This window comes from Verrucosispora sp. TAA-831, from assembly GCF_050780145.1.
Taxonomy (GTDB): Bacteria; Actinomycetota; Actinomycetes; order Mycobacteriales; family Micromonosporaceae; genus Micromonospora.
In genome coordinates this window covers 737,339-964,523 of record NZ_CP192240.1, presented here as the reverse complement: position 1 = coordinate 964,523, position 227,185 = coordinate 737,339, and the positions used below count along the sequence as shown (strand labels likewise).

Annotated in this window: 221 protein-coding genes, 3 tRNA genes and 3 pseudogenes (1 of these 227 only partly in view); 93 read left to right on the top strand and 134 right to left on the bottom strand. The window is 72.0% G+C overall.

The features are described 5' to 3' along the window. Positions 1-81: 81 nt before the first annotated feature. Entirely contained in the window at positions 82-438 is a 357-nt protein-coding gene (locus tag ACQVFL_RS04525; protein WP_396692649.1) for a YkvA family protein, read from the bottom strand. A 162-nt stretch (positions 439-600) separates the two neighbouring features. Between ACQVFL_RS04525 and ACQVFL_RS04520 the strand changes: the two genes are divergently transcribed. From ACQVFL_RS04520 to ACQVFL_RS04510, 3 genes are all read left to right on the top strand, one after another. Continuing rightward, the gene (locus ACQVFL_RS04520; RefSeq protein ID WP_431728750.1) at positions 601-1,653 is read left to right on the top strand and encodes an SGNH/GDSL hydrolase family protein; all 1,053 of its coding nucleotides are present in this window, start codon (positions 601-603) and stop codon (positions 1,651-1,653) included. Between the two features lie 61 nt (positions 1,654-1,714). Next, on the top strand, positions 1,715-2,506 hold the full coding sequence (locus ACQVFL_RS04515; protein WP_431728749.1) for an SGNH/GDSL hydrolase family protein: 792 nt from the start codon (positions 1,715-1,717) through the stop codon (positions 2,504-2,506). Between the two features lie 88 nt (positions 2,507-2,594). Continuing rightward, positions 2,595-3,854, top strand: a complete 1,260-nt coding sequence (locus ACQVFL_RS04510; RefSeq protein WP_431728748.1) for an acetyl-CoA C-acetyltransferase — start codon at positions 2,595-2,597, stop codon at positions 3,852-3,854. A 22-nt stretch (positions 3,855-3,876) separates the two neighbouring features. Here the strand turns inward: ACQVFL_RS04510 and ACQVFL_RS04505 are convergent, their stop codons facing one another. The 3 genes from ACQVFL_RS04505 to ACQVFL_RS04495 all read right to left on the bottom strand — a co-directional run bounded on the left by ACQVFL_RS04505 (position 3,877) and on the right by ACQVFL_RS04495 (position 5,367). Further along, positions 3,877-4,209: a hypothetical protein gene (locus ACQVFL_RS04505; protein ID WP_431728747.1), complete on the bottom strand. Its 333-nt coding sequence runs from the start codon at positions 4,207-4,209 to the stop codon at positions 3,877-3,879. A 137-nt stretch (positions 4,210-4,346) separates the two neighbouring features. Next, the gene (locus ACQVFL_RS04500; RefSeq protein ID WP_396692640.1) at positions 4,347-5,183 is read right to left on the bottom strand and encodes a Bax inhibitor-1/YccA family protein; all 837 of its coding nucleotides are present in this window, start codon (positions 5,181-5,183) and stop codon (positions 4,347-4,349) included. A gap of 103 nt (positions 5,184-5,286) precedes the next feature. Then, positions 5,287-5,367: transfer RNA gene (locus tag ACQVFL_RS04495), tRNA-Leu, on the bottom strand. 101 nt (positions 5,368-5,468) lie between these two features. Here ACQVFL_RS04495 and ACQVFL_RS04490 point away from each other — a divergent pair. Then, on the top strand, positions 5,469-7,298 hold the full coding sequence (locus tag ACQVFL_RS04490; protein ID WP_431728746.1) for a hypothetical protein: 1,830 nt from the start codon (positions 5,469-5,471) through the stop codon (positions 7,296-7,298). Positions 7,299-7,334: 36 nt separating this feature from the next. Here ACQVFL_RS04490 and ACQVFL_RS04485 read toward each other — a convergent pair whose 3' ends face one another. From ACQVFL_RS04485 to eno, 13 genes are all read right to left on the bottom strand, one after another. Then, entirely contained in the window at positions 7,335-8,660 is a 1,326-nt protein-coding gene (locus ACQVFL_RS04485; RefSeq protein WP_396692636.1) for an NAD(P)/FAD-dependent oxidoreductase, read from the bottom strand. Between the two features lie 154 nt (positions 8,661-8,814). Then, on the bottom strand, positions 8,815-9,369 hold the full coding sequence (locus ACQVFL_RS04480) for a hypothetical protein (RefSeq protein ID WP_431728745.1): 555 nt from the start codon (positions 9,367-9,369) through the stop codon (positions 8,815-8,817). Beyond that, positions 9,366-10,736 carry a DUF58 domain-containing protein gene (locus tag ACQVFL_RS04475; protein ID WP_396692632.1) on the bottom strand — a complete coding sequence of 457 codons (1,371 nt, stop codon included), beginning with the start codon at positions 10,734-10,736 and terminating at the stop codon, positions 9,366-9,368. Before ACQVFL_RS04475 ends, ACQVFL_RS04480 begins: the two co-directional genes overlap by 4 nt. Before the next feature lie 6 nt (positions 10,737-10,742). After that, entirely contained in the window at positions 10,743-11,750 is a 1,008-nt protein-coding gene (locus tag ACQVFL_RS04470) for an AAA family ATPase (RefSeq protein ID WP_396692630.1), read from the bottom strand. Further along, the gene (locus ACQVFL_RS04465) at positions 11,750-12,340 is read right to left on the bottom strand and encodes a hypothetical protein (protein ID WP_396692628.1); all 591 of its coding nucleotides are present in this window, start codon (positions 12,338-12,340) and stop codon (positions 11,750-11,752) included. The genes ACQVFL_RS04470 and ACQVFL_RS04465 overlap by 1 nt, the downstream gene beginning before the upstream one ends. Continuing rightward, the gene (locus tag ACQVFL_RS04460; protein WP_396692626.1) at positions 12,337-13,071 is read right to left on the bottom strand and encodes a DUF4129 domain-containing protein; all 735 of its coding nucleotides are present in this window, start codon (positions 13,069-13,071) and stop codon (positions 12,337-12,339) included. Before ACQVFL_RS04460 ends, ACQVFL_RS04465 begins: the two co-directional genes overlap by 4 nt. A 78-nt stretch (positions 13,072-13,149) precedes the next feature. Beyond that, entirely contained in the window at positions 13,150-13,863 is a 714-nt protein-coding gene (locus ACQVFL_RS04455; protein WP_431729769.1) for a uracil-DNA glycosylase, read from the bottom strand. Between the two features lie 19 nt (positions 13,864-13,882). Further along, positions 13,883-14,569 carry a dienelactone hydrolase family protein gene (locus tag ACQVFL_RS04450; protein WP_431728744.1) on the bottom strand — a complete coding sequence of 229 codons (687 nt, stop codon included), beginning with the start codon at positions 14,567-14,569 and terminating at the stop codon, positions 13,883-13,885. 131 nt (positions 14,570-14,700) lie between these two features. Further along, the gene (locus ACQVFL_RS04445; RefSeq protein ID WP_396692752.1) at positions 14,701-15,642 is read right to left on the bottom strand and encodes an exopolyphosphatase; all 942 of its coding nucleotides are present in this window, start codon (positions 15,640-15,642) and stop codon (positions 14,701-14,703) included. A gap of 42 nt (positions 15,643-15,684) precedes the next feature. Continuing rightward, on the bottom strand, positions 15,685-16,218 hold the full coding sequence (locus ACQVFL_RS04440) for an amino-acid N-acetyltransferase (RefSeq protein ID WP_350695691.1): 534 nt from the start codon (positions 16,216-16,218) through the stop codon (positions 15,685-15,687). Further along, positions 16,215-16,772 (bottom strand): DUF501 domain-containing protein, encoded by a 558-nt coding sequence (locus tag ACQVFL_RS04435; RefSeq protein ID WP_396692622.1) that lies wholly within the window; start codon positions 16,770-16,772, stop codon positions 16,215-16,217. The genes ACQVFL_RS04440 and ACQVFL_RS04435 overlap by 4 nt, the downstream gene beginning before the upstream one ends. 36 nt (positions 16,773-16,808) lie before the next feature. Then, positions 16,809-17,438 (bottom strand): septum formation initiator family protein, encoded by a 630-nt coding sequence (locus ACQVFL_RS04430; RefSeq protein WP_396692620.1) that lies wholly within the window; start codon positions 17,436-17,438, stop codon positions 16,809-16,811. 29 nt (positions 17,439-17,467) lie between these two features. After that, positions 17,468-18,751, bottom strand: a complete 1,284-nt coding sequence (gene eno / locus ACQVFL_RS04425) for a phosphopyruvate hydratase (protein ID WP_396692618.1) — start codon at positions 18,749-18,751, stop codon at positions 17,468-17,470. A 221-nt stretch (positions 18,752-18,972) separates the two neighbouring features. Here eno and ACQVFL_RS04420 point away from each other — a divergent pair, with 221 nt between their 5' ends. Then, positions 18,973-19,662: a hypothetical protein gene (locus ACQVFL_RS04420; RefSeq protein WP_396692616.1), complete on the top strand. Its 690-nt coding sequence runs from the start codon at positions 18,973-18,975 to the stop codon at positions 19,660-19,662. Positions 19,663-19,665: 3 nt separating this feature from the next. Here ACQVFL_RS04420 and ACQVFL_RS04415 read toward each other — a convergent pair whose 3' ends face one another. Then, the gene (locus ACQVFL_RS04415) at positions 19,666-21,285 is read right to left on the bottom strand and encodes a DUF885 domain-containing protein (protein WP_431728743.1); all 1,620 of its coding nucleotides are present in this window, start codon (positions 21,283-21,285) and stop codon (positions 19,666-19,668) included. Positions 21,286-22,259: 974 nt separating this feature from the next. After that, positions 22,260-22,601 (bottom strand): hypothetical protein, encoded by a 342-nt coding sequence (locus ACQVFL_RS04410; RefSeq protein ID WP_396692612.1) that lies wholly within the window; start codon positions 22,599-22,601, stop codon positions 22,260-22,262. Positions 22,602-23,055: 454 nt separating this feature from the next. Between ACQVFL_RS04410 and ACQVFL_RS04405 the strand changes: the two genes are divergently transcribed. Together ACQVFL_RS04405 and ACQVFL_RS04400 are read left to right on the top strand one after the other, a co-directional pair. Then, positions 23,056-23,826, top strand: a complete 771-nt coding sequence (locus ACQVFL_RS04405) for a helix-turn-helix domain-containing protein (protein ID WP_396692610.1) — start codon at positions 23,056-23,058, stop codon at positions 23,824-23,826. After that, a complete protein-coding gene (locus tag ACQVFL_RS04400) occupies positions 23,817-24,017 on the top strand; it encodes a DUF397 domain-containing protein (RefSeq protein WP_431728742.1) in 201 nt (66 codons plus the stop codon). Before ACQVFL_RS04405 ends, ACQVFL_RS04400 begins: the two co-directional genes overlap by 10 nt. 154 nt (positions 24,018-24,171) lie before the next feature. Here ACQVFL_RS04400 and ACQVFL_RS04395 read toward each other — a convergent pair whose 3' ends face one another. Genes ACQVFL_RS04395 through mfd form a run of 3 tightly spaced genes read right to left on the bottom strand, consistent with a single transcriptional unit; the run spans position 24,172 to position 29,592 of the window. Next, positions 24,172-25,155, bottom strand: a complete 984-nt coding sequence (locus ACQVFL_RS04395) for a nucleoside triphosphate pyrophosphohydrolase (protein ID WP_431728741.1) — start codon at positions 25,153-25,155, stop codon at positions 24,172-24,174. Positions 25,156-25,157: 2 nt separating this feature from the next. Continuing rightward, positions 25,158-25,898: a hypothetical protein gene (locus ACQVFL_RS04390; RefSeq protein WP_431728740.1), complete on the bottom strand. Its 741-nt coding sequence runs from the start codon at positions 25,896-25,898 to the stop codon at positions 25,158-25,160. 22 nt (positions 25,899-25,920) lie between these two features. Beyond that, on the bottom strand, positions 25,921-29,592 hold the full coding sequence (gene mfd / locus ACQVFL_RS04385; RefSeq protein WP_431728739.1) for a transcription-repair coupling factor: 3,672 nt from the start codon (positions 29,590-29,592) through the stop codon (positions 25,921-25,923). A 211-nt stretch (positions 29,593-29,803) separates the two neighbouring features. On the opposite strand from mfd, the gene ACQVFL_RS04380 reads away from it, so the two are divergent. Both ACQVFL_RS04380 and ACQVFL_RS04375 read left to right on the top strand, forming a co-directional pair. Continuing rightward, positions 29,804-30,715 carry a cyclase family protein gene (locus tag ACQVFL_RS04380; protein WP_396692600.1) on the top strand — a complete coding sequence of 304 codons (912 nt, stop codon included), beginning with the start codon at positions 29,804-29,806 and terminating at the stop codon, positions 30,713-30,715. A gap of 141 nt (positions 30,716-30,856) precedes the next feature. Continuing rightward, entirely contained in the window at positions 30,857-31,426 is a 570-nt protein-coding gene (locus ACQVFL_RS04375; protein WP_396692598.1) for a hypothetical protein, read from the top strand. A gap of 45 nt (positions 31,427-31,471) precedes the next feature. Here the strand turns inward: ACQVFL_RS04375 and ACQVFL_RS04370 are convergent, their stop codons facing one another. Continuing rightward, positions 31,472-32,512, bottom strand: coding sequence for a S66 family peptidase (locus ACQVFL_RS04370; RefSeq protein WP_431728738.1), 1,041 nt, complete (start codon positions 32,510-32,512; stop codon positions 31,472-31,474). 250 nt (positions 32,513-32,762) lie between these two features. On the opposite strand from ACQVFL_RS04370, the gene ppc reads away from it, so the two are divergent. Then, positions 32,763-35,549: a phosphoenolpyruvate carboxylase gene (gene ppc / locus ACQVFL_RS04365; RefSeq protein WP_396692594.1), complete on the top strand. Its 2,787-nt coding sequence runs from the start codon at positions 32,763-32,765 to the stop codon at positions 35,547-35,549. Positions 35,550-35,661: 112 nt separating this feature from the next. Here the strand turns inward: ppc and ACQVFL_RS04360 are convergent, their stop codons facing one another. Then, positions 35,662-36,432 (bottom strand): hypothetical protein, encoded by a 771-nt coding sequence (locus tag ACQVFL_RS04360; protein WP_431728737.1) that lies wholly within the window; start codon positions 36,430-36,432, stop codon positions 35,662-35,664. A 109-nt stretch (positions 36,433-36,541) separates the two neighbouring features. Here ACQVFL_RS04360 and ACQVFL_RS04355 point away from each other — a divergent pair, with 109 nt between their 5' ends. After that, entirely contained in the window at positions 36,542-37,714 is a 1,173-nt protein-coding gene (locus tag ACQVFL_RS04355) for a DNA recombination protein RmuC (RefSeq protein WP_431728736.1), read from the top strand. Between the two features lie 161 nt (positions 37,715-37,875). Next, positions 37,876-41,142 (top strand): S8 family serine peptidase, encoded by a 3,267-nt coding sequence (locus ACQVFL_RS04350; protein ID WP_396692590.1) that lies wholly within the window; start codon positions 37,876-37,878, stop codon positions 41,140-41,142. Between the two features lie 95 nt (positions 41,143-41,237). Here ACQVFL_RS04350 and ACQVFL_RS04345 read toward each other — a convergent pair whose 3' ends face one another. From ACQVFL_RS04345 to ACQVFL_RS04335, 3 genes are all read right to left on the bottom strand, one after another. Next, on the bottom strand, positions 41,238-41,366 hold the full coding sequence (locus ACQVFL_RS04345) for a hypothetical protein (RefSeq protein WP_396692588.1): 129 nt from the start codon (positions 41,364-41,366) through the stop codon (positions 41,238-41,240). Between the two features lie 219 nt (positions 41,367-41,585). After that, positions 41,586-42,038: a hypothetical protein gene (locus tag ACQVFL_RS04340; protein ID WP_396692586.1), complete on the bottom strand. Its 453-nt coding sequence runs from the start codon at positions 42,036-42,038 to the stop codon at positions 41,586-41,588. 53 nt (positions 42,039-42,091) lie between these two features. Then, positions 42,092-43,075, bottom strand: coding sequence for a 4-hydroxy-3-methylbut-2-enyl diphosphate reductase (locus ACQVFL_RS04335; RefSeq protein WP_431729768.1), 984 nt, complete (start codon positions 43,073-43,075; stop codon positions 42,092-42,094). A gap of 128 nt (positions 43,076-43,203) precedes the next feature. On the opposite strand from ACQVFL_RS04335, the gene xseA reads away from it, so the two are divergent. Next, positions 43,204-44,457 (top strand): exodeoxyribonuclease VII large subunit, encoded by a 1,254-nt coding sequence (gene xseA, locus ACQVFL_RS04330; protein ID WP_396692583.1) that lies wholly within the window; start codon positions 43,204-43,206, stop codon positions 44,455-44,457. A 30-nt stretch (positions 44,458-44,487) separates the two neighbouring features. Continuing rightward, positions 44,488-44,709 carry an exodeoxyribonuclease VII small subunit gene (locus tag ACQVFL_RS04325; protein ID WP_396692582.1) on the top strand — a complete coding sequence of 74 codons (222 nt, stop codon included), beginning with the start codon at positions 44,488-44,490 and terminating at the stop codon, positions 44,707-44,709. A 115-nt stretch (positions 44,710-44,824) separates the two neighbouring features. Here ACQVFL_RS04325 and ACQVFL_RS04320 read toward each other — a convergent pair whose 3' ends face one another. Beyond that, the gene (locus ACQVFL_RS04320; protein WP_396692581.1) at positions 44,825-45,658 is read right to left on the bottom strand and encodes a hypothetical protein; all 834 of its coding nucleotides are present in this window, start codon (positions 45,656-45,658) and stop codon (positions 44,825-44,827) included. Between the two features lie 95 nt (positions 45,659-45,753). Next, positions 45,754-46,419 (bottom strand): DUF4245 domain-containing protein, encoded by a 666-nt coding sequence (locus tag ACQVFL_RS04315; protein ID WP_396692580.1) that lies wholly within the window; start codon positions 46,417-46,419, stop codon positions 45,754-45,756. A gap of 148 nt (positions 46,420-46,567) precedes the next feature. Between ACQVFL_RS04315 and glpX the strand changes: the two genes are divergently transcribed. Both glpX and ACQVFL_RS04305 read left to right on the top strand, forming a co-directional pair. After that, positions 46,568-47,599: a class II fructose-bisphosphatase gene (gene glpX, locus ACQVFL_RS04310; RefSeq protein WP_396692579.1), complete on the top strand. Its 1,032-nt coding sequence runs from the start codon at positions 46,568-46,570 to the stop codon at positions 47,597-47,599. A gap of 29 nt (positions 47,600-47,628) precedes the next feature. Continuing rightward, positions 47,629-48,669 (top strand): DMT family transporter, encoded by a 1,041-nt coding sequence (locus ACQVFL_RS04305; RefSeq protein WP_431729767.1) that lies wholly within the window; start codon positions 47,629-47,631, stop codon positions 48,667-48,669. Here the strand turns inward: ACQVFL_RS04305 and ACQVFL_RS04300 are convergent. The 5 genes from ACQVFL_RS04300 to ACQVFL_RS04280 all read right to left on the bottom strand — a co-directional run bounded on the left by ACQVFL_RS04300 (position 48,599) and on the right by ACQVFL_RS04280 (position 52,781). Next, entirely contained in the window at positions 48,599-49,252 is a 654-nt protein-coding gene (locus tag ACQVFL_RS04300) for a rhomboid family intramembrane serine protease (protein WP_396692578.1), read from the bottom strand. The two genes, ACQVFL_RS04305 and ACQVFL_RS04300, sit on opposite strands and share 71 nt — an antisense overlap. Before the next feature lie 114 nt (positions 49,253-49,366). Beyond that, a complete protein-coding gene (locus ACQVFL_RS04295) occupies positions 49,367-50,041 on the bottom strand; it encodes a lytic transglycosylase domain-containing protein (protein ID WP_396692577.1) in 675 nt (224 codons plus the stop codon). Between the two features lie 293 nt (positions 50,042-50,334). After that, a complete protein-coding gene (locus ACQVFL_RS04290) occupies positions 50,335-51,750 on the bottom strand; it encodes a PhoH family protein (RefSeq protein ID WP_396692576.1) in 1,416 nt (471 codons plus the stop codon). A gap of 325 nt (positions 51,751-52,075) precedes the next feature. Beyond that, on the bottom strand, positions 52,076-52,408 hold the full coding sequence (locus tag ACQVFL_RS04285) for a hypothetical protein (protein WP_396692575.1): 333 nt from the start codon (positions 52,406-52,408) through the stop codon (positions 52,076-52,078). A gap of 28 nt (positions 52,409-52,436) precedes the next feature. Next, positions 52,437-52,781, bottom strand: coding sequence for a hypothetical protein (locus ACQVFL_RS04280; protein WP_396692574.1), 345 nt, complete (start codon positions 52,779-52,781; stop codon positions 52,437-52,439). Positions 52,782-53,045: 264 nt separating this feature from the next. Between ACQVFL_RS04280 and ACQVFL_RS04275 the strand changes: the two genes are divergently transcribed. The 3 genes from ACQVFL_RS04275 (at position 53,046) to otsB (ending at position 54,892) form a co-directional block, all read left to right on the top strand. Beyond that, complete coding sequence (locus ACQVFL_RS04275; protein WP_396692572.1) at positions 53,046-53,486, top strand: helix-turn-helix domain-containing protein; 441 nt, start codon at positions 53,046-53,048, stop codon at positions 53,484-53,486. A gap of 159 nt (positions 53,487-53,645) precedes the next feature. Next, a complete protein-coding gene (locus tag ACQVFL_RS04270) occupies positions 53,646-53,999 on the top strand; it encodes a hypothetical protein (protein ID WP_396692570.1) in 354 nt (117 codons plus the stop codon). 68 nt (positions 54,000-54,067) lie between these two features. After that, positions 54,068-54,892, top strand: coding sequence for a trehalose-phosphatase (gene otsB, locus ACQVFL_RS04265; RefSeq protein ID WP_396692569.1), 825 nt, complete (start codon positions 54,068-54,070; stop codon positions 54,890-54,892). A 24-nt stretch (positions 54,893-54,916) separates the two neighbouring features. On the opposite strand, the gene ACQVFL_RS04260 is transcribed toward otsB, so the two are convergent. The 3 genes from ACQVFL_RS04260 to ACQVFL_RS04250 all read right to left on the bottom strand — a co-directional run bounded on the left by ACQVFL_RS04260 (position 54,917) and on the right by ACQVFL_RS04250 (position 58,583). After that, positions 54,917-55,687, bottom strand: coding sequence for an isoprenyl transferase (locus tag ACQVFL_RS04260; RefSeq protein ID WP_396692568.1), 771 nt, complete (start codon positions 55,685-55,687; stop codon positions 54,917-54,919). 153 nt (positions 55,688-55,840) lie between these two features. Next, on the bottom strand, positions 55,841-56,701 hold the full coding sequence (locus ACQVFL_RS04255) for a hypothetical protein (protein ID WP_431728735.1): 861 nt from the start codon (positions 56,699-56,701) through the stop codon (positions 55,841-55,843). A gap of 31 nt (positions 56,702-56,732) precedes the next feature. Continuing rightward, a complete protein-coding gene (locus ACQVFL_RS04250) occupies positions 56,733-58,583 on the bottom strand; it encodes a phosphoenolpyruvate carboxykinase (GTP) (protein WP_396692565.1) in 1,851 nt (616 codons plus the stop codon). Positions 58,584-59,009: 426 nt separating this feature from the next. Between ACQVFL_RS04250 and ACQVFL_RS04245 the strand changes: the two genes are divergently transcribed. Both ACQVFL_RS04245 and ACQVFL_RS04240 read left to right on the top strand, forming a co-directional pair. Next, a complete protein-coding gene (locus ACQVFL_RS04245) occupies positions 59,010-59,537 on the top strand; it encodes a GtrA family protein (protein ID WP_396692748.1) in 528 nt (175 codons plus the stop codon). 99 nt (positions 59,538-59,636) lie between these two features. After that, a complete protein-coding gene (locus tag ACQVFL_RS04240) occupies positions 59,637-60,356 on the top strand; it encodes a GtrA family protein (protein WP_396692563.1) in 720 nt (239 codons plus the stop codon). A gap of 78 nt (positions 60,357-60,434) precedes the next feature. On the opposite strand, the gene ACQVFL_RS04235 is transcribed toward ACQVFL_RS04240, so the two are convergent. Continuing rightward, positions 60,435-60,995, bottom strand: a complete 561-nt coding sequence (locus ACQVFL_RS04235) for a PH domain-containing protein (protein ID WP_396692561.1) — start codon at positions 60,993-60,995, stop codon at positions 60,435-60,437. Positions 60,996-61,110: 115 nt separating this feature from the next. Next, on the bottom strand, positions 61,111-61,986 hold the full coding sequence (locus ACQVFL_RS04230) for a biotin--[acetyl-CoA-carboxylase] ligase (RefSeq protein ID WP_431728734.1): 876 nt from the start codon (positions 61,984-61,986) through the stop codon (positions 61,111-61,113). A 74-nt stretch (positions 61,987-62,060) separates the two neighbouring features. On the opposite strand from ACQVFL_RS04230, the gene ACQVFL_RS04225 reads away from it, so the two are divergent. Beyond that, complete coding sequence (locus ACQVFL_RS04225) at positions 62,061-63,644, top strand: acyl-CoA carboxylase subunit beta (protein WP_431728733.1); 1,584 nt, start codon at positions 62,061-62,063, stop codon at positions 63,642-63,644. Between the two features lie 75 nt (positions 63,645-63,719). On the opposite strand, the gene ACQVFL_RS04220 is transcribed toward ACQVFL_RS04225, so the two are convergent. Continuing rightward, the gene (locus ACQVFL_RS04220) at positions 63,720-64,466 is read right to left on the bottom strand and encodes a M50 family metallopeptidase (RefSeq protein WP_431728732.1); all 747 of its coding nucleotides are present in this window, start codon (positions 64,464-64,466) and stop codon (positions 63,720-63,722) included. A 185-nt stretch (positions 64,467-64,651) separates the two neighbouring features. Between ACQVFL_RS04220 and ACQVFL_RS04215 the strand changes: the two genes are divergently transcribed. Continuing rightward, positions 64,652-65,407: a GH25 family lysozyme gene (locus tag ACQVFL_RS04215; protein WP_396692553.1), complete on the top strand. Its 756-nt coding sequence runs from the start codon at positions 64,652-64,654 to the stop codon at positions 65,405-65,407. A gap of 80 nt (positions 65,408-65,487) precedes the next feature. Here ACQVFL_RS04215 and ACQVFL_RS04210 read toward each other — a convergent pair whose 3' ends face one another. Together ACQVFL_RS04210 and ACQVFL_RS04205 are read right to left on the bottom strand one after the other, a co-directional pair. Next, entirely contained in the window at positions 65,488-65,667 is a 180-nt protein-coding gene (locus tag ACQVFL_RS04210) for a hypothetical protein (RefSeq protein ID WP_431728731.1), read from the bottom strand. 145 nt (positions 65,668-65,812) lie between these two features. Next, positions 65,813-68,176 carry a serine/threonine-protein kinase gene (locus ACQVFL_RS04205; RefSeq protein WP_431728730.1) on the bottom strand — a complete coding sequence of 788 codons (2,364 nt, stop codon included), beginning with the start codon at positions 68,174-68,176 and terminating at the stop codon, positions 65,813-65,815. Positions 68,177-68,269: 93 nt separating this feature from the next. Here ACQVFL_RS04205 and ACQVFL_RS04200 point away from each other — a divergent pair, with 93 nt between their 5' ends. The 5 genes from ACQVFL_RS04200 (at position 68,270) to ACQVFL_RS04180 (ending at position 72,960) form a co-directional block, all read left to right on the top strand. Beyond that, positions 68,270-68,482 (top strand): acyl-CoA carboxylase subunit epsilon, encoded by a 213-nt coding sequence (locus ACQVFL_RS04200; RefSeq protein WP_396692547.1) that lies wholly within the window; start codon positions 68,270-68,272, stop codon positions 68,480-68,482. A 173-nt stretch (positions 68,483-68,655) separates the two neighbouring features. After that, positions 68,656-69,045: a hypothetical protein gene (locus ACQVFL_RS04195; RefSeq protein WP_431728729.1), complete on the top strand. Its 390-nt coding sequence runs from the start codon at positions 68,656-68,658 to the stop codon at positions 69,043-69,045. 1,353 nt (positions 69,046-70,398) lie between these two features. Then, positions 70,399-71,604, top strand: a complete 1,206-nt coding sequence (locus tag ACQVFL_RS04190) for a S8 family serine peptidase (RefSeq protein ID WP_431728728.1) — start codon at positions 70,399-70,401, stop codon at positions 71,602-71,604. A gap of 36 nt (positions 71,605-71,640) precedes the next feature. Further along, entirely contained in the window at positions 71,641-72,297 is a 657-nt protein-coding gene (locus ACQVFL_RS04185; RefSeq protein ID WP_431728727.1) for a Maf family protein, read from the top strand. 9 nt (positions 72,298-72,306) lie between these two features. After that, on the top strand, positions 72,307-72,960 hold the full coding sequence (locus ACQVFL_RS04180) for an O-methyltransferase (RefSeq protein WP_431728726.1): 654 nt from the start codon (positions 72,307-72,309) through the stop codon (positions 72,958-72,960). Positions 72,961-73,118: 158 nt separating this feature from the next. On the opposite strand, the gene ACQVFL_RS04175 is transcribed toward ACQVFL_RS04180, so the two are convergent. Beyond that, entirely contained in the window at positions 73,119-73,874 is a 756-nt protein-coding gene (locus tag ACQVFL_RS04175; protein ID WP_431728725.1) for an ABC transporter permease, read from the bottom strand. Between the two features lie 20 nt (positions 73,875-73,894). After that, positions 73,895-74,854: an ATP-binding cassette domain-containing protein gene (locus tag ACQVFL_RS04170; RefSeq protein WP_396692539.1), complete on the bottom strand. Its 960-nt coding sequence runs from the start codon at positions 74,852-74,854 to the stop codon at positions 73,895-73,897. A gap of 183 nt (positions 74,855-75,037) precedes the next feature. Here ACQVFL_RS04170 and ACQVFL_RS04165 point away from each other — a divergent pair, with 183 nt between their 5' ends. Further along, complete coding sequence (locus ACQVFL_RS04165; protein ID WP_431728724.1) at positions 75,038-76,789, top strand: acetyl/propionyl/methylcrotonyl-CoA carboxylase subunit alpha; 1,752 nt, start codon at positions 75,038-75,040, stop codon at positions 76,787-76,789. Positions 76,790-76,859: 70 nt separating this feature from the next. Here ACQVFL_RS04165 and ACQVFL_RS04160 read toward each other — a convergent pair whose 3' ends face one another. Next, on the bottom strand, positions 76,860-77,756 hold the full coding sequence (locus ACQVFL_RS04160; RefSeq protein ID WP_431728723.1) for a LysR family transcriptional regulator ArgP: 897 nt from the start codon (positions 77,754-77,756) through the stop codon (positions 76,860-76,862). A gap of 71 nt (positions 77,757-77,827) precedes the next feature. On the opposite strand from ACQVFL_RS04160, the gene ACQVFL_RS04155 reads away from it, so the two are divergent. Together ACQVFL_RS04155 and ACQVFL_RS04150 are read left to right on the top strand one after the other, a co-directional pair. Further along, complete coding sequence (locus tag ACQVFL_RS04155) at positions 77,828-78,424, top strand: LysE/ArgO family amino acid transporter (RefSeq protein WP_396692533.1); 597 nt, start codon at positions 77,828-77,830, stop codon at positions 78,422-78,424. Positions 78,425-78,439: 15 nt separating this feature from the next. Continuing rightward, positions 78,440-79,879 carry a GuaB1 family IMP dehydrogenase-related protein gene (locus ACQVFL_RS04150; RefSeq protein WP_431728722.1) on the top strand — a complete coding sequence of 480 codons (1,440 nt, stop codon included), beginning with the start codon at positions 78,440-78,442 and terminating at the stop codon, positions 79,877-79,879. A gap of 14 nt (positions 79,880-79,893) precedes the next feature. Here ACQVFL_RS04150 and ACQVFL_RS04145 read toward each other — a convergent pair whose 3' ends face one another. Beyond that, positions 79,894-80,496, bottom strand: coding sequence for a TetR/AcrR family transcriptional regulator (locus ACQVFL_RS04145; protein ID WP_431728721.1), 603 nt, complete (start codon positions 80,494-80,496; stop codon positions 79,894-79,896). An 85-nt stretch (positions 80,497-80,581) separates the two neighbouring features. Between ACQVFL_RS04145 and ACQVFL_RS04140 the strand changes: the two genes are divergently transcribed. Further along, positions 80,582-81,025, top strand: coding sequence for a DoxX family protein (locus ACQVFL_RS04140; protein ID WP_396692528.1), 444 nt, complete (start codon positions 80,582-80,584; stop codon positions 81,023-81,025). Between the two features lie 478 nt (positions 81,026-81,503). Continuing rightward, complete coding sequence (locus ACQVFL_RS04135; RefSeq protein ID WP_431728720.1) at positions 81,504-82,139, top strand: DUF998 domain-containing protein; 636 nt, start codon at positions 81,504-81,506, stop codon at positions 82,137-82,139. Here ACQVFL_RS04135 and ACQVFL_RS04130 read toward each other — a convergent pair. Beyond that, a complete protein-coding gene (locus ACQVFL_RS04130) occupies positions 82,117-83,520 on the bottom strand; it encodes an NAD(P)H-quinone dehydrogenase (protein WP_396692526.1) in 1,404 nt (467 codons plus the stop codon). The genes ACQVFL_RS04135 and ACQVFL_RS04130 overlap by 23 nt on opposite strands. 106 nt (positions 83,521-83,626) lie before the next feature. Here ACQVFL_RS04130 and ACQVFL_RS04125 point away from each other — a divergent pair, with 106 nt between their 5' ends. After that, on the top strand, positions 83,627-84,082 hold the full coding sequence (locus ACQVFL_RS04125) for a gamma-glutamylcyclotransferase (RefSeq protein WP_396692524.1): 456 nt from the start codon (positions 83,627-83,629) through the stop codon (positions 84,080-84,082). A gap of 95 nt (positions 84,083-84,177) precedes the next feature. Here ACQVFL_RS04125 and ACQVFL_RS04120 read toward each other — a convergent pair whose 3' ends face one another. The 3 genes from ACQVFL_RS04120 to ACQVFL_RS04110 form a co-directional block, all read right to left on the bottom strand. Beyond that, the gene (locus ACQVFL_RS04120) at positions 84,178-84,915 is read right to left on the bottom strand and encodes an SCO6745 family protein (protein ID WP_396692522.1); all 738 of its coding nucleotides are present in this window, start codon (positions 84,913-84,915) and stop codon (positions 84,178-84,180) included. A 74-nt stretch (positions 84,916-84,989) separates the two neighbouring features. Further along, positions 84,990-85,922 (bottom strand): hypothetical protein, encoded by a 933-nt coding sequence (locus ACQVFL_RS04115; RefSeq protein WP_396692520.1) that lies wholly within the window; start codon positions 85,920-85,922, stop codon positions 84,990-84,992. 4 nt (positions 85,923-85,926) lie between these two features. Then, complete coding sequence (locus ACQVFL_RS04110; RefSeq protein ID WP_431728719.1) at positions 85,927-86,559, bottom strand: MBL fold metallo-hydrolase; 633 nt, start codon at positions 86,557-86,559, stop codon at positions 85,927-85,929. 153 nt (positions 86,560-86,712) lie between these two features. On the opposite strand from ACQVFL_RS04110, the gene ACQVFL_RS04105 reads away from it, so the two are divergent. Further along, positions 86,713-87,675: a DUF4349 domain-containing protein gene (locus ACQVFL_RS04105; RefSeq protein ID WP_431728718.1), complete on the top strand. Its 963-nt coding sequence runs from the start codon at positions 86,713-86,715 to the stop codon at positions 87,673-87,675. Here the strand turns inward: ACQVFL_RS04105 and ACQVFL_RS04100 are convergent. Both ACQVFL_RS04100 and ACQVFL_RS04095 read right to left on the bottom strand, forming a co-directional pair. Beyond that, positions 87,632-88,894 (bottom strand): amidohydrolase, encoded by a 1,263-nt coding sequence (locus ACQVFL_RS04100; protein ID WP_396692514.1) that lies wholly within the window; start codon positions 88,892-88,894, stop codon positions 87,632-87,634. The two genes, ACQVFL_RS04105 and ACQVFL_RS04100, sit on opposite strands and share 44 nt — an antisense overlap. 459 nt (positions 88,895-89,353) lie before the next feature. Continuing rightward, positions 89,354-90,940, bottom strand: coding sequence for an acyl-CoA mutase large subunit family protein (locus ACQVFL_RS04095; protein WP_431728717.1), 1,587 nt, complete (start codon positions 90,938-90,940; stop codon positions 89,354-89,356). A 207-nt stretch (positions 90,941-91,147) separates the two neighbouring features. Here ACQVFL_RS04095 and ACQVFL_RS04090 point away from each other — a divergent pair, with 207 nt between their 5' ends. From ACQVFL_RS04090 to ACQVFL_RS04075, 4 genes are all read left to right on the top strand, one after another. After that, the gene (locus ACQVFL_RS04090) at positions 91,148-93,274 is read left to right on the top strand and encodes a serine/threonine-protein kinase (RefSeq protein WP_431728716.1); all 2,127 of its coding nucleotides are present in this window, start codon (positions 91,148-91,150) and stop codon (positions 93,272-93,274) included. A 46-nt stretch (positions 93,275-93,320) separates the two neighbouring features. After that, the gene (locus tag ACQVFL_RS04085; protein ID WP_431728715.1) at positions 93,321-95,030 is read left to right on the top strand and encodes a phospho-sugar mutase; all 1,710 of its coding nucleotides are present in this window, start codon (positions 93,321-93,323) and stop codon (positions 95,028-95,030) included. Between the two features lie 215 nt (positions 95,031-95,245). Continuing rightward, on the top strand, positions 95,246-96,130 hold the full coding sequence (locus ACQVFL_RS04080) for a helix-turn-helix domain-containing protein (protein ID WP_431728714.1): 885 nt from the start codon (positions 95,246-95,248) through the stop codon (positions 96,128-96,130). After that, complete coding sequence (locus tag ACQVFL_RS04075; protein ID WP_431728713.1) at positions 96,123-96,326, top strand: DUF397 domain-containing protein; 204 nt, start codon at positions 96,123-96,125, stop codon at positions 96,324-96,326. Before ACQVFL_RS04080 ends, ACQVFL_RS04075 begins: the two co-directional genes overlap by 8 nt. Before the next feature lie 228 nt (positions 96,327-96,554). Here the strand turns inward: ACQVFL_RS04075 and ACQVFL_RS04070 are convergent, their stop codons facing one another. Both ACQVFL_RS04070 and upp read right to left on the bottom strand, forming a co-directional pair. Continuing rightward, entirely contained in the window at positions 96,555-97,229 is a 675-nt protein-coding gene (locus ACQVFL_RS04070; RefSeq protein WP_396692502.1) for a GOLPH3/VPS74 family protein, read from the bottom strand. Between the two features lie 79 nt (positions 97,230-97,308). Beyond that, the gene (gene upp / locus ACQVFL_RS04065; protein ID WP_396692500.1) at positions 97,309-97,941 is read right to left on the bottom strand and encodes a uracil phosphoribosyltransferase; all 633 of its coding nucleotides are present in this window, start codon (positions 97,939-97,941) and stop codon (positions 97,309-97,311) included. A gap of 131 nt (positions 97,942-98,072) precedes the next feature. Here upp and deoC point away from each other — a divergent pair, with 131 nt between their 5' ends. From deoC to ACQVFL_RS04015, 10 genes and pseudogenes are all read left to right on the top strand, one after another. Further along, positions 98,073-99,032, top strand: coding sequence for a deoxyribose-phosphate aldolase (gene deoC, locus ACQVFL_RS04060; RefSeq protein WP_431728712.1), 960 nt, complete (start codon positions 98,073-98,075; stop codon positions 99,030-99,032). Between the two features lie 5 nt (positions 99,033-99,037). Then, positions 99,038-100,468 carry an aldehyde dehydrogenase family protein gene (locus tag ACQVFL_RS04055; protein WP_396692497.1) on the top strand — a complete coding sequence of 477 codons (1,431 nt, stop codon included), beginning with the start codon at positions 99,038-99,040 and terminating at the stop codon, positions 100,466-100,468. Further along, positions 100,461-101,285 (top strand): aldehyde dehydrogenase family protein, encoded by an 825-nt coding sequence (locus ACQVFL_RS04050; protein WP_431728711.1) that lies wholly within the window; start codon positions 100,461-100,463, stop codon positions 101,283-101,285. Before ACQVFL_RS04055 ends, ACQVFL_RS04050 begins: the two co-directional genes overlap by 8 nt. Positions 101,286-102,065: 780 nt before the next feature. Then, complete coding sequence (locus ACQVFL_RS04045; RefSeq protein WP_431728710.1) at positions 102,066-102,566, top strand: BlaI/MecI/CopY family transcriptional regulator; 501 nt, start codon at positions 102,066-102,068, stop codon at positions 102,564-102,566. A gap of 40 nt (positions 102,567-102,606) precedes the next feature. Continuing rightward, complete coding sequence (locus ACQVFL_RS04040; RefSeq protein WP_396692745.1) at positions 102,607-103,482, top strand: M56 family metallopeptidase; 876 nt, start codon at positions 102,607-102,609, stop codon at positions 103,480-103,482. A gap of 127 nt (positions 103,483-103,609) precedes the next feature. Further along, complete coding sequence (gene cydD, locus ACQVFL_RS04035; RefSeq protein ID WP_396692491.1) at positions 103,610-105,280, top strand: thiol reductant ABC exporter subunit CydD; 1,671 nt, start codon at positions 103,610-103,612, stop codon at positions 105,278-105,280. Continuing rightward, entirely contained in the window at positions 105,277-107,121 is a 1,845-nt protein-coding gene (cydC, locus tag ACQVFL_RS04030) for a thiol reductant ABC exporter subunit CydC (RefSeq protein ID WP_396692489.1), read from the top strand. Before cydD ends, cydC begins: the two co-directional genes overlap by 4 nt. 170 nt (positions 107,122-107,291) lie before the next feature. Next, positions 107,292-108,353 carry a DNA primase gene (locus ACQVFL_RS04025; protein ID WP_431728709.1) on the top strand — a complete coding sequence of 354 codons (1,062 nt, stop codon included), beginning with the start codon at positions 107,292-107,294 and terminating at the stop codon, positions 108,351-108,353. A 1,075-nt stretch (positions 108,354-109,428) separates the two neighbouring features. Beyond that, positions 109,429-110,757: pseudogene (locus tag ACQVFL_RS04020) on the top strand (transposase); the annotation flags it as partial. 147 nt (positions 110,758-110,904) lie between these two features. Beyond that, the gene (locus tag ACQVFL_RS04015) at positions 110,905-111,027 is read left to right on the top strand and encodes a hypothetical protein (RefSeq protein WP_396692485.1); all 123 of its coding nucleotides are present in this window, start codon (positions 110,905-110,907) and stop codon (positions 111,025-111,027) included. A gap of 75 nt (positions 111,028-111,102) precedes the next feature. Here the strand turns inward: ACQVFL_RS04015 and ACQVFL_RS04010 are convergent, their stop codons facing one another. The 4 genes from ACQVFL_RS04010 to ACQVFL_RS03995 form a co-directional block, all read right to left on the bottom strand. After that, positions 111,103-111,696: a GTP-binding protein gene (locus tag ACQVFL_RS04010; RefSeq protein WP_117228677.1), complete on the bottom strand. Its 594-nt coding sequence runs from the start codon at positions 111,694-111,696 to the stop codon at positions 111,103-111,105. A gap of 1 nt (position 111,697) precedes the next feature. After that, the gene (locus ACQVFL_RS04005) at positions 111,698-112,075 is read right to left on the bottom strand and encodes a DUF742 domain-containing protein (RefSeq protein ID WP_091416218.1); all 378 of its coding nucleotides are present in this window, start codon (positions 112,073-112,075) and stop codon (positions 111,698-111,700) included. Positions 112,076-112,175: 100 nt separating this feature from the next. Next, positions 112,176-112,580 carry a roadblock/LC7 domain-containing protein gene (locus tag ACQVFL_RS04000; protein ID WP_131057168.1) on the bottom strand — a complete coding sequence of 135 codons (405 nt, stop codon included), beginning with the start codon at positions 112,578-112,580 and terminating at the stop codon, positions 112,176-112,178. Continuing rightward, positions 112,577-116,047, bottom strand: coding sequence for a nitrate- and nitrite sensing domain-containing protein (locus tag ACQVFL_RS03995; RefSeq protein WP_431728708.1), 3,471 nt, complete (start codon positions 116,045-116,047; stop codon positions 112,577-112,579). The genes ACQVFL_RS04000 and ACQVFL_RS03995 overlap by 4 nt, the downstream gene beginning before the upstream one ends. Before the next feature lie 461 nt (positions 116,048-116,508). Here ACQVFL_RS03995 and ACQVFL_RS03990 point away from each other — a divergent pair, with 461 nt between their 5' ends. Continuing rightward, positions 116,509-116,850, top strand: coding sequence for a hypothetical protein (locus tag ACQVFL_RS03990; protein ID WP_396692481.1), 342 nt, complete (start codon positions 116,509-116,511; stop codon positions 116,848-116,850). A 15-nt stretch (positions 116,851-116,865) separates the two neighbouring features. On the opposite strand, the gene ACQVFL_RS03985 is transcribed toward ACQVFL_RS03990, so the two are convergent. Then, the gene (locus tag ACQVFL_RS03985) at positions 116,866-117,945 is read right to left on the bottom strand and encodes an adenosine deaminase (protein ID WP_396692479.1); all 1,080 of its coding nucleotides are present in this window, start codon (positions 117,943-117,945) and stop codon (positions 116,866-116,868) included. Positions 117,946-118,019: 74 nt separating this feature from the next. On the opposite strand from ACQVFL_RS03985, the gene ACQVFL_RS03980 reads away from it, so the two are divergent. Then, entirely contained in the window at positions 118,020-118,931 is a 912-nt protein-coding gene (locus tag ACQVFL_RS03980) for a putative RNA methyltransferase (protein ID WP_396692477.1), read from the top strand. Here the strand turns inward: ACQVFL_RS03980 and ACQVFL_RS03975 are convergent. The 11 genes from ACQVFL_RS03975 to ACQVFL_RS03925 all read right to left on the bottom strand — a co-directional run bounded on the left by ACQVFL_RS03975 (position 118,928) and on the right by ACQVFL_RS03925 (position 131,496). Continuing rightward, the gene (locus ACQVFL_RS03975) at positions 118,928-119,608 is read right to left on the bottom strand and encodes a DUF4272 domain-containing protein (RefSeq protein WP_396692475.1); all 681 of its coding nucleotides are present in this window, start codon (positions 119,606-119,608) and stop codon (positions 118,928-118,930) included. The genes ACQVFL_RS03980 and ACQVFL_RS03975 overlap by 4 nt on opposite strands. Before the next feature lie 109 nt (positions 119,609-119,717). After that, complete coding sequence (locus ACQVFL_RS03970; RefSeq protein ID WP_431728707.1) at positions 119,718-120,998, bottom strand: thymidine phosphorylase; 1,281 nt, start codon at positions 120,996-120,998, stop codon at positions 119,718-119,720. Positions 120,999-121,095: 97 nt separating this feature from the next. Next, the gene (locus ACQVFL_RS03965) at positions 121,096-121,800 is read right to left on the bottom strand and encodes a cytidine deaminase (RefSeq protein ID WP_396692472.1); all 705 of its coding nucleotides are present in this window, start codon (positions 121,798-121,800) and stop codon (positions 121,096-121,098) included. Positions 121,801-121,816: 16 nt separating this feature from the next. Further along, positions 121,817-123,097: an ABC transporter permease gene (locus ACQVFL_RS03960; RefSeq protein WP_396692470.1), complete on the bottom strand. Its 1,281-nt coding sequence runs from the start codon at positions 123,095-123,097 to the stop codon at positions 121,817-121,819. Positions 123,098-123,100: 3 nt separating this feature from the next. Then, on the bottom strand, positions 123,101-124,426 hold the full coding sequence (locus ACQVFL_RS03955; protein WP_431728706.1) for an ABC transporter permease: 1,326 nt from the start codon (positions 124,424-124,426) through the stop codon (positions 123,101-123,103). Positions 124,427-124,582: 156 nt separating this feature from the next. Continuing rightward, positions 124,583-126,232 carry an ABC transporter ATP-binding protein gene (locus ACQVFL_RS03950; protein ID WP_396692743.1) on the bottom strand — a complete coding sequence of 550 codons (1,650 nt, stop codon included), beginning with the start codon at positions 126,230-126,232 and terminating at the stop codon, positions 124,583-124,585. A gap of 251 nt (positions 126,233-126,483) precedes the next feature. Beyond that, positions 126,484-127,548 (bottom strand): BMP family lipoprotein, encoded by a 1,065-nt coding sequence (locus ACQVFL_RS03945; RefSeq protein WP_431729766.1) that lies wholly within the window; start codon positions 127,546-127,548, stop codon positions 126,484-126,486. 275 nt (positions 127,549-127,823) lie between these two features. Continuing rightward, entirely contained in the window at positions 127,824-128,165 is a 342-nt protein-coding gene (locus ACQVFL_RS03940; protein WP_131051655.1) for a hypothetical protein, read from the bottom strand. A 50-nt stretch (positions 128,166-128,215) separates the two neighbouring features. After that, entirely contained in the window at positions 128,216-129,076 is an 861-nt protein-coding gene (locus tag ACQVFL_RS03935) for a sugar ABC transporter permease (protein ID WP_396692465.1), read from the bottom strand. Beyond that, complete coding sequence (locus ACQVFL_RS03930; protein WP_431728705.1) at positions 129,076-130,095, bottom strand: carbohydrate ABC transporter permease; 1,020 nt, start codon at positions 130,093-130,095, stop codon at positions 129,076-129,078. The genes ACQVFL_RS03935 and ACQVFL_RS03930 overlap by 1 nt, the downstream gene beginning before the upstream one ends. Before the next feature lie 99 nt (positions 130,096-130,194). After that, the gene (locus ACQVFL_RS03925) at positions 130,195-131,496 is read right to left on the bottom strand and encodes an extracellular solute-binding protein (protein ID WP_396692461.1); all 1,302 of its coding nucleotides are present in this window, start codon (positions 131,494-131,496) and stop codon (positions 130,195-130,197) included. A gap of 326 nt (positions 131,497-131,822) precedes the next feature. On the opposite strand from ACQVFL_RS03925, the gene ACQVFL_RS03920 reads away from it, so the two are divergent. After that, positions 131,823-132,905, top strand: coding sequence for a LacI family DNA-binding transcriptional regulator (locus ACQVFL_RS03920; RefSeq protein ID WP_396692459.1), 1,083 nt, complete (start codon positions 131,823-131,825; stop codon positions 132,903-132,905). 206 nt (positions 132,906-133,111) lie between these two features. After that, positions 133,112-134,743: a glycoside hydrolase family 13 protein gene (locus ACQVFL_RS03915; protein WP_431728704.1), complete on the top strand. Its 1,632-nt coding sequence runs from the start codon at positions 133,112-133,114 to the stop codon at positions 134,741-134,743. A gap of 126 nt (positions 134,744-134,869) precedes the next feature. Here ACQVFL_RS03915 and ACQVFL_RS03910 read toward each other — a convergent pair whose 3' ends face one another. From ACQVFL_RS03910 to ACQVFL_RS03890, 5 genes are read right to left on the bottom strand one after another with little or no spacing between them, the layout of a single operon-like run. Further along, positions 134,870-135,307: a hypothetical protein gene (locus ACQVFL_RS03910; RefSeq protein ID WP_396692456.1), complete on the bottom strand. Its 438-nt coding sequence runs from the start codon at positions 135,305-135,307 to the stop codon at positions 134,870-134,872. A 53-nt stretch (positions 135,308-135,360) separates the two neighbouring features. Then, positions 135,361-136,284: a YihY/virulence factor BrkB family protein gene (locus ACQVFL_RS03905; RefSeq protein ID WP_396692454.1), complete on the bottom strand. Its 924-nt coding sequence runs from the start codon at positions 136,282-136,284 to the stop codon at positions 135,361-135,363. Positions 136,285-136,287: 3 nt separating this feature from the next. Further along, on the bottom strand, positions 136,288-136,833 hold the full coding sequence (locus tag ACQVFL_RS03900; protein WP_396692452.1) for a 2'-5' RNA ligase family protein: 546 nt from the start codon (positions 136,831-136,833) through the stop codon (positions 136,288-136,290). A gap of 49 nt (positions 136,834-136,882) precedes the next feature. Then, positions 136,883-137,908, bottom strand: coding sequence for a tryptophan--tRNA ligase (gene trpS / locus ACQVFL_RS03895; protein WP_431728703.1), 1,026 nt, complete (start codon positions 137,906-137,908; stop codon positions 136,883-136,885). A 33-nt stretch (positions 137,909-137,941) separates the two neighbouring features. Further along, a complete protein-coding gene (locus ACQVFL_RS03890; protein WP_396692448.1) occupies positions 137,942-138,943 on the bottom strand; it encodes a hemolysin family protein in 1,002 nt (333 codons plus the stop codon). A gap of 116 nt (positions 138,944-139,059) precedes the next feature. On the opposite strand from ACQVFL_RS03890, the gene galE reads away from it, so the two are divergent. Both galE and galK read left to right on the top strand, forming a co-directional pair. Continuing rightward, positions 139,060-140,043, top strand: a complete 984-nt coding sequence (gene galE / locus ACQVFL_RS03885) for a UDP-glucose 4-epimerase GalE (RefSeq protein WP_396692446.1) — start codon at positions 139,060-139,062, stop codon at positions 140,041-140,043. Next, entirely contained in the window at positions 140,040-141,197 is a 1,158-nt protein-coding gene (gene galK, locus ACQVFL_RS03880) for a galactokinase (protein ID WP_431728702.1), read from the top strand. The genes galE and galK overlap by 4 nt, the downstream gene beginning before the upstream one ends. A 243-nt stretch (positions 141,198-141,440) precedes the next feature. On the opposite strand, the gene cysN is transcribed toward galK, so the two are convergent. The 9 genes from cysN to ACQVFL_RS03835 form a co-directional block, all read right to left on the bottom strand. Next, a complete protein-coding gene (gene cysN, locus ACQVFL_RS03875; RefSeq protein WP_431728701.1) occupies positions 141,441-142,760 on the bottom strand; it encodes a sulfate adenylyltransferase subunit CysN in 1,320 nt (439 codons plus the stop codon). Further along, positions 142,760-143,671 carry a sulfate adenylyltransferase subunit CysD gene (gene cysD / locus ACQVFL_RS03870; RefSeq protein WP_396692440.1) on the bottom strand — a complete coding sequence of 304 codons (912 nt, stop codon included), beginning with the start codon at positions 143,669-143,671 and terminating at the stop codon, positions 142,760-142,762. The genes cysN and cysD overlap by 1 nt, the downstream gene beginning before the upstream one ends. Before the next feature lie 74 nt (positions 143,672-143,745). After that, complete coding sequence (locus ACQVFL_RS03865; protein WP_396692438.1) at positions 143,746-144,567, bottom strand: inositol monophosphatase family protein; 822 nt, start codon at positions 144,565-144,567, stop codon at positions 143,746-143,748. A 30-nt stretch (positions 144,568-144,597) separates the two neighbouring features. Beyond that, the gene (pth, locus tag ACQVFL_RS03860) at positions 144,598-145,188 is read right to left on the bottom strand and encodes an aminoacyl-tRNA hydrolase (RefSeq protein ID WP_431728700.1); all 591 of its coding nucleotides are present in this window, start codon (positions 145,186-145,188) and stop codon (positions 144,598-144,600) included. A gap of 109 nt (positions 145,189-145,297) precedes the next feature. Next, positions 145,298-145,978, bottom strand: coding sequence for a 50S ribosomal protein L25/general stress protein Ctc (locus ACQVFL_RS03855; protein WP_396692434.1), 681 nt, complete (start codon positions 145,976-145,978; stop codon positions 145,298-145,300). A gap of 305 nt (positions 145,979-146,283) precedes the next feature. Next, positions 146,284-147,264 (bottom strand): ribose-phosphate diphosphokinase, encoded by a 981-nt coding sequence (locus ACQVFL_RS03850; RefSeq protein WP_396692432.1) that lies wholly within the window; start codon positions 147,262-147,264, stop codon positions 146,284-146,286. 60 nt (positions 147,265-147,324) lie between these two features. Beyond that, positions 147,325-148,851, bottom strand: a complete 1,527-nt coding sequence (glmU, locus tag ACQVFL_RS03845; protein ID WP_431728699.1) for a bifunctional UDP-N-acetylglucosamine diphosphorylase/glucosamine-1-phosphate N-acetyltransferase GlmU — start codon at positions 148,849-148,851, stop codon at positions 147,325-147,327. Between the two features lie 100 nt (positions 148,852-148,951). Then, positions 148,952-149,023: transfer RNA gene (locus tag ACQVFL_RS03840), tRNA-Gln, on the bottom strand. Between the two features lie 26 nt (positions 149,024-149,049). Continuing rightward, a complete protein-coding gene (locus ACQVFL_RS03835; RefSeq protein WP_431728698.1) occupies positions 149,050-149,907 on the bottom strand; it encodes a helix-turn-helix domain-containing protein in 858 nt (285 codons plus the stop codon). Positions 149,908-150,038: 131 nt separating this feature from the next. On the opposite strand from ACQVFL_RS03835, the gene ACQVFL_RS03830 reads away from it, so the two are divergent. Together ACQVFL_RS03830 and ACQVFL_RS03825 are read left to right on the top strand one after the other, a co-directional pair. Beyond that, positions 150,039-151,001, top strand: coding sequence for an acyl-CoA desaturase (locus ACQVFL_RS03830; protein ID WP_396692427.1), 963 nt, complete (start codon positions 150,039-150,041; stop codon positions 150,999-151,001). A gap of 112 nt (positions 151,002-151,113) precedes the next feature. Continuing rightward, positions 151,114-151,803, top strand: a complete 690-nt coding sequence (locus tag ACQVFL_RS03825; RefSeq protein WP_396692425.1) for a TetR family transcriptional regulator — start codon at positions 151,114-151,116, stop codon at positions 151,801-151,803. A 51-nt stretch (positions 151,804-151,854) separates the two neighbouring features. On the opposite strand, the gene ACQVFL_RS03820 is transcribed toward ACQVFL_RS03825, so the two are convergent. From ACQVFL_RS03820 to ACQVFL_RS03795, 6 genes are all read right to left on the bottom strand, one after another. Next, positions 151,855-152,334 carry a DUF4383 domain-containing protein gene (locus ACQVFL_RS03820; RefSeq protein ID WP_396692424.1) on the bottom strand — a complete coding sequence of 160 codons (480 nt, stop codon included), beginning with the start codon at positions 152,332-152,334 and terminating at the stop codon, positions 151,855-151,857. Between the two features lie 203 nt (positions 152,335-152,537). Then, the gene (locus tag ACQVFL_RS03815; RefSeq protein WP_431728697.1) at positions 152,538-152,993 is read right to left on the bottom strand and encodes a DUF4383 domain-containing protein; all 456 of its coding nucleotides are present in this window, start codon (positions 152,991-152,993) and stop codon (positions 152,538-152,540) included. A 116-nt stretch (positions 152,994-153,109) separates the two neighbouring features. Next, entirely contained in the window at positions 153,110-154,912 is a 1,803-nt protein-coding gene (locus ACQVFL_RS03810; protein ID WP_431728696.1) for an ABC-F family ATP-binding cassette domain-containing protein, read from the bottom strand. A gap of 626 nt (positions 154,913-155,538) precedes the next feature. Continuing rightward, positions 155,539-156,486: a 4-(cytidine 5'-diphospho)-2-C-methyl-D-erythritol kinase gene (locus ACQVFL_RS03805; protein WP_396692418.1), complete on the bottom strand. Its 948-nt coding sequence runs from the start codon at positions 156,484-156,486 to the stop codon at positions 155,539-155,541. A gap of 97 nt (positions 156,487-156,583) precedes the next feature. After that, on the bottom strand, positions 156,584-157,456 hold the full coding sequence (gene rsmA / locus ACQVFL_RS03800) for a 16S rRNA (adenine(1518)-N(6)/adenine(1519)-N(6))-dimethyltransferase RsmA (protein ID WP_431728695.1): 873 nt from the start codon (positions 157,454-157,456) through the stop codon (positions 156,584-156,586). Between the two features lie 2 nt (positions 157,457-157,458). Next, the gene (locus ACQVFL_RS03795; protein ID WP_431728694.1) at positions 157,459-158,349 is read right to left on the bottom strand and encodes a TatD family hydrolase; all 891 of its coding nucleotides are present in this window, start codon (positions 158,347-158,349) and stop codon (positions 157,459-157,461) included. Between the two features lie 291 nt (positions 158,350-158,640). On the opposite strand from ACQVFL_RS03795, the gene ACQVFL_RS03790 reads away from it, so the two are divergent. Next, a complete protein-coding gene (locus ACQVFL_RS03790; RefSeq protein ID WP_396692413.1) occupies positions 158,641-159,492 on the top strand; it encodes an alpha/beta fold hydrolase in 852 nt (283 codons plus the stop codon). Positions 159,493-159,627: 135 nt separating this feature from the next. Here ACQVFL_RS03790 and metG read toward each other — a convergent pair whose 3' ends face one another. After that, positions 159,628-161,460, bottom strand: a complete 1,833-nt coding sequence (gene metG / locus ACQVFL_RS03785; RefSeq protein WP_396692411.1) for a methionine--tRNA ligase — start codon at positions 161,458-161,460, stop codon at positions 159,628-159,630. A 149-nt stretch (positions 161,461-161,609) separates the two neighbouring features. Between metG and ACQVFL_RS03780 the strand changes: the two genes are divergently transcribed. Then, entirely contained in the window at positions 161,610-162,527 is a 918-nt protein-coding gene (locus ACQVFL_RS03780; protein WP_396692410.1) for a hypothetical protein, read from the top strand. A gap of 53 nt (positions 162,528-162,580) precedes the next feature. Here ACQVFL_RS03780 and rsmI read toward each other — a convergent pair whose 3' ends face one another. After that, on the bottom strand, positions 162,581-163,450 hold the full coding sequence (gene rsmI, locus ACQVFL_RS03775; protein WP_431728693.1) for a 16S rRNA (cytidine(1402)-2'-O)-methyltransferase: 870 nt from the start codon (positions 163,448-163,450) through the stop codon (positions 162,581-162,583). A gap of 66 nt (positions 163,451-163,516) precedes the next feature. On the opposite strand from rsmI, the gene ACQVFL_RS03770 reads away from it, so the two are divergent. Then, the gene (locus tag ACQVFL_RS03770) at positions 163,517-165,196 is read left to right on the top strand and encodes a dolichyl-phosphate-mannose--protein mannosyltransferase (protein WP_431728692.1); all 1,680 of its coding nucleotides are present in this window, start codon (positions 163,517-163,519) and stop codon (positions 165,194-165,196) included. Between the two features lie 326 nt (positions 165,197-165,522). On the opposite strand, the gene ACQVFL_RS03765 is transcribed toward ACQVFL_RS03770, so the two are convergent. Then, a complete protein-coding gene (locus tag ACQVFL_RS03765; RefSeq protein ID WP_396692405.1) occupies positions 165,523-165,813 on the bottom strand; it encodes a hypothetical protein in 291 nt (96 codons plus the stop codon). A gap of 260 nt (positions 165,814-166,073) precedes the next feature. On the opposite strand from ACQVFL_RS03765, the gene ACQVFL_RS03760 reads away from it, so the two are divergent. The 4 genes from ACQVFL_RS03760 to ACQVFL_RS03745 all read left to right on the top strand — a co-directional run bounded on the left by ACQVFL_RS03760 (position 166,074) and on the right by ACQVFL_RS03745 (position 170,307). After that, positions 166,074-166,727 (top strand): 4'-phosphopantetheinyl transferase, encoded by a 654-nt coding sequence (locus ACQVFL_RS03760; protein WP_396692403.1) that lies wholly within the window; start codon positions 166,074-166,076, stop codon positions 166,725-166,727. Positions 166,728-166,901: 174 nt separating this feature from the next. Beyond that, positions 166,902-168,095, top strand: a complete 1,194-nt coding sequence (locus ACQVFL_RS03755; RefSeq protein ID WP_396692402.1) for a hypothetical protein — start codon at positions 166,902-166,904, stop codon at positions 168,093-168,095. A 110-nt stretch (positions 168,096-168,205) separates the two neighbouring features. Further along, complete coding sequence (locus ACQVFL_RS03750; RefSeq protein ID WP_396692400.1) at positions 168,206-169,510, top strand: VWA domain-containing protein; 1,305 nt, start codon at positions 168,206-168,208, stop codon at positions 169,508-169,510. Next, on the top strand, positions 169,510-170,307 hold the full coding sequence (locus tag ACQVFL_RS03745) for a peptidase (RefSeq protein WP_431728691.1): 798 nt from the start codon (positions 169,510-169,512) through the stop codon (positions 170,305-170,307). Before ACQVFL_RS03750 ends, ACQVFL_RS03745 begins: the two co-directional genes overlap by 1 nt. 64 nt (positions 170,308-170,371) lie before the next feature. On the opposite strand, the gene ACQVFL_RS03740 is transcribed toward ACQVFL_RS03745, so the two are convergent. From ACQVFL_RS03740 to ACQVFL_RS03730, 3 genes are all read right to left on the bottom strand, one after another. After that, positions 170,372-171,049: a hypothetical protein gene (locus tag ACQVFL_RS03740; protein ID WP_431728690.1), complete on the bottom strand. Its 678-nt coding sequence runs from the start codon at positions 171,047-171,049 to the stop codon at positions 170,372-170,374. A 161-nt stretch (positions 171,050-171,210) separates the two neighbouring features. Next, positions 171,211-172,650: a family 43 glycosylhydrolase gene (locus ACQVFL_RS03735; RefSeq protein ID WP_431728689.1), complete on the bottom strand. Its 1,440-nt coding sequence runs from the start codon at positions 172,648-172,650 to the stop codon at positions 171,211-171,213. Between the two features lie 199 nt (positions 172,651-172,849). Next, the gene (locus ACQVFL_RS03730; RefSeq protein WP_431728688.1) at positions 172,850-173,299 is read right to left on the bottom strand and encodes an SgcJ/EcaC family oxidoreductase; all 450 of its coding nucleotides are present in this window, start codon (positions 173,297-173,299) and stop codon (positions 172,850-172,852) included. Between the two features lie 306 nt (positions 173,300-173,605). Here ACQVFL_RS03730 and ACQVFL_RS03725 point away from each other — a divergent pair, with 306 nt between their 5' ends. Beyond that, complete coding sequence (locus ACQVFL_RS03725; protein ID WP_396692391.1) at positions 173,606-173,812, top strand: hypothetical protein; 207 nt, start codon at positions 173,606-173,608, stop codon at positions 173,810-173,812. Positions 173,813-174,124: 312 nt separating this feature from the next. On the opposite strand, the gene ACQVFL_RS03720 is transcribed toward ACQVFL_RS03725, so the two are convergent. Then, on the bottom strand, positions 174,125-174,559 hold the full coding sequence (locus ACQVFL_RS03720) for a VOC family protein (protein WP_396692389.1): 435 nt from the start codon (positions 174,557-174,559) through the stop codon (positions 174,125-174,127). 25 nt (positions 174,560-174,584) lie between these two features. Next, positions 174,585-175,064 (bottom strand): hypothetical protein, encoded by a 480-nt coding sequence (locus tag ACQVFL_RS03715; protein WP_396692387.1) that lies wholly within the window; start codon positions 175,062-175,064, stop codon positions 174,585-174,587. Between the two features lie 69 nt (positions 175,065-175,133). Between ACQVFL_RS03715 and ACQVFL_RS03710 the strand changes: the two genes are divergently transcribed. Continuing rightward, complete coding sequence (locus ACQVFL_RS03710) at positions 175,134-175,826, top strand: HEAT repeat domain-containing protein (RefSeq protein WP_396692385.1); 693 nt, start codon at positions 175,134-175,136, stop codon at positions 175,824-175,826. Continuing rightward, positions 175,813-176,844: a HEAT repeat domain-containing protein gene (locus tag ACQVFL_RS03705; RefSeq protein WP_431728687.1), complete on the top strand. Its 1,032-nt coding sequence runs from the start codon at positions 175,813-175,815 to the stop codon at positions 176,842-176,844. Before ACQVFL_RS03710 ends, ACQVFL_RS03705 begins: the two co-directional genes overlap by 14 nt. Before the next feature lie 6 nt (positions 176,845-176,850). On the opposite strand, the gene ACQVFL_RS03700 is transcribed toward ACQVFL_RS03705, so the two are convergent. Together ACQVFL_RS03700 and ACQVFL_RS03695 are read right to left on the bottom strand one after the other, a co-directional pair. Then, positions 176,851-177,624 (bottom strand): M23 family metallopeptidase, encoded by a 774-nt coding sequence (locus tag ACQVFL_RS03700; protein ID WP_396692381.1) that lies wholly within the window; start codon positions 177,622-177,624, stop codon positions 176,851-176,853. Positions 177,625-177,737: 113 nt separating this feature from the next. Further along, positions 177,738-178,481, bottom strand: a complete 744-nt coding sequence (locus ACQVFL_RS03695; RefSeq protein WP_396692379.1) for an SDR family NAD(P)-dependent oxidoreductase — start codon at positions 178,479-178,481, stop codon at positions 177,738-177,740. Positions 178,482-178,654: 173 nt separating this feature from the next. On the opposite strand from ACQVFL_RS03695, the gene ACQVFL_RS03690 reads away from it, so the two are divergent. Together ACQVFL_RS03690 and ACQVFL_RS03685 are read left to right on the top strand one after the other, a co-directional pair. Continuing rightward, positions 178,655-179,236, top strand: coding sequence for a DM13 domain-containing protein (locus ACQVFL_RS03690; RefSeq protein ID WP_396692377.1), 582 nt, complete (start codon positions 178,655-178,657; stop codon positions 179,234-179,236). A gap of 125 nt (positions 179,237-179,361) precedes the next feature. Then, a complete protein-coding gene (locus ACQVFL_RS03685; protein WP_396692375.1) occupies positions 179,362-180,057 on the top strand; it encodes a proteasome protein in 696 nt (231 codons plus the stop codon). Positions 180,058-180,159: 102 nt separating this feature from the next. On the opposite strand, the gene ACQVFL_RS03680 is transcribed toward ACQVFL_RS03685, so the two are convergent. Continuing rightward, positions 180,160-180,618, bottom strand: coding sequence for an ArsI/CadI family heavy metal resistance metalloenzyme (locus ACQVFL_RS03680; protein WP_431728686.1), 459 nt, complete (start codon positions 180,616-180,618; stop codon positions 180,160-180,162). Between the two features lie 107 nt (positions 180,619-180,725). On the opposite strand from ACQVFL_RS03680, the gene ACQVFL_RS03675 reads away from it, so the two are divergent. Beyond that, complete coding sequence (locus ACQVFL_RS03675; protein WP_431728685.1) at positions 180,726-181,094, top strand: ArsR/SmtB family transcription factor; 369 nt, start codon at positions 180,726-180,728, stop codon at positions 181,092-181,094. A 255-nt stretch (positions 181,095-181,349) separates the two neighbouring features. On the opposite strand, the gene ACQVFL_RS03670 is transcribed toward ACQVFL_RS03675, so the two are convergent. Next, on the bottom strand, positions 181,350-182,900 hold the full coding sequence (locus tag ACQVFL_RS03670; protein WP_431728684.1) for a PLP-dependent aminotransferase family protein: 1,551 nt from the start codon (positions 182,898-182,900) through the stop codon (positions 181,350-181,352). A 58-nt stretch (positions 182,901-182,958) separates the two neighbouring features. Between ACQVFL_RS03670 and ACQVFL_RS03665 the strand changes: the two genes are divergently transcribed. After that, entirely contained in the window at positions 182,959-183,570 is a 612-nt protein-coding gene (locus ACQVFL_RS03665; RefSeq protein WP_396692367.1) for a LysE family translocator, read from the top strand. An 11-nt stretch (positions 183,571-183,581) separates the two neighbouring features. Continuing rightward, positions 183,582-184,301, top strand: a complete 720-nt coding sequence (locus tag ACQVFL_RS03660) for a B3/B4 domain-containing protein (protein WP_431728683.1) — start codon at positions 183,582-183,584, stop codon at positions 184,299-184,301. A gap of 195 nt (positions 184,302-184,496) precedes the next feature. Here ACQVFL_RS03660 and ACQVFL_RS03655 read toward each other — a convergent pair. The 6 genes from ACQVFL_RS03655 to ACQVFL_RS03630 form a co-directional block, all read right to left on the bottom strand. Continuing rightward, positions 184,497-184,573: transfer RNA gene (locus tag ACQVFL_RS03655), tRNA-Ala, on the bottom strand. 116 nt (positions 184,574-184,689) lie between these two features. Next, positions 184,690-185,589, bottom strand: a complete 900-nt coding sequence (sepX, locus tag ACQVFL_RS03650; protein ID WP_431728682.1) for a divisome protein SepX/GlpR — start codon at positions 185,587-185,589, stop codon at positions 184,690-184,692. Between the two features lie 185 nt (positions 185,590-185,774). Beyond that, positions 185,775-186,416 (bottom strand): GNAT family N-acetyltransferase, encoded by a 642-nt coding sequence (locus tag ACQVFL_RS03645; protein ID WP_396692363.1) that lies wholly within the window; start codon positions 186,414-186,416, stop codon positions 185,775-185,777. Positions 186,417-186,446: 30 nt separating this feature from the next. Then, on the bottom strand, positions 186,447-187,760 hold the full coding sequence (locus ACQVFL_RS03640; protein WP_396692361.1) for a molybdopterin-binding protein: 1,314 nt from the start codon (positions 187,758-187,760) through the stop codon (positions 186,447-186,449). Next, complete coding sequence (locus ACQVFL_RS03635; RefSeq protein WP_431728681.1) at positions 187,757-188,710, bottom strand: UTP--glucose-1-phosphate uridylyltransferase; 954 nt, start codon at positions 188,708-188,710, stop codon at positions 187,757-187,759. The genes ACQVFL_RS03640 and ACQVFL_RS03635 overlap by 4 nt, the downstream gene beginning before the upstream one ends. A gap of 9 nt (positions 188,711-188,719) precedes the next feature. Continuing rightward, positions 188,720-190,930, bottom strand: a complete 2,211-nt coding sequence (locus ACQVFL_RS03630; protein WP_431728680.1) for a diguanylate cyclase — start codon at positions 190,928-190,930, stop codon at positions 188,720-188,722. A 118-nt stretch (positions 190,931-191,048) separates the two neighbouring features. Between ACQVFL_RS03630 and ACQVFL_RS03625 the strand changes: the two genes are divergently transcribed. Both ACQVFL_RS03625 and ACQVFL_RS03620 read left to right on the top strand, forming a co-directional pair. Continuing rightward, a complete protein-coding gene (locus ACQVFL_RS03625; RefSeq protein ID WP_396692355.1) occupies positions 191,049-191,687 on the top strand; it encodes a 5-formyltetrahydrofolate cyclo-ligase in 639 nt (212 codons plus the stop codon). Next, positions 191,614-191,841: pseudogene (locus ACQVFL_RS03620) on the top strand (FmdB family zinc ribbon protein); the annotation flags it as partial. The gene ACQVFL_RS03625 and the pseudogene ACQVFL_RS03620, both read left to right, overlap by 74 nt. Positions 191,842-191,903: 62 nt before the next feature. On the opposite strand, the gene ACQVFL_RS03615 reads toward ACQVFL_RS03620, so the two are convergent. The 3 genes from ACQVFL_RS03615 to ACQVFL_RS03605 form a co-directional block, all read right to left on the bottom strand. Further along, on the bottom strand, positions 191,904-192,113 hold the full coding sequence (locus ACQVFL_RS03615) for a hypothetical protein (RefSeq protein ID WP_396692756.1): 210 nt from the start codon (positions 192,111-192,113) through the stop codon (positions 191,904-191,906). A gap of 76 nt (positions 192,114-192,189) precedes the next feature. Then, positions 192,190-192,375 carry a hypothetical protein gene (locus ACQVFL_RS03610; RefSeq protein WP_396692353.1) on the bottom strand — a complete coding sequence of 62 codons (186 nt, stop codon included), beginning with the start codon at positions 192,373-192,375 and terminating at the stop codon, positions 192,190-192,192. Positions 192,376-192,956: 581 nt separating this feature from the next. Continuing rightward, positions 192,957-193,442: a DUF2231 domain-containing protein gene (locus tag ACQVFL_RS03605; protein ID WP_396692351.1), complete on the bottom strand. Its 486-nt coding sequence runs from the start codon at positions 193,440-193,442 to the stop codon at positions 192,957-192,959. A 198-nt stretch (positions 193,443-193,640) separates the two neighbouring features. On the opposite strand from ACQVFL_RS03605, the gene ACQVFL_RS03600 reads away from it, so the two are divergent. Next, the gene (locus ACQVFL_RS03600; RefSeq protein ID WP_396692350.1) at positions 193,641-194,069 is read left to right on the top strand and encodes a Fur family transcriptional regulator; all 429 of its coding nucleotides are present in this window, start codon (positions 193,641-193,643) and stop codon (positions 194,067-194,069) included. Between the two features lie 31 nt (positions 194,070-194,100). Continuing rightward, the gene (locus tag ACQVFL_RS03595; RefSeq protein WP_431728679.1) at positions 194,101-194,958 is read left to right on the top strand and encodes an oxygenase MpaB family protein; all 858 of its coding nucleotides are present in this window, start codon (positions 194,101-194,103) and stop codon (positions 194,956-194,958) included. A gap of 74 nt (positions 194,959-195,032) precedes the next feature. On the opposite strand, the gene ACQVFL_RS03590 is transcribed toward ACQVFL_RS03595, so the two are convergent. The 10 genes from ACQVFL_RS03590 to ACQVFL_RS03545 all read right to left on the bottom strand — a co-directional run bounded on the left by ACQVFL_RS03590 (position 195,033) and on the right by ACQVFL_RS03545 (position 202,807). Continuing rightward, positions 195,033-195,875, bottom strand: coding sequence for a RecB family exonuclease (locus ACQVFL_RS03590; RefSeq protein WP_396692739.1), 843 nt, complete (start codon positions 195,873-195,875; stop codon positions 195,033-195,035). A gap of 138 nt (positions 195,876-196,013) precedes the next feature. Continuing rightward, on the bottom strand, positions 196,014-196,628 hold the full coding sequence (locus ACQVFL_RS03585) for a MarC family protein (protein ID WP_396692346.1): 615 nt from the start codon (positions 196,626-196,628) through the stop codon (positions 196,014-196,016). Positions 196,629-196,668: 40 nt separating this feature from the next. Then, positions 196,669-197,529, bottom strand: a complete 861-nt coding sequence (locus tag ACQVFL_RS03580; protein WP_396692344.1) for a PHP domain-containing protein — start codon at positions 197,527-197,529, stop codon at positions 196,669-196,671. Positions 197,530-197,553: 24 nt separating this feature from the next. Then, the gene (locus ACQVFL_RS03575) at positions 197,554-198,759 is read right to left on the bottom strand and encodes a hypothetical protein (RefSeq protein ID WP_431728678.1); all 1,206 of its coding nucleotides are present in this window, start codon (positions 198,757-198,759) and stop codon (positions 197,554-197,556) included. Between the two features lie 56 nt (positions 198,760-198,815). Continuing rightward, positions 198,816-199,577: a SigE family RNA polymerase sigma factor gene (locus ACQVFL_RS03570; protein WP_431728677.1), complete on the bottom strand. Its 762-nt coding sequence runs from the start codon at positions 199,575-199,577 to the stop codon at positions 198,816-198,818. Positions 199,578-199,679: 102 nt separating this feature from the next. After that, entirely contained in the window at positions 199,680-200,555 is an 876-nt protein-coding gene (locus ACQVFL_RS03565) for a PH domain-containing protein (RefSeq protein WP_396692338.1), read from the bottom strand. A gap of 6 nt (positions 200,556-200,561) precedes the next feature. Further along, positions 200,562-200,720: a hypothetical protein gene (locus tag ACQVFL_RS03560; RefSeq protein ID WP_007455302.1), complete on the bottom strand. Its 159-nt coding sequence runs from the start codon at positions 200,718-200,720 to the stop codon at positions 200,562-200,564. Positions 200,721-200,836: 116 nt separating this feature from the next. Then, positions 200,837-201,511 (bottom strand): DUF6758 family protein, encoded by a 675-nt coding sequence (locus tag ACQVFL_RS03555; protein WP_396692336.1) that lies wholly within the window; start codon positions 201,509-201,511, stop codon positions 200,837-200,839. A 128-nt stretch (positions 201,512-201,639) separates the two neighbouring features. Next, on the bottom strand, positions 201,640-202,263 hold the full coding sequence (locus ACQVFL_RS03550) for a TrmH family RNA methyltransferase (RefSeq protein ID WP_396692334.1): 624 nt from the start codon (positions 202,261-202,263) through the stop codon (positions 201,640-201,642). Positions 202,264-202,330: 67 nt separating this feature from the next. After that, on the bottom strand, positions 202,331-202,807 hold the full coding sequence (locus ACQVFL_RS03545; RefSeq protein ID WP_396692332.1) for a hypothetical protein: 477 nt from the start codon (positions 202,805-202,807) through the stop codon (positions 202,331-202,333). 540 nt (positions 202,808-203,347) lie between these two features. Here ACQVFL_RS03545 and trxA point away from each other — a divergent pair. The 3 genes from trxA (at position 203,348) to ACQVFL_RS03530 (ending at position 205,225) form a co-directional block, all read left to right on the top strand. Next, entirely contained in the window at positions 203,348-203,710 is a 363-nt protein-coding gene (gene trxA / locus ACQVFL_RS03540; RefSeq protein ID WP_396692330.1) for a thioredoxin, read from the top strand. Between the two features lie 145 nt (positions 203,711-203,855). Then, positions 203,856-204,296 (top strand): hypothetical protein, encoded by a 441-nt coding sequence (locus tag ACQVFL_RS03535; RefSeq protein ID WP_396692328.1) that lies wholly within the window; start codon positions 203,856-203,858, stop codon positions 204,294-204,296. After that, complete coding sequence (locus tag ACQVFL_RS03530) at positions 204,293-205,225, top strand: MFS transporter permease (protein WP_431728676.1); 933 nt, start codon at positions 204,293-204,295, stop codon at positions 205,223-205,225. The genes ACQVFL_RS03535 and ACQVFL_RS03530 overlap by 4 nt, the downstream gene beginning before the upstream one ends. 16 nt (positions 205,226-205,241) lie before the next feature. Here the strand turns inward: ACQVFL_RS03530 and ACQVFL_RS03525 are convergent, their stop codons facing one another. Continuing rightward, the gene (locus ACQVFL_RS03525) at positions 205,242-205,646 is read right to left on the bottom strand and encodes a thiol-disulfide oxidoreductase DCC family protein (RefSeq protein ID WP_431728675.1); all 405 of its coding nucleotides are present in this window, start codon (positions 205,644-205,646) and stop codon (positions 205,242-205,244) included. Between the two features lie 92 nt (positions 205,647-205,738). On the opposite strand from ACQVFL_RS03525, the gene ACQVFL_RS03520 reads away from it, so the two are divergent. The 3 genes from ACQVFL_RS03520 to ACQVFL_RS03510 all read left to right on the top strand — a co-directional run bounded on the left by ACQVFL_RS03520 (position 205,739) and on the right by ACQVFL_RS03510 (position 208,188). Further along, positions 205,739-206,782: an Rv2578c family radical SAM protein gene (locus ACQVFL_RS03520; protein ID WP_431728674.1), complete on the top strand. Its 1,044-nt coding sequence runs from the start codon at positions 205,739-205,741 to the stop codon at positions 206,780-206,782. Positions 206,783-206,810: 28 nt separating this feature from the next. Next, the gene (locus ACQVFL_RS03515; RefSeq protein ID WP_396692322.1) at positions 206,811-207,218 is read left to right on the top strand and encodes a CoA-binding protein; all 408 of its coding nucleotides are present in this window, start codon (positions 206,811-206,813) and stop codon (positions 207,216-207,218) included. Between the two features lie 427 nt (positions 207,219-207,645). Continuing rightward, positions 207,646-208,188, top strand: coding sequence for a DUF4190 domain-containing protein (locus ACQVFL_RS03510; RefSeq protein WP_396692320.1), 543 nt, complete (start codon positions 207,646-207,648; stop codon positions 208,186-208,188). Between the two features lie 6 nt (positions 208,189-208,194). Here ACQVFL_RS03510 and ACQVFL_RS03505 read toward each other — a convergent pair whose 3' ends face one another. Further along, positions 208,195-209,100, bottom strand: a complete 906-nt coding sequence (locus ACQVFL_RS03505) for an SDR family NAD(P)-dependent oxidoreductase (protein ID WP_396692319.1) — start codon at positions 209,098-209,100, stop codon at positions 208,195-208,197. 117 nt (positions 209,101-209,217) lie between these two features. Between ACQVFL_RS03505 and ACQVFL_RS03500 the strand changes: the two genes are divergently transcribed. After that, positions 209,218-209,724, top strand: coding sequence for a DUF4190 domain-containing protein (locus tag ACQVFL_RS03500; RefSeq protein ID WP_396692317.1), 507 nt, complete (start codon positions 209,218-209,220; stop codon positions 209,722-209,724). Positions 209,725-209,834: 110 nt separating this feature from the next. After that, positions 209,835-210,680: an SDR family NAD(P)-dependent oxidoreductase gene (locus tag ACQVFL_RS03495; protein ID WP_396692315.1), complete on the top strand. Its 846-nt coding sequence runs from the start codon at positions 209,835-209,837 to the stop codon at positions 210,678-210,680. Here ACQVFL_RS03495 and ACQVFL_RS03490 read toward each other — a convergent pair. After that, positions 210,677-211,606, bottom strand: coding sequence for a DMT family transporter (locus ACQVFL_RS03490; protein WP_396692313.1), 930 nt, complete (start codon positions 211,604-211,606; stop codon positions 210,677-210,679). The genes ACQVFL_RS03495 and ACQVFL_RS03490 overlap by 4 nt on opposite strands. A gap of 106 nt (positions 211,607-211,712) precedes the next feature. Here ACQVFL_RS03490 and ACQVFL_RS03485 point away from each other — a divergent pair, with 106 nt between their 5' ends. Further along, positions 211,713-212,456 carry an HAD family hydrolase gene (locus ACQVFL_RS03485; protein WP_431728673.1) on the top strand — a complete coding sequence of 248 codons (744 nt, stop codon included), beginning with the start codon at positions 211,713-211,715 and terminating at the stop codon, positions 212,454-212,456. Between the two features lie 60 nt (positions 212,457-212,516). Here the strand turns inward: ACQVFL_RS03485 and ACQVFL_RS03480 are convergent, their stop codons facing one another. Together ACQVFL_RS03480 and ACQVFL_RS03475 are read right to left on the bottom strand one after the other, a co-directional pair. Further along, on the bottom strand, positions 212,517-213,026 hold the full coding sequence (locus ACQVFL_RS03480) for a hypothetical protein (protein WP_396692310.1): 510 nt from the start codon (positions 213,024-213,026) through the stop codon (positions 212,517-212,519). A gap of 30 nt (positions 213,027-213,056) precedes the next feature. Continuing rightward, positions 213,057-213,926, bottom strand: a complete 870-nt coding sequence (locus tag ACQVFL_RS03475) for a PhzF family phenazine biosynthesis protein (protein ID WP_396692308.1) — start codon at positions 213,924-213,926, stop codon at positions 213,057-213,059. Between the two features lie 81 nt (positions 213,927-214,007). Between ACQVFL_RS03475 and ACQVFL_RS03470 the strand changes: the two genes are divergently transcribed. The 3 genes from ACQVFL_RS03470 (at position 214,008) to ACQVFL_RS03460 (ending at position 217,161) form a co-directional block, all read left to right on the top strand. Beyond that, the gene (locus ACQVFL_RS03470) at positions 214,008-215,318 is read left to right on the top strand and encodes a magnesium transporter MgtE N-terminal domain-containing protein (protein WP_396692306.1); all 1,311 of its coding nucleotides are present in this window, start codon (positions 214,008-214,010) and stop codon (positions 215,316-215,318) included. Further along, positions 215,311-215,937 carry a DUF1003 domain-containing protein gene (locus tag ACQVFL_RS03465; protein ID WP_396692304.1) on the top strand — a complete coding sequence of 209 codons (627 nt, stop codon included), beginning with the start codon at positions 215,311-215,313 and terminating at the stop codon, positions 215,935-215,937. Before ACQVFL_RS03470 ends, ACQVFL_RS03465 begins: the two co-directional genes overlap by 8 nt. A 75-nt stretch (positions 215,938-216,012) precedes the next feature. Continuing rightward, positions 216,013-217,161 (top strand): Mrp/NBP35 family ATP-binding protein, encoded by a 1,149-nt coding sequence (locus ACQVFL_RS03460; protein ID WP_431728672.1) that lies wholly within the window; start codon positions 216,013-216,015, stop codon positions 217,159-217,161. Between the two features lie 15 nt (positions 217,162-217,176). On the opposite strand, the gene ACQVFL_RS03455 is transcribed toward ACQVFL_RS03460, so the two are convergent. Together ACQVFL_RS03455 and ACQVFL_RS03450 are read right to left on the bottom strand one after the other, a co-directional pair. After that, a complete protein-coding gene (locus ACQVFL_RS03455; protein ID WP_396692300.1) occupies positions 217,177-217,611 on the bottom strand; it encodes a preprotein translocase subunit TatB in 435 nt (144 codons plus the stop codon). A 74-nt stretch (positions 217,612-217,685) separates the two neighbouring features. Next, complete coding sequence (locus ACQVFL_RS03450; protein WP_396692735.1) at positions 217,686-218,939, bottom strand: S1C family serine protease; 1,254 nt, start codon at positions 218,937-218,939, stop codon at positions 217,686-217,688. Between the two features lie 257 nt (positions 218,940-219,196). Here ACQVFL_RS03450 and ACQVFL_RS03445 point away from each other — a divergent pair, with 257 nt between their 5' ends. Continuing rightward, positions 219,197-219,871 (top strand): O-methyltransferase, encoded by a 675-nt coding sequence (locus ACQVFL_RS03445; protein ID WP_396692298.1) that lies wholly within the window; start codon positions 219,197-219,199, stop codon positions 219,869-219,871. Between the two features lie 28 nt (positions 219,872-219,899). Here ACQVFL_RS03445 and ACQVFL_RS03440 read toward each other — a convergent pair whose 3' ends face one another. Both ACQVFL_RS03440 and ACQVFL_RS03435 read right to left on the bottom strand, forming a co-directional pair. Then, positions 219,900-221,366, bottom strand: coding sequence for a leucyl aminopeptidase family protein (locus tag ACQVFL_RS03440; protein WP_396692297.1), 1,467 nt, complete (start codon positions 221,364-221,366; stop codon positions 219,900-219,902). Positions 221,367-221,508: 142 nt separating this feature from the next. Next, positions 221,509-221,676, bottom strand: a complete 168-nt coding sequence (locus tag ACQVFL_RS03435) for a DUF3117 domain-containing protein (RefSeq protein WP_013283866.1) — start codon at positions 221,674-221,676, stop codon at positions 221,509-221,511. 191 nt (positions 221,677-221,867) lie between these two features. Between ACQVFL_RS03435 and ACQVFL_RS03430 the strand changes: the two genes are divergently transcribed. Both ACQVFL_RS03430 and ACQVFL_RS03425 read left to right on the top strand, forming a co-directional pair. Continuing rightward, entirely contained in the window at positions 221,868-222,692 is an 825-nt protein-coding gene (locus ACQVFL_RS03430) for a PaaX family transcriptional regulator (protein ID WP_396692296.1), read from the top strand. Continuing rightward, complete coding sequence (locus tag ACQVFL_RS03425; RefSeq protein ID WP_396692295.1) at positions 222,689-223,480, top strand: enoyl-CoA hydratase/isomerase family protein; 792 nt, start codon at positions 222,689-222,691, stop codon at positions 223,478-223,480. The genes ACQVFL_RS03430 and ACQVFL_RS03425 overlap by 4 nt, the downstream gene beginning before the upstream one ends. A 10-nt stretch (positions 223,481-223,490) precedes the next feature. Here ACQVFL_RS03425 and ACQVFL_RS03420 read toward each other — a convergent pair whose 3' ends face one another. After that, positions 223,491-224,114 carry a hypothetical protein gene (locus ACQVFL_RS03420; RefSeq protein ID WP_396692294.1) on the bottom strand — a complete coding sequence of 208 codons (624 nt, stop codon included), beginning with the start codon at positions 224,112-224,114 and terminating at the stop codon, positions 223,491-223,493. Positions 224,115-224,118: 4 nt separating this feature from the next. Further along, on the bottom strand, positions 224,119-224,709 hold the full coding sequence (locus ACQVFL_RS03415; protein ID WP_396692293.1) for a DNA-3-methyladenine glycosylase I: 591 nt from the start codon (positions 224,707-224,709) through the stop codon (positions 224,119-224,121). A gap of 170 nt (positions 224,710-224,879) precedes the next feature. On the opposite strand from ACQVFL_RS03415, the pseudogene ACQVFL_RS03410 reads away from it, so the two are divergent. Continuing rightward, positions 224,880-225,122, top strand: a pseudogene (locus ACQVFL_RS03410) (VapC toxin family PIN domain ribonuclease); the annotation flags it as partial. A 127-nt stretch (positions 225,123-225,249) separates the two neighbouring features. Here the strand turns inward: ACQVFL_RS03410 and ACQVFL_RS03405 are convergent. Together ACQVFL_RS03405 and ACQVFL_RS03400 are read right to left on the bottom strand one after the other, a co-directional pair. Continuing rightward, positions 225,250-225,747, bottom strand: coding sequence for an SRPBCC family protein (locus ACQVFL_RS03405; protein WP_396692291.1), 498 nt, complete (start codon positions 225,745-225,747; stop codon positions 225,250-225,252). After that, positions 225,744-226,451, bottom strand: a complete 708-nt coding sequence (locus ACQVFL_RS03400) for a DivIVA domain-containing protein (protein WP_396692290.1) — start codon at positions 226,449-226,451, stop codon at positions 225,744-225,746. Before ACQVFL_RS03400 ends, ACQVFL_RS03405 begins: the two co-directional genes overlap by 4 nt. A 143-nt stretch (positions 226,452-226,594) precedes the next feature. Between ACQVFL_RS03400 and folP the strand changes: the two genes are divergently transcribed. Beyond that, positions 226,595-227,185, top strand: the 5' portion of a protein-coding gene (gene folP, locus ACQVFL_RS03395) for a dihydropteroate synthase (RefSeq protein WP_396692289.1). The gene runs 279 nt beyond the window's last position; 591 of the gene's 870 nt are visible here — the first part of the coding sequence; the start codon lies at positions 226,595-226,597; the stop codon falls past the right edge of the window.

Below are 227,185 nucleotides of genomic sequence, written 5' to 3'. Positions count from 1 at the left end.
TCGTTGTGCCCTTTCCTGCGGCGCCGGCGCCGGAGGCCGGGCGGGTGACTCGCGTGATTCCCGCGCCCAGGGTACGTCGGGTCAGGGCACCACGTGCCCCGGGATCACGGAGCCGCCGCGCGCCTCCCACTCCAGGAAACGCTCGGTCTCGGCCAGCACCGCCCCGGCCAACCAGGTCACCATGACCGCGTCGTCGATCAGCCCGAACACCGTCAGGAACATCTCCGGTACGGCGTCGATCGGCGAGACGATGTAGGCGGTGGCCGCCGTCATCATGGCCAGTCGCATCCCGCCGTCGTACTGACCGCGAGCGGTGGCCGCGATCATCCTGGGCAACGCCCCGATCCGCGCGCCGAGCGTCGGTCCGCCCCGGGATCCGGCCGTCAGGGCCCGGGCCAGGGCAACGAACGCCGCACCCCGCTTCAACGTCTTAGCCATCGTCGTGCTCCTCTCCACCGTGCAGCGTGACGACCCGGCGCAACCTCCACGATCCGTCACACGACGCTGCGTCGCCAAGTACCCAGATCGGTCGTTTTCCAGGCATCCGCGCAGAGTCCTCGACGACAGCGAGCCGTCGTACCCGCGCGCTAGTGTCGCTTCATGGGGGTGGTTGATTCCGTCGTCTCGGAGCGTCCGCGCTGGCAGCGTACGTGGCGGGTGGCCCGCCTCGCGGCCATCGGCACGGGTGCCACGGTGGCCGCTGCGGCGGCCACCACCGGTGTGCTGTTCGGCCAGGCCCGGCAGGCCCGGCGGACCATTCCGATGGCCGAGGCGCCACCACCGCGCTGCGACGGGGTCTACGGTGCGAAGTTCCCCGGTACCCCGATCACCGTGGTCGTGCTCGGCGACTCCTCGGCCGCCGGCTACGGCGTGCACCGTCGCCGCGAGACGCCCGGTGCGTTGCTGGCGACCGGCCTGTCCCGGCGGCTGCGACGGCCGGTCCGGCTGCACCGCTTCGCCGTGGTCGGGGCCATCTCGGCGGGCCTGCGCTTCCAGGTCGAGGCGGCGCTGGACTGCGATCCCGACGTCGCGGTGATCCTGATCGGCGCCAACGACGTGACCAACCGGACGCCGCCCGCGCTGGCCATCCGGCATCTCGCCGAGGGGGTCCGCGCGTTGCGGGCGGCCGGGGCCGAGGTGATCGTCGGCACCTGTCCCGACCTGGGGGCGATCCGGCCGATCCAGCCGCCGCTGCGGTGGCTGGCCCGCCGGTGGAGTCGGCAGCTCGCCGCCGCCCAGACCGTCGCCGTCGTGTCGGCGGGCGGCTGGACGGTCTCCCTCGGTGACCTGCTCGGTCCCCGGTTCGACGCCGAGCCGGGACGGATGTTCGCCTGGGACCGGTTCCACCCGTCCGCCGAGGGTTACGCGGCGGCCGCGGCGGCGCTGTTGCCCACGGTGGTCTCCGCGCTCTCGGCGGGCGCCGAAAGCGGGCCTTCGCGCACGCGTCCGGAAGGCGTACGGTCATTGCCGAAGGCCGCTCAGGAAGCGGTCCAGCACCCGGGGACGGAGGTCAGCGGAGCGCAGGTCCGCGGCAGCGAGAGCGGGCCGGCCGGTCGGTGGGCACAGCTTCGCCGCCGGGGCTTCTTCGGAGGCGGCACGACACCACAGCCGGCCGCCGCGATCGACTCACCCGCAGTGGAGGGATTCAGATGATCGAGCGGATCAGGCCGCAGCAGGGGCCACGGTGTGTCGGCACGCGCCTGCGAGCGACCCGATGACCGGGCTGTCTCCCGGTGCCTGGGTCGCCCGCACCGCCGCCGTCTCCCTGCTCGCCAGCACGCTCGGCGGAGCCGCCGTCCTGGCCGGACAGGCCGTGGCGGCCCGCAACCGCCGGTACGCCCAGCCGGAGCTGGGGCTCGCGCTCCGGGCCACGGTCGGCCGCAGCGGCGCGCCGGTGCTGCGTCTGGTGCTGCTCGGTGACTCCTCGGCCCTCGGCGTCGGAGTCGACCGTCTGGGCGACACCATCGGCGGTCAACTGGCCGAGTTGCTCGCCGAGGGGACTGCCGGTCGGCAGGTGCACCTGTCCAGCGTCGGCGTCTCCGGTTCCCGCTCGACCGACCTGGCCACGCAGGTGGCGCGGGCGCTGCTCGGCGAACGGCCGGACGTCGCGGTCATCCTGGTCGGTGCGAACGACGTGACCAGCATGCGCCGACCGGCCGACGCCGCCGCGTACCTCGGGGCGGCCGTGCACCGGCTGCGCCAGGCGGGCGTGGAGGTCGTCGTCGGCACCTGCCCGGACCTGGGCGCGGTGCGCGCGATCGCCCCTCCCCTGCGTCAGGTCGTCGGCCTGGTGGGACGTTGGGTCGCGCGGGCACAGACCAGCGCGGTTTTGGACGCCGGTGGCACGGTCGTCGACCTGGCCACCGAGACCGGTCCGGTGTTCCGGGCCGACGCGGGAACGTTCTGCCACGACGGCTACCACCCCTCCGCCGACGGCTACCGGGTGTGGGCGCACGCCCTGCTGCCGGCCGTGGTGGCCGCGGCAGCGGTCAAGCCGCGTCGCTGACCTGGGTCGATCGGTCGGCCCGGCGGGGTGACATTTCCCGACGGTGGAAAACTTCCGCTGCAAGTTACCGTCGAGTTAGCGTGGGCCCATGCCGATTGAGTCGTCCCGCGACGCCGTGATCGTCGCCACCGCCCGCTCCCCCATCGGCCGGGCCCACAAGGGTTCCCTCCGCGATGTCCGGCCGGACGACCTCGCCGCCACCATCGTGCAGGCCGCCCTGGACAAGATCCCCCAACTCGACCCCCGCCAGATCGACGACCTCTATCTGGGGTGCGGCCTGCCCGGCGGCGAGCAGGGCTTCAACATGGCCCGGGTGGTCGCCGTCCTGATGGGCCTGGACGGCCTGCCCGGCGCCACGACCACCCGCTACTGCGCCTCGTCCCTGCAGACCACCCGGATGGCGATGCACGCGATCCGCGCCGGTGAGGGCGACGTCTTCGTCTCCGCCGGTGTGGAGACCGTCTCCCGGTACGCCCGGGGCAACTCCGACGTCCTCCCTCCGGAGGCACAGGCCCTCCTGGGCCGCTGGGAGAACCCCCGGTTCGCCGAGGCGCGTGACCGCTCCAAGAGCCGTACGGAGGCCGACGCACCGGTCTGGACCGACCCCCGCGAGCAGGGCGCCCTGCCCGACGTCTACCTCGCGATGGGGCAGACCGCCGAGAACCTGGCCCAGGTGCACGATGTCAGCCGTGCCGACATGGACGCCTTCGGCGTCCGCAGCCAGAACCTGGCGGAGAAGGCGATCGCGGACGGCTTCTGGGCCCGCGAGATCACCCCGGTCACCACGCCGGACGGCACCGTGGTCTCCGCCGACGACGGCCCGCGTGCCGGGGTGACGCTGGAGGCTGTCTCCGCGCTCAAGCCGGTGTTCCGGCCGGACGGTCGGATCACCGCCGGCAACTGCTGCCCGCTCAACGACGGGGCCGCCGCCGTGGTCGTGATGAGCGCCCAGCGGGCCGAGGAGTTGGGTGTCACGCCGCTGGCCCGGATCGTCTCGACCGGCGTCACCGCGCTCTCGCCGGAGATCATGGGGCTCGGCCCGGTCGAGGCCAGTCGCCAGGCGCTGGCGCGGGCCGGCATGACCATCGACGACGTCGACCTGGTGGAGATCAACGAGGCGTTCGCGGCTCAGGTGATCCCGTCGTACCGGCAGCTCGGCATCCCGGAGGAGAAGTTGAACGTGGCCGGCGGCGCGATCGCGGTCGGGCACCCCTTCGGGATGACCGGTGCCCGGATCACCGGCACGCTGCTGAACGCGTTGCAGTGGCACGACAAGACCATCGGCCTGGAGACCATGTGCGTCGGCGGCGGACAGGGCATGGCGATGGTCCTCGAACGCCTGAACTGACGCGGGACCTGGAAGGAAACGTCTAGAGCGCGGTGCGGGTCGCGGCCACCTCGGTCGCGGCCCGCGCCAGCGCCTCGTCGGTCGGGCCGGCGGCCAGCAGGTCGGCGGCGACCACCCGGAGCTGGTCGGGCAGGACGAGGTCGTTGTCGAGCCGGGGCACGGTCCGCCGTGGCCGCCCCTCCACGTCGGCGGCCAGGTCGGCGATCGCCTGCACCAGCCGGTGCATCAGCTCGGCCCGGGACACGTCGTGCCGGGAGGCGGTGGCCGCCCAGCGCGGCTGCTGCCAGTGCCCCACCTGCCGCACCAGCAGTTCGACGCCTCGCCCCACCTCGTCGCGCCCCTGCGAATCGCCCATCCCCGCACTGTACGCACCACCCGGGAGCCGGCGATCATGCCCGCCGCCGACGGAGGAGGCCCGGGCGGGGGTGCCGCACGAACGACGGCGCCCGCCCCTGGAGGGGCGGGCGCCGGTCGGTCGCTGGGCGGCGATGGTCAGTCGTCGCCTTGGAAGTAGCTCAGCAGGCGCAGCATCTCGATGTAGAGCCAGATCAGGCTGACCAGGATGCCGAAGGCGGCGACCCAGGAGTAGCGCTGCGGCAGGCCCATCCGGACGCCGTCCTCGACCTCCTTGAAGCTGAGGATGAAGCTCAGCGAGGCGACCACGATGCAGACGATGCTGAACCCGATGGCCAGCGGGCTGCCGTCGCGCAGACCGGTGTTCACACCGAACATCGCCAGCACCAGGTTGATCAGCATGACGGCGAAGAGACCCGCCATCACGGCGACCATGCCCTTGACGAACTTCGGCGTCGCCCGGATGACCTTCGCCCGGTAGAGCATGGTCATCACGAAGAAGACACCGAACGTGGCGGTCACCGCCTGGATCACGATGCCGTCGTACAGCGACTCGAAGAACTTGCTCACCGCGCCGACGAGCACACCCTGGACCGCCGCGTACGCGACGACCAGAGCCGGGTTCGCCATCTTGGAGAACGAGATGATCATGCCGAGCACGAGGCCCACGACGGCGGCACCGATCCAGGCGACGCCGAGCAGCGCGTCGGGCACCATCACCCAGGCCGCCGCGCCGGTCACACCGACGATGGCCAGGAGCATGACGGTCTTGACCACCACGTCGTCGATCGACATGGGGGTGACCGCCGGCGGCGCGGACGGGTAACCCGGCGCACCGGGGTAACCGGCCTGCGGCGGGTACTGCTGCTGGGGGTATCCGGGCTGTCCGTACGGCCCGGTCGGGGCGTACCCGGCGGCACGCTCCCGCTCGGCCGCCTGGCCGAGCCGGGCGAGCACCGGGTTCGAAGTCTTCACTCTCTGGCCTCCCTAAGGGGGTCGTGGCACGTCAACGCGCGCTACAAGAGTAGACGGCCGGAGCAGCGCGATGTCGATCGGAATGCTGAGGGAACCCTGAGAGTGCCCGGGGCGGGGGTCGAACCCGCACGCCTTGCGGCAGCCGCTTTTAAGGCGGCCGTGTCTGCCGTTCCACCACCCGGGCGGGTGACCCCGACGCGACGACACGCGTGGTGCAGTGCCACGGTAGCGGTTTCCCGCCCGCTGCGGCGTCCCGTGCCGGGCACTCGCACTAGGGTCGAGGCCGTGAGCAGCGTCGCACCCACCGCACGCGAAAACGGCGTGTCCGAGAGGGCGATCCGCACCACCGATCGGGTACGCCTGCCACGCCCGGCCCGGCTGCTGACGGCCGTCTCCCGGCATCGCGCCGACCTGCTGGTGGGACTGGCGTTCGTGGTGCTGGCGGGCTGGCTCACGCACGGGCTCTGGCCCGACCCGACCGGCCGGGTACTCGCTCTCAACCCCGAGGACCAGGTCCTCTACGAGTGGTTCCTGACCGTCGACGCGCGGGTCCTGCTGGGCGACTTCGGGCTGCACACCGACCGGCTCAACGCCCCGGACGGGGTGAACCTGATGGCCAACACCTCGGTCATCGCCCTCGGCCTACTGTTCGCGCCGGTCACCCTGGCGTTCGGCGCGCCGGTCACCTTCGCCCTGCTCGCCGCCGCCAACCTGGCCGCCACCGCGACCGCGTGGTATCTGCTGTACGCCCGGATGCTGCGCGTCCACCGCCTGGCCGCCGTCCTGGGCGGTGCGTCGTGCGGCTTCGGCCCCGGGATGGTCTCGCAGACCAACAGCCACCTGCACATGACCGCCCAGTGGCTGCTGCCGGTCGTGGTCTGGCTGGTGGTGCGCCTGCTCCGGGCTGCCGAGGCTGCCGGGCGGGCCGGGCCGGGCCGGCGGCGGCTGGTGACCTCCGCCGTGGGGCTCGCGGCCGTGGTCTGCGCCCAGGTCTTCGTCGGCGAGGAGGTGCTGTTCCTCACCGCCGTCACGCTGCTGGTGATGGCGGTGACCGTGGCCGCCGTGGACCGGGACCTGACCCGCCGCGCGCTGCCCGCCTTCGTCGGCGGGATGGCGCTCGCCACCGGGCTTGCCCTGCTGGTGCTCGCCCGCCCGCTGTGGCTCCAGTTCGCCGGGCCGCTGGGCGTCGCCGACGGCATGTTCAGCCCGCACTACTTCTCGGCCGACCTGCGGAGCTGGTGGGCGGTCTCGCCGTTGACCCTGCTCGGTGACGAGCGCTCGGCCGAGCTGACCACCGGACCGGCGGAGTACAACACCTTCCTGGGCTGGCCCCTGCTGGTGGTGACCGCCGGGTGTGCGCTCTGGCTGCGGCGTCGCCCGCTGGTGCTGGCCTGCCTCGCCGGCATCCTGGTGATGGGCACGCTCTCGCTCGGTCCGGAGGTGGTGCACCGGGGCGAGGGCACCGGCCTGCCCGGGCCGTACGCACTGCTGGCCGGGCTCCCGGTGGTGGACGGCGCGCTGCCGATGCGCTTCGCCCTGGCGGTGCCGCCGCTGGCGGCGACGATCCTGGTGATCGCCCTGGACCGGGCGCTGCGCGCGGACCGACGCACCCGACGACTGGCGCTGGTGACGGCCGGTGTGGTGCTCCTACCGCTGGTTCCGACGCCGCTGCCCACCGCGGCGCGGACGCCGGTGCCCGAGTTCGTCACCGGCGGACACTGGCGGACCTGCGTCGAACCGGGCGGGATGCTGATGCCGGTGCCGCCGGCGACGCCGAAGGACCCCTGGCCGATGCGGTGGTCGACGGCGGCCGACGCCGCGTTCGGCATACCGGAGGGCTTCTTCATCGGCCCGCACGGTCGGGGCGGCAGCGCCGCGATGGGGGTGGCCCCACGGCCCACCTCCACGCTGCTGGCCGAGGTGGCCCGCAGCGGCCTCCGCCCGGTGGTCGGTGAGAACCAGCGCCGCCGGGCCGCCGACGACGTGCGGCACTGGAACGTCTCCTGCGTGGTGCTGGCGGTCGCCACCACGCACGCGGAGAGCCTGCGGCTGACCCTGGAGGCGCTCTACGGGCCGTCGACCCGGGTGACGGACGCGTGGATCTGGCGGGTCTGAGCCCGCGCGGCCGGTGGGCCGCGCGGGCTCGGACCACTACGCCTTGGAGCCCGGGTAGGACGCCTCGGCGAACTCCTCGCGCGGGTCGTGCAACTGACCGAGGGCGACCACCTCACGCTTGAGGAAGAACGCCAGCGTCCAGTCGACCACCACCCGGACCTTGCGGTTGAACGAGGGGATGCGGCTCATGTGGTACGTCCGGTGCATGAACCAGGCCGGCCAGCCGGTCATCTTGATGCCGTAGACCTGGGCCACGCCCTTGTGCAGGCCAAGGCTGGCCACGCTGCCGGCGTGCTTGTGCTTGTAGTCGACCGGCTGCCCGCCCCGGACCACGGCGACGATGTTGTCGGCCATCCGCTGCGCCTGACGCACCGCGTGCTGGGCGCTCGGCGAGCAGAAGTTGCCCGGCGGCTTGGTCAGGTCCGGTACGGCGGCGCAGTCCCCGGCGCTCCAGGCGCCCTCGACCACCCGGTCACCGTCGACCACCTGGAGGGTGGGCCGGCAGGTGACCCGACGCCGCTCGTCGCGCGGGAAGTCGGTGGCGTCCAGCATCGGCGCCGGCTTCACACCGGCCGTCCAGACGATGGTGTCCGAGCTGAAGCTGTCCCCGTCGGAGAGCTTGACCATCCCGTCGACGCAGGACTCCAGGCGGGTGTCCAGCCGGATGTCCATGTCCCGCTTCAGCAACTGCTGCACGGTGTAGGCGCCCATGTCCCGGTCGACCTCGGGAAGCACCCGTTGGGTGGCCTCGACCAGCACCCACCGCATGTCCGACGGCTCGAGCTCCGGGTAGTACTTCAGCGCGTGCCGGGCCATGTCCTCCATCTCGGCGAGCGCCTCGATGCCGGCGTACCCGCCGCCGACGAAGACGAAGGTGAGGGCGCGACGCCGTACCTCCGGGTCGGTCGTCGCAGCCGCCACGTCCAACTGCTCCAACACATGGTTGCGCAGGTAGATGGCCTCGCCGATGGTCTTGAACCCGATGCCGTGCTCGTGCAGGCCGGGAATGGGCAGGGTCCGGGAGACCGAACCCGGTGCGACCACGATGTGGTCGTACGCGATCTCGCGGGGCGGGCCGATGATCGGCTGCACGGTGGCGGTCTTGCGGTCGTGCTCGATGCGGGTCACCGCACCGGCCATCACCGTGCACCGCCGCAACTCGCGACGCAGTGGCACCACGGAGTGCCGCGGCGAGATGTTCCCTCCCGATGCCTCGGGGAGGAACGGCTGGTAGGTCATGTGCGGCTGCGGGTCGACGACGACGACCTCGGCCTCACGGGAGCTGAGCTTCTTCGACAGGCGCAGGGCCGCGTAGAGCCCGACGTGCCCGGCACCCACCACAAGGATCCGCTTCGGATTCACGCCTACATCTTTCCCGCGCCAGCGCCGGTAACCCCGCTCGCGGCACCCTTCTGTGACCGAGCACAACCTCAGTGTGACCCGCGCTACCGCAGGGACGAAACCGGACGAATCACAGGAGCCCCGCAGGCTTCGCCGGTCCCGCCGGAACCGTCGCTCACCTGCGTCGCAGCAGCCAGGCCAGCATCGCGGTCAACCCGACGACCACCAGCAGACCGACGATGGTGACCGGCATCCGGCCGGTGCCGTCGCTGCCGACCCGGGCCAACTCGACCAGCAGCACCCCGAGGACCGACGTGGCGAGCACCACTGCGCCCGCCCGTGTGAGCCAACGCACGATCAGGTCCGGGTCCACCGTCGCGTCGTACGGCAGCAGCGCCGCCAGGGCGGTCAGCGTGTGCGCGAGGTAGAGCAGCGCCGCCACGACCAGCAGTCGCCACAGCGCGATCGGCCGCTCGTGCAGGTCGGTGGCGAGCACCCAGCCGGCGACCGTGACCAGCGCGGCGAAGCTCGGCCAGAACCGGTTCGGCGACACCGCGGGCGCCACCGCGACCACGGCCAGCGCACCGAGCGTCTGTCCCTGGAGCATCTGCACGGGGTACGACAGCAGCAACCCGGCGAACGTGACGAGGAAGACGCCCAGACGGAGAAGGATCGGGGCCAGGGTGATCCGACCGGCCGCCGTGCGTACCGCCCTGAGCCGCGCGATCACCGGCCACCCACCCGGGGTGCGGTGGCCAGCCGGGCCACGTCCCGCAGCACCTGGTCCAGGCTGCCCGCACCGGCCCAGGGCACCACCGGCACCCCGTGCTCGCGGAGCTGGGCGATCATCGTGTCCCGGTCCAGTCGCCACAGCCGGTACGCCACCTCGGCCCAGCCCCGGTCGGTCGGCGGGGTCAGGTCGGCGGGCAGGGTGTCCACCGCGACCACGAACCGCCCCGAGCGGGCCAGCCGGGCCAGCATCTGCGCCGACCGCTCCTCCAGCAACGGCGTGAGCACCACCACCAGCGCGTCGGCGGAGAGCACCTGCGGCCCGAACACCTGGTCGTAGGGCTCGTGCGGGGAGGACTGCGCCTTCACGTCCAACAGCCACTCCAGGACCGTCAGGTACTGGCGACGCCCGGTGGCCGGGCGCAGGCGTCGGGCGCTGGGGCCGTACTCCAGCAACGACACCCGGTCACCCCGGTGCAGGTAGTGCTCGGCGATGGCGGCGGCGGCCCGGACCGTGGTGTCCAGCACCGAGGCGGTTCCGGCGATCCCGCCGGAACGGCCCGCCTCGGCGAGCACGTCGAGCAGCACGACCACCTCGGCGTCCCGGTCGGAGAGGGTGGACGCGACGTGCAGTTGCCGGGCCCGCAGCGACACCCGCCAGTCGATCCGGCGCAACCGGTCGCCGGGCGCGAACACCCGGACCCCGGCCAGTTCGCCGCCCTCACCGGGCCGGCGCGAATGGTGCGCGCCGACCAGGCCGGCGGCCCGGGGCATCGCCTCGACCGCCTCGAACGGCTCGGTCTTCGGGTACACCTTGGCTCTGAGCGGCTCGGCGTACACCGCGCGGGAGGTCAGCAGGCCCTGTCCGGCGGCGACCCGGGCACCGGCCGGGCCGATCCGGTGCCGCCCCCAGCGCAGCGCGGTGCCGGAGAGTTCCAGGTCGACCGCGGTGTCCGGACCGACGGAGGTGACGAAGGGCCGATCGGTCGGCGACGACCGCCGGCCGCCGGAGGTGTCGGCACCGGCGAGGGCCACCCGGGTCACCCGCAGCCACGGCGAGACCCGGGTACGCAGCACCGCCATGTCGTACGGCACGCTGCCCGGGTTGCCGACGCTGACCGTACCGCTCACCTCACCGCCCTCCACCAGGTGCGCCCCGTCGGCGGTGATCCACACCTGGGGCAGCTCGGTCGGTCGACGGCGCAACGCGTACGCGGTGCCGAGCGCGAACGGAACGGCGAGCACGACCAGGTCGACCCGGCCCAGCAGCACCGCGGCGGCCAACAACAGGCCGGTGAGCAGCACCGCTCGGCCGAGCGCCGCAGTGGGCGTCCAGCTCGGCGGGGCCGGTCGGTCCGGAGCGGTCACGACGGGTCAGTGTCCCGGTCCACCGGCGGCGTAACTGGGCAGCGCGCCACTGGCCGGTGCGGGGGTGCCGTCGAGGACCTCGCCGACGACGAAGGACGGATCCACCCGGCGCAGCCACATCTCCGGTCGCAGCGTGATCCGGTGCGCCAACGCCGGTGCCGCGACCTCCTTGACGTCCTCCGGGACCACGTAGTCCCGGCCGGAGAGCACGGCCCGCACCCGGGCCAGCAGCAGCAGCGCCAGCGAGCCGCGCGGCGAGGCGCCGACCAGCACCGACGGGTGTTCCCGGGTGGCCGCGGTCAACGAGACGATGTACCGGCCGACCGAGTCCTCCACCACCACGTCCTCCAACGCCGCCTGCATGGCGCGCAGGGTCGCGGCGTCGACGACCGCCTCGATCTCGGCCTCCTCGCGGCGGCGGGCCATCCGCCGACGCAGCACCTCCCACTCCTCCTCGTGCTCCGGGTACCCGAACGACACCCGCAGCAGGAAACGGTCGAGCTGCGCCTCCGGCAGCGGGTAGGTGCCCTCGTACTCGATCGGGTTGGCGGTGGCGAGCACGTGGAAGGGCTCGTCCAGGCGGTAGGTGACCCCCTCCACCGAGACCTGCTTCTCCTGCATCGCCTCCAGCAGGGCGGACTGGGTCTTCGGCGGCGTCCGGTTGATCTCGTCGGCCAGCAGCAGGTTGGTGAAGACCGGCCCGGCCCGGAAGGTGAAGTCGCCACTGCGCTGGTCATAGAGGAACGACCCGGTGACGTCGGCGGGCAGCAGGTCCGGAGTGAACTGGAGTCGGCGGAAGTCCAGCCCGAGCGCCTGGGCGAAGGACCGCGCGGTCAGCGTCTTGCCCAGGCCGGGCAGATCCTCCAGCAGCACGTGTCCACCGGCGAGGATGCCGGCGAGGACCAGTTCCAGCGAGTCCCGCTTGCCGACGACGACCTGGCCCACCGCGTCCAGCACCGCCCGGGCGAGGCGGCCGACCTCGGAGGGGGGCATCGTCCGGACGACGTCGTTCATCAGATCTTCTCCAGTTCGGCGACGATCGCCGCGAGATCGCGCGGCGAGGGGGTACGGCGGGGCGGGTTGTCCAGGAACGTCGACAGTCGCTGCCCCAGCAGGGCGCGGGCCCGGCCGGGATCGGACTCGCGGGTCACGCCGTGCTTGAGCCGCAGCCGCTCGTCGGCCAGCTCGGCGAGGCGCGGCAGGATCACCTGGGAGAAGCGTTCGGGCCGGGTCTTGGACCACTCCAGGGGGAGTTCCCATCCGTTGACCGCGGTCCGCAGCGCGTCCCGGGCGTCCCAGTTGTACATCCCCTCCTCCTCCCCGTGCTGCTGCGGTCGCGACGCACCCCGTCCGGAGCGCGGCGGCGGGGCGAGCGTGGCGACGATGCGGCGTACCGCGAGCACGGTGATCACTCCGGCGACCAGCACCACCAGGGACACCCGCAACCCGACCGCCCGCAACCCGGCGATCAGGACGACGGTCGCGGCGGCGGTGACGCCGAGGAACCCGAGCACGCTCCGCAGCCGCCCACCACGGGGCTGTTCCTGCTGGACCTGCCGTTCCTCCTCGAAGCTGAGCAGGTCGTCGATACTGGTCTTACTCACGACGTCACCTGGTCCTGCTCGACGGTGGCGGTGAGTTCGCCGCGCAACCGTCGCAGGGCGGCGCGGGCCTGGTCGCGGGTGCGCTCCTCGACCGGGCGGGTCGCGTACCGCGCCTCGCGGTAGACCTGCGCCAGCTCGGCCAGCACGTCGGCGCTGACGATCGCCGGTACACCGTTGGCGGAGTCGCCGCGCAGCAGGCGGGTGACCAGGTCGGTGGGGGTGTCGCCGGCCAGTCGGGGCACCCCGACACCGGCGGCGGCCTCTTCGAGGCGCACCCAACAGGCGATCACCGCGGTCCTCGGGTCGACGTCCCGGTCGTCCAGGTCGACCAGCCCGGCGTCGACGGCGGCGACCACCTCACGGGCGGTGCCGGCGGCGCTGCGGCGGGCCGGACGGGCGGGCAGTCTCCGGGTGACCCGGCGGGCCATACCCCGGAACACCGTCCAGGCGAGGTAGCCGATGACCACCAGCAGAACGGCGCTGAGCAGGGCCAGCGCCACCGTGCCGAGCCAGGAGGGGATCTCCGTCCGGGTCTGTTCGGCGGCCTCGCGCGGTTCGGCCGGGATCGAGGGACGCGGGTCGTCGGTCGGGTACTCCAACACGAACGGGGCGTCCTGCATGGCCGGCGGGATCCGGCTCGCGCCGATCGACGAGTGCGCGGCGGCCAGCGTGACGACGGCGAGCAGACCGATCACCGCCGTGACGGGCCACCACTTGCGCAGCAGGTCCACTCCGACCTACCTTCGCTCCACCAGGGCGTACGGCGGGCTCGTCTGCGTCACGTCCGCCATCTCCACCACCCCGCAGCGTCAGTCCAACCCGGCCAGTCGTCTCGCCCGGGCGAACACCTCGTCAAGCATTCCCGGTGTCAGCCGTCCGGTGAAGGTGTTCTGCTGGCTGACGTGGTAGCAACCGAGCAGTTCCGGTACGGCCGTGCCGGACCAGTGTGCCCCATGGCCGAAGGACGGTCGCGGGCTGGGCGCAGGCACGCCGTACACGTGGCGTGCCACCGGCCACCACGCGGCCCAGGCGAAGGCACCCAGCGCCACCACCACCCGCAGCGTCGGGCGGATCAGGTCGACCTCCCGGTGCAGCCAGGGCGCGCAGGTGTCCCGCTCGGCGGGGCTCGGCTTGTTGTCCGGCGGGGCACACCGCACCGCCGCGAAGACCCGGGTGTGCCGCAGGGTCAGCCCGTCGTCGGCGGCCACGCTGGTCGGCTGGTTCGCCAAACCGGCGCGGTGCAGCGCGGCGAAGAGCACGTCGCCGGAGCGATCGCCGGTGAAGACCCGGCCGGTGCGGTTGCCGCCGTGCGCCGCCGGGGCCAGCCCGAGCACGGCGATCCGGGCCTCGGGGTCACCGAAGCCGGGTACCGGTCGGCCCCAGTACTCCTGGTCGCGGAAGGCGGCACGTCTGGTCCGCGCCACCTCCTCCCGCCAGGTCACGAGCCGGGGGCAGGCGAAGCAGTCGGTGACGGCCGCGTCGAGGTCGGCCAGGTCGGCCGCCCGTGTGGCGCGGGCGACCACGTCGGCCGGGGTACGCGACTCAGCCAAGCTTGGCCCGGAACAGTTCGAGCGTGCGGGCCCAGGCGCTGGTGGCGGCACGCAGGTCGAACTTCTCCGGCCGGTCCTCGTTGAAGAAGGCGTGCGCGGTGCCCGGGTAGTCGTGCAACTGGCACGTGCCACCGGCGTTCTCGATCGCCCGGCGTACCGCCTGGACGCCCGGGTCGGTGGAGGTGCCGTCCGCCTCGGAGCAGTGCACGAGCGCGTCCTTGCCGGCGTAGTCGGTCCACTCCGGACGCATGCCCTCCCAGGGCAGCCGGGGGTAGAACGCGGCGGCGGCGACGATCCGCTCGGAGTGGCTGGCCGCCCAGAGCGCCAGGCTCGCTCCGGCGCAGAAGCCCGCGCAGCCGACCTTCCCGGTCACCTCGGTGCGCCCGGCGAGGTACTCGGCGGCCACCGCGATCTCGCGCGCCGCCTCGTCCATCTGCGGACCGTTCAACAGCCGCCGGGGCTCGCTCGGCTTGCCGGCCGGCTCGCCGTGCCGGAAGTCCGGCGCGAGGGCCACGAAGCCCGCCTCGGCGAAGCGGTCCACCACCGACCGGATCTGCGGCACCAGCCCCCACCAGTCCTGGATGACGATGACCGCAGGGCTGGCCGTGCCACTGGCGGGCACCGCGAGGTACCCCTCGCCGGCACCTCCGTCGCCACGGTAAGTAACCATCTCGCCCATCGGCCCATCCTCCTAGCGGTCAGTCATCGTTGGCTGGTCGCCCAGTGGTCGTACGTGTCGGTAGCCTGCCACGCGGTGACCATCGCTAGGAAGATGCGGGAGCAGTGGTGTTCACCTCCCGTTCGCGGGCCTCAGGCCGTGGACTGCGCCAGGCTCCACGCGATGCCGTCGAGGATGTCGTGCTCGGAGGCGACGACCGAGTCCATCCCGGCCCGTTCCATGATGACGCGGAGGACGAGCGCGCCCGCGCCGATCACGTCGGCCCGGCCCGGGTGCATCACCGGGATCGCCAACCGCTGTTCCCGATCCGCCGCCAGCAGTTCGGCGGTCACCTGCGCCACCCGGTCGTACGACACCCGGGCGTGGTGGATGCGGGTCGGGTCGTACCCGGTGAGGCCCTGGGCGATCGCGACCACGGTGGTGACCGACCCGGCGAGCCCGACCAGCGTGGCCGCCTCGCGTCCCGGCACCACCGTCAGCGCGCGGTCGACCGCCACCGCGATGTCGGCCTGCGCGGCGGCGATCTCGTCCAGCCCGGGCGGATCCCCGTGCAGGTGCCGCTCGGTCATCCGGACGCAGCCGATGTCCATCGAGATCGCCGCGTCGACACCGCCGTCCCGGGTGCCGACCACGAACTCGGTGGAGCCGCCGCCGATGTCCACCACCAGGTACGGCGACCGCGCGTCGGACGGCAGTCCGCGGACCGCACCGGTGAAGGAGAGCCGGGCCTCCTCGTCGCCGCTGACCACCTCGGGCGCCACGCCCAGCGTCTGCTGCACCATGGCCCGGAACTCGGCTGCGTTCTCCGCGTCCCGGCTGGCCGAGGTGGCGCACATCCGCACCCGTTCGACACCCGACTTCTCGATCTCGGCGGCGTAGTCGACCAGTGCGACCCGGGTCCGCTCGATCGCCTCGGGGGCGAGCCGTCCGGTGGCGTCGACGCCCTGGCCCAGCCGGACGATCTCCATCCGCCGGGACACGTCGACCAGCGGCGCGGACGGCCCGGCCGACGGGTCGGGCAGGTCGGCGACCAGCAAGCGGATCGAGTTGGTGCCACAGTCGATGGCGGCCACACGCGTCGTCACGACGGTCACCCTACAGTCGGCCACCCGGCGTCACAGACGCAGCAGCATCCGGGTGTTGCCCAGTGTGTTCGGCTTGACCCGTTCCAGGTCGAGGAACTCCGCGACCCCCTCGTCGTACGAGCGCAGCAACTGCTCGTAGACGGGGTGCGGCACCGGGGCGCCGTCGATCTCGGTGAAGCCGAACGAGCCGAAGAACCGGGTCTCGAAGGTGAGTACGAAGATCCGGGCGATGCCCAGGTCCCGTGCCGCCTCGATCAGCTCGGCCACGATCCGGTGCCCGATCCGCCGGCCCCGGCAGGTCGGGTCGACCGCCACCGTCCGGATCTCGGCCAGGTCCTCCCACATCACGTGCAGCGCGCCGCAGCCCACCACCGCGCCGTCGGCGACCCGGCTGGCGACCCGGAACTCCTGCACGTGCTCGTAGAGCGTGACGGTGGCCTTGCTGAGCAGCCGCCGGTCGTCGGTGTAGGTGTCCACCAGTCGGCGGATGGCGCGTACGTCGGCGGTGCGGGCGGGCCGGACCAGGATGTCGTCGGCCCCGTCCGGAGCGGGCTCGCCGCTCACTCGGCGTCCGGCACGTCGACGCACCGGCCCGCCGCCCACCAGGGCTCGACCAGGTCCAGGGTCTCGTCACCGAACGGGTTCACGCCGGGCCCGGCGCCGAGCGCGTGACCGAGGTGGACGTGCAGGCACTTCACCCGGCCGGGCATCCCGCCGGCCGAGATGCCGGCGATCTCGGGGACCTCGGCGATCGAGTCCCGCCGGGTCAGATAGTCCTCGTGTGCGGCCCGGTAGCGGGCGGCCAACTCCGGGTCGGCGGCCAACCGGTCGGCCATCTCCCGCATCAACCCGGCCGACTCCAACCGGCTGCACGCCGCGGTCGCGCGGGGGCAGGTCAGGTAGTAGAGCGTCGGGAAGGGGGTGCCGTCGGCCAGCCGGGGCGTCGTCTCCACCACGTCGGGCAGACCACACGGGCAGCGGTGCGCCACCGCCCGGGTGCCGCGCGGCGGGCGTCCGAGCTGCGCGGCCACCGCGGCGAGGTCGGCCTCCGTGGCCGGCTCCCGCTTCGGTGGGGGTACGGAGGCCGCCGCCGGCTCCTGCGGTGGTACGACAGTCACGGTGCCATCTCTCGTTCGTGCGGGGGTGGTCGGTGCTCAGTCGGCGGTCGGGGTGGCGTCGGCGGCGCGCACGCTGGACCAGAGCGTGTCGTACCAACGGTCCGGTGTGGACGGGGTGCCGGGCTCGGCGGTGCCGGCGTCCCGGGCGGCGCCGGCCGGGTCGTCGAGCAGCACCACCAACTTCTCACCCGGCCGGGTCATGAAGAACCGCTCCCGCGCCTTGGCCTCGATGAACGCGTCGTCCTGCCACTTCTCGGCCTCCTCGGTCAGCTCGGCGATCAGCTTGCGCTGGGCGTCCTGCGAGGACTCCATCCGCTCGATGTCGGCCTGCTGGTCGAGGTAGACCCGGACCGGGTACGTGTAGGCGAGGGCGAGCGCGATCAGCACCGCGACCAGCACGGTGGCCCGGCCTGTGAGACCTCGGGATTGGGGTGCGGAGAGCCGGGTGACGCCGCCTGCGGCGGCGCGCCGGGCTGCGGCGGGCCGCTTGGCGGAGCGTACGCCCTCGGCACCGCGGGCGGCCGACGGCGCCCGGCCGGCGGTGGTGCGCGACTCGGCGCGGACACCTCCGCCGTCCCGGACCGTGCCCCGGCCGACGCCGGGCCGACCGGTGCGGCCCGGCCGGCGGGCCGGACGTTGACCACCCGGCGTGCGGCGCTGCTGCATCACACCCCTCCCCCGAGGTTCACCACCCGTCAGGCGGAACGGTAACGCGGGAAGGCACCCGCACCGGCGTACCGCGCCGCGTCGGCCAGCTCCTCCTCGATCCGCAGGAGCTGGTTGTACTTGGCCACCCGGTCGGAGCGGGCCGGGGCGCCGGTCTTGATCTGGCCGCAGCCGGTGGCCACCGCGAGGTCGGCGATGGTGGTGTCCTCGGTCTCGCCGGACCGGTGGCTCATCATGCACTTGAAGCCGGCCCGGTGGGCCAGGTCGACCGCGTCCAGGGTCTCGGTCAGCGAGCCGATCTGGTTGACCTTCACCAGCACCGCGTTGGCCGCCCGCTCGGTGATGCCCCGGGCGATGCGCTGCGGGTTGGTGACGAACAGGTCGTCACCGACGATCTGGACCCGGTCGCCGATCGCGGCGGTCAGCGTCTGCCAGCCGCTCCAGTCGTCCTCGGCCAGCGGGTCCTCGATCGACACGATCGGGTACGCGTCGGCGAGCTTGGTGTAGTACTCGCTCATCTCCTCGGCGCTCTTGGCGACGCCCTCGAAGGTGTAGCGCCCGTCGGCGAAGAACTCGGTGGCGGCCACGTCCAGGGCGAAGACGATGTCGGTGCCGAGCGTGTAGCCGGCCTTCTCCACCGCCTCGGCGATCAGGTCCAGGGCGGCGGCGTTGGTGGGCAGGTTCGGGGCGAATCCGCCCTCGTCGCCGAGCCCGGTCGACAGGTCCTTCTTCTTCAGCACGGACTTGAGCGCGTGGTAGACCTCGGCGCCGGAGCGCAGCGCCTCCCGGAAGCTCGGCGCGCCGATCGGCGCGATCATGAACTCCTGGATGTCGACGTTGCTGTCGGCGTGCGCCCCACCGTTGAGGATGTTCATCATCGGGACCGGGAGCAGGTGCGCGTTCGGACCGCCCAGGTAGCGGAAGAGGCTCAGCCCGGCGCTGCCGGCAGCCGCCTTGGCCACCGCCAGCGAGACGCCGAGGATGGCGTTGGCGCCCAGCTCGCCCTTGTTGTCGGAGCCGTCGATGTCCAGCATCTTCTGGTCGATCACCCGCTGCTCGCTGGCGTCGTACCCGATGAGCTGGTCGACGATGCGGTCCTCGATGTTGGCGACCGCCTTCTCCACTCCCTTGCCCAGGTAGCGGCCCTTGTCACCGTCGCGCAGCTCGACCGCCTCGAAGGCGCCGGTCGAGGCGCCGGAGGGCACCGCCGCCCGGGAGACCGTGCCGTCGTCCAGCCCGACCTCGACCTCGACCGTCGGGTTGCCCCGCGAGTCCAGGATCTCCCGAGCCTCGATTACCTCGATGGTTGCCACTGAGTCGCTCCTCGTTCGTGTCGTCTCGTGCGGTATGGGCCGCGACGGTGCGGCTGAGGCAGGTGTTGAACGCAGCGTATCGGTCCCCGTTCCCGCGCACCGCGACCGGGCGGGCCACGACCCGCTCCGTGACCGCCGACGGGTCGGACATTCCCGAATTCTCGTGCGTCAACCGGCAACGAGTTTGCACGAGCGGGACCTGATCGATCAGGCTTGGCGCCATGCCCGCCGCCTCGACCACCCTCCGTACGCTCGCCGTGTCGGTCATCGCGTTGCTCACCGTCACCGGCTGTCAGGCTCTGGACGACGCCGGACGGGCCATGGGACGGGCCGACGTGGTCAACGAACTGGCCGCCCGCATCGACCGGGCGCTGGAGTTGACCTACTCGGCGCAGTACCAACTCTCCGGCGGACGGACCGCGTCGATCAACCAGTCGCAGGACCCGGCCCGGTCGGCGTACGAGTGGCCGGACGGCAAGCTCACCGTGACCGCCGAGGCGACCACCCGCTGCGCGGCCGACGAGGGGCGGACGGTCTGCACGCTCGAACCGCCTCCCGCTCCGAACAGCAAGCCACCGGTGGTCGTCTTCGCCGCCGCCGAACGCGAGGGACTGATCACGCCCCCGCTGGTGATGGGCCTGCTGACCAGCGCGGCACTGGATCCCGGCGCGGTCATCACCCAGCGCGAGAACACCATCGCCGGGCACCACGCCACCTGCGTCGACGTGCGGCAGACCGCCGAGAGCTTCAACGCCTGCGTGACCGCCGAAGGCGTGCTCGGCAGCTTCACCGGCCAGATCGACGGCCTGCCGGTGGAGTTGGCATTGAGCCGCTACCAGGAGCAGGTCGACGGCGCCGCGTTCGAGCTGCCGCCGGGCGCCGGCGTGGTGGACCGCCGACCCGCCACCTGAGGCTCAGAGCCCGAGCAGGGTACGCAGGTGGCGCGGGGGCGGGCAGTCGTGCGCCAGCATCTCGTCGTGCCAGTCCCGTAGCGCCACCTCCGGCGGGCGGGCCGCCGCGATGTCGGCGACCTCCGCGTACCCGACGAAGTACGTGGAGAGCTGGGCCGAGGTGAGCAGCGAACGGCGCCACTTGCCGGCCGCCTCGCCCTCCTCCTGGAAGCCCCGCCCGGTCAGCAACGCCATCGCCTCCGCCTCGGGCACCTCCTCGGCGTGCACCAACTGGTCCAGCAACGCGTTGAGGGTCATCCGCAACTGCATCTTGAGCTGCTGCAACCGCACCGGCAGGCCGCCGAAGCCGTGCCCGGCCATCAACTCCTCGGCGTAGACCGCCCAGCCCTCGACGAACGGACCGGACCGGGTCAGCGCCCGGACCCGGGTGGTGCCCCGGTGGCGGCGGGCGTGGGCGAGCTGGAGGAAGTGACCGGGCATAGCCTCGTGCACGGTCAGGTTTCTGATCATGTGGTCGTTGTACTCGCGGTAGAACGACTCCACCCGATGCGCCGGCCAGTCCGTCGGAGTCGGCGCGATGCAGTAGAACGTGGGCAGGTCGGCGGTCTCCAGCCCGCCCGGCGCGTCGCAGTAGGCCACCGCCACCCCGCGCGCGAACTGCGGCATCACCTGGATCACGCAGGGGTCGTCCGGCACGCTCACCAGGCCGTACGCGCGGACGACGTCACTCGCCTCGTCCATGGTGATCGAGGCCAGGTCGACGATGGTGTGGTCGTCCGGGTGCTCGGCGGCGAGCAGGTCCAACGCGCGGCGTACCGTCTCGTCGTCGGCCGGACCGCCGACCAGCTCGACCGCCGCCGCGCGGATCTCCTCTCCGACCCGGTCCAGGTTGGCCCACGCCCGCCGCTGGATCTCGGCGGCGCCCAGCTCGGTGTCGAGGGTGTGCCACAGGCGGGCCTCCCAGCGCCGCCGTCCCAACCGGGGGTCCCGTCCCGGCCCGTCGTCGGCCGCCAGGCCGGTACGCAGCCAGGCGACGAACTCCTCCAGCGCGGCGATCGCCACGGTGGCCGCCGGCTCGATCCGGTCGGCCAGCGCCGGTGCCTGCGCGAGCAGTTCCGGTACCTCGTCCCGGACCAGCGCGGCGGCACCGGTGAACTGCCCGACCGCCGTCTCGGCGTGGATCCGGGGCATGTCGCGCAACGTCGCCCGCGCGGTCGACATCGCGTCCGGTACGGCGGCGAGCCGCCCGGCGAGCGCGGTCAGCCGCTCCTCGACCGGCGCGTACGGCCGGGCGACGAGGGCGTGCAGCAGCGGGCCGGGATTGTGCGCGAGCGGGTCCCACTCGTGCGCCCGGATCTCGGTCAGCTCGAAGAGTTCCCGGTCGACCGCCGCCGCGAGCAGGGCGTGGTCCACCTGCTCCTCGACGTCGCCCGGATCCGGGTCGATCTCGCACAGCACACTGGCCGCGTCCACCAGCATCGCCCGGTCGGCGGCCACCGCGTCGGCGGAGAGATCCGGCAACCGGTCGTCGTACCGGTGGTCACCGACCGAGGTGGCCACCCCTGGCCGACTGACCAGCAACGCCTCGACGATCCGCTCCGCCACCACCTCGAACTTCTCCACCCCCCGACCCTAACCACCCCACCCGTCCGCCACCTCCGCCAACCCACTCCGGTGAGCCCCGCCCGCCGCAAACGGTCCACCCACTCCGGTGATCAAGGAGTTCGCGTCGTGCCAACACGGTTTCCCGGCCGCAAACCTCTTGATCACGGGGCCATGCCACCGGTAGGCGGTCGGGGGTATGCCGCCGGTAGCGCGACGGGCCCGCCCCGGGTCGCGCACCACGGAAGAGATGGGCGACCAGGGGCGGGCACAAGGTTGGAGTTACATGGTGGGTCGACCGGAACCGGGGCAGGTGCCCCGGCTACCCATCGCCTGGTGCGGTGGGCAGGCCGATCCTGGAGGAACGCCTACGCGCGCTCCGCATGTGCTGCACTGACTGCCGGGAGGCATGTACGGACTCCTTCAGGGAAGCGGTAGTCCGGGTGCGGGTCCACCTCCGGCTCGCGACCACTACCAGCCGCGACCGTTACGTGGAGGTAGACCGTCGCGCCGTCGGCGCACTTGATCCTCAGCGCCGAGGGCGACAGCCACACCCCGGGGAGGTCGCACGTGTCCCACTCCGCGAACGCGGCGGGTCGTGCGAAGTCGAGTAGCCGGGTAGTGAAGGCGAGCATCCGGATAGCCCGCTGAGCGGGGGGCGGCATCTCCGCCGGCAGGGGAACCGACTTCGGTGCCGGGCGCGGCGATGACGTCGCGGCCAGCAGAGCTGACGAGCCGGACCGGTGGGTGACCCGTACTCCGGGGGGCGACTGTTCACCAGCGGTCGTGTCTCGCCCGTACCGCTCTACCGCCTCGTGGTCCGGGTGATCACTGGCGCGATACAGGGTCGCCAGGACGTCCAGAACTTCGGTCACCTGCATTCCGTCTCCGATCTCCACTGCCCAAGCCGGGCCAAGTCTAGGCGTGCTCGTCGGCGGTGCCCTCGCCCTGCGCACGTTCAACGACATCACCCTGCCCCTGGATGGGTGGCCATCTCAGCGGCGGCGCTCTCGCTTAGACCGCACCAGCCCGGACAGACCGGATCTGCCGGGCCAGCAGGAGTTTGTGCTTCCACGGGGAGCCTCCTCGTTATGGTCGATCGGATGGTTGATCCATTGCATGAACCGGTCGTTGAACGTGGCGAGATCGGGAGTGAAGCCGAGCGTGACGATGTCGTCCACGGCATCCCGCATCGAGAGCGCGAGGTAGAAGACAAGCGCCAACGTGTGGCCCGCGTACTCATGGAGGAGGGCCAGCTTCGCCGGGCTGCACGGCCAGTGCGCCCCGCAGGCGCGGCACCGCCAGAGCGGCCGACTGGGAACATGCTCGCGGCTCACGATGCACGCCCCAGGCCGCGCAGCGTCTGACCGAGGGTCCGCAGGTCCCCGGCCTGGCCCCAAATGATCTTTATCGAGTCGTCTCCTGGCCGCAGCGTGAGCCGAGTGGCCAGGCCGGGTACACGACTCGGCGTCAGGACCGGGCCGGAGACCACGCTGTCGGGCCGCTGCGGCACGCGCGTCGGCTTGCACCTGTCGCAGACGCAGGCGTGGCCGCGTCCGCGCCGACGGCGTCCCGACATTTCGCCCCCTCGACTGGTTGGGGAGGGGCGCGCACCCGTGTCCATGATCACCGTGTTGGGTGCGCGCCCCTCAGCAGACGCGACCGCCGGGGAAGTGGGTGTGCCCTCCACCAGCCGCGCCGCCCTGCAACCAACCTGCCATTAGGTGACGAGACAACAACACCGCGTGTCGGTATGGTGTCCGAATATCCACAGTGTTGGGAGGTGTCATGGTGAATGACGCGCTGCGGGTTGCGCTTCAGAGAGCAGGCCACACCACAGAATCCCTGGCTGAAGAAGTCGGTGTAGACCCCAAGACGACGGATCGTTGGGTCAGGGAGGGACGCATCCCTCACCCGTCCACTAGGGCCACCGCAGCTACGGCACTCGGGGTACAGGTGTCGGACATCTGGCCGGACACCGAAAAGCGGCAGCGTGACCTTGTGTGGTTCCGCCCTTGGGAGGCGATCGAACGCGAGGCGCGGTCACTGCGCTCCTACCAACCGTTGCTACTGCCTGGGCTGCTTCAGACAGAGCGGTACGCGCGGGCGCTGTTCATCTCGTCCGGGCGACACACCTCGGAGGAGACAGAGCATCTGGTGACAGCCCGGATGGCTCGCAAGTCTGTGATCGCCGGGGACGGCCCACCGTGGCTGACTGTGGTCATCGACGAACGAGTGCTGCGATGCTCGGTAGGTGGACCTGATGTGATGCGGGAACAGCTCGAATACCTGATCAAGATGTCCGAGCTGCCGCACGTCCGCATCCATGTCGTTCCCCTCTCCGCCGGGATATACGCTGGCTTGTCGGGGCCGTTCGTGCTCGCCACCAGCGCCGACAACCGCACCGCCGGATACCTGGACACACCCCTGCACGGCCACGTGGTCAGTGATCCAGGAGACCTGGTCACCCTGATGGGTGCGTGGGAGAATGTGCGCGGTGAGGCCCTGTCCCACCGGCAGTCGATCGAGTTGATTAGGGAAGTGGCGGAGACATGGACCTGACACACGCCGCTTGGCGCAAGTCCAGCCGCAGCAACGCCAATGGCGGAGACTGCGTCGAGGTGGCCGACAATCTGCCCGGCGTCGTTCTGGTCCGCGACACCAAGGACCGCGACGGCGGCACCCTCCACTGCAGCCCGGGCAACTGGCAGGGGTTCGTCAACCTGGCCAAGCAGATCGGCCCTCTGGGCTGACCCGTACGCAGAAAGCCCCCAGCGCGCTGCTGGGGGCTTCCTCATGCGCCCCACTGCCCCTCAAGAGGAGCGTGGCAGCGTAGCTGTTCGACACGCCGGGTCAGCGCCAGCCACACTGCCACGATCCGGGGAGTGCGTCAGGGAGCGCGGTGCGTCAGGTGGGAGGGCGGGAGGCGGACTCGGCCTCGCGGATGGACTCGGCGTGGGAGAGGGTGGCGCGGCGCAGGGCGGTCTCCGGGTCCAGGCCGGCGGCACGGGCCTCGGCGACGGCGGTCAGCAGGGTGGCACCCAGGGCCGCCTCGGCATCCGGCTGGGCGTCGGGCGACGGCAGCGCGACACCGAGCCCGGCCCGGGCGGCGCGTTCCAGGATCTTGGTGGCCAGCGCCAGCGCGGGCTGACTCACCGCGATGCCGTCGAGCACCGAGTCCCGGGACTTCTCGGCCTGCTTGATCCGCTCCCAGTTCGCGGTGATCTCCTCCAGGCTGCCCGCCTCGGCGTCGGCGAAGACGTGCGGGTTGCGGCGGACCATCTTGTCGACCAGGCCACCGGCCACGTCGTCCACGGTCCACCGCTCGCCCTCGGGCAACTCCTCGGCCAGCCGGGCGTACAGCACCACCTGGAGCAGCACGTCACCGAGTTCCTCACGCAACGCGTCGGTGTCCCCGGCGGCGATCGCGTCGTACGCCTCGTAGCACTCCTCCAGCAGGAACCCGGCCAGACTCCGGTGGGTCTGTGCCCGCTTCCACGGATCACCGCCGGGCGAGAGCAGTCGGTCCAGCACCGCCACCGCGTCGAGCAGCCGGGCACCCGGCGGATCCCACGAGCCGTACATCAGCTCCAGCTCCGCCAGCCCCGGCTCGCGGGCCAACCGCAGCCCCAACTCCCGGGCCAGCGACTCGTCACCGGCCGGACCGGCCAGCCACACCACGGTGTCGTGCGCCGACGCCGCGTCCAGCAACACCGGCACCGCCGGCCCGTCGAGCACGCGCAGATCGGCGCCCGCCACCCGCAGGGCCGTGGTCAGCTCAGTCTCCGCCCCGGCGAAAACCGGCGCGGCGCGTACGACGTCCCAGGCGGTCGCCGTCAGCAGACCGGCCGGCAACCGGGGTGAGGTCACCAGCAGGACGATCCGGGGCACGGTCAGCCGTCGACCGGGCCGGTCTGCGCCGGCCTCGGAGTGGAGACGTCGGTGACCGCGTCGGAACCGGGCTCACCCAGCGGCACACCCACCGCGACCGCCTGACCGGCGAAGCTGAGCACCGGGAACTCCAGCGGACGGTAGCGCGGGTTGACCGTCACGTCGTACGTGTCGACCGCCTCGGCCAGGGCGTTGCGGGTCGCCAGGGCCTGCCGGAGCTGTTCGCCGTCGAGCTGCGGGGCGGCCTGCTCGACGGTCACGTCGGCGGGTACCGCACCGGCGCGCTTGCCCGCTGCCACCAGGTCGGCCAGCTCCTGCTCGGTCGGTGCCACCGGCGAGCCGACCGGGATGCCGGACAGGCAGGTGTACAGCTCGGCGACCTGCCGCGCGTACCTGGCCTCCGGGCTGATGCCGAGCTGCTGAGCCACCTGGGCGGCCTCGGCCTGCCCCTGGGGGCGGTAGTTCTCGGCGGCGGAGATCCGCTCGCAGACCTGGCCGAGCACCAGGGTGCTCACCACCTCGCTGCGGCCGGGCAGTCGAACCTGCTGTCCGGGCACCTGCTCGGCCGTCTCGGTCGGGGCCGGGTTCTTGGCCCGGGCGTCGTCGATGACCTCGGTGACGGCGTCCTCGGTGATCCGGTGGTCACCGACGTACGCGGCGACACCGGGCTCGGAACGGCAACCGGAGAGGGCGACGAGGCCGACCGCCACGCTGGCGACGGCGACAAGACGGCGAGCACGCATGCCCGTCACTCTCTCATGCCCCCTACCCACCGGTGCCACCAGCACCCACGGCCACCGCAGGGGCGCCGAGGACGTCGGAGAGCAACTGCGCGCACCACTCCAGCAGGGCCTGGTCGCGCAGCGGCTCGCCCCCGATCCGACGGGTCGTCGGCCGGGGCACGCTGACCTGGTCCAGCGCGGCCTTGTAGACCGAGTCCGGGTGGTAGCGCTTGAGCCGCATCTGCTTCGAGTCGGGCAGCGGCAGCGGCCCGAAGCGCAGGTGCTTGCCCTGCATGCTGACGTCGGTGAGGCCGTACTGGCGGGCCAGCAGCCGGAACCGCGCCACCGCGATCAGGTTCTGCACCGGCGCGGGCGGCTCGCCGTAGCGGTCGGTCATCTCGGCCGCCACCTCGCGCAGTCGCTCCTCGTCACGCGCCTCGGCGAGCTTGCGGTACATCTCCAGGCGCAGCCGTTCCACGCTCACGTAGTCGTGCGGCAGGTGCGCGTCCACCGGAAGGTCGATCTTGACGTCCGTCTCCTCCTCGGGACGCTCGCCCTTGAACGCCTGCACCGCCTCGCCGACCATCCGGACGTAGAGGTCGAACCCGACGCCCTCGATGTGCCCGGACTGTTCGCCGCCGAGCAGGTTGCCGGCGCCCCGGATCTCCAGGTCCTTCATCGCCACGTACATGCCGGCGCCCAACTCGGTGTGCTGGGCGATGGTGGCCAGCCGCTCGTGGGCGTGCTCGGTGAGCGGCTTGTCCGGCGGATAGAGGAAGTACGCGTACGCGCGCTCCCGGCCCCGGCCCACCCGACCCCGGATCTGGTGCAACTGGGCCAGGCCGAGCAGGTCGGCGCGCTCCACGATCAGCGTGTTGGCGTTCGGGATGTCGATGCCGGACTCCACGATCGTGGTGCAGACCAGGACGTCGAACTCCTTCTCCCAGAAGCCGACCATGACCTTCTCCAGGGCGTCCTCGCCCATCTGGCCGTGCGCCACCGCGACCCGGGACTCCGGCACCAGCTCGCGCAGCCGCCGGGCCGCCCGCTCGATCGACTCGACCCGGTTGTGCAGGTAGAAGACCTGTCCGTCGCGCAGCAGCTCACGGTGGATGGCGGCGGCCACCTGCCGGTCGTCCTGCGCCCCGACGGCGGTGAGCACCGGGTGCCGTTCCTCCGGCGGGGTGGCGATGGTGGACATCTCCCGGATGCCGGTGATCGCCATCTCCAGGGTGCGCGGGATCGGGGTCGCCGACATGCTCAGCACGTCGACGGCGGCCCGCATCGCCTTGAGGTGTTCCTTGTGCTCGACGCCGAACCGCTGCTCCTCGTCGACGATGACCAGCCCGAGGGACTTGAAGCGGGTGGCCGCCGCCAGCAGCCGGTGGGTGCCGATGACGATGTCGGCGGTGCCGTCGGCGACCATCGCCAGCGTCTGCTCGGCCTCCTTGGGCGTCTGGAAGCGGGAGAGCTGCCGGATCGTCACCGGGAACTGGCTCATCCGCTCGGCGAACGTGTTGTAGTGCTGCTGCACCAGCAGGGTGGTGGGCACCAGCACGGCCACCTGCTTGCCGTCCTGGACCGCCTTGAACGCCGCGCGTACCGCGATCTCGGTCTTGCCGTAGCCGACGTCGCCGCAGATCAGTCGGTCCATCGGGACGCTCTGCTCCATGTCCCGCTTGACCTCCTCGATGGCGGCGAGCTGGTCGGGCGTCTCCTGCCAGGGGAAGGCGTCCTCCAGCTCCCGCTGCCACGGGGTGTCCGGGCCGAAGGTGTGCCCCTTGGACGCCTTGCGGGCGGCGTAGAGCTGGATCAACTGGGCGGCGATCTCCCGGACCGCCTTGCGGGCCCGCGCCTTGGACTTCTGCCAGTCCGAGCCGCCCATCTTGTGCAGCGTCGGCTGCTCACCGCCGACGTACCGGCTGAGCTGGTCGAGCTGGTCGGTGGGGACGAAGAGACGGTCGCCGGGTTGGCCGCGCTTGCTGGCCGCGTACTCGATGACCAGGTACTCCCGGGACGCGCCGTTGACCGTCCGCTGCACCAGCTCCACATACCGGCCGATGCCGTGCTGTTCGTGCACGACGTGGTCGCCGGCCCGCAGCTCAAGCGGGTCGATGGTGTTGCGCCGCCGGCTCGGCATCTTGCGCATGTCCCGGGTGGAGACGCCCCGGCCGCCGGTGACGTCGCTGCCGGTGAGCAGCACGAACCGGGCCGCCTCGTCGACGAAGCCGCCGGTGAGGCTGCCGCAGGTGACCAGCACCTCGCCGGGCACCGGCGCGTCCGGGACCCGTTCGGTCATCCGGGCGCCCAGGCCGCCGTCGCGGAGTACCTCGACGGCCCGGTGGGCGGGGCCGTGGCCCTCGAAGACCAGCGCGACCGACCAGCCCGCACCGGCCCACTGCGTCAGGTCGGCCACCACCCGGTCGGTCTCGCCGTGATAGAGCGGCGCGGGCTGGGCGCTCAGGCTGACCGCGATGGCGTCGTCGGGGGTGACGTCGACCGCCTCCGGCGCGTCCTCCCACGGCTGCCGGTCCGGGGTGGCCTCCGGCTCGGCCAGCCCGAAGGGGGACAGCGTCCACCAGGGTCGGCGCAGCGTGGCGGCGGTCGCGCGGACGTCGGCCAGGGTGCGGAAGGCGGCGGCGCCGAGGTCGATCGGGGCCTGGCCGCCGACGGCCGCGGCGGCCCAGCTCGCCTGGAGGAACTCCTCCGAGGTACGCACCAGGTCGTGCGCCCGGGTGCGGATCCGCTCCGGGTCGCAGAGCAGCACGTGCGTGCCGGCGGGCATGCAGTCGAGCAGCAGTTCCATCGAGTCGTCGCCGATCAGTGCCGGGGCGAGGGACTCCATGCCCTCGACCGGTACGCCGCCGGCCAGCTTGTCCAGGATCTCGGCCAGCTCCGGGTGCTGCCCGGCCAGCTCGGCGGCCCGCTCCCGGACCGCCGGGGTGAGCAGCAGTTCCCGGCAGGGCGGTGCCCAGAGCTGCGGCACCTGGTCGATGGTGCGCTGGTCGGCTACGGCGAAGGTGCGGATCTCCTCCACCTCGTCGCCCCAGAACTCCACCCGCGACGGGTGCTCGTCGGTGGGCGGGAAGACGTCCAGGATGCCGCCGCGGACGGCGAACTCGCCCCGCTTGGTGACCAGGTCGACCCGCGCGTACGCCATGTCGGTCAACCGGCGCGCCACCTGCTCCAGGTCGGCCTCGTCCCCGGCGGACAGCCGCACCGGCTCCAGGTCGCCGAGCCCCTTGAGCTGCGGTTGCAGCATCGACCGGACCGGTGCCACGACCACCCGCAGCGGCCCGGTACGCCCGTGCGCGTCCGCCGAGTCCGGATGGGCCAGCCGACGCAGCACGGCCAGCCGCCGGCCGACCGTGTCGGAGCGCGGCGAGAGCCGCTCGTGCGGCAGCGTCTCCCAGCTCGGGAAGATCGCCACCTGCTCGGCGGGCAGCAGCCCACCCAGCGCCGCCACCAGGTCCTCCGCCTCGCGGCTGGTGGCGGTGACCGCCAGCACCGGCCGCCCGGCACCGCCGACGGCGGCGTCCCGCCCCTGGTCGGTGGCGTCCGCGGCGACGGCGGCGACCGCGAACGGGCGCAGCGCCGGTGGCGCGGTCAGGTCGAGGCCGTCGACCTGGGCCGCGCCGGAGCGCGCCAGGTCGCGCACACGGGCCAGCCCCGGGTCGGCCAGGGCGGCGGCGAACAGTCCGGTGAGCGCAGTCATGATCACTTCCGCGGGTGAGGACACGACGATCACCCCGCGTCCGTCCGGACGGGGGGTTCCACCGGTCGACACTATCTCTCCGGTCGGACGATCCACCGCCGTCCACGACGTCCGGGCTCCGGGCAGGCTCGCGGCCCGCCGGTCCGCGCGTACGGTCGGGGCCACCAGCAGGATCTTGACGACCGCCGGGCGCTGTGGTCGGCTGCCCGGCATGAACGGGGAGTTTCGCGCACAGTTCGACGCGGACGTCACCTTCGCCAACGGCGGCGGTCTGCGCACCGAGGGCTTCCGGCTGGACATCCCCGGCCGGAGCATCACCGACGAGGACCTGGCGGCGCTCTTCGTCCGGCACCTCGGGCTGCTCATGGTAGCCGAGGTACGGATCACCGGCACGACGATCGTCGAGGAGCCGCACAAGGGCGGTCGCGGCGTCGCGGCCACCGCCCCCAGCGGCGGACACCGGTTCGTCGAGCTGAGTCACGTCCTCACCGACGGGATGACCACCCTGCCCGGCTGGCCGGCGCCCCGGATCACCGAGTGGCTGACCCGGGAGGACTCCCGGAGCACCTACGCACCGGGCACCGAGTTCCAGGTCGGGCGGATCGACATGATCGCCAACACCGGGACGTACCTGGACACCCCCGCACACCGGTACGCCGACGGCAGCGACCTGACCGGCGTCGGCCTGGACCGCCTGGCCGACCTGCCCGCGCTCGTGGTGCGCCTGCCCGCCGGCACCCGTGCGGTGGACCGCCGGCTGCTGACGCCGTACGACGTCGCCGGGAAGGCCGTGCTGCTGCACACCGGCTGGGACGCGCACTTCGGCACCGACCGGTACGCCGCACCGGAAGCGCCGTACCTGACCGGTGACGGCGCTCAGTCGCTCGTCGACGCCGGTGTCGCCCTGGTCGGCATCGACTCGATCAACATCGACGACATGACCCCGGCAGCGGGCGGTACGCGTCCCGCGCACAGCATCCTGCTGGCCGCCGGTGTCCCGATCGTGGAGCATCTCACCGGGCTGGACCAGCTCCCGCCCGACGGCTTCCGATTCACCGCCGCCCCGCCGAGGATCGCCGGTATGGGTACCTTCCCCGTCCGCGCCTACGCCCGCATCGACTGAGACCGGAGAACCGTGACCTACCCGCCCCCCGGACCACCGCCCCAACCGCCCTACGGCGGGCAACCCGCCCAACCGCCGTACGGCGGACAACCCGGTCAGCCGCCCCACGGCGGTTGGCCGTCGGGTCCGCACCCGACCCCCGTGGTCAAGCGGATCCCCGAGGACCAGCCCTTCGTCGTACGTCCCAACCTGGTCAAGCGTGGTCTGGTGATCGGCGGTGTCCTGCTGGCCGCCCTCGGCCCGCTCGCCTGCTGTGCCGGATTCCTCGCCCTCGGCTCCATGAGCGCGGCGGAACGCGGCGTCGGCGGACTCGGCCTGGCGGCGGTGCTGGGCTGCCTGCTCGCCCTGGTCGCCCTGCCGGTCGGCCTCCAGCTCTGGTTGATCGGCTCCGGCGGGCCGGTGCTCGCGCTGAGCCACGAGGGGCTCTGGATCCGCAGCCGGCCCACCCGTGGTCAGGCGATCTGGCTGCCGTGGGAGGCCGTCGCGCAGATCTCCCGCCGCCGGTGGAGCCTGGAGAAGATGCTGGTGGTCAAGCCGCACAATCCGGCGACGATGCCGAACCTCGGCGGCTACACGGCGTTCGACAGCGCACCGCTGAACGTCCTGTACGGCTCCGGCCTGGTCGCCACCCTCAACTTCGCCGACAAGCCGGAGGCGGAGATCCTGGCGGCCGTCGCCCACTACAGCGCCGGTCGCTGCCAGCTCACCTGAGCCCTCCCGGGGTGGCGGTTCGGCCGCCGCCCCGGGCGAAGACCGTCAGTAGCGCACCGAGATGCGGCGGTCGACCGCGTCGACCCGGACCTCCCCGCCGTAGGGGACGATCAACTGCGGGTCGGTGTGGCCGAGATCGACGTCGAAGACCAGCACCGCGTCGGGGGCGTACTCGGCGAACGCCCGGGTCACCGCGGCCCGCTGTTCCCGGGCGTACCCGGCCTTCTCGTCGGGGGTGAGCCGGCGGTCGAAGTTCCACGCCTTGGCGCGGCCGACCAACGCGGCGGGGAACCCGGCGAGCAGGCCGCGCTCGCCGAGGCTGCGCAACATGCGGTAGACCTCGACGGCGGACGGCAACTCCTCCGAGGTCTCGACCAGCAGGACCGACCCGCGCAGCGACTCCGCCGGGGCGACCCGGTCGGCGGCGAGCAGCCAGTGCAGCACCTCCAGGTTGCCGCCCCAGGTGCGGCCGGTCACCACCGTCGGAGGCCCCTGCCAGCGCCAGCCCGCACCGGCGAACATCACCGGCTCCGCCGCCAGGCAGTCCGGGTCGTTCCAGTCGGCCGGCTCGTCGCCCCACTCCGGTGCCGGGGACAGGTCGTACCAGTCGGTGCCGAACAGCGCCGCGCGCAACGAGTCGGCGGTCATCGGGTGCAGCGCGCCGGGGCGACCGAGGTGCACCAGCACCGACCCGCCGTGGTAGCTCACCATCCCCAACCGGTGCAGGTGGTTGAGCAGGTTGGTGTTGTCCGAGTAGCCGAAGTAGGGCTTCGGGTTGGCGCGCAGCACGTCGTCGTCGAGGTGCGGGGTGACCGTGATCTGGTCGTCCCCGCCGATGGTGGCCAGCACCGCGGTGATCGTCGGGTCGGCGAAGGCGTCGGTCAGGTCCCGGGCCCGGTCACGCGGGTCGGCACCCATCACGCGGGTGGTCGGGTACTCCACCGGCTCCAGTTGGTACTCCTCGCGCAGTCGGCGCAGGCCCGACTCGTACACGTGCGGGAAGAGGCCCGGCAGCCCGGCGGAGGGCGAGACGACCGCGACCCGGTCCCCCGGGCGTGGCTTCGGTGGGTAGCGCAGGGACGGCATGGGCCGACGGTACCGCCCCGTGGACGGCGTGGCCTTGATCACCGCGGGCGGGGACGCTCAGCCCCGGATTCGCCCGCGGGATGGGCCGCCACCAGCGCCGATGTCTCTCACGACCACCCCGGTTGTAAGGAGGGGACCCCTGCTATGCAAAAGGCGATAGCAAGGGTCCCCTCCTTACAACCGGGGGTGCGCGGATACGATCGGGGAAGTCGGACAGCGCTGTCCTTCGTACCTACGTAAGGAGCGCATGGTGACCGACCAGCACGATCACGACGGCCCCGACGCCGCCCTGCGCGCCGACATCCGCCGGCTGGGCACCCTGCTCGGGCAGACCCTGGCCCGCCAGGAGGGCCGCCCCCTGCTCGACCTCGTCGAGGAGATCCGCGCCCAGGTCCGTACCGACGCCCCCGCCGCCGCCCGGCGGTTGGGCGGGCTCGACGTGACCACCGGCACCAAACTGGCCCGCGCCTTCTCCACCTACTTCCACCTGGCCAACATCACCGAGCAGGTGCACCGGGCCCGGGACCTGCGGCGTCGCCGCGCCGTACAGGGCGGCTGGCTGGACCAGGCGGCCAAGATGATCGCCGAGCGCGGGGTACCGGCCGAGGAGATCGCCTCGGTGGCCCGCCGCCTGGCGGTACGACCCGTCTTCACCGCCCACCCGACCGAGGCGGCCCGCCGCTCGATCCTGTCCAAGCTGCGCGCCATCGCCGACGAGTTGGACACCGAGACGGCCAACGCGATCCTCTACGGGGCCAGTGACGAGGGCCCGGCCAACCGTCGGCTGGCCGAGCTGCTCGACCTGATGTGGCAGACCGACGAGCTGCGGCTGGATCGGCCGGACCCGACCGACGAGGCACGCAACGCCATCTACTACCTGCGCGACCTGTACGCCGAGGCGGCCCCGCAGGTGCTCGACGACCTCGCCGAGACGCTGCGCACACTCGGCGTGGAGACCTCACCGACCGCCCGCCCGCTGACCTTCGGCACCTGGATCGGCGGCGACCGCGACGGCAACCCCTTCGTCACCCCGACGGTGACCCGTGAGGTGCTGGCCATCCAGCACGAGCACGGGCTGACCGCCACCGAGGCGGCGATGGAGGAGCTGATCAACGAGGTCTCCGTCTCCCGTCGGCTGCGTAACGTGTCGCTGGACCTCTCCGCCAGCCTCGCCGCCGACCTGGACGCGCTGCCCGAGGTGGCACCCCGGTTCCGCCGGGTCAACGCCGAGGAGCCGTACCGGCTCAAGGCCCGCTGCGTCCGCGCCAAGCTGGCCAACACGCGGGCCCGGCTGCGCCAGGGCACGCCGCACGTGCCGGGCCGGGACTACCGGGGCTCCGCCGAGCTGATCTCCGACCTGGAGCTGCTGCGCGCCTCGCTGGCCCGAAACTCCGGGCAGCTCACCGCCGTCGGCCGCCTCGCCTCGACCATCCGCACCGTCTCCGCGTTCGGCCTGCACCTGGCCACCATGGACGTCCGGGAGCACGCCGAGAAGCACCACGAGGTGCTGATCCAGCTCTACCGTGCGGTCGGCGAGGTCGAGGACTACCCGGCGCTGACCCGGCTGGAGCGCACCAAGCTGCTCGCCGACGAGTTGACCGGTCGTCGGCCGCTCTCCGCCGCCGACACCCCGTTGACCGAGTCGGCGCGCAAGACGTTCGACGTGTTCAGCGCCATCCGCGAGGCGCAGGACCGGTTCGGCACCGAGGTGATCGAGTCGTACATCATCTCGATGACCCTCGGCGTGGACGACGTGCTCGCCGCGGTGGTGCTCGCCCGCGAGGCCGGTCTGGTCGACGTGCACAGCGGTCGGGCACGGGTCGGGTTCGTGCCGTTGCTGGAGACGCCGGCCGAGCTGAACGCCGGTGGCGAACTCCTCGACGAACTGCTGTCGCTGCCCGCGTACCGGGCGCTGGTGGCCGCTCGGGGCGACGTGCAGGAGGTGATGCTGGGCTACTCCGACTCCAACAAGGAGGCCGGCATCACCACCAGCCAGTGGTCCATCCACCGGGCCCAGCGGGCGCTGCGGGACGTGGCCGCCCGGCACGGGGTGCACCTGCGGCTGTTCCACGGCCGGGGCGGCACGGTGGGTCGCGGCGGCGGGCCGACGCACGACGCGATCCTGGCGCAGCCGTACGGCACGCTCGACGGCGCGATCAAGGTGACCGAGCAGGGTGAGGTCATCTCCGACAAGTACACGCTGCCCGCGCTGGCCCGGGAGAACCTGGAGCTGACCGTGGCCGCGGTGCTCCAGGCGACCCTGCTGCACACCGCGCCCCGGCAGCCGGCCGAGATGCTGGAGCGCTGGGACGCGGCGATGGACGTGGTGTCCGAGTCGGCGTACCGGTCGTACCGGTCGCTGGTGGAGAACCCGGACCTGCCGGAGTACTTCTGGGCCTCCACCCCGACCGAGCTGCTCGGCGCGTTGAACATCGGCTCGCGGCCGGCGAAGCGCCCGAACACCGGCGCGGGCCTGGGCGGGCTGCGGGCCATCCCGTGGGTGTTCGGCTGGACCCAGACGCGGCAGATCGTGCCCGGCTGGTTCGGCGTGGGGTCCGGCCTGGCCGCCGCCCGCGAGGCCGGGTTGGCCGACGTGCTGTCCGAGATGAACCGCAACTGGCACTTCTTCCGCACGTTCCTGTCGAACGTGGAGATGATGCTGACCAAGACGGACCTCGGCATCGCCCGTCGGTACGTGGAGACCCTCGTGCCGAAGAAGCTGCACCCGATCTTCGCCACGATCGAGGAGGAGTACGAGTTGACCCGGCGGGAGGTGCTGGCGGTCACCGACTCGCCGGACCTGCTGGAGAACTCCCCCGTGCTGCAACGCACCCTGGCGGTACGCGACACCTACCTGGAACCGTTGCACCACCTCCAGGTGGCGCTGCTGCGGCAGTACCGCGACTCCGGTGCCGCCGGGCGGGCGGTGGCCACCGCACCGGGCGGCCGACGGGCCCCGAGCGACGGCACGGCTCTGGAGCGCGCGCTGCTCACCACCGTCAACGGCATCGCCGCCGGGATGCGCAACACCGGCTGACCGCCGAGACGTAAAGCCGAGATGTAAGGAAGGGTCCCCTCCTATACGCCAGGCGTTAGGAGGGGACCCTTCCTTACATCTGCGGGCGCTGCCGCGACGTCAGAACGCGACGTCAGAAGTCGCCGCCGCCGAAATCACCACCACCGAAGTCTCCGCCACCGAAATCACCGCCACCGAAATCACCACCGCCGTAGTCGCCGCCACCGAGATCGTCGCCGCCGCCGAAGTCGCCGCCCTGGTCGTCCAGGCCCGCCGCCGCACCGGCGTCGTAGCCGGGGTCACCGAACGAGGGCGAGAAGAGCGCGTCGGCGATCAGCATGCCGCCGAGCACGCCGACCCCGGCGCCCAGCGCCGTCTTCCACCAGGGGGTGGAGTACCAGCCGGCCGGCACCGGCCGCCCCTGCATCCGCCCGCCCGGGTAGTAGTACGGAGTGTCCCGGCCCGGCTGCGGACCGGCCCTGAACGTCTGGCCCTGCACCTGCACCTGGCGTGGCACGGTCAGCTCGCCGGCACCGCTGGCGGCGGCCAGCGCCGGCAGGGGTGGCCCGGGGTCGATGCCGAGCGCCGTCCGGGCCGCCCGGATGTAGGTCAGCCCCTCCACCGCGGTCTCCCGGGCCAGCCGGTACTGCGTGATGCTCCGGGCCTGCTCCAACTGCGAACCGGCCGCGTGGTACCGCTCGGCGGCGTCGGCCAGCGCCTGACGGACCGCCGGATCGTCGCCACTGAGCGTCATCACCTGCCCACCGAGACGTTCGTACCAACGTCGGGCGTCGGCCTGGACATCAGCGAGGCTCCGGGCGTCGCGCGCGGCGCGCTCCCGCCGCCACCAGACGAACGCGCCGACGAGACCTGCGAAGAGGAGTACGACCAGCAGAAGTTCCACCTCTCAAACGTACCCACCGTCTGCCAGCTACCCACCTCCCGACGAGGTGGGGCGCGGCACGCGGTGCCGGTCGAGGCGCGAAGCGCTCATCTTTGGCAAGCTCGTCAGGATGGAGCTCTCGACTCTGGCGGTCGTCGTCGTGTGTCTCGGTGCCGGCGGTGCGGTGGGCTGGTTCGCCGCGCGGGCCCGTTCGGCGACCGAGATCGCCCGGCTGGACGCCACCCTGCGCGCCACCCGGGAGGGTGAGGGTCGGCTGGAGCAGTCGATGCGGGCGTTGAGCTACGAGGCGACGGCCCAGTCCCAGGAGGCGGTGGCCCGGGCGGTGGCGCCGCTGCACGACACGTTGCGCCGCTACGAGCAGCGGGTGGCCGAGTTGGAGCGGGACCGCGTCGACGCGTACGCGGAGCTGCGCGAACAGGTGCGGTCGATGAGCATGGTCTCGGGTGAGCTGCGGACCGAGACCAAGCAGTTGGTGGCGGCGTTGCGCGCTCCGCAGGTACGCGGCCGGTGGGGCGAGCACCAGTTGCGGCGGATCGTGGAGGCCGCCGGGATGCTGGAGCACTGCGACTTCTCCGAGCAGGTCACCGCCGCCACCGATCAGCAGACGGTCCGCCCCGACCTGGTGGTCCGGTTGCACGGGGGCCGGAGTGTGGTGGTGGACGCGAAGGCGCCGTTCGACGCGTACCTGACCGCGATGGAGGCGCGCGACGAGCGGGGGCGGGACACCCACCTCGACCTGCACGCCAAGCACCTGCGGGGGCACGTGGACGCGTTGGCCGCCAAGTCGTACTGGGCGGCCTTCGAGTCCAGCCCGGAGTTCGTGGTCCTCTTCGTACCGGCCGATCCGTTCCTGGACGTGGCGTTGCAGCGCGACCCCACGCTCCTGGAGCACGCGTTCACTCGCAACGTCGTGCTGGCCACGCCCGCCACCCTGGTCGCGCTGCTGCGTACGGTGGCCTGGTCGTGGCGGCAGGAGCAGCTCGCCCGTAACGCCCTGGCGGTGCACACGCTGGCCCGGGAACTGTACGGACGGTTGTCCACGCTCGGCGACCACGTCGGGAAGCTCGGCGCGTCGCTCGGCGGCGCGGTGACCGCGTACAACCGGGCGGTGGGTTCGTTGGAGGCGCGGGTGCTGGTCAGCGCGCGCAAGCTGGCCGAACTGGGCGTCTCCGACCAGGAGCTGGCGGTGCCGAACCAGGTCGAGATCGCGCCCCGCCAACCGCAGGCGCCGGAACTGGTCGATGGTGTTTCCACAACGGATGGTCGAATTCGGCCGGACTAATCAGACCCTTACCACCTTCGATGTGACATTGCGCGTCTCACGTATCACGAGATGGTCACAACGTACCTGTCGGTAGTGACATCGATGGTCGGCACCACGAAGGATTCGCCTCACGCGTGCCCTGCATCTGAGGGCGCCCTGTTCTCTGGAGGAAAGAGAACGTGAGTAAACCCCGAATCCTGAGCCGGCGTACCTCTGCCGCGCTCTTCGCCTCGGTCATGGCGGCGGGCGCCGTGACCGTGGTGGGCGGTACCGCCACCGCGAGCGCCGCCCCTGCCGGTCCCGACGCCGCGCAGGCCACCCCCGCCGAGGCGCTCGGCGAGCACGACGCCAAGCTGCTCTCCGAGGCAGAGGCGAAGAAGGCCCCCACCGTCACGATGATCGTCGCCACCGAGAAGGGCAAGGCGAAGGACGTCGCGGACGACCTCAAGGAGCTCGGCGCTGCGGTGACCGAGCGCTACGACACCATCGGGTACGTGCTGGCGAAGGTGCCGACCGGCAAGGCGGTCAAGGCCGCCACGCTGCCCGGCGTCGCCGCGGTCGACCTGGACGAGAAGATCCAGCTTCCCGACCCGAAGCCGGAGGTCGTCCAGGGCGCCAAGAAGGCCGAGAAGCAGGGCTCCACGCTCAGCGGCCCCGGCGCCAAGACGCCCGCCGACAACCCCTACATGCCGACCGGCGAGATCGGTGCGGTCAAGTTCGTCAAGCAGAACCCCAAGTGGGATGGGCGTGGCGTCACCATCGGCGTGATGGACTCCGGTGTGGACCTGGAGCACCCGGCGCTGCAGAAGACCACCACCGGTGAGCGCAAGATCGTCGACTGGGTCACCGCCACCGACCCGTTCGAGGACCCCACCTGGCGACCGATGATCACGCAGGTCACCGGACCGACGTTCACCGTCGCGGGCCGCACCTGGACCGCGCCGGCCGGCACCTACCGGTTCAACCTGTTCAGCGAGAGCATCACCGCCAACAGCGAGCCGGCCGGTGACGTCAACCGCGACGGGGACACCACCGACCAGTTCGGCGTCCTCTTCGACCCGGTGACCAACAACATCTGGGTGGACACCGACCAGGACGGCGACTTCACCGACGAGGCCCTGATGCGGCCGTACAAGGAGAAGTTCGACGTCAACTACTTCGGCACCGACAACCCGGCGACTCCGATCACCGAGCGGATGTCGTTCGTGGTCGAGTACCGCAAGAACGTCGACACCACCCCGCTCGGCGGCCCCGGCCTGGTGGACTACGTCAACATCGGCATCATCGAGGGCGCGCACGGCACGCACGTCGCCGGCATCACCGCCGCGAACAGCATGCTGGGCAACAGCGCGTTCAACGGTGCCGCCCCCGGCGCCAAGATCGTCTCCTCGCGCGCCTGCTCCTGGGGCGGCGGCTGCACGTACGCGGCGCTCACCACCGGCATGGCCGACCTGGTGATCAACCGTGGCGTCGACGTCATCAACATGTCGATCGGCGGCCTGCCGGCGCTCAACGACGGCAACAACGCCCGCGCCGTCCTCTACAACAACCTGATCACCACCTACGGTGTCCAGATGTTCATCTCCGCCGGCAACTCCGGCCCGGGTGTGAACACCATCGGCGACCCGTCCGCCTCCACCAACGTGGTCAGCGTGGCGGCCAGCGTCAGCAAGGACACCTGGCTGGCCAACTACGGCTCGGTGGTCAAGCAGAAGAACGCGCTGTTCAACTTCTCCTCGCGCGGCCCGCGTGAGGACGGTGGCGCCAAGCCGAACATCTCCGCCCCGGGTTCGGCCATCTCCACCACCCCGGTCTGGCAGGCCGGTAGCCCGGTCGCCGAGGCCGGCTACGCGCTTCCCTCGGGCTACGGCATGTTCAACGGTACGTCGATGGCCTCCCCGCAGGCCGCCGGTGGTGCCGCGCTGCTGCTCTCGGCCGCCAAGGCCACCGACCAGGGCGTGACCCCGGCCGCGCTGCGCCGGGCGATCTACAGCTCGGCCAAGCCGATCGCGGACACCCCCACCTTCGGGCAGGGCTACGGCATGTTCGACGTGCCGGGCGCGTGGAAGCTGCTGCGCAAGAGCAGCGAGCCGAACGACTACACCGCCGAGGCTCCGGTCTGCACCGTGCTCGCCGGCCAGCTCGCCACGCCGAACAGCGGCACCGGCGTGTACAACCGGTGTGACTCCGCCAACGGCGGGCACAAGGTCAACCAGTCGAAGTCGTACCAGGTCAAGCTGACCCGGACCAGCGGCCCGACCGGCAACGTGAAGCACAACATCGGGCTGCGCGGCAACGACGGCACCTTCTCGGCGCCGAAGAACGTCACGCTGCCGCTGAACCAGACCGTCACCATCACGGTCACCGCGAAGCCGAAGACCGCCGGGGCGCACGGCACGATCGTCACGGTCGACGACCCGCGCACCAACACGATCGACTTCGAGTTCTCCGCCGTCGTCATCGCCTCGAACGACGTCAGCAAGCCCGCCTTCGCCTACTCGGCGCGGGGCACCGTGGAGCGCAACAACACCACGTCGTACTTCGTGACGGTGCCGCCGGGCGCCGGTGCGCTGCAGGTGAACCTCTCCGGCATCGCCACCGGGTCGCAGACCCGCTTCATCGCCATCAACCCGTACGGCGTCCCGGTGGAGAGCACCTCCAGCCTGGCCTGCTACACCAACTTCGTCAGCACGGTCGTCTGCAACGCGTTCGAGCGTGACTACCAGAACCCGCTGCCGGGTGTCTGGGAGATCGAGGTGGAGTCGCGGCGGACCTCGCCGGCGCTGAACAACCCGTACCAGCTCCAGGCGCGGGTGCAGGGCGTCGCGGTCGAGCCGGCCGTGGTCGAGCTGCCGGCGGTCACCGCCGGTGTCCCGACCCCGGTGACCTGGTCGCTGAAGAACACCTTCGGCCCGGTCTCGGTGACCGGTCAGGGTGGCCCGCTGTCCAGCGTGCACGCCGAGCGGCCGACCATCGTCGAGCTGGCCGAGCAGGAGTTCACCGTCGAGGTGCCGGCGGGCGTCACCAGCTTCACCGCCCGCATCGGCAACCCGTCGAACGCCAGTGCCGACCTGGACCTGTTCGTCTACCGGGGCAGCACGCTGGTGGGGTACAACGCCGACGGTGACTCGGAGGAGTTCGTGACCCTCACCAACCCGGTGGCGGGCACCTACCGGGTCGTCGTGGAGGCGTACTCGGTGGACGGCGCCGGTGGCAGCACCGAGTACGACTACCGGGACTCGTTCTCGTCCCCGTCGCTCGGCACGCTGACCGCGTCGGGCGGCACGCTCACCCTGGCCAACGGCGCCACCGGCAGCCTCTCGGGCTCGGTGACCGCCCAGTCCGCCCCGTCCGCGGGTCGGGCGCTCTACGGTGAGCTGACCGTGGTGACCACCGAAGGCGCGATCGTCGGCCGCGGCGCGGTCTCCGTCGGCGCGGTGAACTGACACCACGCACCACCAGGAAGCCCGTCTCCGGCCCGTCCGGAGGCGGGCTTCCGCCTTCTCCGCTGCCCACTCCACCACCGCCGCCTGCCCGCCGATCATGGACTGTGGTCAGACCAGCCCAGCGCGACCAGCGTCAGCACCAGGACGACGACGAGCGCCGCCCAGGTCGCGCGGAGGTTCGTGTCGAAGGCGATGTCCAGGTCCGGTGGCCCGGGGCGGAACACTGCCGCCCGCCGGAAGGGTCGGCGGGCGTCGTGCGGTCCGCGTCGACGACCGGCGCGACGAACGCCAGCGGCACCGACCGGGCACCCCCTCGCCGATCATGGACTTGCGGCGAGGGCAGAAGGCTCAAATCACACCTAAACCCTCACCACAAGTCCATGATCGACGGGGGCTGCCGGGCGCGCCCCGGGGACACGTACCGCAACGCGGGTGGGGATGGGTCAGGCGCGTTTGGCGGTGGCGACCTGGAAGGGGGTGCCCTGCTGGCAGGTGGTCATCAGGGTCGGGTTGGGGCGGCCGGTCACGGTCACCGCGCCTCCGGCGGTGAGTACGTCCCGTGGCCCGCCCAACAGCAGGTAGCCGTCGAGCAGCAGGCAACCGGGCTCCACGCCGGCCTCGACCCGGCCGGTGAGCGTCATCTCGCCCGTGGTCGGGGGCGGGGTCGGCACGCCCCGGGTCTTGCCGGGCGGCGGCGGACTGGCCGGAGCGGTCGGGTCCACGGGGTCGGAGGGCGGGGGTACGGGGCCGGTCGGATCCGGGGTCGGCAGCTCGGTCACGGGTGACGCTCCCGTCGGAGTCGGGGCGGTGGGGCCGTTCCCGGCGTCCTGACCACCGCAGGCGACGAGCGCCGTACAGACGATCAACGCGGTGACGGCGATCCGAATGGTCCTCATGCCGGTCTGACGTGTCCGGACGGTCAGCCGTTCCATCGGGGCGGGCCGACGGATCAACTCTGCGCCGCCGCGGCGGCCTTCATGTCGCGCTTGAGCTCCTGTGGCAGCGAGAAGGTGAGGCGCTCGTTGGCGGTCACCACCTCCTCGACGTCGCCGAAGCCGCGCTCGGCCAGGTGCGCCAGCACCTGCTGGACCAACTCCTCCGGCACGCTCGCGCCGGAGGTGAGGCCCACCGTCCGGGCGTCGGCCAGCCAGGCGTCGTCGATCTCGTGGGCGAAGTCGACCAGGTGCCCGGCGCGGGCACCGGCGTCCAGGGCCACCTCGACCAGCCGTACGGAGTTGGAGGAGTTGCGGGAGCCGACCACGATCACCACGTCGCACTCGGCCGCGATCTCCTTGACCACGTGCTGCCGGTTGCTGGTGGCGTAGCAGATGTCGTCGCTGGGCGGCGACTGGAGCAGCGGCAGCCGCTTCTTGAGCCGGGCCACGGTCTCCAGGGTCTCGTCGACCGAGAGCGTGGTCTGCGACAGCCAGACGACCTTGCTCGGGTCGCGCACGGTGACCCGGTCGGCGTCCTCGGGGCCGTCCACCAACTGGATGTGCTCGGGGGCCTCGCCGGAGGTGCCGATGACCTCCTCGTGCCCCTCGTGGCCGATGAGCAGGATGTCGTAGTCCTCGGCGGCGAACCGCTTGGCCTCCTGGTGCACCTTGGTCACCAGCGGGCAGGTCGCGTCGATCGCCTTGAGCGACCGCTCCTTCGCCTGCTCGTAGACCTCGGGGGCCACGCCGTGCGCCGAGAAGATGACGGTGGCTCCCTCGGGAACCTCCTCGTTCTCCTCGACGAAGATCGCGCCCTGCGCCTCCAGCGTCCGCACCACGTGCTTGTTGTGCACGATCTCCTTGCGGACGTAGATCGGGGCACCGTAGAGCTTGAGCGCCTCCTCGACGGTCTGCACCGCCCGGTCGACGCCCGCGCAGTAACCACGGGGCTTCGCCAGCAGCACGCGCTTACCGGTCCCGGAAGTCCTCTCGCTCACAGTCACGTCCCCCATCGTACGTGCCGCCCGCGTCCCCGGCACCGCGCGCGCCCCGGCCACCGACCCCGTCGGCCGCCGCCCCGGCCATGATCAGCGGAGCGGTCGGTGGGTGGGCTTAGGGTGGGCGGGTGAGTACGGGTGGGGGGACGGCGACCGGGAACGGGACGACCGCCGGCACGGCGGCCAGCACGGCAGAGGAGCCGTGGCCGGTGCGGGTGGTCAGCCAGAAGATCGGCGCCTGGGTGGCACGCCTGGGTTGGGTCTGGGTGGACGGGCAGGTGGCGCAGATCAGCCGCCGCCCCGGCGCCGGCACGGTGTTCCTCACGCTGCGTGACCCGTCGGCCGACCTGAGCCTGACCGTCACCACCAACCGGGACGTGCTCGACTCCGGCGCGCCGGAGTTGCGCGAGGGTGCCCGCGTCGTGCTGCACGCCAAGCCGGAGTTCTACGCCGCCCGGGGCACGCTCAGCCTGCGGGCCGACGAGATCCGGCAGGTCGGACTCGGCGAGCTGCTGGCGCGGTTGGAGAAGCTCAAGAAGCTCCTCGCCGCCGAAGGGCTGTTCGACCGGGCCCGCAAGCGTCGGCCGCCGTTCCTGCCGCAACGGATCGGGCTGGTCACCGGCCGGGCCAGCGCCGCCGAGCGGGACGTGCTGACCAATGCCCGTCGCCGCTGGCCGGCGGTGGAGTTCCGGACGGTGAACGTGGCCGTCCAGGGTGCCGGGGCCGTGCCGCAGATCGTCGACGCGCTCAAGGTGCTGGACGGCGACCCGAGCATCGACGTGATCATCCTGGCCCGGGGCGGTGGCGGCATCGAGGACCTGCTGCCCTTCTCCGACGAGGCCCTGTGCCGGGCGGTGTTCGCCTGCCGTACGCCGGTGGTCAGCGCGATCGGCCACGAGACGGACGCGCCGCTGGTCGACTACGTGGCCGACGTCCGCGCGTCGACCCCCACCGACGCGGCCAAGCGGGTGGTGCCGGACCTGGCCGAGGAGGTCCGCCTGATCGGCCAGGCCCGGCACCGGTTGCGGCGCGCGGTGCACCACCTGGTCGACCGCGAGTCGCACCGGATCGAGTCGCTGCGGTCCCGACCGGCGCTGGCCCGCCCGCAGGTGATGGTGGAGCAGCGGGCCGGTGACCTGGCCGCCCTGCGGCAACGGGCCACGCGCTGCCTGGACCACCGCATCGCCGCCGCCGACGACGACCTGCGGCACACCCTTGCCCGGCTGCGCGCGCTCTCCCCGGCCGCCACCCTGGACCGGGGGTACGCCATCGTGCAGCGCGCCGACGGCCAGGTGGTGCGCGCCGCCGGCGACGTGGCGTCCGGCGACCCGCTGCGGGTACGCGTCGCCGACGGCGAGCTGTCCGCCACCGTGAACCCCTGACCTGTCGGCCCTCTGCTGGAGAAGGAAGCGATGACTGACGAGAAGACCGACGGGTCGGACGAGCGGCTCAGTTACGAACAGGCCCGCGCCGAGCTGGCGTCGGTGGTGGAGCGGCTGGAGGCCGGCGGGACGTCGCTGGAGGAGTCGCTGGCCCTGTGGGAGCGCGGCGAGGCGCTGGCGGTGATCTGCCAGCGTCGGCTCGACGGCGCGCGGGCCCGGATCGACGCCGCCCGCCAGGAGTCGACGGGCTGACCCCGGTGTCCGTCAGCGACGCCGGGCGGTCAGGGTCCGGCTCCCGCCCCGGACACGACGCGGCGGGAGCCGACAGGCTCCCGCCGCGTCTCGTCGCTGCCCCGAGATGGGCCGCTTACTTGAACAGGTTGTACAACTCCGGCGGCGCCTCGACGACCTGGTCGGCCGGAGGCTGCTGCGCGGCGGTCGCGTTGCCGTAGTCGCTGTACGTCATCTTGATCTCCTGGCCGGCGGCCGCCCCCGTCGGCGGCATCCGCAGCACCATCTCGGTGAGTCGGCCCTGCGCGTCGGTGGTGGCGGTGAAGGGCACCGCGTTTGCCTCCGGGCCGAGCGCGGTGATCACGCCCTGGTCCAGCGACCCGGCCTCGGCGGCCCTGGAGACGTCGATGGTGCCGGAGAAGTTTCCGTCGCCGGTGCGCTGCACCTCGGTGACCGCCTGGGTGAGCGCGGCGCTCCCGGCCGGGTCGACCTTGTCGAAGTCGAAGCCGAGGTTGCGGTTGCCCTGGATCCGACTCTGGTCGAGGTGCTGGAACTTGCCGAGGTTCAGCCGGTCGAGGCCGGGCACGCTGGACGCCGCGGCGCCCTTGAGATCCACCTTGACCCAACTGTCCGGCTTGGCGTGGATCAGGTCGAGGCTGATCGCCAGGTCGTCGGTCGGCTCGCCGAGGCGTACCCGGATCTCGGCGCTCTGACTCGGCTGGTGCACCTGCCCCTCGGCGATCGATCCGACGCCGGACATGGTGAACCGGAAGTTACCGTTGCTGATCTCCTTGGTCGAATCCAGCAGCGCCTGCTTGGCCTCGGAGTCGGCGGCGGGCGCGCCGGAGCCGGTGGCGGACGGTGTCGCGGTGGTGGCGGGTGCGGTGTCACCGGAGGTCGTGCAGGCGGCGACGCCAGGCGTGAGCAGGGCGGCGGCCATGAGACCGGCGCTCAGTCTGCGAATGGTCATCGGTGTCTCCCAGCGGGTCACCCGACGCTTGCCGCGCCGGTGGCTCTCCTTTCCTGTTCCCTGCCGAGGCCGCCCGCAATCACCACGAAGCCCACTCAATCGACGGCGGTGGCCATCTCGCGCAGTTCGTTGTCCCGGGCGTCACCGACCACGACCACGGTCCGATCCGGCTCCAGCAGCACCAACGCCTGCTCGTTGCCCCGCCCGGTGTACCGCTGCCAGGTGCCGGAACCGAGATCGGCCTGTCCCTGCGGGCGTCCCTCCTCGGTCAGCTCGGTGGGCAGCAGCCGCTCCGGCGGCACGTTGCTCTGCACGAGTTGCAGACCCCGCCCCTCGGGAGTGAGATAGCCCACCCGCAGGGTCGCACCCTCCTCCGTGGTCCGGTACGCCGCGCGCACCGTCTTCCAGCCGTCGGAGAGCCCGGTCGGCTCGGAGACCGGGAAGGCGGCGGCCGAGCGCGCCTGCTCGAAGGCGGGGGTCGGGTTCACCGTGCTCGGCGCGTCCCCACCGAGGAAACCCCGGGAGAAGGCGATCAGCAGGGCGATCGGGATCAGCAGTACCAGCAGCGAGATGGCCATGTCACGGGGGCGGCGCTCGGAGCGGCCCGGTGCGGTCTGCGCCGCCGGTGGCTCCCCGGCGGTCCGCGCCGGCTGCGGCCGGTCCTCGGGTACGTCCGGTCCGGCGGCCCGGTCGAGCGTCGGCTGCTCGGCCGTGGACGGCTGGTCTGCGGGTACGCGGTCGGCAGGCTGTGCGGGTTCCACCCGGCCATTCTCGCAGCCGCCCGACCGGCGGTATCCGGCCCATCACCGCCCCGCCCCGGTCGCGGGTCCGCCATCGTGTGAGGATCAGGAACGAAGCCGGTAGCACCCGGCCCGGTCGACCCCGCACCGCCGCGAGGAGGAGCCGAACGTGACGACGACCAGGACGCGTACCCCACAGAACCTCGACCGCAACATCGCCCTCGACCTGGTCCGCGTGACCGAGGCCGCGGCCATGGCCGCCGGCCGCTGGGTCGGTCGGGGCGACAAGGAGGGCGGTGACGGCGCCGCCGTCGACGCCATGCGCAAGCTGATCAACTCGATCCCGATGAAGGGTGTCGTGGTGATCGGCGAGGGCGAGAAGGACAACGCCCCGATGCTCTTCAACGGCGAGGAGGTCGGCGACGGCACCGGTCCGGAGGTGGACGTCGCCGTCGACCCGATCGACGGCACCACGCTGATGAGCAAGGGCATGCCGAACGCGCTCGCGGTGCTGGCGGTCGCCGAACGGGGCGCGATGTTCGACCCGAGCGCCGTGTTCTACATGGAGAAGCTCGCGGTCGGCCCGGCGTACGCGGACGTGGTGGACATCAACGCCGGGGTGGCCGACAACCTGCGCCGCATCGCCAAGGTCAAGGGCACCGGCCTCGACGAGGTGACGGTCTGCGTGCTCGACCGGTCCCGGCACGACGGGCTGGTCGAGGAGATCCGGCGGACCGGGGCGGGTATCCGGTTCATCTCCGACGGCGACATCGCCGGTGCCATCGCCGCCGCCCGGGGCGAGTCTGACGTCGACGTGCTGATGGGCATCGGCGGCACCCCGGAGGGGATCACCGCCGCCTGCGCGCTCAAGTGCATGGGCGGGATGATGCAGGCCAAGCTCTGGCCGCAGGACGACGCCGAGCGGGAGAAGGCGCTCGCCGCCGGGCACGACCTGGACCGCGTGCTCACCACCGACGACCTGGTCACCGGGGACAACTGCTTCTTCGTGGCGACCGGCGTCACCTCCGGTGACCTGCTGCGCGGCGTGCGCTACCGCTCGGGTGGGGCGTACACCCAGTCGATCGTGATGCGGTCCAAGAGCGGCACGATCCGGGTGATCGACTCGTTCCACAGGTTGGAGAAGCTCGCGCTCTACTCGGCGGTGGACTTCGACGGCCGCCCGCTGGACGAACAGGCTTGAGTCAGGGCGCGACGGCGACCGGGCCGACGGTGTCGGCCGGTCGGCGGGCCGGTGCCGTGGCGCTGGGTGCCGTCGCCGGGGTCGCCGTCGCCGTCCAGTCGCGGATCAACGGCGAGCTGGGCGTACGGCTCGACGACGGGGTCGCCGCCGCCCTGGTCTCGTTCGGTCTGGGGCTGCTGGTGCTGGTGGTCCTCGGGGTCGCCAGCGCGAACGGGCGTCGGGGTCTGTCCGCGCTGCGCGCCGCGCTCGGCACCGGCCGGCTGCGGATCTGGCAGTGCCTCGGCGGTGTGTGCGGGGCGTTCCTCGTCTTCACCCAGGGCGCCACGGTCGGGGCGCTCGGCGTCGCCGTGTTCACCGTGGCGGTGGTGGCCGGTCAGTCCGGCAGCAGCCTGGCCGTGGACCGGGCCGGGGTCGGTCCGGGTGGGCGGCAACCGGTGACGCTCGCCCGGCTCGCCGGTGCGGTGCTCACCGTGGCGGCGGTGCTGCTGGCCGTCAGGGACCGGCTGGCCGAGCCGGCCGCCCTCGGCCTGGCCCTGTTGCCGCTGCTGGCCGGCGTCGGGGTGGCCTGGCAGCAGGCGGTGAACGGACGGGTCCGCGAGGCGACCGGGAGCACGGTGACGGCCACGTTGGTCAACTTCACCGTCGGCACGGCGGCCCTGCTGGCCGTCTTCGCGGTCAGCCTCGTCGTACGCGGCGCGCCCACCGGCGGCCTGCCCGCCGAGCCGTGGCTCTATCTGGGCGGGCCGATCGGGGTGACCTTCATCGCGGTGGCCGCGGCGGTGGTCCGCTTCACCGGGGTGCTGCTGCTCGCCCTGGCCACGGTCGCCGGGCAGATCGTCGGCGCGGTGCTGCTGGACGTGCTGCTGCCGTCCGCCGACACCGGCCCGGCCGCGAGCACGGTGATCGGCGCGGCACTCACCCTGGTCGCGGTGCTGATCGCCGCGCTCGGTGGGCGGATCGGCGCGACCACCCGGGCTCGACGGCGTGGGGCCGCCCAGGTCAGGGCATCGTCATCGGAGACTCGGAGCGGTACGGCCCGTCCAGGTCGGTCCGGCGACGCCGGAAGATGATCGCGGCCACGATGCCGCCGAGCAGCCCGAACAGGTGTCCCTGCCAGGAGATCCGCTCGTCGGTGGGCAGGACGCCGACCAACTGGCCGCCGTAGAGCAGGCCGACCAGCAGGAACACGGCGAAGTTCCACCAGCTCCGCTCGAAGATGCCCCGGGTCAGCAGGATGCCGAGGTAGCCGAAGATGACGCCGCTGGCGCCCACCACGATCGTGTTGGGCGAGCCGGTGAACCACACACCCAAGCCACTGACCAGCACGATCACCAGGGTCGACCAGAGGAACCGCCGGGCTCCGGCGGCCAGCACGAAGGTGCCGAGCAGGATCAGCGGGATGCTGTTGCTGTAGAGGTGGTCGAAGCCGTGGTGCAGGAACGGTGAGAAGAAGACGCCGTCCAGCCCGTCGATGCGCTGCGGGATGATGCCGGCGGCGGCGTCGAAGCCGGCGCCCAGCCACTGGTCGAGGCCCTCGATCAGGAAGAGGACCGGCACCACCGCGCACATGGCGACGAAGGCTCGGCCGATCGAGGAGTAGAAGGCCTCGGTGCCGAACCGGTGGGGGTCGCCGCTTCCGGGCTGCAGGGTCACCCGTCAACAGCTATCAGCAATCGCGGTCGGCCGCCACTTTTCGCCGCGCACCGAGACGACGGCGGCGGTACGCGAGTGCCGCGTACCGCCGCCGTCGACGTGCTCAGGGGTGACTCAGTAGTAGCCCGAACTCTGCGACTTGGCCCAGGCGCCGCAGGGGTTGCTGTACCGGCCCTTGATGTAGCCGAGCCCCCAGGTGATCTGGGTGGCCGGATTGGTCTGCCAGTCGGCGCCGACCGAGGCCATCTTGTTACCCGGGTACGCCTGCGGGATGCCGTAGGCGCCGGAGGAGGGATTGCGGGCCTTGTGGTTCCAGCCGCTCTCCTTGTTCCACAGCTTGTCGAGGCAGGGGAACTGGTCGATCTCGAAGCCCGCGTCGATCATCATCGCGCAACCGATCTTGCGGTTGCCGCCGTACTCCGCGCAGGAGGCGGGGATCGGGCCGTCGTACGGCCGGGCGGCCCGCGCCGCGGCCTCTCGGGCCTTCCGCTCCTCCTCGGCCTTCTTGCGCGCCGCCTCTTCGGCCTTGCGGGCCTTCTCGGCGGCGGCACGGGCCCGCTTCCTGGTCTCGGTGGCCTGTTCCCGAGCGGTGCGAACCTGGCGGGAGACCTGCTGCGGCTCCTGCCGGTACTCGACGTCCAACTCGGTGACACTTCCGGCCACCTGCGCGCCGGGGCCCTGGCGCTGAGACTGGCGGTCCTCGCTGAGGTAGAAACCGCCGGCCACGCCCATGCTCAGCAGCGCGACGGCTGTGGCGCGGGCGGTGAACCGGCTCCATGGCCGACTCACGTGGTGATCCCTTCGTCGGGGTCAGGGACGCGGCGTGACCACGGCCGTACCGGGCCGAGGCGCGCCGCGAGCGCCCGCCACCGGTGAGGCCGGTGGCCGAAGACGCACCCCGTCAGCTTCCCGGCGAATCGGCCGACTCCCCTCGCGGGGTGACGAACGATCACCAACGATGCGTCAGGTGCGTGGGCGCCCGCTGGACACCATCGCGCACGGTGAGGCTGATGGGAAACCGCCAGCCCCGATTGTGACATGGGTCACGGGAAATAACAGCTTTAGAACGCCCTAAACGGGCGTCATTGGGGGACATCCTCCAACAGGTCGGTCACCATCGCGGCGATCGGAGATCGCTCCGATCGGCTGAGCGTGACGTGCGCGAACAGGTGATGACCCTTGAGCGCCTCGATCACCGCGGTCACGCCGTCGTGCCGACCGACGCGCAGGTTGTCCCGCTGCGCGACGTCGTGGGTCAGCACCACCCGGGAGCCCTGCCCGATGCGGGACAGCACGGTCAGCAGGACACCGCGCTCCAACGACTGCGCCTCGTCCACGATGACGAACGCGTCGTGCAGGCTCCGGCCCCGGATGTGTGTCAGCGGCAGCACCTCGAGCAGCCCCCGGGAGGTCACCTCCTCCAGGACGTTCTCGTGGATCACCGCGCCGAGCGTGTCGAAGACCGCCTGCGCCCAGGGCGACATCTTCTCCGACTCCGACCCCGGCAGGTACCCCAGTTCCTGGCCACCGACGGCGTACAGCGGGCGGAAGACGACCACCTTCTTGTGCCGGCGGCGCTCCATCACCGCCTCCAGCCCCGCGCAGAGCGCCAGGGCGGATTTGCCGGTGCCGGCCCGGCCACCGAGCGAGACGATGCCGATCGACTCGTCGAGCAGCAGGTCGAGGGCGATCCGCTGCTCCGCCGAACGCCCGTGCACGCCGAACGCCTCACGGTCGCCGCGCACCAGCCGTACGGTCTTGTCCGGCAGCACCCGGGCGAGCGCCGAACCCCGGGCGGAGTGCAGCACCAGACCGGTGTGGCAGGGCAGGCCGGCGGCCTCGTCCACGTCGATGGTCTCGCCGCCGTAGAGCCGGGAGATGTCCTCCTCGCCCAGCTCCAGCTCCGCCATCCCGGTCCAGGTCGGGTCACTCGCCTGGCCGTGCCGGTACTCGTCGGCCCGCAGCCCGACCGAGGCGGCCTTGACCCGCAACGGCATGTCCTTGCTGACCAGGGTCACCTCCCGCCCCTCCGCGGCGAGGTTCAACGCGACGGAGAGGATCCGGGCGTCGTTGGACTCGTTACGGAACCCCGGCGGCAACACCCCGTCGTCGGTGTGGTTCAGCTCCACCCGCAGCGTGCCGCCGACGTCGTTGGCGGGCACCGGCCGGTCCAACCGGCCGTGGCGCACCCGCAACTCGTCCAGCATGCGTAGCGACTGGCGGGCGAACCAGCCCAGCTCGGGATGGTGTCGCTTGCCCTCCAACTCGGAGATCACCACCAGCGGAAGCACCACCTCGTGCTCGGCGAAGCGGTGGAAGGCCGCCGGGTCGCTGAGGAGCACGGAGGTGTCCAGGACGAAGGATTGGCCCGCTGGTCGGGGCTCCCTGGTGTCCGCCGACCCGGCCGCGGCGGTACGGCGGCTGCGGGTGGTGCGGCGAGTCGTGGCAGTCGAGGCCGGGCTCTGGTCGGCACCGGGGGTAGTACGGCGAGTCGTCACAGGCCTGCTCCGGCGGATGGGCACCCGGCCACCCGCGGTCCGCCTCCTCCGGTGCCCGGCTTGACACGGGGTCGGATGCGGGCCCCGTGTGCGAGGTCGCAGGCCGGGCGGGCCGGCTGGCTCGGGACAATCCCGCGCCATGCCTAGACGCTAGCCGCCCGCACCCGTCCCGGCTAGTGGCCTTTCGTTAACTGCTGGTGCCATGGGCACCCTCGGGTGGCGGACCGGCCGGGATGCATGCCCCCTGCGCGCATCCCGGCCGGTGGACCACCGCCACCGGGTCGGCGGGCCCGGCGGCGCGCCGGACCGGCCGTCGACCGGCGGCTCAACCGGGTCGCCGGACCAGTGTGCTGGTCGGGTGCCGCCCGACGACCGAGGCGGCCGGCTCGGTGAACGACGAGCCGGTGTACGTGGTGCCGGCCCGGACGGCCGCGGCGGACACCCGTTTGGCGGGCGCGGTGACCGCCAGCGCGGTGGCGATCGCCGCCTGAGCGTCCCGGCGACGCCGGTTCCACGCTCCCCGGTCACCGTCGAAGTACCCCTGCCGGTAGCCGAAGCGGTAGCCGATCCGATAGCTGAGCTGCCCGTGCAGCCGACCGGCGGCGTAGCTGGTGGCGGCCAGCACCAGGACGAGGAAGATCGCGAGGAACGGGCTCATCCGGCGGCTCCGGTTCCCCGCCCGCCGGTCACTTCTCCTCCGGTTCGACGGTGGTGGGGTCGGCGATCAGCAACCGGTCGAGATCGTCGGTGCCGATCTCCTCGACCAGCTCGACGCTGACCCGGCAGCCGTCCAGCACCACCTCGGCCACCGAGGACCGACGGATCTCCCCGCCGGCGTCGTAGACCCGGACGCTGAGTTCCGGGCAGCCGAGGTGGGTACGCCAGGCATTCCACTCGGCCCGGTCGCCGACCGACAGCGACAGGTAGCGACAGCCCCGGGCGAGATAGAGCCGCCACGGCGCGATCAGTCCGGCGGCGACCCCCTCCGCGATCAGACCGAACGCCTGGGCACGGGTCGCGAGTTCGGTCACCACTCCCCCCTTGCACCGAGCGCGTGACGCAGCTGAGCACCTATCGTCTCATTCACGTGACACACCGTAGGTTGTCCCATGGGCGTGACAGTATCAGCTTTTCGTTCGTTTGCCCCGACACCCACGGACATCTATCCTGCCCAGGTGACACCCCTCAGGAACAGTGCTTCACGCCGAAATGCCAGGCCAGGATCAGCGTCACGCAAGCGTGACAAAGGCGTGCCCGGGACGTCTTCCCGGGCGCATTCGCCGTACGGTCACCAGGTGACCGAGACGGCCAACGCGCGGAAGATCGCCTTCGCCACCTTCGTCCGACGCGCCATCGAGGAGGCCCGGGCCACCCGGGCGTGGAGCGGCACCGAGGTCTCCCGGCGCACCGGCGTCTCACGCCAGACCATCAACCGCTGGGTCCGTGGCGACTGGGCCAGCGACCCGGAGGCGGAACGGGTGGTGGCGTTCTGCGAGGGGCTCGGGCTCGACCCGGCCGCCGCCTTCACGGCACTCGGCTGGGACCGTACGGCCTCGCGCCGGTCCGCCCCGCCGGCGCCGCCGATGGACCCCGACGTCGAGGCGCTGCTGCGTCGACTGGTCGACCCGGAGGTCTCCGACGCGGAGAAGTTCCACATTAGAGAAACCATTCGTTATCTCGCATATCGCCCGACCCTGCCGGCCGGTGTCCGAAAACGAGGCGACGCCGCCAGCTAGTTCCTCAGATGGCGAAAGAACGCCAGGTCAGCCTCATTCGTTTCGCTACGGGGTCGGAACGGGCGCGCTAGCGTCCGTATTCGTACTGCTTGGGCTCGTCGTCGGCGGGGGGACGGGACAAGGCCGAACCCAGCCCTGCGGGACAGAAGGGGGTCTGTGATGACCCTGAAATGGATGGCGGTCGTGGTCGCGACGGTCTCGTTGACGCTCTGCGTCACCGGGAACGCGGTCACCCTGGCCCTGAACGGCGGGCAGCTTCCCCTGCTCGTGAACCTTCTCGCGCTCACCACCGCGGCCACCGCGATCGTCCTGGCCGTCCTCGCCGAGCTGCACGACCGGCTCGACGACCGGCTCACCGCGCTCACCGAGTTCCTGGTGGAGCGGCTCCGGGAGATCGAGGCGCACACCGGCGACCGGAACACCGGTTTCGTGGAGGGCTACCTGCTCAGCCACGGCCGGGAAGCCGCCGTGGTGCCCTTCGTACGTCGGGGACGGGGAACCGCCGAACGCTGACCCCGCCCGGCGCCCGCGCCGGATCCACGCCAGGAATGACCGGCCGATGCCGGGGTACGCTGACGCGCGTGCCGCCGTTGAATCTGGGCAACCAGCCGCCGAAGACCCCGTTGAACGCCGACCAGGCCTGGCAGACGACCGCCGACCGGGCAGCCGAGACCATCCTCTTCTTCGATTTCGACGGCACACTCGCGCCAGTGGCCGACGACCCGACGCAGGTGCAGGCCGCGCCGAAGGTGCTGGCCGCGATCGAGACACTCGCCCCGGTCGTGCGCCGGATCGCGATCGTCTCCGCGCGTCCGGTGGAGTTCCTCCGCGAGCACTTCGGTGGGCTCACCGGTGTCGACCTCTACGGCCTCTACGGCCTGGAGCACAGCCACTCGGGCGGCGAGACCGTCACCGAGCCGGCCGCGCTGCCCTGGGTGCCGACCATGGCCGAGCTGGCCGAGCTGGCCCGGGCCGAGCTACCGGCGGGTGCGCTCGTCGAGTACAAGCGGCTCTCCGTGGCGCTGCACTGGCGTACCGCCCCGCAGTTGGCCGCCACCGTCGAGGAGTGGGGTCGCGCGCAGGCCGACCGCCTCGGGCTGCGGTTGCAGGTGGGGCGGATGGTGCTGGAGATCAAGCCGCCGGTCGACCGCGACAAGGGCATGGTGATCGGCGAGCTGGTGCAGGGCGTCGGCGGTGCCTGGTATTTCGGCGACGACGTCTCCGACATCAAGGCCTTCGCCGCGCTGCGGGCCCGCGCCGCCGAGGACCCCGACTTCCTGGGTGTCTGCGTCGCGGTGGCCAACCCGGAGACCGGCGACGAGGTCGCCGAGGCCGCCGACCTCACCATCGACTCCCCCGCCGCGCTGGGCGACTTCCTCACCCAGGCCACCCACCACCTCACCTGAGGTCCTTCGCCGGTACGGCGGCGGTCAGACGCCGTACCGGCGCTGGCGGGTGGCGTACGAGCGCAGGGCGCGGAGGAAGTCGACCCGGCGGAAGTCCGGCCAGTTGAGTTCGCAGAAGTAGAACTCCGAGTGCGCCGACTGCCAGAGCATGAAGCCCGACATGCGCTGCTCACCACTGGTGCGGATGATCAGATCCGGATCCGGCAGCCCCCGGGTGTAGAGGTGCTCGGAGATGTCGTCGACGTCCAGCGAGCCGGCCAGATCCTCCAGCGTGCCGCCGTTGGCCGCCTGTTCCAGCAGCAGCGAACGCACCGCGTCGATGATCTCCCGCCGGCCGCCGTACCCGACCGCGATGTTGACCTGGGCGCCGCCGCTGCGGTCCCGGGTGCGCTCCTCGGCGGCCTTGAGCGCGGCGGCGTGCTGCGCGGGCAACACGTCCAGCGCGCCGACCATCCGCAGCCGCCACGGGTTGCCCTGCTCGGCCAGCTCGGTGGTCAGATCCTCGATGATCTGGAGCAGCGGGTCGAGCTGCTCCGCCGGCCGCGACAGGTTGTCGGTGGAGAGCAGCCAGAGCGTCACGTGGCCGACACCGGCGGCGTCGCACCAGCGCAGCAGTTCCTTGATGCGCTCCGCACCCATCCGGTGACCGTCGTTGGGGTCGACCAACCCCATCTCGCGGGCCCACCTACGGTTGCCGTCGCACATCACGCCCACGTGCTGCGGCACGGGACGGCCCGCGAGCTTGGCGGTCAGCCGCCGCTCGTAGACGGAGTAGAGAATTTTCCGCAGAGTCATCACCTTGCAGGGTAGCGAGCCCTCACCCGGATCGGGGTGCCGGTGGCCGACACCACGCCGCAGTCCGTTCGCACCGCTCCTCGTCCGCCCCGCACCCCGCCCACCACCTGCGCCGACAGCCGACGCGGGCGGCTGTCGCCGTCGCGGCGGGAGCTAGCTCGGGGGCGTCGGGGCGGGGACCCGGGCGGCTCGCCGCACGCCGTAGACCGCGAGGACCACGGCGGCGACCAGCGGGGCACCGTCCCGGACCAGACCGTCGACGCCGAGCAGCCACCAGCACAGCGGCAGGTCGACCGCGAGGACGGCGACGCTGACCACCACGAGCAGGGTGCCCGCCCAGCGCTTCCCGCGCAGCAGGAAGGCGGTGCAGAACAGCACCAGATAGCTGGTCGCGATGCCGGCGCCGAGCCAGAGCAGCACCGCCGGCACGGCGAGCAGTCGACCGTCGAGGATCCCGGCGGTGGCGACCAGGGCGGGCACCAGCATCAGCGGGCTGTAGGTGAACGCGGCGACCCGGCTGGTGAGCAGCCAGGCGTTCGCCTCCGGGCGGCGCGGTGGGGTTTCGCGGAAGGAGATGCCGGAACGGTCGATGACCAGCCGGGAACGGTGCCGCACCAGATGCCCGGCGACCGCCGGAGACCGGTACAGCAGCCAGACCACGGCGGCGCAGAGCACGGTGAGCAGGGCGAAGCCGAGCAGGCCGGGCAGCGGTGGCACGCCCTGCCGGGGCACGATCAGCCGCCCCACCGCGAAGACCGTGGTGATCGCCAGGATCAGGCCGAGTGGGCGGGCCACCGTCCGGCCCCGGCGTACGTGGCCGATCAGCAACAGGAAGCCGAACGAGCGCAGCATCGCCCACCCGGTCCGTACCGCCAGGCCGAAGCCCTGCTCCGGCGCGTACCACCAGTTGAGCACCTCGACCACGACGGTGGCCGCGGCGGTCACGGCGAGCAGTGCGGTCAGCGCCCGGACGGCGGACGGCCGCCGGACCTCGGTCTCGGCGGCCGTCCTCATGGGATCCGATGATGCCCGGATCCGGCGTCGATCACACCCCGCGCTGCGGCTGCTCCGCGTCGAGTCGGGCGCGCAGGGCGTCCAACTCGGCCCAGAGGACACCGGGCAGCTTGTCGCCGAACTTCTCGAACCACTCGGTGACCAGCGGCAACTCGTCGCGCCACTCGGCCGGGTCGACCTTCAGCGCGATGCGGACGTCCTCCGGCGTCATGTCCAGGCCGTCGACGTCGAGCGCGTCCGGGGTCGGGACCATGCCGATCGGCGTCTCCACGGCCTCGGCACGACCCTCGATCCGCTCGATGACCCACTTGAGGACCCGGGAGTTCTCCCCGAAGCCGGGCCAGAGGAAGTTGCCCTCCGGGTCCTTGCGGAACCAGTTGACGTAGTAGACCCGGGGCAGCTTCGACTCGTCGCCGTCGGCGCCCTTGCCCATCTCGATCCAGTGCCGGAAGTAGTCACCGGCGTGGTAGCCGATGAACGGCAGCATCGCCATCGGGTCACGCCGCACCACGCCGACCGCGCCGGAGGCGGCGGCGGTGGTCTCCGAGGAGAGCGTGGCACCCATGTAGACGCCGTGCACCCAGTCCCGCGCCTCGGTCACCAGCGGGACGGTGTCCCGCCGCCGACCGCCGAACAGGATGGCGTCGATCGGGACGCCGTTCGGGTCGAAGTAGTCGTCGGCCAGGATCGGGCACTGGGTGATCGGCGTGCAGAACCGGCTGTTCGCGTGCGAGGAGAGGTTCTCGCTCTCCGGCGTCCAGTCGTTGCCCTTCCAGTCGATCAGGTGCGCCGGCGGCTCGCCGAGGCCCTCCCACCAGATGTCGCCGTCGTCGGTCAGGGCGACGTTGGTGAAGACCGAATTGCCCTGCTCCAGCGTCCGCATCGCGTTGGCGTTGGTCTTCCAGTCGGTGCCGGGCGCGACGCCGAACAGCCCGTACTCCGGGTTGACCGCGTAGAGCCGACCGTCCGGACCGAAGCGCATCCAGGCGATGTCGTCGCCGATCGTCTCGACCTTCCAGCCCGGGATGGTCGGCTCCAGCATGGCCAGGTTGGTCTTGCCGCAGGCGGACGGGAACGCGCCGGCGATGTGGTAGACCCGACCCTCCGGCGAGGTGATCTTGAGGATCAGCATGTGCTCGGCGAGCCAGCCCTCGTCCCGCCCCATCACGCTGGCGATCCGCAGCGAGTAGCACTTCTTGCCGAGCAGCGAGTTGCCGCCGTACCCGGAGCCGTAGGACCAGATCTCCCGGCTCTCCGGGAAGTGCGAGATGTACTTGGTCTCGTTGCACGGCCAGGCGACGTCCTGCTGGCCCGGGGCGAGCGGCGCGCCGATCGAGTGCAGCGCGCGGACGAAGTCCGCGTCGTCGCCCATCGCCTCCAGGATCTTGGCGCCCATCCGGGTCATGATCCGCATGGACGCGACCACGTACGGGCTGTCGGTGATCTCGACACCGAACATGGGCTCCTCGGCCTCGACCGGGCCCATGACGAACGGGATGACGTACATCGTCCGTCCGCGCATCGAACCGCGGTAGAGCGGGGTCATGGTCCGCTTCATCTCGGCGGGGGCCATCCAGTTGTTGGTGGGCCCGGCATCCGCTTCGTCCACGGAGCAGATGAAGGTGCGCTCCTCGACCCGTGCGACATCCGTCGGGTCGGTGCGGGCGTAGAACGAGTTGGGCTTCTTCTCGGGGTTCAACCGGATGAGCGTGCCCGCATCGACGAGTTCGTCGGTGAGGCGACGCCATTCCTGATCGGAGCCGTCCACCCAGACGACCTGCTCAGGGGTGGTCAGTTCAGCGACCTCACGGACCCAGGCGAGGAGTTTGGGGTGGGACGTCGGGGCTTGATCGATTCCCCTGACGGTGGCCGGAGCAACCATGACACATCTCCTTGTGGTCGACGCTGACCGGTCTATGGAGTGCACGAGTCTCGGCGCCGCGATGCGTCGCCTTCGTGGAAACATGGGATTGGGCTCAGCGTAAACCGATGTACAGCTCCAGTCAGTGGGACTGGTTGTGAAGAACTGCACAAGGTGCGGCCACGCTGCGGCATCACGAGCCTTTACCCGCTTTCACGCGCAGTTTCACGCAAATCCTGCGGCCGACCTGAGGTCGGCGGCCCTGCGGCAAAGAGTCACAGGTCACTTTTCGACTTCGTGAGCGGAAGAGGAAAACAACACCGAATCGCAGCCGCCCGGTTACGCTCCGTTCGTGCCTGTCTGCACCGCCGCCCCGGTGGGCCCCGAGGGCCGTCGCTCCCCGATCGCGACCCCGGCAACCGGTACGCTCGCACGGTGGCCGCCACAATGACCGGGGAGCCCGGCTCCCCGCAGACCCGTACGGGTCTGGTCCACTCCCTGGTCGACCGGTTCGGTCACCTCGTACGGGAGATGAGCAAGTTCGCGACCGTGGGCGGCATCGCCTTCCTCATGGACTTCGCCCTGTTCAACTACCTGATCGGCCCCCAGAACGTCGAGCAGATCACCGCCAAGACCATCGCCACCGTGGTCGCGGCGACCTTCGCCTTCCTGGGCAACCGGTTCTGGACCTGGCGGCACCGCAAGCGCTCCCACCCGGCGCGCGAGTACGCGCTGTTCTTCTTTTTCAACGCCGTCGGCCTGGGCATCGCGGTGGCCTGCCTGGCCGTCAGCAGGTACGGGCTGGGCGCCCTCTGGCCGGAGATCTTCCAGACCCGCCTGGCCGACAACATCGCCAGCTTCGTCGTCGGCACCGGACTCGGGACGCTGTTCCGTTTCTGGTCGTACCGACGGTTCGTCTTCGTCGAAGCGGGAACCCCGACCGGTGCGGAAGCGAACCCGGACCGGGACGCGTGACCTGCCGCCCTCCGGTCCCGTCAGAGCCTGCTGACCCGTCAAGGTCAGTCGATCCGTCCCAGCCCGCCGTACCCAGCCCACTGCCCTAAGGTGTTGCCCATGCCTCTCGTCCGTCTGCTGCCTGAGCGCTGGCAGAAGTTCATCCACGAGGCGCTCAAATTCGGCCTGGTCGGCGGCGTCAACACGGTCATCAACTACGCCGTGTTCAATGCGCTCGCTCTCACCGTCTTCGTCGATGGTCAGTTGAAGGCGACCGTCGTGGCCACCGTGGTGGCGACGATCACGTCGTACCTGATGAATCGACACTGGACGTATCGCGACCGGCCGAAATCGGCCATGCAGCGGGAATACGCCCTGTTCTTCCTCTTCAACGGCGTGGGCCTGCTGATCGAGCTGGGTGTGCTGGCCGCCGCCAAGTACGGGCTGGGCGTCACGGGCCTGCTGGCGCTGAACGTCGCCAAGACGGTCGGTGTGCTGCTGGCGACTCTGTTCCGCTTCTGGTCGTACCGCACCTTCGTCTTCCAGCCCGCACCGGCGGTCGCGGTCGAGCCCACCCAGACCTGGGCCGGGCTGCCGCGCGACGAGTGGGACACGATGGCCGGGATGGACCCGGTGGCCGAACTCGCCGAGGCGATGACGGAGCTGGAGGAGGAGGAACCACCGGCCACTCCGCCACCCGCACCGCCGCTGGCGGTACCGCCCCGGCCCACGTCGGTGGCCCGGGAGGCCGAGCTGACGGCGCTGGACAAGGAGATCGAGGACGAGCTGGCCGCCCAGCTCCAGCCGGCCCCCGCGCCACGCCGGTTCCGACGCCGCTGAGACCCGACCACGAGAACGCCCGCCGGCACTCGCCGACGGGCGTTCCTGCGTTGCGGTCGCGGACCGGTGGGACCAGCCTCAGAGGTCCCCGGCCTTGTTGTCCCGCTCGGCGAGGATCTCGCGCAGTTCGCCGTCACCGAGCGAGTGCTTGTCGTGGAACGCCTCGACCAGCTCGTAGAGCTTCGTCTGCACCCGGTCCACCTTCGGCACGTCGGGAAGCACGGACTGTCCGCGTTCGCCGGCCGACTCGATGGTGAGCGTGCCGTAGCCGAGCAGCCGCCCGAGGAACTGCTGGTTCATCGAGTGGTCGTTGACCCGGCTGAGCGGGATGTCCCGCCGCTCACGGGAGAAGACGCCGTGCTGGAGCACCACCCGCTCGTTGGTGAACAGGTAGTGCGTGGTGCGCCAACCGATCCAGGGCCAGACGGTCAACACCAGTGCGGCCAGCAGCGCCAGGCCGCCGATCACGGCGAGCGTGATCGAGCCGCCCCCACCGGCGGGCAGGAACAGCACACCGGCCGCCACCGCAGCGATGGCGAACACCAGCACCACCACCGGACGGACCATCGTCTTCCAGTGCGGATGCAGGTGCAACACGACGTGCTCGTCTTCGGTGAGCACGTCCTCGGGGAACGCCACGGAAACCTCCTCGCAGAACGGACGCGCAGACCGTAACCCCCCGGTGCCACCCCCTCACATCCGCCACGCGGCCGACCTCGACGGCGTACCCGTCGTCGATCCGGCGCGGCCGGGATCAGCGCAGGTGGAGGACGTCGGCGGCGGCCAGCGAGCGTTCCCCGGCGGCGGTGCCGACCAGAAGCCGACCGTCGAGGTCGACCCCGGTGGCGGTGCCGGTGAGGTCGGTGCCGTCGGGCAGGAACGCCCGCACCTCGCGGCCCACGGTGCCGCACACCGCCAGGTACGCGTCCCGCAGGCCGCAGGCGGACGCGTCCCCGTCGGCGGCCCGCCACCGGGCGTACCAGTCGGCGACCGCCCGGAGCAGCGCCCGCAGCAGCGGATCCCGGTCGGTGGCCGCCGCACCGGCCAGTTGCAACGAGGTGGCCGGCAGGCCGGTCGGATGCTCCGGCAGTTCGTCGGCGCGCAGCGTGACGTTCAGCCCGACACCGAGCACGATCGCAGGCGGATCCTCCGGGGCCGGGCCGGGCACCGCCTCGGCGAGTATCCCGGCGCACTTGGCGTCCCCCAGCAACAGGTCGTTGGGCCACTTGAGGGTGGCGTCCAGTTCCGCCAACAGCGTCACCGCCTCGACCAGCGCGACACCGGCGAGCAGCGGCAGCCAGCCGTACCCGGACGGTGGAGCCGGCGACCAGCCACGGTCCGGCACCGCCTGGCCGGGCCGCAGCAGCACGCTGGTCGCGATGCCCGCGCGCGGCGGTGACTGCCAGACGCGCCCGCGCCGCCCCCGCCCGGCGCTCTGCCGCTCGGCGACCACGACGAGCCCCTCCGGCTCACCGGACCGGGCCGCCTCGGCGACGTCGGCGTTCGTGGAGCCGGTCTCGGCCGTCAGTTCCAGGCGCGTCCACGGGCCGTACGGCGCCACCAGCGCCCGACGCAGCCGGGCCGCCGACAGCGGCGGACGATCGAGGTCGGTGTACGGCGAATCCGGCATCGGGCCAGCCTACGGGCCCCCGGTGAGGCGAACTGCACAGCGGCGGCGACCTGAACCATCGTTATATTCCCAGGGTGACTACCGAGACCGGGACCAACATCCACAGCACCGCGGGCAAGCTGGCGGACCTGGCACGACGGGTCGACGAGGCGGTGAACGCCGGGTCGGCCCGCGCGGTCGAGAAGCAGCACGCCCGGGGCAAGAAGACCGCCCGGGAGCGGATCGAGATGCTGCTCGACGAGGGCTCCTTCGTCGAGCTGGACGAGTTCGCCCGGCACCGGTCCACCAACTTCGGCCTGGACCGCTCCCGCCCGTACGGCGACGGCGTGATCACCGGCTACGGCACCGTGGACGGTCGGCAGATCTGTGTCTTCGCCCAGGACTTCACGGTCTTCGGCGGTTCCCTCGGCGAGGTCTTCGGGCAGAAGATCGTCAAGGTGATGGACCTGGCCATGAAGATCGGCTGCCCGGTCGTCGGCATCAACGACTCCGGTGGCGCCCGCATCCAGGAGGGGGTGGCCTCGCTCGGCCTCTACGGCGAGATCTTCTTCCGCAACGTACGCGCCAGCGGCGTCATCCCGCAGATCTCGCTCATCATGGGTCCGTGCGCCGGTGGGGCGGTCTACTCCCCGGCGGTCACCGACTTCACCGTGATGGTCGACCAGACCTCGCACATGTTCATCACCGGCCCCGACGTGATCAAGACGGTCACCGGCGAGGACGTGGGCATGGAGGACCTCGGCGGGGCGCGCACCCACAACACCCGCAGCGGCAACGCGCACTACCTCGCCGCCGACGAGTCCGACGCGGTCGACTACGTCAAGGCGCTGCTGTCCCACCTGCCCGCCAACAACCTGGACGAGCCGCCGGTCTTCGACGCTCCGGCGGACCTGTCCGTCACCGACGCCGACCGGGAACTGGACACGCTCGTCCCGGACTCGGCCAACCAGCCGTACGACATGCACCGGGTGCTCGGACACGTCCTCGACGACGGGGAGTTCCTGGAGGTCCAGCCGCTCTACGCGCAGAACATGGTGGTCGGCTTCGGCCGGGTCGAGGGACGTCCGGTGGGCGTGGTCGCCAACCAGCCGATGCACTTCGCCGGCACGCTGGACATCTCGGCCAGCGAGAAGGCGGCCCGGTTCGTGCGCACCTGCGACGCCTTCAACATCCCGGTGCTGACCTTCGTGGACGTACCCGGGTTCCTGCCCGGCACCGGTCAGGAGTGGGACGGCATCATCCGCCGGGGCGCCAAGCTCATCTACGCGTACGCCGAGGCCACCGTGCCCAAGGTCACCGTGATCACCCGCAAGGCGTACGGCGGGGCGTACGACGTGATGGGTTCCAAGCACCTGGGCGCGGACCTCAACTTCGCCTGGCCGACCGCGCAGATCGCGGTGATGGGTGCCCAGGGCGCGGTGAACATCCTCTACCGGCAGGAGTTGGCCGCCGCCGAGGATCCGGCCGCGGTCCGGGCCGAGAAGATCGCCGAGTACGAGGACACCCTGGCCAACCCGTACGTGGCGGCCGAGCGCGGGTACGTCGACGCGGTGATCCCGCCGCACGAGACGCGGACCCAGATCGTCCGCGCCCTGCGGGTGCTGCGCACCAAGCGCGAGACGCTCCCGCCCAAGAAGCACGGCAACATTCCGCTGTAGGGGTTTGTGTGTAAGGAGGGGTCCCCTGCTAACGCCTGGTGCATAGCAGGGGACCCCTCCTTACATCCGCAGGGCTCACCAGAACGCGATGCCGGCGTCGGTGAGCAGCGGCCCGGCCAGCATCCGGCCGCCCACCAGCAGCACGACGACGTTGACGATGCCGAAGAGGAGCACCCAGAAGAACGGCGGCAGCGGCGTGATGCCCGCCAACTGGTCGGCGTCGGAGGCCGGCATCCCGCGCCGGGTCCGCAGCCGCTGCAACTCCACCACCGGCCGTACGCCGCCGAGCAGCAGGAACCACACACCGGTCCAGGCGAACGCGGCCTGCACCTGCGGGCTGGCGTACCAGGAGATCGCGAGCACCGCACCGCCGGTGACCAGCAGTGTGAGCGCCCCGTACACGTTGCGGATCATGATCAGCATCGCCAGCAGCAGGACCACCGCGAGCCAGAGCAGCAGCGTGATCCGGTTTCCGGCGAGCAGCCACGCCCCACCCAGGCCGACCAGTGGCGGGGCGAGGTATCCGGCGAGCAGGGTGAGCACCATGCCCGGTCCGGTGGGCCGCCCGGCCGAGAGCGTGAGGCCCGAGGTGTCCGAGTGCAGCCGGATGCCGTGCAGCTTGCGTCCGGTGAGCACGGCGGCCAGCGCGTGCCCGCCCTCGTGCGCGATGGTGATCGCGTTGCGGGCGATCCGCCACGGCAGCCGGGTGGAGACCACCACCAGCGCGACCAGGCCGGTCAGCAGTACCAGCAACGGGGGCGGGTCTGGCTGCGCGCCGAGCAGACGGTCCCAGAACGCGGTCATGCCCTCGATCGACACCATGGGGCGGCAGCCTACGCCCGAAGGCCGGGTCGGCCCCAGCCTGGGCTGTCTCGTTCCGGTACCGGCCGGGGTGCCCGTCCGTAGTCGACCCGTCCCGCATTGAAAGTTTTCTCAGCATCTCTTGCCTTAGCAGGCATTCACCTTCAAAGATGTCTGTCTATCGACAGTCGTCTCAGGAGGACGCCATGGGTCGGACCAGACCAACGCTGCGCCGGCTGACCGCCGCCGCGCTCACCGTGCTCGCGACCGCTGCGGCCGGGCTCGTCGCCACCGCGACCCCCGCCTCGGCGGCCACCGTGCCGGGCATCGACGTCTCGCGCTACCAGGGCACCATCAACTGGACGAGCGTCCGCAACTCGGGCATCGAGTTCGCCTTCATCAAGGCCACCGAGGGTACGAGCTACAAGGACCCGAACTTCAACACGAACTACGTCAACGCGTACAACGCCGGGGTGATCCGGGGTGCGTACCACTTCGCCCGGCCGAACATCTCCTCCGGCGCGGTCCAGGCCAACTACCTGGCCTCCAACGGCGGTGCGTGGTCGGCCGACAGCCGTACGCTCCCCGCCGCGCTGGACCTGGAGGCGAACCCGTACAGCGGCGGCTACTGCTACGGCCTGAGCACCACCGGGATGCGCAACTGGGTGCAGGACTTCCTGAACACCTACCGCTCGCGCACCGGCCGCTACGCGGTCATCTACACCACCACCAGCTTCTGGAACCAGTGCACCGGCAGTTGGACCGGCCCGTGGACCAACCACCCGGTCTGGGTCGCCCGCTGGTCCTCCTCGGTCGGCGCGCTGCCGGCCGGCGCACCGGTCTGGAGCTTCTGGCAGTACACCGACTCGGGCAGCGTCGCCGGCATCAGCGGCGCGGTCGACCGCAACTACTGGAACGGCGACCGTAACCGGCTGATCGCCCTGGCCAACAACACCGCCTGAGACACGTCACGACGGCGGGTCGACGTCCACCGAGTGGATTCGGGACGTCGGCCCGCCGCCGTGGCGTGACCACCGCCGGTTCAGGCCCGCCGTCGCGCGGCGAGTGCCACGGGTACGCCGACACCACTGTGCCGGGCCACCGTGCCCCGACGGGTGACGGCCCACCCCACGTACGCGGCCCCGGCGAGCGTCACGACGCTCAGCAACGTGGCCAGCAACGCGATTCCGAAGGTGACGAACAGCAGTACTCCGACACCCACCACCGCGCTCGTCCACAGTGTCGGTCGGGTTCGGGCATCCCTTGGTCGGTAACCCATCTCGGGCCTCCCTTCCGTCCTTCGAGATCAGGTACCCCGAACGACGGACGGTCATGCCTCGTCTCGACCGCCCTGCTGCCGGTCGCCCTCAGTCCTGACGGTCCGGCACGAACTCGCGGAACGCCGTCTCGAAGTTCGGCAACTGCGCGTCCCACTCGCTGTTCGGCACCTCCCAGCGCAGGGCGAAGCCCCGGTTGCTGGCGGTGACGAAGCCCCGGTTGCGCACCCGCAGCTCGACCCCGTTGCGGGTCTGGTACCAGTCCCAGTCGGCGCAGGTCCGCCACTTGCAGTCGATCGTCCTGATGTTGATCCGCCGGTAGTTCTGCACACCACGGACGTTCTTCCGGCCCGGTTCGAGCTGCCGCCAGGTGGCGGCGGCGTCCCGCTGGGGCGTGTCGGTGCGGTCGATGGTCAGCTCGCTGACACCGTTCGGGTCCCGGTACTTGACCCAGGTGGAGCCGGAACTGCGCCGCCAGCCCTCCGGCACCAGCACCTTGAAGCCCACCGGGTCGTTCCGCAGCGTCCACCCCTCGGGTATGCCACCGGCGGCGCTCTCCGACGGGGTGGGCGAGGGCGACGGGGAGTCGCTCGGTGGTGCGGCGGAGGTCGGTGGTGGCGCGGCCGGCGCCGAGGTCGGCGGCGCGGACGACTCGGAGGTGCCCGCCGCACCCTGCGGGGTGCCGTCGCCGTCGCCGTCACCGCTGGTGAGCAGCGGAACCGCCACCACCAGGCCGACGAGCAGCAGCGCGACCAGCGCGCCGACCAGCACGGCCCGGCGGGTGCGCTCGGATCGCAGTTGGCCGGCTTTGAAGACCGAACCGCGAGCCGGTGCCGCCGGGCTCACCGGCGCCGACGGCATCAACGAGGTCGAGGCGGGCGCGACGGGGGTGGCGGCCTTCGCGGGAGCCGGTGGATCGACCCGACGGGTCGGTTCGCCCGAGCCGGGCCGGTCGGTCGTCCCGCTCGCGTCGGCCTGCGCGCTCGCCTCCGCAGCGGGACCGTCGACCTTGGTGACGTCGGCCGATGCGGCGGCTGCCCCGCTGGTCGTGGCGGACAGCACGGTCGCGTCGAAACCGTCGGGCGTCGTCGGCGTACCGGCCGGGGTGGTGCCCTCGTCGACCTGGCCGGTCGAGTCGTCGTCGCGGCCCGTCGCAGTGTCCGTGGCGGACGTGTCGGACCCGACAGCCGAGCCGGTGTCCGACGCGGACGACGCCGCGTCCGTACCCGACGCCGACTCCGCACCGGCGGTCGACGCCGCGTCCACCTTCGTCGTCGGGTCCGCGACCTGACCAGCATCGACCTTCGCGGTCAGGTCGGCGTCCACCTTCGTGGTCGGATCGGCGCTCGCGCCGGTGGGCGCCGCGACCTTCGCCGTCGGCGCGGCGTCGGAGACCGGCGAGCGCCCGGCCGCCGCACCCGAGCCCGACGGACCGGAGCCGGCCGCGCCGACTGCGGCAGCGCCCGCCGCGAGCGGACCCACGGCCGGTGGCGTACGGGGTCCGGGCGGGGTGACCGGCGGAGTGGGCCGCTCCCCCGACGGGCGCGGCGCGGGCACCAGCGGCTGACGCGGTTCACGCGGCCCGTTCGGCCCCGGTCGGCGTACACCGTCGAGCAGTGAGATGCCCCGACTCCGCTTACCGCTGGCCCGCCGCAGCATCCGCTCGGCCGACTCGGCGGTGATCCGCTCCTCGGGATTCTTGCGGAGCAGCCCGGCGAGCACCTGCTTGAGCGGTCCGGCGTTACGGGCCGGGGGCACCGGTTCGGTGGCGAGCGCGGCCAGGGTGCTGATCGCCGACGGGCGCGCGAACGGGGACTTGCCCTCCACGGCGGCATAGAGCGTGGCGCCCAACGACCACAGGTCCGCCTCCGGGCCGGTGGTGCCGTCCCGGGCGCGCTCGGGCGAGATGTACGCCGGGGAGCCGAGCACCATGCCGGTGCGCGTCACGTTCGGGTCGCCGGGGATGGTGGCCAGGCCGAAGTCGGTCAGCACCACCCGACCGTCGGTGCCGAGCAGCACGTTGCCGGGCTTGACGTCGCGGTGCATGATGCCGGCCTTGTGCGCCGCCTTCAGGGCGTTGAGCACACCGAGCCCGATCTGCACCGCCTGCGCCGCCGACACCGGCCCGTCCTCGGCGATGGTGTCCTGCAACGAGCGGGACGCCACGTACTCCATCACGATCCACGGGTCACCGTCGGTGCGGAGCACGTCGAAGATGCGTACCACGTTGATGTTGTTGAGGCGGGCGATGGCCCGCGCCTCCCGCAGCGAGCGTTCGCGCATCTCGCGGCGCTCGTCGTTGGTCAGGCCCGGCGGCGGGACCAACTCCTTGATGGCCACGTCGCGGTGCAGCACCTCGTCGCGCGCCTTCCATACCCGACCCATGCCGCCCTGACCGAGCGGCGAGAGGAGCCGGTACCGGTCGGCGACGAGTTGGGGGGAAGGCTCAGACATCGCAGAGACGGTACCCGGCAGCCCTGACGCTCACACCGTCGGCACGCCACTGTGTGCCGGAGGTCGAGTTCACGAGCGCGTACGCTGGGGTCCATGTCTGTCGAGGAGCCGCTGTTCCGGGTCGTCCGCGGCGTGCCGACCGCCGAGGAGCTGGCCGCGCTGGTGGGCGCGATCGTCGTACGCTCCCGCCCGGTGCCCGCGCCCGCCGCCGCCCCGGTCTCCGTCTGGGCCCGCAGCGCCCGACCGGTGGGTGCCGCTCTGCTGCCGGGCAGCGGCGCCTGGCGCACCTCCGGCCTGCCCCGCTGACCCGCGCTCGGCACCACACTGACGGCAATCGGGGCTGCCGGGGAGGCGGCCAAGGATTAACCTCACAGAGGGGAACCGGGCCGTTACAGTTTGGAGGGCCGATGATCCCTGAGGATGGTCGACAAGCGCCCTGGTCAGGCGGTCACCGTGGCGTCGAGGCGGACATCCGCCAGATGCGGGAATTCGCCGACATGCTCCGCGCCGAGGTGGACGGCAACTATGCGCCACACCTGCCCCGCATCGCGGACGACATGCTCGCCCAGGTGCCGAATCCGGCGGACGCCTTCATCGAACTGGTGCAGTTCATGCGAGCACACTGGGAGACACAGCAGGCCACCACGAACACCGTCTGGGGCCTCGGTCACACCACCGGCCACCTGGCGCACGCCGCCAGACAGGTGGCCGACCGCTACGCCGACACCGACGCCTTCTCCGCAGCGCGCGTCGCCGACGTCCAGCAGGCACTCGGGCGGCCCGGCGACGTACCCGCCCAGCCCACACCCTCCCCGTCGCCCACCAATCCGACCGGCCCCGACAACCACGGGCCGGTGATGCTGCCGTGAGAGACCCGGGAGTAGGCCGCAGCGGCGGCCTCACCGACTGGTACCTGATGAACGTGGCCGACATGTGGGCCTGCCTCCAGGACCACCACCCCGACAACCACTGGCGGCACGTCGCCGGCTGGCGCAAGATCTCCGAGCTGGCCGACCAACACCTCCACCGCCTCCGGACGTACCGCCAACGCCTCGCCCACGCCTGGCCCCCCGAGACCAACGAGGCCGCCCGCGCCTACCTCGCCGAGATGGACGACCTGATCGCGCAGGTGCAACGCACCCACGACGCCGCCAGCGCCAACCAGACCGCACTCGCCGCCGCCACCCAGGCCCTCACCAGCACCCGCGACGAACTCAAGAAGATCCACGACGAGTACGCGGACAAGCTCCGACAGAAGCGCGGATGGGAACAGACCGCCGCCGATCCCAAAGCAGTCGCCGGGAGCCGCAACAGTCAACCGCCGGTCACCGAGGCCGACCTGGAACAGTTGAACGTCAAGGCGCGCGGCATCATGTACGGCCTCAGCAGCGACCTCCAGCAGGCCCAGGTAACCCTCCGCCAACCCCCGCCGTCGCCACGCTCGCTCATCCAGATAAACGACCCTGACGTATACGGAACAGCCGGACAGGCACTACTGACACCTCCCGTCATTCCAGCACCAAGACCTGTCGAAGCCAAGAAGCCCTGGCATACGCCCACGTCTAGACCCTTATCGGCCGCCGCCCCCAGGGGAGAGGTCGGACCAGTTTTGGGTGCCGCTCAAGCAGGAGAGCCCGCGCTCTCAAACCCAGCCACTCAAGGCTCATCAGTCAACTCGCCTCAAAATTCTCTCCCCCTCAGCAATAACGGGTCATCCAAAGGCGTCGGAGGAATTCCCGACACCTTGGGCCCACTCCGCACACCACCACCTCACGGACAAATTCCTCACTCGATCGTAAGCGGAGGCGCGCGCCCAAATTTTGGAAAGTCGGCACACGCGATGCCTCCAGGAGGCTTAATCGGCGGGCCACCCGCCATGGGCGCTGGGGCGCCGACAGCAAACACCACACCACCTCGCAGGGTAAATCCCATTGGTGGAGTAATTGGACGCGGGGCAGCAGGAACATCACCCTCTGGGGCGGCCGGGTCTAGACCGGGAGGCGGTCGAGGTGCAGGAGCACCACACCTACCTGCACCATTCGGCAACCCTTCGGCAGGCCTCCCAAGCATCGCCGGGATGAGTCCTAGATCCAAGCCCCCGAACCACGGCAACCACGGACCAGACCGGCCTACGGGCCAGGAAGGCGGGCCGCAGCAGTGGGATCCCGACAACCCGTGGACGATCGAACGCGGAAATCCCCCAGTCATAAAGCCACCGGACGATGATGGCCCAATCGACCCTGGACCAGTCATTGGCCTTGACCGTTAAGGAACCGAGCAAAGCCGCGACGGCACTTGGAATTATAACGGTTAGCGCCATCTTGGCTGCACATTCATTGCCAACCAACCCACTCGCAGATACCCGAAGCCACTTAGGTAACGAAGTGCGTAACGACCAGTGGCACCTTCCATTCTTGAAAGTCGATGAGGCTCACCAAATCAGTCAGGGAGAAGGAGTCATCGTCGCCATCCCCGATACCGGCGTTTACCCTCACCCCGACTTGCGGAAGAATCTACTGCCAGGCATCGACCTGCTCTCGAACGAGGACAGGACAAGCAAACAAGATCAAGATAGCCATGGAACAGCAATGGCTGGACTAGTAGCGGCACACGGCAACACCGATGGACACGGGGCGCTCGGCGTGGCCCCGAAGGCGAAGGTTCTGCCTATTCGCAGCTCGCCTCCAAATCGCCCCGGCGAACCCGACGCACTGGCGAGAGCCATCGAGTTAGCAATCTCTCATCGGGCCGACATCATAAGCATTTCGAGCGTTGGAGGATCGAGCGCCCGACTGGTCCGCGCCATCAATTCCGCGATCGAGGCGGACATATTAGTGGTTGCCGGCACAGGAAACCGACCAAGAGAATCCACCATAGGATATCCAGCATCTCACGTCGGCGTCGTAGCAGTAGGAGGAATAGACCGGAAAGGCAATCATGCGCCCCTTTCAGCCATTGGGCCACAAGTCAGCGTTACCGCACCTGCAATCGAGCTTTACAGCACCAGCTACGGCGGCGGCTACTCCAAGGGGTCAGGAACTTCGGGAGCTACTGCCATCGTTGCTGGTGCGGCGGCGTTGGTTCGGGCCAAGTATCCGTATCTGCCTGCGGACGAGGTGGCCCACCGACTGACTGCGACCGCGATCGACAAGGGGCCTCCCGGACGAGACGACCAGTACGGGTACGGCGTGATCGATCTGGTGGCGGCGCTGACGGCAGACGTACCGCCGAGGGGTTTCGGGCCGAGCGGGACGGGCACGCCCTCGCCGAGCACGACGCGGGCCGGGGGTCCTGAGGCCGATGAGGACGGTGCGGCGGTGCGCGGCCTGGTGACGCTGGCGGTGCTGCTGGCGGTCGGGGCCGGTGGGCTGTGGTGGGTCCGGCGGCGACGGCGTTCGGGCGACCCGCCGCCACGCGTCAGCCGCTGACGGGTCCTGGCGTCGGGGGGCGGTACCGTCGTGCGCGTGTCTGATGCGCTTCCGCTCCGCCTCGTGCTCGCCTCGGCGAGCCCTGCCCGCCGTAAGACCCTGCAGGCCGCCGGCATCGAGCCGGACGTGCTGGTCAGTGGTGTCGACGAGAGTCTGGTGGTGACCGATCGGGCGGAGGATCTCTGCCTGGAGTTGGCCCGGCTCAAGGCGGAGGCGGTGCTGACCCGGCTGCGGCCCGGTGACGGCCAGCGGACGCTGGTACTGGGTTGCGACTCGGTGCTCGCGTTCGACGGTGAGATCTTCGGCAAGCCCGATGACGCGGCCGACGCCACCCGGCGGTGGGAGCGGATGCGGGGACGCAGCGGTGTGCTGCACAGCGGCCACTGTCTCATCGACATCGTGGGCGGGCGTCGGGCCGAGGCGGTGGCTTCCACGGTGGTGCACTTCGCCGACATCAGTGACCGGGAGATCGCCACGTACGTGGCCACGGGCGAGCCGCTCGCGGTGGCCGGCGCGTTCACGATCGACGGGTTGGGTGGGGCGTTCGTGGAGCGGATCGAGGGCGATCCGGGGACGGTCGTCGGGCTGTCCATGCCGCTGCTGCGGCGGCTGCTCGCCCAGTTGGACCTACAGATCACCGATTTGTGGACGAAAGTCGCGCCCGGCAACCAGACCGTCGAGCCGCTCGGCTAGCGTCCGGGCATGACGCTCAAGTCGATTCCGCTCACCGACGAGCTGCACGCGTACCTCGTCGCGCACGGCGCGCCGCCGGACGAGATCGTCCGCGACCTGGCCGAGGAGACGCTCGCCGTGCTGCCGGAGCACGCCTCCATGCAGGTGGCGCCGGAGCAGGCCGCCTTCCTGACGTTCCTGACCCGGCTGCTCGGAGTGCGCAACGCGGTGGAGGTGGGTACGTTCACCGGGCTCTCCTCGCTGGCGATCGCCCGGGGGCTGGCCGACGGTGGACGGTTGACCTGCTTCGACATCTCCGAGGAGTACACCGGCATCGCGCGCCGGTACTGGGCGCGGGCCGGTGTGGACGACCGGATCGAGCTGCGCATCGGCCCGGCCGGGGAGACACTGCGGGAGTTGCCGCACGAGCGGTACCTGGACTTCGCCTTCATCGACGCCGACAAGACCAGCTATCCGCTGTACTGGGACGAGTTGGTGCCCCGGATGCGGCCGGGCGGTGTGATCGCCGTGGACAACGTGTTGCGGCACGGTCGGGTGGTCGCGCCGGAGAGCGAGGCCGACCGGGCGATCGCGGCGTTCAACGACGACGTGCTCGCCGACATGCGGGTGGACGCGGTGATGTTGCCGATCGCCGACGGTCTGACGCTCGCCCGGGTGCACTGACCGGTACGCCGGCACCGGTCGTCGCCGCTGTCGGGCAGGGCGTTCGAGCCGGTGCCGGCGTCCGATGGGCGTCAGCCGGGTGGTACCTGCGGGCGTTAACAAGGGCACCCTGCTCTACCGCAGGCGTTAACAGGGTGCCCTTCCTTTCACCGCAAGCGTCAGCGGACGCTGCGGGCGAACTGGCGGGCCGCCCAGTAGACCCCGGCGGCGGCCAGGATCGCGATGATGGTCAGCCCCTGCCAGACGCGGTCGTTGCCGATGTCGCCGTTGAACAGGGCGCGGGTGCCGTCCACCGCCCAGGAGAACGGGTTCCACTTGGCGACGCCCTGCAACCAGCCGGGCGCGAAGGCGAGCGGGAGCAGGATGCCGGAGAGCAGCAGCACCGGCTGGGCGACCGTGTTCATCAGCGGGGCCAGCGCGTCCTCGCTCTTCACCTTGAGCGCGACGCCGTAGCTGACCGCCGAGGTCATCAGCGCGATCAGGGCGAGCATCAGGTATGCCAGCAGCAGGTCGCCGATGAAGACCCGCAGGTCGAACAGGAGCGCCAGCAGGGTGATGATGACCGCTTGGACCATCAGCGACACCACGTCGCGTAGTGAGCGGCCGAGTAGCAGGGCGAGTCGGCTGACCGGGGTGACCCGGGAGCGTTCGATCACTCCGGCGCGCAGCTCGGCGATCAGGCCGAAGCCCTGGAACAGGCCGCCGAAGATGGCCAGCAGCACCAGCAGGCCGGGTACGAAGATCTTGTACGCCTCGGCCTGGGTCGGCGCGTTCAGCGCGGGCTTGAGCAGCGGGGCGAACAGGAGTAGATACATCACCGGCTGGAAGACGCCGACGAAGACCCACACGGGGTTACGTAACAGCAGGTGGAACTGCCGCTGGAAGATCAGCCAGGTGTCGCGGACGAGCTTCATGGGACTCTCTCCTGGTCGGGTCAGGACTCGCGCAGCGAGCGGCCGGTCTTGGTGAGGAAGACGTCGTCGAGGCTCGGGCGGTGCAGCTCGATCGACCTGAGGTCGAGACCGGCGCCGTCGACCCGGCGCAGGATCCGCGGGATGGCGGTCGCACCGTCGTCGACGAAGAGGCGCAGGCCGCCCTCCTCCAGGCTCTCCAACCGGTTCACGTACTCCTCGCCGTCGAGCAGCTTCTCCGCCTCACCGGTGGCCACGAGGTCGAGGCCGACCAGCACGATGTCACCGGAGATCTCCCGCTTGAGGTCGGTCGGCGTACCTTCGGCGACCACCTCGCCGTGGTCCATGATCGCGATGCGGTCGCAGAGCGCGTCGGCCTCGTCCAGGTAGTGCGTGGTGATGAAGACGGTCATGCCGTCGGTCCGCAGCCGCCGGATCTCGTCCCACATGTGCGCCCGGCTCTGCGGGTCGAGCCCGGTGGTGGGCTCGTCCAGGAAGACGATCTTCGGCTCGTGGATGATGCCGAGCGCGATCTCGACCCGCCGCCGCTGGCCGCCCGAGTACGTCTTGCACTTGCGGTCGGCGAACTCGGTGAGCTGGAACGCCTCCAGCGCGCGTACCGCCCGACGCTGGGCCTCGGCCTTGCCGATGCCGTACATCCGGGCCTGGAGCACCAGTTCCTCACGCGCGGTCGACTCGTCCCAGGTGCTGCCGCCCTGGGCGACGTAGCCGATCCGGCGGCGCACCTCGCCCGGGTTCTTCAGCAGGTCGGCACCGGCGATGGTGGCCTCGCCGCCGTCCGGCTCGATCAGTGTCGCGAGCATCCGCAACGTGGTGGTCTTACCGGCGCCGTTCGGGCCGAGGAACCCGAAGATCTCACCGGCCGGGACGTTCAGGTCGACGCCGCGTACCGCCTCGACGGTCTTCGTCTCCCGACCGGCCCGGCTGCGGAACGACTTCCGCAACCCTCTGGTCTCGATCATTTCCACTCCCCGCTCATGGCCGCACTCCGGCCACCATCGTCACGGCACTCCACCACATGGGTCCGACACCACGCCGCCCACGACCTGGCCAGACAGTGCGTCATCCCACACTTAGCGATCGTTCGGGGCACCACGGTGAGCTATAAACTCCCCGGCAGAAACCCGCCGGGAGGAGCCACCAAGGTGCGCAAGGTACTCATCGCCAACCGGGGCGAGATCGCCGTCCGGGTCATCCGCGCCTGCCAGGACGCCGGCCTGGGCAGTGTCGCGGTGTACGCGGACTCCGACCGGGATGCCCTGCACGCCACGCTCGCCGACGAAGCGTACGCCCTGGAGGGCGACACCGCTGCGAATACCTACCTCCGCATCGACAAACTCATCGACGTCGCCGCTCGGGCCGGTGTGGACGCGGTGCACCCCGGGTACGGCTTCCTCTCCGAGAACGCCGACTTCGCCGAGGCGGTCATCGACGCGGGTCTGACCTGGATCGGTCCCACCCCGCAGGCGATCCGCGACCTCGGTGACAAGGTCACCGCCCGGCACATCGCCCAGCGGGCCGGTGCTCCCCTGGTGCCCGGCACCCCGGATCCGGTGGGCAGCCCGGACGAGGTGATGGCCTTCGCCGTCGACCACGGTCTGCCGGTGGCCATCAAGGCCGCCTTCGGTGGCGGCGGGCGCGGCCTGAAGGTGGCCCGCACCATGGAGGAGATCCCGCACCTGTTCGAGTCGGCCACCCGGGAGGCGGTCGCGGCCTTCGGTCGGGGCGAGTGCTTCGTCGAGCGGTACCTGGACCAGCCGCGCCACGTCGAGGCGCAGATCCTGGCCGACCAGCACGGCAACGTGATCGTCGCCGGCACGCGGGACTGCTCGTTGCAGCGCCGGCACCAGAAGCTGGTCGAGGAGGCACCGGCGCCGTTCCTCACCGCCGAGCAGCGTGCGCAGATCCACGAGAGCGCGAAGGCGATCTGCCGGGAGGCCGGCTACCACGGTGCCGGGACGGTGGAGTACCTGGTCGGCAACGACGGGACCATCTCCTTCCTGGAGGTCAACACCCGGCTCCAGGTGGAGCACCCGGTGACCGAGGAGACCGCCGGCATCGACCTGGTCCGCGAGCAGTTCCGCATCGCCGACGGGGAGAAGCTGCGGCTCACCGAGGACCCGACACCGCGCGGGCACTCCATCGAGTTCCGGATCAACGGCGAGGACCCGGGTCGCGGCTTCCTGCCCGCGCCCGGCACGGTGACCGTGCTGCGTCTGCCGACCGGTCCCGGCGTACGGGTGGACACCGGCATCTCGGCCGGCGACGTCATCGGCGGCAACTTCGACAGCCTGCTCGCCAAGGTCGTCATCACCGGGGAGACCCGTACCGAGGCGCTGGAGCGGGCCCGGCGTGCGCTGGACGAGATGGTGATCGAGGGGATGGCCACCGCGCTGCCGTTCCACCGCCTGGTGGTCCGCGACCCGGCGTTCACCGCCGAGCCGTTCGCGGTGCACACCCGTTGGATCGAGACCGAGTTCGACAACACGGTTCCGCCGTTCACCGCTGTCGCAGACGGCGCGGACGCTCCGGCCGAGCGCGAGACGATCGTGGTCGAGGTGGGCGGCAAGCGGCTGGAGGTCAGTCTTCCGGCCGGGCTCGGCGCGGGTACGGCGAGTGCCGCTCCGGCCGCGAAGAAGCCCGCCCGTCGGGGCGGTGGCGCCACGGCCGGCGCGGCGGCGGGCGGTGACGCGCTCACTTCCCCGATGCAGGGCACCATCGTCAAGATCGCGGTCGCCGACGGGGACACCGTGGCCGAGGGCGATCTGGTCGTGGTGCTGGAGGCGATGAAGATGGAGCAGCCGTTGCACGCCCACAAGGCGGGCACGGTCAGCGGGCTCGCCGCCGAGGTCGGCGCGGTGATCACCGCCGGTGCCGCCATCTGCACCATCGGCTGAGGCAGTGCCGGGTGTATGGAGGGGTCCCCTGCTATACGCGAGGCGTTAGCAGGGGACCCCTCCTTACATCTCAGCGCAGGGATTCGGCGGCGACGGCACAGACGGCGGTGGTGAGCGCGGTCAGCACCGGTGAGTCGAGTCGCCAGTGCTGCCAGTAGAGCGGGGTGTCCAGCACCCGACCGGGAGCGATGTCGACGCACCGACCGGCGGCCACGTCCGCGTCGGCGATCTGCTCGGCGACCAGTCCCCAGCCGAGGCCGAGCCGGATCGACTCGTTGAACGCCGGGACCGACGGCACGTAGTGCACCGGCGGGTCGAGCGCGTGCCCGGTCACGCTACGCAGGAAACGGTGTTGGATCCGGTCCTTGCGGTCGAAGACCACCACCGGCGCGGCGGCGGCAGCAGTCCGGGTGAGGCCGTCGGCGAACCACCGTCGGGCCACCGACGGCGCGGCCAGCGCCCGGTAGCGCAGCGCGCCGAGACGCCGCACCCGGCAGCCCTGCACCGCCTCACGCTGGGCGGTCACGGCGGCGGTCACCACCCCGTCGCGGAGCAGGACGGCGGTGTGGTCCTGGTCGTCCTGCCGGAGGTCGAAGGAGAGTTCCGGCTGGTCGGGCAGCCGGGCCAGGGCGGCGGGGAACCAGGTGGCGAGCGAGTCGGCGTTGACCACGATGGCGATCCGGGTCCGCTCCCGATCGCCGCCGAGCGGTCCCCGGGCATCGGCCAGCGCCTCGCGTTCGAGCAGGGCGAGCTGCCCGGCCAGGCGCAGCAGCGGTCGCCCGGCCTCGGTGGCGTCGCAGGGACGGTGCCGCCGGACGAGCACCTGCCCGACGGCCTCCTCCAGTGCCTTGATGCGCTGGCTGACCGCCGAGGGGGTGACGTGCAGCAGCCGCGCCGCCGCCTCGAAGCTGCCCTCGGCGACGACTGCGGCGAGCGTACGGAGCTGGGTGGAGTCCAGACCGCCCATGCAGCTGAGCTTAACCGGATGAAGAATCTTTAGCTGGACTGATCCGTCGCGGTGCTCCTACCGTCGGCGGCGTGCTCACCTCCGTCGTCGCCGGTTTCTCCCTCTCCATCGCCCTCATCGTCGCCATCGGCGCGCAGAACGCCTTCGTACTCCGTCAGGGACTGCGCCGGGAACACGTGGTGCCGGTCGTGCTGACCTGCGCGATCTCCGACGCCCTGCTGATCGGGGTGGGTATCGCCGGGGTGGGTTCGATGGTGGCGGCCCGACCCGACCTGCTCACCGCGATCCGCTGGGGCGGGGCGGCCTTCCTGCTCGGATACGCGGCCCTGGCCGCCCGCCGCGCGTGGCGGCCGAGCACGCTCACACCGGCTCAGCGGCCCCCGGCCCGGCTCGGCGCGACGCTGCTGGCCTGCCTCGCCTTCACCTACCTCAACCCGCACGTCTACCTGGACACCGTGCTGCTGCTCGGCGGCATCGCGCAGCAGCAGCCGCACCGGTGGTTGTTCGGTCTCGGCGCGGCGGTGGCCAGTGTCGTCTGGTTCAGCGCGCTCGGCGCGGGGGCGTACCGGCTCGCGCCGCTGCTCGCCCGGGCCCGGGTCTGGCAGGTGCTCGACGGCGTTATCGCGCTGGTGATGGTGGTGGTAGCGGTCGCGCTGCTGCTGGGCTGAGGGAATGATGGCCGGGTGCGGTTCCTCAATGGCGCGACACCCGCGTACGACCTGACCTACAACGACGTCTTCATGGCCCCGGCCCGGTCGGAGGTGGGCTCCCGACTCGACGTCGACCTGTCCACCGGCGACGGCACGGGTACGACGATCCCGCTGGTGGTGGCGAACATGACGGCGGTCGCCGGCCGACGGATGGCCGAGACGGTGGCCCGGCGCGGCGGGATCGCGGTGATCCCCCAGGACATCCCGATCGAGGTGGTGGCCGAGGTCGTCGCCTGGGTCAAGCAGCGGCACCTGATGCACGACACGGCCATCGCGCTCGGCCCGACCGACACCGTCGGCGACGCGATCCACCTGCTGCCCAAGCGGGCGTACGGTGCGGTGATCGTGGTCGACGAGGAGCGCCGCCCGATGGGGGTGGTGACCGAGGCGGACACGGTCGGGGTGGATCGGTTCGCCCAGTTGCGCGACGTGATGTCGGCCGATCTGCACACGGTGCCGGTGGACGCGGATCCGCGTACCGGCTTCGACCGGCTGAGCACCGCGCGGCGGCGGCTGGCCCCGGTGGTGGACGGCGAGGGGCGGCTGGTCGGGGTGCTCACCCGGCCGGGCGCGCTGCGGGCGACGCTCTACCGGCCTGCGGTGGACGCCCTGGGGCGGTTGCGCATCGCGGCGGCGGTGGGCATCAACGGCGACGTGGCGGGCAAGGCGTCGGCGCTGCTGGAGGCGGGCGTGGACACCCTGGTCGTGGACACCGCGCACGGCCACCAGGAGCGGATGGTCAGCGCGTTGCGGACCGTCCGGAGTCTGGACCCGGGCGTACCGGTGGCGGCCGGCAACGTGGTCACCGCCGACGGCGTACGCGACCTGGTCGCAGCCGGCGCGGACATCGTCAAGGTGGGCGTCGGACCGGGCGCGATGTGCACCACCCGGATGATGACCGGGGTGGGTCGGCCGCAGTTCTCGGCGGTGCTGGACTGCGCGGCGGCGGCCCGTGAGCTGGGCCGGCACGTCTGGGCCGACGGCGGGGTACGGCATCCGCGTGACGTGGCGCTGGCGCTGGCCGCCGGGGCGTCGAACGTGATGGTCGGCTCCTGGTTCGCCGGCACCTACGAGTCGCCCGGCGACCTGTACACGGACGAGGACGGCCGGCGGTACAAGGAGAGTTTCGGGATGGCCTCGGCGCGCGCGGTCAGCGCCCGGACCGCCGAGGACAGCCCCTACGACCGGGCCCGGAAGGCGATCTTCGAGGAGGGCATCTCGTCGGCCCGGATGTACCTGGACCCGACCCGGCCGGGGGTGGAGGACCTGATCGACGAGATCATCTCGGGGGTACGCAGTGCCTTCACCTACGCCGGAGCCCGGAACCTGGACGAGTTCCACGAGCGGGTGCTGGTCGGGGTGCAGAGCACCGCCGGCTACACCGAGGGGATGCCGCTGCCGACGAGCTGGTGACGGCCGGCGTCCGGTCAGCCGGGGTCCGCCGCCGGGGCGAAGAGGCGCCCGATCACCGTCCGGGCAACCTCTCGCGGGTCGTCACCCACACCGGGTGGTAGCGCGTCGGCCAGCCAGAGCGTGGCGAAGCCATGCACGATCGACCATGCGGCCAGCGCGTCGCCGAGCGGCCCGTGCACGCCGCCCCGCCCGTCGCCGACGTCCGTCGGAGCGGCGGACAGTGCCGTCACCCCGGCATGCAGTGCGGCACCGGCACGGTCACGGGCGGCCTGGACCTCGGCGGCATCGGATCGGTAGAGATCGGGGTGGAACATCACCTCGAAGTGGGCCCGGTGCCGCACGGCGAAGTCGACGTACGCCACGCCGAGGTCGAGCAGTTCGCCGCCGGTCGATTCCAGCGCCTCGGCGAGCAGGTCGAAGCCCTGCACCGCGAGCGCGGTGAAGAGGCCGGCCCGGTCGCCGAAGTGGTGGGCCGGGGCGGCGTGCGAGACGCCGGCACGTCGGGCCAGGTCTCGCAGGCTCAGCGCCGCCGGGCCCGACTCCCTGATCGCCTCCTCCGCTGCGGCGAGCAGGGCGCGAGGCAGGTCGCCGTGGTGGTAGCCGCGGGTGCCGGTCATCACCCGATCGTATCTTGCCATTGACAAGATGCGCCATCGCGAGCCAATCTTGTCGGCGACAAGATTGGTTTTCGAGGAGGTACCGATGGCTCCGCTGATCGCCCTGGTGGCGGGCACCGCGCTCGCCCGACTGGCCGGCCTGGTCGGGATTTCCGTGCTCGACGGCTGGCATCCGGCCCTGCGGGTCGGGCTGGCCGTGATGTTCGTGCTGACCGGGATCGCACACTTCACCGGCCGGCGACGCAACCTGATCGAGATGGTCCCGCCCCGACTGCCCCGACCGGACCTGCTGGTCACGGTGACCGGCGTGCTGGAACTCGCGGGCGCGGCGGGGCTGCTGGTGCCGGCCACCGCCCGCTGGGCCGCTGCCGGACTGGCCGTGCTGATGCTGGCGATGTTCCCGGCGAACGTCTCGGCCGCGCGCCGGGGACTCACCCTGGCCGGGCGCCCGGTCACCCCGCTCGGCGTCCGTACCGCACTCCAGGTCGTCTTCCTCGCCGCCGCCATCGCGGTCGCCGTCGGGCCGTGACCGGTCACGCTGTCGGGTCCTCACCCGTCATCGACGCTGGCGGGCGGACGAGAGTGGCCGGGCCGCTGGCACGGGACCTGCCAGCGGCCCGGCGGCGACCCAGGCGCCAGGAACGGGGGACCCGGCGCCCGCTGGGCCGCGCGCGGACAACGGTACGCGTCCCTGAGCCGATCCCGCGACCATCGATCGGCGACGACCCTGCCCGATCTCCCTGGTAGTGGCGCCGAAAGGTGCCCGTCGCCCCCGACGCGGGGGACGGTGCGGCTGGTCATCAGCGCCCACGGCCGGCGGGGTGATGTCGGACACTCCGTCACTCTCGGTATGTTCCGGTCAACTCACCCGGTGACCGGACAGAGGTGACAGGCACCCCGAGGCCGCTCACCGGGGAAAGCCGGATCGCCACTCGGGGTGTCCCCGAGGACGGATTTCGGTGCTCGTCCCGGATCCGTCTGAGGTGCCCGCCGCGACAGGCTGAGCCATGCCTGCAACCCGGAACAGCGCGACGCTGGTGCTCGGCGGCATCGCCCTCGCGGCCCTGCTCGCCGTGATCGGCCACGCGGGTGTCGAGGACCTGGACCCGCTGAGCCTCACCGTCAGCGACTACGCCGTCTCCGAGTCCGGCGGGGCCATCCACCTCGCCATGCTCACCCTCGCGGTGGCGTCCGCCGGGCTCGTCCTGGGACTGCGCCGATCCGGGGCCCCGACCGGTACGGGTCGCGGTCGCCTCGGCACGGCCCAGGTCCTGCTCGCCGCCTGGGCCGGTGGGCTGCTACTGGCCGGGCTGGTCCCGACCAACCCGCCCGGCACCGAGATGGGCACCGCCGCCTACGTGCACCGGTACGCCTCGGTGGTCGCCTTCCTGGCTCTGCCGCTCGCCGGTTGGCTGATCGCCACGCAGTTGCCCGCCACCGCCCGCACCGCCCGTTGGCTGCGCGCGCTGACCATCACCAGCCTGCTCCTCGCCGCCGCGATGGTCTGGTCCGCCTACCCCGGCGACCGCGCGTACTACGGCCTGATCGAACGCGCCCTCATCCTCGCCGAGGTGGCCCTGCTCACCGTCCTGGCCACCGCCGGAGGCAGGGTGCGGGCGGCTACTCCAGTTCGTGCAGCATGAGCTGGCGGGCGGCCTCGGTGAGCGAGCCGGAGAGGCTGGGATAGATGGTGATGGTCTGGGCCAGCTCGTTGACGGTGAGGTTGTTCTCCACCGCCATGGTGATCGGCAGGATCAACTCGCTCGCCTTCGGCGCCACCACCACGCCACCGATCACCTGACCGCTGGCCGGGCGGCAGAACAGCTTGACGAACCCGTCGGCCACCTCGTCCATCTTCGCCCGGGCGTTACCGGCCAGCGGCAGCATCACCTGCCGGGCCGGCACCTTCCCGGCGTCCATCTCGTCCTGCGACACACCCACGGTGGCCAGCTCGGGGTCGGTGAAGACGTTCGCCGAGACGGTCCGCAGCCGCAGCGGCCGGACCGCCTCGCCGAGCGCGTGCCACATGGCGATCCGGCCCTGCATGGCGGCGACGCTGGCCAGCGGCAGGACGCCGGTGCAGTCGCCGGCCGCGTAGATGCCGGGGACGTTGGTGCGGGAGACCCGGTCCACGGTCACGTACCCGCCCCGGGCCAGCGTCACGCCGTACTCGGCCAGGCCCAGCTCCTCGGTGTTGGGGATCGAGCCGACCGCGATCAGCGCGTGCGAGCCGTACACCTTGCGACCGTCGGAGAGGACGACCTCGACGCCGTCGTCGGTCCGGCGGACGCCCTCGGCGCGGGAGTTGTTCAGAATGCTCATGCCCCGGGCACGGAAGACCCGCTCGATCGCCTGCGCCGCGTCGGCGTCCTCGTGCGGCATCACCCGGTCCCGGCTGGAGACCAGGGTCACCTCGACGCCCATCGCCAGGTAGGCACTGGCGAACTCGGCGCCGGTCACCCCGGAGCCGACCACGATCAGGTGCTCGGGCAGGTCGGGCAGGTCGTACACCTGCCGCCAGGTGAGGATGCGCTCACCGTCGGGCACGGCGGTGGGCAGTTGGCGCGGGGTGGCGCCGGTGGCGACCAGCACCGTCGAGGCGCTGATCGAGTACGGTGCCTCGCCGCCGTCCGGCGTGACGATCACCCGGTGGGTGTGGCCGAGGGTGTCCTCGCCCAGCCGGGCCCGCCCGGAGACGAAGGTGACGCCGGCCTTGAGCAGCTTCGCGTGGATGTCGGAGGACTGCGCCAGGGCGAGCCGCTTGACCCGCTCGTGGACCGCCCGGGCGTCGACGGTGACCGCCTCCAGGCCGTCGGAGTGCACCCCGAACACCTCGGTGTCGCGGTATCCGGTCACCACCTCGGAGCTGGCGATGAACGTCTTCGACGGTACGCAGTCGGACAGCACGCAGGCACCGCCCGCGCCGTCGGCCTCCACCACGGTCACGTCGGCGTCCAGTTGCGCGGCGACCAGCGCGGCCTCGTAACCGGCCGGCCCCCCGCCGATGATCACGATCTGGCTCACCACGACCGCCCTTCGTCCATGCTCACAGTGACTTTCTTCTCCCCGACGCGTCCGACACGCACCGTCGTATTCTCCCCCACCCGCCCGCCGGGCTATCGTCATCGCCGTGCGTCTCTACGCCGCCTACGGCTCGAACCTGGACCCTGCCCGAATGCGTGCCTACTGCCCGCATTCCCCCATGGTGGGCATCGGCTGGCTGGAGGGCTGGCGGCTCACCTTCGCCGGTGAGGACGTCATCGGCTGGGAGGGCGCCGTCAGCACCGTCGTCGAATCGCCCGGCGACCGGGTGTTCGTGGCGCTCTACGACATCCATCCGTACGACGCGGCCCAGCTCGACGAGATCGAGGGCGTCACCGCCGGCACGTACCGGAAGCTGACCGTCCGCGTCTCGACGCTCGACGGCGACGTGACGGCCTGGGTCTACGTCTTCGACGGCTACGAGGGCGGCCTGCCCACCTCGTGGTACGTCTCGGAGATCGCGAACGCCGCCGAGAAGGCGGGCGCGCCGGACGACTACGTCGTCGAGCTGCGGTCCCGCCCCACCGGCACGGCGTCGGCCTAGCGCGTCTCCCACACCCCCAGTCTGCTACCGACCGGCGGCGTCCCGCCCGGCACCCCCGCCGAGCCGGACGCCGGTCACAGCCGGCGCACCTGCGGTCAGCACTGCGTGTGCGCCCGCGCCTCGGTCAACAACTCGACCAGTTCGGCGCCGTCGGCCGGACCGAGCGCGGCGAAGGCGGGCGCGACCAGGCGGTCGGTCACCGCCTCGGCCCAGAGCCGGCGACGCACCAGCGGCCCGACCGGCGGGTACGGCGGCGGCCACCCGCAGGCCACCGCCCCGCTCTCCCCCTCCGGCCCGGCCAGCACCGCCTCCAGTGGCGTCATGCCGCAGGCCCGTACGGCGACCAGGTGCGCGCCGGTGAAGTGCTCGCGGAGCAGTCGCAGCCCGGCGGCGGCCCGGGCACCCGGGCCGCCCGGCCCGGACGGCACGGCCCGCCAGGCGGCGAAGAGCGGCATGGCGCTGGCGTCGGCCGCCGCGACGGTCCGTTCCACGAGCGTGGCGAGCCGGTCGGCGCGAGGCAGGGCGGTCAGCCGCTCCTCGCCCCAGCGGCGGCACTCGGCGAGGCTGGCGGCGGCCACCTCGGTCGGGCGTACGGTGCGGGCGGCGGCGTCCCAGCCGTCGGCGACGGCGTCGGGGGCGACGAACCCGAGCGCGGCGGCGACCGTCTCGGCGCGTACGTCACCGAGTGCCCCGGCCCGTCCGGTGATGTAGAAGGCCCAGCCGGAGATGCCGAGCAGCCGGGCCCGGCGCAGCGTGGTCGGGCACCGGCCGTACGCCTCACCGAGCGCGAGCACCGCCGGTTTGCTGGCCGCCGCCACCTGTTCCGGGGTCATGCCGTCCCGCCCGGTGCGCCGCCGCCCGGGGGGCCGTCCACGAAGGATCCGACCGAGGGTCCGTCCATGACGGATCAGTCTGCCGCGCCCGCGTCCCGGTCGGCATCCTCCTCCTCGGCGGTCAATGCCTCCATCGCGGCCTCCACCTCTCCGGCGCGTCGCCGGGCGACGGCGACGGCCCGTTCGGCGGCCCGGCGGGCCAGTCGGGACCGGCTCAGTTCCTGCTCGGCGACGGCCCGACGGCGTTCCAGCTCGGCCAGTTCGGTCTCCACCGCGTCCAGGGCGGCCGTGCCGTCGTGCTCGGCGGACTGCGCCGCGTCGAGGTCCGTCTCGGCCCGTTCCCGGTCGGTACGTGCCCGGACCAGCTCCTTCTCCAGCGCCGTGCGGCGGCGGGCCAGCTCGGCGCGGGCGGCCCGGCGGGCCTGTTCGGCCCGCATGGCGCTGCGGTCCGGACGACCGGCGGTCCGCGCCGGTGCGGGCGGCTCCTCCCCGCCGGTCACCAGCCGCAACTGTGGTCGGGGCACCTCGCCGAATCCGGCGTAGTGGGCCGGGCGGAGCAGTCGACCGGACCGCACCTGCTCGGCCACGCCGGGATCGGCGAGGGCCGCGTTCAGGGTCGCCTCGACCTCGGCCAGCGGCAGTTTGCCGGCCGACGGCGCCCCCGGCACGTCGGCGGCGAGCCGGCGCACCTCGGCGACCAGGGCGGAGACCACGGACCGCCGCTGCGCGGACAGTTCCCGCAGGCGCGGGCCGCGCAACTCGCGTTGGGCGTCGCGTAGCGCGTCGGCCAACTGCGCCAGGTCGCCGACCAGGTCGGGACGCTCGATGGCGAGCAGGTTGACCAGCCAGGCGGCCACCGTGGGGCGGCGCAGCCGGGCGATCTCGCGGGCTCCCCGCCCGTCCCCGGCGCGCCGGGCCTGCGCCACCGCGGCGTCCCGGGCGGCGACGAACCGGTCCGGCGGCGTGCGGTAGAGCTGCGCCACCGGGTCGGACGGGGGTTCGGGCATCGACTCAGCCGTCGATCCGGCTGCCCGGCTCCAGCCGCTGGTACTCGCTGCCGGACAGGGCGGTGTACTGCCGGTCGAGCACCGCGAGGCCGTTGGTGTTGAGCAGGGCGTCGTGCAGCGCGTAGACCCGGCGCGGGGACACCGCCCGGATGAAGTCGACCACCTCGGAGAACTTCGACCAGGGCGCGTGTATCGGCGCGAAGAGCGTGTCGACCTGGATGTCGTCCGGCACGAACAGCGCGTCACCGGGGTGGTAGACCACCTCGTCGAGCAGGTAGCCGAGGTTGTCGACGAGCGGGATGTCGGGGTGGATGACCGCGTGCCGCCCGCCGTAGGCGCGGACCGGGACACCAACGGCGGTGAACGCGTCACCGGGGGTGACCGGGCGCAGCGCCTCGGCCGCGTCGCCGAGCGCTCCGGCCACCGAGGCCGGTCCGTGGATGTCGAACGGCCGCCGGGCGAGTTGCCGGTTGATCGCCTCGGCGTCCACGTGGTCCTGGTGCTCGTGGGTGATCAGGACCGCGTCGGCCCCGTCCAGTGCCACGGCGGCCTCGCTGAACACGCCCGGATCGACGACCAGCACTCCCCCGTCGTGCTCGACCCGCAGGCACGAGTGGGCGTACTTGGTGATCCGCATCGTGATGCCTCCCATATCGAATCGTGACCGTCCTGAGCGCAGTCTGCCGGAACCCGGGGGACAGCGCGCGACGTCCGAGCTATCACCCGCTCCGGGCAGAGGAAGGGAACGTTGATGACACCGAGGAGAACCCGCCGTCACGCGGCGACGGGAATGACTGCGCTGGTGATGCTGCTGGTGGTCACCGGCTGCGGCAGCGGCAGCGGTGGCGACCAGGCGGCGACCTCCGACGAGGCGGGCCGCGTCGCCGCGCCGCAGGCGGTGGACGGCGCCGGTCCGGTGGGTGAGCGGCCCGGACCGGCGGATCAGCGAGGTGGTGCCGGCGCGGCGGCGGACACCCGGGTCGACCAGCGGTCCATCGTCTACACCGGGTCGATCCGGGTCAAGGTGGACGACGTGGAGGCCGCCGCGCGGGCGGCGTCCGACGCGGCCACCCGGGCCGGCGGCTTCGTCGGCGGTGACCAGCGCCGCAGCTCGGACGCGGACGCGGTGGCGGAGCTGACGCTGCGGGTACCGGCGGACCGGTTCTATCCGGTGGTCGAGGAGTTGGCGGGTCTCGGTCGGCAGGAACGCCGACAGATCGACACCGAGGACGTCACCGAGGAGACCGTCGACCTCGACGCGCGGATCGCCACCCAGCGGGCCCGGGTGGAGAGCGCGCGTCGGCTGCTCGACCGGGCCGAGTCGATCACCGACCTGATCAGCCTGGAGAACGAGTTGGCCCGCCGGGAGGCCGACCTCGCCTCGCTGGAGGCGAAGAAGCGCCGGTTGGCCGACCTGACCGCGCTCTCCACGATCACCGTCAGCCTGGTGGGTCCGGACGCCAGCACCCCCGACGAGGAGCGGGAGATCGGCTTCCTGGCCGGTCTGAGCGGAGGCTGGACGGTCTTCCTCACCTCGATGACGGTGCTGCTCACCGTACTCGGCGCGGTGCTGCCCTGGCTGCTGGTCCTCGGCGTACCGCTGGCGGCGCTGTGGTGGCTGAACCGTCGCCGACGCCACCGGGTCCGCCCCGAGCCGGCGCCGGTCGGCACGCCGCCACCACCCGGGGTCGGCCCGAGGTCGTCGTCGGTCAGCGAACCGCCGTCAGTGCCTGGAGCGCGGTCTGCACCATGAGTCGTACGCCGGCCGGGATGGCCCGTTCGTCCACGTCGAACGACGCCCGGTGCAGGTCCACGTTCGGCCCGGAGCGGCCGACCCCGAGCCGGGCCAGCGCGCCGGGGACGTACTCCAGATACCAGGAGAAGTCCTCGCCGCCCATGCTCTGCGGGGTCTCGGCGACGCCCTCCGGGCCGAGCGCGGCGACGGTGGCCGAGGTCAGCACGTTGATGGCCGCCGCGTCGTTGCACACCGGCGGGCGTCCCCGCAGGTACTCCAGGTCGACCGTGGCCCCGGTCGGGGCGATCACGTCCCGGACCACCTGCGTGACGATCTTCGGGGCCTGTTCCCAGGCGTCCCGGTCCATCACCCGCAGCGTGCCGGAGGCGGACGCCTCGGAGGGGATGACGTTGTAGCGGGTGCCGGCGGAGGCGTGCCCGAAGACCAGCAGCAGCCCGCTGTTGGCCGGCACCCGGCGACTGATCAGCGCGGGCACCTCGGTGATCAGCCGACCGAGCGCGTCGACCAGGTCGACGGTCAGGTGCGGGCGGGCGGTGTGCCCGCCCGGTCCGGTCAGCCGGACGGTGACGTTGTCGGCGGCGGCGGTGATCGGCCCGACCCGCAGGCCGACCTTGCCGACCGGCTGGTTCGGGTCGCAGTGCAGCGCGAAGATCTGCACCACGTCGTCCAGGCCGCCCGCCTCGATCACTTCGAGCGATCCGCAGGGCAGGATCTCCTCGGCCGGCTGGAAGATCAACCGGACCCGGCCGGGCAGCTCGCCCAGGTCGGCGAGCTGGGCGAGCAGCATGCCGACGCCGAGCAGGATCGTGGTGTGCACGTCGTGCCCGCAGGCGTGGCAGACCCCGTCCACGGTGGAGCGGTACGGGACGTCCTTGACGTCGGTCAGCGGCAGCGCGTCGATGTCGGCGCGCAGCGCGATCACCGGCCCGTCGGGGCGGCCGTCGACGTCGCAGATGACCCCGTTGCCCTTGGGCAGCATGCGGGGGCTGAGCCCGGCCAGGGTGAGTTCCCGGGCGATCAGGGCCGCGGTGTCGAACTCCGAACCGGAGAGCTCCGGATGCGCGTGAATGTGACGGCGCGTGGCGATCAGGCCCGGTACCCGGAGGGCGAGCAGATGGTCCAGCTCGGACGGCAGGGGCTGGCCACCGGTCGGTGGCATCTCGGGCCAGGACGACGCCAATTGCTCGCCGGTCGGCATAGTCAACGCACTCGTCACGTCGAATTCTCGATCACTAGAAATGGATGGATCATCGGGGACAGCAGACAGCGTAGACCCCCGACGGTAACTCTGCGCAACCTCGTTCCGGTGATGATCGGACCGCGCAGCGTCACGTATGCCCTGGTTGGAGTGCCCGTAGACGGGCGGGACAGCAGGTAGATCGCGTTCATACGCAGCCATCCACCCCCCACCTCCTACAACGCGTAATCGGGGTTGCGGGCGGAGAATCTTGTCGAAACTCGTTGCCCGTCGTTCCGAATTGTCGCATTAGTCGGCGCGATGAACTGACGGTACGACAATTACCCGACCACCCACGGCGATCGGCACCGGTGGACGTTCACACGTCCGGACAGCCCCCGACCGCACAGGGTGTGCGTCAACGAGATCATTCGGGCGGAGTACCCGGAGACGGTCGCTTCGACACGTACAGCGACCGTGGAAGGGTGCCGAACGGCCTCAGAACCGGTCGGTCGGGCGGTAGACGCCCCACACCTCGCGCAGTGCCCCACACACCTCGCCGACGGTGGCCCGCCCGCGCAGGGCCGCCTTCATCGGGTAGAGCACGTTGCCGGTCCCCGAGGCGGCCTCCCGCAACTCGGTCAGGGCCCGCTCGACGACCGCGCCGTCCCGCCCGGCGCGCAGCTTGGCCAGCCGCTCGCCCTGCGCCGCCTCGATGGCCGGGTCGACCCGCAGCGGCTCGTACGGCTCCTCGGCGTCGATGGTGAACCGGTTGAGCCCGACCACCACCCGCTCACCCGAGTCGATCTCCTGCGCGATCTGGTACGCGGACTGCTCGATCTCGCGCTTCTGGAAGCCCGCCTCGATGGCGTCCACCGACGACCCGTACTCGAAGACCCGGCCCATCAGCGCGTCCGCCGCCGACTCGATCTCGGCGGTCATCGCCTCCACCACGTACGAGCCCGCGAACGGGTCCACCGTGGCGGTCAGATCCGTCTCGTACGCGAGCACCTGCTGGGTCCGCAGCGCCAGCCGGGCCGCCTTCTCGGTGGGCAGCGCGATCGCCTCGTCGAAGCTGTTGGTGTGCAGCGACTGGGTGCCGCCGAGCACCGCGCCCAGCCCCTGCACCGCGACCCGGACCAGGTTCACCTCGGGCTGCTGGGCGGTCAACTGCACGCCCGCGGTCTGGGTGTGGAAGCGCAGCATCATCGACTTCGGGTTCTTCGCCCCGAACTCGTCGCGCATCAGGCGGGCCCAGATCCGCCGGGCCGCCCGGAACTTCGCCACCTCCTCCAGCAGCGTGGTGCGGGCGACGAAGAAGAACGACAGGCGGGGCGCGAAGTCGTCCACGGCCAGCCCGGCGGCGATCGCGGCGCGGACGTACTCGACGCCGTTGGCCAACGTGAAGGCGATCTCCTGCACCGGGGAGGCACCCGCCTCGGCCATGTGGTAGCCGGAGATCGAGATGGTGTTCCACTTCGGCACCTCGGCCCGGCAGTAGCCGAACGTGTCGGCGACCAGCCGCAACGACGGCTTCGGCGGGAAGATGTAGGTGCCCCGGGCGATGTACTCCTTGAGGATGTCGTTCTGGATGGTGCCGTTGAGTGCCTCGCCCGGCACCCCGTTCTCCTCGGCGACGAGCTGGTAGAGCAGCAGCAGCACCGAGCCCGGCGCGTTGATCGTCATCGAGGTGGAGACCTTGTCCAGCGGGATGCCGTCGAAGAGCAGCCGCATGTCCTCGATGGAGTCGATGGCGACACCGACCTTGCCGACCTCGCCGGAGGCGATCGGGTCGTCGGAGTCGTACCCCATCTGGGTGGGCAGGTCGAAGGCGACGGAGAGACCCATGGTGCCGGCCCGCAGCAACTGGTGGTACCGCGCGTTGGACTCGGTTGCGGTGCCGAAGCCGGCGTACTGGCGCATGGTCCACGGGCGGGAGGTGTACATGGTGGGGTAGACCCCACGGGTGTACGGGTACTCGCCCGGAGCGCCCAGCCGGGAGTCCAGATCACCCGGCAGGTGCTCCGCCGTGTAGACGCCCTCGATCGGGAAGCCGGACTCGCTTGACCGCCGCCGTTCGCTCATCACCGGATGGTAGGACGAATGTGCTGGTCACCGGGTGAGGGATAGCGCACACTGAGCCATCGATAGCGACCACCCGACGTGAGGATCTGCACACGTACGGTTCCGGACGGGAAACGTCCGCCGCGCCGGGTTTCGCATCGGGCGTCTGAACCAGCAAGATAGGGAGGTTGTGTCCCAGCCCCCTCGACTTCCCCCGGTGGCTTTTCTGTGACTCAGATCCCGACGTGGAGCGGCGGACCAGTCAGCATCCCCACCAACGGCCGCGCGACACCCGGCACCGTGATCGGTGACCGGTACTCGTTGCGCTCCACGGTGGGCAACGGTGGCATGGGCACGGTCTGGCGGGCCACAGACACACTTCTGCGGCGCGACGTGGCGGTCAAGGAGGTCGTCCTGCCGCCCGGACTGGCACCCAGCGACCGCGACGCGATGTACGAACGCACCCTGCGCGAGGCCCGCGCGGCAGCCGCCATCGCCCACCCGGCGGTGGTTCAGGTGTACGACGTGGTCACCGAGGCCGGACGCCCGTGGATCGTGATGGAGCTGCTGGACGCCCGCAGCCTCGCGGACATGGTGATCGAGGACGGGCCGATCGCCCAGCGGGTGGTCGCCAAGATCGGCATCGCGCTGCTCGGCGCGCTGGAGGTGGCCCACGCCATCGGGGTCCTGCACCGCGACGTCAAGCCGGCCAACGTGCTGATCTGCTCCGACGGCCGCTGCGTACTGACCGACTTCGGTGTCGCCCGGATGCCCACCGACGTGCAGCTCACCACCCCGGGGATGGTGCTGGGCTCGCCGCACTTCATCTCGCCCGAGCGGGCCATGGGCCAGGAGTTCGGCCCGCCCAGCGACCTGTTCTCCCTCGGCGTGACGCTCTACACCGCTGTGGAGGGCCGACCGCCCTTCGACCGGGGCGACCCGATCGAGACGATGCACGCGGTGGTCGAGGACCCGCCGGCCCCGCCGCAGCGCAGCGGACCACTGACCCGGGTGCTGATGGGCCTGCTGGAGAAGGACCCGGCCCGTCGACTCGACGTGCACACCGCCCGCGCCATGCTGCGCGAACTGCTCGCCGGTCCGCTGAGCAGCACCGCGTCCGCGGTCAACTCGATGACCGACCCGTACTCCGTGGTGCCGGTGCCGCAGCAGTCCGCGCCGATCACCGCGCCGGCCGCCTCGGCGAAGAAGTCCAAGCCGGCCGGCGAGATCGGCGGCCGGGCGATGCTCGCCCCCGGTGAGTCGCTGACCGACCGGCTGGCGGCGCTGAGCCGGGGTGAGCGCCCCGGCAAGGCCGCCGCCGCCAGTGCCGCAGCGATGGAGGACACCAGCGCCGACGCGCTGGCCCGACCGGGTCAGCAGAACGCCGCCTCGTCCGCTGGTCGCACCTACGGCGGCGGGGCCGAGGCGACCCAGCGAATCGGTGGGTCGGAGGCCACGCAGCGGATCGGCGGCGCGGACGCCACCCAGCGGATCGGGGCCGACGCCACCCAGCACATCGGCGCGAACACCACCCAGCGCATCAGCGCGGACGCCACGCAGCACATCGGTGCCGGAGCGTACGGGTTCGGTGCCCGGCCGGAGGCCACCCAGCAGCTCGGCGGCGACTACGGCGGTCGCTGGCCGGCGGCGCCCCGCCAGCCGTACGGCGCACCACCGCCGCCGTCCACCGGTGGCGGCGGCAGCCCACTGGACAAGGCCAAGGTCGCGGGCACTCGCGCGGTCGAGACCGTGAAGGGCTGGCCGCGCAAGGTCCAGCTCGCGGCGGCCGGTGGCCTGGTGCTGGTGCTGCTGATCAGCGCGGTGGCGCTCTCCGGCGGCGGCGGTGACCCGCCGGTCACCGAACCGGTCGCCGCGCCCGGCAACTCCTCCGACGAGGGCGACCCGGTCGAGATGCAGGAGCACTCGGCGCGCGGCGTGCAGATGCTAGTGCCGAAGGGCTGGAAGCGGACCGCTCCGGCCGGCGCCGTCTACATCGACTACACCGACCCGGACGACAGCGGTCGCCGGGTCCGCATCCTCAACGAGAAGTGGGCCGGCAGTTCGACCCGCTGGGCACAGAGCGCGGAGAACAACCTCAAGACGCGCTCGGCCTCCTGCGCCAAGCCGTACACGCAGATCTCGATGGCGGACCGGGAGCTGGCCGGCAAGCCGTCGGCCGAGTTCGAGTACACCTGCGGTGACGGCGATGCCAGGCGGCACGGCGTCTGGCACGGGGTGGCCCACGAGGGCCGGATCTACTCGTTCTATCTGACCGTCAGCGACGCCCGGTTCGACGAGAGCAAGCCGATCTACGACGAGATGCTCAAGTCGTTCCAGCTCACCTCCGCAGGCTGAGCGGGGAGACGTCCATGGTGATCCGCCGCCGTGCTATCAAGAGGCAATGGCGGCGGAGACCACTGACATCGACACCATCCGCGAGCAGGCTCAGCGCTGGCTCGCCGACGACCCCGACCCGGCTGACCAGGCGGAACTGCGGGCGGTGCTCGACCGTCTGCCGGACAGCGCCGCCGAGCTGGCGGACCGCTTCGCCGGGCCGCTGACCTTCGGCACCGCCGGGCTGCGCGGCCCGCTGCGCGCCGGCCCCAACGGCATGAACCTCGCCGTGGTCACCCAGGCCGCCGCCGGGCTGGTCGCCTGGCTCGCCGCCGAGGGTGGCACCGGTCCGCTGGTGATCGGGTACGACGCCCGGCGCGGTTCCCGCGCGTTCGCCGAACAGACCGCCCGGGTGGCCACCGGGGCGGGCCGCCCGGCCCTGCTGCTCCCCCGCCCGCTGCCCACCCCCGTGCTGGCGTACGCGGTGCGGCAACTGGGCGCGGTCGCCGGGGTGATGGTGACGGCGAGCCACAACCCGCCGCAGGACAACGGTTACAAGGTCTATCTCGGTGCCGAACTGGGCGGCGACTCCGGTGCCGGAGCACAGATCGTGCCGCCGGCCGACACCGGCATCGAGGCCGCCATCCGGTCGGTCGGCCCGCTGGCCCAGGTGCCGCTCGGCCCCGCCGGGCAGGTGCTCGGTGACGACCTGGTCGCCGGGTACGTGGCGCGGGCGGTGCAGGTGGTGCCGCCCGATGGTCCCCGGGACCTGACCGTGGCGTACACGCCGCTGCACGGTGTCGGCGCGGCGGTCCTCACCGCCGCCTTCGCCGCCGCCGGTTTCCCGACGCCCGGGGTGGTGCCGGAGCAGGCCGAACCGGACGCCGACTTCCCGACCGTCAGCTTCCCCAACCCGGAGGAGCCGGGCGCGGTGGACCTGCTGGTCGCGCTCGCCGACACCACCGGCGCGGACCTCGCCATCGCCAACGACCCCGACGCCGACCGCTGCGCCGTGGCGGTCCGCAACCCGGTGAGCGGGCCGGACGCTGCGCCTGCGCCGGGCGGCGCGGACGGCTCGGGCTGGCGGATGCTGCGGGGTGACGAGGTGGGGGTGCTGCTCGCCGACCACCTGATGCGGCGAGGCGTGACCGGCCTCTACGCCACCACCATCGTCTCGTCGTCGCTGCTGCGGGCGATGTGCACCGCCCGGAACCTGCCCTACGGCGAGACGCTGACCGGGTTCAAGTGGATCGTGCGGGCCGGGGACGGCTCCGCGCCGCTGGTGTACGGCTACGAGGAGGCGCTCGGCTACTGCGTCGCCCCCGACCACGTACGCGACAAGGACGGCATCACCGCCGCGCTGACCGTGGCCGAGTTGGCCGCCGACCTCAAGACCCAGGGCCGTACGCTCACCGACCGGCTGGACGAGTTGGCCGCCGAGTTCGGCGTCCACCACACCGATCAACTCTCGGTCCGCGTCGACGACCTGCGTCTGATCGCCGACGCGATGGCCCGGATCCGGGCGGCCACTCCGGACATGCTGCTCGGTCAGCCGGTCACCGAGGCAGCGGACCTGCTGCCCGAAGCGGACGTGGTCATCCTGCGTACCGGGGCGGCCCGGGTGGTGATCCGGCCCTCCGGCACCGAGCCGAAGCTCAAGGCGTACCTGGAGGTGGTGGAACAGGTCGCCGACGGTGACGTCGCCGCGGCCCGGGCTCGCGCGGCGGCGGCCGTCGGCGAGTTGCGGCTGGAGGTTGCGCGGGCTTTAGGGATGTAAGGAAGGGCACCTTACTAACGCCTCGTGCATAGCAGGGGACCCCTCCTAACACCCGAGCACAATCACCGAGCGCTACCGCTTGCCTGCGATGAGCGTCCACAAATAGCATCACTCCATCAACCATCGCCATTTCTGCATTCGACGGAAACGCCCTCGCAATACGTTTCATCGATGGCGGTAATTGGTTGCATTCTGGAACTGAGGAGTGTTGCACGGTGCATGCAACGAACGGTTCGACCGTCCCCCGACGGCAACTCGGCAGACTGCTCACCCAACTCCGGGTCGACGCCCGGGTCAGCATCGAGGCGGCAGCCGACCGGCTCGACTGCTCGCGCCAGAAGATCTGGCGGATCGAGCGCGGCCTGACCCCGGCCAGGGGCCCGGACGTACGCGTGCTCTGCGACCTCTACCGGGCCACGCCCGACCAGGCGAGCGTGCTGCTCGGGCTCGCCGAGGTCGGCAAGGCCGAGGGGTGGTGGCACGCGTACGGCCGCTCCATCCCGGCCTGGTTTTCGCTCTACGTCGGGCTGGAGAATGTGGCCAGCGGTATGCGGTACTACAACGCCGAGCTGGTGCCGGGAATCCTGCAAACCCCCGAATACGCCACCGCACTCTTCCTACTCAACCGGCCCGACTTGGGCGAGGAGGAACGCAAGAAGGTGGTGAACTTCCGAATCCAGCGACAGGGGCTGCTCACCCGGCGGCTCCCACCCGCCCCGGAGCTGACCGTGATGCTCAGCGAGGCGGTGCTACGCCGCCCGGTGCCCGGTCGACCGGTGATGGCCGGTCAACTCCGGCACCTGCTGGCCGTCGGGCAGCGGCACAACATCTCGATCCGCATCCTGCCGCTCGCCGCCGGCCCACCGCTCGCCGCCGAGGCGGGCACCTTCGTGCTGCTCGACTTCCCGGAGGCCCTGCTCGGCGGCCCGACCGAACCGCCCACCGTCTATGTCGAGGGGCTCACCGGCGCGCTCTACCTCGACCAGCCGCACGAGTTCGCCGCCTACGTGCGGGTCTGGCGGGGGCTGGAAACCGTCGCGCTCGGGGAGGGACAATCGATGGAGTTGATCGATGCCATCCTGGGAGAGTGCTATGAGTGACCTGACCGGCGCGACGTGGCGCACCAGCACCCGCAGCGGCACCAACGGCGGCGAGTGCGTCGAGGTCGCCGACAACCTGTCCGGCGTCGTCGGCATCCGCGACAGCAAGGACCCGACCGGCCCGGCACTCACCGTCACGCCCACCGCCTGGTCCGCCTTCGTCACCGCCGTCCGCACCACCCACCTGTCCCGCTGACCCCTAACCCCACGCCCCTCACCCCCCGCCCCCCGCCCCCCGCCCCACGTCCGGCGTCCGGCGTCCGGCGTCCGGCGTCGATCATGGAGTCGTGGCAGCCGCAGATGTGGACGTATCAACACAATCTTGCGACCACAACTCCATGATCGGCGCGCAGGGCAGCGGCGAGGCACGGCGACGGCGCACAGGGCACGGCGACGGCGCGCAGGGCGGCGGGGGCGGGTGGGGTCAGCGACGGGGGCCGAGGGCGGCCTGGACGGCGCGGCCGAGGGCGGCGACCACCAGGCCGACCGAGGGGCGGACCACGGAACTCTCCAGGCCCACCTCGCCGGAGAAGCCCGCTCCGCTGGCGATCTCCTCCAACCGGCGGCGGGCCTCGGTGGCGTCCTCACCGGGTGCCCCCAGCGCCGATTCCATCCGGAGTACGGCGACCAGCGTCGCCAGCGCGGCGGTCCGCTCGTCGGGTGCCTCGCCGGTCAGCGCGGCGGCGAGCCGTTGGCGGGTCTCCGCCTCGACCGAGGGATCCAGCACCGGGTAGCGGTGTACGTGGATGAAGCCCAACTCCGTCTCGTCGACGTCCCGCACCACCCCGTGCGCGCACAGGTCGCCGAGGACCTTGTCGCGCAGACCGTGCCGCAGCCGCTGCACCCAGGAGGACGGGCTGTGCGGGGTGTCCGCCGCGATCCGGGACAGCACGTCGTCGGTGACCGGCTCGCCCGTCGGTGTCGCGTCGACCACCGTCAGGGCGCCCTCGGCGTACGCGATCCGACCCGCCAGGGCCAGCTCGATCAACACGGCGGCGGCCATGCCCAGGTCGAGGCTGATCCGGGGCATGGTCGCCTTGCCGGATTCGTCGTCGTACGCCAGTAGGAGCAGTTCCTCGGCGAGCGGAACACCAGTCATGGCCCGAGACGGTAGCCGCTCGACACCACCGCCCGCACGACAAACCCGCCACGACGAGCGTGGGACGAAGACAGACGGATCAGAACCGGGGCATGCCGCCGAACTGGCGGTCCCCGGCGTCCCCGAGGCCCGGCACGATGAACATGCTGTCGTTGAGGCCATCGTCGATCGATGCGGTGACCAGACGCAGCGGCAGGCCGGACCGCTCCAGTCGGGCGATCCCGGCCGGTGCGGCGAGTACGCAGAGCACCGTGATGTCGGTGCAGCCGCGCTCGGCCAGCAGTCGGCAGCAGTGCTCCAACGAGCCGCCGGTGGCCAGCATCGGGTCGAGGACCAGCACCGGCAGGCCGCTCAGGTCGCGGGGCAGCGACTCCATGTAGGCGCGCGGTTCGAAGGTCTCCTCGTCCCGGGCCAGCCCGACGAAGCCCATCGACGACTCCGGCAGCAGCCCCAACGCCGCGTCGGCCATGCCGAGACCGGCCCGCAGCACGGGCACCAGCAGCGGCGGGTTGGCCAGCCGGGTGCCCTCGGTGCCGGTGACGGGGGTCTGCACCGGGTACCGCTCGATCGGGAAGGAGCGCGCGGCCTCGTACACCAGCATGGTGGTGAGTTCGTGCAGCGCCGCCCGGAACGAGGCGGAATCGGTCCGTTCGTCCCGCATGGCGGTCAGCCGGGACTGGGCGAGCGGATGGTCAATGACGAGTACGTCCACGATCGCTCAACCTACCCGCCCCGGACCCCGACGCGCGGTCCCCGGCCCGCAGCAGCGACGTCGCTCACCCGGGACGCCCGCCCGCCGTCATGATCAAGACCGGTGGCTCCCGCCTGCGTAGACTTCGGCGCATGACGGCGACAGCGACGTCGGCCCGGTCGGACCTCTCCGAGCTGGGACGATCCGAGACCGCTCTGCGGACCTTCCTGCACGGCCTACCGGGCGTGGACCAGGTCGGCGCGGAGCAGCGGGCAGCCCAACTCGGCACCCGCTCCATCAAGACCACCGCCAAGGCACAGGCGATCGACCTCGCGATCCGAATGGTCGACCTCACCACGCTGGAAGGCGCGGACACCCCCGGCAAGGTACGCGCGCTCGCCGCCAAGGCGCTGCGCCCCGACCCGGCCGACCCGTCCTGCCCACACGTCGGCGCGGTCTGCGTCTATCCCGCGATGGTCCCGTACGTGGCCGAGGTGCTGCGCGGGTCTGCCGTGCACCTGGCCAGCGTGGCGACCTCGTTCCCGTCCGGTCAGGCGCCACTGGAGATCAAGCTCGCCGACACCCGAGCGGCCGTCGAGGCGGGCGCCGACGAGATCGACATGGTCATCAACCGGGGCGCGTTCCTGGCCGGCCGCTACGCCGAGGTGTACGACGAGATCGTGGCGACCAAGGAAGCCTGCGGGGACGCCCACCTCAAGGTGATCCTGGAGACCGGCGAACTGGCCACCTACGACAACGTACGCCGCGCCTCCTGGCTGGCGATGCTGGCCGGCGGCGACTTCATCAAGACCTCCACCGGCAAGGTCCCGGTCGCGGCCACCCTGCCGGTGACGCTGGTCATGCTGGAGGCGGTCCGCGACTTCCGCGCCGCCACCGGTCGACAGGTCGGCGTGAAGCCGGCCGGCGGCATCAAGACCACCAAGGACGCCGTCAAGTACCTGGTCATGGTCAACGAGACCGTCGGGCCGGACTGGCTCGACCCGGACTGGTTCCGCTTCGGCGCGTCCAGCCTGCTCAACGACCTGCTCATGCAGCGCACCAAGCTGACGACCGGTGTCTACGCCGGTCCCGACTACTTCACCCTGGACTGAACGCGATGTTCGAATACGCACCCGCCCCCGAGTCGCGCTCGGTGGTGGACATCAAGGACTCGTACGGCCTGTTCATCGACGGCACCTTCGTCGACCCGGCCGACGGCGGCAGCTTCAAGTCGATCAGCCCCTCCTCGGAGGAGGTACTCGCCGAGGTCGCCGAGGGCGGCAGCCAGGACGTGGACCGCGCGGTCCGCGCCGCGCGGAAGGCGTACGACAAGGTCTGGGGTCCGATGCCGGGCCGGGACCGGGCCAAGTACCTGTTCCGGATCGCCCGCCTCATCCAGGAACGCTCGCGTGAGCTGGCCGTGCTGGAGTCGCTGGACAACGGCAAGCCGATCAAGGAGTCCCGCGACGTCGACCTGCCGCTGGTCGCCGCGCACTTCTTCTACTACGCCGGCTGGGCGGACAAGCTGGAGCACGCCGGGTTCGGCGCGAACCCGCGTCCGCTCGGCGTGGCGGCGCAGGTCATCCCGTGGAACTTCCCGCTGCTCATGCTGGCCTGGAAGATCGCCCCGGCGCTCGCCGCCGGCAACACGGTGGTGCTCAAGCCCGCCGAGACCACCCCGCTGACCGCACTGCTGTTCGCCGAGATCTGCCAGCAGGCCGACCTGCCGGCCGGTGTGGTCAACATCGTCACCGGTGCCGGGGAGACCGGCCGGGCCCTGGTCGAACACGACGGCGTCGACAAGGTCGCGTTCACCGGGTCCACCGACGTCGGCCGGGCCATCGCCCGCGCCGTCGCCGGCAGCCGCAAGAAGCTCACCCTGGAACTCGGCGGCAAGGCCGCCAACATCGTCTTCGACGACGCCCCCGTCGACCAGGCGGTCGAGGGCATCGTCAACGGCATCTTCTTCAACCAGGGGCACGTCTGCTGCGCCGGTTCCCGCCTGCTGGTGCAGGAGTCCGTCGCCGAGCAGGTGCTGGAATCGCTCAAGCGCCGGATGGCGCTGCTGCGCGTCGGTGACCCGCTGGACAAGAACACCGACGTCGGTGCCATCAACTCCGCCGCCCAGCTCGCCCGGATCCACGAGCTGACCGAGGCCGGTGCCGCCGAGGGCGCGCAGCGCTGGTCGCCGCCGTGCGAGCTGCCGGACCGTGGCTTCTGGTTCGCGCCGACCATCTTCACCGGCGTCACCCAGGCCCACCGGATCGCCCGCGAGGAGATCTTCGGCCCGGTGCTGTCGGTGCTGACCTTCCGTACCCCGGCCGAGGCCGTGGAGAAGGCCAACAACACGCCGTACGGGCTCAGCGCCGGGATCTGGACCGAGAAGGGTTCCCGCATCCTGTGGACGGCCGACCGGCTACGCGCCGGAGTCGTCTGGGCCAACACGTTCAACAAGTTCGACCCGACCTCGCCCTTCGGCGGCTACAAGGAGTCGGGCTACGGCCGCGAGGGCGGCCGGCACGGGCTGGAGGCGTACCTCAATGTCTGAGCGGGTCGCGGTACGCAAGACGTACAAGCTCTTCATCGGCGGGAAGTTCCCGCGTAGCGAGTCGGGACGGTCGTATCTCGTGCAGGACTCGAACGTGTCGCTGGCCTCCCGCAAGGACGCGCGGGACGCCGTGGTCGCCGCCCGCGCCGCCGTCAAGGGCTGGGCCGGGGCGACCGCGTACAACCGGGGTCAGATCCTCTACCGCGTCGCCGAGATGCTGGAGGGCCGCCGCGACCAGTTCATCGGTCTCGGCGTACGGGCCGACGAGGTCGACGCCGCCACCGACCGCTGGGTCTGGTACGCGGGCTGGTCCGACAAGCTGCCGCAGGTGTACGGCGGCGCCAACCCGGTCGCGGGCCCCTACTTCAACCTCTCCGCACCCGAGCCGACCGGCGTGGTGGCCGTGGTGGCCCCGGAGAGCCCGGCCCTGCTCGGCCTGGTCAGCGTGATCGCCCCGGCGATCGTCACCGGCAACACCGTCGTGGTGGCCGCCTCACCGGACGCGCCACTGGCCGCGATCACCCTCGCCGAGGTGCTCGCCACCTCCGACCTGCCCGGCGGCGTGGTCAACATCCTCACCGGGCGGCTGTCGGAGACCGTGCCCACGCTGGCCGCACACATGGACGTCAACGCGATCGACCTGACCGGGGTCGCCGACGCGGACCTGGCGGTCGACCTGGAGATCAAGGCGGCGGAGAACCTCAAGCGGGTGCTCCGGCCGGTGGGCTCCGGGCACGACTGGTCCGCTGACCCGGGGCTCGGGCGGATGACGGCGCTGCTGGAGACGAAGACGGTGTGGCATCCCAAGGGGGTGTGATTCCTTTCTTGCTCTTTGGGTTTCTCGCTGTGGGGGTTTCCGGGGGGAGCCCACCCGCTCCGGGCGGTCAGGCTTGATCCCTGCGCGGGTGGGCTCCCCCCGGAAACCTTTCGTGGTCCGGTCCGAGGGTCGGTGGCGGCTTTCGGGTGCCGCCTTTCGCTGAGTGATGGGTCAGCGGGGCGAGTGGCGGGTGTTCTCGCGCACGTCTGGCGCACGCCTGGGCCACGCCTGACGCATGCCTGACGCACATCGCGCCCGCTCGTGCGTCGCGCTCGCTTGGCATCGCCGGTGGACGGTCAAGATCTGCACAACTTCTTGGATGTTGCTGTGTCGGGGTGGTCGGGAGGCAGCAGTTTCCAGGAAGTTGTGTCGACGCCGAACGCGGACCCGGACGAATTAGCCGGACGCGGGCCGGACGCCGGGCGCGTAAGCGGGATGCGGACCCAGATGCGCAAGCCGGACGCGGACCCGGATGCCGGACGCCGGGCGCGCAAGCCGGACGCGGACCCGGATGCGGAACCAGATGCCGGACGCCGGACGCGTAAGCCGGACGCGGGGCACGGCCCCGACAGCCGACGCGGAACGCGGACGACCGACGCCGGACGCCAGACCCGGAGCGGGAGCGAACGCCGGACGCCGGACGCCAGCCCCGTAAGCCGAACGACCGACGCGGGGTGCGGGCGTGGGACGGATGCTCGACGTGGGCGGATGTTGAGGCGAGGCGGGGGGTGGGGGTGGTGCGGGGACCGGGGGGTCTACTACCGGGGGTAGGATTCAGGGGTGACTCGGCTGGGGGATCTTGAGCGTGCGGTGATGGACGTGCTGTGGGACACGGTGCCCGCCACGTCCGGTGGGGTGACGGTCCGCGAGGTCGCCGATGCGCTGGCCGGGCGCGAGTTGGCCTACACGACGGTGATGACGGTGCTGGACCGGCTCGCCGGCAAGGGCATGGTGCAGCGCGAGCGGGAGGGGCGGGCCTGGCGGTACCGGGCCGCAGCCAGCCGTGAGGCGTACATCGCCCAGATCATGCTCGACGCCCTGGACCTGGGTGGCAGCCGCGACGCGGCGCTGGTCCGGTTCGCCCGCTCGGTGACCGGCACCGAGGCGGACGTCCTGCGGGCCGCGCTCTCCGCCGAGGCCGGGATGACGTCGGCTACGCCGGACGGGCCCGGTGACGGCGCGGCGCTGGCCGATCAGGTCGAGGCACCCGCACCGGAACAGGCGATCCGCCGGGACCGGGCGACCCGGCCGGGTCGGGCCGACGAGACCGCCGAGCGGTAGGGGCGACGACGTGGCGCAGACCGTGCACTTCGCCGCCGCGATGCTGGCCTGCTGGCTGATCGCGCAGGTGCTCACCCGCTCGACGTGGACGTGGCGCACCCCCCGGGTCGCGATCCTGTGCTGGCAGGCGGTCGGCCTGGCCGCCGGGCTGTCCGCGATGGGCCTGCCGATCGCGATCGGGCTGGCCGCCTACGACCGGGGCACCGGCAGCGCGCTGCTCGCGCTCGCGAACGACCTGTGGCACAGCACGCTTCCGGTGGGCGTCGGCCCGGTGCACCTGGGGCTGGTCGGCATCGGGTTCGGCATCGGCGCGGTGCTGCTGACCTCGACGGTACGCAGCATCCACGGCACGGTACGCGCGCAGCGTCGACACCGGGACCTGCTGGCCCTGGTGGCCCGGCGGGACCCCACCGTCCCCGGGGCGCTGGTGCTGGACCATCCGGGCGCGGCGGCGTACTGCCTACCGGGGGTGAAGCCCCGGGTGGTGGTCAGCGCCGGCACGCTGAGTCTGCTCGACCGGGCTGAGCTGGCGGCGGTGCTGACGCACGAGCGGGCGCACGCCGAGGAACGGCACGATCTGGTGCTGCTGCCGTTCACCGCGCTGTGCCGGGCGCTGCCCTGGCTGCGCTGGGTGCACGAGGCGCACGAGCGGGTGTCGCTGCTGGTCGAGATGCGCGCCGACGACAAGGCCCGGGAACTGCACGCGGAGGCCCCGCTGGCCGGTGCGCTGCGGCGGTTCGCCGCCGCCGGCAACCGGATCACGCCGGCCGGCACGCTCGGTCTGGGCGACCGGGACCTGGACGTACGGGTGCAGCGGCTGATGGTCGCCGAACGCCCGGCCCGGCTGATCGGTGCCGCCGCGCTGACCGTGGCCACCACCGTGGCGGCCCTGCCCATCTCACTGTTCCTGAGCTGACGACCGACGTGGTGTCCCGCGTACCCGCTCCGCGCCCGTGGGCGCTCGTCGCGCCCCGGCTAGGCTGCCAGGCGATGTGCTGGCGGATTCTCCGGGGACGGACCGACGGTGGGGCACCGGTGCGCTGGTGAGCCGCCGCCCCTTCGACCCGCGGCTGCTGCGCCGGGTCCCCGCGGCCCGGCGCGACCTCATGCTGCTCGCGCTGCTCGGGGTGCTCGCCGCCGGGCTGGTCGTGGCGCAGGCCACCGCCCTGGCGGCGCTGCTGGCGACCGCGTACGCCGGTCGGCTGGACCGCGTCGCGTTGGCCGGTCTGGTGGTCGCCGTCGCGGCCCGCGCGCTGGTGGTCTGGGCGCAGGGTGCGGTCTCGGCACGGGCGGCGGCCACGGTCAAGGCCGCGCTGCGGGCCGACCTGCTGGGCGCAGTCGCGCGACACGGACCGGGCTGGGTCGCCGGCCAGCGGGCCGGGCAGTTGGCCACCCTGGCCGGTCGTGGGCTGGACGCGCTCGACGCCTACTTCACCGGTTACCTGCCGCAGCTCGTGCTGAGCGTCACGGTGCCGGTGGCGGTGCTCGGTCGGGTCCTCTTCGCCGACTGGAGTTCGGCGGTGATCATCGCGTTGACCCTGCCGCTCATCCCGATCTTCGGGGCGCTGCTCGGCTGGCAGGCCCAGGCCGCCACGGAACGGCAGTGGCGGCGGCTGTCCCGGCTCGGCGGGCACTTCCTGGACATGGTGGCGGGGCTGCCGACGCTGCGGGCGTTCGGGCGGGCGCGGGCACAGACCGACGCGGTCCGACGGATGGCCGACGGGCACCGCATCGCCACCATGAAGACCCTGCGCATCGCCTTCCTCTCCGCCCTGGTGCTGGAGCTGGTCGCCACCCTGTCGGTGGCGCTGGTGGCGGTCCCGGTCGGGCTGCGCCTGCTCGACGGCGGCCTGCTGCTCCAGACCGCGCTGCTGGTGCTGCTGCTCACTCCGGAGGCGTACCTGCCGTTGCGGGCCGCCGGCAGCCGGTTCCACGCCAGCATGGAGGGGCTCACCGCGCTGGACGAGGCGCTCACGCTCTCCGAGTCCGCCCCGACGCCCGCGCCGCGTAAGGGCGCGTCGCCCGACGGGCGCGGCGAGATCCGGTTCGAGGCGGTGACGGTCGCGTACGAGCGCACCACCGCGCTGCGGGACGTCACGCTGACCATCCGGCCGGGCGAGCGGGTGGCGATCATCGGTCCGAGCGGTGCGGGCAAGAGCACCCTGCTCGGCCTGCTGCTCGGTTTCGTCGCACCGACCTCCGGACGGGTCACCGTCGGCGGTGTCGACCTGGCCGACGCCGACGTCGACGGATGGCGTCGCCAGGTGGCCTGGGTGCCGCAGCGGGCCCACCTGTTCGCCACGTCGCTGGCCGACAACATCCGCCTCGGCACCTCCGACGCCACACCGGAGGCGGTCGCCGTCGCGGTGCGCGACGCGGCGCTGGACGAGGTGGTCGAGTCCCTGCCCGACGGGCTGGACACCCGGCTCGGCGAACGCGGGCACGGCCTGTCCAGCGGTCAGCGGCAGCGGGTGGCGCTGGCTCGGGCGTTCCTGCGGGACGCGCCGGTGGTGCTGCTCGACGAACCGACCGCGCGCCTGGACGCCGCCGCCGAGGCGGTGGTGCTGTCGGCCACCCGTCGGCTGGTGACCGGACGGACCGCGCTGCTGGTCGCGCACCGGCCCGCGCTGCTGGACGACGCCGACCGGGTCCTGCGTGTCGAGGACGGTCGGGTCACCGAGTTGACCCCGCAGGCGGCCGGGGAGGCCCGATGAGCGCCACCCGGCCCACCACGACCGGTCGCGTCGGCTCCTCACCCGAGGCCGCTGTACTCCGGCTGGCCCGGCCGTACCTGCGGCGGCTGGTCGGCGCGGGGCTGCTCGCGGCGGCCACCGAGTTCGCCGCCCTGGCCCTGATGGCCACCGCCACCTGGCTGTTGATGACCGCCGCCGGTCGACCGGAACTGGACCGGCTCACCGTGGCGATCGTCGCGGTGCGGGCGCTCGCGGTGAGCCGGGGTGTGCTGCGCTACACCGAACGGCTGGCCGGGCACGACGCGGTGCTCCGGCTCGTCACCGACGTCCGGGCCCGGGTGTTCGCCACCCTCGCCGCCCGACGGGGTGCCCCGCCGCGCAGCGGGGACGCGCTCAGTCGCCTGGTCTCCGATGTGGAGGCGGTGCAGGACCTGCTGTTGCGGGTGCTCGTACCGGCTGCCGCCGCCGCGACGGTGAGCCTGGTGGCGGTCGGTCTGACCGTGCTGGTCGCGCCGTCGGCCGCGCTCGTCCTCGCCGTCGGTCTGCTGGTCGCCGGGGTGGGCCTGCCGCTGCTGGCCACCGCGCTGACCCGACGGGCCGCCGCCGAGCTGGCGCCGTTGCGCGGTGCGCTCGCCGCCGACGCCGTCGACCTCACCCACGGCGCGGCCGACCTGGCCGCCTTCGGTGCCACCGCCGGTGCGCTCGACGCCGCCGGTGGGCGGGCGCGTCGACTCGCCCGGCTGGAGCGGCGGCTCGCCGCGCTCGGCTTCGCCGTCGACGGCCTCGGGATGCTGGTGGCCGGGCTGACCGCCGGTGCCGTGGTGGTCGTGGCGCTGCGGGCCGACGTGTCCGGTGCGCTGACCGGGGTGCTGGCGGTCGGCACCCTGGCCGCCGTGGAGATCGCCCTCGCGCTGGTCGGTGCCGCCCGACAGTGGACCGGGCTGCGCTCCGGACTGGCCCGGGTCGCTCCGCTGCTGGCACCGGCCGAGGACCGCTCCGCCGCGCCGGTCCCGTCGCGCCGCGACACCGACGCGTCGGCCACGCCGCGCCCGGACGCCACCGGTGGGCGGTCGGCGTCCGACGGCGGCGTCCCCCGGGTACGGTTCGACGAGGTCACCGTCCGTTACCGGGCCGGGGCGCCCGCCGCGCTCGACCGGTTCGACCTCGACCTGCCGCCCGGCCGCCGGGTCGCCGTGGTGGGTCCGAGTGGGGCCGGCAAGAGCACCCTCGCCGCCGTGCTGACCGGTGCGGTGTCCCCGGACTCCGGCCGGGTGCGCCTGGCCGGACGCGACGTGTCGACGTACCCGCCGGAGGACCTGCCGGGCGCGGTCGGCGGGCTGCTCGCCGAGGCGTACGTGTTCCACGCCACCGTCCGGGACAACCTGCTCCTCGGCCGCCCCGACGCCGACGAGGCCGCGCTGACCGCCGCCGCCGAGGCCGCCGGTCTGGCGGACTGGGTACGCGCACAGCCGGCGGGCTGGGACACCGTGGTCGGCGAGGAGGGCGGGCAGCTCTCCGGTGGTCAGCGTCAGCGGTTGGCGCTGGCCCGCGCGCTGCTCGCCGCGCCCGGCGTGCTGGTGCTGGACGAGCCGACCGAGGGTCTCGACCCGGTCGCCGCCGACGAGGTGCTCGCCTCGACCCTGGCCGCCACACCGGCCGGACACTCGGTGCTGTTGATCACGCATCGGCTCACCGGGCTCGACGGGCTCGACGAGGTGCTGGTGCTCGACGCCGGTCGGATGGTCCAGCGGGGACCACACGCGGAACTGGTCGACACCGACGGCTGGTACCGCGACCAGTGGGTGGTGCAGCAGGCCGCCGAGCACGGCTACCTCGCGCTCTCCGGACCGCACCGACCCTGACCTGTACGGCGTGTCGCCGGTGTCGGAACGCCCGGCACCGACCGGCCAGGCGGACGACGGTGGCGTGGCGCACCGGCTGTGGGTGCCGCCACCGGGGTGCGGGCACCGATTACCCAGAGCAGCCCACTAGGGTATGTGCCCAGAGTCACTCATCGACATCGAGTCGGTGAGTGGGCAGCCCGACGCACACGGAGGTCACCGTGGCCCGCCAGTCGCCCCAACGGCCGGACGCCGACGAGCCCGAGCTCGATGACACCACCGGCCCCGCCAAGCCGGACGCCACCGAGCCGGAGGCCGTCGCCGAGCCGGACCCCGCCGAGCGGGAGGCCGACGACGAGTCGTCGGACGTCGAGGAGTCGGACACCGCGTCGGCCCAGGCGGCCCGCGCGCTCTGGGACGAGCTGCGGATCGACCCGATCGAGGTCGCTCTGCCCGCCGGCACCGGCTTCACCCTGCGGGCCTATCGGCCGGCCCGTGACCTGACCCCCACCGACGTGGCGGAACGCGACGCCGACGACCCGTTCCTGGCCCGTCGCCAGGTCGTCGAGACCGACGACGAGGACGACGAGGACGTGGTCATCCTCGACGAGGACGTCGCCCGCGAGTTCGCCGAGAGCGACGAGGACGAGAAGCGGGACACCGACGAGGACTCGGGCAAGACCGCCTCGGGCAAGACCGCCTCGAAGAAGGACGGCGACACCGACGACACCGACGCCGAGGAGAAGGCGGAGGACGACGCCGGCGACGAGGAGGTGCCGGTCTTCCTGAGCCACCAGGGACGGCTGCTGCTGTTCAAGACTCCGGAATCCCTGGTCAGCTTCGTCCGTTCCGGCGCGCCCAACGATCTGTCCCAGCTAGACAGCTGGAATGAATTGTCCGAACGGGTGGAACCGGCGGACATCGCCCCGCTCGACGAGGACGTCTACGAGCTCGATCTGGTAGTGGAGAACCTCCGGGGCGGCCACGACACCTGGGATCCGACGCTGCTCATCGAGGCGGGCGAGGTCGCTCGGGACCTGTCGTACGCGCTGCGCCTGCCCGCCGTGCTCGACATGCTGTCCAGCGGTTCCAGCCTCGACGATCTGGACGAGGCTTTGCGCGCCTCTGTCAAGGGTGGGATCGGTGGATTCCTCGGCCGACGTAAGCTGAAGAAAATCGGGGCACAGACCGCAAGTCTGGGTTGGCGGACCATTGTCGGAAAGATCTCTGCGGTCGTGGACTGGCGCGACTGACGCGCACCAGGGAGCATCAGTTCCTGGCAGAGAAAACCGTGTGTTCCGGGAGGAGGACGACGCCGTGGCGCTCGTGCGCGTGTACTGCGGTCTGGCCTCGGCGGATCCGGCCGGCCGGCCGGTCTCGGCCGGTTCGACGCTGACGTCCGCTGTGGTCGACGACGCAGGCCGTCTGCTGCATGTCTGCGAGGTGAGCGACGACCCGGCGGGTTACGCCCTGTTGGTCACGCTGCTCGTGGAGCGCTCAGGCGGGCCGAGCGGTGCGGCGATAGCGGCCGACAGCGACGACCACACCGTCACCTCGCTGCTCAGCGCCGCCGGTCGTCCGCTGGCGATCGCCGACGACGACTCGGTCGACGACTTCGCCGAGCGGTTCGCCGACGACGACTCGCTGGAGGAGATGCAGGCGCCACCGGCCGTCCGACGGGCCGTCGGGTTGGCCCGTGCCCTCCAGGCGGGTGCCCTGTCCGCGGTGACCCTGCCGGCCCCCCGGGACCTCGCCGGCTACAAGCAGGTGCTCGCGGCGCACGCCGCCCTGGCCACCGGTCGGCACTCCGCCGCAGTCGCGCTCCGCGAGGTGCTGCGCGAGCTCTACCCGGCCGCGTTGCGCGCCTACCCGGATCCGGCCGAGTCGATCCCGCTGGCGGTGCTGGACGCGCTGCCCGAGCCGGGCATGCTCACCGACGCCGCAGGGCGGGGTCGCGACGCGGCGGTCACCGCCGACGCCGTCACCGCCCAACTGGCTGCGGAGGGCGCGGGCGAGGCGGAGGCGATCGACGAGGCGGTCACCGCGCTGCGGGTGGCGATCTCCGAGACGCCGCGCCGGTCCACGGTCAACCGGGCCCTCACCTCCGCCGCCGCCGAGACGATCCGACAGGCGGTGGCCTCGGTCCGGGCCTGCGACGCCGGCTGTGAGGCGCTGGTCGGCGCCCTGCACGCCCGCACCGCGACCCCCGCGCCGGCCGCCGGACGCCGGGCCGCCGCCCGACGTGGCGAGCCGGTGGGCGAGTTGCCCTCCGCCGCCGCTCCGGCACCGACGCCCGCGCCCGGCCTACGCCCGGTCCGACCCACCGGCCCCGAGCCGGCCGGCGGTGGCCGCCGCAGCCGGCCCGAGCCGCAGCCCGGCACCGGTCCCGCGTCGCCGCGCCCGCTCGGCCCGCCGCCGGTGGCCCCCGCACCGGTCGCGCCGCCGCCCGTCGCGCCGAACCCGCTGACCCCGGCCGCGATGGCCGGTCCGCCGGTCTCCGCGCCGCCGACGCACGCCGAGCCGGGCTCGTCGCGGATCGACGGCCCGACGAACCGTCCGATCTCGACGCCACCCCCGCCGCCGCCCGGCATCACGCCGATCGCGCCCACCCAGCGCGGGACGGTGCCACCGGCCGAGGCGGGCGAGCCGTTCCGGCCGACGCTCACCACCGCGGCGATCAACAGCGCGCGGGCCGAGCGTCAGCGCACCATCATCCCGCCGCGCCCGAAGACCACCGGCGAACCGCCGACCGGTGGGTTCAGCGCCACCGACCTCAGCGTTCCGGTTCCGGCGCCCCGGCCCGACCAGGAGCCGGCGGCGCCCCCGGGATCACGGGCCAACTGGCCGCTGGTGAACAACCCGGAGAACCCGGCGGCCGTGACCTCGCCGCTCAACCCGGTGGTCAGCTCCGCCTACGACGACCGGAAGCGGCACGAGGCACCACAGCCGCCCGCCGATCTCGGTGTCGAGCGTCGGGTGACCCCGCCGTGGCTCGCCGACGATCTGCCGCCGGAGCCGCCGGTGCTGCGGCTGGTCGAGCCGCCGCCGCTGGCCGACCGTGCACTGCGCAACGCCGCCGAGTCGGCTCAGGAGACCCCGCCGCTGCGGCTGGTCGACCGGAGTGACCCGGCACGCGCCGGACGCCCGGTGGAGCGGTTGGACCTCACCCCGCCGACGCGCCACGCGGAGCCGCCGGTGGAGCACCGGCCGCCGCCGGTCCCCGACGAGGGCGACGGCGACCTGCTGATCTTCGCCCAGGCCAGGTCCGCCTGGTTCGTCGGCCACGGCGAGAGCGCCGACCTGGACTGGTCCAGCCTGGCCGACACCGGGTGGGAGGCGGCCGAACAGGCCGCCCGTCCGGCGGTCGGCGCCGAGACCGGTGCCGGTCTGCCCAAGCGCGTGCCGCAGGCCAACCTCGTGCCGGGCTCGCCGCTGCGCGAGGAGCGTCCGCTGCGCATCGTCCGGGACGCGGCCAGCCTGGCCGAGAACACCACCGGCTACTTCCGCGGCTGGCGTCGCGGACAGGAGATCGGCGGTTTCGCGGTCGGTGGCCGACCGGGCCGGGAGTCCGCCGGTGGCTGGGACTTCACCCGGGACACCGGCGAGCGCGACGACGACCGGGAGTACGAGTACCGTTCCGCCGGCTACCGGTCCTGACGCCCGCCGCGCCCCCGCTCACCTGCGTGTTCCTACCCAGAGCCGGATGATTCGACGTCGGGTCGACGGGGCCGGGAGCGGCAGACCGCCGTCACCCGGCCGCGAGGACGTGTACGCCCTGGCGGGGGCACGCTGGCGGAGACCTCGATGTCGGTCATCGAGGTGGCACAGGAGCAGCGCCTGCCGTTCGTGTCGCTGGCCTTCGGCATGGAGCGTCACTCGCTCGGCGTCTACCGCGTCGACGGTGCTGCCTGGACCCGCCTGAGCTGAGCCGCCGGCCGGGCCTGCGGACAGCATTTCGCGCCCGGTGCCGTCCTGGGCGGCACCGGGCGCGTCGACCGATCGTCAGGCGGGAGCGACGGCCCGGGTGCGGCGCATCGTGAGCACGTACTCGACCAGCGAGATCAGCACGTGCTTCGTCGACTCGCGGTTCCGCGCGTCACAGGCCACGACGGGCACGTCGCTGGAGATAGCGAGCGCTTCCCGGACGTCCTGCGGATCGTGGTACTGCATGCCGTCGAAGCAGTTGATGGCCACCAGGTACGGCAGCCGCCGGTGCTCGAAGAAGTCGATCGCCGCGAAGCAGTCCGCCAAGCGGCGGGTGTCCACCAGCACGACCGCGCCGATCGCGCCCCGGACCAGTTCATCCCACATGAACCAGAAGCGGGTCTGACCCGGCGTACCGAAGAGGTACAGGATCAGGTCACGATCGATCGAGATCCGACCGAAGTCCATGGCCACCGTGGTCGTCGTCTTGCCCGGCACCTGCCGGGTGTCGTCGACGCCGACACCGGCGGACGTCATGATGGCCTCGGTGGTCAACGGCGTGATCTCCGAGACCGAGCCGACCAGCGTCGTCTTGCCGACGCCGAATCCACCGGCGATAACGATCTTCGCCGACGTCACGCGCCCGCTCGGGGTCGGCGGACGGTGCGACATGTCAGAGCCTGCGAAGTCCACTCAGCACCCTCTCCAGCAATTCAGTGCCCACCGCGTCGTCCGAGTCGTCCAGGATGGTCGGCTCGTGGACCGCGACCAGGCCGTCCGTCGCCATGTCGGCGATGAGCACCCGGGCCACGCCGAGCGGAAGTTGCATGCGCGCCGCGATCTCGGCGAGCGACTGCACACGTCCGTCACACAGCGCGGCGATGTACTGGTGCTCTCGGCCTTGCCCGCCGTTGCCTGTGGCAACGGCACGACCGCGCACCGTGGTCTCGACCAGCGCCTCCAGGGCGATGTCGAGGCGAGGACGGGTACGACCGCGGGTAACGGCGTATGGACGGACCAAAGCGCCGGTCGGCTCGTCACGATCGGCCATGTCGCCGCTCACCTCCTTCGTCCCCGGCACCGGCTCGCGCCGGTGCTACTCCTCGTGTGTAGTGTTCGCGCCTCGCCCGCCCCACCGGCTGGCGCGACGATCAGCCCATCATCCCGACAGCGGTACGTGGGGCCGGGGTCAGCGCATCGCCCACCCGGTCCACGAGCAGGGCCATCTCGTACCCGACCTGTCCCACGTCACTGGCCCGCGCGGCGAGGACCGCGAACGACGAGCCGTCGGAGATCGACATCAGGAACAGGAAGCCGTTGTCCATCTCGACCACGGTCTGCAGCACCGCCCCTCCCTCGAAACAGCGGGCGGCACCCTGGGTCAGGCTGACCAGGCCGGAGGCGATCGCCGCCAACTGGTCCGCCCGGTCCCGCGGAAGGTCTCGTGACGACGCCAGGAGCAGGCCGTCCGCCGAGACGGCGACCGCGTGCGCGACACCGGGTACCCGATCGGCGAAGTTGGCCAGCAGCCAACCGAGATCCTGCGTACTAGTCATCCTTCTTGCTCCTTCTGCCCGCTCCCGGCCACCGGGCCTGAGCCAGACTGCGAGGATTGCTGCCCGCCCGAAGTTCCCTCCGGGCCGGTCGGGTTGCTGTCCGACGGGTGGTTACGTCCCCGCTGGACACCCCGGTGGTAGGCGGAGAGCAGACCGCGCACCGACTCGGGGTTGCGTTTCTGCACCGTGGCCGCCGGCTTCTCCACCGCACCCGGCACGAGCTGGGCCATCGGCGTACGCTTCGGCAGCCCGGTCTGCGTGGTCGCGGCGGCGGCCGGCGTCTGGCTGGCCGCGCTGGCGGCCCGCCAACCGTCGTCGGCCGCGGTCTGCCACACACTATCCTGCGGTGCGGGCCGGTACGAGGGCCTGTTCTCGCCACCCGGACGGGGCCCACCGTTCGCGCCGTTCCCGCCGGGCGCGCTGGCGGCCGCCGGAGTGTCTGCCATCGGTGCGTTACCTGTCGTCGCGGTCGGGGTCTGCGGTGCCGGCCGACCCGGGTCGATCGCGGTGATCTGCTGGGTCGTCGTGGCACCGTTGGCCGCCGGCTGGCGGGCCCCGGCCGACTCCTCCGGTCCCGGACGACGGGTGCGGAACCACGCGGACTCAAGCTCCCGGAAGATCGGCAGCTCCATCGTCTCATCCGCGTACCGCTGCCGATTCTGGGCCTGTGGCGGAGTCGGCGTGGTCGGCTGCGGCTGCGGGGCCGAGGCGGGCCAGGCGGACGGCGCCTGCTGCTGCGGTGCCGGACGCGACACCCGGGGCAGCTCGGTGGTCATGTCCAGGGCGGCGGCCAGCCGCTCCGGCACCGCCGGGGCGGCGGGTTCCCCGGCGACCGGCGGCCAGGCCGGCGGAGCCGAGGGCTGCTGGTATCCGGTGCCCGGCGAGACGGGCCGCTGCGGCAGCCCGCCGGGAGCACCCGAGACCGGGGAGCCCGAGACCGGGTGACCGGAGACCGGAGCGCCGGAGACCGGCGGCGCGGAGTACGGCGTTCCCGAGACCGGCGGCATCGGCGGGGCGGACACCGCGGGCGGCGCGTAGGGCGACGCCTCCGGGCTGCTCGGAAGCTGGCGCGGGATGTGCGGCTGCTGCGTCGGGCCGGTCGGCTCGTCGGTGTGCCGACGCTGCGGCAGCGGGTCGTGCGGTGACCCGTTGGACGTCCGCGGGGGGAAGTTGTTCCCGCCCTGGACGCCACTGGCACCGGTCAGGTCCGACCAGGCGGGCAGATTGCCCGCACCGGCCATGGAGCCCGGCCGACCGGCACCGTTGCGGCTGGCCGGATCGAAGGGCCGACCGCCCAGCGTGACCTGGTTGCCGGAACCACCGGAACGCGGCTCGGGAGCCGCCGGAGCACCGGGACCGTGGCCGTTGTGGCCGTTCGGCGGCATGCCGCCGAACGCGGGGGCCGGACCGGGGGGCGGAGCGACCGGCGGGAGCGCCGGGAGCTGCTGCCCACGGCCGGACAGCGCACGCGGCACGAGCACGGTCGGCGGCAGCGTGACGTCGGCGACGGTGCCCCGGTCGTTGCCGGGACGCAGCTCCACCCGCACGCCGTGGCGGGACGCCAGCCGGGCGACCACGACCAGGCCCATCATCCGGGAAACCGCGACGTCCACCTGCGGCGGCGTGGCGAGACGCTCGTTGAGGTCGGTCAACTGCTCCGCGCTGATGCCGATGCCCCGGTCCTCGACGTACAGCGTGGCGCGGTCACCGACCCGGCGGGCCTCCACCAGCACCTGGGAGTCCGGCGGGGAGAACGCGGTCGCGTTGTCGAACAGCTCGGCGACCAGGTGGACCAGGTCGTTGACGGCGTGCGCGGCGACCTCGATGTCCCGGTCGATGACGCCGAACTCGATCCGGGTGTAGTGCTCGACCTCGGACTGGGCGGCCCTGAGCACGTCGATCAGCGCAGCCGGCTCCCGCTGCACACGGGTCGAGTCGGCACCGGCGAGGACCAGGAGGTTCTCGTCGTTACGGCGCATCCGGGTGGCCAGGTGGTCGAGCTGGAACAGCTCGGCCAGCCGGTCCGGGTCCTCCTCGCCGCGCTCCAGCCGGTCGAGGTGGCCGATCAGCCGGTCGACCAGGATCTGCGAACGGCGGGCGAGGTTGACGAACATGGTCGCGACGGACGCCCGCAGGGCGGCCTGCTCGGCGGCGGTCCGGACCGCCTCCAGGTGGACGGCGTTGAACGCCTCGGTCACCTGCCCGAACTCGTCCTTGCTGCGGACCGGGAGCGGCTCGGCGATCTGGTTGGCGAGCTGCATCGGCGAGAGCTGGCCGGTGACCTGCGGGTCGCGCAGCCGGGCCACCGCCTGGGGGAGGCCGTACTGGGCGATGGAGAGCGCACCCTGTCGGAGGTCGCGCAGCGAGCGGGCCATCGAGCGGGCCACCAGGAACGCCAGGAAGATGGCGAACAGCAGCGTGGTCAGCAGCAGGCCGGTCTCCAGGAACACCTGCCGCTGCACGTCGGAGCGGAGGTTGGCGGCCTCGGCGGCGACGTCCGAGTCGAACTTGGACTCCACCGACCGGATCAGTCGGCCGTTGGCGACCATCGCCGTGTCCCACTCCTCCGGCGTGAAGTCGAGGCCGCTGAGGGTGTCCGAGGTGTCGGCGTTGACCTGGCTGATGTAGATCGTCGCCTGCCGGCGGTCACCACCGCCGATGGTCTGGGCGTGGAACTCCGCCTCGGCCTCGGTGGCGACCGCGTTGAAGCTCTGCTGCGCCTGCTGCTGGCCGGTCTCGCTGGAGATGTAGTCGGTGCGCAGGGTCGAGCTCATGCCGCCCTGGATCATGGCGCGGTGCACGACCACCCGACGGACGGAGAGCCACTCCTTCTCCCGCGCGACGGCGGCGGAGGCTCGCATCCGGTCGCTCAGGTCGTTGTCACCGGCGAGCTGGCTGGCCGAGTCCCGCACGGAGAGAAGCTGGTTGATCAGCTCGTCGTACGACTGGAGCGTGTCGGTGATCTTGAACTTGCCGTTGATCACCTGGCTCCGGGTGCCCGGCAGGTCACCGAGGCGCTCGTCGATCTGCGTCAACAGGTCCTGGAGGCTGGGCGGCAGGTCGGTGAGGTCGGAGCGCTGCGACGAGTAGGGGTCGGCGGCCCGGTCCACGGCGCCGGCGACGTCGCTGTAGCGCGCGGAGGCGTTCTTCTTCGCCTCCGACTCGCCCTGCCCGGCCGGCTGCGGTGCCACGCCGAGGAGCAGGACGGCAGCCGTCCGCTCGTCCTGGAGACCATCCACCAGGGCACCGGAGTGCCCGATGAGCTCGGCGAGGTCACCAGCCCGGTTGGCGTCGCCGAGCGAGTCCAGGTGGTCGACCAGACCACTCGTGCCCACGACGACCGTGGCGATGGTCGGCACGATCATGATGAGACCGAGCTTGGACCAGATCGGCATGTCGCGGAGCCGACCGACCGGCCGGCCCATACGCGACAGGAAGGAGCCTGCCGTCTTCGGTCGTTTGCTCACGTCACCGCCCTCGTGATTGCAGCGTCCGCGTTGTCTTGCGGACAACGCCCAGCAGCCGACCCGGCGGGTCGGACCATCCGAGATTCCATCACGCCTCTCGGGAAAGAGAAAGCCCAGGTTGGCCCCAGCCAAAGGTGTGATGAGATGTTGACGCAATTTGATCGCGGTCCGTCTGTTCGGAGTCACTGAAGGTAATGGAACCCCCGCACCGAGTCGTCCTCCTCGCCGGCCCCTCCGGCTCCGGAAAGTCGTACGTAGCACGACAAACCGGTCTGCCAGTGCTCTGTTTGGACGATTTCTACAAGAATGGCAATGACCCATCGTTACCTCGCCGAGATGGCCAGATCGACTGGGAGTCGCCCGCTTCCTGGGACGCCGAAACGGCCGTCGAGGTGATAACCCGACTGGCGAGGCATGGTCGGGCAGATGTCCCCGTCTACGCCATCAACGAGGACCGGCGGGTGGCCACTCGGCCGTTCGAGCTGGCCGGTTCGCCACTTTTCGTGGCCGAAGGGATTTTCGCTGCGGAGATCGTCGAGGAATGCCGCTCGCGGGGCCTGCTCGCCGGGGCGTACGCGCTGCGCCGACCGCGCGGGGCGACCTTCCTCCGGCGGCTGGCCCGCGACCTCGCCGAACAGCGCAAGGGTCCCCGGGTGCTGCTGCGCCGGGGCGTGACGCTGCTGCGGGCCGAGCCCGCGGTGCTGCGCCGCCAGACCGGGCTGGGTGCGGAGGCCGCCCGCGCCCGGGAGATCCTGCGTCAGGTCGCCGGTCTGCACCGCCCCGGTCACCCACCGGCCCGGTGAACCGACGCCGCGGACTCAGGCCAGCAGCTTGGCGTACGCGGGCTTGATGACCTCGTCGATGATCCGGAGCCGCTCGTCGAACGGGATGAAGGAACTCTTCATCGCGTTGATGGTGAACCACTGCACCTCGCGCCAGCCGTAACCGAACGCCTCGCAGAGCAGCGCCATCTCCCGGGACACCGAAGTGCCGCTCATCAGCCGGTTGTCGGTGTTCACGGTGACCCGGAACCGCAGGTCACGCAGCAGCCCGATGGGGTGCTCGGCAATCGACGCCGCAGCACCGGTCTGCACGTTGGACGACGGGCAGAGCTCCAACGGGATGCGCTTGTCCCGCACGTACGCGGCCAGTCGACCGAGCACCGGCTCCGCGCCGACGGTGATGTCGTCCACGATGCGTACGCCGTGGCCCAGCCGGTCGGCCCCGCACCACTGGATCGCCTGCCAGATCGACGGCAGCCCGAACGCCTCGCCAGCGTGGATCGTGAAGTGGAAGTTCTCCCGCTGGAGGTACTCGAAGGCGTCCAGGTGCCGGGTGGGCGGGAAACCCGCCTCGGCACCGGCGATGTCGAAGCCCACCACCCCGTGGTCGCGGTGCCGGACCGCCAGCTCCGCGATCTCCTGCGAGCGCGCCGCGTGCCGCATCGCGGTGAGCAGCGTGCCGACCCGGATCGGCGTACCGACCTCGGCGGCGAGCGCACTGCCCTCGACGAACCCGGCCAGCACCGCCTCGACCACCTCGTCCAGGCTGAGGTTGCGCTCCAGGTGCTGCTCCGGGGCGAAGCGCACCTCCGCGTAGACCACCCCGTCGGCGGCCAGGTCCAGCGCGCACTCCCGGGCCACCCGCCGCAGGGCCGGAGCGGTCTGCATCACGGCCACGGTGTGCGCGAACGTCTCCAGGTAGCGCTCCAGCGAACCCGAGTCGGCCGCCGCCACGAACCAGTCCCCCAGCGCCGCCGGATCGGTGGTGGGCAGCTCGTGACCGACCTCGGCGGCCAGCTCGACGATCGTCGCGGGCCGCAGACCGCCGTCCAGGTGGTCGTGCAGCAACGCCTTCGGTGCCTTGACGATGTCCTCATACCCGATGTTCGCGGCCATGACCAGACCCTAGTGCGCAACGGGCCGCTGGGTACGCTCGGGAGCGTGGATCTGGCCTGCGACCTGCTGTGGTGATGGAAACTCGCGTCGTCGAGCGGCTGCGCTGCCCGGTCTGCGCGGAGCCACTGGCCGAGGTGTCCGCCGGTGCCGCCCGCGCGCTGACGTGTCCGCGTCGGCACAGCTTCGACATCGCCCGACAGGGGTACGTCAACCTGCTCGCCGGTCGCGCCCCGCACGGCGGGGACAGCGCGGAGATGGTCGCCGCACGGGCGGACTTCCTCGCCGCCGGCCACTACGACCTGATCTCCGCCGCCCTGGCGGACGCGGGCACCACGATCGTCGAGACCGTCGGCTCTCGCCCGGATGGCCCGCACCAGGGTGTCCCGACCGACGCCGTCGGGGCGTACCCGCTGGTGGTGGAGGCGGGCGCGGGCACCGGTCGGCACCTCGCCGCGGTGCTGACGGCGGTGCCGGCGGCCGTCGGTCTCGCCCTGGACGTCGCCAAGCCCGCGCTGCGCCGGGCCGCCCGGGCGCACCCCCGGATCACCGCGGCGGTCGCCGACACCTGGCAGCGCCTGCCGCTGGCGGACGCCTCGACCGCGCTGCTGCTGAACGTCTTCGCGCCCCGCAACGGCGCGGAGTTCCACCGGGTCCTCGCACCGACCGGGCGGCTGCTGGTGGTGACGCCGGTCGTCGACCACCTCGCCGAGCTGGTCGACGCGCTCGACCTGCTCCGGGTCGACCCGGCCAAGGCGGACCGCGTCGCCGCCGGTCTCGGCGGGCACTTCGTCGAGGTGTCGCAGACCGAGCACCGGCAGGAGCTGAGCCTGACCGGTCCGGAGGTCGCCACGCTCGTCGGGATGGGCCCGAGCGCCTGGCACACCGATCCGGTCGGGCTGGCCGACCGGATCGCCGCCCTCGGCGAGCCGGTCCGGGTGACCGTCGCGGTCCGCCTCGGCGTGTACCGCCCGCGCCTCGGGTCCTAGGTGGAGAGGTCGACCTCTTCCCAGCCGGGGGGCTCGTCGTGGTACGGCCCGCGCAGCATCACCGCCCACTCCAACGCCCAGCGGCGCTGGCCGATGGCGTTGGCGTCGACCAGCCCCGGCAACAACCGCCCGGCCCGGCTCACCTCCAGGTACGCCCAGTCCAGGCAGTAGTGCAGGTCGAGCAGGGCGGCGGCGTCGGCCGGATGCTGCGGCGCGGTCAGGATGCGGGCCTGCCAGCGCCGGAAGGTCTCCCCCTCGACGATGTTCGGCAGGCGCTCGACCAGCCGCTCGTCCACCGGCAGCGTGGGGTCGAGCTGCTTGGTCAGGCCGAGTACCCAGGTCAGGGCGAACAGCGCGTCGTGATGCAGCACGAACGAGCGGTGGTCGCCCTTGGCACCGGAGACGAACTGGAACTCCGGCGGAGTGACCATCTCCAGCAGGTGCGAGGCCAGCAACCAGCTCATCGCCGCCTGCGGGGGCATGCCGAAGCACCGTGCCTGGATCAGGTGCAGGACGGCGATCCGCGCCTCGACCTCCGGGGTGGGCCGCAACTCGATCTCGTCGCCGGGTTCCCACACGAGCGGGAACTGCGGCGGCGGCAGTGGCAGCCGCAGCCGGGACAGCTCCTCCAGGCTCGCTTCACGCACCTCGCGAGGGTCGGGAGCAGGCACGATCACGGCAACATCCCTGTCTGGTCGTGATGTCTCGGGCGCCGAGTAGTCCCCCCTGGCCTGCGAGGATAGCGGGCGGACCGGCCCGGCACCATGGGGCGCGACCAGGGTGGACTCACTCCACCCGTTCGAGCACCAACGACACCGCGGCCGGCGGGGTGGCCGCGAGAGTCACCGCGCGAGCCGCCTCCGCCAACGCCGCCGGAATCCTCTCCGGGCTCTCGGACCGCAGCTCATAGAGGGGATCACCGGCTCGGACCGGGTCGCCGGGCCGCTTGTGCAGCAGCACACCGGCAGGCACGCTGACCGGGTCCTCCTTGCGGGCCCGACCGGCGCCGAGCCGCCACGCGGCCACCCCCATCGCGTACGCGTCGACGGTCGCGACGTAGCCGTCCGTCTCGGCGCGTACCACCTCGACCTCGGGCGCGGTGGGCATCGGCGCGTCCAGGTCTCCGCCCTGCGCCCGGATCATCGACCGCCACACGTCCATCGCCCGCCCGTCGCGCAGCGCGGCGGCGGGATCGGCGTCGGGCAGCCCGGCGGCGTCGAGCATCTCCCGGGCCAGCGCCAGCGTCAGTTCCACCACGTCGGCCGGGCCACCGCCGGCCAGCACGTCGACCGACTCGGTGACCTCGATCCCGTTGCCGATGGCCAGGCCGAGCGGCGTCGACATGTCGGTGAGCAGGGCGACCGTGCGGACGCCGTGCGCCCCGCCCAGCTCCACCATGGTCCGCGCCAGCTCACGGGCGTCGTCGACCGACTTCATGAACGCGCCGGAGCCGACCTTCACGTCCAGCACCAACGCCCCGGTGCCCTCGGCGATCTTCTTGCTCATGATCGAGCTGGCGATCAGCGGGATCGCCTCGACCGTGCCGGTGACGTCGCGCAACGCGTACAGCTTGCGGTCGGCCGGGGCCAGTCCCGACCCGGCGGCGCAGACCACCGCGCCGAGATCGCGCAGTTGGGCGGTGAACTCCTCGTTGCTGAGCGCGGCCCGCCAGCCCGGGATCGACTCCAGTTTGTCCAGCGTGCCGCCGGTGTGTCCGAGGCCGCGCCCGGAGAGCTGGGGCACCGCCGCGCCGCAGGCGGCCACCAGCGGAGTGAGCGGGAGGGTGATCTTGTCTCCGACGCCGCCGGTCGAGTGCTTGTCCACGGTCGGCCGGGACACCGACGACAGGTCCAGCCGCTCGCCGCTGGCGATCATCGCGGCCGTCCAGCGGGCGATCTCCGGCCCGGTCATCCCGTTCAGCAGGATCGCCATGGCCAGCGCCGACATCTGCTCGTCGGCCACCGTCCCCCGGGTGTACGCGTCCACCACCCAGTCGATCTGCGCGTCGGAGAGCACTCCCCCGTCCCGCTTCGCCCGAATCACGTCAACCGCAGTGAACACACTCACCTCTGAACCCCATCCCTCCACACGTCACCACCCGCCCACCGGTCGATCCCGCAACAGACGCACAAGCCGCACGCACGTCGGGCCGGGGGCCCCAACATCAACCACCCCAGCGCACCGGAATCTCCACCGGCGGCTCGCCCTCACCGGCCCAGAAGATCGTGCCCGACGCGTCCACCACCACGACCCGGGGCGTGCGCGCCAACCCCCAGGTGATCGCCTCCGCCGGGTCGTCCCAGGTCGGCGCCTCCTCCAGCACCCCGGTCTCGGCGCCCGCGTCGTCACCGGCCGACCGTTCCCAGTAGGCCGTCCAGATCTGCTGGCCGGCGGAGAGGTCGGGGTGCACGAAGACGGTGCCGCGTCCCCGCCAGGCGGCCAGCCGGTCGGGGACCACCGGTACCGGCCGTTCCCGGGTGACCGCGTCGAGGTCGGCCACGTCGAACGCGTGCGGCAGCAGCTCCGCCATCCGCAGCGGGCCGTCCTTGGACTCGATCAGGCACTCCGGCCCGCCCTGTTCCCAGAGCAGTTGCCGGCAGCGCCCGCACGGCATCAGCGGCTCACCGGTGGCGTCGACGCAGGACAGTGCGACGATCCGGCCGCCACCGGTGGCGTGCAGCGAGGAGACCACGCCGCACTCGGCGCAGAGCACCACCCCGTACGCGGCGTTCTCGACGTTGCAACCGACCACGACCCGGCCGTCGTCGACGAGTGCCGCCGCGCCCACCGGGAACTTCGAGTACGGCACGTACGCGTGCCGCATGACCTCGGTGGCGGCGGCGCGCAACCGCGCCCAGTCGATCTCCATGCTGCGCTCCCCTGGATCAGCCCTTGATGTACGGCTTGCCGTCGGCGGCGGGTGCCCGGACCCGGCCGACCAGCCCGGCCACGGCCAGGATCGTCGCCAGGTACGGCAGCATGGCCAGGAACTGGCCGGGGATGATGCTGTTGATCGCGCCCAGGTAGGTGGCCAACTGGTCGGCGAAGCCGAAGAAGAGCGCCGCGAGCAGCGCCCCCGTCGGGCTCCACCGTCCGAAGATCAGTGCGGCCAGGGCGATGAAGCCCTTACCGCCGATCATGTTCTTGGTGAACGAGTAGAGCGCCAGCGTGTACGACGCGCCACCGATGCCGGCCACCACACCGGCCAGCAGCACGTTGCGGTAACGCACCCGCAGCACCTTCACGCCCAGGGTGTCCGCCGCCGTCGGGTGCTCGCCGACCGACCGGGTCCGCAGACCCCACCGGGTCCGGAACAGCGCGATGTGGATCACGAGCACCAGCAGCAGGGCGAGGTAGAGGAAGATGCTGGACCGGAACAGCGCCGGCCCGAGGACCGGGATGTCGGACAGCAGCGGGATCTCCCAGTTGCTGAACCGGGGTGCGCTGTTGTAGCGCGCCGCGTCGGTCTGCATCAACCGCTCGTAGAGGAAGCCGGTGATGCCGACCGCGAGCAGGTTCAGCACGATGCCCATGACCACCTGGTCGACCAGGTAGCGGATGCAGAAGACGGCGAGCAGCAGCGAGATGAACGCGCCGCCGATCGCGGCGGCGACCAGCCCCACCCAGACGCTGCCGCTGATGCTGCCGAACAGCGCGCCGCTGAACGCGCCCATCAGCAACTGCCCCTCGATGGCCACGTTGACCACACCGGAACGCTCGCAGAGCACACCGGCCAGGGCACCGAAGATCAGCGGCAGGGCGAGCAGGAACGTGCCGCGCACGATGTTGACCAGCGGCATGAAGTTCTGCCCGGTCGGTGCGGCGGAGACCTGCCAGCAGAGGAAGGAGAGCACGAAGGCGACCAGTCCGACGGCGAGCAGCGGGACGAACCAGCGTTTCGGCACGCCGACCAGCAGCGCCGCCCCGGTGGCCAGCGCGATCAGTCCGAAGAGGACCGCGCCGACCGTCCCGTGGATCTCCAGCGCGGCCCCGGCGGAGTCCTCGCTGAGCGTGAAGCGGGCCTGCTCACCCGTGGCGAGCGCGCCGAACAGCACGGTGGCCAGCAGGCCGAGGGCCGACAGCACCAGGCCCACCTTGCGGGTCCGGGTCCAGAAGCCCTCGTCGACCTGCGCGACCGCGACGTCGGGGACGGCCGTGGTGGACATGCCTCACCAGCCCTTCGCGAGGCTCGTCTGCAACCGGGCGGCGCGGGCCGCCCGGAGCTGGAAGATCGCCTTCACCAGGGCCGGCGCGGCGATGAAGATGACGATCAGCGCCTGGAGCACGGTGACCAACTCCAGCGAGATCCCCGAGTACGACTGCATCCGGTTGCCGCCGGCCTGCAACGCGCCGAACAGCAGCGCGGCCAGCGCCACCCCCCACGGTTTCACCCGGCCGAGCAGGGCGACCAGGATGCCGTCGAAGCCGATCTGCGCGACCACCAGCGGGGTCAGGGCGGCGGCGGTGGTGCCGAGCACCATCTGCGAGCCGCCCAGCCCGGCCAGCGCCCCGGCGAAGACCATGATCAGCACGTACGTCCGGGTGACGCTGATGCCGGCGGTGCGGGCGGCGTCCGGGTTGGCGCCCACCGCGCGCAGCTCGAAACCGATCGTGGAACGGTTGAGCAGCCAGGCGACCGCCAGGGTGGCCAGCACGGCGAGGATGATCCCGGCGTGCGCCCGCAGCCCGTCGCCGAACAGGCGCGGCAGTTGGGCGGAGGCGTCCACCGGCCGGCTGATCGCGTCGGTGCGATTCGGGTCCTGCACGCCGTTCTGCACGATCAGCCAGGTCAGGAAGTAGACCGCGATGTAGTTGAGCATGATCGTGTTGATCACCTCGTGGGCGCCGGTCCGCGCCTTGAGGATGCCGGGGACGAAACCCCAGATCGCGCCGCCGACCGCACCGGCCAGCACGGCGACCAGCAGGTGCAGGCCGGGCGGCAGCGGCAGCAGGAACCCGGCCAGCGCGGCCAGGATCACGCCCATGGTGGCCTGGCCCTGGGCGCCGATGTTGAACAGGCCGCCCCGGAAGGCCAGCGCCACCGACAGGCCGGTGAAGACCAGCGGCGCGGTGTAGGTGAGCGTCTCCGAGATGGGGCTCAGCGCCGCGTTGACGGTGGTGGCGGCCGGGTCGAAGACGCTGCCCTTGAACAGGTTCGCGTACGCCTCGCTGACCAGCGTCCAACTCGCGTTCAGCGCGTCGGCGGGGCGGGCGGTGAAGTAGGCGTAGGTGGCCAGCACGTCCGGATCAGAGATGATCATGAGGATGGCGCCGACCAGCATCGCCAGCACCAGCGACAGCAGGGTCACGGTGAACGTGTTGGCCGCCCACAGGTTCTCCAGGAACAGCCGGCCCAGGGTGGGGCGCTCCTGCGGGGACTGCCCGGTGGTGGCCGTCTCGGCGCGCTCGGTGTCGCCGATCGCGGTCCGGTTGGCCTGCTCCTCGCTCGCCGGTTCCTTGTCCGGCGAGCCAGGCTGTGGGATTGGCTCGCTCATGCCGGCACTCCGCTTCGCTCCATACCGTCATGAGGCACCACCGCACTGAGCCTGATGATTCGCTCGCTGGGCTCGCTCATGCCGGCACTCCGCTTCGCTCCATACCGTCATGAGGCACCACCGCACTGAGCCTGATGATTCGCTCGCTGGGCTCGCTCATGCCTTCTCGTCCTCGTTGCCGGGACCCTCGGGGGCCGGGGCCACGCCGTCGGTGGTGGCCGTGACGTCGCGGTCGGTGGTCGCGGTCGTGCCGTCGGCGGTCGCCGAGTCCGCGTCGGTCACCGCCGCCTCGTTCCGGTCGCTGGTCGCCACGGCGGTGCCGTCGGCGGCTGCGGTGCGCTCCGGGGAGCCGCCGGTCGCGTCGGGGCTGATGCCCGCCATCAGCAGACCGATCTCCTCACGCGGGGTGTCCGGGCCGACGATGCCGATGATCCGGCCGCGGTACATCACCGCGATCCGGTCGGCCAGCCCGATCACCTCGTCGAGTTCGCTGGAGACCACGAGTACGGCGGTGCCCACGTCGCGCTCGCGGATGACCTGGCTGTGGATGAACTCGATCGAGCCGACGTCCACGCCCCGGGTGGGCTGGGCGGCGATGAAGAGTTTGAGCGGCCGGGACAGCTCCCGCGCCACGATCACCTTCTGCTGGTTGCCGCCGGAGAGCGTACCCACCGGGGCCTGGGCCGACGAGGTCCGGACGTCGAACTGGTCGATCCGCTCCTGTGCCGACTTCGCGATCGCGTCCGGCTTGAGTGACAGTCCGCTGCCGAACGGCGGCCGGTCGTAGATGTCCAGCACCAGGTTCTCGGCGACGCTGAACTCCTTGACCAGGCCGTCGACGCTGCGGTCCTCGGGGACGTAGCCGACCCCGGCGCGCAGCACCTTCTTGGTGCTCCAGCCGTCGACGCGTTGGCCGTCGAGGCTGATCGTGCCGGCGAGCACCGTGCGCAACCCCATGACCGCCTCGATGAGTTCGGTCTGCCCGTTGCCCTGCACGCCCGCGACGCCGAGCACCTCGCCCGCGCGTACGGTCAGGTCGACGCCGTCCACCGCGCGGACCTGCCGGTCGTCGTCGACGACCAGGCCGGAGATCTCCAGCACCGGGTCGCCCGGCGTGGCCGGCGCCTTCTCCACGGTGAGCCGGACGCTGCGACCGACCATCAGCGCGGCCAACTCGTCCCGGCTGGCCTCGGGCGACGCGGTGCCCACCGTCTTACCGCGCCGGATCACCGTGATCCGGTCGGCGATCGCCTTGACCTCACCGAGCTTGTGGGTGATGAACACGATGGACTTGCCGGCGGCCTTGAGCGACCGCATCACGGTGAGCAGTTCCTCGGTCTCCTGCGGGGTGAGCACCGCGGTCGGCTCGTCCAGGATGAGCAGGTCGACGTCGCGGGTCAGCGCCTTGACGATCTCGACCCGCTGCTGGACGCCGACCGGCAGGTCCTCGATCACCGCGTCCGGGTCGACCCGCAGGTTGTAGCGCTCCGAGACCTCGGCGACCTCGCGGCGGGCCCGGCGCCGGTCCAGGAATCCGGCGATGCCGCCGCGCACCTGCTCCGCGCCGAGCATGATGTTCTCGGTGACCGTGAAGACCGGTACGAGCATGAAGTGCTGGTGCACCATGCCGATCCCGGCCGCGATCGCGTCGGAGGGACCGCGCAGCTTGAGCGGCGTGCCGTCGACCAGGATCTCGCCCTCGTCGGGCTGGTAGAGCCCGTACAGGACGTTCATCAGGGTCGACTTGCCCGCGCCGTTCTCGCCGAGCAGGGCGTGGATCTCTCCAGGCTCCACCGTCAGGTCGATGTGGTCGTTGGCGACCAGATCACCGAACCGCTTGGTGATGCCGCGCAGTTCGAGTCTCAGCGCAACCTCCTGGAGTGCGAAGCGATGGTGCAGCGTAGCTGCTGGCGAACGGTGTGCGGCCGGAACCCGACCGGGGGCACGGACCGGCCGCCCCGAGCACGGGTCTCCCCGCGCCGGAGCGGCCGGATCATGATTCGGCTCCGCGTACCGGTCGCCCCGGTGATCGTCTCACCGGGGCGACCGGTGCCGGGTCACTTCGGCTGGGCGGCCGACTCGACCTTGACGGTGCCGGCGGCGATGTCCGCCTTCAGCTTGTCGACCTCGGCCTTGAGCTCGGCCGGGACCTTGCTGTCGAACTCGTGGTACGGGGCGATCGAGACGCCGTCGTTGGCCAGCGTGCCGACGAAGCCCTCCTCGGCGTTGAGCTTCTCGCCACCGGCGGCCTTGAGCACGGCCTCCTTGACGGCGCCCGGGATGTTCTTCACCACGGTGGTGATGATCGCCGAGCAGTCCGGCGTGCTCTCGCAGCCGTCGACGTCCACCCAGATGGTGTTGTACTTGCCGCCGGAGGCCTTGGCCGCACCGGTGGTGCCGAGGCCGGCGCCGCCGGCGACCGGCATGATGATGTCCGCGCCCTGGGCGACCAGCGCGTCGCTGACCTTCTTGCCCTCGTCCTGCTTGATGAAGTCGTTGGTGAACGACCCGTTCTGGGTCTCCTTGTTCCAACCCAGGGCCTGCACGTTGGCGCTCTTGGCCTGGTTGTAGTGCGCGACGCCGTCGGCGAAGCCGTCCATGAAGATGGTCACCGGCGGGATCTTCATGCCGCCGTAGGTGGCCACCTTGCCGCTCTCGCTCATGCCGGCGGCGACGTATCCAGCGAGGAAGCCGGCCTGGGCGGTGTCGAACTCCATCGGGTAGACGTTGCCCACCCCGGGGTTGGCGTCGACGATCGCGAACTGCTGGTCCGGGTTCGCCTCGGCGATCTTCTTGGTGGCGTCGCCCATCAGGCCACCGACGGCCAGGATGAAGTCGCAGTCCTGGTTCACGTACTGGGTGAGGTTCGGCTCGTAGTCCGCCTCGGCCTTGGACGCGACGTACTTGATGTCGACGTTGCTGTTCTCGGCCTTGGCTTCCTCGAGACCCTTCCAGGCCGAGGCGTTGAACGACTTGTCGTCGATGCCGCCGACGTCGGTGACCATACAGGCGACGTACTTCTCGCCGCCCGAACCGGCGTTGTTGTCCTCATCCGGGGCCTCGCCACAGGCGGCGGCGCTCAGTACGAGCCCACCCGCCGCGATGACCGAGGCGATCCGCATCCCACGCACCGAGCGCAAGACGTCTCCTTCCCACTGCACACCGCGTGGTTGCGGTGGCTGCCCTTGAACCGGCTTGCGCTGTGCCGCCGGCATCCCACGTTACGGACGCAGAGCGTACGCCCGCGCCCACCTGCCGAACGACAATCGTGCAGGACTGTTGGAGGCCTGTTACCCGTACGTAATGCTCCGGTGGGGCAGATCACTCAGGGTGGCGACAGATGGGCGAAGGTGCGTCCGCTATGTCCTTTTCAAGAGGTGAGCGACAGGCTCGCCGCTCACCGCCAGAAGACCGCGACAGCGGCGTTGACCAGGGTCAATCCCACGATGGCGAGGAAGTGCCCACGGTTGACCTCGTCCCGCTTGCGGGAGAAGAAGACCATTACGAAGATCAGCAGCGCGAACACCAGCTTCGTCACAAGCTTCGCCGGTGCCGGCTCGTCGCCGTCGCGCAGCGGGGCGGAGAGTCCGATGCCGGTGGCGAGCTGGATCACCGCGCCCCAGAGCATCGCGGCGTTGATCCGGATCTTGCCGGTCAGGTATTGGGCGATCGCACCGCCGAGCAGCAGCGCGAAGCCGATCAGGTGGCCGTAGAGGAGGATGAGTCGAAGTGCTTCCACCCGACCCATCCTGCCCTATCAACGACGGTTCGTAGTAGAGGGCCTTCCGGTCAGCCCTTCGTGCCGCCTGCGGTCAGGCCGGACACGAGGTGCTTCTGGGCGAAGAAGAAGACCAGCCCGGCCGGGACGGTGACCAGGACGGCGGCGGCCGTCAGGTACTCCCACTGCGGGTTGAACTGCGGCACGAACTGCTGGAGGCCGTACGCCAGGGTGAACTTGTTGTCGGTCTGGATGAACGCCGACGCGTACGCCACCTCGCCCCACGCGGTGAGGAAGGTGTAGAACGCGGTGACCGCCACCGCCGGGCGGGCCAACGGCAGCACCACCCGCCAGAAGGTGGCGAACGGCCCGCACCCGTCCAGCGCCGCCGCCTCGTCCAGCGAGGTCGGGATGGAGTCGAAGTAGCCCTTCAACATCCAGGCGCAGAACGGCACCGCGATGGTCAGGTACGCGACGATCAACGCGGGCATCGTGTTGATCAGCCCGAGTCGCGCCATGATCGTGTAGATCGGCACGATCAGGATCGCCACCGGGAACATCTGGGTGACCAGGAAGACCATCATCAGCGGCCGGCGACCCGGGAAGTTGAACCGGGACACCGCGTAGCCGGTGGTGGCCGACAGGAAGATGCCGATCCCCATGGTGAACGCCGCGACGATCACCGAGTTGAGGAACCACCGGGGGAAGTTGGTGCTGGTCAGCACGTAGCTGTAGTTGGCCAGCGTGGTGTCCCGGAACAGGGTCAGTTCGCTGCTCTGGATGGCGTACCCGGGCTTGAGCGACGACAGCAGCACCCAGGCGATCGGGCCGACCGCGATCAGCGAGGCCAGGATCAACGTGCCGTGCAGCAGGACCGACCTCGCCGGAGAACGGCGGCTGCGCGCCTGCGCGGGTCTGCGTGCCTGCGCCATCACCACACCTCGCCTTGCTTGCGCAGGGCCCGCCGGTAGAACACCGAGAACACCAGCAGGATCGACAGGATCAGTACGCCGTACGTGGAGGCGAGCGAGTAGTTGCGGATGCCCTCGAACGCCGCCCGGTAGGCACCGGTCACCAGGATCTCGCTCTGTCCCGCCGGCTGCCCCTCGGTCACCAGGAAGATGATCGGGAACATGTTGAACGTCCAGATGGTGCCGAGCAGCACCACGGTCATGCTGACCGGACGCAGGCCGGGCAGGGTGATGTTGACGAACCGCTGCCACGGCGTGGCACCGTCGATCTCGGCCGCCTCGTACAGCTCGGACGGGATGGTCTGCATCCCGCCGAGCAACGCCACCATCATGAACGGCACGCCGAGCCAGATGTTGGTGACGATGGCGGTCAGCAGCGCCGTCCACCGGTCGGCGAACCAGGAGACCGGGTCGATCCCGACCGCCGAGAGCAGGGCGTTGGCCAGGCCGAAGCGTTCGTTGAAGATGAACTTCCAGGCGAAGGCGCTGACGAAGGCGGGCACCGCCCAGGGCAGCACCAGCAGCACCCGGTACATGCTGCGGCCCCACATCGGCCGGTTGAGCATGGTGGCCAGGCCGAGACCGAGGCCGAAGTGGCAGGCCACGCAGACGAACGTCCAGATCAGCGTGGTGCCGGTCCACTGCCAGAAGTCGCCGACCTGGCCGGTGAGGACGCGGACGTAGTTGTCGAGGCCGACGAACTCCCACTTGTTGGTGTTGTCCCGGCAGACCTCGCTGCCGGTGATCGACTTGGTGCAGATCTCGGCGACCTGGTTGGCCTCGGTGAGATCGGTGAAGGACAGCCAGATCCCGCGGAACAGCGGGTAGAAGATCAGCACCGCCAGGACGATCACGACGGGCAGCACCATCGCCCAGGCGTACCAGTGCTTGTCCCAACTGCGGCGCAGCCGGGACGTTCGAGCGGACCGGCCGGGCGGCGTCGTGGACGACGGCGCCGGGTCGGCTGTCACGGTGGTCATCAGCGCTCCCGAGGAGAAGTCCGGCAGGGCGCGCGACCGCGACGGCCACGCGACCCTGCCGGGTGCCGAAAGGTCACCGGCCGGAGCCGGCGCGGATGGTCAGAGCCCGTAGCCGGGCACGACCTCGGCCTTGTACTTCCGGGCCACGGTGTCCAGCGCGGCCTTCGGGTCCTTGTTCTGGATCAGGACCTCGGTGGCCATCTGGTCGAGCGGGCCGAAGAACTGACCGGCCTCGGGGATCCACGGGCGGCCCACACCGGCCTCCACGACCGGCTGGAACGCGGCGACGACCGGGTTGTTCTTCACCGCGTCGAGGGCGTACGCGGAGGTGCGGGTCGGCAGCAGACCGAGCTTCTCCGACAGGAACGCCTGAGACTCGGCGGAGCTCATGAACTTCACGAACGCGACGGCGGCGTCCACCTTCTCCTGCGGCATGCCGGACCAGATCACGTAGTTGTGGCCGCCGACCGGGCCACCGGCCCGCGCCGAACCGCCGGGCACCGGGGCGATGCCGAGGTTCTCCAGGCCGCCGAAGCCGGGGGCCGACGTGACGTTGTTGACCTCCCACGGGCCGTTGATGATCATGGCGACCTTCTTCTCCTTGAAGAGGGTCATCATGGTGCCGTAGGCGTCGTTGGCGGACGGCTTGGCAGCCGCACCGCTGGTGATCAGGTCCTTGGCGATCGTCAGCCCGGCCGCGTTCTGCTCCGAGTTGATGACGATCTTCTGGCTCGCGGGGTCGACCAGGTCGCCACCCTCGCCGTACATGAAGGGCAGCATGAAGTAGCCGGCCGGGTTGACGTACACGCCCTCGGCGTCGGTCTTCTCCTTGACCGCCTGCGCGGCGGTCTTCAGCTCCGCCCAGGTCTTCGGCGGCGCGGCGACGCCCGCCTGGCTGAACAGTTCCTTGTTGTACATCAGCGCCAGGCTGTCGGTGACCTGCGGGACGCCGTACGTCTTGCCGTCGAACCTGTTGGAGGCCAGCGGCGTCTCCAGGAAGTCGGACTCGTCGGCGAGCAGCTCGGAGCCGTCCAGCGCATAGAGGTAGCCCAGCGAGGCGAACTCCGGCACCCAGGCCACCTCGGCGCGGAGGATGTCCGGGGCGCCGCTCTTGGCCTGCGCGGCGGTCTTGAACTTGTTCTGCGCCTCACCGAACGGGACCGACTGGTAGTTGATCTTGACGTTCGGGTGCGTCTGGTTGAACTTGGCGATCAGTTCCTGGAACGCGGGGCCCTCGTTCTGCGGGTCCGAGGTGTCCCACCAGGTCAGCTCGGCGGTGAGGGAAGCGGGGTCGACGGTGGACTGTCCATCAGCCGCGTCGTCCTCGCCGCCGCAGGCGGCGACGGAGAGGGCGAGGGTGGCGGAGGCGAGTACGGCGATCCCCCTGGCTGTGCGACGCATGTTCGCTCCTAGATTCCTGCCGGGTGTCGGCGGGACATTAGCAAGAACTTTCGTAACTCGAAACCCCTTGCGAACATCACCGCAACAACCAAGCCTGATCCGCAACCCGACCACTCCACAACTGCGGCTTTACCGGCATTTCGCGACGGCCCGATCCATGCCGAACGGCGCACGGATCACGCTCTGCACACCGCAAATGCACCCACGGTCCCGGCGGCAGCCAGTGCGTGAGCGCGATTGCGGGGGCCAACCGCCGTCCGCTGCCCGGTTCTGCAAGTTCTTGCCGAGCACTGCGCAAGAAGTTGAGGGTGAGCTACAGTGCGCCCATGCGCGCTCGCCTGTCCGACATAGCCCAGCAGGCCGACGTCAGCGAGGCCACGGTGTCGCGGGTGCTCAACGACCGACCCGGCGTGGCACCCGAGACCCGGCAGGCCGTCCTGACCGCCCTCGACGTGCTCGGCTACGAGCGCCCCGCCCGGCTCCGCAAGCGCAGCGCCGGCCTGGTCGGCCTGGTGGTGCCGGAGTTGGACAACCCGATCTTCCCGGCCTTCGCCCAGATCATCGAGTCGGCGCTGGCCCCGACCGGGTTCACCCCGGTGCTCTGCACCCAGACCCCCGGTGGCGTCCGCGAGGACGAGTACGTGGAGATGCTGCTCGACCGGCAGGTCTCCGGGATCGTCTTCGTCTCCGGGCTGCACGCCGACACCGCCGCCGACCACGACCGGTACCGCACCCTGATCGCCCGGCCACTGCCGATCGTCATGATCAACGGGTACGCCCCCGGCATCCCGGCGCCCTTCGTCTCCTGCGACGACCGCGAGGCCGCGGAGTTGGCCGTGTCGCACCTGGGCGCCCTCGGCCACCGGCGGATCGGCCTGATCACCGGGCCGGACCGGTTCGTGCCGGTGCAGCGCAAGGTCAGCGGGTACAAGACCGCGATGAGCCGGCTCGTGCAACTCGACGACGACGAGCTGAGCGAGCTGACCGAACTCTCCCTGTTCGGCGTGGAGGGCGGCGAGGTCGCCGCCGGCCGCCTGATCGAGCGCGGCGCCACCGGGATCGTCTGCGGCTCGGACCTGATGGCACTCGGTGCGATCCGGGCCGCCCGGCAGCGCGGCCTGTCCGTGCCGGAGGACCTGTCCGTGGTCGGCTACGACGACTCGCCGCTGATGGCCTTCACCGACCCGCCACTGACCACGATGCGCCAGCCGGTGGCCGCGATGGCGGTCGCCGCGGTCCGGGCCCTGGTCGACGAGATCAACGGCCACGCCGCCCCACACTCGGAGTACCTGTTCCGTCCCGAGTTGGTGGTCCGTGGCTCGACCGCGGTGGCCCGCCGGGGCGACGGCGACCCGCAGCACGGCCCCGGTCGGCGGCCAGCGTCACCGGCGCTGTCGGTCCCGGCGTGACGCCGGACACCTGACACCCCCTTCCATCCGTGAGGCCGGGCCGACTCCGGCCCGGCCACCTCCGTCGGCGGCGCACATCCGGCACTTCCCTTGCGCAAGAAATGCTTGACTCTTGCAGCACTGGCGCGGCATCCTGCTCAGACACCCGCGCCATCTCGCCCATGCCCGGGTGCCGCCGTCCCGCGCCACAGAACGGGGAACACCCGATGACCGTCAGCCCTCCGTCGCCGCTGACCCCCGACGCCGACTGGTGGCGGTCCGCCGTCGTCTACCAGGTCTACGTCCGCAGCTTCGCCGACTCCGACGGCGACGGCATCGGCGACCTCCAGGGCATCCGCGAACGCCTGCCCTACCTGCGTGACCTCGGCGTGGACGCGCTCTGGCTGACCCCCTTCTACACCTCACCGATGGTCGACGGCGGCTACGACGTGGCCGACTACCGCGACGTCGACCCGATGTTCGGCACCCTGGGCGACTTCGAAGCGATGATCACCGACGCGCACGCGCTCGGGCTGCGGATCATCGTGGACCTGGTGCCGAACCACACCTCCGACCGGCACCCGTGGTTCCAGGCCGCGCTGGCCGCCGCCCCCGGCTCGGCACAGCGGGCGCGGTACCTCTTCGCCGACGGCAGGGGCGAGCACGGTGAGCAGCCCCCGAACGACTGGGAGAGCATCTTCGGCGGCCCGGCCTGGACCCGGATCCCCGACGGCCAGTGGTACCTGCACCTGTTCGACCCGGCCCAGCCCGACCTGAACTGGCGCCACCGGGAGGTGCGCGCCGAGTTCGAGGACGTCCTGCGGTTCTGGCTGGACCGTGGCGTCGACGGATTCCGCATCGACGTGGCCCACGGCATGATCAAGGCGGAGGGGTTGCCGGACGTCGGCTTCAGCTCGATGACCACCGGCCGCCGCCAGTCGGAACTGCTCGGCAAGGGCCGCCTGCCCTACTTCGACCAGGACGAGGTGCACGACATCTACCGCGCCTGGCGTCCCATCCTGGACAGCTACCCCGGTGACCGGATGGCGGTGGCCGAGGCGTGGGCGGAGACCCCGCAGCGCCTGGCCCGCTACATCGGCCCGGACGAGCTGCACCAGGCGTTCAGCTTCGACTTCCTCGACGCCACCTGGTCGGCCGACTCGTTCCGCAAGGTGATCGACACCGCGCTGGGCGAGTCCACCATCGTCGGCGCCCCCACCACCTGGGTGCTCTCCAACCACGACCGGCAACGGCACGTCACCCGGTACGGCGACGGGGAGGTCGGGCTGCGCCGAGCCCGCGCCGCCGCGCTGCTGATGCTCGCCCTGCCCGGCTGCGCCTACCTCTACCAGGGTGAGGAACTGGGGCTGCCCGAGGTCCTCGACCTGCCCGACGAGCTGCGTCAGGATCCGGCCTTCCTGCGTACCGGGGAGAGCCGGGACGGCTGCCGGGTGCCGATCCCGTGGAGCGGCGACCTGGCGCCGTACGGCTTCGGACCGGCCGGCAGCGCGCTGAGCTGGCTACCGGCCCCGGCGACCTGGCAGGCCCTCTCGGTCGCCGCCCAGACCGGCGTGCCCGACTCGACGCTGGAGCTGTACCGGACCGCGCTGCGGATCCGGCACACCCACCCGGCGTTGGCCGGCGTCGGCGGCATCACCTGGCGTCAGACCGGCCCGGACGTGCTCGCGTTCCACCGGGAGGCCGGCGCCACGGTGCTGACCTGCGTGGTGAACACCGGGGACGCACCGGTCCTGATCGACGGGTACGGCACCCCGCTGGTGTCCAGCGCGCCGCTCACCGAACGCGACGGCGGCCACCTGCTCCCCGGTGACACGGCGGCCTGGTTCGAACGGCGCTGACCGGGGTATCACCTCCACGACCCGGTCCCCTCCGGATTGACCGGGACGACTACCCCTTGTGGTGGGGGTGCGGTGCCGGCACCGGTGCCCGGACGACGGCGTTCGGGCACCGGTGCCGGGTGGTGTTCAGCCCCCGGGCAGCCGCGTCGCGATCCGGGCGAACCCGGCCCGCAGCTCGGCCTCGTCCGGCACCGGAAACGGCCCGCTCGCGTCCTCCCGCTCGGCCGCCGCCATCTCCTCCTCGTCGACCAGATCCTCGTAGTCGCCGTACAGGTCGGCCTCGTCCACCCGGACCGTCTCGTCGGTCGCGGCGAGCTGCGCGGCGGCGATCTCCCCACGGATCTGCGCCACGTTCACCGCCGGCACCAGCGGCTCCACCACCGCCATCAACTGCTCCTCGGCGACCACCGCCTCGGCCAGCGCCAGCGCGTGCGGTCGCTCGTACGGCCCGCAGACCACCGGCTCCCACTCGTCGGCGTCGCCGAGCGGCCCGAACGTGATGATCCACGGCAGGTCGAGCAGCGGTGAATCGCTCGGCAGGTCCAACGTCACGAGTGCCCCCACGGGCCCATCATCGTCGGTGCCCGTGCAGGCCGGGGCGGGTTCCTCACATCAGGTCAGCCGGCCCCGCCCGGGGTACCGGGATCGCTCTCCACGTCCAGGTCGACCGGTCGGAGGCGGCTGGCCAGGTCGACCACCTGGCCGCGTCGGCTGGTCGCGGCCAGCGCGGCACCGAAGAGCACCAACTGGTTGAGCAGGTAGAGATAGACCAACAGACCCACGGCGGTGGCCACCACCGTGTACGCCGGGTTGTGCTCCACCCGCCCCACCCAGAACCGCCCGACCGTGTTGAGCAGCGTGATGCCGACCGCGACGAGCAGCACCACCGGCCGCAGCCGGGCCCGACTCATCCGCAGCCGGGGCACCGCCACCAGCAGCAGCGTCGCCAGCACCGCGTTCACCACCACGCTGAGCACCGCGCTGACCGCCGTCAACGCAAGCGAGCCGGTGCTGCGCAGCAGGAACCGCAGCAGCGTCTCCAGCGCGTCGACCGCCGCCACCGAGACCCCGAGCAGCACGAAGACCACGAGCAGGACGCCGAGGTCGACCAGACGGCGCACGATCAGGTTGCCGGGATGCTGGTCCAGCCCGTGGATCAGGCGCTGCGAGGAGCGGATCGCCTCCACCCAGCCGATCCCGGTCAGGACCAGGATCAGCAGACCCACCACGCCGACCGTGCCGCTGCTCTCGGCCACCTGCGCCGGATCGAGGAACGGCAGATTCTCCCGGAGGAACTCCTCCGCCCCGGCGCGTACCTCGTCGTTCTCGTCCAGGATCGCGCCGAAGGCCGCGTACGACACCAGGGCGAGCGCGAAGACCGCGAAGAACCCGTAGTAGGCGATCGCGGCGGCCAGCCGCCCGCCGTGCAGGTCGGTGTAGCGCACCCCGGCCCGCCACAGGTGCCCGAAGGCCGGGGAGCGGTGCCGGGCGGTCCGCAGTCCCCGGTCGACGCCCGCCTCGACCCGCCCCAGCAGGTTCACCGGTCAGCCGCCCAGCCGGAAGTCCCGGCGGGGCTGCCACCGGGTCTGCCCGCTGTGCGAGAACAGGGTGAATCCCTCGACCTCGAACATCGCGGAGAAGTCGGCCAGGTCCTCGTACGCCCGGTCGAGGGCCTCCGGTGCCACGTCCTGCGCCACCGTCACGTGTGGATGGTAGGGAAAACGCAGCTCACGGCGTAGCTGTGGGGCCGAGTTGATCGCGGCGGCGAGCAGTTCGCACTCGCTGATGCCGGCCGCCACCGTCACGAAGACCACCTGTGTCACCGGCCGGAAGGTGCCGGTGCCCCGCAGGTGCAGGGTGAACGGCAGGTGCGCGGCGGCGACCCGGTCCAGGTGCCGCTCCACCTCGGGCAGCGCGGACACCGGGATCTCGGTCGGACCGAGCAGGGTGACGTGGGCCGGCACCGTGTTCCGGTCGCCGGAGGCCAGTCGGCGCCGGGTCAGCTCGCCGCCCCACGGCTCGGGGATGTCGACGGCGATGCCGATCTGGACGATGTCACCGGTCGGGGGGACACCGCTGCCCTGATCCACGCCTCGCGTCACCTCTGCGGCCACCGACTGCTCGCCCTCGCGCAGGCGACTACTCGCCGCGCACCGGCGGGAAGAAGCCCACCCGCTCGTACGCGGTCCGCAGCGTGGGTGCCGCCACCGACCGGGCCTTCTCCGCGCCGGCCGCGAGGAGCTTGTCGAGCTGGGCAGGGTCGTCGAGGTACGCGCGGGTGCGCTGCTGGATCGGGGTGACGAACTCCCGCACCACCTCGGCGAGGTCCTTCTTGAGGTCGCCGTAGCCCTTGCCGGCGTACGCGGCGACCAGGTCGTCGATGCAGCGCCCGCTCAGCGCGGAGTAGATGGTGAGCAGGTTGGAGACGCCCGGCTTGGTCTCGGCGTCGAAGACGATGTCCCGGCCGGTGTCGGTGACCGCCGAGCGGATCTTCTTGGCCGAGCGGGCCGGATCCTCCAGCAGGTCGACGATGCCGCCCGGGGACGACGAGGACTTCGACATCTTGGCCGTCGGGTCCTGCAAGTCGGTGATCTTGGCGGTCTCCTTCACGATGTGCGGCGCGGGCACGGTGAAGGTCTTGCCGAACAGCGAGTTGAACCGCTGCGCCAGGTCACGGGAGAGCTCCAGGTGCTGGCGCTGGTCCTCGCCGACCGGCACGGCGTGCGCCTGGTAGAGCAGGATGTCCGCGGCCTGCAGGATCGGGTACGTGAACAGCCCGACGCTGGCGCGCTCGTTGCCCTGCTTCTGGGACTTGTCCTTGAACTGGGTCATCCGGCTGGCCTCACCGAAACCGGTGATGCAGCCCAGCACCCAGGCCAACTGCGCGTGCTCGGGCACCTGCGACTGCACGAACAGGGTGCAGCGTTCCGGGTCCAGCCCGACGGCGAGCAGTTGCGCGGCGGCCGTCCGCGACCGCTGGAGCAGGATCTTCGGCTCGTGCCCCGCCGTGATCGCGTGCTGGTCGACCACGCAGTAGAAGGCGTCGTGCGACTCCTGCAACGCCACCCAGTGCCGGACCGCGCCCAGGTAGTTGCCGAGGTGGAACGAGTCGGCCGTCGGCTGGATGCCGGAGAAGACGCGAGGTCGGGCGGGAACGTCGGACATGCCGCCGATTCTGTCAGCAACACCCGGCGTCCGTCATGACGGGCCGGCAGGTCGCGCCTGCTCGACGACGCCGCCCGGATCGCGGCGCTGTTCGGGCAGGCGGGCGACGGTGACCGCGAGCCGGGCCACCCGGCGGCCCTCCAGGGTGAGCACCCGCAGCAGCCAGCCGCCGGAGGTGGCGGGATCCTCACCCGCCCCGGGCACCGGGATCTCGTCGCCCGGTCCGGGCAACCGGCCGAGCGCCGCCATCACGAAACCACCCACCGTCTCGTACGGGCCGTGCGGCAGGTGCACGCCGGTACGCTCGGCGAAGTCGGTCAGGTTGAGCCGGCCGTCGACCACCGTGGGCAGGCCGGCGAGCCCCGGTATGGGCGTGTCGGCGCACTCGTCGTGGATCTCGCCGACCAACTCCTCGATCAGGTCCTCGCAGGTGACGATGCCGGCGGTGCCGCCGTACTCGTCGATCACCACCGCCAGGTGGTGCCCCTCCCGCCGCATCTCGGTCAACGCGGCCAGCACCCGCTTGCTGGCCGGCAGCCGCTTGACCTCCCGGGCCAGGTCGCCGACGGTGGTGCCCGGGTCGCGGTCCGGATGCAGCAGCACGTCACGCAGGTGCACCACACCGACCACGTCGTCGTGGGTGCCGTCGACCACCGGGTAGCGGGTGTGTGTACCGGCGCGGACCAGCGGTTCCGCCTCGGTGACGGTCAGCGCCGCGGAGAGGAACACCACCTCGGTGCGGGGCATCATCACCTCGCGGACCAGGCTGGCACCGGCCACCAGCACCTCGTCGATGATGCGGCGGCCGACCGGGTCGAGCACGGTGTTCGCGGCGACCAGATCCCGCAGCTCGGCTTCGCTGATCCGCTCCCGCCCGGCGGCCGGCCCGGTGCCGAGCAGGTCGGTGACGAGCCGCAGGGTGCCGTCGGCGGCCCGCACCACCACCCGGGCGACGGCTCTGGCCACCGGCCCGGGCTGGCGGCGGGACCGCTGTACGCCCCGTCGCCTGGGTCCGCGCCGACGCGCTGCCCGCATGACAAGGATCGTAGTCAGCGGGGGGCGGCATCGCCGTGTTCGACTCTGTTAAGAAATGGTCGGTCGTGGTGGAGTTGTAGGGTGACCCCCACAGGTCCAGGTAGGAGGAGAGCGACGTGAAACTGCTCGTCACCGGCGGCGCCGGCTTCATCGGGAGCGTGGTGACCCGGATGCTGCTCGACGCCGGACACGACGTGGTGGTCCTGGACGACCTGTGCACCGGCCACCGGGAGGCGCTCGCGCCCGACGCCACCCACGTCGAGGCCGGCATCCACGACGCGGCCCGGGTGCTCACGCCGCAGGCCGGATTCGACGGCGTGCTGCACTTCGCCGCCCTGATCGCCGCCGGGGAGTCGATGACCGCCCCGGAGAAGTACTGGCACACCAACACCGTCGGGTCGCTGGCGCTGATCGACGCCGCCCGTGCCGCCGGCGTACCCCGGATGGTCTTCTCCTCCACCGCCGCCGTCTACGGCAACCCGACCGAACTGCCCATCCCGGAGACCGCCGTCAAGGCCCCGACCAACACGTACGGCGCGACCAAGCTCGCCGTCGACATGGCGCTCACCTCAGAGGCCATCGGGCACGGCCTGGCCGCCGTCTCGCTGCGCTACTTCAACGTCGCCGGGGCCTACCTCGACGGCGACACCGCCCTCGGCGAACGACACGACCCGGAGACCCACCTCATCCCCATCGCGCTGGAGGTGGCCGCCGACCGGCGGGAGAAGCTGCAACTCTTCGGCGACGACTACCCCACCGCCGACGGCACCTGCGTCCGCGACTACATCCACGTCGCCGACCTGGCCCGCGCCCACCTGCTCGCCCTCGACGCGGCCACCCCCGGACGACACCGGATCTACAACCTCGGCAACGGCAACGGCTTCACCAACCGGCAGGTCGCCGAGGTGGTCCGCGAGGTCACCGGCCACCCGGTGCCGGTGGAGGTGGCGCCGCGCCGCGAGGGCGACCCGGCCGAACTGGTCGCCTCCGCCGCCCTGGCCCGCGCCGAACTGGGCTGGGAGCCGCGCAAACCGACCCTGCACGACATGGTTTCCGACGCCTGGGCCTTCTACCGCGCGCACGTGCCGGCACGGTCGTGACCGACGTCGCCGCCCGCGCCGAGGCCGGCTTCCGGCAGGTGTACGCCGAGCCACCCGCCGGCCGCTGGGCGGCTCCCGGCCGGGTCAACCTGATCGGCGAGCACACCGACTACAACGACGGCTTCGTGCTGCCGTTCGCGCTGCCGCTGCGCACCGTCGTCGCCGCCGCGCCCCGACCGACCGACGACTGGACGGTCTGGTCCGAACTGACCGGCGAGACGGTCCACTTCGGCGCCGACGAGGTGGCCGCCCCGGGCCGGGTCACCGGCTGGGCGGCGTACGTGGCCGGGGTGGTGTGGGCGCTGCGCGAGGCCGGTCACCCGGCACCCGGCGCCCGGCTGGCCGTCGCCTCCGACGTGCCCCTCGGCGCCGGCCTGTCCTCCTCGGCCGCGCTGGAGGCCGCCGTGCTCACCGCGCTGGTCGACCTCGGCGGGCTGGACCTGCCCGCCGCCCACCAGCCCCGGCTGGCGCAACGCGCCGAGAACCACTACGTCGGCGCGCCCACCGGGATCATGGACCAGTCGGCCGCGATCCGCTGCCGGTCCGGCCACGCGCTGTTCCTCGACTGCCGCACGGAGCAGGTGGAGCACATCCCCTTCGAACTGGACCGCGACGGGCTGGCGATCCTGGTGATCGACAGCCGCGCCCCACACCGGCACGCCGACGGCGAGTACGCGTCCCGCCGCGCCACCTGCGAGAAGGCCGCGACCCTGCTCGGGGTCCCGGCGTTGCGGGACGTACCCGCCGACGCTCTCGACGACGCGCTGGCCCGGCTGCCGGACGACGAGACCCGCCGCCGGACCCGACACGTGGTCACCGAGAACCAGCGGGTACGCGACACCGTCGCCCTGCTGCGGGCCGGGGAGATCCGGCGGATCGGCCCCCTGCTCACTGCCTCGCACGCCTCCATGCGCGACGACTTCGCCATCACCGTCCCGGAGGTCGACACCGCCGTCGACACGGCGCTCACCGCCGGGGCGATCGGCGCACGGATGACCGGCGGCGGCTTCGGCGGCTGCGTCCTGGCCCTGGTCGAGGCGGACCGGGCCGTCGAGGTGGGCGACGCCGTCAGCGCGGCCTACGCCGCCCGGGGCTACGCCACCCCCACCCGGTTCACCGCGCTACCGGCCGCCGGCGCGACCCGCCTCTCCTGACCCGCCCCGCCTGACGCGCTGACCCCACTTGCTCTTGCTCCCCGCCCCGCACACGCCCGCATCGCGGTCCCACTCGCGCCGCAAATCGCTCCGTGATCACGCTCGATCCAGGATCGAGTGGTCTCGTGGCGGCACCGAGACCACTCGATCCTGGATCGAGCATGACCTAGCGACGAGTCCCCGCACCTTGGGCCATCGGGTGAGGGTGACGGGGCGTACCGGGGGACGGGTCCGCCCGTGCGCTCAGCCGGCCTCCACGATCATGGCGGCGCCGACGGTGCGGTTGGTGGTCTCGTCGATGATGACGAAACCGCCGGTGGTCCGGTTACGGCGGTACTCGTCGGCCAGCAGCGGCACGGTGGTCCGCAGCCGTACCCGGCCGATCTCGTTGAGCCGAAGCTCGGTCGCCGCCTCGTCGCGGTGCAGCGAGTTGATGTCCAGGCGGTAGTGCAGGCCGCGTACGATCGCCCGCGCCGACCGGGTGGTGTGCTTGATGGCGTACTTGCCGCCGACCTGCAACGGACGGCTCTCGTCCATCCAGCAGACCATCGCCTCGATGTCCTGCGCCACCGCCGGGGCGTTGTTCGGGCGGCAGATCATGTCGCCCCGCGAGATGTCGATCTCGTCGGTCAGTCGTACCGTCACCGACATCGGCGGGAACGCCTCCGCCACCGGCCCGTCGGCGGTCTCCACCGACGCGATCCGGCTGGTGAAACCGGACGGCAGCACCATCACCTCGTCACCCGGCTTGAGCACCCCCGAGGCGACCTGACCGGCGTAGCCACGGTAGTCGGTGACCACCGTCGACTGCGGCCGGATCACGTACTGCACCGGGAACCGGACGTCGACCAGGTTCCGGTCGCTGGCGATGTGCACCCGCTCCAGGTGGTGCAGCAGCGCCGGGCCTTCGTACCAGGGCATGCTCTCCGAGCGGGTGACGATGTTGTCGCCCTTCAACGCGGAGATCGGCACCACGGTCAGGTCCGGCACGTCCAGCTTCGCCGCGAACGCGGTGAACTCGTCGGCGATCCGGTCGAAGACCTCCTGCGAGTAGTCCACGAGGTCCATCTTGTTGACGCAGAGCACCAGGTGCGGCACCCGCAGCAGCGAGCAGAGGAAGGCGTGCCGGCGGGACTGCTCGACCAGGCCCTTACGGGCGTCCACCAGGATCAGCGCCAGATCGGCGGTGGACGCCCCGGTGACCATGTTCCGGGTGTACTGGATGTGCCCCGGGGTGTCGGCGATGATGAACTTGCGCCGGGGCGTGGCGAAGTAGCGGTAGGCCACGTCGATGGTGATGCCCTGCTCCCGCTCGGCGCGCAGGCCGTCGGTGAGCAACGCCAGGTTCGTGTACTCGTCGCCCCGGGCCGCGCTGACCGCCTCCACCGCGGCCAACTGGTCGGTGAACAGCGACTTCGTGTCGTACAGCAACCGGCCGATCAGGGTCGACTTGCCGTCGTCGACACTGCCGGCGGTGGCGAAGCGCAGCAGATCCATCGGTCGGGCCTCCGACCCGACGGTCCGGCCCTCGGCGTCGCCCGGCGCGAGCGTCTCGGTGGTCATCAGAAGTAGCCCTCCCGCTTGCGGTCCTCCATCGCGGCCTCGCTGACCCGGTCGTCACCGCGGGTCGCCCCGCGCTCGGTGATCCGGGTCGCGGCGACCTCCTCGATGACCTTCTCGACCGTGTCCGCGTCCGAGCTCACCGCCGCCGTGCAGGAGGCGTCGCCGACGGTGCGGTAGCGCACCTGGGCCTTGAACCGCTCCTCCCCCGCCCGCGCGGGCAGGAACTCGTTGACCGCGTAGAGCATCCCGTCGCGCTCGACCACCTCGCGCTCGTGCGCGTAGTAGATCGACGGCAGCTCGATCCGCTCCCGGGCGATGTAGTGCCACACGTCCAACTCGGTCCAGTTGGACAGCGGGAACACCCGGATCGACTCACCCGGGTGGTGCCGGCCGTTGTAGAGCGACCACAGCTCCGGCCGTTGGTTCTTCGGGTCCCACTGGCCGAACTCGTCGCGGAAGCTGAACACCCGCTCCTTGGCGCGGGCCTTCTCCTCGTCCCGCCGGGCCCCGCCGAAGAGGGCGTCGAACCGGTGCTTCTCCACCGCTTCCAGCAGCACCGGCGTCTGGATGCGGTTGCGCATCCCGTCCGCCGACTCGCGGACCAACCCGCTGGCCAGCGCCTCCGGCACACTGGCCACCACGAGTTGCAGGTGCAGCTCGGCGACCCGCCGGTCCCGGTACTCCAGCACCTCGGGGAAGTTGTGGCCGGTGTCGACGTGCATCACCGGAAAGGGGATCTGGGCCGGAGCGAACGCCTTCTGCGCCAGGCGCAGCATCACGATCGAATCCTTGCCACCGGAGAACAGCAGGACCGGCCGCTCCATCTCGGCGACCACCTCGCGCATCACGAAGATGCTCTCCGCCTCCAACGCGTCGAGATGCGTCACCTGGTAGGCAGCGGTGGCGGTCATGACACCGGCTCGATTCGCTCGGTCATCCGATTTCCAGACCTTTCCGGTCGGGGATGTCAGAAAGTAGCGCCAGGCTACCCGCTATGCCGGTGCAACGCTGCAAGTAACCGGCTGGCGAGATCCGCACGGCACACCAGCAGGTCAGGCAGACGCGGGTCGGCCTCGTTGTATTTCAGCGCAGAACCGTCGATCCGGGAAGCATGCAGTCCGGTGGCCGTCGCCACAGCCACCGGCGCCGCCGAGTCCCACTCGTACTGGCCCCCGGCGTGGATGTAGGCGTCCACCTCGCCGGTCACCACCGCGGCGATCTTCGCGCCGGCCGACCCCATCGGCACCAACTCCGCCCCGACCTCCTCGGCGAGGTCGGTCAGGAACACCGGCGGCCGACTCCGGCTGGCCGCCAGACGCAGCCTCCGGTGCGCACCCCCGGGCCCCTCCGCCGGGTACGTCGGCGGCACATCGGTGGCCAGCACCTGCTGCTGTGCCGGCAACCCGACAGCACCCGCCACCAGACCGTGCGAGGTCGACGCGTCCCGCGCCCAGAGCGCCACGTGCACCGCCCAGTCCGCGCGCCCCTCCTCGCTGAACTCGCGGGTCCCGTCCAACGGGTCGATGATCCACACCCGCTCGGCGGTCAGCCGGGAGATCGACGCCTCGTTCACCTCGGCCGTCCACGCCAGCCGGGAACCCTCGTCCTCCTCGGAGAGCACCGCGTCGTCGGGACGCCACTTCGCCAGCTCGGTCCGGATCAGGTCGTGCGAGACCTTGTCCCCCGCCGCCTTCAACGCACCGGCGTCGGTGAACCCCGTCTCCGCCCGCAGACGCAGCAACGCCTGCCCGGCACGGCCCGCCAACCACCGCGCGAACGCACCGTCGGCCACCGGCGGACCGCTCATGCTCTGCACTCCCGTCGTCACAGCCGTACCTCACGCACCGTGATAGAGGTTCTGCGTCGGTTCGACGCCTCGGATGACCACGGATTCCACCACGTCCGCCGCCCGATCCACCAGGAAGTCCAACTCCTTGCGCTCCACCGCGCCGAAATCCGACAGCACGTAGTCCGCCGGATCCTGCCGCCCCGGCGGTCGCCCGATGCCGAACCGCACCCGTACGTAGTCCCTCGTGCCCAGCGACTTCGACATCGAACGCAGACCGTTGTGCCCGCCCTCGCCGCCCCCGCACTTCACCCGCACCTGGCCGTACGCGATGTCCAACTCGTCGTGCACCGCGATCACCTGCCCCGGCGGCACCTTGTGGAACTGGGCCAGACCGGCCACCGGCCCACCCGAGAGGTTCATGTACGTCAGCGGCTTGACCAGCACCAGCTTCGGGCCGCCCAGCCCGAGGCGTCCCTCGACGACCTCCGCCACCGCCCGCCTGTGCCGACCGAACCGGCCGCCCAGCCGACCCGCCAACAGGTCGGCGACCAGGAAACCGACGTTGTGCCGGTTGCCCGCGTACTCCCGGCCCGGATTGCCCAGACCGACCACCAGCCAGGGCCCGGTCTCGTCCGTCACCGCCCGCCCCTTCCCTCGTCCCGGCGGACCGCCACCCGGCGGCCGTCCCCGATACGTCGACAGGCGCCCCCGAAGCACGGGGACGCCTGTCGCACAGCCTGCGGACCGATCAGGCCTCGGTCTTGGCCTCGGCGGTCTCCTCGCCGGCCGGCTCGGCAGCCTCGGCGGTCTCCTCGCCGACACCCGCCTCGGCCTCGGCCTCCGCCGTCTCGACCTCGGGCAGCGTCGCCTCGAGCTGCTCGGCGGTCGGCGCCGCGGTCACCGTGGCGACCGTCATCTCCGGGTCGGCGGCCAGCTCGACGCCCGACGGGAGCTGCACGTCGGCGGCGGTGACCTGGGAACCGGCCTCGGCACCCTCGATCGACGCCTCCAGGTGGTCCGGCACCTTGGTGGCGTCGGCAGTCACCGAGAGGGTGTCGTGGTCGTGCACGATCAGCGTGTCCCGCGCCGCCTCACCGGTCAGCTGCACCGGCACGTCCACGGTGACCTTCTCGCCCCGACGCACCAGCAGCAGGTCGACGTGCTCGAAGGTGTCCTTGATCGGGTCCCGCTGGATCGCCTTCGGCAGCGCCAGCGCCTGCGTGCCGTCGCTGATGTCGAGCGCCAGGAGCTGGTTGGCGCCACCGTTACGGATGGCCGCCGCGAACTCGCGGGCCGGGAGCGCGATGTGCTTGGGCTTCTCGCCATGGCCGTACAGCACGGCGGGCACCTTGCCGGCCCGGCGGGTACGACGGGCACCACCCTTGCCGAACTCGGTGCGGGGCTCGGCGCTGATCTTTACCTCGGACACGGGGAAACTCCTGATGCTTCGCTGCGGCAGCTTGTCGTCTGGCGGTGCTGGGCGGGGGGCTCGCAGGGGCTCATGCGTCAGAACGACTGCCCGGAGCACCGCGTCGATCACGGTGCCTCCGTGCGGCGCTTTTCAGCGGCCCGCAGGGCACCCTCGCCGTGGCAACCGCACCAGTCTACCCGAGCGGATTCTCGGAGTTTCGGCAGTCCCCGCCGCACCCCGTCAGACCGCCCGCCATCACGGCGAGCAGCGCTCACCGCGCCCTCGGGCGGGCCGGTCCGAGCGACCGACCCGCCCGCACCACGTCAGCTCAGGCCACCGAACAGGGTGGTCACCGACCCGTCGTCGAACACCTCACGGATCGCCCGGGCCAGCAGCGGCGCGATCGAGAGCACGGTGATCTTGTCGAGCTGCTTCTCCGGCGGCAACGGCAGCGTGTTGGTCACCACGACCTCGCTGATCGGGCTGTTCTTCAACCGCTCGGTCGCCGGGTCCGAGAGCAGCGCGTGGGTGGACGCCACGATCACGTCCGCCGCGCCGGACTCCTTGAGGATGTCCGCCGCCTTGCAGATCGTGCCGCCCGTGTCGATCATGTCGTCGACGATCAGGCAGACCCGACCCTCGACCTCACCGACCACCCGGTTCGCCACCACCTGGTTCGGCTTCAGCGGATCCCGCGTCTTGTGGATGAACGCCAGCGGGCACCCGCCCAACCGGTCGGTCCACCGCTCCGCCACCCGCACCCGACCCGAGTCCGGCGCGACCACGGTCATCGGCCGGCCCGCGTACTTGCGCTCCACGTACTCGGCCAGGATGTCCATCGCGAACAGGTGATCCACCGGACCGTCGAAGAAGCCCTGGATCTGCGCCGTGTGCAGGTCCACGGTGAGGATCCGGTTCGCCCCCGCCGTCTTCAACAGGTCGGCCACCAGCCGCGCCGAGATCGGCTCCCGACCTCGGTGCTTCTTGTCCTGCCGCGAGTACGGATAGAACGGCAGCACGACCGTGATCCGCTTCGCCGACCCGCGCTTCAACGCGTCGACCATGATCAGGGTCTCCATGACCCACGTGTTCACCCCGTGCGTGACGGACTGCACCACGAAGGCGTCCGACCCCCGCACCGAGTCCTTGAATCGTACGAAGATCTCGCCGTTGGCGAACTCGTACGCGTCGGCCGGCGTCGGCGCGACGCCGAGCACCTCACCAATCTCCCTGGCCAGCTCCGGAAACCCACGTCCGGAAAAGAGCATCAGGCTCTTGCGGTTTTCGGCGACGATGCTGCCCATGGGCCCGTCTGCTCCCGTTTTGGTCGGTGGTACCCGGCCACGGTGGTGGTCGGCCGGGGACTAATCGGTTGCAGTATCTCCCGCCCCGGACGCACCGCCCACCGACTCGGCGGCGCCGTGGATTGCCTCACCTTCACTTGCGGCCGAGGTCACACCCGGAGCACCCTGCAAGGCCCGCTCGGCCGCCGCCGCCGACGCCGTACCCGGCCGCCGACGGGTCACCCACCCCTCGACGTTGCGCTGCGGCGCACGCGTCACACCAAGATCCCCCGGCGGTACGTCCTTGCTGATCGCGCTGCCCGCCGCCACGTACGCGCCGGCGCCCACCTCGACCGGGGCGATCAGACTGGTGTCACAGCCCACGAAGGCCGCCTCACCGACCACGGTGCGGTGCTTGTTCACCCCGTCGTAGTTGACGAAGATCGTCGCCGCGCCGATGTTGGCCCGCGCCCCGATCGTCGCGTCACCCACGTACGACAGGTGCGGCACCTTCGCGCCCGCACCCACCTCGGAGTTCTTCACCTCGACGAACGTGCCCACCTTCGACTTCTCGGCCAGCCGCGCCGCCGGCCGCAGGTACGCGTACGGCCCCACGCTCGCGCCCGCGCCCACCTCGGCACCGACCGCGTGGCTACGCAGCACCGTCGCGCCCGGCCCGACCACCGTGTCGACCAACGTCACGTCCGGCCCGACCACCGCACCCGCGCCGACCACCGAACCGCCGCGCAACTGGGTGTTCTGGTCCACCACCGCGTCGCGGTCCAGGGCCACCGTCACGTCGATCCACGTCGTCTCCGGGTCCAGCAGACTCACCCCGGTACGCATCCAACGCTCGTTGACCCGGTCCCGCAGCAACCGCCGCAGCGCCGCCAGCTCCACCCGGTCGTTGCAGCCGAGCGTCTCGGTGTGGTCACCGGCCACGTGCACCCCCACCGGCTCACCGGCCGACACCAGCAGCTTGAAGACGTCGGTGAGGTACTCCTCGCCCTGGTCGTTGTCGGTGGAGAGCTTGCCGAGCACGTCCCGCAGCCGTACCGCGTCGAAGGCGTAGATGCCGGCGTTGATCTCCCGGACGTCGAGCTGCGCCGGGGTGGCGTCGCGCTGCTCGACGATCTGCTCCAACCGGCCGTCGGCGTCGCGCACGATCCGCCCCAGCCCGGTGGGGTCCGAAACCTCGGCGGCCAGCACCGTCGCCGCCGCCCGCTCGCCCTCGTGCGCCGCGACCAGCCCGGCCACCGTCTCCGGCCGCAGCAGCGGCACGTCACCGTTGAGGACCACCACCGTGCCGGACGCCTCCGGCGCGGCCTCCAACGCGATCCGGACCGCGTGCCCGGTACCGAGCTGCTCGGCCTGCAACACCGGGACGGCTCCCGGCGCGGCCTCGGCCAGATGCGCGCGGACCTGGTCCGCGCCGTGCCCGACCACCACCATGGTCCGCTCCGCCGCCAGCGGCTGCGCCGCGTTCAGGACGTGCCCGAGCAGCGTCCGGCCGAGCAGCGGGTGCAACACCTTGGGCAACGCGGACTTCATCCGCTTGCCCTCCCCGGCGGCGAGGACGACGACGGTACGGGGGTGGGGCTCGGACACGAGGTGGCTCCCGTCGGAACGCGGACAGTCTCGCGGCCATGCTAACCAGACAATCCGGCCTGGTTAGCATGGCCACGAGGATCGGCGGTCACCCGAAGTGCTGGGGTGCCTGGATTCGAACCAGGAGCTCAAGGCTCCAAAGGCCTGCGGGTTGCCGTTACCCCACACCCCATTTACATGTCAAGTCGCGACACCACATCAACTCATGCTCGTGCGGTCTGCCGCAGACCGGAACAGCTCGGCGATCATACCTTCAATCCGCCAATAGAGCTCGCGGCTCCGGGGCACGTTGATCACAAGGCAACCCCGGTAGCTCTCTCCGGTGTTCCGCCGGACGGTCACCGGGTTGTGCTTCTTCAGATTCGCACGCTGGAAGCGGGCGAGCGGCAGCCCCAGCTCCGCCGCCCACCATTGCGCGGCGGCGACAGGATCCGCCGACTCGTGGATGCTGACCCGGTAGGTCGGGGCCGCACGATCGACCCCGCACGTCTCGAGAAAACGCAGGAAGAGGGCGAGCAGCCCAGGGTCGCTGTTGACGAACTGCACATGGTCGTAGCGCCGCCACGGTTTCGACTTGGCCCCTTCGCACCAATAGATCGCCGCACCGAGCAGCAGCAGGTCGCGCTCGTCCAGGCAACCTCCGACCACGTCGGCAGCCGTCGCGTGCACCGCCGCCTGCGCCTCGTCACGTGTCCGGCGATGCGCCGCCCACCGAGCCTCGGACATGGCTCTCGACCGGACGCGACGGCGCTCCAGGCCGCTCTCCGACTGCTGCCCGGCAGGCAGATCCCGAGTCCAGAGGTAGGCCGTGGACCGGCTCACGCCAAGCTGTCGGGCGATGTCTGGCACCGAATGCCCGGCCGAGCGGAGCACCACCGCCTCGGCACGCAGCTCGTCCTTTGCGTTGGGCCTCCGGGTCCGCTCGGGTGGCGGGACGCCACGCAGCAGGTCGTAGACCCGGTTGCGGCCCAGGCCCGTTCGGTCGCGGATCTCACGGACGGAGAGGTGCTCCTCGGTGCGCAGACGACGCACCTCGTCGGCGTCGAAATCGGTCATGCGGTGCAGGCTAGGGCTGGGGTGTGACACTTGGACCATCGGCAGCCGTCGTTGCATGATGTGATCTTCAGGGCCCGTAAGTTACGGTGACGTAAGCGTAGTTTGCTGTCTCTCCGCCCCTGCGAGGTGCCATGTCCAGCGCTGTTCTCGACTCCCCGACCGGTCCGAAACCCCTCACCGAGGGCACCCAGTCACGCGGCATCCTGGTCGCGCTCTGGGCGTTCGTGGTGATTCCGTTCGCGGCGCTGGTCGCCGCTGTGCCGGTGGCCTGGGGCGGCTGGCTGAGCTGGGTCGACGTGGGCATCGCGGCGTTCTGGTACGTGCTGGCCGGGCTGGGCATCACGGTCGGCTACCACCGGTACTTCACCCACGGGTCGTTCAAGGCGAAGCGGTGGCTGCGGATCGCCCTGGCCGTCTCCGGTTCGCTCGCCGTGCAGGGCGACATCATCCAGTGGGTCGCCGATCACCGGCGGCACCACGCCTTCTCCGACCTGGAGGGTGACCCGCACTCGCCGTGGCGGTTCGGGACGACGCTGGGCGGTCTGACCAAGGGACTGTTCCACGCGCACGTCGGCTGGCTGTTCGGCCGCGAGTTGTCCAACCGGGAGCGCTTCGCGCCGGACCTGCTGGCCGACCGGGACATCCGGCGCACGAGCGCGCTCTTCCCGCTGCTGGCCGCCGCCTCGGTGCTGGGTCCGGCGCTGATGGGCGGGCTGCTGACGTGGAGTTGGCAGGGGGCGCTGACCGCGCTGTTCTGGGCGGGCCTGGTCCGCATCTCCCTGTTGCACCACGTCACGTGGTCGATCAACTCGGTGTGTCACGTGTACGGCGAGCGGCCGTTCATGATGCGGCAGGGTGACCGGGCCGCCAACTTCTGGCCACTGGCGGTGGTGTCGTTCGGCGAGAGCTGGCACAACCTGCACCACGCCGATCCGACGAGCGCCCGGCACGGTGTGCTGCGGGGCCAGATCGACATCTCGGCCCGGGTGATCTGGCTGTTCGAGAAGACGGGGGCCGCGTGGGACGTCCGGTGGCCGAAGCCGGAGCGGCTCGCGGCGAAGCTGGTGAAGCCGGCGGAGCGCGGGGCGGCCTGACGGTGAGCGGGCCACCGACCGGAAAGTTACCTGGCAGTATGTTCGGGTGACCGGGAAGAGCGCGAGCAGGATCCCACGACAGGGCGTCACCGAGCGCCAGCGAGGTGACGGGATGGCCGAGGTGTCCGGCGACGAGAGCGGCAAGCGCCGTCGGCGCGCGGTGCCCGCCACGTCGACGAAGGCACCGTCCCGGGTACGCATGTCGGCGGCCCAGCGCCGGGAGCAGTTGATCTCGATCGGTCGGCAGATCTTCGCCGAGCGCGGTTTCGACGCCACCTCCATCGAGGAGGTGGCGTCCCGCGCCAAGGTCTCCAAGCCGGTGGTGTACGAGCACTTCGGCGGCAAGGAGGGGCTCTACGCGGTGGTGGTGGACCGGGAGGTCCGCGCACTGCTGGACCGGATCACCACCGCGTTGACCGCCGGTCATCCCCGGGAGTTGCTGGAGCAGGCGGCGTTGGCCCTGCTCGGGTACATCGAGGAGGAGACCAGCGGCTTCCGGGTGCTGGTGCGGGAGTCGCCGGTGCTCTCCGCGACGGGCAACTTCAGTAGCGTGATGAACGACGTCGCGCACCAGGTGGAGCACATCCTGGGCGCGGAGTTCTCCAGCCGGGGGTACGACGCGAAGCTGGCCGAGTTGTACGCGCAGGCGCTGGTCGGGATGGTGGCGTTGACCGGCCGGTGGTGGTTGGAGGTGCGCAAGCCGCGTAAGGAGACGGTGGCGGCGCATCTGGTGAACCTGTCCTGGAACGGGTTGTCGCACCTGGAGGCGAAGCCGGGGCTGACCACGACACGCGTGCGCTGAGGTTCCCGGTCGGGCGTGACGCCGGCCAGTGACGCCGGTCAGTGGCGGCGGTCAGTGGCGGCGGTGGATCTCGGCGATCGGGTGGTAGCGGCGGTTGCGTTCGGCCTCGGCGTGCTCGGGCGGGCCGACCTTGTCGTACAGGCCGGTGCCGAGCAGGATCAGGCCGAAGAGCATCGAGACGACCACGGTCGACATGGAGAAGTTCAGGAAGTTGGCCTCGGTCTGGAGCACCGACATCATCAGGATGCTGGTGACCAGGAAGACGATTCCCGCGGTCAGGTTCATGTAGTGGCCGAGGTTGCCGCGCCGGGACGCGCCGACGATGAGCACGATCCCGAAGATGATGGAGACCAGCGAGAAGGCCAGGTTGGTGCGGAGCCCGAGGGCCCAGTTGCTGCCTCGGGCGAACAGTGGTTCACCCCAGGTGAGCGCGGTGCCCCAGACGCCGAACACCAGGATGTAGAGCCCGATCAGGCCGGACAGCACCCGGTAGATCGGCCGCGCCGGGTGGTTGATCGGGAAGTGCGGCATCGGTCCTCCACGCACAGGGAACAATCAGGACAATTGTTCCCCACGCAGTAGTAACCGAAGGGCAGAACGCCCAGAGAATCAGCCTCGGGCGGACCGGACCCCGACAGGTTCTCGCCGGAGCCCGACCCGCGCAGGGATCAAGCCTGACCGCCCGGAGCGGGTCGGGCTCCGGCGAGAACCCACAGCCGAAGGAGCAGAGAGGATCAGAGCACCAGCCGAGCCTTCTGCCACGCCTCGTGCTCGTCGTCGCTGCCGACCTTGCCGTACATGCCGGCCATCAGCAGCACCAGGCTGAGGACCATCAGCACGACGACGCTGGCCACGCTCATGTTGAAGATGTTGGCCTCGGTACGGATGAAGGCGAGGCCGCCGAGGCTGACCACCATGATCACGTACGCGGTCCACTGGTTGATCAGCACGTCGAGGTTGCGGCCGATCACCGTGCCGAACAGGATGAGGCCGCCGACCACCAGGCAGAAGATCGAGAAGCCGAGGTTGGTGCCCTGCCCCAGGACCCGGGTGTCGCTCAGGCCGAAGGCCGGCTCCCCGGTGCTGCCGACGAGTCCGAGCACACCGAAGACCACCAGGTACAGACCGGTCAGCCCGCCGATCGCCCGGTAGATCGGCCGCGCGGGGTGGTTGACGGGAGTGTGCGCCATGTCAGTGTCTCCAACGCCGTTGGGTGAGGGTCGACGGCGATTCTCCCGTACCCGGCCGTGTGACGCCGCACACGGGGTCCCCCGGAGGTCGCAGGTCGGGGCGGGCGGGGCAAGGGTCAGCCGGCGGGGATCTCCTCGGCCAGGGCGAGCCACGCCTCCTCGACCTGCTCCCGCTCCGTGCGCACCTGGCTCAACTGGGCGTCCAGCTCGGCGACCCTGGTGTAGTCGGTGGCGTTGGCGGCGAGCTGGTCGAGCAGCGCCGCCTCCTTCTGTTCCAGCTTGCCGACCTGTCGTTCCAGGCGGGTCAGCTCCTTGCGCGCCTGCCGGGCCTCGGCCGCGCTCATTGCCCCAGCGCCGTCGGTGGGCGCGGCGGCGGCGGGCGTGACGCTGCGCCCGGGGCCGGGCCGGTCGGCGGTACGCGCCAGGTACTCCTCGACGCCGCCGGGCAGGTGCACCAGCCGACCGTCGCCGAACATCCCGTACGTGGAGTCGGCGACCCGCTCGATGAGGTAGCGGTCGTGGCTGGCCACGACGATGGTGCCGGGCCAGGAGTCGAGCAGGTCCTCCAGCGCGGCCAGGGTGTCGGTGTCGAGGTCGTTGGTGGGTTCGTCGAACAGCAGCACGTTCGGTTCGGCGGCGAGCAGGCGCAGCATCTGGAGCCGTCGCCGTTCCCCGCCGGAGAGGTCACCGACCGGGGTCCAGAGCCGCCGGTCGTCGAAGCCGAACACCTCGGCGAGCTGCGCGGCGGAGATCTCCCGGTCACCGAGGCGCACCCGTCGGGCGACCTCTTCGACGGCTTCCAGGACCCGCAGTTCGCTGGGGAGTTCGGCGAGTTCCTGGGAGAGGAAGGCGGGCCGTACCGTGGAGCCGGTGACCAGCCGCCCGCCGTCCGGGTGGGTGATGCCGGCGAGCATCCGCAGCAGGGTGGTCTTGCCGGCGCCGTTGGCCCCGAGGATCGCGATCCGGTCGCCGGGGCCGACCTGCCAGGTGGCGTTCTCCAGAATGGTCTTGGGACCGGCGTGCAGGCGGACGCCCTCCAGGTCGTACACCTGCTTGCCGAGCCGGGCGGTGGCCAGTCGTTGCAGCGACATGGTGTCGCGCGCCGGCGGCACGTCGGCGATGAGCGCGTTGGCGGCGTCGATGCGAAACTTCGGCTTGGAGGTCCGGGCGGGCGGGCCCCGCCGCAGCCAGGCGATCTCCTTGCGGAGCAGGTTCTGCCGCCGGGCCTCGGTCGCGGCGGCGATCCGTTCGCGTTCGGCCCGGGCGAGGATCCAGGCGGCGTAGCCGCCCTCGTAGGCCCGGACGGTCTGGTCGGCGACCTCCCAGGTGGTGGTGCAGACCGCGTCGAGGAACCAGCGGTCGTGGGTGACCACGACCAGGGCGCCCTTGCGGCCGAGCAGGTGGTGGGCCAGCCAGTCGACGCCGCCGACGTCGAGGTGGTTGGTGGGCTCGTCGAGGATCAGCAGGTCGGCGTCGCGGACCAGCAGTGCGGCCAGCGCCACCCGGCGGCGCTCGCCGCCGGACATCGGCCCGACCGGGGCATCGAGGCCCAGGTGCGGCATGCCGAGCCCGTCGAGGATGGCGCGTACGCCCGCGTCACCGGCCCACTCGTGTTCGGCGCCCATGCTCTCGGCGAGCCACTCGGTGCCCAGCACGACGTCCCGGACGGTGGCCTCGGGGCTGAGGGTGAGATTCTGCGGCAGCCAGGCGACCCGCAGGTCACGGCGGTGGGTGACCCGCCCGTCGTCGGGTTCCTCGGTCCGGGTGAGCAGCCGCAGCAGCGTCGACTTGCCGGCGCCGTTGAGCCCGACCACACCGATCCGGTCGGCGTCGTCCAGACCGAGTGAGACGTCGGTGAGCAGCGGCCCGGCAGCGCCGTAGCCCTTGGACACCCGGTCGAGGTTGACGATGTTGGCCACGAACCCACCTCTCATGATCAAGGCGTCCCGGTGCCGGCGGGCACCTGGGGACGCCTGGCCTTCCAGGGTACGCGGAACGCCACCACCCCCCGGCGCCCGCCCGACCGCGCCCGCCGCCCAGGCAGCCGGCGCAGCCGCACCGACCCGCCGACGCGAGCGATACGGGTGGACCTCGGCGTGCGGGTGGCTTCCCGGGGCCCGGCACGGTCTCTGGTCGGCTCCCTGTCGACCTGATCCGTCGGTGCTCTCGCCGATGCTGGTTCGGCGTCGACTTCCGCTGGTGCCGCACCCGGACCGCACGGCCTTCACGAGTGGGTCCAGCGCGACCATGCCAGCGCGGACCTCGACGCGGCGGAACGTGGCGCAGGGCGACACTCTCCCGAGCATGATTCATTCCCGCCATCAGCTCGACAGCCGCCGCGAACGGCCACGGCCCCGCTCCTGACGGCGGGCGCGATCCGATCTCGCCGTCAGCTCGACAGGCACCGCGAACGGCCACGACCTCGCGTCTGACGGCGAGCGCGATCCGGACGCGCCGTCAGCTCGACAGGGGCCGCGCTGGACCACGGCCGCGCGCCTGGCCGGTCCGGCAGGAGACCGGTCCTGTGCAGGGCGGGCCGGTGGTGTCAGGTGACGCGGGCGCCGTGGACCGGGCCGTGGGCGACACGGGCCTCTCGGCACACTCCGGCGGCTTCCAGTTCGGCGGCGACGCGTTCGGCGTCGGCGGAGCCGGCGGTGAGGAAGACGCAGGTCGGACCGGACCCGGAGACGATGCCGGTGAGTGCGCCGGCCGCCTCGCCGGCCTTCAGCGTGTCGGCCAGCGCGGGACGCATGGCCAGCGCGGCGTCCTGCAGGTCGTTGCCGAGGGTGGGCGCGAGTACCCGGGGGTCGCGTTGGCGCAGCGCGGCGAGCAGCGCGTCGGTGCTGCCGAGCGGTTCTCCGGCGGTGCCGGCGTCGCGGAGCCGGTCGAGTTCCCGGTACGCCTGGGGCGTGGAGAGCCCGCCGTCGGCGATGGCGACGACCCAGTGCCAGGAGGTGGGTCGGGCCAGCACCGGACTGACCGCCTCGCCCCGGCCGGTCCCGAGCGCGGTGCCGCCGTGGATCAGGAAGGGGACGTCCGAGCCCAGGTCGGCGGCGATGCCGGCCAGTTCGTCGCGGGACAGGCCGGTGCCCCAGAGGGCGTCGCAGGCGACCAGTGCGGCGGCGGCGTCGGCGCTGCCCCCGGCGAGACCACCGGCGAGGGGGATCTGTTTGCGCAGGTGCAGCCGGGCGTGTGGCATCACGCCGGCGTACCCGGCGAGGGCGTGGGCGGCCCGGATGGCCAGGTTGGAGTCGTCGAGGGCGAGTTCCCCGGTGCCCTCGCCCTCCATGGTGAGGGTGAGGGTGTCGCCCCGCCGCGCGGTCAGCTCGTCGTAGATCGAGATCGCGTGATAGATCGTGTTCAGCTCGTGGTAGCCGTCGCGCCGCAGCGGGCCGACCCCCAGGTGCAGGTTGATCTTCGCGGGTACCCGTACGCGGACCGGTCCGCCGGCACCACGCCGTTCCTCACCCTCCGGTCGCCATGCCTCGGTCACCGGAGGGTGTCCCGTGGACGCACCCGGATGTCGAACGGCTTCTCCACGATCAGCTCCTCGGCGATGTCGGCGACGGCGTACCGGCGTCCGCGTCAGCCTACTGCGCGCCCGGCGGCTGGTTCGGGGCCGACGCGGCGATGGCGGCGAACTGCTCCACGGTGAGTGACTCGCCGCGTGCGCCGGGGTCGACTCCGGCTGCGGTGAGCGCCGTGGCGGCCCGGTCGGCACCGCCGGCCCAGCCGGCGAGGGCGGCGCGCAGGGTCTTGCGGCGTTGGGCGAAGGCGGCGTCGACGACGGCGAAGACGGCGGCCCGGGACACGTCGGTGCGGGGTGGTTCGCGGCGGGCGAACGCGACCAGACCGGAGTCGACGTTGGGGACCGGCCAGAACACGTTCGGGGGCACCTTGCCGGCGGCCCGGGAGCGGGCGTACCAGGCGAGTTTGACCGAGGGCACGCCGTACACCTTGGAGCCGGGTCCGGCGACGAGCCGGTCGGCGACCTCCTTCTGCACCATCACCAGTCCGTGTCGGAGGCTGGGCAGTTTGGCGAGCAGGTGCAGCACGACCGGTACGGCGACGTTGTAGGGGAGGTTCGCGACGAGTGCGGTGGGTGCCGGGTCGGCGAGGTCGGCAGCGGTGATCCGGAGTGCGTCGGCGTGGAGCACGGTGAGTCGGGCGGCGTCCGGACCGGCGTGCCGGGCGGCGGTGTCGGGCAGCGCGCCGGCCAGCGTCGAATCGATCTCGACGGCGTGCACGTGGGCAGCGGCGCGGAGCAGGGCGAGGGTGAGCGAGCCCAGCCCGGGGCCGACCTCCAGGGCCACGTCGTCCGGGGCCAGCCCGGCGGTGGTGACGATCCGGCGGACGGTGTTCGGGTCGTGCACGAAGTTCTGGCCGAACTTCTTGGTGGGGGCGACGCCGAGGCGGGCGGCGAGTTCCCGGATCTCCGCCGGGCCGAGCAGGTCTGCGGCCACGGTCAGGACCAGGGCCCGAAGGCGCGTTCACCGGTGGCGGAGATGGCGGCGCAGAGGTCGTCCAGGTCGGTGCCGGTGGTGGTGGCCAGCGCCCGCACGGTCAGCGGGATCAGGTACGACGCGTTGGGGCGTCCCCGGTGCGGCATCGGGGTGAGGTACGGCGCGTCGGTCTCCACCAGGATCTGGTCGAGCGGGGTGAGCGCCGCGGCCTCCCGCAGCGCCCCGGCGCTGCCGAAGGTGACGGTGCCGGCGAAGCTCAGCAGGTAGCCCCGGCGGACGCACTCGGCGGCGAACTCGGCGTCACCGGAGAAGCAGTGCAGCACCACGGTCTCCGGTGCGCCCTCGTCGTCGAGGATCCGCAGCACGTCGGCGTGCGCGTCGCGGTCGTGGATGACCAACGTCTTGGCGTACCGCTTGGCGATGGCGATGTGGGCCCGGAAGCTCTCCTCCTGCGCGGCCCGGCCCTCGTCGCCGGTGCGGTAGAAGTCCATGCCCGTCTCGCCGATTCCACGGACCCGGTCCTCGGCGGCCAGTGCCTCGATCTCACGCAGCGAGGCGTCGAGGTCGCGGCAGCGCGGGGCCTCGTTGGGGTGCAGCGCGACGGTGGCGACCACCGCCGGGTACGCGCCGGCCACCTCGGTGCCCCAGCGGGAGGACTGCACGTCGACGCCGACCTGCACCAGCCGGTCCACGCCGACGGCGGCGGCGACGTCGATCGCGGCGGCGACCGGGTCGGCGGCGTCGCCGCCCTGCGGTACGCCGACCTCGGTCACCGTGATGTCGAGGTGGGTGTGGCTGTCCAGCACCGGCCGGGGCAGCGGCTCCGGCGCGGGTGGGAACTCGCCGGCACGGCGGGAGGCGCGCTGGCGGCGGGACTCGGTGGGCTCGCTCATCAGTCGACAGCATCACACACCGCCCGAGTCCACCCGCCCGCCACCCGCGGTTCACCTCGGTCACGCCGGGCTGCGGTCGCGGCTGCGCCCGAATCCGGACGCGGTGCGGGCGACCGGGGCACAGTGTCACGAACGGGGCGTCCACGAGACCTGGACACCGGGTGCCGAGGTGACCGACGACCGTGCCGGTGGACCACCCGTACGTTCTCTGACGCCGGGCCGGTTCGGGCATATCGGCAGGTCATGCGGGAATGCGTGGGCGACAGCGTTGTCCTAATCGTAGGAGTGGACATGCCCTTCATCACCGTGGGGACGGAGAACTCCGCGCCCATCGACCTGTACTACGAGGACCACGGTTCCGGTCAGCCGATCGTGCTGATCCACGGGTTCCCGTTCAACGGGGCGACCTGGGAGAAGCAGGTCAGTCCCCTGCTCGCGGCCGGTTATCGGGTGATCACGTACGACCGGCGTGGCTTCGGCAGCTCGGCCCAGCCGGCGTTCGGGTACGACTACGACACCCTGGCCGCCGACCTCGACGTGCTGATGACCGAGCTGGACCTGCGCAACGCGATCCTGGTCGGGCACTCGATGGGCACCGGCGAGGTGACCCGCTACCTGGGTGCGTACGGCTCGGACCGGGTGGACCGGGCGGTGCTGCTGGCGCCGCTGGCGCCGTACCTGCGGCAGGCTCCGGACAACCCGGAGGGGGTCGAGGGGAGCCTCTTCGAGGGGTTCAAGAAGGCCATCACCGAGGACCGGTTCGCGTACCTCACCGACTTCTGCAACTCGTTCTTCAACTACGACGAGAACCGGGGCAAGCTGGTCAGCGAGCAGGCGTACCGGGCGCACTGGGAGATCGGCGCGCGGGCCTCGGCCAAGGCCACGCACGACTGCGTGGACGCCTGGGGCACCGACTTCCGGGCCGACGTGTCGCGGATCGACGTGCCGATCCTGCTCGTGCAGGGTGACAAGGACATGGTCCTGCCGTACCCGAAGACCGGTCAGCGGTTGCAGCCGCTGATCTCGGACAGCCGGCTGGTCACCCTCAAGGGTGCCCCGCACGGTATTCCGTGGACCAACGCCGACCAGGTCAACGACGCGATCATGGAGTTCATCGGGTCGCCGTCGATGGTCCGGGCCTGACCCGGCTCCCGGCGCGGGCGTAGCCGCGCCGGTCGACGCGCGGCGGGCGCGATCCCGATGCCGGGGTCGCGCCCGCCGTTGGTGTCGTCACCGGTCGTCGGTGTCGCGACGGCCGTCGTGGGGCGGTGGCCCGGGTCAGCTCTCCAGCCGGGCCAGTTCCTCGTCGACGATGGACGGGTCGAGCTTGCGGAACACCGGCTTGGGCGCGGCGAGCGCCCGGCCGACCGCCAGCGGCACCGACTCCCACCGCGCGCCCTGCGTGTAGTCCCCGGTCAGCACCGGGTACCCGGGCCCGCCGTCGAGGTCGTCGACCTCCTCGATCACCGGCATCGGCGCGTGCACGCCGGTGCCGCCGAGCAGCTCGTGCACCTTCTGCGCGGAGTGCGGCAGGAACGGGGTGAGCAGGGTGTTGGCGTCGCTGACCACCTGGAGGGCGACGTGCAGGATCGTGCCCATCCGGGGTTTGTCCGCCTCGTCCTTGAGCTTCCACGGCGCCTGGTCGGAGAGGTACCTGTTGGCCTCGGCGACCACCTTCATCGCCTCGCCGATGGCCTGCTTCTGCCGGTGCCGGGCAATCAGGTCGCCGACCGTGGCGAAGCCGGTGCGGGCCACCGCGAGCAGCGCCTCGTCGGCCTCGGTGAGCCCGTCCGGGCCGACCGGCGGGATCGCGCCGAAGTTCTTCGCCGCCATCGACACCGACCGGTTGACCAGGTTGCCCCAGCCGGCGACCAGCTCGTCGTTGTTGCGGCGGAGGAACTCGGCCCAGGTGAAGTCGGTGTCGTTGTTCTCCGGGCCGGCCACCGCGATGAAGTAGCGCAACGCGTCGGCGTCGTAGCGCTCCAGGAAGTCCCGGACGTAGATGACCACCCGGCGAGAGGAGGAGAACTTGCGTCCCTCCATGGTCAGGAACTCGCTGGAGACCACCTCGGTGGGCAGGTGGAGGCGTCCGAGCCGGCCCGGCTCGCCGTCCTTGTCGCCCTCGCCCGAGTAGCCGGCCAACAGCGCGGGCCAGATCACCGAGTGGAAGACGATGTTGTCCTTGCCCATGAAGTAGTAGGACTGGGCGTCACCGTCGGCTCCGGCGGCGACTGCGGCGCTGCCCTCGGCGTCCTTCTGGTTCCAGTACCTACGCCACGCCTCCGGGTCGCCGGAGCGACGGGCCCACTCCACCGAGGCGGAGAGGTACCCGATCACGGCGTCGAACCAGACGTAGATCCGCTTGTCGGTGCGGTCGCGCCAGCCGTCGAGCGGGATCGGTACGCCCCACTCCAGGTCCCGGGTGATGGCCCGGGGCTGGAGGTCGTCCAGCAGGTTGCGGGAGAACCGCAGGACGTTGGGCCGCCAACCGTCCCGGGTGTCCAGCCACTGCCGCAGCACGTCGGCGAGGGCGGGCAGGTCGAGGAAGAAGTGCTCGGTCTCGACAAACTTCGGCGTCTCGCCGTTGATCTTCGACTTGGGGTCGATCAGGTCGATCGGGTCGAGCTGGTTGCCGCAGTTGTCGCACTGGTCGCCGCGGGCGCTGTCGTAGCCGCAGATCGGGCAGGTGCCCTCGATGTAGCGGTCGGGCAGGGTCCGGCCGGTCGACGGGGAGATGGCGCCCATGGTGGTCTTCGGCACGATGTACCCGTTGCGGTACATCCCCTCGAACAACTCCTGCACCACGGCGTAGTGGTTACGCGTGGTGGTGCGGGTGAACAGGTCGTAGGAGAGGCCCAGGCCGTGCAGGTCCTCCACGATCACCCGGTTGTACCGGTCGGCCAGCTCGCGGGGGGTGAGCCCCTCGGCGTCGGCCTGCACCTGGATCGGGGTGCCGTGCTCGTCGGTGCCCGAGACCATGAGCACGTCGTGGCCGGCCATCCGCATGTACCGGGCGAAGACGTCGGAGGGAACGCCGAAACCGGAGACGTGGCCGATGTGGCGCGGGCCGTTGGCGTACGGCCAGGCGACCGCCGCGAGAACGTGACTCATGCCCAGCAAGCGTAGTGACCCACCTGGGACGGCTGCGAACCAATAGGTCCGCCCGCTCGACATTCCGGCCATTCCGGGCCGAAGGCTGGTCCGATTTGTCGCCGACACGCTGTCTGAGCTGCGCGTCCCAGCACCCGCCCCGGTGTCCAATGAACCGCGTGACTGGCAGCCGCGCCGCCCGCGACCACGAGGATGGCCTCCCCACCGAGACCCGGCCGGACCCGGCCGCGTCGGCGCGTACCCATGCCGTGGCGCCGCACCCCCGGACGGTCGCGCCGGACGGGGTGGCCCCGGACGGGTCCGACCCCGGCGACCCGGCGGCGCCGGGCGTGGAGGTGGAGCCGACCACCGGAGCCCCGGTCGACACGCTGCCGCACCGGGTGCCGGTGCGCTCGGCGCGACACCTGGGCGCGGACCCGTACGCCGACCCGGCCGACGCCGACGCCGACGACACGTTCTGGGCGCCGATCGAGGAGGTGCACTGGGACGGCACACCGGTGCGCAAGGACGCGCCGGGCGAGCGCGGGTCGCGGTGGCGTCGGCTCCGGTCGGTACGCCGCGAGCGGAGCAGCCACCCACCGGACCCGCTGCCGGGGCTGGCCGCACTGGTCGGGTTGAGCCTGGTGGCGGCGTTCTTCGCCTGGGTCAGCGCCGGTCCGCTCCTGCTCGCCGCCGGGCACGGCACCTCGGGGACGGCGGTGGTGACCGCGTGCACCGGTGACGGGTTGACCCAGCGCTGCCGGGGCATCTTCACCGCCTCCGACGGGCGGTTCCGCATCCACGGCGTACGCGTCAGCGGGGTACCGGAGCAACAGGCGACGGCCGGGGCGGCGCTACCCGCCCGGGTGACCGCTGCGGACGCCACCGTCGCGTACGCCGATCACGGCGTCGGTGCCCACCTGCGCTGGCTGCTGGGCCTGCTCGGGGTGCTCGGCTGTGCGGCCGGGATCGCCCGGTGGACCGGCGCGACCCGGCTGCCCGATCCGCAGGGCCGGCGCTGGGCGGTCACCGCCGCGTTCGCCGGTCCGCTGGTGACGACGCTGGGGTTTCTCGTCGCCGCCTGGTGAGAGGTAAGGAGGGGACCCCTCCTATGCACGAGGCGTTAGTAAGGTGCCCTTCCTTACACCTGGTGCACGACGGCGTAGACGTCCCGACGACGCAGCCCGAAGGCGCTCGCCACCTCGGTGATCGCGTCGCGGCGGCTCTGGCCGGTGGCCTCCCGCTCGGCGACCGCGGCGCGCAGGGCGTCGTCGTCCGGCCGGATCGGCGGCGCGGCCGGCGCCCCGGCCACCACGAGAGTGATCTCGCCGCGCGGATCGCCGCCGGCGGCCCATCGGGCGAGTTCACCGAGCGGGCGGCGGAGCACCTCCTCGTACGTCTTGGTCAGCTCCCGGCAGAGCGCGGCGGGTCGGTCAGCGCCGAACGCGTCGGCCAGGTCGGTCAGCGCGGCGGTGATCCGGTGCGGGGACTCGAACAGCACCAGGGTCCGCTCCTCCGTCGCCAGCGCCCGCAGTCGGGCCCGGCGGGCACCGGGCGTACGCGGCAGGAAGCCCTCGAAGCAGAACCGGTCGCAGGGCAGCCCGGACAGCGCCAGGGCGGTGGTGACGGCGCTCGGTCCGGGGGCGGCGGTGACCGGGATCCCGGCGTCCAGGGCGGCGCGGACCAGTCGGTAGCCGGGGTCGGAGACGCTGGGCATGCCGCCGTCGGTGACCAGCGCGACGAGGTATCCGGCGGTGAGCACGTCGACCAGTTCGGGGGTACGCCGCTCCTCGTTGCCCTCGAAGTAGGAGACGACCCGGCCGGGGATGCTCACGTCCAGGTCGCGGGCCAGTCGGCTCAGCCGTCGGGTGTCCTCGGCGGCGACCACGTCGGCGGTGCCGAGCACGTCTCGCAGTCGGGTGGAGGCGTCGGCGGGGTTGCCGAGCGGCGCGCCGAGGAGGACCAGGCGACCAGTTTCGGACATTTCACCCACGAGTAGGCACTCCTTCATCGACGGGCGTACCGGATTCGGAGACGATGTACGCCAGCGGCCCCCTCCGCAGCCTACGATCGCCGGGTGACGAGTGCGTCGACAGCACAGAGCGCGAACGCGGACCAGCCGGTACCTGAGCGGCCGGCCGCCGGGACCGGCGGCCCGGGCAGTGGTGGCGTGCCGGCGGCGATCCGCCGCCGACTGGCCACCGTCGAGGCCCGCGTGGACCGTCGATCATGGTGGGCCACCGCCGTGGTGGTGGCGATCGCGGCGGTGTTGCGCTTCGCCAACCTCAGCCATCCGCCCGGCAAGATCTTCGACGAGGTCTACTACGCCCGGGACGCCTGGGGGCTGATCGACAAGGGCGTCGAGTGGAACTACAAGGACGGCGGACCGTCGTACGTGGTCCACCCGCCGCTGGGCAAGTGGTTGATCGGCCTCGGCGAGTGGGCCTTCGGCTATGCCGACGCCGAACACGGCATCTCGGTGCCCGGCGCGCTGACGACCACCTCGCCGGAGTTCGGCTGGCGCTTCTCGGCGGCCCTGTTCGGCACGCTCTCGGTGCTGCTGCTGATCCGCATCGGCCGTCGGATGTTCCACTCCACGGTGCTCGGTTGCGCCGCCGGTCTGCTGCTCGCGCTGGACGGCTTCCACCTGGTGCTGTCCCGGACCGCGCTGCTCGACCTCTTCCTGCTCTTCTTCGTGCTGGCCGCCTTCGGCGCACTGGTGCTGGACCGGGACGCGCAACGTCGACGCTGGGCCCGAGCCCTGGAGGCAGGGCTGGACCCGACCGCCCGGGGTCGCGCCGGCCGCCCGCCCGGCGGCTGGCGGAACTGGCCCTGGTGGCGGCTCGCCGCCGGGGTGCTGCTCGGCTGCGCCTTCGCGGTCAAGTGGAGCGCGCTGTTCTTCGTGCCCGCGTTCGCGCTGCTGATGTTCCTCTGGGACGTCGGCGTCCGCCGCTCGGCGGGCGTGCCCCGCCCGTGGCGGGCAGCCATGCTCGACGGGGTGCCGTGGATGGCACTCGCCGGTCTGTTGCTGGCGGTCACCTACGTGGCGTCCTGGTCGGGTTGGCTGCGCAGCCAGGAGGGCTACTACCGGGTCGCCGAGCGCTACCCCGACGCCGGTCTCAGTGACACGCCGGTGATCGGGGCGTTGTGGAACCTGATCCAGTACCACCAGGCCGCGCTGGGCTTCCACGGCCAACTCGACGACCCGCACAAGTACCAGTCGTGGCCCTGGCAGTGGCTGCTGCTGGGCCGCCCGGTCGCCTTCCACTGGACCAGCGACAGCCCCTGCGGCGCGGCGAGCTGCGCCGAGGAGATCCTCCTGCTCGGCACCCCGCTGCTCTGGTGGTCGTTCCTGCCCGCGCTGGTGGCGCTGGTCTGGCTCGGCCTGGCCCGCCGGGACTGGCGGGCCGGTGCGATCCTGCTCAGCGTGGCCGCCGGTCTGCTGCCGTGGTTCTGGATCGCCCTGGACGGGCGGACGATGTTCTCCTTCTACACCGCGCCCGCGCTGCCGTTCCTCGTGCTGGCGGTGGTCTACGTGCTCGGGGCGATAGCGTCGCCCGCCGGGCTGAGCGGCACCCGACCGGTCGTCGACGACGAGGCCACCCGGGACCGCCGCCTGGTGGGCGGGGTGATCGCGGGGGCGTACATGGTGCTCGTCGTGCTCTGCTTCGCGTACTTCTATCCGATCTTCGTCGGGCAGTCGCTGCCGTACGCGGAGTGGTCGGCACGGATGTGGTTGGACGGTCGCTGGATCTGACCGGGACGGCGAAGGGCCCGCACGCCGTGGCGTGCGGGCCCTGTCACGTCGGTCCGGACAATCAGTCCGGACAAAAGGACGCGCCCCGATCGCCTGCCACGGGGGAAGCGGGCGATTGGGGCGCGCATCTGAAGCTTAACCACCCATGACCAGCGGCACAACGGGGCGGCTCGGGTCAGATTTCCGACCGGGGCCTGTCGCGGCGACGTTTCGCGGTGAACGACACCCCCCGGGCGCCGACGGACGAGCGGTCCGCCGAACCGGAAATCAGCTCACATTCTGCCTGGCCGGTGGCGTGCCTGGTCCGGGCGGCACGTTGGCCGGGATCACGTCGGCGGCGGACTCGCCGCGTCCCTCGGGCGACGGGGCAACCAGCCGAGAAACCGATCCTGCAACGAGGTCGGCCCGGGTGCGTGCAGGTCCTCGACGGCGGCGGCCAGGCACGCGCCCAGGTAGACGCTGAGCATCGGCCGGTCCATGCCGTACTCGGTCAGCAACCGGGCACGTTTCGGCTCGCAGGGCCAGTCCGCGCCGCAGGTGCCACAGGTCCAGTCGGGCGTCACCGGCGCGTGCTCGGCCACCGGCTGCGCCGGCACCACACCGCCGGGCTCGGTCACCGCACTCCCCGAGCGATCCGCCACACCTGTCATCGCGCTCCCTCCGCCTCCACACAGGACCGCGGGTGGGCACCCGCCGCCGCGCCACAAGCACCGTGCGCCCCAACAGCGCCCGGGATCGGGGCGGCGTTACGTCATTGCGGTACGTTGACCAACCATGACCGCCGCGACCCACCGTACGCGCCACCTCGACGCAGAGCACTCACCGCCGATCGACGGTACCGGGGCGGGCCGCCGAACGCACCACCCGGTGACCGGGCGTGCGTGACCTGTTGCCGGCCCAGGTGGCGGTGGCGGTGGCCCGGGCGCAGGACTGGTCCGGGCAACTCCTCGCCGAGGAGGCGGCCGGTCTCGGGGAACGCGCGGTGGAGAGCCGGCGACGGGACTTCACCGCGGGTCGGGTCTGCGCCCGACGGGCCATGGCGGAGCTGGGCCTGCCACCGGTCGCGGTGCCCGCCGCCGAGGACCGCGCGCCGGTCTGGCCGGCGGGCACGGTCGGCAGCATCACCCACACCCGGGGCTACTGCGCGGCGGCGGTCGCCCGGCGCAGCGAGGTGCGCGGTGTGGGCATGGACGCCGAACAGCACCGGGAACTGAACGCGGGCGTACGACGCCTGATCTGCCTGCCCGAGGAGGAGGACCGGTACGCCCGGCTGCCCTCCGGCGTCTCCTGGCCGACCGTGGCGTTCAGCGCCAAGGAGACGGTCTACAAGCTGTGGCACCCGATCGTCGGCACCTGGCTGGACTTCCACGACGCGGTGGTGGAGATCGACCCGGACGCCGGGACCTTCACCGCACGGATCGCACCGGCGCGGATCGACGCCGCTCCGGTCGACCGGCCGCCCACCCGGGTGACCGGCCGGTTCGCGGTCGACACGGAGCTGGTCCGCACCGCGGCCGTCCTCCTGCCCTGAAGTTCCCGCCGCGCCCGCCGTCACCGATCCGCGCCCGAGCGTGACCGCCCCTGACCGGGCCGTTACGGCCCCCGGCCCTCCTCCGCTCGGACCCCTACCGGTGGCCGCTCGGTGTTGCCCGCCCGAGGTAGCGTCAGGCGGTTCCTGTTCGACGTCAGGTGCCCGAGGAGTACGGTGAGCGACCCCCAGCCCCCATCCGGGCCGCAGGACCCCTACCAGCCGCCGCAGCCGCCCAGCGATCCGTGGGCGCCCCTGCCCCCGGTCGGCGCGCAGCCCGACGGCACGTGGCCCGCCCCGCCCGACGAGTCCGACAGTGCCTGGGCCGCCCCGCAGCCGCCGCCCCAGCCGCCGGTGTCCGGTGCGCCCCACCCGCCGGTCTCGGGCGCCCCCCAGCCGCCCGTCTCCGGTGCGCCTCAGCCGCCGGTCTCCGGCTCCCCGCACTACCCGGCCTCCGGTGCGCCGCCCCAGCCGCCCGCCGCCGCCTCGCCGTACGCACCGCACCAGGCCGCGAGTGGCGGATACCCGCAGCACGACCCGTACCAGGCCGGTGCCGGTTACCCGCAGCAGCCCGCCGGCGCGTACCCGCAGCACGACCCCTATCAGGCGGCCGGCGCCTACCAGCAGCCCGGACCGTACGCGTCCGGCGGCTACCAGCAGGGTGGCTATCCGCCCGGCGGCACCGGCTACCCACCGGCTGCGCCCGGGTACCCGTTGGGGGCGCCGCAGCCCAGCGGCGGCTCCGGCAACAAGACCGCGCTGATCGTGGTGGCCGTGGTCGCCGCGCTGGCGCTGCTCTGCTGCGGCGGAGGCGTCATCGCGCTGCTCAACGGCACGGGTGACGACCGGGACACCGGCGCGCGGCCCATACCGTCGGCCACCTCGTCGGCACCGGACCCGTCGCCGAGCGCCGCGCCGACCGAGGCCGCGCCACCGCCGCCACCGCCGCCCACCAACTCGCCGCCCAGCGGCGAGACGTACAACCTGCGCATCGGCACCACCCTGGTGGTGAACGACAACGACGGCACCGTCGAGGTCACCGTGACCCGGGTGCGGACGGTGAACGAGGGCTGCCGGTCGTTCGCGCCCGAACCGCGCAAGGGCCGTTACCTGATCGCCGACGTGACCGCCTCGGTGACCAAGGGCACGGCTTCCATCAACCCGATCTACTTCGAGTGGGTGGCGGCGGACGGGACCACGGTCAACGGCCTGGCCGGGATCCTGGCCGGCTGCGGCGAGTCCATCGGTTCCGGCAACAACCTGCCGGCCGGCACGAAGCGGACCGGCACCGTCGTCTTCGACGTCGCCGACACCAACGGCGTGGTGGAGTACAAGCCGTTGTTCCGGTCCGCCGGTTCCTGGCGGCCGTAGCGCACGTAAGGTCGTCCAACCGGCGGTACGTCGGGCGAGCCGCGCGAGATCGTCGGTTCGCCCGACGACCGGAGTGACCATCCTGAGTGGACATCGCTACACTCCGCCCGGTGATCAACAAGAGATGGTCGTCAGCCGCCCTGTTGGGGCTGCTGGCGGCGACCACGCTGGCCGGCCCCGCGTCGGCCCGGGCCGACGACGACCAGGCAGAACCCGTCGCCGAGCCGCCTCGCGTCCAGTTGGTGCTGGACGTGAGCGGCTCGATGCGGGCCACCGACATCGACGGACGCAGCCGCATCTCGGTGGCGCAACAGGCGTTCGGCGAGGTGGTGGACGCCCTACCCGACGAGACCCAGCTCGGCATCCGGGTGCTGGGCGCCACCTACAAGGGCCAGGACAAACAGCAGGGCTGCCGGGACACCCAGCAGATCGTGCCGGTCGGCCCGGTGGACCGCGCGAAGGCCAAGGCAGCGGTGGCGACCCTGCGCCCGACCGGTTTCACCCCGGTCGGGCTCGCCCTGCGGGAGGCCGCGAAGGACCTCGGCACCGGCACCACCGCCCGGCGGATCGTGCTGATCACCGACGGCGAGGACACCTGTGCCCCGCCGGACCCCTGCCAGGTGGCCCGGGAACTGGCCGCCCAGGGCACCACGCTGGTGGTGGACACGCTCGGCCTGGCACCCGACGAGAAGGTCCGCAAACAGTTGCTCTGCATCGCCGCCGCCACGGGTGGCACGTACACGGCGGCGAACAGCGCCGACGACCTCACCGACCGGCTCAAGCAGCTCGTCGACCGGGCCCGTGACACGTACGCGACCACGCCGGCCAAGGTCGACGGGACCGACGTCTGCGACGGTGCGCCACTGCTCTCCCCCGGCGTCTACACCGACCGGGAGACCTTCTCCGAGCACCGCTGGTACCGGGTACCGGTCCGGGCGGGACAGGAACTACGCGCCTCGGTCAGCATCGCGCTGGACCGGCCGATCAACCCCGACCACGGCGTACTGCTGCGGGCCACCGCGACCGACGGCCGGGAGCTGGTCCGGGGCGTGGACGCCGGCAGCGGACGCACCGACGTCGTCTCGGCCGGCCTGCGCTGGTCGGCCACCGAGGACGGCGACGACGAGCGCGACGAGGACGCCAGCCCCAGCCCGACGGCGAGCGCCACCCCGGCCGTGACCACCGTCTGTCTGGTGGTCAGCAACATGTTCTCGCCCCGGTCCGGCACCGCGAAGGACCCCGGTATGCCGGTCGAGCTGACCGTCGACGTGGTCGCCGCCTCCCCCGCCCCGGACGGGCCGGACCTGGGTCGCGGCTGGGTGCTGCTGCTCCTGCTGACCCTGGCCGGTCTGCTCACCGGACTCGTCACCGGCCTGCTCACCCGCTGGTGGGTCGCCACCTGGAGGGAGAACTGATGCGTACCCGATCGGCAACCGTGGCCGCGCTGCTGGCCGCCGGCATCGCCCTGGCTCCGGGCGCGGCGCTGGCCGCACCCACCCCCTCGCCCGGTGCCGCCACCGTGACCAAGGCGGGCACCACCTTCCTCAGCGCCACCCCGATCGCGGCGGGTCAACCGGTGCGGGTGGGCGCCTCCACCGGCGAGTACCTGTACTGGTCGTTCCCGGCGACGGCGGGCGAGACCCACGAGATCACCGCCACGGTCTCCCTCGCCGAGCAGCGCACCGGCACGTCGACGTGGACCGTCGAGGTCTTCGACGGGCTGCGCCGCCGCCAGGCATGTACGGCCGGCGCGCAGACCCCGACCGCCGACTCCTCGGTGCGTACCGTGGCGCTCGGCTGCACCCTGCGGCGCGTGCGGCCCTGGGCGGAGCCGTGGTCCGCTGACCCGCTGCCCGGCACGTACTACGTGCGCCTGTCGGTGGTCGACGTGCCCGAGCCCGATCTGGGCCGCCCGATCGACGTGGACCTGCTGATCTCCGCCAGCGGGGACGCCGGCAGCGCCCCGGAGGACGGCCGGCTGGAAGCCCCGCTGGTGGCACCGACCAACGCCGGTGCCGTGCTGGCCACGGAGCCGACGGTCGCACCGGTCGACGAGGACGACGACGGCTGGAACATCGACCTCACCGGGTGGCTCCCGGAGGCCGGCTCCCGCTGGATCTGGACCACCGCCGGTGGTGTCCTCGCCGCAGTGGCCGGTGTGGTCGGTTTCGCCCTGACCCGCCGCCCGTCCGCCCGGCGGGTCCGCGCGTGACCCCACCCGTCCGGTGACCCCCGCCGGCAGGTCGCGCCCGGGCGTGACCTGCCGGCGGTTCCGATCAGCAGGCCTGGGGCGCACCGGAGTAGTGGACACCGGCACGGCCGATCACCGTCAGGTCGGTCAACGCGGTGTTCGCAGATCGCCGGATGTAGCAGGAGTACCGATGCTGGTTGATCACTTCTAGGTGGATGTGCGCGCCGGAGTCGCCGTTGACCTGGTAGCAACTTGAGTAACGGAACCGTCCTGTCTCACCGAGCTTGGTCCACGGCCCGACCGTCGCGCCGACCACGATGCCGGCCGGCTTGTTGGCGACGTGCATGACGTCGGCACGGGCGATGACCGCGCCGATCCGGTCGTCCCGGGCCTCCAGCCCGATGCGGTACCCGCCGTCGGCCAGGTTGCCGGTCGCGCACCCGGGCCGCACGGTGACCACGCGCACCGAGATCGGGTGGCCAGCGGCGCTCGTCGTGCCGAACGGCGAGACCACCGTCGCACCGGGGTTGCGGTAGATGTCGACCGACCAGTCGTTGAGGTATCCCCAGTTCGAGAAGACGCGGTGGTGGCTCGCCGGCCCGGAAAGCCCGAAGCGGTCCCAGGTGGACGCACCCTGGATCGGCGGATAGACGTTGACCGCGTCGGCCACGGCGTGCGCCTGACCGGCGCTGGCCGGGACGAGTGTCGCGCCGACGACGAGCAGGCCGACGACGGCCTGACGGACCATGCTGCTGATCTTCACTGCGCCTCCTGATCCGGGCGGCCGGGTTCACCCGGCTGCCGCTGCGCCCACGCACTCGTGGCGCGCCGGCGTCCACAACGGAGACGATCAATATAGAGCAGCGTCGTCACGTGGGCCATGGTCGCCGTTCAGCGGCCGTCGAGGTTCGGCCCTGACAGTGCCTAGTCCAGGGCGAAGGTGGCCGACGCGCGCCCGGGGGCGTCCGACACGGCTTCCAGGTGGAGCAGCCCCTCGCGGTGCCGGACGTACTGACCGGGGAAGTTCACCGACTCCAGCGACACCTTGGCCGCGTCGGCGAGCCCGGCCCGCCGGGTGAAGGTGGCGTCCTGCCGGAACAGTGCGGAGCCGTCGTCACGCTCCACCCAGAGCTGGTGGTTGCGGTGCCGCAGGTAGTAGCCGGGATAGTTGGTCGACTCCAACGAGACGGCCGAGGAGTTGGCGAGGCCGGGGACGATCCGGAACTGCGAGTCGGCCAGGGCGGTCACGTTCGGCTCCAGCCGCGCCCGGAACTCCCAGTGCCGGATGTAGCGGTCCGGCAGGTCGTGCGCGCGCAGCCGCACCGGGCTGAGGCCGTCCGGCACCGGTACGCCGAAGTTCGGCGTACCGTCGGCGTTCCAGTAGACCCGCTGGATTCGGGTACGCCGGTTCGGGTCGGTCAGCGGGTCGTAGCCGTTGCCGAGGTACCGCTCGTAGTTGCGGGAGTGGTAGACGATCACGTCGCTGCCGTCCTCGGCGACGGTGAACGAGTTGTGCCCCGGACCCCACTGGCCCGTCCGGGCGTCGCTGGCCAGCACCGGCGTGGACCGCTTGCTCCACGAGGCCGGGTTGAGCAGGTCACTGGTGGCCGAGGCGGTGAGCAGCCCGACCGCGTAGTTGGCGTCGGTGGCGCTGGCCGAGTACGTCATGAACACCCGCCCGTTGCGGATCAGCACCGCCGGCCCCTCGTTCACCCGGTACCCCCGGGTCTCCCAGGCGTGCGTGGGAGTGGCGATCAGGGCCGGGGTGCCCGCGTACGTCCACGGGTTGACCGCGCGGGCCAGATAGATGTTCGAGTTGCTGCCAGCGTACTCGGCCCAGACCAGATAGCGCACTCCGTTGTGGACGAAGGTGGTGGCGTCGAGCGAGAAGCCACTGCGGGCCGGTTGGAGTTGGCCACGTTCCACCCACGGCCCGTCCAGCGGGTTGGCCGCACTGCTCTCCAGCACGTACGGCCGGATGGCCCAGATGTCGTCGGTCCGTCCGGCGGCGAAGTAGACGTACCACCTGCCGTCGATGAAGTGGATCTCGGGAGCCCAGATGTGCGCGCCCATCTCGCCGCTGGCGTGCCTGCGCCAGATCACCCGCTCGGTGGCGGTGGCCAGCCCCTGGAGCGTGGTAGCGCGGCGCAGCACGATCCGGTCGTACTCGGGGACCGTGGCGGTGAGGTAGTAGTACCCGTCGGTGTGCCGGTAGACGTGCGGGTCGGCACGCTGCTCGGCCAGTGGGTTGGTGAAGGTGACCGCAGCGGCCTGCGCCGGCACCGCCCCCACCACCGCGGCGCCTGCCGCCAACACCACGACCGCCGCCGTCGCCACCACCCGACGAACACCACGTCGCACCATAGCCCCGCCCTTCCGCCACGACAGGAACACCCGCACCGCATGGATAGCGTCAACAACCACCCACCCCACCCCACACCGCGCGGTGATCAAGAAGTTTGCGCCCACTACGGCGTCCCGGAGCGACCAAATCTCTTGATCAACACAGCGGCGGGGTGGGGTGGGTGGGGGGCGGGGGGGGGTGGGGGGTGGGGGGTGGGTGTCAGCGGGGGTCGGAGACGGGGCGGTGGTGCGATGTCGAGGGCACCTCGTCGTCGGGCGCTGCGGTGTTCTGGCATGCCGCCAGGAGCCACCGCCCGCCTTCCTTCGACATGATCCACAGAGGAGACCCGACATCGGGGCCCTCCGGCGACCGATAGACCTGACGTACCTTGACGGCAGCGACATCGGGCCGGACGAACAGCACGTGCTCCAGCTCGAAGGTCACGGTCAGGCCCTGCATCCCACCGGGCAGCACCTGGCGGGTGAACGCCGAGATCGTATCGAGGCCGAAGAGGCGGGTGCCCGCGGCCGTGGTGTAGATCGCATCGGCGCGGAACAGGCCCAGAAACTCGTCCGGAGACTCGGTGTTCTGGGCGTGCTCGACCGTGGCGATCACCTGCTTGATCGCTTCGATCTCGACCTCAGGGTTCGACTGATCGACGTCACTCATGTCGACCACGCTAGGAGTTGAACCTCCCTTGAGGTCAACGTGGGAGAACCGGCTTCTCGCGCCGAGCGCACAGCCGGAGTCCCGGCGGACGACCCTAGGGGGTCCGGTCTTGCCTACTCGCGGCAGATATCCGGGCGCTCGGACAATGTCGTGGTTGGATCACCCTGGTGAGGGCTCTGGCGTGGCTGGATGGTTTACCCGGTCCCGACTCGGGTCGGCCTGCCCGCTACCGTCTGCGTATCGCGGCGGCCACGCTTGCAAACCCGCAGCGAACAGCCCAGTCCTGAACAGCACGAGGAGACACCGATGGCCGACGCCACCAGCGACGCCGACCCCACCGCTGACGCCGAAGCGGAAACCGAGGGGCAGCCGCAGCCCTTCGAGAACCGGGCGGCACGCCGGTCCAAGGGCAAGGCCACCGCCAAACACACCGGGAGCGCCGCGAGCCGCGCCCACGGCCGCTCCGGCACGGTGCAGAGTCCTCGCCAGTACGGCAACCGTCGAAGCGGCTGACTTCGGACCTCCTGGTAACGCGCGACTCGCGACAAGTCCCTGCCTCGGGTCAACGTCCCGCCGGCCCACTCGCTCCTGACCTTGGCACGGCGAGCATCACCGACCGCACGACGTACGCTCCTCGGATGCGCGTGTCGCTTGGCGGCCGGTAAGCGTCCATCATGTCGGCGGGTCAGGCGGTCATCAGGACGTTCAGGCGGTCGTACGAGGGCTCCGTGCCGGCCATTCGGATCCGGCGGTTGGCGCGGGTCGGGGTGGGCTGGCGCTGTGCCGGGTAATGATCTCCAGGGTGTGCCCGGTGTGGGCGGCTCCTCAGTCGAGACAGAACTCGTTGCCCTCGACGTCCTGCATCACCAGGCAGGACTCGTTGAAGCCGTCGGCTTCCAGCAGCCGTACGCGGACCCCGCCGAGCGCGACCAGCCGCGCGCCCTCGGCTTCGAGCACGGCCACGCGCTCCGCGCCGACCAGCCCGGTGCCGGCCCGTACGTCGAGGTGCAGCCGGTTCTTGACCACCTTGCCCTCGGGTACGCGTTGGAAGAACAGCCTCGGGCCCGCGCCGGTCGGGTCGACGCAGGCGAACGCCGAGCCCTGCCGCTCGGGCGGCAACGCGCGATCGAACTCCGCCCAGTCGGCGAAGCCCTCCGGTGGCGGCGGCACCACGTATCCCAACACCTCGCACCAGAAACGGGCGACGCGCTCGGGTTCTGCGCAGTCGAAGGTCACCTGGACCTGCTTCACGGTCGCCATCGACCCACCATACGGCGACCGTTCCTCAGTCCGGGGGTCCGCCCCGCAACAGGCGCGCGATCCGCTCGTACTCGGCGGCCATCTCGGGGGTGGCCAGGAAGTCGTCGAGGTCGGCGGAGACCTGGTGGTCGACCTCCTCGACGGAGCGGAGCGCCAGCTCGTAGAGCTCGTCGCGCTGCCCGGTCTCCAGGTACGTCGTCCAGTGTTCGAGCGCGACGAGGGCGATGAGCAGGTCCGGGTCCATGTCGCCGTCGGTGAGGGCGCCCTCCTCGATCCGGGTGATCAGCGCACGTGACGTGGCGGCGTCGGCCGTCCCGACGGTCTCCCGGGCGAGCGCGAACGCCGCCGCGGCGTCCTCGTCCAGTTCCCCGTCGGCGGCGACGTCGACCAGCCCCTCGTCGCGTACGAGGCGGGCCACCGTCTCGGCGCCGAACACCCGGAGTTCGTCCTCCCCTGCCGTGTCCACGAGCCGACGGATCGCTGTTTCGAGCTGGTCGTATCGCACCACCGCAGTCTAGGGAACACGTGAAACTTGACCCTGTCACAGTGTCAAGGTCTTCACTGGTGGTCGGAGGTGGTTCCCATCGACTCGACAGGCAAGCCCACGCCCGACGCGCGAGTGGTCGCCGCGTTGGCCGCCGACGACTCGTCGAAACGACTCAACGCGGCGCTGGCCGTCGGCACACACCCGGACCCCGACCTGGTGGACACGCTCGTGGCCCGTTGCGGGGTCGAGCCGGACTTCTTCGTGCGCGACATGCTCACCTGGGCACTGACCCGGTTGCCGGCGGAGGTCACCGTGCCGAGGCTGCTGGCGGAACTCGACTCCGCCCACGCCCAGTCGCGCAGTCAGGCACTGCACACCCTGTCCAAGGTCGGGGACCGCAGCGTCTGGCCGGCGATCACGACCGCACTACTGCGCGACGCCGACGACACGGTGGCGCGGACCGCCTGGCGGGCGGCGGTCGTCCTGGTACCCGATACCGAGCGGTCGGCGCTGGCCACGGAGCTGGCCACACAGCTCGGCCGGGGCGACCGGGAGGTCCAGCTCAGCCTGAGTCAGGCCCTCGTCGCGCTGGCCGACGTGGTCGAGCCGGTCCTGGCGGCGGCGGCGACACACCGGGACCCGGCGGTACGGGTGCACGCCCGCGCCACGGAACGCCTGCTGCACGATCCGGACGCCGGATTCGACCTCGCCGTGCACGAGGCGAAACGGGTCGCGGCACTCGGCCCGGACCGGGAGGACGCGCCGGGTGCTGATCGGTGAGGTGGCCCGCCGCTCGGGGGTCAGTGCCCGGATGCTCCGGCACTACGACACGCTCGGGCTGGTCCGTCCGACCGGTCGTACGGTGGGCGGTTTCCGGGAGTACACCCCGGAGAACATCCGGCGGATCTTCCACGTGGAGGGGCTGCGCTCGCTGGGGCTGTCGCTGCGCGAGATCGGTCGTACCCTCGACGATCCCGGCTTCACCCCGGCGGCGCTGGTCGGCGACCTGATCCGGCGGACCGAGGAGCGGCTGCACCGGGAGCGCGAGTTGCTCGACCGGCTCCGCACCGTCGACGCCGCCGGGCCCGCCGACTGGCCGGAGGTGGCACGCCTCATCGAACTGCTGCACGGTCTCGGTTCGGGTAGTGCCGCCCGGCGTCAGCAGGCCGTCCTGACCGAGCACGAGTCGGCCCCCGCCGAGCTGCTGGCGGAGGCGGTGCTCAACGAGTCGGATCCGCACGTCGCCGGTGCGCTGCGGTGGGCGCTCGCGCGGGCGGCCGGGGGCGGTGTGGCCCGGGTGGCGTCCGGTCTGGCCTCGGGTGACGCCGAGGTCCGGCGGCGCGCGGTCCGGGCGCTCGCCGAGATGCCCGGCGACGAGGCGGGCGCCGCCCTCGTCGGCGCGCTCGCGGACTCCGAGCCGACCGTACGCGGACCGGCGGCGCTCGCGCTCGGTGCCCGGGGCGACACCCGGGCGGTACCGACGCTGGTCGGCCTCGTGGTCGACGGCCCCAACGACGTCGAGGCGGCCGAGCTGCTGGGCACGCTCGCCGAGGATCCGGCGTGGGCGGAACGGATCATGACGGCGCTGGCCGACGAACTCGCCGACCCGGAGGCGGACCCGGCGGCGCGGATGCGACTGGCCCAGGCCCTCGCCGAGATGCCGGGCACCCTGGCGGCGGACACGCTGCGCCGGTTGTCCCGCGACGACGACCGGCCGGTGGCGCTCGTCGCCTCGGCCCTGCTCGCCGTCCTCGACGGACGCGAGGGCGACGCCCGCGACCGGCGCGGGGCGACCTGACGCCGGTCAGGCCGGGACGTGCCCGTTCAGGTACGCGTTGATCTGGTCGATCTCCAGTTGGTTGAAGATCTCGGGCTGGTCGGCGGCCTGGTTCGAGTTGATGATCCGCTTGAAGAGGTTGTAGTGGGCCATCGACCGCAACCCGATGACGCGGTTGGGGGTGACCAGGTAGCCGGTGCCGCCGGTGCTCCAGATGAGGTACATGAGTCCGTCCTTGGTGAGAATCGCGGGTGGCTGGCCGGGCGCCCCGGCGTAGGGAGCGCCGGTGAGGATCGACTCCGGGTCCACGCGGTGCCCGTTCGGATGGAAGATCTCCAGGTGCAGGTGCGGCCCGGTGGAGCGGCCCGTCGAGCCGACGTCGCCGAGGTGCTGCCCGGCGGCGACCTGCGTGCCGGCCCGCACCACGGGTACGTCCCGCAGGTGCCCGTAGACGCTGCGCCACCCGTCGGCATGGCTGACCGTGGCGTGGTGGCCGAGTCCGGCGGCACTGTAGGTGACGCCGGTGACGGTGCCGGCCGCGATCGACCGGACCGGATAGCCGAGGATGCCGCCGTAGCTGTAGTCGGTGCCGTTGTGCTGTCGCCGCTCGCCGGTGATCGGGTCGACGCGTACCCCGAACGGTGAGGTGATCGGGACCCACTTGTCGAAGGGCCGGTTCCAGCGGGGCGTCGCCCCGTACGCCGCCTCGGCGAGCCACGCCTCCGGGATCACGCCGACGGCGAGGGTGGCGGTGATCAGGCCCAGCAGGCGTCGCCGATCGACCAGATGACCTTCGTCCACAACTGCTCCAGCCGGTAGCCGGGACACGTCCGTCGAGACCGCCGAGCAGAACGACAATCTTCGATCGAACGGGGTTTGGAGTCTAGGTCACCGCGCAGTCGCCACGCCACCGGTCAGGCGGTCGCACCGCCGTCGATCGCGATGGACGCGCCGGTGATGTGCCGGCCACCGTCACCCACCAGGTGACTGACGGTCGCGGCCACGTCGGCCGGCGACGCGTACCGCCCGAGGGCGATCTGCGTCCGCTGCGCGTCGGCACCGGCGCTGTCCGCCGGGTTCATGTCGGTGTCGGTCGAGCCGGGAAGGATCAGGTTGACGGTGATGCCGCGCGGGCCGAGTTCGCGGGCCAGCGCCCGGGTCAGCCCGTTCACCGCGCTCTTGGTCATCGCGTACGCGCTGACTCCGGGAGCGGGGACGCGGCTGGCGAAGCTGCTGCCGATGTTGACGATCCGCGCGCCCTCGCCCATGTGCCGCACCGCCGCCTGGGTGGCCAGGTACACCCCGCGTACGTTCACCGCGACCGCCCGGTCCAGCACCTCGAAGCTGACCGACTCGATCGACCCGCCCGCGAACACCCCCGCGTTGTTGATCAGGATGTCCAGCCGCCCAAGTTCGGCCACCGTCCGCTCCACCGCGCCGACGACCGCCGCCGGATCGGCACTGTCCGCACTGATCGACACGCCGGTACGCCCGTACGCCTCGATGTCGGCCAGCACGGACTTCGCGTTGTCCTCCGCGCTGCGGTAGGTGAACGCCACGTCGATCCCGTCCTCGGCGAGCCGGCGTGCGACGGCGGCGCCGATGCCCCGACTTCCCCCCGTGACGAGGGCGACCCTGCCGGCAGTTCTGACCGTCATAGCGCAATCCTGACAGTTCACTCAGGATCGCGATCATCCGGGTCACCGCTCACCCCAAGCCGACACGCGCCCCGCACCCACACCTGGACGCTGCGTCTACGGCCTGTCACACGCAACGTGACGTAAGAATCCGAAATGGACCGGGGCGGCGTCCGCCGACATAGGCTCCGGCGATGACGCGCAGACCCCTCACCTGGCTCCTGGTCGCCCTTCTGGGCGGAGGTGTGACATTCGGCCTCTACTGGTTCCAGCCGTGGAAGCTGTTCACCGATCAGGTGGTCGCCGAGATACTGCCGATCACCGACGCACCGGTGGCTGAGGGATCGACGCCGGCAGCGGTGGACCCCTCGGCCGACACGTCACCCTCCGCCGAACCGTCCGTCGCGCCGGGTCCGAGGAACGCGTTGCTGGCCAGCGGAGAGTTCGTCACGCACGAGCACGAGACCACCGGCACCGCCCGACTGATCCGGCTCGCGGACGGCAGTCACCAGTTGGCGCTACAGGACCTCGCCACCTCCAACGGCCCCGACCTGCGAGTCTGGCTCACCGACCAGCCGGTGCTCCCCGGCCGGGCCGGCTGGCACGTATTCGACGACGGGCGATGGCTCGAACTCGACCGGCTCAAGGGGAACCGGGGCGACCAGGTCTACGACATCCCCGCAGACGCGGATCTCGACGGCTTCCGCAGCGTCTCGATCTGGTGCAAGCGGTTCTCGGTGTCCTTCGGCGCAGCCGAACTACGGAAACCGTCCTGACCTGCTGCACGGGCAGGATGGGGCTCTCGTCTGCGCCGGCGAGCGGGCCGACACCTGTCGGGGTGTAGGCGGACGGGATGCCGGGTACCTCGCGCCCAACCCCGCAGCCCGCCCAGGAGGACCCCATGACCGTCGTACTCGCCATCGTTTGCAGCGACGGGGTGGTGATCGGCGCGGACTCCCAGATCACCGAGAGCGACCGCGGTCTGAGCTTCCCCGCCCAGAAGCTGCACCCGCTGGGTTCCTGCGCCGCCTGGGGCGGCAGCGGCGCGCGGGGCGTACTCAACGACCTGCGCCCCCTCCTTGAGGAGTCGGCCACCGCCATCCTCGAAGCACCCGACATCGGCGGCGAGTTGCAGGAGCGCGTCCTACCCGTCTTCAAGAAGCACTACGCGAACTACATCCCGGACGTGCCCGGCGAGGACGGCGGCGGCGGGGTGTCGGCGTACCTGCTCGCGGTCGGCTACAGCCAGGGCGGGCCGTGGATCGTGGAGATCAACCCCAACGGGCTCATCGGCCGCTACGAGGACGTCGGCTTCCACGCCATCGGCTCCGGCGCGCCCATGGCCCAGCAGGCGGGCGCGCTGCTGTCCCACTTCCGAATGACCACGCGCACCGTCGAGTACGGCGTGGTCGGCGTGGTCCGGGTGCTGGAGGCGCTGGAGCAGACCTCGCCGTCGGTCGGCAGGCCGTTCAGCGTCGCGTGCATCCGCGAGGAGGGCGCCCACCACCTCGACGACAAGGAGATCGCCAAAGCGCTCAAGGACGCCAAGCGCTGGCGCGACCTCGAACAGAAGGCACTCGACGGGCTGTTCGACTGACGTCGAAGCATGATCGCCGGCCCGCGACGTCCGCCCGGCTCGCACCTCCCGCGAGGGTCAAGGCGTTACGGGCGGGACGTCTGCGGCTGCGGCCGGGTGCCGTCAGCAGCAGGTGCCGGTGGCTGCGGCGGTGGCCGGCTCCTTGCCGGTGGCGGGGGTGCCGCAGGTCCTCGCGGTGGCCTTCTCCAGGTGGTCGGAGTCGGCCTTGACGGTGTAGACCTCCCAGGGTTCGTCACCGGGGCCACGCACCCAGACCTTGTCCTGGAGGGCGTAGCAGCATTCGGTGCTGTTCTCCTCCAGGGTGATCAGGCCGGATTCGGTGAGGCGCCGGGTGGCGGCGTTGACCTCTTCGGTGGTGGAGACCTCGACGCCCAGGTGGTCCAGCGCGGTCGGCCGGCCGGATTCGCCCTCCAGGAGCACGAGCTTCAACGGCGGGTCCTGGACGGCGAAGTTGGCGTAGCCGGGGCGACGCTTGGCCGGTCCGACGCCGAGCAGCTTCGAGTAGAAGGAGACGGACTCGTCGAGGTCGGACACGCGCAGGGCGAGTTGAACGCGGGACATGGGTTCTCCTCTCGACAGGACCGCCGTCTCCGATCCGCCCTGTCTAGATGACTTTCGAATCAGACCCCCACATTGCCCCTTGTTTTGAAATCTGTCAACCTAGACGCATGTCGAAACAAGCCGTGCCGGTGGTCGACCTGAACGCCGTGGCCTGCTGCGCCCCGATCGCGGCCCGTCCGATGGACGACGACCAGGCGGCGGTGGTCGCTCCGATGTTCAAGGCCCTGGGCGACCCGGTCCGGCTCCAGCTGATGTCGATGATCGCCTCGGTACCGGAGATCTGCGTCTGTGACCTGACCCCGGCGTTCGACCTGTCCGGACCCACCATCTCCCACCACCTCCGGGTGCTGCGGGACGCGGGCCTGGTGGACTCCGAGCGGCGGGGCACCTGGGTCTGGTACCGGGTCCGCCCCGAAGCCTTCCGCCAGCTCGGCGCACTGCTGGACATCCCCACGGCCACTGCGGCCACCGGGTGAGCCTCGCGCCGACCCGGCGGGCGAGCGCCGAGTTCACCGGTACGGCCCTGCTGGTCAGGCCGCGTACCGCGTGCTCGCCCTGGTTGTCGTCGCCACCGGGCTCCGGTGCTCTCAGCAGCCGCGCGGCGGCCTCGGCCGGGAAGGGGTCGCCCTGCCACTCGATCTCCCAGGTCCGGCCGCCGTTGCCTTGCCACCCGTCGAGATGGGTGGCGCCGTCGAGCGGCGAGCGCTTCCCCGAGCCCCGTTCGTGATGACTCAGCGCAGCGCGGCGGCCACGGTGGCGATGCCCTCCTCGATGGCCGAGGCGGAGTTGGCCGCGTAGCCGAGGACCAGGCCGGGTGGGTACGGCCGGCGGCAGTGCCAGGACAGCGGCTGCACCTTCACCCCACGGGCGAGAGTCGCCGCCGCCAACTCGGTGTCCATCACGGTGCCGTCCAGGGTGACGGTCAGGTGCAGCCCGGCCGCTGCCCCGTGCACGGTCGCCCTGGGCAGGTGACGTGCCAGGGCGGCGATCATCGCGTCCCGGCGGCGTACGTGCCGACGGCGCAGCAGCCGCAGTTGCCGTTCCAGCGCCCCGGAGGTGATCAGCTCGGCGAGGACCAGTTGCGGCAGAATCGCGTTGCCCAGGTCGGCGTTGCGTTTGGCGGCCACCACGGGGTTCCGGTACCGGCGGGGCACCAGCAGCCAGCCGATCCGCAGCGCCGGGGCGAGCAGCTTCGACACGCTGCCGGCGTAGCAGACCCGCTCCGGCAGGGTGGCCCGGAGCGCGGGCACCGGCGGGCGGTCGTAGCGGTGCTCGGCGTCGTAGTCGTCCTCGATGACCAGACCGCCGCTGCGGGCCCAGTCGGCGAGCCGGCGGCGCCGCTCGCCGTCGAGCACTACACCGGTCGGGAACTGGTGCGCGGGGGTGAGCATCACCGCGGGTGCCCTGCTGGCGGCCAGTTCGTCCACCCGCAGTCCGGCGGCGTCGACCGGGATCGGCACCGTGTCGAGCCGCCAGTTGTCGAGGTGTTGCCGGACGCCGAGGGAGCCGGGGTCCTCCACGCCGACCGTGGTGATGCCGTCGTCCGGCAGCACCTGGGCGAGCAGGCCGAGCGCCTGCGACACCCCGGTGGTGACGATCACCTCGGCCGGGTCGACGCTGATCCCCCGGTTGAGGGCCAGCCACCCGGCGACGGCGCGGCGCAGCGTCGGCGTCCCGCACGGGTCGCCGTAGCCGAGGTCCGGTGCGGCCAGCCGCCCCAGCACCACCTTCTCGGCCCGCAGCCAGGCCGCGCGGGGAAACGCCGCCAGATCGGGTACGCCGGGTGTCAGGTCGATCCGCGCCGGGGCGGTGCGTACCGCGTCGAAGGCGTCCGGGCCGGGTACCTGCGGGAACAGGACGGTGTCGTCCGACGATCGGACACCGGGTGTCCCCGAGGTCCGCGCGCCGCGCCCCGTCCCGGCGTCCGGCGGCGCCGCGACGGGGGTGGCGACCACCACGGTCCCGGCACGGCCCCGGCCGGCGAGGTGCCCCTCCTCCACCAGGCGCTGGTACGCCTCGACCACCACCCCCCGCGACACCCCGAGGTCGGCGGCGAGTATCCGGGTGGCGGGCAGCCTGGCGCCGACCGGTACCACCCCGTCGCCGATCGCCCGGCGTAGCCGGTGGGCAAGCCAGGCCGCCCGCCCACCCGCCGGAGCCTGCCCGATGTCGAGGTGCAGGAAGTCCGACCCGGCGTTGACCGGGGGCCCTGCCACTACCGGAGGCGTGACCGCCCTTTCGGTTATGGACCGGTCGGGCGGGGCTGTTTTGGCACTGTCCATCGGACCATTCTGGCGGCAGGGTTGCCGGTGTGCCATCACCGGACCAGGGAGCAACCTCGTGAGCATCGCGTTCCTGTTGACCACGCTCGTCGTGGTCGTCACCCCGGGCGCCGGGGTGCTGTTCACGCTCTCCGCCGGGCTGACCGGCGGGCGCCGGGCCGCCCTGGTCGCCGCGCTGGGCGGCACCCTGGGCACGGTGCCGCACCTGGTGGCGGCCGTGACCGGGCTCGCCGCGCTGCTGCACTCCAGCGCGCTCGCCTTCGACCTGGTCAAGTACCTGGGCGTGGGCTACCTGCTCTGGCTGGCCTTCGCCACGCTGCGGGACCGGGGTGCGATCACCGTGGACGACACCTCCCCCACCCGTCCGGCGGGCAAGGTCATCGTCTCGGCGGTGCTGATGAACCTGCTCAATCCGAAGTTGACGATCTTCTTTGTGGCGTTCCTGCCGCAGTTCGTCCACCCGGAGACGCCGGGCGCCCTCGGCCGGATGCTCGGGCTCGGCGCGGTGTTCACCGCCACCACGCTGGTGGTCTTCGTCGGCTATGGCCTGGGCGCCGCCGCCGTACGCCGACGCGTGCTCGACCGCCCCCGGGTGGCCGACTGGTTGCGCCGGTGCTTCGCCGGGTCGTTCCTGGCGCTGGGCCTGCTGCTGGCCCGCGCCGAGGCGTGAGGAGTCGAGGCGTGTACTTCCAGCACTCTCCCGAGGTCCGGGCCGAGCATCCGCCACTGGTCGCCGGTGTGCTGTACGCCGAGGGCGTCGCCGGTGAGCCGCGAACCGAACTGCCGCTGGCCGACCTGCTGGCGCAGGCCCGACAGCGGCTCGCCGCCGGCAGCGAAGCGGGTCTTGCGGAGATCCAGGCGTGGCGTCGGGCATTCGCCCGGATGGGGCTGGCTCCGACCAGGTACCGCTGCGCGTCGGAGTCCCTGCTGCGGCGGCTGCGTACCACCGGTGACCTGCCCCGGGTGCACCCGCTCGTCGACCTCGGCAACGCCGTCTCGGCCGCGTACGCGATCCCGGTCGGAATCCTCGACGTGGATCGCATCGGCGGTGGCATCGAGGCACGGCACGCCCGGGGCGACGAGCGTTACCTGACCTTGGGCGGTGCCGAGGAACGGCCCGACCCCGGTGAGGTGATCTTCGCCGACCCGCACGGACGGGCCCACGCCCGACGCTGGACCAACAGACAGAGCGGCTGGTCGGCGGTGCGCGAGGAGACCTCCACCGTGCTGGTGGTCGTCGAGGCGATGCACGACTCGGCCGCCACGGACGTACCGCGCCTGCTGGGCACACTCGCCGCCGAACTGGGCCGGGCGTGGGAGGTGCCCGCGCGGACGGCGCTGCTGACCCCGACCGCCCCGGATTTCCGCCTCGACCGTCCGGCCCCTTCGGATGGCGGCTGAGTCCGCAGTGGCTGCGGCCCGAGTCCGGTCACCACAACGTGCCGCACGGACCGTTGGCGCCGATCCCACCCGTTCGGCTTGATTTCGTCCGCCATGTGCCACGGCCTGGGGCTCCGTCCGACGGACGCCAGCCGGACAAATGATCAAGGGCGGGTTCTCGATCATCCGAGAACCCGCCCTTGATCTGCTGCTTCGTGGTGGAGCTGAGGGGATTTGAACCCCTGACCCCCTCGATGCGAACGAGGTGCGCTACCAGTCTGCGCCACAGCCCCTCCGCCGGTTCACCGGCGTTGGTCCCATCCGGCTTTCACCGGGCGGGCCGGCGACAAGGCTAACAGGTCGGCCGCCTTCGCCGCGAACCGCCCCGCCCCGCCCGACGCACGGCGGGTCAGGCGCTGTGGGAGCCCCGACCGGCCTCGTACGGACGGCCACGCAGGCCACCGGCGCGGCGGTAGGAGACCGAGCCGCCGCTGGCGGCCTGTGGCAGGTCGGCGGGGCGGTCCAGGCCCATGGCGGAACGCCGGACGGACTCCCGCTGGGCGGCCAGGCGACGCTGCGCCTCCCGGCGGGCCGCCGCGCGGCGTGCCTGTTCGCGGCGCACCTCGGCCTGCCGGGCGGCCAGCCAGGCGGCCTCGCGGGCCCGGGCACGCCGTCGGCGGCGATCGGCGAGTGCGCGGGCGCGCAGGTGCACGACGTACACGACGAGCAGGGTGCCGGTGACCGTGAAGCTGATCCAGAAGCCGGGGCCGACCACCAGGACGCCGACCAGTTCGACGGCGTTGAGCAGCACCAGGGCGGCGAGGACACGGCGGCGTCGGTAGACGGCCGGGGTGTGCTGTCGTCGGCGGTCGGGGCGGCGGCGCGGACGGCCACCGGCGGGCGTGACGGACCGCAGCCGACTCGGCCGGCCGGACCGACGCGAGGCGGGCGCGCCCTCGGCGGAGCCGGCCGATGCCGGGTCAGCGGAGCGCGCGGTCGGGACCGCGCCGCGCGGGGACCGGTCGTCCGGGGAGTCGCCGGCGTGGGGTGCGGGTGGTCCGGAGACGGGGGCGGCGAGCTGGCCCGAGCTGGGATCCTCGCTCAGGGTGACGACGAGGGCACGGGCCGGGTTGACCGGTCTGCGGCCGGGGACAGTGCGGCGTCGTCGGCGGCGCTGGAGCACCCGCGCCGTCGACTGCGCCCGCTCCGCCACCAACCGCTCGGCGGCGTCGTACCGGCGAACCAGCGCCGGAGCGAGAGCGAGCAGACCGGCGGCGGCGAGGACGGCGAGGAGCACCGAGGTCGGCACCCTCACCCCTCCCGTCACCAAGATTCGGAGCAACCGCCGACCGGCCGCAGGATCTTTCACCGATCGGCATCGGCGACGTGAATCATGCGGAGCGGGCAGCGCCTGCCGCAGCTTGCAGTTACCTGAGGTTACGGGTCAGGCTGGCCGGAACAACCGCGCCGCGCCGATTCCGCACGTGGGACGGCTCACGGCGTACGGGCGCGCAGCCGGTGCCAACGGGCCAGCAACCCGCCCTCGGCGGCGATCTCCTCGCTCGTCATCGCGTACCCGATGTGGTCCCGCCACGCACCGTCGATGTGCATGTAGCGCGCGTGGTACGCCTCCTCGCGGAAGCCCAGTTTCTCCACCACGCGGCGGGACGGCCCGTTCTCCGGCCGGATGTTGACCTCCACCCGGTGCAGCCCGCCGGGGCCGAAGGCGTGGTCGACGGCGAGCGCCATGGCGGTGGGGATCACGCCCTGGCCGGCGGCCCGCCGGTCCACCCAGTAGCCGACGTAGCCGGAGCAGAACGCCCGACGCACGATGCTGCCGATGTTGATGTGTCCGACCAGGCGTTCCACGCCGTCGGCGTACAGGCAGACCGCGAACGGCATGCCCTCGCCGGTACGCGCCGAGCGCCGCTGGTCGCGGTACACCCAGCGGAAGGTGGCCGGCGAGTTCAGCTCGGCCCAGTCACCGGCCGGCGTGGACTCCCACGGGGCCAGCCACTCCCGGTTGGCGCGGCGCACCTCGGACCAGGCCGCCGCGTCGGAGCGCCGGTACGGTCGCAGCAGCACCGGACCGTCGGAGAGCACCACCGGCCAGCCGGGCGCGCGTCGGAACCGCACCACTCCTCCACTCCCGAGCGTCACCCGGATTCACCGTCGACGGTCGAGCAGCAGCACGTCCACGGTGGAGCCGGCAGCGGCGGCGGTGACCCGCTCGCCGAGAACGAGAAGTCCGTTCGCCTCCGCCAGGCCGGAGAGGGTGAACGGACCGCCGTTGAGCGGTTGGACAGTGTAACCCCCACCCCGCCGCTCGGCGACGTGCGCGGGCCGGAACTCGCGCAGACCCACCGGTGAGGAGACCGTCTCCAGCAGGTGTGCCCGCACGCTGGGGCGGAAGACCGGTTCGGCGCCCGCCAGCAGGTTGATCGCGGGGCGGGCCAGCACCTCGAAACCGATCATCGCGGCGCCCGGGTCGCCGGGTAGGCACACCACCGGCACCTCCTCGGCGCCGACGGTGCCGAACCCGAGGGCGGTGCCCGGATAGAGCGCCACGTCGGTGAAGGTGACCGGTCCGGCGCGGCTGCCCTCCCGTCGGGACAGGATGCGACGGACCATGTCGCCGGGGCCGGTGCCGGTGCCGCCGGTGGTGATGATCAGGTCGGCCCGTAGGGTCTGGTCCTCCAGCAGGCCGCGCAGCCCCTCCGGGTCGTCGTCGCAGATGCCCACCCGGTACGCCAGGGCGCCCGCCTCGGCCGCCGCCGCGGTCAACGCGTGCGAGTTGGCGTCGACCACCTGGCCGGGCTGGCTGCCCCGGCCCACGTCCACCAGTTCGTCGCCGGTGGCCACGATCACGACCCGGGGGCTGGGGCGGACCACCACGTGTCCGATGCCGGTGGCGGCGAAGACCGCGACCAGCGCCGGTGAGACGTACGTGCCGGCGCGGGCGAGCAGGGTGCCGGCGGCCACCTCCTCACCGGCCCGGCGTACGCCGTAGCCCCGCTTCGGTGCGCGGAAGATCTCCACCGCCGCCATGCCCTGGTCGGTCCACTCGACCGGGACGACCACGTCGGCGGCGACCGGCAGTGGTGCTCCGGCGGCCACCGAGAAACACGAGCCGGGGGTGAGGCGGACCGGCCGCCAGCTCGCCGCGCCGAGGTCACCGACCACGTTGAGGCGTACCGTGCGGCCACCCGGACGGCCGGACTGGGCCGGGACGTATCCCACGCCCCGGGCCCCACCGGCGATGTCCTCCCAGCGCGCGGCGTACCCGTCCACGGCCGCCTGGTCGAAGGCCGGGAACGAGTGCGGTGCGACGACGTCCTCGGCGAGGACGTTGCCGTGCGCCTGGGTGAGGTCGAGGTCGAGCGGAGGCAGCGCGCGTAACCTGCGCAGCACGCTGCCCAGGTAGTCGGCGAGCGGCGTCAACCCGTTTTCGGCCGCCTCGGCGTCGGCCGTCGCGGTCATGTATTCGGACCGCCCGACTGGTCGGAGTTGACGAACTCGGCCAGCCACTTGCGGAACTCGCTGCCCAGGTCCTCGCGCTCGCTGGCGATCTGGACGACGGTCTGCAGGTACCCCAGCGGCATGCCGGTGTCGTAGCGGATGCCCCGATAGACGATCGCGTGCACCGGGGTGCCCTCGGTCCGCAGCAGCTCCATCGCGTCGGTGAGCTGGATCTCGCCGCCGCTGCCGGGCCTGGTACGCCGGATCGCGTCGAAGATCTTGCCAGGCAGGACGTACCGGCCGAGCACGGCCAGGTTGCTCGGCGCCTCCTCCGGCTTGGGCTTCTCCACCATGCCGGTGACCCGGACGACCTCGCCGATGTCGGTCAGCTCGGACTCGGCCGGCTCGACCGAGGCGATGCCGTAGCGCGTGGTCTCGGCCGGGTCGACCTCGAAGAAGGCGAGCACCACGCCACCGGTACGCGCCTGTAGCTCCAACATGGCCGGCAGCAGCGGCTCGGAGAGGTTGACGAACTCGTCACCGAGCATCACCGCGAAGGGCTGGTCGCCGACGTGGGACTCGGCGTACCCGACGGCGTGGCCGAGGCCGAGCTGCTCGGGCTGGCGGCAGGTGTAGATGGCGGCCAGTTCCTCGGTGCGCTTGACGGCGGCCAGCAACTCGGGCTTCTCGGCGAGCCGTTCCTCAAGGTCGGGGCGACGGTCGAAGTGGTCGACCATCGATGTCTTGCCGCGCCCGGTGATCAGGAGCACGTCGCCGATACCGGCCTGGGCGGCCTCCTCGACGATGTACTGCAACACGGGTCGGTCGACGACCGGCAGCAGCTCCTTGGGTACCGCCTTGGTCGCCGGCAGGAACCGGGTGGCCAGGCCGGCGGCCGGGATGACGGCCTTGACGGCACGGGGACGACCGGTGGCGGCGGTCGCTGAGGGGTTCGCTGAGTGCTCCGACATGTCGCGAGACTATCGGCCGAGGCCGTGACGCGGCGGCCGAGGACCGGAAGACGCGCCGCCCGCCGGAGCAGTTCTGCCGGTCGTGGCGGAGCCGGCCCCGGCCGGTTCGTCATCGGTGGTCGGTTCGCCCGGATCGCCCTCGGGCCCGGCCCTGGGCAGCCCGTCCTGCGGGGTACGGGTCGCCACCAGCACCGGTAGCTCCCGGGTGGCGGACGCCTCCCGGGCGGGAGCCAGCCGCCAGGTGTCCCGGCCCCCCGTCTTGGCGGCGTACAGCGCCTCGTCCGCCGCTTGGAGCACCTGCGGCCCGGTGTCGGCGTGGTCCGGGAAGACGGCGATCCCGATCGATACCGTCATCGGCACGCTGTCCGGTGCCCCGGAGTTCCGTGCCACGTGGACCGGACTGTCCCGGACGGCCGCGGCGAGCCGCTCGGCGACGATCGTCGCACCCCGGGCGTCGGTCTCCGGCAGCAGCACCACGAACTCCTCCCCGCCCTGCCGGAAGGCGAGGTCCACCTCGCGGATCTCGCCCCGCACGCGTCGGGCGAACTCGGCCAGCACGGCGTCCCCGGCCGGATGTCCGTACGTGTCGTTGATCCGCTTGAACCGGTCCAGATCCAGCACGAGGACGCTGACCGTCCGGCCGAACCGGCTGGCCCGTTCCACCTCCCGACGTACCGACTCGCGCAGGTAGCGGTAGTTCCACAGCCCGGTCAGCGGGTCGGTGAGCGAGAGTCGTTGCGCCTCCTCGTGGACGCGGACGTTCTCCACCGCCACCGCCGCGTGCCCGGCGAAGGTGCGCAGCGTGGCCAGGTCGTCGTCGTCGAACTCGGCCCCGCCCGGCCGGTCGTAGAGAGCGAGCACGCCGAGCACGGTCTCCGGCGGGCCGGGGTCGGCGCGTACGCCCGCCTCGGGCGCGGTGAACGGCACCGCGACGTACGTCCGGCAGGGCGGTTCGCCGACGCCCTCGGCCGGTTCCACCCGTCCCCGACAGGGACGGCCGGTCGCCGCGACCTCGCCCAGCAGTCCGCTGCCCACCGGCACCGACCCGGTGCCGGGCCAGCGCCCGTCGAGCCCCTCGGAGCACTGGGCGACCAACACGCCGCCCGGCTCGGTGAGCAGCACCGCACCCGCCCGGGCGCCGGTCGCGGCGAGCGCGCTGCGCAGGATCACCCGCAGGATCCGTTGCAGGTCGTGCGTACTGGCCAGGGTGTCCCCCAGCACCGCGAGGTGCCCGCGTAGCTGGTCGCGGCTGGCGGCCAGCGCCGCCAGGTAGCCACCGGTCTCCTGGGCCATCCGGTTGAACGCGGCGGCCAGCCGGCCGATCTCGTCGTCGCTGCGTATTGGTACCCGCGCGGTCAGGTCGCCGGCCGCCACCCGGTCCACCGCACCGGCGAGTTCCACCAGCGGACGGGTGGTCACCCGGGCCAGCCGCCAGGCGGCGGCGACCCCCACCAGGGCGGCCAGCAGCACCACGCCGACCAGCACGGCGTGCAGGCCGGGCGGCTGGTCACTGGGCACCGAGAGGACCAGGTGCAGCGGTTGGCCGGGCATCGGACCGGCGCGGCGCAGGTACCGGCCGTCCGGCGTGCCGGTCACCCGCTCGCCGCGCAGCGACGGGGCTGCGGCGAGGACCTCGTCCCGGCCGGTGGCCGACTCCGTGGTGTGCGCGACGTGCGACGCGCCGCCGCCGTCGAGCAGGGTCACCGCGACGCCGGTCACCGCGGCGAGCCGCGCCACGAACCGGGGGTCGACCGGCTGGGCGGCGGAGACCGTGCCGAGCGCCGCGCCGCCCGGGTCGCGCAGTTCCACCCGGACGGCGAGGGCACCGACCGGTCCGGCGGTGGCCGGGCCGAGACCGACCGTGGGTGGCGCCGGTGGGCCGCAGTCCCGCCAGGGGGCGGGCGGGGCGTCCGGGGTGGCGAAGCTGACCCGGCCGGCCACGTCGGTGACCAGCACCGCCGAGGCAAGGCCCCGGCTGACCACCTGACTGGCGGCACCCGACCGGTCGGCGGTGAGCGCGACCGCGTCCGCCGCGGCACGGAGCTGCTGGCAGAGCGCGTCGATCGAGGTACGCACGGCGGTCGCGGCCACCGCGAGTCGCTCGGTGGCGCGGCTGCGGTCCATCGTCGCCACGGTGGAGGCGACGAAGACGGCACCGAGCAGGACCGGGCCGAACGCCACGGCCAGGAACGCCGCGGTCAACCGCCCCCGTAGCGTCAACGCCTCCCCTTCCCCCCGGAAGTCGCGCGACCGTCGCCTGCGATGCTGACACAGAGCAACGGCGCGACACGCGTTGCGTGAGGGGTGTTGCGTGCCGGAATTTGCGGAAGGAGCGGAAGTGACGCATGACGCGAAGCGGGCGGCACGGGTGACGCTGCTGGCCCGCCGTCGGGCGTACACCGCCGCCGAACGCGAGGCCGCAGCCGGGGCCGTCCAGGTCGCACTGGTGAGCCTGGTACGCCGGCTGCGGCCGACCCGGGTGGCCGCGTACGCGCCGGTGGGCGGCGAGCCGGGCGGCCCGGACCTGCCGGCGGTGCTCGCCGACGCGCTGCCGCCCGGCGCCGACCTGTTGCTGCCGGTGCTCCGCGACGACCTGGACCTGGACTGGGCCCGCTGGGCGGGTGCCGACGCGATGGTCGCCGCCGGACGGGGCATCCGTGAGCCGGACACCCCTCGGCTGGGTGTCGACGCGATCGCCTCGGCCGGGTTGGTCGTGGTGCCCGCCCTCGCCGTCGACCGTCGGGGCGTACGCCTGGGCCGAGGTGGCGGCTCGTACGACCGGGCGCTGGCCCGGGTGCCCACGACCGCCCTCACGGTGACGCCCCTGTACGACGGCGAACTGCTCGACGAGGTCCCGGCCGAGCCGCACGACCGCGCGGTACGCGCGGCACTCACGCCGAGCGGTGGCCTGCACCCGCTCGCGACCTCCTCGGGTGTCGCGCCACACACTTCCGCTGGACGAACCGGCCCCCGATGACGCACCATTGGCACTCGAATACGTCGAGTGCCAACCGGCCGTGTCAGACCCGGAGGAGAACGTGCCCACGTACCAGTACGCCTGCACCGCGTGCGGTCACCAGCTCGAGGCGGTGCAGTCCTTCTCCGACGAGCCGCTGACCGACTGCCCCGCGTGCGAGGGGCGGCTGCGGAAGCTCTTCAACTCCGTCGGCATCGTCTTCAAGGGTTCCGGCTTCTACCGCACCGACTCCCGCTCCAACGGCTCGGCGAGCACCGACACCGCGTCGAGCCCGAGCAAGTCGACCTCGTCCGAGTCGTCGTCCTCCTCGACCGGCTCGACCTCCTCGTCGAGCAGCTCGTCGTCCGGCAGCGCCGGCTCCTCGGGCGGATCCTCGGGCGGTTCGTCCGGCGGCGGCACGAGCAAGGCCCCGGCGGCGGCCGGCACCCCCTGACGGTGCCTGACCGGGCCCGCGTCGCCCCGCGTCGTCGATCACGACGGTCGCCGGGCGACGGCCCGGCGTTCAGTCCCAGTGCGGCGGACGCTCGGCGAGCAGCCAGTCGTCGTTGCCGCCGGTCCGCTCGCCCCAGCCACGATCGGTGTCGTCGGTGCTCTGCTCGGGCAGCACCACGAAGTCGTCCTCGCTCAGGTCGACCGCGCGATCCTCGTCGCGCCGCCCGCCCGGATCCCCACTCGTCACGAGCGCCAAGGCTAACGCACCTGCGGACCGCCCCCGGGACCGTCGACCACGCGCCGGGGCGGGCCGATCGCGGCTGGCCGGATACGGCGCGGCCGACGGCGTGGCGTACCGGTCGTTGGTAGCGTCGGACGACGTGACGACGCCCCACCCCGGCCCGGTCTCCGACGACCCCTGGCGCCGGCCCGTACCCGGGGGCGGGCCCACGCCCGACACCGGTGCCGAGTCCCCCGTCGGCGCGCCGCCGGAGCCCGCCGAGCCCACGCCACGCCGACCCGCGTCCGATGATCCCTGGCGTCCACCGACGGCCACGGGCGCCGCGACCGACCCGGGCGGCGGCGCGCCGGGCGGTCACGGACCGGCTGGATACGGCGGGCCGCCGCCCACCACCGCACCGCCGCCCGGATGGCGTCCGCCCGTGCATCTCCAGGCGCCACCACCACGGCGGCTACCGACTCAGGACATGGCGGCGTTGGACGCGCAGGAACAGCGCGCGCAGCGGCTGACCTGGGTGATCGGTGGGATCGCGGGTGCCGTCCTCGTGGTGTTGGTCTGCCTGCTCTGCACGCGGATCTTCTTCTGACGGCGGGCCGTCAGTCGAAGGTGTTGCCCCAGACCATCTCGGAACCCGAGTGACCGGTGAGCCAGACGTAGACGAGCGCGGCCACACCCGCCCCGATCACCAGCACCGACAGCACCGGGGTCAGCCAGTTCGGCAGCTTCGGCGCCCGGGGGTGGCTGCTGGTGGCCACCAGCAGCAGGATCGTCACCAGGGCGAGCCCCAGCGTGATCAGGAACAGCACGTCACCGTAGGCGGCGTGCGCGTTCATCTGGTCGATGATCTCGCCGGAGAAGCCCCGGGCGATCTGTCGCTCCTGAAGGGCCTCGCCGGACTGCACGCTGACGAACGCCGTGATCGGCGCGACGACCGCGAGGAGCGCCACCGCCCAGTCCAGGCGGGAACGGAATCTCGGCAGCGCGATGTACGCGGCGGCGAGCAACACCAGCAGTGGTACGAAGACCACGACCGCATGCACGACGAGCACGTGCATGGGCAGGCCCAGCGCCTTCTCGAACATCGGCACCTCCGGCGATAGGTGATCGTGACATGTCAGCGTACGGGCCGGGGGTGGACCCGCCCAGTGCGCTCCTGCTTGACACGGCCCTGCGGCGTCCGGGGTTCACCGAGACGTCATCCGGGCGGACTGGCCTGTGGCCCGAGCCACCGAACTCAGCGCGCTGTTGTCCGGTCGGGGCGACCGTGCTGTCATTGACGCATGTCCAGCGGTGCGGATCTGCTGCGGTCGCACGGCCTGCGGGTCACCCGGCCCCGCCTCGCCGTACTCGACGTGTTGGCGGAGGGCGGTCACCTGGACGTCGACGAGATCACCCGACGGGTACGGGAGCGGATCGACTCGGTCTCCACCCAGGCGGTCTACGACGTGCTCGGGGCGCTCTCCCGGGCCGGGCTGTCCCGCCGGATCGAGCCGGCCGGCAGCCCCGCCCGCTACGAGGCCCGGGTCGGTGACAACCATCACCACGTGGTGTGCCGGGGCTGCGGCGAGATCGCCGACGTGGACTGCGCCGTCGGCGAGGCCCCCTGCCTCGATCCGCGTACGACGGCGGGCTTCCACGTCGACGAGGCCGAGGTCACCTTCTGGGGGCTCTGCCCCGGTTGCCAGGCCCGCCGTTCCGCCGACTCCTGAACGTCCCGGCTTCCCGTGGCACGCTTGGCGGGTGGATTCCACTGACACCGGCCTGTTCGGTCCCGACTCGGTCACCTGGAAACTGCACGCGGAACCGATCCTGCTCCTCGCCGGGCTGCGCTCGCTCTACCTCCAGGCGCTGCACCCCCGGGCGATGGCCGGGGTGGCCCAGAACAGCAACTACCGCCGGGACGCCTGGGGCCGACTGATCCGCACCGCCACCTACGTCGGCACCACCGTCTACGGCACCACGGCCGAGGCGGAGGAGGCGGGGCTGCGGCTACGCCGGCTGCACGCCCGGATGACGGCCGTCGACCCGGCCACCGGGGAGCGGTTCCGGATCGACGAACCGGACCTGCTGCGCTGGGTCCACGTCACCGAGGTGGAGTCGTTCCTCGACACCGCCCGCCGGGCCGGTGTGCCGCTCGACGACGCCGAGGTGGACGGCTACTACACCGAGCAACGGCGCTCGGCCGCGCTGGTCGGGCTGGACCCGGCGACCGTCCCGGGGACCGCCGCCGAGGTGGCCGAGTACTACCGCCGGGTCCGCCCGGAGCTGCGGATGACCAAGGAGGCCGCCGAGACGGCCCTGTTCCTGACCGCGCCGCCGCTGCCGTGGAAGCTCAGCCTGCCCGCCCGGGTCGGGCTCAACCTGGGGCCGCTGAGGTGGGCGTATCTGGGCGTGGCCGGCACCGCGCTGGCGCTGCTGCCCGGCTGGGCCCAACGACTGTACGGCGGGCTGGGCCTGCCGACCACCGCCCTGTCGGCGGGCGTGACGGCACGCGCGCTGCGGCTCGCCCTCACCGCGCTGCCGCGAGACTGGCGGGAGGGGCCGATGCGACGCGCCGCCGAGGAACGGGCGGCCCGGGCTGCTGCCCTGTCCGACTGACCGGACGGCTGCCCCTCGGCTCGGGTCGAGAGCCTGGCGAGGCGACTCGACCCCGACTCAGCCCGGCGCGCGGCTCAGCCCGGCTCGGCCGGGGGTGCGGCGGGGCGGTCGACGGCCGCCCAGGGCTCCTTGCCCGGCTGCTCGGCACCGGCCGGGCAGGTGCGCCGGAAATCGCACCAGGCACAGCGTGGGCCGGGCGTGGTCGGGAAGGCCGCGTCCGGATCACCGCCGTCGGCGACCGACCGCTCGGCGGCCATGATGTCCTGGGCGGTCTGCTCGGCCCGGGTCACCTGCCGGGCCAACGAGTCGACGGTGTGCTCGTGCGCGGCGACCGTGCCGCTGGGCAGGTGGTGCAGTTCGACCCGGCGGCACGGGCGACGGAACACCCGCTCGGCCGCGTACGCGTAGAGCGCCAGCGCCTGGGAGCCCCGGGCGTCGTCCGCGTCCATCCCGGTGCGGCCGGTCTTGTAGTCGACGATGACCAGCTCGGGGCCGTCGGGCCCGGGTCGGGAGTCGATCCGGTCGGTGCGCCCGTTGAACGCCAGCACCCCGGTCTTGGTCGCCACCACCCGCTCCACGCCGACCGGCTCGTCGGCCGGGTCCAGCCCGCCGACGTACGTCTCCAGCCAGCCCAGCGCCCGTCGGTAGACGTCCCGTTCCTGCGCGTCGTCGCGGTAGCCGTCCCGCACCCAGGTGCCCTTGAGCAGGGTGGGCAGCACCTCCGGACGACGCCGGTCGGCGGGCAGCGCATACCAGTTCTTCAGGGCGGTGTGCACGCTGGCGCCGAGTGAGTTGTGCGCCCAGGGCGGTCCCTTGGGCGGGGCGGGCCGGTCCACGTACGAGTAGCGGTAGCGCCGGGGGCAGTCCGCGTACGCACCCAGTTTGCTCGGGGTGCAGACGAACAGCCGCTCCGGCATGCCCTCGAAACCGAGTTGCTCGGGCTGCCCGTCACGGGGCCGGGGCGCGCGGCCACCGGCGGCGGGTCGTCCTGCTGGGGAGGCTCGTCGCACGGCCCCGATCCTGCCATCCACCACCGACAGTCGCAGCGGCGGCGCTCAGCCACCCCCGCTGTACTGGGTCACGAACGCGGCGATCGCGTCCGCGATGAGCTGCACCGCGATCGCGGCCAGCAGCAGGCCGGCGATCCGGGTGAGCACCTCGATGCCGCCCGGACGCAGCACCTTGACGATCCCGCCGGAGAAGCGCAGCACCACCCAGACCGCGAGCATCACCGCGACGATCGCGGCGGCGATCGCGGTGTAGTCGGCCGTCCGGTCGGCCTGCTGGACGAAGAGCATGGTCGCCACGATCGCGCCGGGACCGGCGAGCAGCGGCGTACCCAGGGGCACCAGGGCGATGTTGGAGGTGGCCTGCTTGGTCGGGTCGTCGGTCTTGCCGGTGAGCAACTCCAACGCGACCAGGATCAGCAGCAGCCCACCGGCCGCCTGCAACGCCGGCAGGTCCACGTGCAGGTAGGCGAGCAGGGTCTGGCCGGCGACCGCGAAGACCACGATCACGCCGAGCGCCAACGCGACCGCCTGCCAGGCCGCGCGGTTGCGCTCCCGCGCCGACAGCGGGCCGGTCAACGCCAGGAAGATCGGCATCATGCCGGGCGGGTCGACGATCACCAGCAGGGTCACGAAGACCTCGCCGAAGAGCTTGAGATCCACCCGGTCACCGTAGCGGCGGCCGACGGGACCGAACCCGAGGTCAGCCCGAAGCGACCTCGGTCACCCCGGACGCGGTGGCGACGAGGCGCTCGTACTCCTCGGGCGCGGTGGTGAAGGCGCCGAGCCGGACGGTCTTGTGCGTGCCGTGGAAGTCCGACGACCCGGTGACCAGCAGGCCCAGGTCGGCGGCGAGCCCGCGGACGTGGGCCCGCTCGGCGGGCGAGTGGTCCTCGTGGTCGGCCTCCAGTCCGGCCAGGCCGACCCCCGCCAGTTCGGCGATCAGCGTGTCCGGCACGATCGGGCCACGTCGGCTGGCCCGGGGATGGGCGAACACCGGCACCCCGCCGGCCGCCCGGACCAGCCGGACCGCCTGGAAGACGTCGATGTCCTCCTTCGGCAGGCGGTACCGCTCCCCCAGCCACTCCGGCCCGAACGCCGCGCTGGTGGTGGCGACCAGCCCGGCCCTGATCAGCGCCTGCGCGATGTGTGGTCGCCCGACCGTCCCACCGCCCGCCGTGGCCAGGATCTCCGGCCACCGTACGTCGACACCATCGGCTCGCAGCAGCTCCACGGTGCGTTCGCCACGGGTCAACCGGGCGGCCCGCATCCGGGCCAGCTCGGCGACCAACTCCGGATGCTCCGGGTCGAACAGGTACGCCAGCAGGTGCAGCGACATCGGCGGCTGCTCGCCGTACCAGCGGCAGGACAGTTCGGCACCGCGTACCAGGCGCAGTCCGGGCGGCAGCGCCCGCACGGCGGGTGCCCAGCCGGCGGTGGTGTCGTGGTCGGTGATCGCCACCACGTCCAGCCCGGCCTCGGCGGCGGCGCGGACCAGCTCGGCAGGACCGAGCGTGCCGTCGCTGGCCGTGGAGTGGGTGTGCAGGTCGATCCGGGGGCTCATCGCCCGACGCTACCGGGCCGGCGGTCAGCCACCGGTCACCACCACCAGCGGCTCGTCGTCGCGCAGGCCGGGGACGGTGACCCGGACGGCGGACCGACCGGCACGGACCCGCTCGGCGTCCACCCGGACCAGCGCACCGGTCGCGTCGGCGTAGTGCGCCACGTCCGGCACGCTCCAGGACACCGTGCCGGTCATCGCCGGTCCGGCGGGCTGGACCGGGACGGTCGGATCGAGTCGGGTCAGGTCGACCAGCAGCGCCCGGTCCTGCTCGCCGACGCGCCCGTTGACCAGCAGCCACCGCCCGTCCGGGGAGACCGCCCCGAGGCCGTCGCCCTCGATCGTGGGGCCGCAGGCCGGCGGGTCGGGTGGGCGAAGGTCCACCGGATCGAGCAGGGTCAGGCAGGCGTCCTCGGGCGTCTCGGCGGGCACCTCGCCGACCAGGCGTCCGTCCGGCAGCGCACCGAAGATCCGCTGGCTGGTCCGGTCCGTGCCCTCGTCGAGTGGGCCCGGACGCAGCGGCCAGAGCACGTGGCCGGGAAGGGCGGGGTCGAGTCGTACCAGCACCGCGCCGTCGACGAACCGCAGCGGTACGGCCGTGGCCGGCGCGTCGGCGCGTACGGTGCCGGTCAGTTCGCCGTCCACGATGCCGGCGGCGGCCAACACCCGGTCCTGCTTCCAGGCGACCTGCCGGCCGGACCGGTCGAGGACGATCTCGTCGGCGCCCGCCAGCAGCGCCCGGGCGGTCCCGTCGGCCGCCACCGCCCACAGCGACCGACCGGACAGCGACGGTTCGCCGACGGCCAGCCAGCCCCGCCCGTCGGTGAGACGGTGTACGCGCTCCACCGCACCGATCCCGATCAGGGTCACCCGGCGGCCCTGCGCGGTGGCGATCGTCCGGTTCACCAGCAGATCGACCTCGGCCAGCGGAGTCTCGGTGCTCGGGCCGGGCGGCGGCAGGCTGGTGCGGTACGCGTCCGGCGCGGGGTTGGGGTCGGCGATCACCACCCGGTCGGCCCCGTGCGGCGCGCGGTCGTCGCGAAGCTGCATCGCACCGGCGCTGACCAGCACGATCGCGGACGCGGCCAGGCTCATTCCGGCCACCGTGCGACGACGCTGGACGCGGTTGGCCCGGCGGAGCACCGTACTCGCCGGGTCGTGCGGGGCGCGTGGGGTCGCCACCTGCCGGGAGAACGTCTCCCGGACGGCGCGCTCCAACTCGTCCTGCGACACGTTGACGAGACGATCCGAAGTCCCGGTCCGGTTGTCACGACCTCGGGAAACGGTGTTCACCGGTGCTCACCGACCAGGGCGTCGTCCGGGTGCCGCAACGACGCCGCCCCGGGCGACGCGCCGGGTCGCAGGGCCGGGACCTCCGCGTCGGGTCGGCCCGCCGGAACCCGCGCGTCGGGTCGACCTTCGGGCGGCGCATCGGCCCGGGCGGTCGGGGGCGGCACGTCGGCCCGGGCGGTCGACGTGGACCGGGCGGCCGGGCGGCCGGTCCGGCGGGCGGCCGGCTCGGCCGGGGGCGTCGCGGTGCCCGGAAGGACGGCCGCCTCCTCCGCGCCGAGACGCCGCCGCAGCGTGGCCAGGGCGCGGGAGGTCTGGCTCTTGACGGTGCCCGGTGAGATCTCCAGCAGGGCGGCGGTCTGCGCCTCGGACATGTCCTCGTAGTAGCGCAGCACCAGCACCGCGCGCTGCCGGGCGGGCAGCGCGCGCAGGTGCCGCCAGAGCACGTCGCGGTCGAGTTGTTGCTCGATCGTGTCGGCGGCGGCCCGCTCCGGCAGCACCTCGGTCGGGCGTTCGCCGTGCCAGCGGCGTCGCCACCAACTCGTGGACGTGTTGACCATGACGCGCCGGGCGTACGGCTCGATCGCCTCGATGCCGCCGAGGCGCTTCCAGGCCAGGTACGTCTTGGTCAGCGCGGTCTGGAGCAGATCCTCGGCGGTGCCCCAGTCACCGGTGAGCAGGTAGGCGGTGCGCAGCAGCGCGGCGGAGCGGGCCGTGACGAAGTCACGGAACTCGTCCTCCAACGGATTGCTGCCGCCCACACGCCACCCCCGAACTGATCCTGCTCGGCAGCCTGCCACGGCCCGGGGTAGCGGGTCGAGGGCAAAAGGTGCGCGGTGGCTCCGATGTTCGGTCGGAAAGTTTCAGGCGCCGTCGTCGGCCTTGGCCTCGTCCTGCTCCTTGCCCAACCGCGCCTCGACCGCCTGCGGCTCGTACATCTCCTCGACCACACGCAGGTAGAGCTCGTTGGGGTTCGGCAGGTTCTTGACCTCGCGCAGCGCCTGCTCCTGACCGGCCGACTCCAGCACGAAGGTGCCGTAGTTGAGCGCCCGCCCGGCCGGTGTCTGCTCGTACTTCATGTCGGTGACCCGGACCAGCGGCATCATCGCGACCCGCCGGGTGATGATGCCGTTGACGACCATCACCCGCTTGTTGGTCAGGATGAACCGGTCGTACCACCAGTCGGCGACCTTCCAGGCCACCCAGCCCATCACGCCGAACCAGAGCAGCACGGCGATCGTGGTGAGCGCGCCGACGTTCTGCCCGGCGAGGAAGCCGGAGAGGTAGCCGAGCACGAAGGTGGCGGCGATCCCGACCAGGATCGGGGTGACGAGGTGGATCCAGTGCCGCTTCCACTCGCCCCGGTAGCGCTCGGTCGGGAAGAGGTAGCGGGCCACCAGCGAGCTGGGCTCGTCCTCCAGCGGCAGCACCCGCCGGGGTGTCATGCCACTGGCATCGGAGCGCAGCCCCGCCAGTTCCTCCTCGGAGATCTGCGGGGGCTGGTAGCCGCCCTCGGGGTCCCGTACCCAGGCCCGCTCGGAGCGCGTCTGGCCGGCGTAGGCCGGGCCGTCGCCGTAGCCGGCGTCGTCGGAGAAGGCGGGCCCGTCGGAGAGACGCGCACCGGACCCGAAACCCGGACCGTCGTCAGGATCGATCCGGGGAATCGGCTCGGTGTCGCGTTCCCGGCGCGCCCGGTCCGGGTCGTCGGGGTCGAAGGGTGGGCCGGAGGGGCTTCCCATCGGAGGCTAGGCGACCAGGCTGGTGAAGAAGTCGCCGAAGCCCTGCGCGATGTCCATGATCCCGCCGCCCAGAGACTTGAACACGTCCGCGGCTGAATTTGGCCGGTAGGCGACGAAGAAGATCAAGAAAGCGATACCGGCCCAGGTGAGGACCTTCTTGACCATGGCGGGCCATCCTCTCGCACGGCGCCGGGTTCCGATTACCGCAGCGGCACTCAGAGTATCAGCGTGGTGTCTTACCGTGAATATCTGCGTCCGTTCTCCGACATTCCGGGGGGCCGTCAGGCCTTCCCGTGCAGGTACGGAGATGGTGCGCCGTACACGAGTTCGGATGGCGTCCACTCGACCAGGTCGTGCAAGACCACGTCCTCGGCGAGCAGATGCCCCGCACTCGCCGGCCAGGCTATCGCATACAGCCACATTCCCCGAGCCTCGCCGGCGTACGCGCTTCGATCTGTCAGTGAACTCACGAGCCACAGTGGAGTGGGATGACCACCGACGCGGATTCCCGCGCGCCCGACATGACCGGGATGCCCGGGGCCGGGCTCGGTCAACGCCTCGGCCAACTCGGGTCCGGCGTCCGGGCCGGGAACTCCCGCGTACCTGGTACCCAGCCCGACGCCCGGCTCCTCGGCCACGAAGACCAGATCGGCCGGTCCACCGCCGAGCGGCGCCGGGCCGGCACAGGCGACGGCGGTCGCGCGTACCCCGATCCGGTCGTCACCGGCCCACGCCACGCCGGTGGTGGTCCACCCGGGAGGCAGCGGCCACGGACACCACAGCGGAACCGGCGGCTGCGCCGTCGACTGGATCCGCTCCACCACGCTGGCCACGATCTCGGCACCGATGTGCTCGGGTACGTGCAACGGTGCCACCGGTCCGCAGTCCGGGCAGCGCGACTCGGCGTGCATCAGGTCCGGTGTCCGCACGGACCCCCCACATCTGGGACAACTCACCGCAACAGTCACCACTCCACCGTCGCCCCGTCCGGGCGAGCCGTCAAGCGGAGCGGCACCTTCGCCCGGCGTGGCGCGCCGCGCGATCCACCGCAGGAGTGGCCGCCGGAGTACGTCCCGACGGCGGTTCAGCCCGGCGGCGGACCGGCGTGCGCGCGGATCCAGGCGTGCATGGCGATCCCGCTCGCCACGCCCGCGTTGATGGACCGGGTCGAGCCGTACTGGGCAATGGAGAAGAGCTGGTCGCAGGCGGCCCGCGCGGCGTCGGAGAGGCCGGGGCCCTCCTGACCGAACAGCAGGACGCAGCGCCGGGGCAGTGTGGTGGTCTCCATCGGACGCGAGCCGGGCAGGTTGTCGATGCCGACCAGCGGCAGGTCCCGTCCGGCCGCCCAGCCGGCGAACTGCTCGATCGTCTCGTGGTGCCGTACGTGCTGGTAGCGGTCGGTCACCATGGCGCCGCGCCGGTTCCACCGGCGGCGGCCGACGATGTGCACCTCGGCGGCGAGGAAGGCGTTGGCGTTGCGGACCACCGTGCCGATGTTGAAGTCGTGCTGCCAGTTCTCGATCGCCACGTGGAAGTCGTGCCGCCGCCGGTCCAGGTCGGCCACCACCGCCTCGCGCCGCCAGTACCGGTAGCGGTCGACCACGTTGCGCCGGTCGCCCTCGGTGAGCAGTTCCGGGTCGTAACGAGGGTCGTCCGGCGGGTCGCCGGGCCACGGCCCCACGCCGACGTCGAGCTGCTCACCGGTCACGACCACGCAGGGTACGCGTCACCGCGCCGGCCCCGACGCGACCCCGGCACCAGGTGCGGCGGCAGGTTCAGCGCAGGGCGAGTGCACCGCCGAGCCGGTCGAGGAAGCGGCGGTCGGCCGGAGCCAGCGCCGCGTCCGGCACCACCGCCGACGCGGTACGGCACACCCGGGCACCCACCGACTGCACCCACTGCCGGTACGCCGCCGAGTCGGCCGGGTCGGCCCGCCGCTGGAGCACCCGTACCGCCGTCCGGCACGTCGCGAGCAGGTCCCCCGGCTCGCCGGGACCCGCCTCGGCGTCCGGCGACCCGTCGTGACGCGCGTAGATGGCGGCCACCACCGCCCGGATGAGATCGCTGTCGAAGACCCGGCCGGCCGCCACCGCGTCCAGACCGGCGAGCCCGGCGGCCACCGGCGGGTACGCGCCCCCCGGGCCGGACCGGGCGGCGACCACGATCACCTGGCCGGGCAGGCCGGTGAGCAACTCCCACTCGGTGGCGGAATAGCCCGCGGCGATCGTGACCTGCACGCTGCGCTCGCTCATGGCGGGACCTCCGGCTCGAGCATATGTGCCGGGGCGGTGCGGAGTCAGGAGGAAGGCCGTTCCGCAGCGGCCACGCCGGTCGGACTCGGTGGTCGAAACCGGGGCCGGACGCAATGAGCGGCGGGGCCCTCCCCGGCACCCGCCGCCCACGCTCTGATGCTTCAAGATTCTGCCGTACGACCCTCCGACTGCACAGAGACCGAGGTCACATTTACCTTTTCGTTACATCACCCAACGTGACCAAACATCCGCCCAGAAGCGATCTCCGCAGGTCGAATCGGTCCTTGTCAACGCCAAAGTTACCGTGTCGTAGCAACAGTCGGCCTTGATCTCCTTGGAACCGCTCCCATCACTACCGGTCACGCAATTGCGACGTGCATTTGCGATCTGCGGACGCACCACGAGACCGATGGCGATCGATGCGGACAAAGGCTCCCAAGGCGGCCAGGACCGGGTTTTGGTGGCACCCCGGCGGGAATGCGTCGGGGTACGGTCGGGTTCCACCAGGCGTAGGCGTTCCGCGTGATCGGAGAGATAGACATGGCAACCGTCGAGCTGACCACGGACAACTTCGACCAGGTGACCGAGAGCGACGGCATCGTGCTGGTCGACTTCTGGGCCGAGTGGTGCGGTCCGTGCAAGCGGTTCGCCCCGGTCTACGAGCGCTCCTCGGACAAGCACCCGGAGATCACCTTCGGCAAGGTGGACACCGAGGCGCAGCAGGGCCTCGCCGCCAAGTTCGACATCCGGTCGATCCCGACGATCATGGCAATCCGCGACGGGGTGATCGTCTTCGCGCAGCCGGGCGCGCTGCCCGAGTCCGCTCTGGAGAACCTCATCGAGCAGGTCCAGGCGCTCGACATGGACGACGTCCGTAAGAAGCTCGCCGAGCACAACCACTGATCTCCCACGCCGACGGCCGGGTCCCGCATCGGTGCCCGGCCGTCGGCGTCCGCGCCCACCACCGTCTCCCGACTCGTCACATCTGTGACACGAGCCGGTCGACGGGAGCCTCACCAGGGCATCCGTGCCGTATCTTCGGCACCCGATGGATGCGTTGACGAACCACGGCCGCGCGATCCGGGTGGCGGCGACCGCACTCGGCCTGACCCTCCTGCTCGCCGGAACGGCCTGGGGCGACGACGACCACTTCCCGTTCGGTCCCTTCCGGATGTACTCCACCTCGGACCCGGCCGACGCCGACGCCCCGGACACCCGGGTGGAGGGCGTGGACACCACCGGTGCCGTGGTCGACCTCGGCGAGCGGGCGACCGGCATCCGACGCGCCGAGATCGAGGGCCAGCAGGCCCACTACGTCGCCGACCCGAGCCGACTGCGCGAGGTCGCCGACGCGTACGCCCGGCGTCGACCCGACGCGCCCCGGCTGACCGAGGTCCGGATCGTGATCCGCTGGCACGACATCACCGACCGCCGACCCACCGGACTCTGGTCCGACGAGACGGTCGTCCGCTGGCAGGTGAACCCGTGATCCGTTGGCTCACCGAGGCGGTGCCCCGCGGCCGGGTGGCCGCCTTCCGCACCCTGATCTACCTCTTCGTCGCCGCCGACCTGGTCGTCTTCACCCCCTGGGTACGCGCCAAGGTGGACGTACCCGGCGACATGTACCGACCGCTGTTCGTCGGCCGCCTGCTGCCGCTGCCCACCCCCGACCCGGCGCTGGTCGGCGTCGTCTTCTGGGCGCTGCTGCTGCTCGCCCTCGTCGCCGCCAGCGGACGGGCTCCCCGGCTGCTCGGCTGGACGGTCTTCGCCCTCTACTTCCAGTGGATGATCGTCGCGATGAGCTACGGGAAGGTGGACCACGACCGGTTCGCCCTGCTCGTCGCGCTCGCGGTGCTCCCGACCGCAGGCCGCGCCCGACACGGGGACCGCACGCTGACCGAGGCCGGTGGCTGGGCGCTGCGGGTCACCCAGATCGCGGTGATCTGCACCTACTTCCTCGCCGCCCTGGCCAAGTTCCGCTTCGGTGGCCTGGACTGGGCGACCGGCTCGGTGCTGGCCAAGGCGATCATCCGCCGGGGCACCGAGCTGGCCGACCTGGCCGCCCAGGTACCCCACCTGCTGCTCGTGGCGCAGTTCGGCATCCTCGCCTTCGAACTGCTCAGCCCGGTGATCTTCGTCCTACCCGCGCGCTGGCGACACGCCACGGTCGCCTTCTTCTACTCGTTCCACCTGGTCACCATCGCCACCATCACCATCTCCTTCGCGCCGCACCTGGTCGCCATGACCAGCTTCCTGCCGCTGGAGAAGGTCCGTCCGATACTGCTGGCACGACGACTGCTGAACCGCCGGACCAGCCCCGACCGCGCCGCTGCGGACGTAGGGATCAGCACACCACCGCAGCCGCGAGCCGAGGCGACACCGACGGCGTCCGGGACGCAGCCGGCCGACGGACCGTAGCGGCGCGTCCTGCGACTCAGCCCGCCGACGGACCGTAGAGGCGGTCGCGCGTCTCCTGGGGCAGTGAACAGGCGGCCGTACCGCCCGGCATCCGGTGCCGGTTGCGGGCCACCCAGCGGTAGACCGGCCAGGCGGTGGCGCGTACCGGCGGGAACCGCAGCCCGGCCCCGGCGATCCGCCAGAGTCGGCCACTGCCCGCCAGCAGCGCGGCGATGGCGTCCGGCCCGGCGGCCCGGTGCCCGTCCGCGCCGACCCACTGCACCGCCTCCTCGCACTCGGCCTCGGTCAACCCGAGCCGGTCGAGGTCGGCGAACTGCCAGGGCAGCACCGTGGCACCGGTCGGAATCCGGCGCTCGATGAACTCGGCACAGCGGGTGCAGAACGCGCAGTCCCCGTCGTAGACGAAGGTCGACCTCTCCATACCTGCCATCCTCCCCCGTCATCGGTCCGCGCACACCATGGTGTCCGGCGCGCCACTTGCAGCGATGTCGTACGTGTGTTCGAATGACGGTCATGCGCTGGGAGAACCTCGCCGCTCCCCCGGTCGAGGGAGATCCCGGAAGGGCAGCGCCAGCGACGCCACCCCTGCCGCTGGCGCTGCCCGACGCGGTGGTGCGCACCTTCGACACCCCCGGCTTCGCCGGCATGACCTTCTACGAGGTACGCGCCAAGTCGATCCTGAACAAGGTCCCCGGCACCTCCCGCGTCCCGTTCCAGTGGACGATCAACCCGTACCGGGGATGCAGCCATGCGTGTCGATACTGTTTCGCACGAAATACTCACACCTATCTGGACTTCGACGCCGGGGCGGACTTCGACCGGCAGGTGGTCGTCAAGGTCAACGCCGGTGAGTTGGTCCGGCGGGAGCTGGCCGCGCCGCGCTGGCGGGGCGCGCACCTGGCGATGGGCACCAACGTGGACTGCTACCAGCGGGCCGAGGGCCACTACCGCCTCATGCCGCCGATCATCGAGGCCCTGCGCGACTTCGCCAACCCGTTCTCGATCCTCACCAAGGGCACGCTGATCCTGCGCGACCTGCCTCTGTTGCGGCAGGCGGCCGAGGTCACCCGGGTCGGCGTGTCGTTCTCGGTGGGCTTCGTCGACGAGCGGCTGTGGCGCTCGGTCGAGCCCGGCACCCCGAGTCCTCGTCGGCGACTCGACGCGGTACGCCAACTCGCCGACGCGGGTTTCGCGGTGGGGGTGCTGATGGCACCGATCCTGCCCGGCCTCAGCGATTCCGACGAGTCGATCGACGGCACCGTGGCGGCCATCGCCGCCGCCGGGGCGGCCAGCGTGACGCCGCTGCCGCTGCACCTGCGTCCCGGTGCCCGCGAGTGGTACGCGCACTGGCTGGCCCGGGAACATCCCGACCTGGTCCCCCGCTACCGGGAGCTGTACCGGGCGGGCGCGTACGCCCCGCAGTCGTACCAGCGGGAGCTGACCGCACGGGTCCGCATCGCCGCCCGCCGACACGGGCTGCACCGACCCGATCCCGGTGAGCACCGTCAGGTGACGACGCCCGCACCGCCCGCCCCAGTACAGCTCAGCCTGCTCTGATGTGCTCCGGCCCGGATAGAGTCGGCTGGTGCGTACCGCTCAGCAGATCCTCGCCGACTCCGCCGTGATCGCCGTCGTGGGCGCGTCCCGCGACCCGAGCAAGGCCGCGCACGCCGTACCGGCCGAGATGCAGCGGCACGGGTGGCGGATCGTCCCGGTCAACCCGACCGCCGACGAGCTGTTCGGCGAGCCGGTGTACCGCTCCCTGGCCGACATCCCGCACCCGGTCGACCTGGTAGACGTGTTCCGGCCGGCCGAGGACGCCGTCGACGTGGTCCGTCAGGCGGTGGCGATCGGTGCCCCGGCGGTCTGGTTGCAGCTCGGCATCGTCTCCGCGCAGGCGCGGGAGATCGCCGAGCAGGCCGGTGTCGACTACGTCGAGGACCGCTGCCTGATCGTCGAGCGCGCCGCCGCCGGCCTGACCCGGCTCGCCTGACCTCCTCGCTCGCCCCCGCCCGGCGCCGAGCAAAGGTAGGCGACGGCCGGGCGAGGCGATCGGGCAAGCCACCGTCGGAGCGGGGTGTCCCGCGACTGCCGTGTCTAGTGCGGTGTCCAGGAACGGTCACCGGGCCGCGGCGGGTCCAGACGACGACCGGCGGCGCTGGAGTCCCTGGACACCGCACTGGTTCGGGCCCTGTCGAGCTGATAGCGAAGACGAATCGCGCTGTCCGGGCCGCTTGGCGGCCGAGGGCGGTGACGGCATAGACGGTTCAGCTCGACAGCCGGCCCGAAGGACGATGGAGACGGCGGAGCGGTAACGACGGGGTGGTGGTGGCGACGGGGGCTTCGAGCGTCTGCTCGACGGTGGGTCTTCCCGACAACCATGAGGACAGGTTCCATTACTGCGGGTAACGTCGAAGAACGTGAGCCAGCCACCGGAGCCGGACCAGCCGCCGTCGCCCTACGAGCCGCCGCCGGGCGGTCAGCAGCCGCCGTCCGGCCAGCCGTACAGCCGGCCGACGGGTGACCAGTACGGCTCACCCCAGGGTGACCAGTACGGCCAGCCCTCCGGTGAACAGTATGGTCAGCCCGCGTACGGGCAGCCGTCGTACGAGCATCCGGGGCAGTCGCCGCAGGGGCAGCAGTGGGGGCAGCAGCCGCCGTACGCGCCGCAGGGCCCGTACGGGCAGTACGGGCCGCCGTCGGCGCACCAGGGCGGTGGGGGCGGTGGAGGCACCAACGTGCTGGCCATCCTGTCGCTGGTCTTCGCGTTCGTCTTCGCCCCGGCCGGTATCGCCCTCGGTCATCTGGCCAAGCGCCAGCTCCGCACCAGCGGTGAGGACGGCGATCAGCTCGCCACCTGGGGGCTGGTGCTCAGCTACATCTTCACCGGTCTCTACCTGGTGTTCTGCTGCGGCTGGTTGGCGTTGGTCATCTGGGCCGGGTCGAGCGGTACGAACACCTGAGGACGGTCAGCGGAACTGCGACTCCCGCACGCTGTTGCCGCCGTCGACCACCAGCATCTGCCCGGTGATGTACGACGCCGCCGGTGAACAGAGGAACGTGATCGCCGCGGCCACCTCGTCGGGGGTGCCGGGGCGGCCCACCGGAGTGCCCAGACCCTGCTTGATCTCGGCCATGGTGGAGGCGGCGGTGTAGATGGTGCCGGGTGCGACCGCGTTGACGGTCACCCCGTCGGCGATCATCTCCATGGCCAGGGCGCGGGTCAGGCCCACCACGCCGGCCTTCGCCGCCGCGTACGCCGCCTCGGTGGGCAGGGCGTTGACCGGCCCGGCGGTGGCCGCCAGGTTGACGATGCGACCCCAGCCGCGTTCGGCCATCCCGCCGATGAAGGCCCGGCTGCACAGGAACGCGGTGGTCAGGTTCCGATCGATCTCGGCGCGCCACTCCTCGTAGCTGAGCTGGGCGACCGGCCGGAGCACCTCCGGGCTCGCCCGGCTGGCCAGCCCGGCGTTGTTGACCAGGACCTCCACGTCGCCGAGTTGCTCGGCGACGGCATCGGCCAGCGCGCCGACCTCCGATTCGTCGGTGAGGTCGGCGACGAAACCGGTCACCCCGAGTTCACCGGCCCGCTCGTGGATGCGGCGGGTGGTGGAGACGATCGCCACCCGGGCGCCGAGGTCGGTCAGCCGGCGGGCGGTGGCGTACCCGATGCCGTCCGCGCTACCCGCCCCGGTCACCAGGGCGACCCTGCCGTCCAGCCGCATGGTCACCGGCTCGGGCAGCGATGCCGGGGCGTCGTCCTCCGACGCGCTCGGTGTGGTCACCGGGCGGGGGCGTCGGGCCACTCCCGGGCGGCTGACGTCCCGCCTCGGTCTGCTGCCGGAACGGTCCGCCGCGCGCGCGTCAATCCCCATGCCGCGATCCTGCCTGCTGCCGCCGTGCCGGGCAACGCGCACCCGCTGCCGGGCGCGTCGCGCCCTACCCCGCGATGGCTACCCTGACTGCCACACATCGCGACGGAAGTGAGCCCGATGACACAGCCCCCACCGGCCGGTGGCTGGCCCGACCCCGCGTCGGCCGGTCAGCCTTCCAGTCCGCCGGCCGATCCTCTCCTGTCGGTTCCCGCGCAGCCCGCCGGGTACGACCCGTACCGGCCGGCCGATCCCTACCCGCCGATCGACTCGTACGCGGTGAAGTCCGATTATCCGCCTGCTCCCGCGCAGTACCCGCCCGCCGGCTACCCGCCGCCGGTGCAGCCCGGATACGGCTACGGCTATCCGCCGCGGAGCACCAACTCGATGGCCCTGGTCGCCCTGATCCTCTCGTTGATCGGGATCGGCTCGTGCATCACCGCGCCGATCGGCGCGATCATGGGACATGTCGCCATCCGTCAGATCCGGGAGACCGGCGAGGAGGGCGAGGGGATGGCGAAGGCGGCCATCATCGTCGGTTGGATCATCACCGCCTTCTTCGCGCTGGTGATGCTCGTCTACGTGGCGATCTTCATCATCTGGGCCGCCGCCGTGACCACCGTCTGAAACGGGTCGGCCCGTCCCGACCCGGGCTCGGGGCGGGCGGCCGGTCCGACGGACGTGTCGGTGGGAAAGCCGAGGTTCAGCGAGATCGGCGATCACGGTAATCTCATGCCGTGACCGGGGTGGATGGACCTGCGGATGATCTCACCGGCCGTCGGCTCGTGCTGGTGACCGGGGCCAGCTCCGGCATCGGGCTGGCCGCGGCGATCGACCTGGCGCGCCGTGGTGACCAGTTGGTGCTCGTCGGGCGGGATCCGGCCCGGCTGCGGACGGCCGCCGACGAGGTACGCGAGGCGTCCGGTGAACGTCCCGAGACGTTCCGCGCGGACTTCGCGGCCCTGGACGACGTACGGCGGTTGGCCGAGCAGGTGCGCGCCGCGTACGACCGGATCGACGTGTTGGCCAACAACGCCGGGGCGATCGTGCTCCAGCCGATCACCACGGTCGACGGTTTCGAACTGTCCATCCAGGCCAATCATCTGGCCCCGTTCCTGCTCAGCAACCTGTTGGCCGACCGGGTGGGACGGATGGTGGTGACCGCCTCCGGTGCGCACCGCAGCGGTTCGCTGGACCCGGACGACCTGAACCGGCCGCTGCGGCGGTACCGCCCGATGGGCGCGTACGGCACCAGCAAGCAGGCCAACATCCTGTTCACGGCCGAGGCGGCCCGACGGTGGCCGGCGGTCGACTCGTACTGCTTCCATCCGGGGGTGGTGCGGACCCGGTTCGGCAGCGACAGCCGGCTGGTCGCGTTGGGGATGCGGTTGTTGCCGCTGCGTGGCCCGGTCAAGGGGGCGCAGACGCTGGTGTGGCTGGCCAACCAGGACCGGGCCCGCCTGGTCGGCGGCGGTTACTACTTCGACTGCCGGCCGCGTCGCCCGCTGCGCAAGGCGTCCGATCCGCAACTCGCGGCCCGACTCTGGGCGGCCAGCGCGGCGGCGGTCGGCCTGCCCGCCTAGACCTGCCCGCCTGGGCGCGGTCGGGTGGCGCGGGCGCTGGCGAGCACGACCACGGCGACCCCGACCAACAGCAGCAGCAGGCCGGGCACGCTCGACGCGGCGGGCAGTTGCCCCAACCAGGCCCAGCCGATCAGGGCGGCGCCGGGCGCCTCCAGCAGGATCAGCACGCTGACCGTGGTGGCCGGGATCCGTCGCAGCGCGTAGCTGAACATCGAGTGTCCGAGCAGTTGGGCACCGGCGACCAGCGCGATCACGGCGAGCCAGGTCCCGGTGTCGAAGCCGCCCAACGGCACCCGGGCGACCAGGCAGACGACCAGCAGGACGAGTGCGCAGACCGCGTAGCAGACGGTGGTGTACGTGGCGGTGCTGACGGTGGCCCGGGCCCGCTCGCCCAGCGCGGTGTAGACCGCCCCGAACAGGCCGCCGGCCAGGGCCAGCAGGTCACCGGCGAAGGCGGTGCCGGAGACGGTGAAGTCGGCGCCGGTGGCCAGGATCGCCCCGAACACCGCCACCCCGATGCCGGCCCAGACACCCAGCGGCAGTCGGCGGCCCTGGAGGCGGGCGATCAGCCCCTGCCAGACCGGCTGGGTGGCGACCAGGGCGGTGGCGGCGGCGACCGTGGTGAGCTTCGCGCTCGGCATCCAGGCGGCGAAGTGGGCGGCCAGGGCCACCCCGGAGAGTACGCAGAAGACGGCCTCGCGCCTGCGCGCGCCGGTCAGCAGGGAGCGGAACTCGGTCCGTCGGCGAGTGATCGCGTACGGGCTCAGCACCGCGACCGAGAGCATGTTGCGCCAGAAGGCGATGGCCAGTGCGGGCGCGGCGGCGAACGCGATCAGCGGCGCGGACGAGGAGACCGCCACCACGGCGACGCCGAGTGCGCCGGTGGTGAGCAGATCGACCGGGGGACGGTGTGGTTCGGGTGGCACGAGACGCAATCCTCACACGACCGCGATGACCACTTTCCGTCAGCGGTCCGTTACGATCATGGGCAGCCCGTCGGGACCCCCTCACCCCGCCCGGAGGCGCTTCCCCATGCCCAGGTTCCAGGCGGTGCTGTTCGACTTCTTCGGCACGCTGACCAGTCCGGTCCAGCGCGGTCCCGGTCACCGCGCCACCGCGCAGTTGCTCGGTTGTCCACCGGAGACCTTCGTCGAGTTGCTCGACCGCACGTTCTACGAGCGTGCTGCGGGGCGCTTCGGCAGTGCCGAGGCGACGCTGCGCTGGTTGTGCGAGCAGGCCGGGGTACGGCCGACCGAGGAGGCGTTGCGGGCGGCGGCTGCGGCCCGGCTGGACGCCGTGCGTAGCGACACCCGGTTGCGGGACGAGGCCGTCCCGACGCTGCGCGCGTTGCGGGACCGGGGGATCCGGACCGGTGTGATCAGCGACTGCACGCACGAGCTGCCGGTGCTCCTGCCGGAGTTGGCCGTGGCACCGCTGCTGGACGTGCGGATCTACTCGGTGCAGGTGGGGCGCTGCAAGCCGGATGCGGCGCTCTATCAGGCGGCGTGCGCGAGATTGGGCCTGCGTCCGGAGGACTGCCTGTACGTGGGCGACGGCGGCAGTCAGGAGCTGACCGGTGCGCGGCGGGCCGGGCTGACGGCCGCCCGGTTGGCCGCCCCGGACCTGGTCGACCATCTGGTCTTCAACGTCGACACCGAGTGGACCGGTCGGGTGCTGGGTGCCCTCGGCGAGGTGGTCGAGTTGGTCGGGTCGGCGGGTGCCGACCGGCGGGAGCCGGTACCGGCCGGGCGGGCCGCACCGGTGACGGTGCCGTAGCGGACCCGGGACGGCAGGCAGCGGTGTGCCGTGGCGTTCCGGGGGCGGCGTGGTGGCGGGTCAGGACCGCCGGACGCGGTGCAACCGGAACGGCTTGCGGACGGCGCGGACGGCCGGCGTGGGACGGGGCGGCTCGGCGAGCGAGTCGGCGGGCAGGTCGGTGCCCTGGACCGGGGTGCCGCCGGGGGTCAGCCGGACCAGTGCGCAGTCGTCGGCAGCCCACCGGGCGACCAGGTCGGCGGTGGTGCCGGGGGCGTTCAGCCGCTTGGCTCCGACCAGTGGGGCCAGGGTGTCCCACTCGTCGGTGCCGGGCCGTACCCGGGTCACCCGGGCCGGCCAGGTGACGATCGCACCGCCGTGGTCGCCCCGCAGCGTCACCCGGGCCTCGTCGGCCTCGGCCAGCCCGGGCGCGGACTGCTCCCCCGGCCCGGCGACCACGAACAGGGCGCTCTCCAGGGGTACGCACCACAGGGCGAGAGGCGGCCCGTCCGCCACCGCGACCCAGGCCACCGAGGCCTTCTTCATCGCCTCGTCGACCAGGGGGCTGCTGTCACGCTCGTCGGTCACCATCACATCCTTGCGTACGGGTGCCCCGGCCGGTCAGCCGACGAACGGCGGCACCAGGATCTCGCCCCGGGCCACCGGCATGACGTGACCGGCCACGCTGGCGCCCAGCGCGGTCCCACCGGTGGCGGTCACCGTGCAGGTCAGGGTCGACGGTCGACCCATCTCGGCACCCTGCAAGACGGTGTACGACGAGCGGCCCTCGCCGGGCAGCAGGCCGGTGGCGACCAGCCACACGCCCAGTCCGAGGGCGGCCGAGCCGGTCGCCGGGTCCTCGGGCACGCCGAGGCCGGGGACGAAGACCCGGGCCCGTGCGGTTTGCGCGTCGGCGTTCCAGGAGAAGACGCTCACGTGTTCGATTCCGTACCGCCGGGCCGCCACCGGATTGACCTCGGCCCGCGCCAGCGCGTCGGGGCGTACCGGCAGGAACGGGAACTCCAGCCCGCAGCCGGCCACCCGGGGTGCCGGGCCGAGGTGGTCGTCGGCGGCCAGACCGGCCACCTCCAGCAGCGGCTCCGGATCGAACTCGGGCCCGAGGGTGGGACTGCCGCCGGTCAGCGTGGCACCGCCGTCGGTCACCTCGATCGGCAGCACCCCGGCACCGCACTCCTGGCTGACCTGTCCCGCCCCGAACATGCCCCGACGGCTGGCGGTCACCGCCGCGCCCACGCTGGGGTGGCCGGCGAACGGCAGTTCCTCGGTCGGGGTGAAGATGCGGGCCCGGTAGGTGGCGCCGACCTGGGTCGCGGGCAGCACGAAGACCGTCTCGGAGAGGTTGAACTCCCGGGCCAGGGCCTGCATCTGTTCGGTGGCCAGCCCGTCGGCACCGAAGACCACCGCGAGCGGGTTCCCCGCGTACGGACGATCGGTGAAGACGTCCACGATCTCGTAAGCCAAGGTCGACATGTTGGTAAAGACTAGGCCCTCCGGGCTGTCCGGAAGTGACAGCCGGGCGCCGACTCACACGTACGCCCTAGGCTGGTGCCCGTGAGCACGCCGACCCGGGTCTACCTCGCCCGTCTCGCCGGAGTCGCCGTCTTCGATCCGAACGGCGACCAGGTGGGCCGGGTCCGCGACGCCGTTGCTCGGCTCCGCACCGGCCAACGGCCGCCCGAGGTGGTGGGCCTGGTCGCCGAGATCCCGATGCGACGGCGGATCTTCCTCTCCATCAACCGGATCATCTCGATCGACGCGGACGCGGTGGTGCTCGGCAGCGGCACGTTGAACCTGCGCCGCTTCGAGAAGCGCCCGAACGAGTTGCTGGTGCTCCAGGAGCTGCTCGACCGTCGGGTGCAGCTCGCCCCGGACAACCGGGCGGCGACGGTGGTGGACGTGGCGATGGAGTGCAGCCGGGCCGGGGACTGGTCGCTGGCCCGGGTGGCGGCCCGGGAGCAGGCCGGCCGGTTGGCCCGCCGGGGCAACCTCCAGCAGGTCGAGTGGGAGAAGGTACGCGGGCTCAGCGGCCTCGCCGAGCCCGGGGGGACCGCCAACCTGCTGGCTGTGCTGGAGGACATGCGCCCGGCGGACCTGGCCAACGCGTTGCAGGATCTGCCGGACGCGCGCCGTAACGAGGTCGCGGCGGCGTTGGACGACACCCGGCTGGCCGACGTGTTGAGCGAGTTGCCCGAGCGGGACCAGGTGGAGATCCTCACCGCGCTGGGCCGGGAACGGGCCGCCGACGTGCTGGAGGAGATGGACCCGGACGACGCCGCCGACCTGCTGGGCGAGCTGCCGCCGCCGGAGCAGGACGTGCTGCTCGACCTGATGGAGCCGGACGAGGCCGATCCGGTCCGGCAGTTGCTGAAGTACACCCCGGGTACGGCGGGCAGCGTGATGACCTCGGAGCCGGTGATCCTGCCGCCGGACGCGACGGTGGCGGAGGCCCTGGCCCGGATCCGGGAACCGCAGCTCTCCCCGGCGGTCGCCGCGCAGGTCTTCGTGTCCCGTACGCCGATGGCCACGCCGACCGGCCGCTACCTGGGCATGGTGCACTTCCAGCGGTTGCTCCGGGAGCCTCCGGCCGATCTGCTCGGTGGGGTGGTGGTCAACGACATCGACCCGTTGCGGCCGACCACGCCGCTGCCGGAGATCACCCGCCGGATGGCGACCTACGACCTGGTCGCCATGCCGGTGATCGACCGGAACAACCGGCTGGTGGGTGCGGTCACGGTCGACGACGTGCTGGACCATCTGCTGCCGCCGGACTGGCGGGATCGGGACGCCGTGCCGAGCCCTGCACCGGAGGCCGCGGACGACGCGGCGTCCGCCGACGTGAGCACGGAGCGAGTCGATGACTGAGCAGCGGCGCACCGAGCGCCTGGACCTGCCCCGGGAGCCGCGCGGCCTGAAGCTGCCCCGGGTCGACCAGGAGACCTTCGGTCGGTGGTCGGAGGCGATCGCGCGGGGCATGGGCACGGCGAACTTCATCGTCTACATGACGCTGTTCATCACCCTGTGGTTCGTCTGGAACACTCTCGCCCCGACGACGCTGCGCTTCGACCCGTACACCTTCACGTTCCTCACCCTGGTCCTGTCGATCCAGGCGTCGTACGCGGCGCCGTTGATCCTGCTGGCGCAGAACCGCCAGGCCGACCGGGACCGGGTGGCGTTGGACGAGGACCGGCGCCGGGCGGGCATGCAGAAGGCCGACACGGAGTACCTGGCCCGGGAGATAGCGGCGTTGCGGATCGCGATGGGCGAGGTGGCGACCCGGGACTTCCTCCGGTCCGAGTTGGCCCGGATGGCCGAGGAGTTGGACGAGGCGGCGCAGCGGCGCCAGCGCTTGGAGCGGCGGCTCCGGCAGGAGTCGGCGGCGCGGGGCGACGACGCGGACCCGCTGGACGAGCCGCGCGACGAGATGGACGGGGATCTTCTCGGGGACGGGCGGCGGGACAGCGACACCCCCCGCCACTCCTGACCCCTGGTCATCGACTGGCTCACACCGTCGCCGCTGACACCGGGGGCGGATCTCGACCGACGTAGCATTGCGGGCATGTCAGCTCCCGTCAGCACCGTCCACGACGCCGTCCAGGCCGCCCTGGCCACCGTCAACGACCCGGAGATCCGCCGACCGATCACCGAACTCGGCATGGTCAAGGCCGCCGAGATCGGCGACGACGGGGTGGTCCGGGTCGCGCTGCTGCTCACGGTGGCCGGTTGTCCGTTGAAGGACAAGCTGCGGGCGGACATCACCGCCGCGGTGGGCGCGGTGAGCGGGGTCACCGGCGTCGAGATCGACTTCGGTGTGATGAGCACCGAGCAGCGCCAGCAGCTCCAGGCCACGCTGCGCGGCGGCGGGGCGTCCGAGGAGCCGGTCATCCCGTTCGCGCAGCCCGGTTCCCGCACCCGGGTGTACGCGGTGGCCAGCGGCAAGGGTGGCGTGGGCAAGTCCAGCGTGACGGTGAACCTGGCGGCGGCGCTGGCCGCCCGGGGCCTCTCCGTCGGAGTGGTGGACGCGGACATCTACGGCCACTCGGTGCCCCGGATGCTCGGCGCGGACGGTCGCCCGACCCGGGTCGAGGACATGATCATGCCGCCGGAGTCGCACGGCGTGAAGGTCATCTCGATCGGCATGTTCACCGCCGGCAACGCCGCGGTCGTGTGGCGCGGGCCGATGCTGCACCGCGCGTTGCAGCAGTTCCTCGCCGACGTGTACTGGGGCGACCTGGACGTGCTTCTGCTCGACCTGCCCCCGGGCACCGGCGACGTGGCCATCTCGCTGGCCCAGTTGCTGCCCAACGCCGAGATCCTGGTGGTCACCACGCCGCAGGCGGCCGCCGCCGAGGTGGCCGAGCGGGCCGGCGCGATCGCGTTGCAGACCCACCAGCGGGTGGTCGGTGTGATCGAGAACATGTCCTGGCTGGAGCTGCCGGACGGCTCCCGGATGGAGGTCTTCGGCGCCGGTGGCGGGCAGACCGTGGCCGACTCGCTGACGCAGACCATCGGCGCGCAGGTGCCGCTGCTGGGTCAGGTGCCGCTCGACACCCGGGTCCGGGAGGCGGGCGACGAGGGGAACCCGATCGTGCTCTCCGCGCCGGACTCCCCGGCGGCGAAGGCGCTGGGTCAGGTCGCCGACCGGCTCGCGGTGCGCCGGGACTCGCTGCTGGGCAAGCCGCTCGGTCTCACGCCGGCCGGACGCTGACGGGTCGGCGCGCCGTCAGGTGATCTCGTCGTAGCTGACGGCGCGCGGGGCCGGCGGGGACGCTGCCGGTACGGAGGTACGCGCTGCGGACGGCGTGGCGGCGGGAGTCCTCGGGTCGGCGGCGGTGGCGACGTCCTTGAGGTCCTTGTGCACGCCGCTGACGTCCGCCCGGAGGTCGTCGTAGACGCCCTGCAACGGTTTGCGGATCGCCTGCTCGTCCTCTTCGCTGAGCAGGTGCTTGCGGATGAACGCCTTGGGGTGCAGGTCTTCGAGCTGGATGTCGGTGCCGAGTTCCTTGCTGAGGTCGGTGGTGGCGTTGCGCGCCATGTTCCGCAGGTTGCGCACCATCCGCAGGCCGTCGCTGATCACCTGCGGCAGCCGGTCGCCGAAGATCAGCAGCGCCAGCAGCAGCAGCGCACCGACCTCCCACACGTTCAGGTTCTCGAACACCCCGTCCTCCTCCCCCGGCTACCGCAGCCCAGAGTACGCACGTCGGGGGCCCGGCCAGAAGGGGTTCTGCGAGGTCACTTCGCGTCCGCCGCCAGCGTGACCGAGGCGTTCTGCCGGTCACTGCCGCGCCGGTACTCGACGGTCACCACCGAGCCCGGGGCGTACTTGCGGACCAGGGCGATCAGGTCGGTCGGCTCGGTCATCGGCCGTCCGTCGAGCCGCAGGACGACGTCACCGGCCCGGAGTCCGGCACCGGCCGCCGGCCCCGCCGGTTCCACCGCGGCGAGGCGGACACCCGATCCGCCGGTGTTCGCGCCGGGCCCGCCCACCTGTGCGCCGATCACCGTACGCCGAGCCTTGCCGGTGCCGATGATCTCCTGGGTGATCCGCTTGGCCTGGTTGATCGGGATGGCGAAGGCGAGACCGATGTTGCCGGCCTCCTGGCCGTCCGCGACCAGGGACTTGATGGTCGAGTTGACGCCGATCACCCGTCCCGCCGCGTCGACCAGCGGGCCGCCCGAGTTGCCGTGGTTGACGGCGGCGTCGGTCTGGATCGCGGCGTAGTAGCGGGTCGGGCCGCCCGGCTCACCGGCCTGCATGGTCCGGTCCAGCGCGCTGACGATGCCCGAGGTGACCGTGTTCGCCAGCGACAGCGGCGAGCCGAAGGCCAGCACCGGGTCGCCGACGGCCAGGGCGTCGGAGTCGCCGAACTCGACCGGCCGCAGACCGGTACGTGAGACCTTGATCACGGCGATGTCGGACTCCGGGTCCTGACCCACCACGGTCGCCGAGTCGGTGCTGCCGTCGTTGAAGACCACCGACGCCTTGCCGCCACCGGCGACGACGTGGTCGTTGGTGATCACGTGTCCGTCGGTGCTGACGATGAAGCCGGAGCCCTCGCTGGTGCCGCCGACCCCCGCCACCCGGACGGTGACCACGCTGGGCAGGACCCGCTCGGCCACCCCGGCCAGCGACTCCGGCGGGCGCTGGGCGAGCGTGGGGGCGGTGCCCGGTGCGGCGCCGAGCACCGGCCCGGCCGCGCCGCCACGGACCGCGAAGGCGTACCCGAGGGCACCGCCGAGCGTGCCGGCGAGCAGGGCGGCCAACAGCGGGACCAGCAGCATCTGGCGCAGTCCCGGGCGTCCGGGCGCGTCCGGGTCGGTGACCCGTTCCGGCTCGGCACCGGCGACCGGTGCCACCGGCACCACCACCGCCGTCGGAGCGTTCGGGTCCCGCCACGGGTCGCTCAGCGCGTCGGACCACCACGGTGAGGCGCCCGGTGGGGCGCCCTCGCGTGCCGACGAGCCTGCCGGCGGAGTTCCGGGCACCGGCTGTCCCGCCGGTACGCCGCTCGCGCCGGGCTGGCGCCAGTCCCAGCCGTCGGTCACTCGGTGCCTCCCAGTCCGTCCCCCGGTGTCCCGCGATCCGGCGATCGGACGCCGCCCCGATGCCGTCGACGGGATACCGCTTCCAGGATTGCACGGATGTGCCGCATGGGGTCAGCGGTTGTCACTGCGGGTGGACGCGCGGCTGCGCCGGTGGCGGGCCGCCTCTAGAGTCACAGTGCCCACCCGCCCTGCGCATCATGCTCGCCGCCCGGAGGTGTCCCATCGCCACGGTCGCCGGTTCCGGCAGTTCGACGAACCCGGCTCTCCAGTTCGCCGAGTCGTACGTCACCGAGGATCTCGTGCTCCGGACCGCCCGCAGCCTCGCCCGGGAGGTCGGACTCGACGCGGTCACCCCCGGCGCGGGCGCCGCGTTGCGCCTGCTCGCCGCCGCCGGGAACGCGCGGGCGGTGGTCGAGATCGGCACCGGCACCGGGGTCAGCGGCGTCTGGCTGCTGCGCGGGATGCGGGCCGACGGGGTGCTCACCACCATCGACGTCGAGGTGGAGCACCAGCGGATCGCCCGCCGGATCTTCGCCGAGGCCGGTTTCGTCGCCGGCCGGACCCGCATCATCACCGGACGCGCGCTGGACGTGCTGCCGCGGCTCGCCGACGGCGCGTACGACCTGGTCTTCGTCGACGCCGAGGCGACCGGCTTCAGCGCCTGCGTGGAGGCGGCGCTGCGGCTGCTGCGGCCGGGCGGGGTGCTGGTCCTCAACGGCACGCTGGCCGGGGGCCGGATCGGTGACCCGGCCGCCCGGGACGCGGAGACGGTGACGGTGCGCGAGACGATCAAGGCCATCCGCGAGTCGGAGCACTGGGTCCCGGCGATGCTGCCGGTGGGCCACGGGCTGCTGGCCGCGGTGCGCTGCTGAACCGGGCGCACCGCCGCCGGGCCGCCGGTCAGGAGAGGGTCGCCAGCCAGCGCAGCAGGCCGCGTACGCCCCAGCCGGTCGCGCCCCGGGTCAGCTCCGCGTCGTCGCGGTCGCACCAGGACGGCGCCGACATGTCGATGTGCAGCCACTGCGGGCGCAGCTCGCCGGTGAACTCGCGCAGGTAGAGCGCGGCCAGCACCGATCCGGCGCCCTGCGTGGGTGCGCTGTGCAGGTCGGCCACGTCGCTGCCGAGGTGCTCGACGTAGTCGGCGGCAAGCGGCATCCGCCAGGCGGACTCGCCGGCCGCGTCGATGGCCGTCAGCAGGTCTGCGGCCAACTGGTCGTTGTCGCTGTAGAGCGCGCCGATGCGGGTGCCGAGCGCGACCGCGTTCGCCCCGGTCAGCGTGGCCAGGTCGATCAGCAGGTCGGGCTTGAGCTCCTGCACGGCGTACGCCAGCGCGTCGGCGAGGACCAGCCGTCCCTCGGCGTCGGAGTTGGTGGTCTCGCTGGTCAGGCCGCCGTAGTGCCGGATGACGTCGCCGGGGCGGAACGCCGAGCCGCTGACCATGTTCTCGGCCAACGGGGTGAGCGTGGTGATCCGGACCGGCAGCTTCAGGGCCGCCGCGCCGAGGGTGGCCGCGACCACGGCCGCCGCCCCGGCCATGTCCTTGCGCATCAGCTTCATCGCCGGCACCGGCTTGATCGAGATGCCGCCGGTGTCGAAGGTGATGCCCTTGCCGACCAGCACCACGTGGGTCCGGGCGTCGGCCGGATGCCAGTCCATCTCGACCAGGCGGGGGGCGCTGGCCGAGCCGCCGCCCACCGCGAGGATCCCGCCGAACCCCTCGGCGGCCAACTGCTCCGGCTCGCGTACCCGGACCCGGAGTCCGGGCAGGTCGGCGGCGGCGTCGGTGACCTGGGTGGCGAACCACTGCGGGTTCTTGACCGAGGAGGGGGTGTTGGTCAGGTCGCGGGCCAGCCGGGTCATCTCGGCGGTCGTCCGGGCCGTGGCGACGGCCTGGGCGTACGCGTCGGGGTCGGTGACCGCCAGGTCGACCCCGGTCAGCGTCGGGGCGTCCGGGTCGTCGCCGAGGCGGAACCGGTACGAGCCGAGCAGCAGGCCCTCGACCAGTCCGCGCACCGCGTCGGGCGTCACCTGCGTCGGCAACGCCACTGTGACATGAGTCTCATCTCGGGCCGCCCGGACCAGTCCGGCACCCGCCGCGCGCCAGGCCGCCTCGTCCGCCGCACCCACACCGAGCAGCACGAGCCGGGCGGGGGTGCCGCCCGGTCGTACCTGGGTGTGGACCTGACCGGCGCGGCCGGTGACCCGGGCCGGCCCGACCAGCGCGGCGGCCTCGTCGGCGATCCCGGTGGGCAGCGTCGCCCCGGTGGGCACCGGCTCGGCCGACGAGTCGTCGCCGGCAGCGGATCGGACGGGCAGGGCCAGGACGTCGAGCCGGTCCGGCTCGGCGGTCAGACGGATGGCGAGCACGCGGAGCCGTACCTCCTGGGATTTTCGCGGGTCGGGTGCCCGGCGAGATGGTGTGAAGGCCCTGAGCCACCGGCTAAGCCGGTGGCTCAGGGCTTGACGAACCGTCCGCGGCGGCGAGCGTCGCCGACGAACCGGCCTTGTCTCAGCCGGCGGCCGCCTTCAGCGCGTCACCGAGCGCCGTCGCCTCGTCGGGAGTCATCTCGACGACGAGCCGGCCACCGCCCTCCAGCGGGACCCGCATGACGATGCCCCGGCCCTCCTTGGTGACTTCCAGCGGACCGTCGCCCGTCCGCGGCTTCATCGCCGCCATGTTGTCTCCCCTCAGACCTACACCAGGGTCGGTGGGTTGCCCCACAGCCACTTCGCCATGACCACCCGCGATGTGCACGGGAGGTGTCGAGCAACGATTTTCCCTGATGAACACCGCCGGACCCAAACCGAAGCAGCATTGATGTAACAGCATCTAGCTTATCGCGAGTTGGCCTGTCACAATGTGCGGTCATGCAGGCACGGTCGGCACTCTTCGACCTGTACGGCGACCACCTTCGGCCCCGGGGTGGCCGCGCACCCGTTGCCGCCCTGGTAAAGCTGCTGGCGCCGCTCGGGATCGCCCCACCCGCCGTACGGACGGCGGTCTCCCGCATGGTCCGTCAGGGCTGGCTCGAACCGGTCAAACTGACCTCCGGGCCGGGCTATTCGATCACACCCAAGGCGGCCCGGCGACTCGACGAGGCGGCCTCCCGGATCTATCGCACCGGACGGGTCACCTGGGACGGCCGGTTCGACCTGTTGGTGCTCGACGCACCCACGGCACGACGCGACCGCCAGCGGCTTGCCGCCAACCTGCGGTACCTCGGCTACGGCACGCTCGACGAGCAGACCTGGGTGGCGACCCGCCCGGCCGAGGACGTCGACCTGCTGCTCAGCGAGGCAGGCGTCCGGTTCGAGCGGTTCAGCGCCGCGCACGCCGCCGGGACGCCGGGCGCGATGGGCCTGGTCCGTCGGGCCTGGGACCTCGCCGAGATCGGCCGGGCGTACGAGCAGTTCGTCACCGAGCAGCGCACCCTGCTCGGCGGCGTCTCCGCACGCAGTGGCGACGAGGAGGCGTACGCGGCCCGGTTCCGGCTGGTGCACGCGTGGCGTACGTTCCTGTTCCGGGACCCGCAGCTACCACCGGCGCTGCTCCCCGAACGCTGGCCCGGCACCGCCGCGGCCGGCTTCTTCGACCGGCACGCGGCCCGGCTCCGGCCGGCCGCCGACCGGTACGTCGAGCAGTGCCTCGACGGAGGACACCGGATCGCACGACAGAAGGGTCGCCACACGTGACAGAGCCGCTCATCGTCGACCGCACGGATGCCGTCGCCACGCTCACCCTGAACCGCCCGACGGCGATGAACGCGCTCGACGTGGCGCTCAAGGAGGCGCTCCGGGACACCCTCGCCGAGCTGGAGGCCGACCGCAGCGTCCGGGCGGTGGTGCTGGCCGGTGCCGGCGGGAACTTCTGCGCCGGTCAGGACCTGCGCGAACACGTGACCACGCTGGAAGACGGCGCGGGCCGACCGCTGGACACGGTGGCGCTGCACTACAACCCGATCGCCGCCCGACTGGCCAACCTGGCCAAGCCGGTGGTGGCCGCGGTACGCGGGATGGCCGCCGGTGCGGGCGCCTCGCTGGCGTTCCTCGCCGACTTCCGCGTCGGCGGGCCGTCGACCAGCTTCCTGATGGCGTTCGCCAAGGTCGGGCTCGCCGCCGACACCGGCGCGTCCTGGACGCTGCCCCGGTTGGTCGGCCACGCCAAGGCCGTCGAGTTGCTGATGCTGGCCGAGCCGGTACGCGCCGACGAGGCCGCCCGGCTGGGCCTGCTCACCCGCCTGCTCGACGACGACGGGCAGGTGCTCACCACCGCGCAGGAACTCGCCACCCGGCTCGCCGCCGGCCCGACCGTGGCCTACGCGGCGATCAAGCGTCAGCTCTCCGTCGCCGACGCCGGCACGCTGGCCGACGCGCTGGCCGCCGAGGCGAAGGCGCAGGCGATCTGCGGCGGCACCGCCGACCACCGGGCGGCCACCGTGGCCTTCGTCAACAAGCAGAAGCCGGTCTTCGAGGGACGCTGACCCGGGCGGGTCAGTCGTCCTCCTCCGGGTCCTGGTTGGCCTCGGCGCCCAGCACGAAGGCCTGCATGGCCAACTCGTCGCCGGAGGGCGAGACGAAGGCGGGCAGCTCCCGGGGGCCCAACTCCTGCACGTACGCCCAGAACAGCCGGACCGCCTCGGCCGGCGAGTCGGCCTCGATCGGCAGGTCCAGGCTGACCAGCCAGGTCCGCCGCTGCGGCGCCGGGCCGAGCCGGTCGGCCAACTCGCGGAACGTCACCGGGTCGAGCGCGGTGACCGGCCCGTCGAGGGTCAGTGTCTCCGCCGGCACCGGCTCGTCGAAGGCCCGCCGGGTGTACGTGACCACCAGCGCGTCGGGACCCCGGTCGGACTGCGGATCCTCCGGATCGTCGGGACCCTGACCCGTGGGCACGGCGACCCGGCCCAGCGCCACCAGCCGGGGCGGCTCGTCGGCGAGCACCGCGATCTGGTCGCCGGGTCCGGGCAGGAGACGGTCGTCCAGCCCGGTAAGTTCCAGCGTGTCGTGGTGCACGAGCCGCTCGGCGTCGTACCTGCCGGGCGGCAGCAGCACCGCCCAGGCTCCGGTGCCCTCCGCGTGGCTCGCGCCGCTGCGCCGGTGCGCGGTGTCGGTCGTCATGTCCTCATCTCATCACGTTCGCCCGGGTCGCCACGACGTGGCAGCCCGCCAGGTGATCGTCGACCATCCCGGTCGCCTGCATCAGCGCGTACGCGGTGGTCGGGCCGACGAACCGGAAGCCGCGCCGCTTGAGCGCCTTGGCCATCGCGGCGGAGGCGTCGGTCGACGCCGGCACCCCGGTCAGCGCGGTGGGACGGGCCCGGTCGGCGGACGGCGCGAACGACCAGAGCAGCGCCGACAGCCCCTCCGGCAGCTCCAGCGCGGCCCGCGCGTTGGCGATCGCCGCCTCGATCTTGGCGCGGTTGCGGACGATGCCCGCGTCGGCCAACAGCCTCGTCACGTCGGCCTCGCCGTAACCGGCCACCGCCTCGATCCGGAAGTCGGCGAAGGCGGTCCGGAACGCCGGGCGCTTCCGCAGGATCGTCAACCAGGACAGCCCGGACTGGAACGCCTCCAGCGTCATCCGTTCGAACAGCGCGTCGTCGCCGTGCAGCGGGCGACCCCACTCGGTGTCGTGGTAGACCGCGTAGTCGGGCGTGCTCGCTCCCCAGGCGCAGCGGGGCAGCCCGTCGGCACCGATCACCAGTTCAGTCACGGCGCCCAGGCTACGTCGCGGGGGTGACCGTCGCGGCCCGAAGGATCGGCCGCAGCGAGGTACTGATTGGTGATCGGGACCTGCTCGACGACGCCATCACAGATCCGTGGGTCGAGCGGTGAGTCGCGGCATCCTCGACACCCGCATCCTTATCGCCACCGACGAGGGCGCTCCGGTTGGCACGGTTGAGTGCCATCCAACGTCGATTTGATCCACTTCCCATCGACGAAGTGATCGCCGATAGCTACGCACGGCTCGCCGCACGTGTCGTCGAGAACGGCCGCCAGCCGCGAGCGAGGGGGATGGACCTGCTCATCGCGGCAACCGCACACGCTCATGACGCCGCCGTGTACACCCGCAACGCCGAGGATCTCGCAGGGCTCGAAGACCTCATCACGTTCCGCCCGATCTGATCTACACGCCGCCCGCTGACGAGGAAGCTCGTGGTGCTCGCGGGTCTGCCCAAAGCGGAACAGATCGAGCGCCCACCCCACCGCCGGACACCGTGAGGCGGCTCAGCGATCGGCGGGGTGCACCGGGTCAGGGTATGCGGCCCTGCTCGACCTGCCGGGCGAACCGGCGCAGCGCCTGGGTGAGGCTGAACTTCGAACCGGGCCAGAGCACCGGCCAGGCCGCCCGACCGGCGGTGCCACCGGGCAGGTGGAACCACTCGTGCCAGACCACCTGGGTACGCCCGCCCGCCAGCGGCGTGCAGCGCAGTACACCGGGGCCCCGCAGCAGCGTGCCGCAGTGCACCACGCCGATCTCGTACGGCGTGTCCACCCGGACGACCCGCATCTTGTCCCGCAGCACCGCCGGACCGAGCGCGGTGACCGCCTCGACCAGGCTGCCCTCGCCGCCGTCGCCCTCGACCACCCGCACTCTGGTGAACGGGATCCAGTCGGACTGCCGTTCCCAGGCGAGCAGGGCCGCGAAGACCTTCTCGGCCGGGGCGTCGACGATCACGGTCGCGGTGACCTCGCCGGCGCCCGGCTGAGCCGCCTGGCGAAGATCGTCCTGCCCCTCCGGATCGCTCACGCCGACTCCGAGCGGACCACCGGCCCGCGCGGCTCGGCCTCCGGCGCGTCGTCGGAGGTGCGTCCTGCCGCCTCGACGGGCGGGGTGATCTGCTGATCGCCGGTCGGCGTGCCGCCCTCACCACCGGTCGCGGTGGCACCCTGGCCGCCGGTCGGCGCGGTCGCCGCCGGGGCAGTCGTCGGCGCGTCCTTGGCCTTCGTCGCGGCAGACCCGCCGGTACCGGACGCGGCGGCGGTGCCGGTGGACGCGGCGGCGTTCGCCGGGGTGACGGAGATGTCGGAGACCGACGGGGTGGACGCGTCGGGGGCCGCCGGGGCGGTGTCGGCGGCAGGGCCGGTGGCGAGACCGGCGGACTGCTCGCGGGCGCGCTGCAGGGCGTCGGCCTCGGCCGTCCGCCCGTCGCGCAACGCGGTCACCTCCGCCTCCAGCACACCGATCAGCTCGGTCTTGTAGCCGATGTCGTACGCCGCCCGGCGCAGCGCCTGGTCGACCTGGGCCATTCGATATCCGCGCAGCGCGGTGTCGAAACGTACCTCGCCCACGTCCGACTCGCGCAGTGGACGGTCCCCGGGCAGCGGCAGCGCGCGTCCGTCCGCCTCGACCGGCACCAGGCCGGGATCCCGGCCGGTGACCAGCACCGTCACCCCGAACACCACCGCCGCGACGGCGACCGCCACGACCAGCAGGAGCAGAAGCTGACCCATAGCACTGATCGTGGCATGTCGACGGCCCCGGAGCGACCCCACCCGGCGCGCCGTACCGGACGGTGCCCGTGACCTGGCACCGGATAGCGTCGTGGAGGCCGACGGGCGAGCGACCGGCGGCGTGCGGCGATGGAGGAGGCGGCGTGGCCGGGGAGCTGCGGCTCGGTGGACGGACGTTCGGTCCCGACGAGCTGGTGGTGATGGCGATCGTCAACCGCACGCCGGACTCCTTCTTCGACCGGGGTGCGACGTTCGAGGCGGACAGCGCGCTGCGGGCGGTGGCCCGCGCGGTGGACGAGGGCGCGTGGATCGTCGACATCGGCGGGGTGAAGGCCGGGCCGGGTGCCGAGGTGGACGTGGCCGAGGAGATCCGGCGGACGGTGGACACCATCGCCGCCGTCCGGGCCGCCTTCCCGGAGGTGGTGATCTCCATCGACACCTGGCGGGCCGAGGTGGCGGTGGAGGCGGTCGCCGCCGGGGCGGACCTGCTCAACGACACCTGGTCGGGTGCGGACCCGGCGTTGGCCCGGGTCGCCGCGCGGACCGGGGCCGGGCTGGTCTGCTCGCACGCGGGTGGGCTGAGTCCGCGTACCAGGCCGCACCGGGCGGCCTTCGACGACGTCGTGGCCGACGTCGTGACGACGGTGACCGGGCTCGCCGAGCGGGCGGTATCCCTCGGGGTACGCCCCGACGGGATCCTCATCGACCCGGCGCACGACTTCGGCAAGAACACC

Bases quoted from the DNA above. Each gene is read 5' to 3' on its own strand.
- ACQVFL_RS04525 (WP_396692649.1), bottom strand. From the start codon at position 438: ATGGCTAAGACGTTGAAGCGGGGTGCGGCGTTCGTTGCCCTGGCCCGG.
- ACQVFL_RS04520 (WP_431728750.1), top strand. From the start codon at position 601: ATGGGGGTGGTTGATTCCGTCGTCTCGGAGCGTCCGCGCTGGCAGCGT.
- ACQVFL_RS04515 (WP_431728749.1), top strand. From the start codon at position 1,715: ATGACCGGGCTGTCTCCCGGTGCCTGGGTCGCCCGCACCGCCGCCGTC.
- ACQVFL_RS04510 (WP_431728748.1), top strand. From the start codon at position 2,595: ATGCCGATTGAGTCGTCCCGCGACGCCGTGATCGTCGCCACCGCCCGC.
- ACQVFL_RS04505 (WP_431728747.1), bottom strand. From the start codon at position 4,209: ATGGGCGATTCGCAGGGGCGCGACGAGGTGGGGCGAGGCGTCGAACTG.
- ACQVFL_RS04470 (WP_396692630.1), bottom strand. From the start codon at position 11,750: ATGAACGACGTCGTCCGGACGATGCCCCCCTCCGAGGTCGGCCGCCTC.
- ACQVFL_RS04450 (WP_431728744.1), bottom strand. From the start codon at position 14,569: ATGGGCGAGATGGTTACTTACCGTGGCGACGGAGGTGCCGGCGAGGGG.
- ACQVFL_RS04430 (WP_396692620.1), bottom strand. From the start codon at position 17,438: ATGCAGCAGCGCCGCACGCCGGGTGGTCAACGTCCGGCCCGCCGGCCG.
- ACQVFL_RS04420 (WP_396692616.1), top strand. From the start codon at position 18,973: ATGCCCGCCGCCTCGACCACCCTCCGTACGCTCGCCGTGTCGGTCATC.
- ACQVFL_RS04400 (WP_431728742.1), top strand. From the start codon at position 23,817: ATGGACCTGACACACGCCGCTTGGCGCAAGTCCAGCCGCAGCAACGCC.
- ACQVFL_RS04390 (WP_431728740.1), bottom strand. From the start codon at position 25,898: ATGCGTGCTCGCCGTCTTGTCGCCGTCGCCAGCGTGGCGGTCGGCCTC.
- mfd (WP_431728739.1), bottom strand. From the start codon at position 29,592: ATGACTGCGCTCACCGGACTGTTCGCCGCCGCCCTGGCCGACCCGGGG.
- ACQVFL_RS04380 (WP_396692600.1), top strand. From the start codon at position 29,804: ATGAACGGGGAGTTTCGCGCACAGTTCGACGCGGACGTCACCTTCGCC.
- ACQVFL_RS04370 (WP_431728738.1), bottom strand. From the start codon at position 32,512: ATGCCGTCCCTGCGCTACCCACCGAAGCCACGCCCGGGGGACCGGGTC.
- ACQVFL_RS04355 (WP_431728736.1), top strand. From the start codon at position 36,542: ATGGAGCTCTCGACTCTGGCGGTCGTCGTCGTGTGTCTCGGTGCCGGC.
- ACQVFL_RS04340 (WP_396692586.1), bottom strand. From the start codon at position 42,038: ATGAGGACCATTCGGATCGCCGTCACCGCGTTGATCGTCTGTACGGCG.
- ACQVFL_RS04325 (WP_396692582.1), top strand. From the start codon at position 44,488: ATGACTGACGAGAAGACCGACGGGTCGGACGAGCGGCTCAGTTACGAA.
- ACQVFL_RS04320 (WP_396692581.1), bottom strand. From the start codon at position 45,658: ATGACCATTCGCAGACTGAGCGCCGGTCTCATGGCCGCCGCCCTGCTC.
- ACQVFL_RS04285 (WP_396692575.1), bottom strand. From the start codon at position 52,408: ATGAGCCCGTTCCTCGCGATCTTCCTCGTCCTGGTGCTGGCCGCCACC.
- ACQVFL_RS04270 (WP_396692570.1), top strand. From the start codon at position 53,646: ATGACCCTGAAATGGATGGCGGTCGTGGTCGCGACGGTCTCGTTGACG.
- ACQVFL_RS04260 (WP_396692568.1), bottom strand. From the start codon at position 55,687: ATGACTCTGCGGAAAATTCTCTACTCCGTCTACGAGCGGCGGCTGACC.
- ACQVFL_RS04255 (WP_431728735.1), bottom strand. From the start codon at position 56,701: ATGAGGACGGCCGCCGAGACCGAGGTCCGGCGGCCGTCCGCCGTCCGG.
- ACQVFL_RS04250 (WP_396692565.1), bottom strand. From the start codon at position 58,583: ATGGTTGCTCCGGCCACCGTCAGGGGAATCGATCAAGCCCCGACGTCC.
- ACQVFL_RS04245 (WP_396692748.1), top strand. From the start codon at position 59,010: ATGACCGGGGAGCCCGGCTCCCCGCAGACCCGTACGGGTCTGGTCCAC.
- ACQVFL_RS04240 (WP_396692563.1), top strand. From the start codon at position 59,637: ATGCCTCTCGTCCGTCTGCTGCCTGAGCGCTGGCAGAAGTTCATCCAC.
- ACQVFL_RS04230 (WP_431728734.1), bottom strand. From the start codon at position 61,986: ATGCCGGATTCGCCGTACACCGACCTCGATCGTCCGCCGCTGTCGGCG.
- ACQVFL_RS04220 (WP_431728732.1), bottom strand. From the start codon at position 64,466: ATGGTGTCGATCGAGGGCATGACCGCGTTCTGGGACCGTCTGCTCGGC.
- ACQVFL_RS04215 (WP_396692553.1), top strand. From the start codon at position 64,652: ATGGGTCGGACCAGACCAACGCTGCGCCGGCTGACCGCCGCCGCGCTC.
- ACQVFL_RS04205 (WP_431728730.1), bottom strand. From the start codon at position 68,176: ATGTCTGAGCCTTCCCCCCAACTCGTCGCCGACCGGTACCGGCTCCTC.
- ACQVFL_RS04200 (WP_396692547.1), top strand. From the start codon at position 68,270: ATGTCTGTCGAGGAGCCGCTGTTCCGGGTCGTCCGCGGCGTGCCGACC.
- ACQVFL_RS04195 (WP_431728729.1), top strand. From the start codon at position 68,656: ATGCGGGAATTCGCCGACATGCTCCGCGCCGAGGTGGACGGCAACTAT.
- ACQVFL_RS04190 (WP_431728728.1), top strand. From the start codon at position 70,399: ATGATGGCCCAATCGACCCTGGACCAGTCATTGGCCTTGACCGTTAAG.
- ACQVFL_RS04180 (WP_431728726.1), top strand. From the start codon at position 72,307: ATGACGCTCAAGTCGATTCCGCTCACCGACGAGCTGCACGCGTACCTC.
- ACQVFL_RS04175 (WP_431728725.1), bottom strand. From the start codon at position 73,874: ATGAAGCTCGTCCGCGACACCTGGCTGATCTTCCAGCGGCAGTTCCAC.
- ACQVFL_RS04170 (WP_396692539.1), bottom strand. From the start codon at position 74,854: ATGATCGAGACCAGAGGGTTGCGGAAGTCGTTCCGCAGCCGGGCCGGT.
- ACQVFL_RS04160 (WP_431728723.1), bottom strand. From the start codon at position 77,756: ATGGGCGGTCTGGACTCCACCCAGCTCCGTACGCTCGCCGCAGTCGTC.
- ACQVFL_RS04145 (WP_431728721.1), bottom strand. From the start codon at position 80,496: ATGACCGGCACCCGCGGCTACCACCACGGCGACCTGCCTCGCGCCCTG.
- ACQVFL_RS04140 (WP_396692528.1), top strand. From the start codon at position 80,582: ATGGCTCCGCTGATCGCCCTGGTGGCGGGCACCGCGCTCGCCCGACTG.
- ACQVFL_RS04135 (WP_431728720.1), top strand. From the start codon at position 81,504: ATGCCTGCAACCCGGAACAGCGCGACGCTGGTGCTCGGCGGCATCGCC.
- ACQVFL_RS04120 (WP_396692522.1), bottom strand. From the start codon at position 84,915: ATGACCCCGGAACAGGTGGCGGCGGCCAGCAAACCGGCGGTGCTCGCG.
- ACQVFL_RS04115 (WP_396692520.1), bottom strand. From the start codon at position 85,922: ATGCCCGAACCCCCGTCCGACCCGGTGGCGCAGCTCTACCGCACGCCG.
- ACQVFL_RS04110 (WP_431728719.1), bottom strand. From the start codon at position 86,559: ATGCGGATCACCAAGTACGCCCACTCGTGCCTGCGGGTCGAGCACGAC.
- ACQVFL_RS04105 (WP_431728718.1), top strand. From the start codon at position 86,713: ATGACTGCGCTGGTGATGCTGCTGGTGGTCACCGGCTGCGGCAGCGGC.
- ACQVFL_RS04095 (WP_431728717.1), bottom strand. From the start codon at position 90,940: ATGAGCGAACGGCGGCGGTCAAGCGAGTCCGGCTTCCCGATCGAGGGC.
- ACQVFL_RS04085 (WP_431728715.1), top strand. From the start codon at position 93,321: ATGGCGGCGGAGACCACTGACATCGACACCATCCGCGAGCAGGCTCAG.
- ACQVFL_RS04075 (WP_431728713.1), top strand. From the start codon at position 96,123: ATGAGTGACCTGACCGGCGCGACGTGGCGCACCAGCACCCGCAGCGGC.
- ACQVFL_RS04070 (WP_396692502.1), bottom strand. From the start codon at position 97,229: ATGACTGGTGTTCCGCTCGCCGAGGAACTGCTCCTACTGGCGTACGAC.
- deoC (WP_431728712.1), top strand. From the start codon at position 98,073: ATGACGGCGACAGCGACGTCGGCCCGGTCGGACCTCTCCGAGCTGGGA.
- ACQVFL_RS04055 (WP_396692497.1), top strand. From the start codon at position 99,038: ATGTTCGAATACGCACCCGCCCCCGAGTCGCGCTCGGTGGTGGACATC.
- ACQVFL_RS04050 (WP_431728711.1), top strand. From the start codon at position 100,461: ATGTCTGAGCGGGTCGCGGTACGCAAGACGTACAAGCTCTTCATCGGC.
- ACQVFL_RS04040 (WP_396692745.1), top strand. From the start codon at position 102,607: ATGCTGGCCTGCTGGCTGATCGCGCAGGTGCTCACCCGCTCGACGTGG.
- cydC (WP_396692489.1), top strand. From the start codon at position 105,277: ATGAGCGCCACCCGGCCCACCACGACCGGTCGCGTCGGCTCCTCACCC.
- ACQVFL_RS04015 (WP_396692485.1), top strand. From the start codon at position 110,905: ATGTCGGTCATCGAGGTGGCACAGGAGCAGCGCCTGCCGTTCGTGTCG.
- ACQVFL_RS04010 (WP_117228677.1), bottom strand. From the start codon at position 111,696: ATGTCGCACCGTCCGCCGACCCCGAGCGGGCGCGTGACGTCGGCGAAG.
- ACQVFL_RS04005 (WP_091416218.1), bottom strand. From the start codon at position 112,075: ATGGCCGATCGTGACGAGCCGACCGGCGCTTTGGTCCGTCCATACGCC.
- ACQVFL_RS04000 (WP_131057168.1), bottom strand. From the start codon at position 112,580: ATGACTAGTACGCAGGATCTCGGTTGGCTGCTGGCCAACTTCGCCGAT.
- ACQVFL_RS03985 (WP_396692479.1), bottom strand. From the start codon at position 117,945: ATGGCCGCGAACATCGGGTATGAGGACATCGTCAAGGCACCGAAGGCG.
- ACQVFL_RS03980 (WP_396692477.1), top strand. From the start codon at position 118,020: ATGGAAACTCGCGTCGTCGAGCGGCTGCGCTGCCCGGTCTGCGCGGAG.
- ACQVFL_RS03965 (WP_396692472.1), bottom strand. From the start codon at position 121,800: ATGGAGATCGACTGGGCGCGGTTGCGCGCCGCCGCCACCGAGGTCATG.
- ACQVFL_RS03960 (WP_396692470.1), bottom strand. From the start codon at position 123,097: ATGTCCACCACGGCCGTCCCCGACGTCGCGGTCGCGCAGGTCGACGAG.
- ACQVFL_RS03955 (WP_431728706.1), bottom strand. From the start codon at position 124,426: ATGAGCGAGCCAATCCCACAGCCTGGCTCGCCGGACAAGGAACCGGCG.
- ACQVFL_RS03945 (WP_431729766.1), bottom strand. From the start codon at position 127,548: ATGCGGATCGCCTCGGTCATCGCGGCGGGTGGGCTCGTACTGAGCGCC.
- ACQVFL_RS03935 (WP_396692465.1), bottom strand. From the start codon at position 129,076: ATGGCGCAGGCACGCAGACCCGCGCAGGCGCGCAGCCGCCGTTCTCCG.
- ACQVFL_RS03930 (WP_431728705.1), bottom strand. From the start codon at position 130,095: ATGACCACCGTGACAGCCGACCCGGCGCCGTCGTCCACGACGCCGCCC.
- ACQVFL_RS03925 (WP_396692461.1), bottom strand. From the start codon at position 131,496: ATGCGTCGCACAGCCAGGGGGATCGCCGTACTCGCCTCCGCCACCCTC.
- ACQVFL_RS03920 (WP_396692459.1), top strand. From the start codon at position 131,823: ATGCGCGCTCGCCTGTCCGACATAGCCCAGCAGGCCGACGTCAGCGAG.
- ACQVFL_RS03915 (WP_431728704.1), top strand. From the start codon at position 133,112: ATGACCGTCAGCCCTCCGTCGCCGCTGACCCCCGACGCCGACTGGTGG.
- trpS (WP_431728703.1), bottom strand. From the start codon at position 137,908: ATGTCCGACGTTCCCGCCCGACCTCGCGTCTTCTCCGGCATCCAGCCG.
- ACQVFL_RS03890 (WP_396692448.1), bottom strand. From the start codon at position 138,943: ATGCGGGCAGCGCGTCGGCGCGGACCCAGGCGACGGGGCGTACAGCGG.
- cysN (WP_431728701.1), bottom strand. From the start codon at position 142,760: ATGACCACCGAGACGCTCGCGCCGGGCGACGCCGAGGGCCGGACCGTC.
- cysD (WP_396692440.1), bottom strand. From the start codon at position 143,671: ATGACCGCCACCGCTGCCTACCAGGTGACGCATCTCGACGCGTTGGAG.
- ACQVFL_RS03865 (WP_396692438.1), bottom strand. From the start codon at position 144,567: ATGAGCGGTCCGCCGGTGGCCGACGGTGCGTTCGCGCGGTGGTTGGCG.
- ACQVFL_RS03850 (WP_396692432.1), bottom strand. From the start codon at position 147,264: ATGGGCAGCATCGTCGCCGAAAACCGCAAGAGCCTGATGCTCTTTTCC.
- ACQVFL_RS03835 (WP_431728698.1), bottom strand. From the start codon at position 149,907: ATGACCGATTTCGACGCCGACGAGGTGCGTCGTCTGCGCACCGAGGAG.
- ACQVFL_RS03830 (WP_396692427.1), top strand. From the start codon at position 150,039: ATGTCCAGCGCTGTTCTCGACTCCCCGACCGGTCCGAAACCCCTCACC.
- ACQVFL_RS03825 (WP_396692425.1), top strand. From the start codon at position 151,114: ATGGCCGAGGTGTCCGGCGACGAGAGCGGCAAGCGCCGTCGGCGCGCG.
- ACQVFL_RS03820 (WP_396692424.1), bottom strand. From the start codon at position 152,334: ATGCCGCACTTCCCGATCAACCACCCGGCGCGGCCGATCTACCGGGTG.
- ACQVFL_RS03815 (WP_431728697.1), bottom strand. From the start codon at position 152,993: ATGGCGCACACTCCCGTCAACCACCCCGCGCGGCCGATCTACCGGGCG.
- ACQVFL_RS03795 (WP_431728694.1), bottom strand. From the start codon at position 158,349: ATGAGCGAGCCCACCGAGTCCCGCCGCCAGCGCGCCTCCCGCCGTGCC.
- ACQVFL_RS03790 (WP_396692413.1), top strand. From the start codon at position 158,641: ATGCCCTTCATCACCGTGGGGACGGAGAACTCCGCGCCCATCGACCTG.
- metG (WP_396692411.1), bottom strand. From the start codon at position 161,460: ATGAGTCACGTTCTCGCGGCGGTCGCCTGGCCGTACGCCAACGGCCCG.
- ACQVFL_RS03780 (WP_396692410.1), top strand. From the start codon at position 161,610: ATGAACCGCGTGACTGGCAGCCGCGCCGCCCGCGACCACGAGGATGGC.
- rsmI (WP_431728693.1), bottom strand. From the start codon at position 163,450: ATGAAGGAGTGCCTACTCGTGGGTGAAATGTCCGAAACTGGTCGCCTG.
- ACQVFL_RS03745 (WP_431728691.1), top strand. From the start codon at position 169,510: ATGCGTACCCGATCGGCAACCGTGGCCGCGCTGCTGGCCGCCGGCATC.
- ACQVFL_RS03735 (WP_431728689.1), bottom strand. From the start codon at position 172,650: ATGGTGCGACGTGGTGTTCGTCGGGTGGTGGCGACGGCGGCGGTCGTG.
- ACQVFL_RS03730 (WP_431728688.1), bottom strand. From the start codon at position 173,299: ATGAGTGACGTCGATCAGTCGAACCCTGAGGTCGAGATCGAAGCGATC.
- ACQVFL_RS03725 (WP_396692391.1), top strand. From the start codon at position 173,606: ATGGCCGACGCCACCAGCGACGCCGACCCCACCGCTGACGCCGAAGCG.
- ACQVFL_RS03720 (WP_396692389.1), bottom strand. From the start codon at position 174,559: ATGGCGACCGTGAAGCAGGTCCAGGTGACCTTCGACTGCGCAGAACCC.
- ACQVFL_RS03695 (WP_396692379.1), bottom strand. From the start codon at position 178,481: ATGACGGTCAGAACTGCCGGCAGGGTCGCCCTCGTCACGGGGGGAAGT.
- ACQVFL_RS03690 (WP_396692377.1), top strand. From the start codon at position 178,655: ATGACGCGCAGACCCCTCACCTGGCTCCTGGTCGCCCTTCTGGGCGGA.
- ACQVFL_RS03685 (WP_396692375.1), top strand. From the start codon at position 179,362: ATGACCGTCGTACTCGCCATCGTTTGCAGCGACGGGGTGGTGATCGGC.
- ACQVFL_RS03680 (WP_431728686.1), bottom strand. From the start codon at position 180,618: ATGTCCCGCGTTCAACTCGCCCTGCGCGTGTCCGACCTCGACGAGTCC.
- ACQVFL_RS03675 (WP_431728685.1), top strand. From the start codon at position 180,726: ATGTCGAAACAAGCCGTGCCGGTGGTCGACCTGAACGCCGTGGCCTGC.
- ACQVFL_RS03670 (WP_431728684.1), bottom strand. From the start codon at position 182,900: ATGGACAGTGCCAAAACAGCCCCGCCCGACCGGTCCATAACCGAAAGG.
- ACQVFL_RS03640 (WP_396692361.1), bottom strand. From the start codon at position 187,760: ATGACCGCGACGGCCGACGCCGAGGCGGCCGAAAACGGGTTGACGCCG.
- ACQVFL_RS03635 (WP_431728681.1), bottom strand. From the start codon at position 188,710: ATGTCGGAGCACTCAGCGAACCCCTCAGCGACCGCCGCCACCGGTCGT.
- ACQVFL_RS03605 (WP_396692351.1), bottom strand. From the start codon at position 193,442: ATGTTCGAGAAGGCGCTGGGCCTGCCCATGCACGTGCTCGTCGTGCAT.
- ACQVFL_RS03600 (WP_396692350.1), top strand. From the start codon at position 193,641: ATGTCCAGCGGTGCGGATCTGCTGCGGTCGCACGGCCTGCGGGTCACC.
- ACQVFL_RS03590 (WP_396692739.1), bottom strand. From the start codon at position 195,875: ATGCCGGAGCGGCTGTTCGTCTGCACCCCGAGCAAACTGGGTGCGTAC.
- ACQVFL_RS03580 (WP_396692344.1), bottom strand. From the start codon at position 197,529: ATGAGCCCCCGGATCGACCTGCACACCCACTCCACGGCCAGCGACGGC.
- ACQVFL_RS03565 (WP_396692338.1), bottom strand. From the start codon at position 200,555: ATGGGAAGCCCCTCCGGCCCACCCTTCGACCCCGACGACCCGGACCGG.
- ACQVFL_RS03560 (WP_007455302.1), bottom strand. From the start codon at position 200,720: ATGGTCAAGAAGGTCCTCACCTGGGCCGGTATCGCTTTCTTGATCTTC.
- ACQVFL_RS03545 (WP_396692332.1), bottom strand. From the start codon at position 202,807: ATGAGCGAGCGCAGCGTGCAGGTCACGATCGCCGCGGGCTATTCCGCC.
- trxA (WP_396692330.1), top strand. From the start codon at position 203,348: ATGGCAACCGTCGAGCTGACCACGGACAACTTCGACCAGGTGACCGAG.
- ACQVFL_RS03535 (WP_396692328.1), top strand. From the start codon at position 203,856: ATGGATGCGTTGACGAACCACGGCCGCGCGATCCGGGTGGCGGCGACC.
- ACQVFL_RS03525 (WP_431728675.1), bottom strand. From the start codon at position 205,646: ATGGAGAGGTCGACCTTCGTCTACGACGGGGACTGCGCGTTCTGCACC.
- ACQVFL_RS03520 (WP_431728674.1), top strand. From the start codon at position 205,739: ATGCGCTGGGAGAACCTCGCCGCTCCCCCGGTCGAGGGAGATCCCGGA.
- ACQVFL_RS03505 (WP_396692319.1), bottom strand. From the start codon at position 209,100: ATGGGGATTGACGCGCGCGCGGCGGACCGTTCCGGCAGCAGACCGAGG.
- ACQVFL_RS03500 (WP_396692317.1), top strand. From the start codon at position 209,218: ATGACACAGCCCCCACCGGCCGGTGGCTGGCCCGACCCCGCGTCGGCC.
- ACQVFL_RS03485 (WP_431728673.1), top strand. From the start codon at position 211,713: ATGCCCAGGTTCCAGGCGGTGCTGTTCGACTTCTTCGGCACGCTGACC.
- ACQVFL_RS03480 (WP_396692310.1), bottom strand. From the start codon at position 213,026: ATGGTGACCGACGAGCGTGACAGCAGCCCCCTGGTCGACGAGGCGATG.
- ACQVFL_RS03475 (WP_396692308.1), bottom strand. From the start codon at position 213,926: ATGTCGACCTTGGCTTACGAGATCGTGGACGTCTTCACCGATCGTCCG.
- ACQVFL_RS03465 (WP_396692304.1), top strand. From the start codon at position 215,311: ATGACTGAGCAGCGGCGCACCGAGCGCCTGGACCTGCCCCGGGAGCCG.
- ACQVFL_RS03460 (WP_431728672.1), top strand. From the start codon at position 216,013: ATGTCAGCTCCCGTCAGCACCGTCCACGACGCCGTCCAGGCCGCCCTG.
- ACQVFL_RS03445 (WP_396692298.1), top strand. From the start codon at position 219,197: ATGCTCGCCGCCCGGAGGTGTCCCATCGCCACGGTCGCCGGTTCCGGC.
- ACQVFL_RS03435 (WP_013283866.1), bottom strand. From the start codon at position 221,676: ATGGCGGCGATGAAGCCGCGGACGGGCGACGGTCCGCTGGAAGTCACC.
- ACQVFL_RS03430 (WP_396692296.1), top strand. From the start codon at position 221,868: ATGCAGGCACGGTCGGCACTCTTCGACCTGTACGGCGACCACCTTCGG.
- ACQVFL_RS03420 (WP_396692294.1), bottom strand. From the start codon at position 224,114: ATGACGACCGACACCGCGCACCGGCGCAGCGGCGCGAGCCACGCGGAG.
- ACQVFL_RS03400 (WP_396692290.1), bottom strand. From the start codon at position 226,451: ATGGGTCAGCTTCTGCTCCTGCTGGTCGTGGCGGTCGCCGTCGCGGCG.